The organism is Aliiroseovarius lamellibrachiae, assembly GCF_018599245.1.
GTDB lineage: Bacteria > Pseudomonadota > Alphaproteobacteria > Rhodobacterales > Rhodobacteraceae > Aliiroseovarius > Aliiroseovarius lamellibrachiae.
Window position 1 is genome coordinate 1 of the sequence record NZ_JAHEVJ010000002.1, and the last position, 221,916, is coordinate 221,916.

The following is a 221,916-nucleotide window of genomic DNA, read 5'->3' on the forward strand; positions in this document are numbered from 1 at the left end:
GGAGAGTAGGTCACCGCCAAACCTAATAAAGTTCCAAAAAAACCTCTCTAATCGATATCAATCAATAATATAAACGCCGTCAGCCAAAAGCTGGCGGCGTTACTCGTTCCAAAAACTACTCAGATCCGCTTTTTTCCGTTCTTGCCCTATTGGCCAAACCTAAGCCATAAAGAGAGCAAGTACGATTTGAGGATGGTCTGGTGTGATCGACATACAAAAAACGGCTATCAAACATGTTCTTGTGATTTCGCCGCGAAAGTTTGAGGACCACCGGGGTTTCTTTCGGGAAACGTGGAACCAGAGCGCGCTAAAAGATGCTGGCATCAATCTTGAATTTTGCCAAGACAATCAAAGCATTAGCTTTGAAAGAAACACAATTCGCGGGCTTCACTTTCAAACGCCGCCGTATCAGCAAGCCAAACTTGTGAGATGTGGCCAAGGGGCGTTCTTGGATGTTGCGGTTGATATCCGCCGAGGTTCGCCAAGTTATGGAGCTTGGGTCTCGGTCGAGTTAAGTGCGGAAAACGGCAAGCAAATGTTAATCCCGGAAGGGTTTGCGCATGGGTTTCGAACGTTGATGCCAAATACCGAAATTCTTTACAAATGCACTGCGGCTTACGCGCCGGAATGTGATCGAGCCATAAGGTTCGACGATCCTGATATTGGAATTGAATGGGGCATATCGCGCGATTTGGCGATATTGAGTGAGAAAGATGCGATGGCCGCGCGGCTTTCTGAATGCGGCAGCCCGTTCACTTGGGACCGTTCGCAATGAAAATTCTGATCACAGGTGGCGCGGGTTTCATTGGTTCCGCAGTTGTCAGATTGGCCATTTTGCAGGGGCATGAGGTGGTCAATCTGGATGCGCTGACCTATGCGGCCTGTCTGGAGAACCTGTCTGAGGTGGAATCCAACCCTCGCTATCACTTTGAAAAAGAAGATATTTGCAACCTCCACGGGCTGAAAAAGGTAATCGCAAAGCACAAACCAGACAGGATTATGCATCTCGCGGCGGAAAGCCATGTGGATCGCTCGATTGATGAGCCTGGGGCGTTTGTTGAAACGAATATCAATGGCACCTACAATCTTTTGCAGGCCGCGCGATCCTATTGGGAGCAGCAAGGCCGGCCGGACAATTTCCGATTTCATCACATCTCAACCGATGAGGTCTTTGGCAGTTTGGGTCTGGATGGCGTCTTTACAGAGGATACGTCCTATGCCCCAAACAATCCCTATTCTGCGTCAAAAGCGGCATCGGATCATTTGGTTCGGGCTTGGTTTGAAACCTTCGGTCTGCCCGTTGTTCTGAGCAATTGTTCCAACAATTATGGTCCCTATCAATTCCCGGAAAAACTGATCCCTGTGGTGATCCTGAATGCTTTGGCCGGTCACCCCATTCCTGTTTATGGCACGGGGAGCAATGTGCGCGATTGGCTTTATGTTGAAGATCATGCGGATGCGCTTTTGACTGTTCTAAAACGCGGTCAGGTTGGGCGCAGCTACAATATTGGCGGCGAAAACGAGGTGCGCAATATTGATCTTGTCCGAATGGTTTGTGCGGTGCTGGATGAAATGCACCCCGGACCAGCGCCCTATGCTCAGAGCATCAAACTTGTCGCGGACCGCCCAGGCCATGATCAGCGCTATGCGATTGACCCGTCGCGCATTGGCGCGGAGCTGGGCTGGCGTCCCTCTGTTACTCTGGCAGAAGGGCTGAAAAAGACAGTGCGTTGGTATTTGGAAAACGATGTTTGGTTGCGGTCGCTGTACGCTCGACATGGTGTCGGGGAACGGCTTGGCGGTGGTGTGTAGCATGTTGAAGATTCTGGTCTTTGGCGCGGACGGACAGATTGGTCGGTCGTTGTCTGCGCGCGCCAGCTCTGATCTTGAGGTCATTTCCCTTGGCCGCAACGACGCCGATCTTGGTGTTGCCGAACACTGCGCCGCCCACATTCGACGCGCAGATGTCGACGCTGTCATTAACGCGGCCGCCTATACGGATGTGAATGCCGCCGAGAATAACGAGGTTTTGGCCACACAGATTAATGGCCTCACACCGGGCGTAATGGCACGAGCATGCGCCGAAAGGGATCTGCCATTTTTACAAATTTCGACCGACTATGTGTTTGATGGTTCAGGCACTCGGGCTTTTGCGCCGGAAGCGTCCCCAAATCCAATCAACGCATATGGGAGAAGCAAAAAAATCGGCGAAGACCTTGTGCGTGCGGCAAAAGGGAAGAGCGCCATTTTACGCACGTCTTGGGTGTTTTCTGAGCACGGGACAAATTTCGTCAAAACCATGTTGAATTTGGCAGAGACACAGAGTTCGCTGTCCATCGTGGGGGATCAGGTTGGTGGGCCGACCCCGGCAATCGAAGTCGCTGATGCGCTGGTTATCATGGCCCGCGCGATGGTCGCGGGGCATCCCGGAGGGATCTTCCACTTTGCGGGTGAACCTGTGGTCAGCTGGGCAGAATTCGCGCGCGAGATATTTTCGCAAGCGGGTAAACATACAGACGTGTCGATCGTTGCGTCAGCGGATTTTCCCAGTGTGGCCAAACGTCCGTTAAATTCGCGGTTGGAATGCGCCAGTTTCACCAAGGGGTTCGGGCGCCCCCTACCGGACTGGCATCTTGATCTGAAACGGGTCATTAAGGTTTTAGAGCGAGGATAACAGGATGGCGCAGCGCAAAGGTATCATACTTGCAGGTGGCTCTGGCACGCGGCTTTACCCGATCACTTTGGGCGTGTCGAAACAGCTTTTGCCAATTTATGACAAGCCGATGATTTACTATCCGCTATCGGTTTTGATGCTGTCGGACATTCGAGAGATTGCCATTATTACGACGCCTCAAGACCAGGAGCAGTTCAAGCGGACGCTCGGGGACGGGCACCAGTGGGGGCTGGAGCTCAGCTATATCGCGCAACCAAACCCCGAAGGCCTGGCGCAGGCTTATGTTCTCGCGGAAGGTTTTCTGAACGGCGCGCCGAGTGCGATGGTGCTGGGGGATAATCTCTTTTTTGGACACGGCTTTCCGGAAATGCTCGTGGACGCAAATGCGCGGCCAGGTGGCACGGTGTTTTGCTATCGGGTGCAAGACCCCCAGCGATATGGCGTATTGGAATTTAATGCGGCGGGGGGCGTCGACCGAATTGTGGAAAAGCCCGTGTCGGCACCATCGCCTTATGCTGTTACGGGGCTGTATTTTCTGGATGAAACAGCACCTGAACGGGCGAAATCGGTGCAACCCTCGGCGAGGGGGGAGCTGGAAATCACAAGCTTGCTTGAACTGTATTTGGCTGACGGCCTGTTAAATGTTCAGCAAATGGGGCGTGGCTTTGCGTGGCTGGACACGGGCACCCATGCAAGCCTTTTGGATGCCGGAAATTTTGTGCGTACACTCAGCGAACGTCAAGGACAGCAAATGGGTAGCCCAGAGGAAATCGCCTGGGGCAAAGGGTGGATCACCCGAGACGCATTGCGCGCGCGTGCGCGCGCGTTTGGGAAAAACGAATATGGATCATATCTGATGCGGTTGACCGAAGAGGGATGATCAGGCCCCGCCAGCAAGCCCTTGCATTTTGGCGATAGCCGCCTCAACCATGGTGTTTAATGCGATGCGGGTTTGATCCACAAATTCCACATAGTGATCCAATGCGGGGGACAACGCGGGCAGGGCATCGCCCAGCAACGACGCATAGACGTAAAGCCCCACAAACAAGGCAGCAATTACCACCACCATCAAGAAGCCACGCCGAAATCCCCCGCCGCTTGAAACAGCTTGAACAGGGGCCTCTTCCTCTTCGTCCACATGATCTTCGTGATTGGCATCTAGGGTCGAATTGATTTCTTCGATATCAGGCAACAGGTCGCGACCGCGCCCTTCGGGTAGGGCTTCTGTGGCTTCAAACTCATCCTCGGCCCCACGCAATCGGGCCATGCGTTCGCGGATCGACTGGCGATGTGCCTCGTCGGGGTTCACGTCGTCCAGGCCCATTTCGGTTTGGGTTTCCAACTGTTCCTGTTCAGATTGCCGTGCGTCCAATTCGCGTTCCGCTTCCTCTTGCAGGATAGAGGTCACATCCGGACTAAGCTCGCGTTGGTTCGGCGTGTCAGCTGCGGGGGCGCTTGGATCGTCTTCGGGATCAGCTGCGGCGTCGTCCCCAGCGGTGTCCGCCCCCTCGGAATTCTCGGTCTCTGTCGGGCGGGCAGGTGTCTCTTCGATGATCTCATGATCGGCTTCACCCGCTGCAAGGGGCGCGTCCGCTTCGGTCAGATCCGTGGCTTGCTCTTCCGCGTCCGCGCTATGAGGGCCGCGCTGAAACCACGCATGCCCACAAGCCGAACATTGCACATCTCGCCCGCCCTCAGGCATGACGCGATCGTCAACCTCGTACTGAGCACCGCAATTTGGACAAACCAATCGCATCTTCTCACCCGCTTTTTTGCCGCTATGGGCAAATTCACCTGCCACTTTCGGCTTTAATATGCGTTAGATAGACCTGAAAATCAAACTAAGGCAATCATTACGTTGAAACAATTACGCGTGTGGGGCAAAACTGTCGCCATATCAGGCGGGGGTATATTGTGATTGAGCTGACACAAGTGTCATACGGGTATGGTGCCGGAACGCTTTTAAACGACATGTCGTTAAAGCTTGCGCCAGGGTCGTTTCACTTTCTTACGGGCCCGTCGGGCGCGGGAAAAACCACATTTTTGAAATTGTGTTACGGCGAACTCGTGCCGACTCAGGGCAGCATTTCGATCTTTGATCAAGATGCGCGCCACATGAGCCGCGATGACGTGGCCTTGATGCGGCGACGCGTCGGCGTGGTGCATCAGGATTGCCAGTTCCTCAACCATCTAAGCGTGGCGGAGAACATCGCCTTGCCGCTGACGGTCTCGGGTCGCCCGATGCAAGACATGCGCGAATTGAACGAGCTTTTGGCATGGGTCGGATTGACCTCTCAGGCCGAAGCAAAACCGCCCGAACTGTCAGGGGGCGAACGCCAGCGGGCGGCCCTTGCGCGCGCTGTCATCATGTCCCCGGACGTGATTTTGGCGGATGAACCCACCGGCAATGTTGACTGGGATATGTCCATCCGATTGCTCACTCTGCTGATCGAACTGAACCGTCTTGGTAAAACCGTGATGATTGCCACCCACGACATGAACCTGATCCGACATGCGAAATCTCATGTGCAAACGCGCGTGTTGCGGATTGCGGGCGGGCAATTGAACACGGCGGGGGCGGATTTATGAGCATGCTCTTTTCCCAAGCCCGCAATTTTTTTGCCGCGGATGCGCAAGCGGACCGGGTTGTGCCGCCCACCGGATTTACCGCGCGTTTGACGATATTTGCAGCGGGTGCCATGGCGTTTCTTGCGGTGTTTGCTTTGGCGCTGTCACTGGCGTCTGGCCGGCTGGCAGATCGCTGGGGGGATGCGCTGGCCAAAAGTGCCACGATCCGGATCACTGCCCCCACAGATCAAATGGACATCCAAGCGCTTGCCGTGATGGAGGTTCTGGCCACCACCCCCGGTGTGAAATCTGCGCGACCCTTAAGTGACGAAGAGCAACGTGCGTTGCTAGAGCCATGGTTCGGCCCGGACCTACCGCTTGACCGGCTGCCCATTCCGCGACTGATCGAACTGGTTGAGGATGAAAACGGTGTGGATGCCGACGGGCTGCGTGCGCGTCTGGCGGGCGAAGCGCCCGGGGCCGTGCTTGACGATCACAACCGCTGGCGCGAGCCGTTGGTGCGCGCCGCAGACCGTCTTAGAATGCTCGCTTACGTGGCGATGGTGTTGATCACCGCGCTGGCTGGGGTTGTTATCACCTTGGCCGCCTCGGCGGCACTGGCCGCGAATGAGCAGGTCATCAGGGTGTTGCGTCTGGTTGGCGCCCAAGACAGCTATATCGCGCGCGCCTTTGTGCGCCGTTATACGTTGCGCGCCCTGATTGGGGCCGCTGTGGGAACGATGCTTGGCATGATCGCGATGCTATTGCTTCCCGCCACGGGCGATCAGGGCAACTTTTTGACGGGGCTGGGCTTTCAGGGCAGCCATTGGCTGGTGCCCGCTGTCATTCCCCCAGTCGCGGCCCTTGTCGCCTTTATTGCCACCCGACAGGCCGCATTGGCCACCTTGCAGGAGAAACGCTGATGAAGAACGCCATTCAATGGGTGCGCTCGCTTTTGTTCATCATCCAGATGTATGTGGTCCTTGCTGTGATCGGTTTTGGCATGGTGCCGATGGTCTGGCTGAACAGGAAATACGCCTTTGTCGCCATTCACGCCTATTGCAATTGGGTGCGCTGGACCGCGTCTTGGATGGTGGGGCTGAAATCTGAAATCCGTGGCGAGGTGCCGCAAGGCGAGGTTTTGGTGGCGGCCAAACATCAAAGCTTTTTTGACATCCTTCTTCTGGCCAGCGTGCTGCCACGCCTGAAGTTCATCTATAAGAAACAGCTCAAATGGGCCCCTGTGATCGGGATCTATGCGGTTTATACCAACTCGGTTCCTGTGGATCGTGGCAAACGGGGGGCCGCGATCAAACAGATGGTGGCAGAGGTGCGTGATGGGCGTGTCGAGCCGGGCCAACTCGTGATTTTCCCTCAGGGGACCCGCGTGGCCGCTGGCGCCAAAAAACCGTATAAAGTTGGCACTGGGGTCCTTTACAAAGAAACCGGGCAACCTGTTGTGCCCGCCGCGACCAACGTCGGTGTCTTTTGGAAACGTCACGGCATCATGCGCTATCCGGGCCTGGCGGTGCTTGAATTTTTACCTGCCATTGAGCCGGGGCAAGAAATTGGCGCGTTCATGAAACGCGTTGAAGAAGATGTTGAAACCACCTCGGATCGGTTGATGCAGGAGGCCGGGTTCACGCCGGACATCTGATGGAATTCATTGAGGACATCACCGAACTTGAAGCGCTTTATGGCACCCCCGGCGAAGCGGCTTTGGTGAAAGTCGCGGGGACGCTTACCCCGACCTATCGCAAATGGATTATGGCGTCGAAGTTTTGCGTGTTGTCCACAATAGGCCCGGAAGGCACCGATGCCAGCCCGCGTGGCGATGATGGGCCTGTTGTGCAGGAACTGGACGCGGGCCATCTTGCGCTTCCAGATTGGCGGGGCAATCAGCGGTTGGACAGCTTGCGCAATATCGTGCGTGATCCGCGCGTCTCGCTGATGTTTTTTGTACCGGGGTCTTTGAACGTGGTGCGCGTGAATGGCACGGCAAAACTGACCACTGACGACGCCCTTTTGGCACGGTTTGAACGGGCAGGGAAACGCCCCCAGACTGTGACGGTCATCCAGATACACGAGATCTATTCCCAATGCGCCCGCGCCATTATGCGTGCCGGCCTGTGGTCGTCTGGTGATCTATCTGAGGGGCTGCCGACGGTGGGTGATATGTTGAAAGAAATGACCTCAGGTGCGTTTGACGGCGAGTCCTATGACAAAGAGTGGCCAGAGCGTGCGGCCAAATCGCTGTGGTAAAGAAAAGGGGCTGCAACCTTTCGATCACAGCCCCTTTTCACAAATGAAATAAGGTGTTCGTTTAAGCGGCCAAGCCTTTTGACCCAATTTTCAGGAACTTCTCGCGACGCTCTTTGCGCATCGTGTCGCCTTTTGCACGGGCGGTGAGGGCTTTCAGCTCTGCTTCGATCGCTTTGCCGACCGCCTCAATGGTTTGGCTGCGATCGCGTTGGGCACCGCCCATTGGCTCTGCGATGATGGTGTCGCACACACCCAGCTTTTGCAAATCCTGGGCGGTCAGGCGCAGGGCTTCGGCCGCTTCGCGCATTTTCTCGGCGTCTTTCCACAGGATTGAGGCACATCCTTCTGGTGAGATCACCGAATAAACGGAATGCTCCAGCATCATGACCGTATTGGCGGTGGCCAATGCCACAGCGCCGCCAGAGCCACCTTCGCCAATGATCACCGAAATAACCGGGACATTTGCGTTCAGGCTGCGTTCAGTAGAACGGGCAATCGCTTCAGATTGGCCGCGTTCCTCTGCCCCTTTGCCGGGATAGGCACCCGGCGTGTCGACAAGCGCCACAATCGGCAGGCCAAACCGGTCGGCCAGATCCATCAGGCGGATGGCTTTGCGATAACCTTCGGGACGGGCCATGCCAAAGTTACGCTCGATGCGTGATTTGGTGTCATGGCCTTTTTCTTGCCCCATCACCACAACGGCAGTGTCACCAATGCGGGCGAGGCCACCCATAATGGCGTGGTCATCGGCAAAGTTACGATCCCCTGCCAGCGGTGTGTATTCGGTAAACAGCGCCTCGATGTAATCTTTACAATGGGGACGTTCGGGATGGCGGGCGACCTGACATTTGCGCCATGCGGTCAGCCCCTCGTAAAGCTCTTTCAGCATGGTGTCGGCTTTGGCGTCGAGGGCCGCGGCTTCACCCTCCACATCCATCTCTTCATTGGCACGGGCCAGAGCGCGCAGCTCCTCCGCTTTGCCTTCGATTTCCGCCAAGGGTTTTTCAAACTCGAGATAATGTGTCATGGCACCGCCTGATTAATGCGTGTTTTTTGCTATATGACGCTTGGGAAGCGGCATTGCAACTGGTGCGCGGGCCCAAGGGCGCGCAACTCAGCAAGATTTATGCACGTCACCTGTCGCAAGAACAGGGGGAAACGTAAAAAAGGACGCTCAGATGCGATACGAAGACCGGCTTTTGCGGGTGTTGAATTACATTCACGACAATCCAAATGGGGACCTGTCGCTGGACAATTTGGCAGATGTCGCCGCGATGTCGCGGTTTCACTGGCATCGTGTGTTTCATGCGATGACAGGTGAGACATGCGCGCAGGCGGTGCGCCGGATGCGGTTGCACCGGGCGGCGGGGCGGATTGTGCGTGAGGATACGCCGATTGATCAGATCGCCAAGGCTTGTGGTTATGCCAATCCGCGCAGCTTTGGCCAAACATTCCGGTCCAGTTATGGCCTGAGCCCAACTGCGTTTCGTTCTGCTGGCATAATTGATGCGCCAGCGCTTTTGCAACGAGAAGGAAGACATGAAATGCATACAATAGAAATCCGCGACATGCCCGCCCGCACCTTGATTGGGGTGCCGCATAAAGGCGCCTATATGGAAATCGGGAAAAGCTTTGAAAAAATGGGCGCGATGATTGCGGCGCGCGGTCTGTGGCCCCAATGTGGCCCCGTTTTGGGTGTGTATTATGATGATCCCGCAGCCGTGGCTGAGGCAGATTTACGCAGTTTTGCAGGTGCTGATTGGCGCGGGAATGACGCCCCGGAAGGATTTGACAGTGTTGAACTGGCGGCCGGGAAAATGGCGGTTCTGACCTATAAAGGCCCCTATGCGATGATCAAATCCGCCTATGACAAGCTCTATGGCGAGTGGTTGCCGCAGTCTGGCCAAACCCCCGCAGATGCCCCGTGTTATGAGGTGTATCTGAATGATCCGCGTGAGACAGCACCAGAAGACCTGTTGACGGAAATCTGCATGCCATTGGCTTAAGGGGACATCCGAATTATGTGGCGGGATTGGCACCCGCCACATTCAGTTTACATCGCTGACGCAAGCTCGATCAGTTTGGCAAACTGTTCAGGGCGCAACACTTCACGCCAATGGTCGGTGCAATTCGACCGCATCATCACAAGCTTTACTTCGTTGGCTCCGATTTTGTCTGCCAAGGCTTGCCGGGCGTCCACAGGTGCTCCATTGACAATCGCGGCCCTCATTTCCGCGCGCAATGCCACGGTTTCATCCTCAAGCGCTTTGCGGTGGGCCGGCATCGTTGCCACCCAGTTTTTCACATCTTCTTTCTGTGTGGCATCCAACCCAATGACATCTTGGTTTTTGTTCAGAATGCCCGTTAGGCGGATGACGGGCGCAGATAGTCCGGTTTTTGCTGGATTGGATTGTGCAAACACTGGGGCCGCCAGAACGGTTGCCAAAGCAGCGGCATAGAAAAACAATTTCATTGTGACCTCGTTGGTATGAGGCGTCCCTTTGGTGGTGGATGTCGTCATCATCCAAAGCCACAGTATGAAACAAATTCACAAAGCGATATGCGACAAGTTGTGCAAAAAAAAAGGCCCCGCACTTGGCGGGGCCAGGTCGGGGTGTAATGCTTTACGAGCTGGCGATCAGCTCTGCTTGGGCGACAATCACCTCGGCTTGTTTGATCGATGCGATATCCACCAAACGCCCCTTATAGACGGTGGCGCCTTCGCCATTTGCTTTGGCGGTTTCCATCGCGGCAAGGATCTCTTTTGCCTCAGCGACGGCCTCATCAGAGGGGGTGAACACCTCATTTGCCAATGCGATTTGCTTTGGATGGATTGCCCATTTTCCGACCATACCCAAAGTGGCAGAGCGTTTGGATTGGGCGATGTACCCTTCGTCATCTGAGAAATCGCCGAACGGGCCATCAACGGGCAGAACGCCATGTGTGCGACAGGCGGCGACGATGGCGGTTTGTGCCCAGTGCCATGGGTCTGACCAGTGTTTTTCACCGTCGCGCAACATGTAATAGTTTTCCTGCGTGCCGCCAATTCCGGTGGTTTGCATACCCATCGAGGCGGCGAAATCCGCAGCCCCCAAAGACATGGCTTGAAGACGGGGGGACGAAGCTGCGATGGCTTCTACGTGGGCAATACCGGCGGCCGATTCAATGATCACCTCAAAGCTGATTTGCTTGGTGCGCCCTTTGGCGCGTTCAATCGCGGTGACCAGCGCGTCAACGGCATACACGTCCTCTGCGCAACCGACTTTTGGGATCATGATCTGATCAAGGCGCTCGCCTGCTTGTTCCAGCAAATCCACCACGTCGCGGTACCAATAAGGGGTGTCCAGGCCGTTGATCCGAACGGACACATATTTGTTGCCCCAGTCGATGGTGTTGATGGCTTCAATGGCGTTGGCGCGGGCCATGTCTTTGTCGGAGGGGGCCACCGAATCCTCAAGATCGATATTGATCACATCCGCAGCGGAGGTTGCCATTTTGGCAAACAGCTTGGTGTTTGAGGCTGGTCCGAACAGTTGGCAACGGTTGGGACGGGCTGGGGCGGCGGGTTGGATACGGAAGGACATAGGGGCGCCTTTGTAATGAAGTTGCGATTTTCTTGCGCATATCGTTATGAAATTGCGTGGCGGTGCGCAAGGAAATTCTGCACTTGCAGCATGAATGCCGCGCGGCGGCGTGGATGGTAAGGGATTCTTGCGTGCAGCCCATCATGACAGGAGAAAGTTGCGCCAAATCGCCAATGTGGCGGAATAACTTGCGATAGTGTCGTGAAAAGTCGAAACTTCACAATGATTTTCGGTGATAGATCGTCAGAATGCCTGTTGAGACATGCAAACTACTTAACACTGAAGCGAGGAAAGGGCCTAGGCCATGATTCAGACACCGTATCTTCTGTTCTTGGGCGATGCGCCCGATCAACTCGCTGTGAAAGTGGCGCAGGGCATCAAAGATTGGCGCCCGGAAAACGCCGTTGGCCAGTTCCGTATGGACGGCTGTCAGGCGGATTTGGGTTTGGCCGATATGACGCTGGCCGAGGCAAAAGCCGCTGGTGCCAAGACGCTGGTGATTGGCGTGGCCAACCGTGGCGGTTTGATCTCGAAGGCTTGGAAAAAGGTTCTGGTGATGGCGCTGGAAGAAGGGTTTGATCTTGCGTCTGGCCTGCACAATCTTCTGACCGAAGAAGCGGATCTTGTGGCCGTTGCCGAAGCCACGGGTCAGGCCTTGCATGATGTGCGCGTACCAGAAGTGGATTACCCGATTGCCAACGGTAAAAAACGCACGGGCAAACGGTGTCTGGCGGTTGGGACCGATTGTTCGGTTGGCAAAATGTACACCGCATTGGCGATGGACAAAGAGATGCGCGAGCGTGGCATGAAGTCGACGTTCCGTGCAACCGGCCAAACCGGCATCCTGATCACCGGGGACGGTGTGCCGCTTGACGCGGTGGTTGCCGATTTCATGGCGGGCTCGGTGGAGTATATCTCGCCGGACAATGACGATGACCACTGGGATTTGATCGAAGGGCAGGGCAGCTTGTTCCATGTGTCCTATTCGGGTGTGACGATGGCGTTGATCCACGGTGGCCAGCCGGACGCGTTGATCCTGTCGCATGAACCGACCCGCGAACATATGCGCGGCTTGCCGGACTATCAGCAGCCATCGTTGGAAGCGCTACGCGATACCGCGCTGGGCCTTGCAAAAGTGGCAAACCCCGATTGCAAAGTGGTGGGTGTTTCGGTGAACACTCAGCACATGTCAGAAGCAGATGCGCTGGGCTATTTGGCTGAGATTGAAGCTGACATGGGCCTGCCGGCCACGGATCCGTTCCGTTTCGGGGCGACGAAGCTGGTGGATGCGCTTGCAGCTCTGTAAGTTGAAATAGAAACCGTTCGTCGGGGGCTTTTGTGGGAGCCTCCGGCGGGGATATTTTTGACAAGAAAAAACGAGGTCGGGCGCTTGGAAATCTCAGTCACTCCGGATGTGTTTAAGCTGGCGCAGGTGTTCACTATTTCACGCGGATCGCGCACGGAAGCCAAAGTGCTGACGGTGCGGGTCGAAGATGGGGATCACCAAGGCTGGGGCGAATGTGTGCCTTATGCGCGCTATGACGAGACGCTGGAAAGCGTGACGGATGAGATTATGGGCTTGCCCCGCGATGTCACCCGAGAGGCGCTCTATGGTTTGCTGCCGGCTGGGGCTGCGCGCAATGCCGTTGATTGTGCACTTTGGGATCTGGAAGCCAAGCGCGCGGGCAAGCGGGTTTGGGAGTTGGCGGGGTTGACTGTACCAGGCCCAGAAATCACCGCCTATACGTTGTCCTTGGCAGAACCTGCTGAAATGCAGGCGCAAGCTGCGAAAAACGCGCATCGGCCGCTGCTGAAAATCAAGCTTGGCACGCCTGATGATATGCCCCGTTTGGAGGCCGTTCGTGCCGGTGCGCCAAAATCCCGGATCATCATTGATGCCAACGAAGGGTGGTCTGCAGAGGTTTACGCCGATCTTGCCCCACATTTGGTGCGCTTGGGGGTGGATCTTGTGGAGCAGCCTCTGCCTGCTGGTGACGATGATGCGCTGATTGGCATGGATCGGCCTGTGCCGGTTTGTGCTGACGAAAGCTGTCATGACCGGACGAGCCTGCCCAAGCTCAAGGGTAAATATGATGTTGTGAACATCAAGCTGGATAAAACCGGCGGCTTGACCGAGGCGTTGCGCCTGCGCGATGCGGCGCTGGCTGAGGGCTATCAGGTCATGGTTGGCTGTATGGTCGGATCATCCCTTGCGATGGCCCCCGCGACACTTGTTGCGCAGGGGGCGTTGGTGACAGACCTTGACGGGCCGCTTCTTCTGGCCGAAGACCGTGACCAACCGTTGGACTTTGACGCAGATGGCGTACACCCACCCATCGCAGCACTTTGGGGCTAAGGAGAGATTGATGACCCGTACCGTTTACGTAAATGGCGAATACTTGCCGGAAAATGCCGCGACTGTTTCGATCTTTGATCGGGGCTTTTTGTTTGCGGATGCGGTTTACGAAGTGACCAGTGTTCTGGGCGGAAAGCTGATTGATTTTGACGGCCACGCCGTGCGTTTGCAACGGTCGTTGACTGAGCTTGGCATGGAAAACCCCATTTCCAAGGAGGACCTGCTGGCGGTTCACCGCGAGCTGGTGCGCGCCAATGAGATCGAGGAGGGTTTGGTTTATCTGCAAATCTCACGCGGCGCTGACAGCGACCGTGACTTTGTATTCCCAGATCCTGAAAAGGTGAAACCGACGGTGGTGCTGTTCACACAGAACAAACCGGGTTTGGCGGCGAATGTGAAGCCGGTCAAAGTGATTTCGGTCGATGACATCCGCTGGGGTCGTCGCGACATTAAAACCGTTCAGCTGTTGTTCCCGTCGATGGGCAAAATGATGGCGAAGGCGGCTGGGGCTGATGACGCATGGCTGGTCGAAGACGGCTATGTGACCGAAGGCACCTCAAACAACGCGTATATCGTCAAAGGCGGTAAAATCATCACCCGCGCCCTGTCCAACGACATCCTGCATGGCATCACCCGCGCCGCGGTCCTGCGCTTTGCGCGTGAGGCCCAGATGGAAGTGGAAGAGCGCAATTTTACCATCGCAGAAGCACAAGAGGCGGATGAGGCGTTCTTTACCTCTGCCTCGGCCTTTGTAATGCCGGTGGTGGAAGTGGATGGGGTGCAGGTTGGCACAGGCAAGCCCGGCCCAGTCATGACACGTCTGCGCGAGATTTATCTGGAAGAGAGCCTGAAAAAGGCGGAGTGATCTACTTGGATGTTTAGATGTCATAACCCTGCGAGGAATCGCAGGGTTATGCTGATAACACTTAATCAGGCATTTTCGCGGATTGCAGCCAGTTGATCTTGTGCATTTGACTGTCTCGCAGCTTGAGCCAATTCCTTTGTTACAACGCGACGTCCAACGGGCCAAAGCGAAATTCCAGCCAGCTTGAAAGCCTGGATACCGAACGGGATGCCAATAATGGTGATGCAGTTCAAAATCCCGGCAAAGATGTAAAGCACACATAGCGACCAGCCAAAAGTTAGCAGCCAAACGATATTTGCAATAAAGCCAATCGTACCTGTTGCCGCGGTTGTCTTGGAAAGTTCTTTTCTGTCTAACTCGCGCACATGAACAACGTCTTTCCCAAATGGGAAGGCGCTCATCTTAGCCATCTCAAGAGCAGCTCGTGTCACAGGGAGGCCGATAATACTGATGGCGAAAATTACGGCGCCGATCAGCCAGTAGAGTGCAATGACTGCACCACCTAAAATAAACCAAATTGCGTTTCCAGCAAATCTCATAAATCACCCAATAATTGAAAATTTCAACCATTGGTTAAGTCTCGATTTGTGGCTGTGTCAAGTAATATTGGTGTTTAGAAAGCCTGAGTTGAGGTTTCTGTACTGAGATGGCGCACCAACCCACCCACCGTCAGATCCTCAATCCCTTCCGGTGAACCACGCCCAATGCGCGCAATGATCCGGGGTAGAACCTCGGCAAACAACTCCTCAAGATCCAACATCAGATCGTTGATCACATGATCTGTGGGGCGCAACGGAAGCGGGTGGTTGGGGGACGAGCAGGTCGTCTGTATCTCTTCATAAACGGCACGCGCCACATCGGCATCCACTTCAGGCAACGCGGCGAGAAAACTGGAAAAATCCTCGCCTTCACGGTCGCGGTACACCGCGAGCATTTTTTGCCCACCGTTCCAGATTGACACGCCCATCATCACCGCCCCACCAAGGGCAAATATGCCCAGTAAGGGATGGATCATAAATCCGGCCGCAACGGACACGCCCGCCGTGGCCAACATAAGTAATGTGGCGCGGTTCACGGTTTCTCTTCACCCACGTTCTCAGAGAATGCGACTTTGAACTCAGCCTGCTTCTCGGCGCTGGCATCTGTCTGATAATTGGCTTTCCATGCGTCCATGGTCATGCCGTAATAAATCTCGCGCGCCTCGGTTTTGGTCATCTCAATTCCGCGCTCATTGGCGGCCTCTTGATACCAGCGCGACAGGCAGTTTCGGCAAAAACCGGCAAGGTTCATCATGTCGATGTTCTGCACATCCGTGCGTTTTTCCATCAGATGTTCGCGCAAGGTGCGGAATGCGGCGGCTTCGATTTCGATACGGGTTTGGTCGTCCATCATGGGCTCCAATTACATAAGGTCTTTGACATAGGACGGGCTGAGGTCGGCGACGTCAACCGACAGGCTGCCCACAGTTGGCAAATGCGCGCGCATGGTACGCAGGATCAGCTGCGCAAGCTCTGTCTTCACCCCATCCGCCCGCCCGGGCAACAGCTCAAGGCGTGCATGGGCAAAACTGTCCGGAAGGGTGCCGATCCGGTGGGCCTCACAACGACAACTGCGGATTTTCAAAGTTTCAGGATGCGGGATCGCGTCATGACCGGACAATGCTTCAAACACAGCCTCACACAGCGCGGACATATCTGCGTCTGATCCAGAGTGTTCAATTCTTACATGGGGCATTTGCGCGCTCTTTTTCTTGCCAAAATATCTCGGGGTGAGACCGCAGGTCGAGGGGCGGCGCCCCTAAACCCCAGCCTCAACCAGTGTGTCGGTCAAAATTGGCGCAAGACGTTCGGCCCACCATTCCTGTTGGGCGTCGGTCACGATCAGGTCATTGCGGATCTCGATCAGCACATTGGCGTGGCCCTGCGCAAGCGCTTGGCGATCAATGCTGTCGCCATCCAAATGTCCGCCGTAAGGCTCATTTTCACCCACGCACCATTCGCCCTCGGCCTTAAGTCGGGCAATCAGCGGGGTTGCGATGCGGCTGTCTTTTTCGTGCAGAACAGCGATATGCCAAGGGCGCATTTCACGGCCCTTGAGCTGCGGAGTATACGAATGCATCGCCAGCAACACAGGCGCGTCGCGCTGGGCAATCAGCCCGGCCATGGCATCGTGATACGGGCGGTGAAACGCGGCCAGACGGCGTTCGCGTTCGTCTGCGTCTGCGTGGCGATTTGCCGGAATAATTGACCCGTCATAAAGTTTCATCAAAACGGTGGGGTCGTCTTCGCCCCGGTTTGGATCAACCACGAGCCGTGAAAATCGGGACAGAATCGCAGGACTATTGAGCAGCCGCGACAAATGACGCGACACGCCCGCCGCCCCGACATCATAGGCGATGTGACGGGCCATATCCTCTTCCGGCAACCCCAGATCCCCGCCATTTACACAGGGGGGCACGCGGTTTGAGGCATGATCACATGTGATCAGCCAGCGTCCGGGCAGGGTTTCGCCAATAATCTCAAATGCGTCGTGTTGAATTGCGTCTTTCATGAGGTCTCTGTCGTGGTGTGTCACGGAATTGTCGTGAATTTCAACGAGACCCATTTAAGACAGACAACACCAAAGTGCCAGTTCTAGTGATGAAACATTTCGATGTGAGCGCTAACATTTCGTTTCACAATCCAACAAAACCGACTATAGACACCACAAACCACATGACGCCGAGGAATAGGAGCAACACATGAGACGCTTACGGAATGTAAAAATTGTTGCCACTTTGGGACCCGCGTCCAACGACTACGACACCATTCGCGCGCTGTTTGAAGCGGGCGCAGATGTGTTTCGCCTGAATATGTCGCACGGCACCCATGAGGAACAACGCGCGCGCCACGCGATTGTGCGCCAAGTCGAAAAAGATCTGGACCGCCCGATCTGTATCCTTGCTGATTTGCAGGGGCCGAAACTGCGCTGTGGTACATTTGCGGCGGGAGCCACCGAGATTGAGGAAGGTCAGCCCTTCCGCTTTGATCTGGATGAGGCGCCCGGGGAAAGCCACCGCGTATGCTTGCCGCATCCTGAGATTTTTGCAGCCCTTGAGGTTGGCTCAACTTTGCTCGTCAACGACGGAAAACTGCGCTTGAAGGTGACGGATTGCTCGCCCGAGCACGCCAATTGCATTGTCGAAGTTGGCGGCACAATCTCAGACCGCAAAGGTGTGAACGTGCCGGACGTGTTGCTGCCACTGGCGGCTTTGTCGGAAAAAGACAAAAAAGACCTCGAATTTGCTTGTCAGATTGGCGTTGATTGGTTGGCGCTGAGCTTTGTTCAGCGTGCAGAAGACGTGGAAGAGGCGCGCGTGTTGGCGGGGGGCCGCGCTGCGGTCCTGTCGAAGATTGAAAAACCTTCAGCCGTTGATCGTTTCGAAGACATTCTGAAGGCGTCAGATGGCATTATGGTCGCGCGCGGTGATCTGGGTGTTGAACTGCCGGTACAAGCTGTGCCGCCCATTCAAAAGCGTCTTGTGAATGCCTGCCGCATCGCCGGTAAACCGGTGATCGTGGCGACGCAAATGCTGGAAAGCATGATTGAAAGCCCAATGCCCACGCGCGCCGAAGTGTCAGACGTGGCCAACGCCATTTATGACGGGGCCGATGCGGTGATGCTCTCGGCAGAAAGTGCCGCCGGACAGTACCCTATCGAAGCGGTGTCCACGATGGATGCCGTCGCGATTGAGGTGGAGCATGACCCAACCTACCGCGAGCAGATCGAAGCCAGCCGCAGCCCGCTGAAGACGTCTGTCGCGGATGGAATTGTCGCCGCCGCACGCGAGATCGCCGAAACCACGGATATCAAAGCAATCTGTTGTTTCACACAATCAGGAACAACCGCGCTGTTGACCGCGCGGGAACGCCCGCGTGTGCCGATCATTGCCTTGACCCCACTAAAAGGCACTGCGCGTCGCCTTTGCATGTCTTGGGGAACGAATTGTTTCGTCACCCCTGGTGAGGTGGAGCGGTTTAAAGCCGCCGTTGTTTCAGCCGCCCGCGCGGCGCGGTCCGCCGGGTTTGCAACTGAAGAAGATCAGATCGTTGTCACAGCGGGTGTTCCCTTTAACGTTCCGGGCACCACCAACATCCTTCGGGTTGCCCCATGTGATGAACGGTTGATTTTCGCGACAGACACCTAAATGATCGTCGTATTGATTTCCGTAAGGACGATATGATGACCAATGATATTTATCTCGTGGTTGGAATGGTGGTATTGATCCTGTCGATCCCATCTATTTTGAGCGCATTTTTGGAGGGCCGCGCGCCCCGGTTCGCGGCGATTACCCTGTTGATCGGCGGGGGATTGGTCTATATCGCCATCTCACGTAAACCGGGCGGTTATCGGATCGAAGAGCTCCCGGATGTGTTCGTTCGCGTGGTCGGGCATTTGATCAACTGACCCGCCGTCGCGGGGCGCTCGCTTTTCGCGGTGTGGGCCGCGAAAAAACACTTGCCTCGCCCGCGATTCCCCCCTATGTGCTGCACTTCGTACGCGCCCGGCTTAAGTGGCATGCCTCGCGCGTCGTAACGGAACCTCGAACTTAGGAGACCGAAATGCCCAAGATGAAGACCAAATCGAGCGCCAAAAAGCGCTTTAAGGTGACCGCGACCGGTAAGGTCATGGGAGCCCAGGCTGGTAAACAGCACGGAATGATCAAACGGACGAAGAAATTCATCCGTAACGCCCGCGGTACAACCGCTCTGTCCGCCCCCGACGCTAAGATCGTCAAGGGCTATATGCCCTACGACCGCTAAGAGGAGATTGAACTATGTCCCGCGTTAAAGGTGGTACCACAACCCACGCCCGTCACAAAAAAGTCGTCAAAGCCGCGAAAGGTTATTACGGTCGCCGTAAGAATACCTTTAAGGTAGCCCGCCAGGCCGTCGACAAAGCCAACCAATATGCAACCCGTGACCGTAAGAATCGCAAGCGCAACTTCCGCGCGCTGTGGATCCAACGGATCAACGCTGCTGTGCGTTCGCATGACGAAGCTCTGACTTACTCGAAATTCATCAACGGCCTGAACATGGCTGGCGTTGAAGTTGACCGTAAAGTGTTGGCTGACTTGGCCGTTCACGAACCGGAAGCTTTCGGCGTTATCGTTGAAAAAGCAAAAGCTGCGCTGGCTGCTTAAGTCGCGCTAATTTGCAATCGAAGAAGACTTTGAAAGCCGCGGGGGAAACCTCGCGGCTTTTTCTATTCCACCGGTGTCGGCTGGGGGCGCATGCGATAGTAGCGGCGCGCGTGGCCTCTCTTTGGATGAAATGACCGTCACCAAAAAAGAGGCCAAAGGGGGCTTAGCCCTCAATCGCGTCAATCATTCCGACGCGCGTGGCATGCCGCCCGCCTTCGAAATCGGCGTTCAGAAATGCGTCCACGATATCAAGTGCAAGCCCTTCGCCCACCACGCGTGCGCCTAAGGACAGCATGTTGGCATTGTTGTGTTGGCGGATCATGCGGGCCGAAAACGCGTCGGTGCAGACGCCGCACCGGATGCCTTTGACCTTATTGGCGGCCATCATGATGCCCTGACCAGTACCACACAGAATGATGCCCAGATCGCAGTCACCTGAGGCAACAAGCCGCGCCGCCGCTTCACCATGCTTTGGGTAATGTGTGCTTTCGGGTGATGTTGGCCCGATATCAACCACTTCCCAGCCCTGCGTTGAGAGATGATCGGCAATGACCTGGCGAAGGTCGATGGCGGCGTGGTCGCTGGAGAGGGTGATGCGTTTGTTGGTTGTCATGGCGAGGTTGTCCCGTTTCCCAAGATGATTTTCTGGTCTGATGGCCTTAGATCACTTGTGCTCTGTGGCGTCAATTTTTCGGTTTCCGAATGGGGCTTTCGCGACGTGAGCGGTTCGGTTGCCCCCCGACCCGGGGGCGATGCCCGCAATTTGGAAGTTTTGCACCAGCCGAAATTTTTTGCCAAAAAATGTCGATTTTGCCGTTTCCCAAACGTCTGGTACATAGAAAGGCCGTGACCTTTCCTGGAACTGCCCCAACGGATGGAAGGAAATCCAATGCAATACATGCTTTTGATCTACAATGCAGAAGACAACGGTCCGCAACCCGGCACCGAAGAATTCGGCCCCTATATGCAAGGCTATGTGGACTTCACCAAAGAGGTTCAGGATGCCGGAAAAATGCTGTCGGGGGATGCGTTGCAACCCACCGCAACCTCTTCCACCGTTTCTGTGCGTGGCGGCAAAACCGAAGTGATGGACGGCCCCTTTGCCGAAACTAAGGAGCAACTCGGCGGGTTCTATATCCTCGATTGTGATGACCTGGATGAGGCGCTGGCCTATGCCGCCAAAATCCCAGATGCTGCTTATGGCCGTATCGAAGTGCGCCCTGTGATGATCTTCGATTAACTTATGCAGCCCCCAGTTGATGCACATATCACACGCGTGATCCGCGAAGATTGGGGGCGCATTCTCTCTGCGCTCACCGCGCATGTGGGCAATTACGCTTTGGCCGAGGACAGCTTGCAAGATGCGGTGGTGGTCGCATTGGACAAGTGGCAACACGGCCTGCCCGAACACCCCGATGCGTGGCTTTTAACCGTTGCCCGGCGCAAAGCGGTGGACCGATTGCGGCGCACCGCCAATGCCAGCCGCAAAGAACAAGAACTGGCGTTGTTTTTGGAACAGACCCGCCCAGATCAAGAAGAGGCGGGCGTCATTCCCGATCACCGGCTAGAGCTTATCTTTGCCTGCTGTCACCCCGCGCTTGAGGAAAAGTCCCGCACCGCCCTGACCCTGCGCGCCATCGGTGGGCTGACCACCCCCGAAATCGCCGCGGCGTTTCTGGATAAACCTGATGCCATGGCCGCCCGTCTGACCCGTGCCAAACGCAAAATCCGTGATGCAGGCATCCCGTTTAAGTTGCCCGATGCGGCTGATTTGCCCGACCGGGTCGAGGCTGTGTTGCGGGTGATTTACCTCATCTTCAACGAAGGGTTTCGCACAAACGGTGCGACGCTGACCCGTGCGGACCTGGCCGAAGAGGCCATTCGCCTTGGCCGCATCTTGTCTGCTTTGTTGCCCCAGGATGCGGAGGTAAAAGCGCTGTTGGCTTTGATGCTGCTTGGTGACAGTCGCCGCCACACCCGGATGGATGATGCGGGCGGCTATGTTCCGCTAGAGGGGCAAAACCGCGCCCGGTGGGATAAAGCCAAAATCCGCGAGGGCACTGCACTTGTGAAGCAGGCGCTCGCCGATGGTCCTGCTGGCCCCTATGCGCTTCAGGCCGCGATCAACGCGGTCCACGCCGAGGCCACGACCTTCGCCGCCACCGATTGGCCGCAAATCGCAGCACTCTATGACCTTTTGGCTGTCCGCGCCCCGAACCCTGTGGTTGCGATCAATCAAGCGGTGGCGCGATCCTATGTGGATGGCGCCGAGGCCGCCCTGTCCCTTCTGGATCAGGTGGCAAAGACCGCCCGCCTAGAGACCTATCAACCCTATCACGCCTGTCGCGCGGATCTGTTGTCGCGGCTTGACCGCCCGCTTGAGGCCGCCGAAAACTACCGTGCGGCGATTGCGCTGTCCGCCTCCACCGCGGAAAAAGCCTTCCTTGCCCAAAGATTGGCCGCGTTAGACCCCACATAGCCCCTGCCTGACTTGCCTTTTCCCCTGCCAGTCGATAGCACTCGCACCTGAAAACGACAGGATTTGGTCACCAGATTGACCACAGCGGTTGGTCGACAATTTGGTCAGGGAATGAACATGGACGATCTGAGGCATAAATACATCGAAGCCGTGGCGGGTGCTGCGGATGAGGCGACACTGGAAGACATCCGGGTACAGGCCGTCGGCAAAAAGGGCGAAGTGGCGCTGAAAATGCGCGAGCTGGGCAAAATGACGCCCGAAGAACGCCAGATCATGGGCCCGAAACTGAACGCCCTGAAGGACGAGATTAACTCGGCCATTTCCGCCAAAAAATCGTCGCTGGCGGATGCCGCCCTTGATGAACGGCTGCGCACCGAATGGCTGGACGTGACCCTGCCGGGCCGCCCCGCGCGCCAAGGCAGCGTTCACCCGATTTCACAGGTCACAGAAGAGATCAGCGCGATCTTTGGCGACATGGGCTTTTCTGTCGCCGAAGGGCCGCAAATTGAAAGCGATTGGTACAACTTTGATGCGCTCAACATCCCGCCGCACCACCCCGCGCGGCAGGAATTTGATACGTTTTACATGCACCGGGACGGTGCGGACGAGCGTGCGCCACATGTGCTGCGCACCCACACCAGCCCCGTGCAAATCCGCGCGATGGAAAAGCAAGGCGCGCCCATTCGGGTGATTGCGCCGGGCCGCGTGTACCGATCAGATTACGACCAGACCCACACGCCGATGTTCCATCAGGTAGAGGGGTTGGCGATCGACAAAGACATCTCGATGGCGAACCTGAAATGGACGCTGGAAGAATTCTGTCGCGCGTTTTTTGAAATCGACGGGATTGAACTGCGCTTCCGCGCCTCGCATTTCCCGTTCACGGAACCATCCGCCGAAGTCGACATTCGTTGTTCTTGGGAAGGCGGCACGCTGAAGCTGGGCGAAGGCGACGACTGGATGGAAATTCTGGGCAGCGGCATGGTGCATCCAAAAGTGCTGCAATCGGCGGGCGTTGATCCTGACGTCTGGCAGGGCTTTGCCTTTGGCCTCGGCATCGACCGTCTGGCCATGCTGAAATACGGCATCCCCGACCTGCGCGCGTTCTTCGACAGCGACCTGCGCTGGCTGCGCCACTACGGGTTCAGCGCGCTTGACGTGCCAACCATGCGTGGGGGGCTGTCGCGCTAATGCCCATTTGGTTGAACATCCTTCTGGTGCTGGCGCTGTGCGGGCTTGTCCTGTGGGGCATGCGTGGCCTTGCCAGATCCATTGATCAATCGATGGAAAACTCAGAGACGGATGAAGGTGCAGCGGATGGTAAAGAGGGCGAGCAATGACCGATGACATGGAAGACCTGCAAGTCACTTACCCCGGTGCGGGGACGTTTAAGTTTGGCGACAGCGCCAAGCTCTCGGCCCGGTTGCTGGACCTTGTGCGCGAGGGCAAAAAACGGGCCACTTGCGGCGCGCTGGCGGAGTTTAAAGACGATCCCGACGCGATGCCAAAAGTGGGCCGCACCGATATCGCCGCCAATTGGGATGGCACCCCGGCGCTGGTGATCAAAACGGTGAAGGTCGAAGAAATCCGCTTTTGCGATGTCACCGAAGAGATGGCTTTGGCCGAGGGCGAAGATGAAACACTCGCCGGATGGCGCAAGGGCCACGAGGCCTATTTTACCCGCAACGGCGGGTTTGACCCTGAAATGATGCTGGTGTTTGAGCATTTTGACCTGATTGAGGATTTGGCAGACCGCTGAGCGGTGCCGACGGAGGATACGACATGAAATTCACTCTTTCCTGGCTGAAAGATCACCTTGAAACCACGGCATCCGTGGATGAGATCGCCGAGGCCTGCACCGATCTGGGGCTTGAGGTCGAAGAGATTTCGAACCCGATGGACCGCCTGGGCGCGTTCACGTTGGCCAAGGTCACACACGCCGAAAAGCACCCCGATGCGGACCGTTTGCGGGTTTGTACGGTTGCGACCAATGAAGGCGATAAAACCATCGTTTGCGGTGCACCAAATGCGCGCGAAGGCATCACCGTGGTGCTGGCGAAACCCGGCGACTATGTGCCGGGCATCGACGTCACACTGTCTGTCGGCAAAATCCGCGGTGTCGAAAGCCACGGCATGATGGCGTCGGAACGCGAACTGGAATTGTCCGACGAGCATGACGGTATTATCGAGCTGCCCTCGGGTGAGGTTGGCGATCGCTTTGTCGATTGGCTGGCGGAACACAACCCCACCAAAGTCGACCCGGTGATTGAGATCGCGATCACGCCGAACCGGCCCGATGCGCTGGGCATTCGCGGCATTGCCCGCGATCTGGCGGCGCGCGGTCTGGGCGAGATGAAGCCGCTTAAGGAACACAAGGTCGAGGGCCGTTTTGACAGCCCAATCAATGTGACCATCGCCGATGACACCGCTGAGGATTGCCCCTTGTTCATGGGGCGCCTGATCAAAGGTGTGAAAAACGGGCCCAGCCCCGCGTGGTTGCAGGCCCGTCTGAAGGCGGTTGGTTTGCGGCCGATTTCGGCGCTGGTCGATATCACCAACTTTTTCACCTATGACATGAACCGGCCGCTGCATGTGTTCGACGCGGACAAGGTGACGGGCGATCTGATCGTGCATCGCGCCAAGGGTGGCGAGACGTTGGTTGGCTTGGATGAGAAGGAATATACCTTCGGCGAGGGCATGGTTGTGATCTCGGATGAGGCGGGTGTGGAAAGCATCGGCGGCATCATGGGGGGCCTGTCCACGGGCTGTACTGAGGACACCACCAATGTGTTTCTTGAGGCGGCGTTTTGGGAAAATATCCAGATCGCCAAAACCGGCCGCGCGCTGAAGATCAACTCCGATGCGCGCTATCGCAATGAGCGTGGGATTGATCCTGCGTATAACGCGCCCGCGATCGAGGCTGCGAGCCAGATGATCCTTGATCTTTGCGGTGGTGAGGCGTCCAACGTGGTTGTGGCCGGGGCCGAACCGGATGTAAGTCGCGCCTATAAGCTTGATACCGACCGGGTGCAAAGCCTTGTCGGCATGGACATTCCGGCGGATGAGCAACGCAAAACACTGACCGCGCTGGGCTTTGTGCTTGATGGCGATATGGCCCAAGCGCCCAGCTGGCGTCCAGATGTGTTGGGGTCGGCGGACCTGGTGGAAGAGGTGGCGCGGGTGGCCTCCCTGACCAAGCTGGTGGGCAAACCCTTGCCGCGTACCCATGTGGGGGTGCCAAAGGCGATCCTGACGCCGATGCAGAAACGCGAAGGCATGGCGCGCCGGACTGTGGCCACATTGGGCTACAACGAATGTGTGACCTATAGTTTCATCGACCAAGAGGGGGCGGCCCGGTTTGGCGGCGGCACCGATGCGGTCAAACTGGCCAATCCGATCTCGTCTGAAATGAGCCATATGCGCCCCTCGCTTCTGCCCGGTCTGTTGGCGGCGGCGGCGCGCAACCAATCGCGCGGCTTCATGGATTTAGCGCTGTTTGAGGTCGGCCCGGTGTTTCACGGCGGTGAGCCGGATGAATATGAGGTGATGGTCACCGGGATCCTTGTGGGCCACACCGGCCCGCGTGATCGTTTTGGCGCGCGTCGCCCTGTGGATGCGTTTGACGCCAAAGCGGATGTCGAGGCGGTGTTGGCCGCAATCGGCGCGCCCGCCAAGCTGACCTATGTGCGTGAGATGAACGAATGGTGGCACCCGGGGCGCGGGGCCAAACTTGGTCTTGGGCCGAAAAACATCCTTGGCGCCTTTGGCGAATTGCACCCGAAAACCATCGAACAGTCTGGTGTGAAGGGCCCGGTTGTGGCCTTTGCGGTGCATCTGGCCAAAGTGCCCTTCCCGAAAGCCAAGGGAACCGGGCGTGGCGCTTTGGATGCATCGGATCTGCAACCGGTGGAACGTGACTTTGCCTTTGTGGTCGACGACACGGTTGAAGCGATCAAGCTGGTGAATGCCGCCGCGGGAGCGGACAAAGCGTTGATCGCTGACGTGAATGTCTTTGACGAATTCATTGGCGGATCCTTGGGCGAGGGTAAGAAATCGCTCGCGATCACCGTGCGCTTGCAACCGCGTGACGCGACGCTGACCGACAAAGATATTGAGGCGGTCAGCACAAAGATCGTGCAAAAGGTCGAAAAGGCCACCGGCGGCGCGTTGCGCAGTTAAGACATAAAAACGGTCCCCAGACATCTGCGGGGCCGTTTTCATTTGGGAGGACTGACATGACTTTATCCGTATACCTATCTGGTGAAATTCACACCGACTGGCGCGAACAAATCATCGAAGGGGCCAAAGGGCTCGATGTGACATTCTCCGCCCCAGTGACCGATCACGACGCGTCTGATGATTGCGGTGTTGCCATCCTTGGCGAAGAACCCAACAAATACTGGCACGACCATAAGGGCGCGATGGTGAACGCCATCCGCACCCGCAAAGGGATTGAGGATGCGGATGTGGTGGTGGTGCGTTTTGGCGAGAAATACCGCCAGTGGAACGCGGCTTTTGATGCCGGTTATGCTGCCGCGAAAGGCAAATCGCTGATTGTTTTGCAACTGCCCGAACATGATCACGCGCTGAAAGAGGTTGACGCCGCCGCCCTTGCCGTCGCCCGCGAGCCGGGACAAGTGGTTGAGATTTTGCGTTATGTCCTCACAGGTTCGCTTCCCACCTAAGGGGAGCCAGCGCGCGCGTTTCCCCTATTTCCCAACGACAACTTGGGGCAAGTTTGGTATTGTATAACTGCAGGGAAAACCTGTGCGCGAACAAACTGAAGGGGACAACATGCTTAAAGAATTCAAAGATTTCATTGCCAAGGGCAATGTCATGGATATGGCCGTCGGTATCATCATTGGGGCAGCCTTTACCGCCATCGTGAAATCCATGGTGGGGGATCTGATCAACCCGTTCATCGGGCTTTTCATGGGCGGCGTGGACTTTAACAATATGTATGCCGTGCTGGCCGGCGATGTGGCGGCAGGGGCGTCACTGGAAGCCGCGCGTGAAGCGGGCGCCGCTGTCTTTGCTTACGGTGCCTTCATCATGGCCATCATCAACTTCCTGATCATCGCCTTTGTGGTGTTCATGTTGGTGCGCTACGTGAACAAAGTGAAAGAGGCCACCGCCAAGGAAGAAGAGGTCGTTGAAGCGGCCCCCGCTGGCCCAAGCGAGGTCGATTTGCTGACCGAGATTCGCGATGCATTAAAGAAATAATCTCGCAAAATTGCGAATTCAAAGGGCACCGGGATCGTGGTGCCCTTTTTTTTGTGCTCACGTATGATTTCTTGGGGCGAAAGGCGCAATTTCCATTTGACACCGCGCGCCCTGCGGCCTACTTACCGCCCACGATATGAGACGGCGTGGTAGCTCAGCTGGTTAGAGCACAGCACTCATAATGCTGGGGTCGGTGGTTCAAGTCCACCTCACGCCACCATATCAGGCCAGGTCCGGCGCAAGCGGGAAACCAGCAAAAGAAAGCCCCGCCAATTGGTGGGGCTTCTTTTGTTTTAGCGGCTATTTCAAATGATATGTCAGCGCGCGTGAAATCAAAAATCTTAGCTTTTCCAAGGGCAGATCATCCCCGGCGCTAAACACGACAGCACGGTTGCCATCAAAGGTGAAATCATTGGGAAACAGGGCCTGAAAATCAGACATGATGCTGGTTTGGCAATGGGTGAAAATCGCAAACCCGCCCGACTTTGGACAGCCCAACCGAAGTGTGCTGCCCGCCTTGGTTTTCTCGGTCAAATAGGACGGTTGCCCCCATTTTAGGGTCTCAGTAATTGGCCCAACGCCCGGGGTGTTTGCCGCTGTCTCGAAAATCAATTGCCGAAGGTCACCCAACGGGTCTTGTACGTCTGGTGGCAAGTCTTCAAATGCGCGGGCAACGTCTTTGGGTGGGGCGGGAGGTTTGGGTGTCATCCCGTCAGCATAGGGTCCGGGTCGACCGTCGCAAGCCCCACCCCCCCGCGCTCCTGACGTCAGCTGTCATCTGTGACCACCACAACGTTCCCGCGTTTGTGCCCTGCCTCCATATGGCGATGGGCGTCAATGAGGTCGGACAGCGGATAGCTGCGGCTCATGACAGGGGCCAGCAGACCCGCATCAATGGAGGACAAGATTGCGTCCAACATCTGTCGCAGCTTGTCAGGCGGCAACAATCCGGTGGCCGAGAAGCGTGCTTTGCGCGCCCCAAAACAAGACGTGCGCAGCATGGCCCCCACCAACGGTAGGCTCAGAACCGGACAGACATACCGCCCCTGCGCGGTCAGGGCGTGTTTGGCGTTGGCATAAGAACTGACGCCAAGAGTGTCATAAATCACATCAAATTGCGCGGCTTGGTCCAGCGCATCCTCGCGGGTGTAATCCACCACATGTGCGGCCCCGAGCGCGGCAACCATCCCCGCATTTTTTGCGCTACAAGTCCCGGTGACATCTGCGCCAATGTCATGGGCGATTTGCACCGCTGCGCTGCCTAGGCTGCCGGATGCGCCAAGGATCAACACACGCTCCCCCGCCCGCAATTGCGCCACATGGTGCAGGAAATTCCACGATGTCAGCACGCCGTCACATAGGGTTGCGGCTTGATCATGGGGAAGGGTGGCGGGCTTAGGCAGGATGACACCCTCTTGGCTATGGCAAATATGGCTTGCGTTGGCGCCAAACTGCGTTCCGGCCTCGCCAAATACGGCCTCGCCCAGCGTGAAGCGTGTGACGTCAGGGCCGACCGCGATCACCTCGCCAGAAAATCCGGTTCCAACCAAGTCATTGCGCGGGCGGCGCAGCCCCAGAAAAAGGCGGGCAAACCGCGGCGTGCCGGCGCGCATCATGCCATCCGCACGCGTGACGGCAGAGGTGTGGATGCGAATGAGCACCTCGTTCTTCTGCGGTGTGGGTATGGGACGGGTCACGGGCACCATCACCTCTGGAGCGCCGTAGTTTGTGATTTGCCATGCGGTAAAATGGGCGTGCATCTTTTGATCCTTTCGCTGTTGAAAAGGATTTAGTGGACAAATTGCGCCCCAAACACTGGCGGAAATGGTCCAGTACGGTTAAAATATGTTCCACTATGCTTGATTGGAAATCTCTTCCCGCGTTTCTCGCCGTGGCCCGCCACGGGTCATTGCGCGCCGCTGCTGAACAGATGGGCGCAACCCACGCCACGATGCGACGTCAGGTTGAAGCGTTAGAGGCACGCCTTGGCGCGCAACTCTTTCGGCGCGGGACGGATGGGTTTCACCTGACAGCCGCCGGGCGCACGTTGTTGCCGGATGCACTTGAGGCGGAAAGCGCGCTGCTCAAGGGGTTCAACGCCGTGCAAGGGTTGGATCGCGAGGCGTCAGGCCGTATCCGATTGTCCGCCGATCCGATGACCGCGCATTTCTTGCTGGCGCCTGTGTTGGCTGATTTTTCGGCGCTGTATCCCGATATTGAGATTGAGCTGAACCTGTCTTTTGATATCACATCGATTGAAAAGCTGGAAACGGATGTGTCGATCCGGCATGTGACGAAGGTCGATGAGGATGTGGTGGGGCGCATGCTTTTCCCGCTGTCGATCGGTATTTATGCAGCACGAGAGTATCTGGACCGCGCGCTTCCAAAGGCTGGCCCAAAGGGGCAGGGGCTGACCTGGATCGGCTATGGCCCTGTGCCTGAATTGCAGCATTTCATTGATACGTCCCCCTTTCCAAAAGCGCGGGTGCGCCACCGGGTTCCGGACCCGGAAATGCACCTGCATATGGCGCGTGCGGGTGCAGGGATGACGGTGCTTGCGTCCTGGGTTCAGGCGCGTTTTCCGGAGTTGCAGCGCGTGCCCGGCACCGATCTTGATACGCGCCGGTCCACTTGGGTGCTGTTGCACAGCGATCTGCGCCGTGTGCGGCGGGTACGTCTGTTTGTTGATTACCTTTGTGCGGCCCTGATGGAGCGACGGGCGGATTTTATTGGGTGATGCAAAAGAAAACGGGCACCCGAAGGCGCCCGTTTGTTGGTGATAAAGCGTGCGGTTTTACCGAACCACGTAAACCGAAGCATCCGAGTGGCGCACAATGCGCGCCGCATTTGGCCCCAGAAGATAGTCTTTGAAATCTGGGCGATGCGCCCCAATCACAATCAGATCTGCTTTGTTCAGTTTGGCGGTTTGCAGCACTTTTTCGTAGACCGAGCCAATGGCGACCACACGGCGCGCCCTGGCGTTTTCATCCGCTCCTAATGCATCCTCTACCATTTTGGACAAAAGCTCGTTTGCTTTGTCTTTGGCGGTCGAGATGTGGTGCTCTTCGAAATAGGCCCCTACAACGCTTGCCCCAAAGTCTGGCACAACGGTGATCACATCAAGCGACGCCCCATCCAATGCGGCCAGCTTGGCGGCGATTTTTAGAACTTTTTGGTCCTCTTCGGGGCGGTTGATGTCAACGGCACATAGAATGGTTTTGGTCATGCTGTTGCTCCTTGGGTTTCAAGTTTGCGGGCGCGTCCGGTTTGCAGGAACGCAACCAAAGCCAAAAGCAGAAGGGCCGGAATAAAGATCAGCTCTTTTGGCATTTGGATGGCGGTTGCTTGCACGCTTGTGATGGCCACAGGATCGTCACCGTAGAAGTCAAATGACGACAGTTTATCCGACAGCTCGGTGCCAAAGGATGGCTCGTCCAGCTTTTGAACGTCGCCTTCAGGAACCAGTATCAGGCCAAGGGCGGCCATCCGGGCGTCTGCACCATCGGCATCTGGAACAATCAGTGGCACGGTCAGGTCTTTCACCTCAAGCGTGTCAAAGTCTGGGCCCGATATCACTGTGCGCAGTTGGCTACCGGGTTCAGCGTCTGCCAAGGCTTGTGCAAAGCTTGCCGGGGCGATGTCGTCAAACGGTGGCTGGATTTGGTCCATGAAGAACCCCGGCCGGAACAGCGCAAAGGCGACAACCAGCAAGGCCACGGTTTCCCAGACTTTGGTTTTGGTCAGGAACCAGCCCATCGTCGCCGCGGTGAACACCAGAATGCCGACGGTTGCGACGATAAAGACGATTACGCCTTGATACCAGGTGACATCAATCAGCAAGAGGTCCGTGTTGAAGATGAACACAAAGGGCAAGGCGACGGTGCGCAAACTGTAGAAGAACGCGATGAAGCCTGTACGGATGGCATCGCCACCAGACACAGCCGCCGCCGCAAAACTTGCAAGTCCCACAGGGGGCGTCACATCCGCCATGATCCCAAAGTAGAATACAAAGAGATGCACGGCGATCAGCGGCACAACCAGCCCAGATTGCGCGCCAAGTTCCACGACCACGCCAACCATAAGCGAGCTGACCACGATATAGTTCGCGGTGGTCGGCAGGCCCATGCCAAGGATCAGCGACAGGATCGCCACAAAGATCAGCATGAGGATCAGATTGCCGCCCGAAAGGAACTCTACAAAGTCCGCCATAACCTGACCAATACCGGTCAGCGATACGGTGCCCACGATGATCCCAGCGGTGGCCGTTGCAAGGCCGATGCCGATCATATTGCGCGCACCATCAATCATGCCTTCGATCAGGTCCATAACACCTTCGCGCATGCGGGAAATGGCGTTCAGCTCGCCCCGGAACATTGCCTTCAGGGTCTTTTGCGTCAGCAAAATGCCAAACAAAAGCATGGTGGCCCAGAATGCGGACAGCCCGGGCGACTTTCGTTCAATCATCAGAAAGTAGACCAGCACGATGATGGGCATCAGATAGTACAGGCCGGATTTGTAGATCTTGGCCACATCAGGAAGCTCAACCACTTCTGCGTTGGGATCGTCTGGTTCCAGATCTTCGGTTTGCGCCGCGAGATAAACGAGGCCCACATAGATGACCAAAAGCAATAGCGTTAGAACCAGGCCTGACCCTGCTGGAAACAAAGATACGATCCAACCCACGGGGAATTGCGTTGCGTAACACAGCGCCGCGAAGCCCGCGAAAAACACGAACATGCCGCCAATGGTGCGGCCCATCGAGACCACTTTGTTGCCGATGGTCGGCATGTTGGTTTTCACCGCTTCAAGGTGCACGATGTAGACCAACGCGATGTAAGAAATCACGGCGGGCAAAAAGGCGTGGGTGATCACTTCGACATAAGAAATGCCCACATATTCCACCATCAAGAACGCCGCCGCGCCCATCACGGGGGGCATGATTTGCCCATTCACGGACGAGGCCACTTCGACCGCACCCGCTTTTTCAGCGGAAAACCCAACACGCTTCATCAAAGGAATGGTGAAGGTCCCGGTGGTGACCACGTTTGCGATCGATGACCCTGAAATCAGGCCGGTGGCGGCAGAGCCAACCACAGCTGCTTTTGCCGGGCCGCCGCGCAGGTGACCCAACGCGCCAAACGCCATTTTGATGAAATAGTTGCCCGCGCCAGCCTTATCCAAAAGCGCGCCGAAGAGCACAAACAGGAAGACAAATTTGGTCGAGACACCCAAAGCGATGCCAAAAACACCTTCGGATGTGATCCACATATGGCTCATGGCTTTGCGCAAAGATGCGCCCGCCCAGCGGATCTGATCCGGCACCACCTCTGAGGACCCCCAGAACACATAGCACAGAAACACAATCGCCAAGCCGACCATAACCGGACCCAAGGTGCGGAACGCGGCAATGAATAAAAAGATCAGGCCAGCCAAAGCGAAATAGGCATCTGACGCATCCGCCAAGCCACCGTTGCCAACGATCTTTTCATAAAAGAAGAACCCGTACATGGCCAGAAACGCCCCGCCGAGCCCCAACGCCCAATCATACCACGGGATGTGGTCGCGTGGGCTGGATTTGAACAGTGGATAGGCCATTGCTGCCAGAAAGACCGCAAATGCCAGATGGATTTGGCGTGCATTGTTGATCAAGTCGCCGCTGAGCACATAGTTGGAAATGGGCGATGCCAAAAGCACCTGAAAGACGGCCCAAACCAAGGCCACACCCGCAATCATCAATCCGACCCAGCCGGTTGGTGCGCGTGCGCCGCTGTCGCTTGCGGCCACCAGTTCCTGAAGCTCTTCTTCGCTTAAGGCGCGATTTTCGCTGTCAGCCATGAACGTTCTCCCCGTTCGATATGTAAATTTTTAATTGTACGTTTTTGGCCCCCAAAAAGGGCAGCTGGGCCAGAGGTTCCCCCCCGGCCCAGTCGTTTGCTTATTTGATGATACCAGCTTCGCGGTAATACTTCTCAGCGCCGGGATGCAGTGGGGCTGACAGACCGGCAGTCGCCATTTCCTTGGGGTCAAGGTTGGCAAAGGCAGGGTGCAGACCTTTGAAGTCATCGATGTTTTCAAAGACCGATTTCACCAGCGCATACACAACATCATCCGATACTTTGTCTGAGCTGACAAAGGTTGCGCCCACACCAAAGGTGGCCACGTCCGCGTCATTGCCGCGATACATGCCACCCGGAATGGTGGCCGCACGATAGAAGGAATTGTCCTCGATCAGTTTGGCAACTTCGGGGCCGGACACTTCTACAAGCACGGAATCACAGGCTGTGGTTGCTTCTTGGATCGAACCCGATGGGTGACCAACGGTGTAAACCATTGCGTCGATTTGATTGTCGCAGAGGGCTGCGGACTGTTCGGACGCCTTCAGCTCGGTGGCCAAAGCGAAATCATCCATGGTCCAGCCAAGGGCGTCGACCAGAACTTCCATCGTGCCCCGCTGACCAGAACCAGGGTTGCCGATGTTGACGCGTTTGCCTTTCAGGTCGGCAAAGGTTTTGATGCCACTGTCGGCACGGGCCACAACGGTAAAGGGCTCTGGGTGTACGGAAAATACGGCGCGCAGACCTTTGAATGGGCCAGCATCTTTGAATTTCGAGGTACCGTTATAGGCGTGGTACTGCCAATCAGACTGCGCCACACCAAATTCCAGCTCGCCTTCGCGGATGGTGTTGATGTTGTAAACCGAGCCGCCGGTTGATTCGACCGAACAGCGCACGCCGTGTTCTTTACGGCCTTTATTCACCAGGCGGCAAATCGCACCGCCGGTTGGGTAATAAACACCCGTCACGCCACCGGTCCCGATGGTGATGAATTCTTCGGCAAAGGCTGCCGGGGCCATGAGACCCGCAGCGGCCAGGCCGATTGCGGTGATTTTCAGCTTGTGGAACATTTAATTTCTCCCCTGTTCACTTGGTTGCTGATGTAACTGTCTCTTCGTCCGAAACCTCGGACAAAAGACGGTTGCTATCCTCGACGTCCGCGATGCGCAAGCGGGCCTTTTCGCCGGATCGGCTGACAAGTTTGCCAATCAGGACCTCCGCTAGAAACAACGTGGAAACGTAAGAAGAATAAAAATGCGGGCTATCTGAGGGAACCACAAATCCCGCATGAGCGTGGCTGAGCGCGGGGCAGCTGTGCACATCTGTGATGACAATCACATAGGCTCCGCGTGCGTGCGCAATTTCGGCGGCTTTAATGACGTGGGCCGCAAAGGGCGGTTTGGTCACAACAATCAACGCGTCTTGCGATGAGATGTTGCTTAAACCGCTTCCCAAAGAGGCGCCCATCCGGCCCAGAAGCTGCCAGTTTTCGACACACATATTGGCCATGTAGCTCATGTATTCGATGATCCCAGTCGACCCCAATGCGCCAAGCAAATTGACGCGCCGTGCCTGACACAGCCTATCCACGGCGCGATTTAAAAGCTCATGGTCAATGCTTTCGGACAGCTGATTCAGATTTCCCTGACAGGCGGACAGATGCGCCGCCATAAAGTCAGATTTTCCGACACCATGGTCGTCCTGAAGGCGCTGGGCGCGATCGGCGAAATTATCAATCCGGCGGCCGATCTTTTGGCGAAATTCTTCGCGCAGATCATCAAGGCCATCATATCCCAATGCACGGGACAAGCGCGTGTAAGCCGCTGGGGATCGTCCACTGGCCTTTGCAATCGCTCGAAGCGGACGGGTTGCTATGTCGACCGGATTTTGCAGCACAAAATCCGCCGCCCCCTGCAACGTATCCGTTAGGTCGCCATAGCGGGCGGCCAATCTTTGTTCGAACGTTTTGGTCAAGCTTCCCCCCTGAAATGGCAGCCTGCGACGTATTGTTTCAGGGATTGTTCATTTTGTTTCACTCCATGTCAACTCTTGACTGATTTGTTTCAATCGCGCTATGGCGAATGGGAATGAGGACGCCATGACACATATATTTCCACGCCACACCAAGCTTAACCCACCCGTCGCAGAGCGCGGAGAGGGCATCTATCTCATTGATAAATCAGGAAAGAAATACCTTGATGGGTCCGGCGGTGCGGCTGTGTCATGCTTGGGGCACTCTGATCCCGATGTGCTGGACGCCATGCGCGCGCAGATGGAGAAGCTGTCCTTTGCGCACACGGGGTTCCTGACATCCGAACCCGCCGAATCGCTTGCGGACCGTCTGATTGCCCATGCGCCAGAGGGCATTGAACGGGTCTATGTGGTGTCCGGCGGGTCAGAAGCGGTCGAAGCGGCGCTTAAGCTTTCGCGTCAATACATGATTGAAATCGGTCAGCCACAGCGCAGGAAATTCATTTCGCGCAAGCAAAGCTATCACGGCAATACGCTGGGGGCTTTGGGCACCGGCGGCAACATGTGGCGCCGTGAACCGTTTGATCCGGTGATGGTCTCGGCCAGTCATATCAACGCCTGTTACGAATATCGCCTGCGCGAAGAGGGCGAAACCGAAGAGGACTATGGCCTGCGCGCGGCAAATGAGCTTGAGGCCGAATTGCTACGCCAAGGCCCCGAAACCGTGGTGGCCTTTTTGGCCGAACCTGTTGTGGGCGCAACCGCTGGCGCGGTGCCCGCCGTGAAAGGGTACTTCAAACGTATCCGCGAGATTTGTGATCAATATGGCATCCTGTTGATCTTGGATGAGGTCATGTGTGGCATGGGCCGCACGGGCACGCTGTTTGCTTGCGAACAGGATGAGGTGTCGCCAGATATCTTGACCATCGCAAAGGGACTTGGCGCGGGGTATCAGCCGATTGGTGCGATGCTGTGCTCCGGCAAGATCTATCAGGCGATCGAAGAGGGATCCGGTTTTTTTCAACACGGTCACACCTATATTGGCCATCCCATTGCCGCTGCCGCCGCAGATGCGGTTGTGAAAAAACTTACCGAAGGCGGGATGGTCGCGCGCTCGGCGCAAATGGGTGCGGTGCTGCAAAATGCGTTGCTGGCAGAGTTCGGCCAGCATCCAAATGTGGGGGACATTCGCGGGCGCGGCATGTTCCGTGGGTTAGAACTGGTGCAGGATCGCGACAGCAAAACCCCCTTTGATCGCAGCTTAAACGTTGCGGCTCGGCTGAAGAAACAAGCGATGGCCAATGGGTTGATCTGTTACCCGATGAGCGGAACCATTGATGGTCAATCAGGTGATCATGTCCTGCTCGCCCCGCCGTTTATCATCACCGAGGATCAAATCGCCGAGCTTGTCTCGAAGCTGACGCAATCACTGAGGGACGTTCTGTGATGGCGTTGCCGCGTATCATGGTTGCCCCCAATGGGGCGCGAAAGTTGAAAGCCGACCACCCCGCTGTGCCCCTGACCGAAGATGAGATTGTCGCCTGCGCGCGCGATTGTTTCGTGGCGGGTGCGGATGGGTTGCATCTGCATATTCGTGACGCGGATGGTGGGCATTTGTTGGACGCAAAGACGTACCAATCTGCGGTCAGCGCGGTGGCGCGTGCGGTGCCGGACATGGCCATCCAGATCACCACCGAGGCGGTTGGGACTTACGGAACCGAGGTGCAAAAACAGGTGGCGTTGAATTCCGGCGCCAGCATGGTGTCGGTGTCCATCGCTGAGATGTGTCGCGATGGTGAGCATGCGGCACAGTTGTTTTACGCAGAATGCGCCGCCCGAGGGATTGCCGTTCAGCACATTCTTTATGACGTCGCGGATGCCGCCCTGTTGGCCCGTGTGCTGCCTGAAGCTTTGTTCCGGGCGGGGGCTTTACAGGTGTTGTTTGTGTTGGGGCGTTACAGCGAAAGCCAAACCTCTGACCCGGACGAATTGACGCCGTTTTTGGATTGGATGTCGCAAGAAGACCTTTCCCCGGATTGGGCGCTGTGTGCCTTTGGTCCACGAGAAACGGAGTGTCTTGCGCGCGCGTCCGAGGCCGGGGGGAAATGTCGGATCGGGTTTGAAAACTCGCTTTTTATGGCGGATGGGCGTGTGGCCAAAGACAATGCGGAACGTGTGGCGGAATTGGTCGCACGGCTCGCGTCGGACGGTCGGTAAGTTACCCCAAAACAAAAAACGCCGACAGGATGCTGCCGGCGTTTTTCTTTGGTGGAGGGGGGCTGGATCAGATTTCCAGAGCTTGCTCGCCGGTGATGCTTTCCATACCTAACGCCTCGCCAACGGCCGCATAGGTCAGTTTGCCCGCGTGTACGTTCAAGCCGTTCAAGAGGTGCTTGTCAGCAGCACAAGCGGCTTTCCAGCCTTTGTCGGCCAAGGCCAGCATGAAAGGCATGGTCGCATTGCCAAGCGCGATGGTCGAGGTGCGTGCAACGGCGCCCGGCATGTTGGCCACGCAATAATGCATCACGCCGTCCACTTCATAGACAGGGTCTGCGTGGGTGGTGGCTTTTGAGGTTTCAAAGCACCCACCTTGGTCGATTGCAACATCCACCAGAACCGCGCCGGGTTTCATGGTCGACAGCTGCGCGCGGCTGATCAGTTTGGGGGCCGCCGCACCCGGGATCAGAACCGCACCGATGACCATGTCGGCGGTGGTGATCAGTTCAGCCGTGGCCGCAGCGGTGGAGTATTGGTTCTTGAAGGTACCGCCGAAAACGTCGTCAAGATAGCGAAGGCGTGGGATTGAACGATCAAGGATGGTCACATCTGCGCCCATGCCAGCGGCGATTTTCGCAGCATGCGTGCCAACGACGCCACCGCCGATCACAACCACTTTGGCCGGACCAACACCGGGAACGCCACCCATCAGAACGCCGCGACCGCCATTGGCTTTTTGCAAGGTCCACGACCCAACTTGGGGGGCCAAACGACCGGCAACTTCGGACATTGGGGCCAGCAAAGGCAGGCCGCCACGGTCGTCGGTTACGGTTTCATAGGCGATGCAGGTCGCGCCAGAAGCGAGCAGATCTTTGGTTTGCTCGGGGTCGGGGGCGAGGTGCAGGTATGTGAACAACAGCTGACCTTCGCGCAGCATCTTACGCTCAATCGCTTGGGGTTCTTTCACCTTTACGATCATGTCGGCTTTGGCGAACACTTCTTCCGCGGTGGCGATGATTTCAGCACCAACCGAGGTGTAATCTTCGTCAGAAAACCCAGCGCCCATGCCGGCGTTGGTTTCAACAATCACCGAATGACCGCGGCCAATGGCTTCATGTGCGGCGGCGGGGGTCAGCCCCACACGGAATTCTTGGGGTTTGATTTCTTTCGGGCAACCGATCAGCATGGGAAAATCCTCCGCTCCCTGAGCATTGTTTTTAAACTGCCCTAATTTTGTGCAGATCCCCCGTGCAATTGCTTTGTAAATTACACCGCATTTCCACTGGTATTGACGAAGGAATGAGCGTAAATTGCGTGTTCTACGCAAGGAATGTGTGAGAATATGGAATTAGACAGCATAGATCGTCGTATCCTTGGGGTGCTTCAGAAGACCGGAAGAATCTCTAATGCGGACCTGTCAGACCGGGTGAATCTGTCGCCATCAGCCTGTCATCGGCGGGTTCAGCGGCTCGAGGCGGAGGGGTTTATCAAAGATTATGTGGCGCTTTTGGATGCGCGCAAAATGGATTGCCCCTCGACGATCTTTGTCGAGATCACCTTGTCGGGGCAAGCGGACGAGCTGTTGGATGCGTTTGAGCGCGAGGTCGCTTTGGTGCCGGACGTTTTGGAATGCCACTTGATGGCGGGCAAGTCGGATTACCTGTTGAAGGTGGTTGCAGAAGACACCGAAGATTTTGCCCGCATCCACCGACAGTATCTCGCGCGCTTGCCGGGGGTGCAGGGCATGCAATCCAGCTTTGCCCTGCGCACTGTGTTTAAAACCACGGCGCTGCCGGTCTAAAGCGTTTCGAGATTAAGTTGGATCACAACTTGATTTCGAAACGCCCACATCATGGATAGGTTCCGCGCGTTTCGACATATTGTCGTGCCTCAACAATAAGTCGAAATGCTTTAGGCGATGCGCGCTTTCAGGGCGACCTCTTTCACCGGCAAATGCACAATTGCAGAAAACGCCCCGACGCCCACGCCGATCCACCACACAAAGGTATAGTCGCCAAAGGTGTCATACATGCGCCCACCGAGCCAAACGCCCATAAAGCTGCCCAATTGGTGGCTGAAAAAGACGATGCCATAAAGCGTGCCCATGTACCGAAGCCCATAGATATGCGCGACGAGACCAGATGTCAGCGGCACCGTCGCCAACCAAAGCGACCCCATGGTGATCGAGAAAAGGATCACGGTGGTCGGTGTGATGGGCATCAGGATGAAGGCCGCCGCAACGATGGTGCGCAGGGTGTAAATGATCGCCAGCAGGTATTTCTTGGAATAGGTCTTGCCCAGATATCCCGCAAACAAAGTGCCGCCGATATTGGCCAGACCAATCAAGGATATCGAAATCGCCCCAAGGGCTGAGGTGGTGGACACGCCCAATGAGGCAAGCGTGCCTGACGGATCAATGCTGCCGCACATCTCGGTCACAAATGCCGGGAAATGCGCGGTGATAAACGCGAGCTGATAGCCGCAGGAAAAGAAACCAAGGAAGATCAGTGAGAAACTGGGATCACGTAATGCTTTGACAAGGATCTGGCCAAGGCTGTCTTCCAGCTCGGCTTTGCTGGCCACCTCGTCGGTTTTCATCAGCGGTAGCAGCGCAAGGATCGCAAGGATGGCCGCCGCAAACACCACAAAGACGTTCTGCCACGACATTATGCCCAGAAGATACTCTGCCAGCGGGGCGCCAAACACTTGGCCAGCAGAGCCCGCCGCCGTGGCAATCGCCAGCGACATGGAGCGGTTTTCATCGGATGAGGCACGGCCCACAACGGCCAAAATCACCCCAAAGCCCGTTCCCGCAATACCAAAGCCAACGGCAATTTCCCAAAATTGGTGGGCCTCCGGCGTGACCGCAAAAGATGAGGCCACCAAGCCAACAGCATAGATCAAGGCGCCCATGATGATGGCTTTTCGGTCGCCCATCTTTTCGGCAATGGCCCCAAAAATCGGTTGGCCGATGCCCCACGCAAGGTTTTGGATCGCAATCGCCAATGAGAACTCGGCCCGAGGCCAGTTGAATTCTGTCGCGATCGGAATCTGAAACACGCCAAACGACGCCCGGATCGCAAAGCTGACAAGGATGATAAGACAGCCGGCCACAAGGACGGGGGTCAAAAGCGGCGCGCGCGCGGGGGACATGTTCTGGGTCATTTGATTAACATCGCAAAATTGTCCGCGCGGTCAATTCTTTGTTTTTGATGTCTCGGTTCACCTTTCCTTATCTGACGTGGCGTTTTATGCATTTCACATGAGCAGTTTGTCAGAAATTTACCAAGATCTGGTCCAAAAGGGCGCGATCACACCCGATCCCGCGCAGGTGGCCGTGCTGCCCGCGTTGGAAGATATTCGTTGCCATCTAGAGGCCGTGCCGAAGCGGAAACGGGGCATTTTGGGCGGGCTTTTTCATAAACCCGCAAATGTGCCGCAGGGGCTGTACCTATGGGGCGGCGTTGGGCGGGGCAAATCCTGGTTGATGGATCTGTTTGTTGAAAACCTGAACATCCCCGGTAAGCGCCGCGTGCACTTCCATGCGTTTATGCAAGAGGTGCACGAAGGCATGAATGCGGCGCGCAAAACCGGTGTGGATGACCCGCTGGCCCCGGTGGCTGAGAAGATTGCCGCAGATGTGCGCCTGTTTGCATTTGATGAGATGCAGATCACCGACATCACCGATGCGATGATTGTCGGCCGGCTGTTTGAAAAGCTGCTTGAGGCGGGCGTTGTGGTCGTGACCACCTCAAACCGCCACCCGGACGAGCTTTATAAACACGGGCTAAATCGCCAATTGTTCCTGCCGTTCATTGCGACCCTCAAAGAAGAGATGGTGGTGCATGAGCTGGTCAGCCCAAATGATTACCGCCAGGATCGGCTGGCCGGGGGGCAAGTGTATTTTACCCCTGCCAATTCCGAGGCTCGCGCGGAAATTGACGCGATCTGGTCTGACCTTTCGGGTGGTGCCGCCGAGCCTTTGATCTTGACCATAAAGGGTCGAGAGGTGGTCATTCCAGCGTTTCGCAATGGGGCCGGGCGCGCGCGGTTTCATGACCTGTGTGGCGCTATGTTGGGGCCGGGGGATTACCTCGCCATCGCAGCCGCGCTTAAGGTTCTGGTGTTCGAAGACATCCCGCGTTTGTCACGTTCAAACTTCAACGAAGCCAAACGCTTTGTGACGCTGATTGACGCGCTTTACGAGGCAAAGGTCCGCTTGATCGCCTCTGCCGCCGCCCAGCCTGAAATGCTTTATGTCGAGGGCGAAGGCTCGTTTGAATTTGAACGCACCGCCAGCCGATTGCGCGAAATGCAAGACAAGGATTGGGGCGATGACGATGGGGAACACCCATGACCCCTACGCCCCCCCCCGCGTGATCGCGCCGGTGCTTGGCCGATGTTTCGTCCGTCGCGGATATGTTGTCCCGCGCATCACCCTGAACACCCTCTTCACCGCGGACTGAGCGCATTGGGGCGCGCTTTTAGCCGATGAACAATGCGGCCATGGGGGTAAAAAGGGGGGGGGCAAAAAGGGGGCAAAAAAATGGGGCCACTCGAAAGTGACCCCTGGGTCGGTATTCCAGACTGCTCGTTAGGCTTCCGACCGTATTCCAAATGTAGCGTCAGACACCCGTGATCGCGGGGATGGTCAAACGCTGCCCTACCCGGATTTGATCCGGTCCCGGCAACAAGCGCCGGTTGGCTTCGTAAATTTGGGTGAACTTCGCAGCGTCGCCGTAAAACTTATGGGCGATGGCGCCAAGGCTGTCGCCGCGTTGCACGGTGTAAAACCGGTATTGTACGGTTTTGCCCGCTTGTTGAACCACGCGCACCTCAACCCCCGCGCCACCGGCAATCACATCGTCACTCGGCGCTTCGGCGGTTTCTCCCGCTGCGGCGCGGGCCAGTTGCGCGATCATTGTTGCTTTGTCCACTTCGCCTTCTGCGGTGCGCAAAGATTTCGGCACTTCGATCAAACCGCGATCAATCGCCACGCTCAGCAACGCGCGGATCTCTGCGTCTGACTGGCCGTTGCCCAAGGGGGTGGCCTGTGTAACGTCGCCCGTATTTTCCGGAATCGGAGCGATGCCCAAGCCCGCCAGAACCGACGAGGTCATGGCCCGCATTTGATCTTCGCCTGCGTTGGCGCTTGGCGCGGGTTCACTTTTTTTCACGCCCAGACCGGCCAGAACTGAATTGGTCATATCCAGCAAATCAGAGCTGGTGTTTGCCGTCTGTGGCGGCACTGCGCTGACCGTGGCGGACACATTTGCCACATTGGTGATCGGTTCCGCCATTTCCGCAGGGGCAGCTTGCGGGACGGCTGGCAAAGCCGCGCTTTCATCCGTCTTGCCGGGCTGCAAAAAGACCAAGCCAGCGATCGCAACGGAAAACCCGCCTGCGATGATCATGTATTTGTACATTGTGCGATCTTCAATCAATTGTTCGCCCCCGTCATGGTCAAACCCAGCAGCTTCCAAACTTGGATGCCGCCGCGATAATATTTAATTTTGTCAGCGGGATAGCCCGCATCCAATAATCCGCGAATGGCGCGGGGGCTTTGATCGCACCAAGGGCCATTACAAAAAAGAAGAAGGTCGGTGGCGGCCGCAAAGGTCCAGCTGTCACCATTTTGCACCCCGCCAAAGGCGCGCAAAATCTCGTTGCGATAGGGGTTCTTGGGCTCAAGCGTTTCCGACGGCACATTCAACGCCCCGGGGATGGAGCCTTTGGAAAACCAATCTGGCGTGCGGGTGTCCAAAAGAAGCCCGGTGCCAGAGGACACGGTTGTTTTCAGAAAGTCGATGACTTCCAGCTCGCCAACCGTCGCAACGCCGTCTGCGGCGCTGATGGGGGTCACGCAAGACGGCGGACACGCGCGCGAGGTTTTTGAAAACTCGGGATCAATAAGATGGGCGGGGTCCTGGTTGCGTTGGATTGTGACGGTTTGCCCCTTTACCGGGAAACTTGTTTCCGCCATGTCCGCCGTAATCTTTACGCTTTGAGCGTAGATCGGCGCACTTGTGATCACAAGCGCCAAAGCGGCGCTTTTTAACACACGAACCATGAGACCCCCCAGTCTTCTGTACTGCTCGACAGGCCTGTTCGCTAAGTGAACTATTATGCCCGTAGAATGGTCCATATATAGAGTTTAACAGGGTAACTCGTCAACATTATGGGGTGATTTCCAGATGTGCCTTGCCGAAGGCGGAAAAAGCGAGTCGTTTCAGTGGGATGAGTCGCAAAGCTCATTTGTCTTTGAATCGAAACGGAAATTTTTTTTGTGATCACGGATCCCAAAAAACAGAAAATTTGCTGTATTCGCCCCCGCCATCGGCTGATTTGCGCAAATCAGCCGTTCCGTTTCAAGACATCGCCAGCCAGATAAAGGGACCCGCAAATCAGGATGCGACAGGCCGGATCCGCTGTGGTGAGTTGTTCGATGGCATGCTGCACGCTGTCCGCGGTTTGGGCGGCCATCCCGACGTTCTGTGCTTCTTGCGCGGTCACCTCGGCGGGCAGCGTGTTGGCTTCACCGGGAATGGACACAGCGGTCAGGCTGTTGGCCACAGCAGCCAGTGGGCGCAGGTATCCAGCGATGTCTTTGGTGTTGAGCATGCCGCAGATCAAATGTGTGGGGCGTTTGGGCAAATCACCAAGCACTTTGGCGAGCGTTTCCCCCGCCGCGGGGTTGTGTCCGCCGTCCAGCCAAAGGTCTGCACCCCCTGCTGCGTCAATAAGGGGCCCGTATTTCAGGCGCTGCATCCGCGCGGCCCAGGTGACGTTGGTCATGGCGGCCTCGCAGGCGCCCTCGTCAAAACCTAGCACACGCAATGAAGCAATCGCGGCCCCGGCATTTTCAATCTGATGTGGGCCGATCAAGGCAGGTAGGGGCAGGTCGAGCAAGCCGTTTTCATCTTGGAAAATCAGCCGACCACGCTCTTCCCACATGTGCCAGTGCTGACCGTGGACAAACAGGGGACAGCCAAGGCGCGCGGCTTTTTCCTCGATCACCTCAAGGGCCTCGTCCGGTTGCGGTCCAACCACGCAAGGCACGCCACGTTTCAAAATGCCCGCCTTTTCGCCAGCAATTGCCGTCAGGGTGTCGCCCAGAAACTGGGTGTGGTCGATGGAAATGGGGGTCAACACGGTCAGGGCCGGTGCCTTTACCACATTTGTCGCGTCCAACCGTCCGCCCAGCCCGGTTTCCAGCAGGGTGTAGTCGCCGGGGGTTTCAGCAAAAGCCATCAACCCCGCCACGGTGGTGATCTCAAAATAGGTGATATTCTCGCCGTTGTTTTTCGCATAGCAACGATCAAGCACTTCACTGAGCGCGTCTTCGGAAATCAACTCTCCCGCCAGCATGATACGTTCGTGAAACCGCGCCAGATGCGGCGAGGTATAGGCGTGAACGCGTTTGCCCGCCCCCTCAAGCCCGGCGCGGATCATCGCTTGCGTAGATCCTTTGCCATTGGTGCCAGCCAGGTGAATGACCGGCGGCAAATTGTCTTGCGGATTGCCCACGGCGTCCAGCAGGCGCCATACCCGATCCAACGTCAGATCAATGATCTTTGGGTGCAGGGCCATCATGCGATCAAGGATAAGGTCAGAGCTGGGCGCGGGCGTGGTCATGGCGGGATCTCATGTGAGTGGGTTTGAATGTGAAAAGGGGCCACCCTTTCGGTCTGGCCCCAATTTGGCCCGAAGTTATGCGGGCAAGTATGGTGATTTGCGACAGATCAGGCGCCGGTTACGCTTTGGCGGGCGTGTCATCTTTGTCGCCATCCGAAGCCTCGGGGGCTTCAACCGCTGGCACATCCTCAGGCTTTGGCAGATCGCCTTTGATGGCGGGGCCAAGGCCGGTGAGCATGCGCAGAATGGTGACCAGCTCGTCTTTCATCTTGCCGCGGTGTGTCACCCGGTCAAGCATGCCGTGATCCAGCAGATATTCGGCGCGTTGGAACCCTTCGGGCAGTTTTTCGCGGATGGTTTGTTCGATCACGCGTGGACCCGCAAAGCAGATCAGCGCGTTCGGTTCTGCAATATGAACGTCGCCCAGCATCGCGTAAGACGCGGTCACACCACCGGTGGTGGGATGGGTGAGCACAACGATATAAGGAAGGCCTGCTTCTTTCAGCATCTGCACCGCAACCGTGGTGCGCGGCATTTGCATCAGGGACAAGATCCCCTCTTGCATCCGGGCGCCACCTGCGGCGGAGAAAAGAACAAGCGGGCGTTTGGCGGCGACAGCGCGTTCAGCGGCCGCGATGATTGCGTTGCCCACATACATGCCCATAGAGCCGCCCATGAAGCTGAAATCCTGGGCGGCAGCAACGATTGGCGTGCGACCAATTTCGCCCTCGGCCACCAGCATCGCTTCCATTTCACCGGTCGCTTTGCGGGCACCTTTCATGCGCTCAGGGTATTTTTTCTGATCCTTAAAGGTCAGCGGGTCGTCAACCGGGGCAGGCACCGCCACCTCGGTGAAAATGCCGCCGTCAAACAGCCCAATGAAACGTTCACGCGGGGTGATGGCCATATGGTGATCGCAATTGGTGCAAACATTCAGATTATCGGCCAGTTCCCGGTGGAACAGCATGGTGCCGCATTCTTTACATTTGGTCCAAAGGTTCTCAGGCACCTCGCGGCGCGAAAACAGCGAGTTGATCCGCGGACGGACATAGTTCGAGATCCAGTTCATCACCTAATCCTCTACCGGTTTCGCCCTAGTTAGTGTCCTTGGGCGGGTTTTGCAATTCCTCGACGTCAATTGAGGCCGCATTTGCTTTTTGACGCGTCATATGCCGCCAGATCACAAAAGCCACAACCATTGAAATGGTTTGCATCACAATTGAGATGCCCACAAAGGGCCCGTCCAACTGTGGTGTGGTCAGATAAAGCGACAACCCATCCAAGCTGCCGGCATTCCCGAGCACCAAAAGCATTGCATTGTTGGCCATATGCAAGCCTGCCGCCGCACCAATATTGCCCGTTTGTATCGTGATCAAAGCAAGAATGATCCCCACCACACTTGTATGTAGCACATAGAAATAGGCGTTTACACCATAGGTGCCGGGGTCGAAATGAAGGGTGCCAAAGATGAGCGATGGGACGACGGCCCAAATCCAGACAGACGAAAATCGCGCTCGTAGCTGTTGTAACAGATAACCGCGAAAAACGAGCTCCTCTGCCATGATCTGAATGAAGATCAAGGCTACCGTGGGGACCAGCAACATGACCCATATCATAAGGGGCATGTTCTGAATTGTCTCAATCTCGCCTCCTTCTGGCACGGGAAAAAGACCTGTCGCTTCCAGCCCAGAGGTGATTGCAGACAAGGTCCAAGCTGCCAGCAGGCCAAAGAGAAAATGTCGCCAGTTTACCCGTCCAAGTGCGCCAAAAAGGCTGCGATAGGGACGTTTGTGCAAATATCGGGTCACCAGCCAAAGCCCAAGATGATAGCCAAGGAAGGTGGCGAAAAACACCATTGCCTTAGCGGGCGTGTTGGCCGCGACAATTCCCTGCGGTGTGACGCCAATCGACCTTGCCCCCACCAGGATGATGCCAAAAGTGGCTGCAAAAAAGGCCAGATGGATCAGGAAAAGACCCAAAAGGCTGCGCCAAATCTCGGCGCGTTTCACGGCAGGCTGCCAAAATGGCTGAGGGGTTAGATTAGAGTTTGGCACAAGGCGTCCTTTGAATTTCTTCAAACCTTACCGGGCTTTGCGGGTATGGCAACGGGGAAAACGATGAAAATGTCGACTTGTCCGGGCAGGGTCACTCGGCTATGTCAGTTCGGAATTTGGAGGGGCCGATGTTGCGTTTGCTTGTTGTATTTGTTGTGTTGATTGGTCTGGCGGGCTGCATGGGCAATCGGGATGGTACCGCGGGTGGGGCTGGGTTTTTGTCCGGGATTGGCGCATCGAAAGCCACGCAGCCCAAGCTAAAAGTACAAAAGCACCGCGCAGTTTTAGGGGGCGCTATTACTGTCGCTGGTCCGAAAGGCTATTGCATTGACCTGTCTGGCGTAAGCGACACCGAAAGCGGAGCGTTTGTGCCTCTTGGGGCCTGCGCAGCCATTTCCGGTCGCCGCACGGATGGTGCCCCGAAGACCCTTCGATTTTTGGCTGCTGCGATCCGGCCTGTGTCACCTGACGCCTTGATGGCGGCGCCTGATCTTGTGCCTGCCGCCCGTCGTGCGATGGAGGATGAAACCGTGCTTGCGGCCCTCTCACAAGGCGACAATACCGCCAAGATTGTGACGCTGCGTGGTGAAGGGCAGGCCCTGATTGCCAAAACGCAGAATGCAAATGGGCGTGACGGGCTGGCCGCAGAACAATGGCGCGCAATGTTCTTGACGCGAGGTCATGTGGTGGGGCTGACCGTTTCTGGCTTTGCTGGGCAACCCGCGTCAGAGGATGGCGAAACGGTGTTGATCGCCTTTTTGAACGCGATGCAAGCCGCCAATCCCGAGGGAAAAATCCACACAAAGGGTGTGGCGAAATTTTTCGGTCGTTTGCTGAATTGAAACTATTAGGTTTGAAAATGGAAACAATCGCCATAAAGATGGCAATGTCAAAAAGTTAACACGAATCTGATCCCGTATGTCCAAACGTGAAACCGGCCTTCGACATCGTATTATCCATTGGCGCGCCATGCGTCATTGGGGGCGTCTCGCCCGTAAAGTTAACCAATACGATTTGTCCACCCTGCGCTCTCTGCGTGCTGCCGCCCGTCAATTGCGCGGGCAGCTGGATCAAGTGATCCGAGTGGCGGACAGCAGATTGGCGTTGCCAATGATCGGCTCTAACGCTTTTCCCAAACCGCTTTATTGCGATTGGTCCTACCGGCCAGAGCTTTGGCGTATGCCCATCACACCAATCGGCATTGCCGCGGCAGAAACCAAATCAACATTTGGCGAAGAGATCATGTTGTTTCATGATTGCCGCAGCTCAGAACTCACCGTGCGTCAGGTGCGGAATACGCGCGAAAGCGATCTTGCCCCTTTCGGGCTTCGCATGGACGTGTTCCGTTTTGATGGGTCATTCTTGTCGCTGGTGATCGAATTGCCCAGCGCCGCAGTCGAGGGGCTTCAACGTCGCCATCTTGTACGTCTGTCCGCTGTGGTCGAGATGGAAAAAAAGCTTGAAATCTTCGCGCGGCTAAACATCAAGCACGGCCCCAACACCGAACAATTGGTGCGTGAGCTGCCGTTTGGCGACCTGGATGACGCGGGCCGGGCTGAGATCGAGGTGGAATTTGACCTCGCCTACACAAAAATGAACGAAAAACGCGTTGAGCGGATGTGGGTGGACCTGGTGATTGAAAATCCGGAAATGAGCCAGGTCGTGATCCGCGATCTGAATTTCAGCCGTCGCCCTCGTGCCGAAGTCTGATGGGCAACCGACCCGCTTGAAGGAGAATGCAATGTCCGAGATGACCTTGACCAAAGCCCGTATCCAAGCAGGCGTGTGGGAAGGTGTGCTGGCTTTGGGCGCGCACACGGATCTGCCACAGCTGGAGCTGACCCATCTAGCCAAGCCCATTGCGGGAATGAGCGTTGAGGAGGATCCGGACCATCGCGGACAATATCTGGTGCGGGTGCCAATCCCGGTGGAATTGCTGTCCGATGGGGTGCAGACATTTGTCATCTCTGCTGTGGAAAGTGGCGAAAAGCTCACCCATTTCTCGGTCATCACCGGACAGCCGGTGGGGGATGATATCATTGCGGAAATGGATCTTTTACGCGCCGAACTTGATATGCTGAAACGTGCCTTTCGTAAGCATTGCCTGGAAACGATGTAACCTGTGGCGCCGCCATTTCGCCTTTTGGTCAGCGCCTGTTTGATGGGGCAAAAAGTGCGCTATGACGGGCGTGCAAAATCATCCCCCACCGATGATTTGAACCGCTGGAGGGATGAAGGGCGTTTGGTGATTTTTTGCCCTGAAGTGGCAGGCGGATTGCCGACACCTCGATTGCCGGCAGAGATTGAACCCGGTTTTGATGGTGCGGATGTTCTGGCAGGACGTGCGCGTGTGATCGACAGCGAAGGCGGGGACGTCACCGATGCCTTTATCAATGGCGCAAAAAAGACCGTGACCTTTGCACAATCCGAGCGATGTACGCACGCTGTTTTAACCGAGGCCAGCCCATCATGTGGATCCGCACTGCTCTACAGTGGTCGGCATGACGGAAAACAGCGCGGTGGTTTCGGTGTCACCACAGCGGCTCTCCGTGAGGCGGGCGTTGAGGTGTTTGCCCCAGACGCTTTGCCCGATGTGCTCCGGATCCTCGCAAAAACGCCGATCTAAGCCCACGGGTTACGCTGCGTTTTAGATGACAGTGCTTTACGCGCACGTCAATGTGGCCGCAGCAAACGCCAGCCACAGGATCACACCATGACCAACTATCCCCATCTTCTCGCTCCGCTTGACCTGGGTTTTACCACACTGAAAAACCGCGTGTTGATGGGGTCGATGCACACCGGGCTTGAGGAACGTGGCGATTGGACCCGCGTGGCAGAGTTCTATGCCGCGCGCGCGCGCGGTGGGGCCGCCCTGATTGTGACGGGCGGCATGGCGCCCAACGCCGAAGGCGGCGTTTTTCCTGGTGCGGCGGGGCTGTTTTCTGACCAAGACATTGCCAACCACAAATCCGTCACGGACCGGGTGCATGAAGAAGGCGGCAAAATCGCCATGCAGATCCTGCACGCAGGGCGGTATGCGTATGGGCCAAATTGCGTGTCCGCCAGCCCGGTGAAATCCCCCATTTCGCCTTTCCCACCGAAGGAATTGGACGAGGCGGGCATTTTGAAACAAATCGATGACTTTGCAACCGCCGCTGCCCGCGCCAAAGACGCGGGCTATGATGGGGTCGAGGTAATGGGGTCCGAGGGCTATTTCCTCAACCAATTCCTCGTCACCCACACCAACAAACGCGAAGATCGCTGGGGCGGGTCTTATGAAAACCGGATGCGTCTGGCGATTGAAGTGGTCAAAGCGGTGCGGGCCGCCGTTGGGCCAGAATTTATCGTGATCTATCGCCTGTCGATGATCGACCTTGTGCCAAATGGGTCCAGTTTTGACGAAGTGATCCAATTGGCCAAAGAGGTTGAGGCCGCAGGGGCCACCATCATCAACACCGGTATCGGTTGGCACGAAGCCCGCATTCCGACCATCGCAACATCAGTTCCCCGTGCGGCGTTTACGTGGGTTACGAAAAAGCTGATGGGCCATGTGTCGATCCCGGTGATCACCTCAAACCGCATCAACACGCCTGAGGTTGGCGAAGAGGTGCTGTCCGGCGGCGCCGCAGACATGGTGTCCATGGCGCGCCCGTTCCTTGCTGATCCCGAATTTGTTGCGAAAGCGGCAGCAGGAGAGGCGGATCGTATCGCGCCTTGTATCGGCTGTAATCAAGCCTGTTTGGACCATACTTTTAATGGCAAAATCTCAACCTGTCTGGTCAATCCGCGCGCCTGTTATGAGACAGAGCTTGCGTTTGACATGACCGATACGCCGAAATCCATCGCCATTGTCGGGGCCGGTCCCGCCGGTCTTGCGACGGCATTGGTGGCGGATGAACGCGGCCATGATGTGACCCTGTTTGACCGCGCCGATCAGGTCGGTGGTCAGTTGAACATGGCCAAAAAAGTGCCGGGCAAAGAAGAGTTTATCGGGCTGGTCGATTGGTATGACCGCATGGTTGCCGCCTCAGACATCGACCTGCAACTTGGCAAAGAGATCAGCGCGGAGGATCTTGTTGGCTTTGACGAAGTGATCGTCGCCACGGGCGTCTCTCCGCGGGATCCGGGCATCAAAGGGCAGAACAGCGCCAAGGTGCTCAGCTATATCGACGTGCTGCGCGATGGCGCACCCGTGGGCGATAAGGTCGCCATTATCGGTGCGGGCGGCATTGGCTTTGACGTGGCCGAATTCCTGACCCAAGCGGGCGAAAGCCCCACCCTGAACCTGGACGAATGGCTGGCTGAATGGGGGGTGACCGATCCCGGTGAGACCCGTGGTGGTCTTGCGCCTGATGGCCCGAAACCCGAAGCCCCCGCCCGTCATGTCACCTTGATGCAACGTAAGGCGCAGGCGCTGGGCAAAGGCCTGGGCAAAACCACCGGCTGGATCCACCGCGCCACGCTTAAGATGAAAAACGTTGAGATGCTGGGGGGGGTGAATTATGAGGCCGTGACCGACGAAGGCCTGTTGGTGTCCACTGGCGAAGCCCATGAAAACCCGCGCGTGATTGACGTCGACAATGTGATCCTTTGCGCCGGGCAGCTTCCAAATCGCACACTTGCTGATCAACTCGCCGAAAAAGGCATCACCGCCCATGTTATTGGCGGGGCAGATGTCGCAGCAGAGCTTGACGCGAAACGTGCCATCGACCAAGGATCGCGCTTGGCGGCGTCGCTCTGATCTTTCAACCAAGACCAGACGGCGCATGATTGCATGAGGGCGCTATGGTCTTTGTTTCGATATTTCTGGGTCTCCTCCCCTCGTTCCTCTTGGTGGGGCTGGGTGGGATTGTGCGTGGTCGGCTGTCGGCAAATGCTTGGCAGGGGTTGGATCGCCTGAATTTTGAGATCTTGTTCCCGGCGCTTTTGTTTGTTGCGGCCTCTGCCCGTCCCATTGCGCTGACCGATGTTGCGGTGATGGGACCGGCGGTTTGGGCCATTCTGACCGCTGGATTGGCGTTGGGCTGGTTGGCGCGCCCTGTGGGGCCACAGCGTTTTTTGGATTTTGCAGGCGCGTGGCAAGTGAGCTGGCGCTTTAATACGGCTGTGGGCTTGGTTGCCGTGTCTCTGTTGTCGCGTGGCGGGGTGGCGGAAATGGCGGTGGCCGTTGGGCTGGCCGTGCCGGTCGCCAATGTTTTCGCCGTGTCAGCCCTTTCGCGCGGTGGCGCGATGACCGTGGGGGCCACGTTGCGTAAGGTGGCGTTAAATCCGTTTCTTCTTGCGTCCTTAAGTGGTGTGATTATCGGGCTGATGGGATGGCAATTGCCTGCGCCGGTTCTGGCCCCGCTTGAAATGCTTTCACGAGCTGCCATTCCGGTTGCCCTGCTGTCGATCGGTGCCACAATGAATTGGCGCGCGCTTGCGCGACTGGACCGCTTCGACGGTGCGATTTGTGCGATTAAACTGTTGATCTTACCCGCTTTGGCGCTTGCGGGCGGCCTGATGCTGGGGCTGGATCCCGCGATTGGAACGGTGCTGGTGTTATTTGCGGCCCTGCCAACAGCTTCTGCCGCGCATGTTTTGGCATCTGGCTTTGGCGCAGACCGCGAACTGGTGGCCACATTGATTGCCCAAACCACACTACTGTCCGCAATCAGCCTGCCGGTATGGATCACATTGGCCGAGCTTTTGTTTCAGTGAGACGGGGTCAGCAACAGCGCGGCTTCGTGTTTGCGCAGCACCCGACGAGCCGTGACATAATCGGCGAATCCGGTTGTTGCGAACTCTGGAAACAGGGCTCCAAACTCGCAACGTGCATCTTCTGACAAACCTGCACTGTCACCAGGAAGATAGCTTTCGGTTGCAACCCCCTCGGAATAGATCACCTCGTGGCGATCAAACATCAGGTGGTAGTAGGTGACCTCGCCGCCCGGCTTTCGAAAGCCCAAGCCAATGTCCGCGAGATAAAGCGCGGGGGCCATCACCTCGGTTTCGCCAAACAACAATTCTGCGCGCGGGCCGGACAGCAGCACCCGGTGTTGCGCAGACAGCACCAGGTCGCGATCATTGCCGATCGCACCCTTCGGCAGAACCACCGGGGCGAAATTGCCTTGGGCAGGTACGGTGCGATGGGCCACCCAGCGCAAAGCCTGCGCGCCGTGATCATGGGTCGTTACCAAATCGCCTATCTGAAGATCCTCAATGTTTACCCGCCCGGTTGGGGTTTCAATCAAAGTGCCGCGTGCGAAGCACGCAACATATTCATTATATTGGTTGCCCTGACGATAAGACGAGCGTTCGACGTTAAAGGAATAGCTTTGCCCAGCGACCAAAGGTGCTGTCGATGCCAGCCCTTGTACAGCCCCTTGTTGATACCCATCGCCACCAAAGTGCAACGTGGTAACTTTCAACCCGGATCCCGAGTTGATCAGATCATACGCCGCATGTACGTCCGTGCCAGCGCCATAGGTCGTGCCGCCAATCGTGACATCGGCGACCAAGCTCTGGCTGTCGTTCACCTCTTGGAACGTCCCTTCGTCGTCCTCAATGGCGATCAAGGTCGGGGTGGCCCCTGGTTTTAGCGTGAGGGTGAACGTGGGGGTGCCCAGGGCCGCCCCGTTTTGCTCATTTGGTACACCGCCCACAAAATCAGACGGGCTGTAGACGTAGAGATAATGAACAGACATGTCTTCGATCCTTTGGCAGCTACATGGTTAAGGGCGTTGTCTTGTTGCTTGGTTAAAATTTGGGATTGGGTAAGGAAATGTCAGGGGGAAAACCTGCCCCGTGTTGGCAGATTACGACTTGAATGTGATGGGTGCGGATTAACTTATTGAAATATAACGTTAAAATTGATGGTCGCGGTTGGGCGCCATTTTGAAAGAATTTCGAAGACATAAACGATCCGCGGTAATATCACGGTATTGTCCATTCACGATCACAGTCTTGCCCCATTTGCCCGCGATACAATTCCTCGTTGGGGACAGTATTGTAGAAAGAAAACAAAATGGATCGACTGACCGAAATGGAAGCCTTTGCCACCGTGGTGGACCAAGGCGGATTTACGGACGCGGCACGGAAGATGGGGATTTCAAAATCCGCCGTCTCCAAACATGTCTCCAGTCTGGAAGCGCGTTTAGGCGCGCGCCTTTTGAACCGCACCACTCGGCGCGTTAGCCCAACTGAAATTGGGTTGGCCTATTATGACCGCGCCCGTCGCGTTCTGAATGATGCGGGCGAAGCGGACTCTTTGGTGACATCCATGCAATCTGCCCCCTCGGGCATGTTGCGTATTTCAGTTGCGACTGATTTTGGCGTGAACCACCTGAGCCCGATTTTGGGTGACTTCTTGCAAGAATTCCCGGACATCAATGTAAACATGGTGCTGAACAACCGCTATGTTGAACTGATCAGCGAAGGTTTTGATATGGCGATCCGCGTCGGCGAGCTGGAGGACAGCTCACTGCGGGCGCGCAAAATCTCGGCCACCACGCGCCGGATGGTCGGCAGCCCCGAGTATTTTGAGAAATACGGCCGCCCCGAACGCATTGACGATCTGAATGAACACAAGCTTTTGCATTATTCGAGCCAGAGTTCGGGCAATATGTGGAAGATCCCCGCACCATCGGGTGAAATTCGCCAAGTGCGGTCAGCCGGTTGGTTGTCAGTGAACGACGGGCAGTCCCTATTGAATGCGGCCATTTCGGGCCTCGGTATCGCCTATTTGCCCAGCTTTCTCTACGCAGATGCAATGGATCAAGGGTTGATCGAAGATGCGATCCCCGAGCTTCCGATGGACACGCAAGGCATCTATGCCATCTATCCACCCGGCCGGTTCACCCAGCCAAAAGTCCGCGCATTTATTGATTTCCTCGTCCACGCCTTTGCGGAAAAAGGGCCTGACCACTGGTAATCCCAGCGGTCCGCCCGCGACGTCAATCCGAACACTGCCTGTCCTGAAATTGGGACAACTGAGCGGCCAAGCCTTTGCTTGTGTCGCTCTTTTTTTGATTGAGGTATTCTGTGGCTACGGCGCTGTGTTCAAGAGGACCGCCTCTACCCGTCGATTGGCATCTTGCCCGGCTTGTGTGAGGTTGGTGGTGATTGGCGCCAAATACCCGACACCTTCCGCTTGCAAGCGATCACCAGAAATGCCGTGACGTTCGATCAGTCTGGCGCGCACACTCGCGGCGCGTTTTCTGGACAGGGCGGTGTTCGCGTCCAGACCGCCGACAGCATCGGTATGCCCGACCAAAGCGATGCGCCGATCTGGGTTGGCGGCCAGGTAGCTTGCCAATTCTTTCAATCGCGCGATGGACCCTTCGGACAGGGTGGCGGAGCCGGTGTCAAAGTTGACGCCGTCCAAAACGACATGGCCGCGGTTTTCCAAGGCTTGCCCCAAACTCCCATCGGAGACACGCGGGATATGCGCTGAGGGGGCGGTTGTGGTGATCTCTCGCAGTGCGCTGTTTTGGCTGATCTGCACAAACCCATCGGACCCACCATGGCTGACGAGCAGCCCAACGTAGGCATCGCCCTTACGCAACGTGGCATAATGATAGCGGCCCAAATCAATGAACAGATCGGGCGGTGCAAACTGTCCCACCGCAAAGCGAAAGTCATAGCCCCCGCATGACACGGCCTGACATTGAAATACAATCTCATGTCCCTCCGCCACGAGCTGTTCTGTCAAAGAGGTGATCAGTTGGTAATTGGTTTGGGCATCACCTTCGATACGCCAAGCTTGCAGGTGCAGTGTGCCCGGTGCGGTTAACATTGGCACGCCTGCGCCATCAAACGGCGCGCGCGCAAAAGTGGCAGGCGCATTTTCGCTCTGGGCGGTCATTTCCGCGCCAGAGGGAAAATCTAATGCGCACACGGGGCCGGCAAACAAAGTGCCAACCAACGCGCAGCTGATCAAAAAAGTGCGGCTTGAAATCATCGATGTAGGGCGTGGTACGCGTCGTTAGGTTGCATCCCCACCGCAGAGGCCATGCGGTTGGACATTGAGAAGAAGCCGACCGTTGCGGCAATGTCCCAAATGTCTTTGTCGGTGAAACCGAGAATGCGCATCGCCTGACGGTCGTGTTCATCGACTTCGCTGGATGTCTTGGCGACCTTTTCGGAAAAGGCCAACATCGCGTGTTGCCGGTCGTCTATGTCTGCCATGCGCCAATTCATGACCATCGCTTCGCCCAACAGTGGATTGCCCGACAATTCGCGCACCGCAGCCCCATGGGCCACCTGACAATACCAGCAATTGTTGATTGAACTGACCACCACCGCGATCATTTCGCGTTCCAGTTTCGAAAGCCCCGACTCGCCCAGCATCAGCTCGTTATACATCGCCATGAACGGGCGCAGCTTTTCCATGTCAAAGGCATAAGCCTTAAGGACATTTGGTACGAGCCCAAGCTTTTCGTCACAAATATCGAAATACTTCTGAATATCTTCGGGTAAGGGGGTGACCATTGGCAGATCCAGCGCCGTGACCCCGTTATTGTTCTGCGTCATATCTGCCTCTCAGGATTGTTTCATGCGATAATGATAATGTCCCACCAGATGCATCCCCATATTGGCATAGAGCGGATTGGCGGCGTGATTGCCCTTGGTCACAATCAAAGACAGGTATTTCGCCCCTTTTTCTTCTGCCCAACGGGCGGCCTGACGCAATAGGTTCTGCGCGGCCCCTTTGCGGCGCAGGGCTTCGTCCACATGCAGCGCATGCACCATCGCAATCCCATTGTGAATGCCGACAAACCCAACGCCGGCGGGGGTGTCATCGGTGCGCGCCAATAGGCCGGTTTTTACGCAATCTGCACGCGCCATCACCGCGCGGCGGTTGGCATTGATGGCCCCGCGTTCCCACAACTCGTTCATAATCGACAGAGGAGGCCAGACAGCAAAGGCGGACACAGGCGGGGGAGCTTCGCGGGTTAATTCGGCAATTGACATGACCCAAATATTCACCACATCCACCTTGGCATAACTGTGCTGGGCCAGCATGTCGTCCAGATGTTCGTCGCCTGCACGGATCTGGAACAAGGGGTCTTGGCCGATGGCGCGCATGGCCTCTTCGGCGGCGGGCAAGTCGGCCTCGGTGGTAGGCCAGTTTTCGGTTGCGGCAGAGACACGTTTGCCGCCGCCTTTGCCATCGCGTATGGCCCAGGCGCCCACCCGTTGGGTGTCGGCGGCGGGCCAGGTGGCTTCGCACACGTCAATCAGCGTTTCGGGGCTGGGCATATCTTGGATCATGTGTCCTCCGGAAAGGTCTGGGTCAGGGCCGTGGTGGCGCGTTTTAATTGTTCGGCGTCTACACCGCGCAACACGATATTTGCACCATAAACCCCTTCGTGGTGAAATGGGTAGGACCCGATGGAAATCTCGGGAAATTTTGCGGCCAGATCGCCCAAAGGCCCGGCAATATCGCCTTCGCCCCGGTTTATCTGAATGGTTTCGGACAAAAGCGGCGCACCACCAGTCAGGCGGGGCAGCACGCTGTCGACCATGGCCCGAAAGACGCTGGGCACGCCGGCCATCACATGCACGTTTTGCACAGAGAAACCGGGGGCAACGGAGACCGGATTGTCGATCAATGTGGCACTGTCCGGGATGCGGGCCATGCGTTGACGGGCGGCGTTAAACTCTTTTCCGCCTTGCGCATAATGGGCGGCCAAAAGGTCGTAAGCATCAGGCCGGACATCGATCTGATCGCCGAACGCCTCGGCGATGCAATCGGCGGTGATGTCATCATGGGTGGGGCCAATGCCGCCGGATGTAAACACATGGTCGAACCCTTTCGACAGGGCTTGCACAGCGCGGATGATCGCTGGCGCATCGTCTGACACCACACGGACCTCTTTCAGATCAATGCCATGTTCGGTCAGCCGACCTGCCAAATGATACATATTGGCGTCACGGGTGCGACCCGATAGGATCTCGTCTCCGATTACCAACATTGCAGCGGTTGGGTTTGTCACAGAGTTTGCCATCGCTTGCTCCTTTGTCTCCTTCGGTATAGGCCTCAGACATGGAGTTTCCCACCCCCCTTATACCCGCCCGGCTCATTCGTCGCTATAAACGTTTCCTTGCGGATGTGACGCTTGAAGATGGTCGCGAAGTGACCGCACATTGTGCCAATCCCGGATCCATGATGGGGCTGGCGGACCCCGGTTGTAAAATCTGGTTGGAACCCAATGATGATCCGAAGAAAAAGCTGAAATTTGGCTGGCGTTTGGTGGATCATGAAAACGGCCACTTTACCGGCGTGGACACTTCGGTGCCCAATCGTGCGTTGAAAGCGGCCCTTGAGGCGCATGAAATCCCTGAGCTCGGCCCCTATGAGACCGTGCGCCCTGAGGTGAAATACGGCGAAAACTCTCGTATTGATTTCTTGCTGGAAGGGGCCGCGCCTGAAACAGGCCTGACCTATGTCGAGGTGAAATCTGTGACGCTCAACCGCACGCCCGGTCTGGCCGAATTTCCCGACAGCGTGACCAAACGGGGCGCTAAACATTTGGCAGAGCTGACCAATATGATGCGCGAAGGCCACCGTGCCGTGATGCTTTATCTCGTGCAGCGGACCGATTGTGATCGGTTTGATCTGGCGCGTGACATTGACCCAGCCTATGCCGCGGCCTATGAAATTGCCCACGCCGCCGGGGTCGAAGTGATCTGCTACGGCACCAACATCACGTCCCAAAGCATCGAAATTGGCAAGCCTCTGGCGGTTTTGGCGTGAACACCCTATTTAGGGCGAAAGAGAACAAGGAATGCGTCGATGGATGACAAAATGCGTGTAACCAAAGAAGGCATCCGCCTTTACAACCCCGAAGATTTCGCGGGCATGCATGTGGCGGGAAAACTGGCAGCAGAAATCCTCGACCGGATCGCGCCAATGGTTGGCCCCGGTGTGACAACCGCCGAAATTGACGCCGCGATTGAAGCGATGGTGGACGAGGCGGGCGCGGTCTCTGCGACCATCGGTTATAAGGGCTATCGGCACGCGTCCTGTATCTCGCTGAACCACGTTGTGTGTCACGGCATTCCTGGGTCCAAAACCCCAAAAGGCAAAAACGAAAAGTCCAAACGCAAACATGATGAGCTGATCGACGGCGACATCCTGAATGTGGATGTGACGGTGATTGTTGATGGGTGGTATGGCGACACGTCGCGCATGTATAAAGTTGGCAAGTTGAAACCCTTTGCGGATCGTTTGGTGCAGGTCACCCATGATGCGCTGATGCTGGGAATTGAAGCGGTCAAGCCGGGCAATACCTTCGGCGATATCGGCCACGCAATCCAAACCTATGTCGAAGATCAGCGCATGTCTGTCGTGCGTGATTTCTGTGGTCACGGTCTGGGTCGCGTCTTTCACGCGCCGCCCAATGTGCTGCACTATGGCCGCGCTGGGTCCGGTCCGACGCTGGAAGAGGGTATGTTTTTCACCATCGAACCGATGGTCAATCTGGGGCGACCCGACACGAAAATCCTTGGCGATGACTGGACCGCAATCACGCGTGATAAATCGCTGTCTGCCCAGTTTGAACACTCCATCGGTGTGACGGCAGATGGGTGTGAAATCTTTACCCTGTCGCCAGCGGGCAAGTTTCACCCGACGTGGGGTTAAGAAAGCATGGGCTGATTGCTGGGGCGCGGCGGGTTACTCCGCCACCTCGCAAATCGACATAACGGTGTCGCCATAGCGTCGCGTGTCGAGCAGCTCGATGCCGTCGGGCAGCGTGACCTCGGCGTTTTCTTCCCAGACGATCAACGCGTCAGGGGCCAGCCAGCCCCCGGCCATCGCTGCTGCCAACGCCTTTTCTCCCATTGCCTTGCCATAGGGAGGGTCGAGAAAGATTAGGTTGTGTGGTGTGCCGTTGGATCCCAATGGCGGCAGCCTCGTCGCGTCTCGGCTTATCACGGTGATTTCATCCCCACAGCGGCATTTTTCAACGTTTTCCCGGATCAAAGACAGCGCCTTGCGTCCGTCGTCGACCAGTGTCACATGGGCCGCTCCGCGCGACAACGCCTCTAGCCCCAAGGCACCGGTGCCCGCAAATAGATCCAGCACATGCGCACCCTCAATCGGGTCGCCAAATCGCCCGCCGGCCAGCATCGAAAACAGGCTTTCACGCACCCGATCTGTGGTCGGGCGCAAATGCGCACCTGCATCCCCCTTGCCAACACTCGCCAAAGCCAAGCCGCGAAATCGCCCAGAGATAATACGCATTACATCAAGGACTTAAGTTCAATGTTTGTGTCCGCCACAGACCCACGGTCGGGGGATTTCCCGCCCTCAATCAATCGTTTTCCGATCATATAGGCGCGGGGGTCATTCATTGCATCAACAGCCAAAAGAGTGTCGCCCTGATAATACCAATAACTGACCGATCCGTCCTTGTCGCCGGGGCGCGTGACCACATTGTCATATCCGCTGTTCAGCCCGGCAATTTGCAATTTCACATCGTATTGGTCAGACCAAAACCACGGTTTTGCGACGTAATCTGCGCCCTCACCCATCATGTTGCGTGCGACGACTTCTGCCTGATCAATGGCGTTTGGTACACTTTCCAACCGAATGCGCCCGCCGCGATATGGGAAGGATGCGCAGTCGCCCGCCGCCCAGATTGCCGGGTCAGAACTGCGCCCCTGCGCATCAGTTTTGATGCCATTGTCAATTTCAAGCCCAGCGGCGTCCGCCAGCGCACTGCCTGGTGCGATGCCCACGCCGACGATCACAAAATCCACCTCAAGTTCAGTGCCATCTGACAAGCGGGCACCTGAAACGCGCCCCTCACCGGTCAAGGTTTCCAACCCTACGCCCTCAATGATGTTCACCCCGTGTGACGTATGCAAATTGCGAAAATAATCCGAGGTTTCCGGTGCCGCGACCCGCTGCAAAATCCGGTCGGCCATTTCGACCACGGTCACAGCCACACCCTTTTTGGACGCAACCGCGGCGGCCTCGAGTCCGATGTAGCCGCCCCCCACGATCAACACCCGACGCCCTTTCGAAAACTCAGGCTCGATCCTGTCAACATCTTCCAACGTGCGCACCACATGCACACCATCTAGCGCGCCACCGATTGCTGCGGGCAGCCGACGCGGCGTTGACCCTGTGGTCAGGGCCAATTGGTCATATTTCAAACGTTCATCGCCAATCACAACTTCGCGCGCATTTCTATCAATGGCGTCGACCCGTGCGCCCAATCGAAGGGTGATGTCGTTGTCGGCATAAAAGCTCTCTGGGCGCAGGTACAACCGTTCCAGGGTCATCTCGCCGAGCAAATAGGCCTTGGACAAGGGGGGGCGTTGATAGGGCGGGGCGGTCTCTTCGCCAATCAAAGTCACCCGCCCGTCAAACCCGGAATTGCGCAGTTTTGCAACCAAAGATGACCCGGCCTGACCGGCCCCAATTACAACAATATGGCTCATCGTTTGTTCCTTTGCTCGGCATGATTTGCACAGCCTAAACCGGGGGGATTACAATTGACAACGACCGACCGCGCCTATTCTGTGTCTCTTAGGTAAATTACCCGGCCAACACGTCCATTTTTTTTGCCAATTTCACATCCCGCCCGCTGAGTTCGCCCACGTCATGTGAGGTGAGCGTGACCTCTACTCGGTTGTAAACATTGGACCATTCCGGGTGGTGGTTCCATTTTTCGGCAAAAAGTGCAGCACGGGTCATAAACCCAAACGCCTCAACAAACCCAGTGAACTTATATGTCTTCACAATGGCGTCACGCCCGTCAATCAACACCCATCCGTTGGTCAAAAGTGGGGGCAGGGCGGCTGTGCGTTCCTCTTGGGTCAAAAGGCTCATGGGTCATCCTCTGTTTTGCGAAACGGGCCCATTTCAGCCAGCGCTTCAATGTCATTGCCAATCATTTGGGCCTCTTGCGCGACAAAGCGCTCAACGGCGCTGCGAAAGCCTGCGTCGCGGATCCAATGTAGGGAATGGGTCGCAACTGGGGCATACCCACGGGCGCGTTTGTGATCCCCTTGCGCACCGGCCTCGACACGGGAAAGCCCGTTGGCGATCGCATAATCAATGGCCTGATAGTAACACAGTTCGAAATGCAGGCAGGGATGGTGTTCGGTGGCGCCCCAATAGCGACCAAATAGCGTGTCACGGCCAATGAAGTTCAGCGCCCCCGCCACAGCCTCGCCGTTGCGTATGGCGAGAACCAACAGCACATCATCGCGCATTGTGTCCTGTACCAGATCGAAAAAGGCACGGGTCAGATAGGGGCTGCCCCATTTGCGGGCGCCGGTATCTTGATAAAACCGCCAAAACGCGTCCCAATGTGCCGGCTTCAGATCGCCGCCCGTCAGCGAAACAATCTCGCCGCCGAAGGACTGTGCGCTGCGCCGCTCTTTGCGGATGGCCTTGCGTTTGCGCGAAGTCAGGCTCGTCAGGAAGCCATCGAAATCCCGAAAGTTGTTGTTTTCCCAGTGATATTGCAACCCAACCCGTGGCAACAATCCCATTTCCTCGCCCGCTTGCGCTTCGTCTTCTGTGCAGAAAGTAATATGCAGCGACGATAGGTCGTTGTCCGCGGCGGTCTGCACCGCACCTTGCACCAACGCAGCCTGGCCGATGGTTTCAAACCCCGGACGCACGAGCAGCCGTCGTCCGGTGACGGGGGTGAAAGGAACCGCGAGCTGTAGCTTGGGGTAGTAGGATCCACCCGCGCGTTCAAACGCCTCGGCCCAACCATGATCAAACACATATTCGCCTTGGCTATGGTGTTTTACGTAGAGTGGCGCACAGGCAATGACACGACCGTCGACCTCAACCGTGAGATGATGTGGATGCCAGCCGCTTTGCCCCCCAACGCTGGCGGAACGTTCAAGGGCCGATAGGAAACGGTGCGTTGTGAACGGGTCAATTGCGCGACCATTTTCAGCCTCTGGACAGGCACAGGCATCCCACGCCTGCGCGGAAATAGACGCAAGATCGGGGTGGGCGCGGATCTCGACCTGAGTTTGTGTGTTCGCGGGTTCAGTCACCGGCGCATTGGGGCAGGTGGCGCGGTTTTGGTCAAGGCTCATAGCCCTCAAATGTGATATTATCTGCGACGGCACGCGCGATCGTCTCGACCTCTTGCGATCGAACGGTCCAGCAGAGGATCGATGCGCCGGCTTCCTTCAACCGGGTCACAGCCGGGTTGGACAGGTCATCCACATCATGGCTGATAAAGCTTGCGCCAACACGGTCAAAATCAGGGATGTCACGCAGAAATTTGCGGGTGGCGGCAGGTATAAAGGGCCATTCGCCCTGCAAATAGGCGCATGTGGTCAGGCCCAAAGGCAAATCATTGCGGTGTTGGGCAAAGCGGGCCACGGAATTTGGGTTGAATGACATTACAGCCACCTCCCCATCATACCCCTTCAATTCGCGCGCGGCGACCTCTTCCAAATCCCCGGTGCGTGGCCCCATGGCGCCATCCTGGTCTTTGATTTCGACCAAAAGCGGCACCCGGCCAGCGACCAAATCCAGCACTTCGGCAAAGGTGGGAATGCCCTCATCCCCACCCAGCAATGCAGTTTTTCGCAAGGTGTTAGCATCGACCTGCCGGATTGCCCCCTTACCGTCGGCCAGCCGTGCAAGATCATAGTCGTGAAAGACCATGGCCTGCCCATCCTTGGAAGGTTGCAGATCAATCTCAATGCCATAGCCTCGTTCAATCGCTGCCCGGATCGCCGCACGCGAATTCTCAGGTCGCCCGGCAGCCACATCGTGAAACGCGCGGTGGGCAATGGGTGTGGCTAAGAACGACTGGGGCAAAGCCGTGCGAGCGGTCTCGGGCAGGGAGATTTGGGTCATTTAATCTGAAAAATCCCTTCGATTTCAACGGCGACACCAAAGGGTAAACTTGCGGCAGAGACTGCCGAACGGGCGTGACGGCCCGCTTCACCTAGGGCTTCAACCATGAAGTCTGATGCGCCGTTGATAACTTTGGGCTGCTCGCCAAAATCGGCGGTCGAGTTCACAAACCCCACCAGTTTTACGACGCGCACCACGCGGTCCAAATCGCCCCCGCAAGCGGCTTTGGCTTGAGCCAGCAGACCAATGGCGCAGGTTTTGGCGGCGGCGGCCCCTTCTTCTGCGGTCATTGTGTCACCCAGTTTCCCGGTGATGAAGGCGCCATCCGCCATCGAGATTTGGCCCGACACATGCACCAGATCACCGACCTGTACATAAGGCACGTAGTTGGCCGCGGGGGCCGGTGCATCGGGCAGGGTCACACCCAGTTCAGCAAGACGCTTTTCAAATCCGCTCATGTCACATTTCTCCTCTTTCCTGACCGGACGCTAGCCCGGTTCTGACGTCAGTGAAAGGCCAAATGCGCCGCTTATCTTTCGCGAAACGCCTTGTCGAAATATCCGCGTAGAGGCTCGATCAGATAGGCAAGGGGGGTCTGATCCTGGGTGCGGATGAACCCGGTGGCTGGCATGCCGGGAAGCAACGATGCGCCCTCGGGCAGTTTGGCCAATTCGCCGTCATCCAAGTGGATTTCGGTGCGATAAAAGCTGGCCCCCGACCCCTCATCCGTAAATGCATCGGCGGATAGTTTGGTGACATGGCCGGTCAGATCGGGCGTATTTCGTGCGTCAAATGCGTTGAATTGCAAACGTACTTTCTGGCCAACAAAAACCTGATCGACGTGGATCGGGTCAACCTGTGCCGCGATCACCAGCGGGCGATCCTGTGGCACCAAAAACATGACGGGATCGGCCGCGCGGATCACCGCGCGTTCCGCAAAAACACGCATGCCCAACACGATGCCTGACACGGGCGCGCGCAGATCCAGCCGGTCCAATGTTTCAGTCAGGCTCAATCGTTGTTCGGCCAGATCCAACCGAGAGCTTTCCACATCGCGCAATTCGGTCATCGCCTCCTCGCGGCGCTGCGCGGTGAGTTGGGTGATGTTCAGATCAATTTCGGTGATCCGCCCTTCTGCCTCGGCCCGTGTGGCGGCCAGCTCGCCAATGCGCCCCAAGAGCCCTGCCTCATCTCGTTGCAAGGCCAAGACGCGGCTGGCTTGGGCCAAGCCTTTCGCCAAGAGTGTCTTCTGGTTCTCAAGCTCTTCGCGGATCAGCGTTAGCTGTTTGTTCATGGCCTCCTGTTGGGCATTCACCCCGTCGATCTGGGCGCGAATTTGCCCGGTTCGTTTGGCCAGCTGTTCTGCCTGTGTGGCCAAAGTATGCGCGCGCGAAGTGAACAGGCGTTCTTGCCCTTTGATCAAGGATGCGATTTCTGGCCGTGTCTGCGCAATGCTGTTCAGCTCGTCCGGAAAACTAACCGTGGCGGCGCCATCACGTTCGGCCCCGAGGCGTGCGGTACGGGCCAACAGCTCAAAATATTGGCCCTCCACCACATTCAGGCGCGATTGCAACAGGGTGCTGTCAAGCCGAACAAGCACGTCGCCGGCGGAAACAAAATCCCCTTCTTTTACGACAATTTCCGAAACGACGCCGCCGTCAGGATGCTGCACGACCTGCCGGTTTTGATCTACCTCAATGGCGCCCGCGACAATGACGGCACCAGAAATATTGGTCATCACAGACCATGCCCCAAATCCGCCGACCAGCAAGGCCAGTGCAAGAAACCCAATGGTCAGGGGCGTGCGGGCTGAAAAGTCTTGTTTTGCCACTAATTCATTCCCCCTTGGCCTTTGGATTGCTGGATTTGTCTTGCGTTCTGTACATGTTCCGCGAGGATTTTGTCGCGCGGGCCAAAGCCGCGCACCATACCGCCGTCGAGCATCAAGAGAACGTCGCATTCCGCAATTGCCGCTGGGCGGTGCGCCATAATAATCACGGCACCGCCCGTCGCCTTGACCGTGCCAATGGCCCGGTTCAGCGCGAGTGTGCCTTCGTTATCCAGGTTCGAATTGGGCTCATCCAGAACCAATAAAACAGGCGACCCATAAAGCGCGCGCGCCAGCCCCACCCGCTGCATTTGCCCGCCGGACAACATGCCGCCGCCACCGGATACACGCGTATCATACCCGTCAGGTAGGCGCAGGATCATATCATGGGCATCGGCGCGACGTGCGGCTTCGACCACTTTTTGATGATCTGGCGCTAATGATAGCCCCGCGATGTTCTCGGCGATGGTGCCATCAAAAAGTGAAATGCGTTGGGGGAGGTACCCGATATGTTTGCCAAGGGTGGCGGGGTCAAACTGTTCAAGTGCCGCGCCGTCGAGCCGGATTTTCCCGCCCGCGGGGCGCCAGACGCCGGTAATCACCCGTGCAAGGGTGGATTTTCCCGCACCCGAGGGGCCAATCACGCCCATTGCCTGGCCGGGCTTGAGTTCAAAATTCACCATGCGCAGTGTGGCACTGCTTTGTCCTGGTGGTACAACGGTCACGTTTTCTGCACGCAGATGCGCCTGCGGTCGTGGAAGCTCCATCCGTTTCGGGTCGGGGGCAATCTCGCCCAGCAATTCAGACAGGTCGCGCCAGCCACTGCGCGCCCGTTGCACCACCTGCCACTGACCGATCAGCAGATCAATTGGCGCGAGGGCACGCCCCAATAGGATTGAGCCTGCGATCATGGCGCCGGGCGACATTTCGCCCTTAAGCGCAAGATAGGCCCCAAGGCCGAGCATTGCGGATTGTAAAAACAGCCGGAATGTTTTGGACAGGGCCGTGAATTGCCCCAAACGGTCGGTGGCCTGTACCCCCTGTTTCAAGGCTTCGGCACGGGCGAGGTGCCATCGGTCATAAGCGGCGTCTTGCATGCCGAGGGCGCGGACCATTTCCGCTTCGCCATGCAGTTGTGCGGCCATATGTTCCGCGCGCAGGGTTGCGGCATTTGCTTGAGCGACCGGAGGGTTGGTCGTGATTTGGTTCAGGATCGTAATCGCGATCAAAATTGCCCCGCCCGACACCGCCAAAATGCCCAGCCATGGGTGGAAAATTGCGATGGCCAGCAAAAATACGGGCGTCCAGGGAATGTCGAAAAAGGCTGTAAATGCGGGACTTGCCAGTAGTTTTTGCACCGCTTCCAAATCACGTAGGCTGTTGCTACGCCCTTGTCCGGGTGTCGCATGAGCCGCCCGTCGCAGTGCGGCGGCAAAAACGCGACGCTCTAACCCCACCTGAAACCGTGCGCCTGCCCGTGCCAAAACGCGATTTCGGGCAAAATCCAACACACCCATCATGGCAAAAAGAAACCCCATCAGGACGGTCAGTCCGATCAAAGTTTCTACGCTGCGCGAGCCCAATACGCGATCATAGACCTGCAGCATGTAAATCGGCCCGGTCAGCATTAGAATATTTACAAAAACCGAAAATATGCCTGCGGATGCAATCAGCCATGAGGCCTTGCGCCGCATCACCCGCAACTCTTCTTTGCCGTTTTCTAACTTTGCCTGTCGCATGGGACCCCAGTTTTAGGTTCATTTTGCATAATGGTATTAATTTTCGGCGAAAATCCGCGTTTTTTCGTTCAGTTCTGTCGCCAAATAGCCACAATTGTAATTGCAAACCTGATACCCTCTGGGCATTCGCCCGTCATCCATTATGTGTCAGGCGACGTATAAACCATCTGAAAGATGCGGACTGTCGCCGGGGTGACCGGGGGGAACCGCCGAGCTGCTTAATATGAAAAAGACGACTTTGATTGCGATTGCGGTGCTGACCGTGCTTGGTGCCTGTGCAAAAGCGCCGGCGCCTACGGGTTATGATGATCCACATGAGGCGCAGAACCGACGGACCTATAAGGCCAATATTGCACTTGATCGGGCATTGATCAGCCCGGCGGCGGATTCTTATGGGCAAGTGCCCAAACCGGTGCGCAATTCGGTTGCCATGTTCGCGGAAAATGCCAGCCTGCCGGGCGTGGTGGTCAATAAGCTTTTGCAAGGTCAGATTGACGATGCGGTGCACAATACGGTGCGCTTCTTGTTCAACTCGACGCTTGGCCTGTTAGGTCTGTTTGATGTGGCCAGCGACATTGGTCTGGAGGAGCGCAAGAGTGATTTCGGCGAGACCCTGCATGTTTGGGGAATGCCCGAAGGCGACTATGTTGTGCTGCCTTTCTTTGGTGCGTCAACGGAACGTGATGGCCTGGGTATCTTGGGCGATTTCATGCTGAACCCGCTAAGCTATGTGTTGCCGACCGAAGTGCGTCAGCTGCCGAAAGCTGCTTGGGTAATGTCAAAATTCGGTGATCGTTATGATTTTGCCGATAGTGTTGATAGTATTCTTTACAGTGATGGCGATGGCTACGGCACGCTGCAACTCTATTACCTCGACAGTCGCCGGTATGAGCTGGGGCAGGTGGTCGAGGATAATGAACTGGACGATTTGTACGATGCATATGGTGGGTAAAGTGATGTTGAACCGACGCACAATGATGGGTCTTTTGGCTGGCGCAATGGCGGCCCCAGCGGCTGCTTTTGCGGCAATCTCGGGGGGGCAAGCGGAAACCCTGATTGGCAAGGTGGTGGGCGATATTAATGCGATCATCAATTCCGGCGCAGCCGAGGCAAAGATGATTTCCCGTTTCAAAGGTGTTTTCACCAAATATGCTGACGTGAATTTCATTGCTCTGTCAGCGCTTGGTGTGGATGGTCGCAGCGCGACGGCGTCGCAGAAACGCGCTTTCACCAAGGCGTTCACTGGTTATATTGCGCAACGCTATGGCAGCCGCTTTCGGGAATTTAAGGGCGGGAAGATCGAAGTCGTGAGCACCAAGGCGGTGAAAAACCGGTTCGAAGTGCTGACGATGACCAAGCTTAAGGGCATGTCCCCCTTTGATGTGGTGTTCATTGTGGCTGCGAAAAACGGTAAATTCATCGACATGCAGGTCGAAGGAATTTCAATCGTGAAATCTGAGCGCAAAGAAATTGGCGCGATGTTGGATAAGCGCAAGGGTGATCTGGACCTGTTGATCAGGGATCTGTCCAAGGTCTGATCGCTTGGATGCAAACGGGCCTGCCGCAGAATCAGCACAAGTTAATCATGCGTCAGACAGCCCAGTCGCGCCCGCGCCTTACCCATAGGTAAACCTAAGAAAACCCTGACGCGAAATGCGCCGGGGTTTTTTCGTATTTGAATGAACAAATCCGCAGCATTCTGGGACAGATCCGCACGTTGACGTGTCTTGGGCGCGTTTTTACTTGCCATATAGGGCTGGTGGTTTATCCGTTTCCGGGACCAACGAAAAAGCAGGCGCATGAAAGATACATCAGACCACCCGCTCAACAGCGAAACCCTTTCCGCACGCGAATGGGTGAAAACCTTGGCCAATTATCGCGAACCAGATGCATTGCGCAGCAGCTTTGAGCTGGGCGTGACGTTCATCCCCTTCATTGCCCTATGGGTTTTGGCGTGGCTGTCTCTTTCCGTCAGTTACTGGTTGACCTTTGGCATTTCGGTCCTGAATGCGGCGTTTCTATTGCGCCTTTTCACGATCCAACATGATTGCGGACATGGCTCGTTCTTCAAGCATCGCGCCGTGAGCGATTGGGTGGGCCGCGTGATTGGCGTGCTGACGCTGACCCCATATGATGTGTGGCGCCGGACCCATTCAATCCACCACAGCTCGGCGGGTAATCTTGGCAAACGTGGCATTGGTGACATCCATACGATGACCGTTGCCGAATACGAGGCTTTGACCCCGTTCCACCGCTTGATGTATCGCCTGTACCGCAACCCTGTTGTGTTGTTTGGTTTTGGACCAAGCTATCTGTTCCTTTTGCAAAACCGCTTGCCCGTTGGCCTGATGAACAGCGCGCGTTATTGGATCAGCGCCATGGGCACCAACCTGTCGATCTTTATTGGCATCGCCGTGATCTGGTATTTTGGCGGTCTCTCGGCCGTGTTTCTGATTTTCCTGCCCTCCACTTTGCTGGCGGCGACAGGGGGCATGTGGCTGTTTTATGTTCAGCATCAGTTTGAAAACACGACATGGAATGAAGACGAAAATTGGCAACTGCATGATGCGGCCCTGCACGGCAGCTCGCACTATGTATTGCCACCAGTATTGCAATGGTTCAGCGCCAATATCGGCATCCACCATGTGCATCACCTCTACAGCCGCATCCCGTTTTACCGCCTGACAGAGGTGCTTAAAGATCATTCCGTCTTGGCGCAAATCAACCGGATGACCATCCGTGAAAGCTTTGCCTGCGCGCGTCTGCATCTTTGGGATGAGAAAAGCAAACAATTGCTGTCTTTCCGTCAGGCCCGCCAGCTTTACGGCTGATCGGTCCACGACATTTGTGAACAACGGACTGCCCCACCGCGCGCCGCGCTGTGGGGTTTTCTATGACCAAAGGCCTGAATCCTCTGCGTTTTCCGTAACGTATCTTGCGCGAGAATTGCCCCCCATGACGCAACCTATTAGAGAGGGGCGTGACAATATTTAGGAGCGAGCATTTGGACCGCATTTTTATTCATATCCTTCTTTTGCCGGAATGGACGCTGATGTTTGCCGGCATCCTTTGCGCCATTTTGGGGGGGCTAATTGCGGCGTGGCGCCTGACCATCCGCCACTCTATCGGACGACTGGCTTTTCTGTGGGCCAAGGCGCTGTTCAACGTTGGTGTCGTGGCCCTTCAACTGGGGGGGCATGCGGTGCCGTTTGCTGCAGACCTTGGCCTTCTTTGGATCCTGATCACGGTGATTTTTACCGGCGCCGCTGGTCTAGGGGGAATGCTGTATTACGCCTCGGCCGCCCGCTCGATGAACATGCGCGGAGACAGCAAATATGCCTGGATGGGGTTTGTTCCAATCGTCGCTCTTGTTCTTCTTTTCACCCCTGCGATGGCGGACCAACAGAAACCCATGCGCGGGCGAATGGTGCGTTATGTCCGAAACCCAATCTTGCTTGTCACAGCTCTGGTCGCAATCATCATGGGGCAGGCCTTATCGAAGGTGCTGGATGAAACCCCCGCGTATGATGTCGTGGACAGCACCACACTCGTTGGTCTTATCTCGGGTGCGATGACCGTAGAGGAGTATTTCGCAAGCGAAAGCGAGGGGATGCGCGCAAGCCTTCCGATGGAACTAGATGAGGTGAAGACCTTAACGCGAGTCGATGCAGAGGGAAAATCGCTGGAGTTTGTGTATGTCGTGTCGGACCACCAACCCGGGGTCGCCATGAACTCAACCTCCACCTTGGCAGAGATCGTCTGCCCAGCCGAAAGTTTTGGTGGGCCGCTGAGCCGTGGAGGGCAGGTGATCTTTACGTACCGTGACCCTGACGAAATCCTGATTGATCGCTATGTGATCAGCGTGGCGGACTGCTCCGCCTGATTGTTTTTCGTGATCTGGGGCCGCGATCACTGCGTCCCCAGATCACGTTGTGGCTTAGTTGCCTTGGCCAAAAATCGACCGCAGGGTGTTGATGATTACATTCTCAACCGCATCCTGAAGATCATTTCCACGCGGCTGTGTTCGTGTGCCATTGCCACCCGCATTGGGATCAGAGGAAAAATTCTCGCCCTCAAATTGCGGGGCAGCGCCGGGGCGGATCATGGGCAACGGGCGCGGGGGCAGCCCCTCATGGATCTTCGCCATCGCGTGCTGCCACACCTCGGCTGGTAAGCCACCGCCGGTTACGCCCTTCAGGGGGGTGTTATCATCATACCCCATCCAGACACCCGCCACGTAATCGGCGGTAAACCCAATGAACCACGCATCTTTGGCGCCCTGGGTGGTCCCCGTTTTCCCAGCAACTTCGCGCCCTTCGATACGGGCGCGATGACCGGATCCAACCTCAACCACCTGATTCATCATATAGACAAGCTGCTCATCGGCCGATTTGGAAATCACCCGTTCACCCATGCCGCCGGTTTGCGTCATCAAAGGAGAGTTATCCCCCACCAGCGACAGCTCCGTCAGGCCGTAAGGCGTGACCGAACGACCACCGTTCAGAATGCCCGCATAGGCACCTGTGGTTTCCAGCAACGTGCTTTCCGAAGCCCCAAGCGCCAGTGCCGGACCGTCCGCCAGATCGCTTTCAATGCCAAACATTGACGCCACGGTTTTTACCGCCTCGCGCCCCACGGCCTCGGACACTTTCACGGCCGGCACGTTCAGCGATTTGGCCAAAGCGTCGGTGAGGCTGACGTTGCCATAGTGCTTGCGGGTATAGTTCTTGGGGCACCATTCGCCAGATCCAGGCACATTCAGACAGTAGGGTTCATCGAGCACAAAATCATTCCAGCTGTACCCAAGGTCCAGCGCCGCCGCATAGACAAATGGCTTGAATGACGATCCGGTCTGGCGACTGGCCTGGGTTGCGCGGTTGAATGCACCGGTCACCCGCATGTCGCGCCCGCCGACCATGGCGCGCACGGCGCCATCCGCGCTCATCACCACAATCGCGGCCTGTGCTTTGGACCCGTCGCGGACCTTATTGGCAAACACCCAGTTCACCGCTGCTTCGGCTGCGGTCTGAATTTCAGGATCCAGCGTTGATTTGATCACTACATCTTCGGTTGTTTTGCGGGTCAGGAAAGCGGGCATATCGCGCATGATCCAATCAGCGAAATATCCCCCTGCCTGGGCTTTGGCCGCTTTGGACAGGGTCGCCGGGTTGGCCTGAAAATAGGCCTCTTGCTTGGCGGTGATATAGTCCTGTTCGCGCATCAATCGCAGCACTGTGGCTGCACGATCCTGCGATCGCTTCAGATTGTTCGTCGGCGCATAAACCGATGGCTTGGGCAGCATGCCCGCCAACATCGCGGCCTGTGCCGGGTTTAGATCTGCCGCAGGAATAGCGAAGTAGCGCCGTGACGCGGCATCAAACCCATGCGATCCTGCGCCCAGATAAGCGCGATTAAAATAGATCGTCAGGATTTCTGCCTTGGAAAATTTCGTCTCCAACGCCATCGAATAGACAGCTTCCTTGACTTTGCGCCAGAGCGACCCCTGCCGACAGTCCGCCTCATACGCCGCTTCGTTTTTCCAGGTGTCCGCATCATAAGGCACACCAAGGCACAGCAGCTTTGCCACCTGTTGCGTCAATGTCGACCCACCGTTGCCCGACAAAGGCCCGCGCCCGGCCCGCAGGTTGATACGCACCGCGGAGGCAATGCCGCGCGGGCTTACACCAAAGTGGCGGTAAAACCGCTTGTCTTCGGATGCGACCACTGCGTTTTTCAGATAGGGGCTGACAGTTTCAGACGTGACCGTGCCGCCGCGCTGATCGCCGCGCCATGCGTAGACATCGCCGTAGCGGTCCAGGATCGTTACCGACCCCTTGGCGCGCCCATCAAGCATTGTGGTCAACTCGGGGAGGGTTGAGGCCACATAGAACACGGACGCCGCAATGATCAATGTGACCACGACGGCCCCTTTCCACATCAAACGCCAGAGCATCCGCAAAAGCCACATCACGAAATGCACGGGCCACATCAGGATGCTGCCGCCCCCTCCGCCCCCGCCGCCCCGCTTGGGTGCGGGTGTGCGCCGCTTGGCGGCTGTTTTTCGTGCCGCAGGCTTGGCCGCAGATTTAGACGCAGTTTTACGGGCGGGCTTTTTCGCCGCGCTCTTTGCGTTGGGATAGCGTTGGTCCGCCACCAAGGTGGGGCGTTTGCGGCCGGTTGGGCTCATGGTCTCAAATTCCAGATCTGCTCGTTGATCACAAAGTAACGAATCATATGGGGGCTGTGTAGCCCGATCCCCACCCCCACGCGAGAATTCGCGGTGTTTCCCCCGGATCTTTGCGTAATTCCGCGTTCTTTCCCGCTTAGGCGGTGCGCGTTTGGTTAAAGTTGGCTGCCCAATAAACAGGCAGACCTATTTTGCAGGTGCAGCATTTTTGCGCAGCGACGGTTTTCTACGCTTTCGCCGGGCTGTTTTTCACCCAAACCCCTGCCCATTCCCGCCGCTCTGCGCCCCGATAGGGACAACCAGACACAGACCAAAAAAGGAGAATGGCGTGAAACTGATCATAGCAGCGATCAAGCCCTTTAAGCTCGACGAGGTGCGCGAAGCCCTCGTGGCGTTGGGCGTGAGCGGCATGATGGTGACCGAAGTCAAAGGCTTTGGCGCCCAATCAGGCCACACAGAAATTTATCGCGGGGCCGAATATGCGGTGAACTTCCTGCCGAAACTGAAACTGGAAATTGTGGTGGGGGATGAACTGGCTGACGACGTGGTTGCAGCCATCGCCAAATCCGCGCTGACCGGCAAAATCGGTGACGGCAAAATCTTTACTCTGGATGTCGCCAGCGCCCTTCGGGTGCGCACCGGCGAAACCGACATGGACGCAGTCTGAGGGGACGATGATGAAACGACTATTGATCACTGCTGCATTGATTGCAGCTCCGGGGATGGCGCTGGCCGAGGGTGAAACCGCCGCGCAGACCCAGTATATTTTAACAACTCTGCTCTTTTTGGTCGGCGGATTTCTGGTCTTTTGGATGGCGGCGGGCTTTGCGATGCTCGAGGCCGGATTGGTGCGTTCCAAAAACGTGACCATGCAGCTGATCAAAAACGTGACGCTGTTTTCGCTGGCGGCGATCCTTTACTGGCTGGTTGGTTATGGGCTGATGTATCCGGGCGATGCGTGGATCATTCCGGGCTTTTTAGGGGCGATTGCACCGGCCACATTGGAAGCGGTTGGCGTTGGGGCGGACGGCGTTGACGTGGGTTATGCCTCTGTTGGCTCTGACTTTTTCTTTCAATTGATGTTCTGTGCAACCACGGCGTCGATTGTGTCTGGGACGTTGGCGGAACGTATTAAACTGTGGCCGTTCCTGTTGTTTGTGCTGCTTCTGACCGGTGTGATTTACCCGATTGAAGCGTCATGGAAATGGGGCGGCGGCTGGCTTGATGGCCTGGGCTTTCAAGACTTTGCAGGCTCGACCCTTGTACACGCTGCTGGTGGGTTTGCCGCTTTGGCTGGGGCGTTGGTTCTGGGGCCGCGTTTGGGCAAATTCAAAGACGGTCGCGTTGTGCCTATGCCGGGGTCAAACCTTGCACTGGCCACTTTGGGGACGTTCATCCTGTGGCTCGGTTGGTTCGGCTTTAACGGTGGATCACAGCTTGCGATGGGCACCATTGGCGATGTGACCGACATTAGCCGCATCTTTGCCAACACCAATATGGCGGCAGCATCTGGGGCGATTGTGGCGCTGGTGTTGACCCAAGTGTCCTTTGGCAAGCCTGACCTGACCATGGTGCTGAACGGCGCACTGGCTGGCCTTGTGTCGATTACTGCGGAACCCTTGGCGCCAAGCCTTTTTCAAGCGCTGATCATCGGCGGCATTGGTGGCGCGATTGTGGTTTATGCGGTGCCGTTTTTGGATAAGCTCAAGATCGACGACGTTGTTGGCGCCATTCCGGTGCACTTGGTTGCTGGCGCTTGGGGTACAATGATTGTGGCCTGGACCAACTCTGACGCAAGTATCGTCAATCAGTTCATCGGCTTTGCAGCAATCGGCGGCTTCACCTTTGTGGTCAGCTATATCCTGTTCACTGTGATTAAAAGCACAGTTGGCCTGCGGGTGGATGCGGATGACGAGATGCGCGGATTGGATGTGGCTGAGCTGGGCATGGAAGCCTATCCCGAGTTCACCAACAGCTGATCAGACCGAAATAACGCCGCGCAGCCTGCGCGGCGTTTGCCTTCGGCGAGGATATTTGGAACAAGAAAAAAGCCAAAATCGCGTTGAAGGGGACGTAAGTCCAACAGGAAAAGGGGACGCCTTATGCGTCCCCTTTGGTTTTCGCTTTGTTGGTGCGGATTATACGCCAGCGGCGATGATCGCATCTGCAAGGACTGGGATCGTTGCCTCGTTCAGCCCGGCAATGTTCATCCGGCTGTCGCCCACCATGTAGATACCGTGATCGACGCGCATTTTCTCAACTTGTTCAGGGCTGGCCCCAAGGCGCGAGAACATGCCGCGGTGATCGGCAATAAAGCCAAAGCGATCAGATCCAGAGCGTTCGCGCAGGGCGTCCGCCAGTTGTGTGCGCAGGCCAAGCATGCCGGTGCGCACCTCTTCCAGTTCTGCCATCCAATCCGCTTTCAGGCCATCGTCTTCCAAGATCATGGTCACCAAACGTGCGCCGTGATCGGGGGGAAAGCTAAAGTTCTGACGGTTCAGGTGGGTCAGGTTTTGCTGGGTCACTTTGGCTTGCGCCGCGTCATTTGAGACGGTGAACAACAGCCCAGTACGCTCGCGGTAGATGCCGAAGTTCTTGGAACAGCTCGCCGCGACCATGGTTTCTGGCACCATTTGCGCCACCAGACGTACGCCTGCGGCATCTTCTTCCAAACCGTCACCAAAGCCCTGATAAGCAATGTCGATGAAGGGGGTCGCGCCTTTGGCCTCGATGAGTGTCGCGACCTCTTTCCACTGTTCAACATTCAGGTTGGCACCGGTGGGGTTGTGGCAGCAGCCATGCAAAAGCACCGCGTCGCCGGCTTTCACGCCCTTCAGGTCTTCCATCATGCCGTCGAAATCCACCGCACGGGTTTCATTGTCGAAATAACGGTATTCCGCCATCGCCATGCCAAGGTGTTTGATGATCGATGGGTGGTTTGGCCAAGTGGGGGCCGACAGCCAGATGGTGGCATCGGGGTTGGCCATTTTGATCAGCTCAACCGCTTGGTGGATCGCGCCGGTGCCGCCCGGTTGGGCCGCCATCGACAGGCGGTCCGCATCAACAGTGTCGCCCAGAACCAGCCCGGACAGCGCCTTGCCAAACGCAGGGTCCCCCGCAAGCCCGGTGTAGGATTTGGTGCCTTCCACGTCCCAGAGCACCTTTTCGGCAGCTTTCACCGCACGCATCACTGGCGTTACACCAAGCGCGTTTTTGTAAACGCCAACGCCAAGGTCAATTTTACCTTCGCGCGCGTCTTCGCGGTACATTTGCATCAGCGCCATGATTTTATCGACGGGCTGGGACTTCAATGTGTTGAACATCGCGTTATTCTCCGGTTGCGACTTTCAGGTCGTTATACATGCCCCATTCTGACCAGCTGCCGTCATAAACGGCGTGGCGGTCATGGCCGATGCGTTCCAGCCCAAGGGCAAGAATGCTGGCGGTCACGCCTGAGCCACAGGACAGGATGGCGGGTTTCTTCAGATCAACATTTGCGGCCTCAAAGGCGGCGCGAATGGCGTCTTTGTCCTTCATGGTGCCGTCCGCATTAAACAGCTCGCCAAAGGGCAGATTTTTTGAGTTCGGGATATGCCCTGCGCGAAGGCCTTCGCGCGGTTCAGCCACGTCACCGCGGAAACGCTCCGCCCCACGCGCGTCAACGATTTCATAATCGCCCAGCTTTGAGGCCGCCGCCACTTGGGTCACATCTTTGATCATATGGGCCTGACGCGACACGGTCATATGGCGATCGCGAATGACGGGGGGGAGATCCTCGATCATCCGACCTTCGGCTTGCCATTTGGCAAAGCCACCATCCAGCACCGCGATATCTGTCTTGCCCATCAGACGAAACATCCACCACACGCGGGCGGCGGAAAACATGCTCATCCCATTTCCGATGCCGTCATAGACAACAACCTGATGGCCGTCGCCAATACCCATCGCGCGCATACGCGACATGAACTTTTCAACCGGGGGGACCATATGTGGCAGGTCTGAACGCAGGTCGGCAATTTCATCAATATCAAAATAGCGCGCGCCGGGAATATGCGCGGCGTTATACTCCGCCTCGGCGTCGCGTTCCATATCCGGCATATACCAACTGGCGTCGATCACGCGCAGGTCAGGATCATTCAGGTGGGTTTCGAGCCAATCGGTCGAAACAAGGGTTTTCGGGTCGCTATGCGGCATAAGAAGGCCCTCTTGTAAAAGTCACTTTATGCCTACAAAGCGACGCGCCGTTAGGCAAGGGAGCTTGCGGGAATTGCTTTGGAAAAGGGGCGGGAAAGAGCGATCTGGGGGTAATTCTGCGCGGCGTGCCCAAAGAAAAAGGGGGCACATGGCCCCCTGAACACTCGTTAAACAAACAACACCCGGCCCCACCCGGTATTTCTGTTACTTGGCCATCGCGTTTTTGATCACGCTGACAATGGCCAGAACCACGCCGCCGCCAACGCCGCCAGACGCCAGTTGACCGATGATACCCATCAAATCCATGCCGCCACCGGCCAAGCCGCCAGCGCCAACCATCGACAGGATTTGACCGCCAAGCCCCCCGCCCACGATGCCCGCGATTGAGTTGATCAACGTGCCTTGGTTGATAGATGACACAGCTTTGCCCGAGACATTCCCGCCGATGGCGCCTGCGATAAGGCTAATCAGTAATTCCATGTTCCCCTCCTGAAACAGACCCGAGCTTGCGCTCTTGCCCCAGAACACAGGAGTTGAGGGTGTGAGATAAGGGGAAAACGGTGCGGAAAAGAACCATGAGCAGGCCCGATGCTTGGGCGGTGGCTAGATCAGGGCGCGCTTTGCCGCCAAAACGGCCCGGTCCAACCCATCGCGAAACCGCGAACGATCTGCTTTGGAAAACGGTTTGCCGCCGCCTTGGCGAAAGGGATCCGCCGCGCGCAGGTCTGTCATGAGGTCGCGCGTGGCGAGCGTCTGGCCGATGTTGCGCTCAGACAAGGCTTCGCCGTTGGGGCGCAGCACTTGCGCGCCGGTTGCCACGCATTTTGCCGCCAACGGAATGTCGCCGGTGACCACTACGTCACCCTTGCCCGCCCGATCCGCGATCCACATGTCCGCCACATCTGGCCCGTCGGCGACATAAATCATCTCAACCAACGGGTTTTGCGACGGGCGCAATCCGCCGTTTGAGACGAAATAGATCCGCATCCGGTGGCGCGTGGCCACCGCTTCGGCTTCGGCTTTCACCGGGCAGGCGTCCGCATCAATATAGATCGCGGGCTCTTTGGGCGCGTCACTCATGCGTAAAGCGCATCCGCGTGGAAGGCGACGTGGTCTTCCATAAAGCTCGATACAAAGTAATAGCTGTGGTCATAGCCCGGCTGCATCCGGAATGTCGCCTCTTGGCGTTTGGCGGCAATAGCTGCGGCCAAAGCTTCGGGTTTCAGAAGGTCGAGGAACTGATCGGACGCACCCTGATCAATCAGGACCGGCCCGTCAAAACCCTTATCGGCCATCAAAAGCGATGCGTCATGCGCGGCCCATTTGGTGTCATCGTCGCCAAGATAAGCCCCCAATTGCTTGCGGCCCCAGTCGGATGCGGTGGGGTTGGCGATGGGCGCAAAGGCCGACACAGACCGGAAGCGGTCGGTCAATGTCATCGCCATTGTCAGCGCACCGTGACCGCCCATTGAATGCCCGGTGATGCCTTGGCGTTCGCTGTCTAAGGCAAATTCGTTGAACACCAATTCGGGCAGGTCTTCGACCAGATAATCCCACATACGGAAATGCTTGGCCCAAGGGTCTTGGGTGGCATTCACATAAAACCCGGCCCCCTGACCTAGGTCATAGGCCTCATCATCGGCCACCCCTTCGCCGCGCGGCGAGGTGTCGGGAAAGATCAGTGCGATGCCTTCGTTTGCGGCCCACGCTTGCGCGCCCGCTTTGGTCATCGCGTTCTCATGGGTGCAGGTCAGGCCAGACAAATACCAAAGCACAGGCACCGGGCCGTCCAGCGCTTCAGCCGGTTGAAACAGGCCAAAGGTCATATCCGTTCCGGTGGCCGAAGAGGCATGTTTGTAAACACCTTGGGTGCCGCCAAAGCAGGCATTTTCTGAGAGGGTTTCCATAAGGGTGCTCCTGATTTTCTGTGGGGCAGAGGTAACTATGCGCGCGGGGCAAAGGCAATGGGCAAAGCACGGATCGCAAAAAGGATCATGCCGAGCGCCCACAATGTGCCACCTGCGTGAATAAAGATCATCGGGTCATCCGCCCATTCGGCAACCACCCGCAGCACGGCGCCCAGATGCAGAAACACCAAAAGCGCCCGGTCAATCGGGGTGGCAGTGATGGCGCGCCCGGAATGGCCCAAAAGCGCGCGCAACATGACAATCACGGTCATGGTGCCAATCGCGCCCGCCCCCAACGCGTGGCGGACTTGCGCAAGGCTGGACAGGTCGGTGAGGGACGTCAAAGCCAACAAAGCCATGGACACAGGCAACCAAAGATATGCGGCATGTTGGGCAAACAACAGCGGTTCAGAAATGACCGACCACCCGCGCCAACGGACCAGCCGTATGGTCAGGGCAAGGGCGGCGAGACTGGCCACAAAGCCGGTAACCTGTGTGGCCCCAAAGACGACCCAAGCCACGGCGGCCGTGACCGCAATGATCAGGCTGACCCGGTCCAGGGGGCTAAAACTGGGCGGCAAACCCGCGATACCGCGCGCTTTCAACCAGTTGCGGCTAAAGGCGGGCGTTACCCGTCCACCGATCTGCGCCATGAGGACAAAGGCCAAGGCAAACCCCATGGTCAACCCAAGTTCAGCATCCGCCCATAAAAACACCGCTTGCGAGATGGCAAGCAGCATCACCATCGCCGCCACCACAAAGTTGCGGCGGTTATCTGAGGCCACCAACTCGCGCAGGGCAAGCCCGGCCACGGTGGGCAAAAACGCCACGGCGATCAGTTGGGAAATGAACGCTTCGGGTGCAAGAAACATCAAGATCCGCGCAAGCAGCCACTGCGCAAACAACGCGCCAAGCGGTGCAGGCGACAGCGGTGGGCGTCGGGTCCAATTGGGAATGGCGGTAAAGAGGAACCCTGCCAAGGCGGCGGGCAAATAGCCCCAAAGCATCTCGTGTTGGTGCCAGGCCAAAGGATCCTCAACCAAATCAGCGGCGCCCATGTAAAGCACCAACCAAAGGGGAATTGCGATTCCGGCCAAAAGGCCCGCCGCGGGGAAAAACAGACGATAGGCGCCGGTCAAAAGGATCATACACTCACCCATGCAATAACGGTGGACACGGTTAGGATCGACACCAGGGTCGAGACAAGAATGGCGGTCGACACCCGATGCGGGGCCACGCCATAATGCTGCGCGAGGATATAGACATTGCCCGCCACCGGAAGGGCAGATGCCGCAATCATCACGCCAGCGGGATAGGCCGCGACGTCAAAGACCACAAGCGCGAAAAAGGCGACAAGGGTGGGGTGCAGCACCAATTTGGCAAAGCTGAGCCAACTGGCGACGGACAAGCGCTCAGCCGATTTGATGGCCAGAGAGGCGCCAATGGCAAAGAGCGCGCCGGGGGTTGAGGCCCCGCCCAGAAGTTCCAAAAACCGATCAACAGGGCCGGGCAGCGCCCACCCCGTGGCCGACCATAAAAACCCCAATCCGATCGAGACGATCATCGGGTTGGTGGTCAGCCCTTTGGTGATGGTCGCAAGGATTTTGGGGCTCACACGCCCATCGCGATATCCGGTGATGATGATCACAATCAGGCTGCCAAAAAGGAAAAGATCAACCGCCAGCACCAGCATGACCGGGCCAATCGCCGCCTCGCCCAACAAGAGCGCAAGCATGGGTACGCCAAGAAAGCCGGTGTTGCCGATCACCGCGCATTGCGCTTCTACTGCGGCTTCTTCGACGCCAACTTTGCGCAACAGGGCGATGACCGTGGCAATGGCATAAAGCACAATCCCACCAGAGGCATAGGCCCAGATAAAGGGCCAATCCAGCACCTCTCCCAACGACAGGTTCGCCGCAAACCGAAAGAGCATTGCAGACAGCGCGAAATAGAACACAAACCGGGTCAAATAGGCCGTGGCCTCCGGTGGAAAAAACCCACGCGCCGCCGCCCCAAAGCCAAGACCGATCAGGGCGAAGAACGGCAGGGTTTGTAGCAAGACATCAATCATCTGCGCGTCGTGCCATGGAAAAGAAGGGGGTCATCGGTCATCCGTGCGACTTTGGTGCATCGAGCAATTCAACCTCAATAAAGGCGCAGTCAAAGTCGTTGTCGCTGATCACGTCATGCTCGACGCCCAGTTCGCGAAAGTATGGCACGCCGGTCTTTAGCTCGGCCAAGATCACCTCACCCCCCGGCAATTCAATGCGCAAAACACCGTCAAACATGGGCACAACCACATAGTCATATTCATGTGTGTGCCACCCTGTGCGCGCGCCTTTGTGCGGGAAACGCCATTCGGTCACGCGCACCCGGTCGTTCAAGATCTGCTCGGTTGGAATTGCGGTGCAATCAGACGTGGGAGTGCACATGGGGCTGTCCTTTCAGGATTTGCCCCATCCAGCATGGCTTAAGGTCCTTTGGCAATGCGAAATCGCGTGCGTGATGTGGGTTTTCTTGCCTTCGGCGAGGATATTGTGAACAAGAAAAAAGACGCGCGCTATCCCGCGCCAATCAGCGCGCCGGCGGCAAACACCAATGCTCCGCCCAACACCACTTGGATTGTGGCCCGCAGAAAGGGCGTTTGCATGAATTTATTCTGGATCCAGACGATGGCCCAAAGTTCCAAAAACACGACGATGAGTGCGATGCTCGTTGCGGTCCAGAAATCGGTGATCAAATAGGGCAGGGCGTGGCCCAATCCGCCGACCGTGGTCATGATGCCAGAGGCAAAGCCGCGCTTTACCGGGCTTCCGCGTCCCGACAATTCGCCGTCATCTGAGGCGGCTTCGGTAAAGCCCATAGAAATGCCCGCACCAACGGATGCTGCCAGCCCAACCAGAAACGTGGTGTGGGTGTCATGGGTGGCAAAAGCGACCGCAAAAATGGGCGCGAGGGTAGAGACAGACCCATCCATCAGACCCGCAAGGCCAGGCTGCACCCAGGTCAGAATAAACTGGCGATGCTGATCTGCGTCTTCCTCTGATCGTTCATTGTCGCCAAGGTGTTTGGCTTCAAGCTGCCCGGCGATATTGCCATGGTCGGCTTCAGCGGCGGCAAGGTCGCCCAACAGCATGCGGGTGTCTGCGTCTGATGTCCGGTCGGCGGCTTTGCGGTAAAACTGCTCGGCCTGTCGTTCCATCTCGCGCGCCTCAGCCCGGATGGTTTCAAGGCCGAGGTTTTCCACCAGCCACACGGGGCGGCGGGCGTAGAACCCAGCCACATGTTCGCGGCGGATCAGGGGGATCATATCGCCAAAACGGGCTTTGTGGGCGTCGATCAGGATGCGGCGATGCTCATCCTCTTCCTCGGCCATTCCGTCAAACACCTTTGCAGATGACGGATAATCAGCGCGCAAAAGCTCGGCATATTGACGGTAAATCCGCGCGTCATCTTCCTCGTTGGAAATGGCCAACGCGAGGATTTCTTGTTCTGACAGATCAGAGAAACGACGACGGTTTAGGGTGCCGGACAGCATGGAAAGCTCCTGATTAGAATGGTTCTAATTTACTGAATTATATCCCGAAAGCAACCGTTGTCGACAAGAGTTTCTAAGCAAAGATTTACCCCAAGGACAACGGCGAGATATGCAACAAAAAGGGGGGCGCATCGGCCCCCCTTTTCGTCGTTATGTAACCCTGATCAATAGATCACAACACCGCGAATGCTTTCGCCTTTGTGCATCAGATCAAAGCCTTTGTTGATGTCATCCAAGCCCATCGTGTGGGTGATCATCGGGTCGATCTCGATCTTGCCGTCCATGTACCAATCGACAATTTTGGGCACGTCCGTCCGGCCAGATGCGCCGCCAAATGCGGTGCCGCGCCAGCTGCGCCCGGTGACCAATTGGAACGGCCGGGTGGAGATTTCGGCACCTGCGGGGGCAACGCCAATGATGATGCTTTCGCCCCAACCTTTGTGCGCCGCTTCAAGTGCGGTGCGCATGACGCTGACGTTGCCGGTGGCGTCAAAGGTGTAATCCGCGCCGCCGCCGGTCAGTTCGACCAAATGCGCAACCAGATCGCCCTCAACTTTGGACGGGTTCACGAAATCGGTCATACCGAAATGCTCGCCCATTTCGATTTTGCTGTCGTTCAGGTCAACGCCGACAATCTGGTCCGCCCCAGCCAAGCGCAGGCCTTGGATCACGTTTAAACCGATGCCGCCCAGACCAAACACAATTGCGGTCGACCCGATTTCAACTTTGGCCGTGTTGATCACCGCGCCGATGCCGGTGGTCACGCCGCAGCCGATGTAACAGATCTTTTCAAACGGCGCGTCTTTGCGCACTTTGGCCAGTGCAATTTCCGGCACAACCGTATGGTTGGCGAAGGTGGAGCAGCCCATGTAGTGATGGATCGGCGTGCCGTCGAGCATCGAGAACCGCGTGCTGCCATCGGGCAAAAGCCCCGCCCCTTGGGTCGAGCGGATCGACTGGCACAGGTTGGTTTTAGGGTTCAGACAATAGTCGCATTCGCGGCATTCTGGGGTGTAAAGCGGGATCACATGATCGCCCACTTCCAAAGATGTCACGCCTTCGCCCACCTCAATCACAACGCCTGCACCTTCGTGGCCCAAGATCGCCGGAAAGATCCCCTCGGGGTCATCGCCGGACCGGGTGAATTCATCCGTGTGGCACAGACCGGTGGCTTTGATTTCCACCAAAACCTCACCCGCGCGCGGGCCTTCAAGGTTCACTTCCATAATCTCAAGCGGTTTGCCGGCCTCAACGGCGACGGCTGCACGGGTGCGCATCATCGGGGGATCCTCCAATTTCGTTGTCTTAGGTTGGGCGAAAGCCCGCGTGAAATCAACACGCGCACGACAGCCCGTTGTCTTTGCCCGACATAGAGAGGAAAAAAGGGTATGAAAACAGCAAAATTATATGCGGTTGGTGCGGGTTTGGCGATGCTGATCCTAAGCGCGTGTCAGTCGGAAAGTGATGAAAACGCCATGGTGGATCCGGCGCCAAAAGGCAGTTGTGGTGCGGCGGCATTGACCCATTTGATCGGTCAACCGGTTAGCACCTTTGACGCCTTGGGTCACAAAGGTCCAGTGCGGGTGATCCGCCCAGGACAAGCGGTTACAATGGATTATCGGCTTGATCGCTTAAATGTTGTGCTGGATGAACAGGACGTCATCACCGGCGTGAATTGCAGCTGATATTACAAAAAAAACGGGCCCCAAAAAGGACCCGTTTTGATATGTGCCCCAGGGATTACTTTTTGCGGTAATCACTGTGGCAGGCTTTACAAGCTCCGCCCACTTGGCCCAAAGCAGCACCCACTGATCCTGCATCGGCAAGGGTCATATTCGCCTTTGAAGCGACGGTAAGATCATCCATTTTTTTCACGAAATCGTCCCAATTCTCCCAAATCGCCGGAAGTGCTTCGGATTCTGGGTCGGTTTCATTGGCTTCAAACAAAGGGGCTGCCATTGCGCTTTTCTCTGCAATGACGGCCATCGCGGCATTCGCTTTTTCGGCATCAAAAGCCATTTCGCCTTTGGCCATCCCAACAAGGGTTTTCATGCTGCCACCGATGGCTTTCATGGCCATCATCCGGGTTTTGACGACAGGATTTTTTACCTCTTCATGCGCCAATGCCGCAGTTGAGAAGGCTGAGACGCTTAGCGCGAGCCCAATGGTGGCGGTGGTGATGAGTTTGGTTTTGTGAAACATGGGAACCTCTTGTTTGGCAAAATAGCTAAGGCCACATTACAAACGAATGTGTGAATTGGAACTAACAGAAATGTGATCGGCGGGAATTGCGCATAAAACTGTTCGATTTTGAGGTCGAGGCTGAGGTTACAGAGCCTTAATGCCACCCAGCAGCATGTCAGTCACCAGATCCGCGTATTCTTCACGGCTCAACCCTTGGCCGGGGCGGTTCCACATATAATACCAGTTCAGAATACCAAAGACTGACATGGTCACAGGACGCAGCCTGCGCCCATCCCCAAGTGCCTCGGGCGCGGCTTTCATCAGCGCGTCCCCCATCATGTCAATCAGACGATGTTGAAGCGCAAAAAGCTTTTGCTGTGCTTTGGGTTCCAGCACTGACAGCGCATCCAGCTGCAGTTTATGCTCGGCATCCGCCCCTTTATAGGCCACCAAAATAGCCCGCACCAATCCACGTAACCCATCCGTTTCCGGCGCGGCTTCTACCTCGGCAACCAAGGTTGAAAGATGGCTGTCGAGGATGTCATACAACAGCAATTCCTTGCTGTCGTAATAATGATAAATCAAAGCCTTAGAGACGCCGCAATGTTTGGCGGCACCGGTCATCGACGCGCGATCAAACCCATGTTCAGCGAAATAGGCCGCGGCCCCCTTGCGGATGGCGGTGCGTTTTTCTTCGTGGTCGCGGGCGATCCCTCGCGGCATGGGTTACTCCTTTGGCCGGTTGTCGACGATCCTTACCGCTTTCCCCTCGCTGCGCGCAACCTTTCCGCTGTCGGTGACATGGACCTTGGCGGTCACGCCGACGTTGGATTTGATCTTGCCAGACAGGGCATGCGCCGCGGCTTCTGATGCGGCGGCGGGCTGACCATCGGCCAATTCCACATAGACATGCATTTCGTCCATTCGGGCGGGGCGGGTCAATTCGATCTGGAAATGTGGGCTCAGTGCGGGCACGTCCATCAGCTGTTCTTCGATCTGGGTCGGGAAAACATTCACGCCGCGCAGGATGATCATATCATCGGACCGGCCGGTGATTTTCTCCATCCGGCGCATCGAACGCGCGGACCCCGGCAACAGCCGCGTCAGATCACGGGTGCGATACCGGATGATTGGAAACCCCTCTTTGGTGAGCGAGGTAAACACCAGTTCGCCCAACTCGCCATCTTCCACCACCTCACCTGTGTCCGGGTTGATGATCTCGGGGTAAAAATGGTCTTCCCAGATGTGCAGCCCGTCTTTGGTTTCCACACATTCGTTGGCCACGCCGGGTCCGATGACTTCGGAAAGCCCGTAAATATCAACAGCATGCATATCAAACGCATCTTCGATTTCACCGCGCATTGCGTTGGTCCAAGGCTCTGCCCCAAAGATCCCAACCTTTAGTGGGCTTTTGCGCGGGTCCAGCCCCTGTTTGGCATAGGCGTCCAGAATGGATAGCGAATAGGATGGGGTCACGGTGATGCCCGTGGCGCCAAAATCTTCGATCACACGGACCTGCCTTTGGGTCATGCCGCCGGACACGGGCACAACGGTCAATCCGTATTGTTCAGCCCCGCCGTGAATGCCCAAGCCGCCAGTGAACAGCCCGTAGCCATAGGCGTTGTGCAGCACATCACCGGGTTTCAAACCTGAGGCCCGCAGGCACCGCCCCACAACATCGCCCCACATCTTCAGGTCGTTTTGCGTGTACCCGACCACGGTTGGCTGCCCGGTGGTGCCAGAGCTGGCGTGAATGCGCGCGATTTTTTCACGCGGGACCGCAAACAGGCCAAACGGATAATTGTCGCGCAGGTCCTGCTTTACGGTGAACGGGAATTTCGCAAGATCCGACAGGGATTTAAGATCGTCTGGATGCACGCCCGCATCGTCGAACTGTTTGCGATAAAACGGAACATTGTCATAGGCGTGCTTAAGCGACCATTTCATCCGTTTAAGTTGCAACGCAGAGATTTCGTCACGCGAGGCAATCTCAATTGGATCAAGGTCTTCGCGGCGCGGTGTCAGGTCTTCCATGCGTTCCTCCCAAAAACGCGGGCAGTTGCCCGGAATGTCATGTGTCCAAAGGCTCAGCCCTCGGTGTGTTCTTCGTCAAAATGGACGCCTTTGATTTGGCGAGAATGCCCCCGGAAAAGGGCCAGTTTGCGCCCATCTTCGCCGGTGACTTCAACATCATAAATGCCGGACCGTCCCGCCCGGCTGACTTCGGTTGCACTGGCGGTCAAAATCTCGCCTAACTGGCCGGGGCTCAGATATGTAATCGAATTATGCTGGGCCACAACACGGGTGTTGTAGCTGTTGCAGGCAAAGGCAAAGGCGCTGTCGGCCAGGGTGAAAATGAACCCGCCGTGGCACATGCCGTGTCCGTTGGCCATGTCACCGCGAACGGTCATGCGCATCACCGAACGGCCCGGCCCGATGTCATCCAAGGACATGCCAAGCGCTTGGCTGGCGGGGTCATCGCCCCACATCACCTCTGCGGATTTCTTTGCGCGCAACTCTGGTGTCATGATCTCTCCCTGATCTTTCCTCAAGGATGCACAAAGCCGACCGCTTGGTCAATAGTGTCTTGTGCCGAAGATGACGCACCCCAAAAACACCAAAACCCGCGCAAGACTGCACGGGTTAGGTCGTAGGCCCCGGTGCCACATACTGGGTGGGGGCTGTAATTCGTGACACCGGGGTGAGCCTGCGCTCGCTACTGACCCTGAAATGACAGTGGATCGGGGCGGGGGAAGGGAAAGGAAAAGGAATTCTCGGGTCCATTTTGCGGCAACTTTGTGGCGATCAAGGCTGCGCACAAGACTGTGTTGCGTGCGGGGATTGATTTGCGGGGGGAGGCAGGGCAAGCTGAGCGTATGAACATGCACCCCATCACCCCATCATCCGGGGGCGCCAATGCGCAGCCTCAAGTGGCGTTTCAACGACAGGAACTGAGTCTGATCATGGGGCTCTATGGGCGCATGGTGGCTGCGGGTGAGTGGCGAGATTACGGCATGAGCTTTCTGCGCGATATGGCGGTTTTCTCCGTTTTTCGGCGCACCGCTGAACACCCAATTTACCGCATCGAAAAACACCCCAAGCTGCGGTTGCGGCAGGGGCAGTACGCCGTCATTGCAATGAACGGTCAGGTGTTGAAACGCGGCGACGATCTGCGCGCGGTGCTCCGCGTGCTTGAACGAAAGCTGATCCGGTCCGTTGATTAGGCCCGCCGCGTTTAAGGCAGAAAACGCCTTTGCGCCGTAACCGCCCCGTCACCTTGCTCTGCAATTCGGGCAATCGCCGCCTCAATCGGTTCAAGCGCAACCGCCATGTGATGTGCATTAGCGTGGATCAGGCGGTCATGGTCAAAGACCATCGCCACATGGCCTTTCCAAAAGAGCAGGTCCCCACGATTAAGCGGCGCCCCCTCGGGAATTTTTCGCCCAATCTTTTCCTGCATATCGCTGTCGCCCGGACAGTCATAGCCCGCGGCCATCAACGCGGCCTGCACCAGCCCGGAACAATCAATGCCGGCGCTGGAATTGCCGCCCCAAAGGTAGGGTGTGCCCAGAAACAGCGCCGCCGTTTTGGTGGGATCGGGAAGATGCGTGCCAACCGGCGTCAGATGGGTCGAGGGCACAAATTGACCGTCAGCGGTTTCGCTAAACCGACCGTGGTCTGCGGTGATGTTCAGCCGAGATCCAAAAGACAGCGGCGCCGTCTCGCAGGTTTTGAAATCAGGCTGCGGGTAAAGATGACTGGCGGCCGCGCTGACCCAATGGCTGGCCCGCTGGGCGGTGCCCAAATGCGCCGTTTGTACATACCCCACATAGCCGTCCCGCTCGGCCTGAACAAACCCATGCCCGTCAACCTCTTCCAGCATCAACACATGTTCGCCGAACAGCGCCTGACGATCGCGTGCCCCGTCGGGGGTGCGCAGGATATCCGCAACGGGTGAGGTCACGCGCCGCAACATGCCGGGGGTGAACCGATCCGCCTGGACATGACCCCGCAGGGTGTCATGGGCCACGCGGGGATTTGCGGGGGTCAGGCGTGGATCGCTCATAGGTCAAGCAGCTCTGGCAAAGCGGCAAGGATCGCGCGCGCGCCCATGCCAACACCACCTTTGGGGCGGGCAGGGGCCGCGGTCGGGTTCCAGCCGTAAATGTCGAAATGCATATAGCGCGGCGTGTCGGTGACAAAGCGTTTTAGGAACAAGGCGGCGGTAATGGATCCGGCAAACCCGCCCTTCGGCGCATTGTCAAGATCAGCAATGCCCGGTTCAATCATCGCCTCGTAAGGGGCCCAAAAGGGCATTTCCCACACCGGATCCGCGCAGGCCAATGCGCCGCCACGTACCGCATCAGCATCATCGGGCGTGGTGGCATAAAAGGGGGACAAATCAGGACCAACCGCAACCCGAGCAGCCCCGGTGAGCGTTGCCATCGAGATCACCAAATCTGGCGTTTCCTCATCCGCCAGCGCCAAAGCATCCGCCAGCACAAGCCGCCCTTCGGCGTCGGTGTTGTTGATCTCAACCGTCAGACCCTTGCGGCTGGTCAGAATGTCGCCGGGGCGAAAGGCATTGCCCGCAACGGCGTTTTCAACGGCGGGGACAAGTACACGCAGGCGCAGGTTTAACCCCAACGCCATAATCATATGCGCAAGGCCCAACACGGTGGCCGCCCCGCCCATATCTTTTTTCATCAAACCCATTGATGCGCCGGGTTTCAAGTTCAGCCCACCGGTGTCAAAACATACGCCTTTGCCCACCAATGTCAGCGTCGGACCCGTGTCGCCCCAACGCATGTCGATCAAACGGGGCGCGCGGGTGGATTGATCCGCCGCGCGGCCAACGGCGTGGATCATCGGATGGTTTTCCGCCAAAAGCGCGTCACCTTGGATGGACGAGATCTGCGCCCCAAACTGATCTGCGAGCTTTGACATCGCGGCCTCAAGATCGGCTGGCCCCATGTCTTCGGTTGGGGTGTTGATCAGGTTTCGGGTCAGCGCTTCGCCAGCGGCAATCGCCTCGACCCGCGTGGCATCAATGCCGTCGGGGGCTGTCAGTTGGGCTTTGGGCGCGGCGTGTTCACGGTAGCGATCAAAGCGATACCCCGCCAAAAGCCATCCCAAAGCGGCCTCTTCCAACTCTGCCCCAGATAAGTCGCTGTGCAAAGAATATGTTCCAGCAGGCAAAGATGCACGCGCGGCGGCCAGCCCAAACCGCTTGCGGGCGCGATCTTCTGCGGTGCCATATCCGACCAAAGCCATGTTTGGGTTGCCGTTTACATCAGGCACAACCAAAGCCGCGCCCAACGTGCCGGTAAACCCATTGGCCTGTGCCCAGTTGCGCACCACGTCGGGCAAGCGGTCGATGGCCGCCTCATCCCCCTTTGGGATCACCACAAGAGGAAGGGCAGCATCGGTTTGGGGGGCGAAACGCAAGGTCATTTTGGGGCCTATCTAAATGAGATTTGCCCCTAGATTAACGTGCCCACCTGTGCCCGCAACCCGTCTTAGACAGACATGTCTTGCAAATCCCACACGGCGATCAGTGACCCTTCGCCAATACGTGTCAATCGACTGAGAACCGCGTGGTATCCCACAGCATCATTTCCCCCAGTCAGATCCAGCGCATCACGCGCGACGCGCGCCAAAGTGGTCATGCCGAGCTTGCGCGCGATATCGACCAATTTACGAATCTCTTGCCGGGTTTCATCTACTTGCCCGGACAGATACTTTTTTTGGACATGTGACAGACCCACAGCGAGATCCTCTAGTGATTGGTTGACCAGCTTGTCGGCCCCTTGTGGACCAAGTTGCAGGCACAATACCTCTAGTTGGTCACGGTCCAATCGGACCGTTTCTTTATGGTGAAGTTGCTTTATTTCGCTCACGGCGACACCCCATGCGTATTCCCTCATTGCGAACACAATGCGGGCGGATGTCTCAAGAAAAGGTATATCTACCTAGGAGAAATCTCTCGAATTCCCTGAAAATATTCGGTAAAACCGTTCGAAATCGGAGGAGACCGTGATGGACAAGGCAAAACCACTTCCCGCGTATCTTGTGCAGCGTTACCAGGGTTGGAAAGCCACTGGATATGCTGAAAACAAGGCGTGGTATCGTCGTTTGGCAGATGAAGGTCAGCGGCCGCGCGCGATGATCGTGTCTTGCTGTGACAGCCGGGTGCATGTGACCTCTATCTTTGGGGCGGATCAGGGTGAATTCTTTTTGCACCGCAACATCGCCAATCTGGTGCCTCCCCATGAACCCGGCGGCGATTATCACGGCACATCGGCCGCGGTGGAATACGCGGTGACGGCCTTGAATGTGACACATCTGATTGTGCTGGGTCATTCCAACTGTGGCGGCGTCAAAGGCTTTCATGATATGTGCCACGGCCATGCGCCGGAACTGGCGGATGAGAAAAGCTTTGTGGGGCGTTGGATGTCGATCCTGAAGCCCGGCTTCGAGAGACTGGGGGGACATGACGCCCAGATCCCTGTGCGCGAACTTGAAAAAGAAGCGGTGATTGTCTCGCTCAACAACCTGATGACCTTCCCTTTTGTGCGGGATGCAGTGGAAAGCGAAGTGTTGTCGTTGCATGGGTTGTGGACCGATATCGGCGAAGGTGGGTTGGAGTATTTCGACACTGAGACGAAGACGTTCCTACCTGTATGATTTTGTCCTGTGTGGCTTTCGCCCTTTTGCCGGGGGAGTGTTCTGTGCGAAGGGGTGAAACTGGTGCCTGACGCGTGAGTTTTGTCAGCTGTCGCCCGGCTGGTTAGGGCTCGGTTAATATTTCTGCGCACATGCTTATGTATGGCTCAGGTAACATTACGAGTGGAACTTCCACTGGAAACATTGGTGAAACTCAAGCACACCGCCGACGCGCTCGGGGTGTCTGTCAACCGGTTCATCCAAAATCAGCTAGAGGCGCAGGTCTGTGATGACCTGCCCCCCTATAAATCAAACGACCTTACCAAGGCTGCCAGTTAAGCTGATATCCTTCTGGCCAGCTGAGGGATGTGTTGATGGTCACCTCTTTCGTGGTGCCCGGCGCCACGTCCAGATCCCATACGGACAAGCCGCGTTTGTCGTCGTGATTGACCTCATCCGGGCGCGGGGTGGCGGTGACCTCCACCTCAAGATCCTCTTGCTCGGAATAGGTCAGCGGATAAAACGCGCGGATTTTCTGGGCCTCGCCGGTCAGGTTGGTCACACGGAACGACGTGTCCTGTTCGCGCGTGTTGGTGGTGGAAATAATGCCCCGATCACCGGTCTCATTGTCGGCGACAATATGTTCCAACCGAATCCCTTCGATTGGACCAAAGGGCAGGGTGATGTTGTCGCCTGCGGCGAGGAATGGCATTTGCACCTCACCGATAAGGGTCTCACCGCGAAAGATCGTCGCCGCCCCGCCAAGGAAAGGCTCTGGCGTGGTGTTTTCCAGCTGCGCGACCAGAAACGCAGTCTCATCCCGGCGAGGAATGGCGTAAATCTCGGTGGTGACTGGAAGGGTTCGGCTGTCGAGCTCAAGGATTTGGGCATCCCCGGCCAGCGCTGTCACTTTCTGAGAATAGTGATAACTGACCGCAATGCCGCCAGTGTCGACCTCCATCCCGCGTGAGTCTTGAACTTCCATTAGGGCCGGTTCCGCCATCGGCGCCGCCGCCATATCCATCATTTCGGAAGTGGCCTGAACCTTGCGCGTGGCAAGCGCGGGTTTGTGAATGCTGGCGTGATTGGCTTGGGGCGTGGACGGTTCAACCTGTTCTGATGGACGCAGGGTGGACAAGGTCAGGTCAACATCGTTCCAAACGGCCTCTCGCGGCAAATCAATTGCGAAATTGCGCCCGATGGTGAGTGATGGGCTGTCGCCTTCGTTCAGGTGAACATCATAGATCGGCACCCAACCGCCACCATAGGATTTGCTGTCGATCAGAATGGTTACCGTTTGTGCTGTTTCCAGGCGAACGGGGATCGACAATAGGTCCGGGTTGTCCTTTGGCACAGACAGGCGGTCAAAGGTGCGTTGGGCGTTGGTCAGATCGGCGTCCAGCTCGGCGCGGCGTTCGGCCTCGTCAGTCAACGCGCGGGTTTTGGCGGAAATCTGCGCTCGGATGTCTTTGGACTGATTGCCCACAAGCCCCAACATCGCGGTCAAATCCTCAACCGAGGCAGCGTCACTTGGCGCGCTGATCGAGGTGACAAAGTCGAGCTGACCTTGAAGGGCGGCAATGTCATCTTGCACCGCTGTCAGCGTTTCACCATGCGCCTTAATCGCGTTTTTTGCGGCCTCAACCTTGTCAAATGCGGTGCGCTGGGCGGGGGTGAAAAGGGTCTTCGGGTCGATTGAGCTGTCCGGAAGATAGCTCAGCGCGCCAAGGACCGCGTCTCCCGATCCCAGCTTGATAGTGGGCAACCCAAACTGCGTTTCAGATGTGATCATGGGGAGAAAGATCCGGTGCTCTCCGGCAGGCAGGTCAAGCGTGATCTTATGCGTTTGCACGGCCCCTTGCGGATATAAAACCACTGAGGCCACCGGGGCAGAGGTGTAAAAATCATCCGCCAAAACTGGCGTGGGCAAAAGAGCGGCAAAAATAAGGGCGCGGCGCATGAAATGTCCTTTCAAATCAGCTTTGTGGCGAGTGGATCATGCAAAGCCATTGAAAGAAAGGGGGGAGTTCCTGACCGGCGACGGTTTGCCCAGCGCCATACAAAAAGGCCCCGCCAGTTTGACGGGGCCTTTCATGTCTGTTGGGTAAGGCTTAGCCTTTTTTCAGAACCTCACGGCCCAAAAGCTCTGCGATTTGCACCGCGTTGAGGGCCGCACCTTTGCGCAGGTTATCTGACACACACCACAGGTTCAGGCCGTTTTCCACGGTCACATCCTGACGGATACGCGAGATGAAGGTGGCGAAATCGCCGACACTTTCAACCGGGGTGACATAGCCGCCATTTTCGCGCTTATCCACCACCAGAATGCCGGGGGCTTCGCGCAGGATATCGCGGGCTTCGTCTTCGTCCAGAAACTCTTCGGTTTCAATGTTGACTGATTCTGAGTGGCCCACAAACACAGGAACGCGCACGCAGGTGGCGGTGACCTTGATGTTCTTGTCGACGATTTTCTTCGTCTCTGCGATCATCTTCCATTCTTCTTTGGTGTCACCGGAATCCATGAACACGTCGATGTGTGGGATCACGTTGAAGGCGATCTGTTTTGGGTAAACAGACGGCTCCACCTCTTGACCGGGGACATACATGCCCTTGGTCTGGTTCCACAGCTCATCAATCGCCTCTTTGCCGGACCCGGACACCGACTGATAGGTCGACACCACAACGCGTTTGATTTTCGCGCGGTCATGCAGGGGCTTCAGCGCCACAACCATCTGTGCCGTTGAACAGTTGGGATTGGCGATGATCATCTTGTTTTTATAGTCGTGAATGGCCTCAGGGTTCACCTCTGGCACAATCAACGGGATCTCTGGATCATAGCGGTAAAGCGATGAGTTATCGATCACAACGCAACCCGCCGCCGCCGCTTTTGGCGCGTATGTCTTGGTCGCATCCGATCCAACCGCAAAGAGGGCCATATCCCAGCCAGAGAAATCGAACGTATCGAGGTCTTTGGTCTTTAGGGTGGTTTCGCCAAAGCTGACCTCGGTACCGAGGGACCGACGCGATGCAAGCGCGACAATCTCGTCCACAGGAAACTGGCGTTCAGCCAGGATGTTCAGCATTTCGTGGCCCACATTACCGGTGGCGCCTACGACAGCGATTTTATAGCCCATTACGGCCTCCTATATTGGTTCTGCCCCTAAGTTTACGATCGAGGCTGCGCGGTCTTTAACGGATTTGCTGCAATTGCGAAAGAGGGAAGGCGGGTTTTGCTTGACTTAACACGCTGTGACTGTGATAGGGGCGCATCTGTCTGGTTGACGCGTGAGCAACCCGCCCCAAAACGTGGCAAGACAGCAAACGGCGTTGGGGTGGCCAAAGGTTCACCCGATACGCCACAACAAGTTCCCAAATCACGCGGGGTGCTGACGGCCAGATCGGCGCATGGGCATTCGGCCCGGTGCGCGAGGCTTGGTCGCAACCGACTGCGACGGGGTGCAATGGCACCTCGATTTCCCGCGTGAAATCGGCATGCATGTGGCGTGCCAGAAAGACGATTATGAACAAATTTGCAGAGCTTGGGCTTGACCCGAAGCTGGTACAATCCGTGGCCGATGCTGGCTATGACACCCCAACCCCGATCCAGGAAAAAGCGATCCCGCTGGTTCTTGACGGACGTGATGTGATGGGGCTGGCGCAAACCGGCACCGGCAAAACCGCGGCCTTCGGCCTTCCGCTGATCCATCAGTTGTTGGGCAACCATGACAAACGTCAGGCCAAGTCGATCAAAGCGTTGATCCTTGCCCCCACCCGCGAGTTGGTGAACCAGATCGCCGTGAACCTGCGCGAATATGTGCAAGGCACACATCTTAAGGTGATGACTGTTGTGGGCGGCGTTTCCATCAACCGTCAGATTGAGAACCTGAACCGGGGCACCGATATCCTGGTCGCCACGCCCGGTCGTTTGATCGACCTGATGGACCGCCGCGCGATCCGTCTGGACACGGCGACCTTCCTTGTGCTGGACGAAGCGGACCAAATGCTCGACATGGGCTTTATCCATGCGCTGCGCCGGATTGCCCCCGAATTGGGCACACCGCGCCAAACCATGCTGTTTTCGGCCACCATGCCCAAACAGATGGAAGAGCTGTCGCGCGCCTATCTGACCAACCCGGCCAAAGTGCAAGTGTCGCCCCCCGGCAAAGCCGCCGATAAGGTCACACAGTGCATTTACTACGCCCAAGACAAAGAAGAAAAAGCGCGCCTGCTGATCAAGCATTTGCGTGATGAACCCGATGGGTTGTCGCTGGTTTTCTCGCGCACCAAACATGGTGCAGAAAAACTGATGAAGCATCTGGTGGCCGACGGGTTCAAAGCCGTTTCCATCCACGGCAATAAATCACAAGGCCAACGTGATCGTGCGCTTGCGGCCTTTCGTGCCGGCGAAGCCCGCATTCTGGTGGCAACTGATGTCGCCGCCCGTGGGATCGACATTCCCGGTGTCAGCCACGTCTTTAACTTTGATCTGCCAGAAGTGGCCGACAACTATGTGCACCGCATTGGCCGGACCGCGCGCGCGGGCGCTGATGGGGACGCGATCAGCTTTGTCTCTGGCATGGATCTGAGCCTTCTGCGTGATATTGAGAAAATCATGAAGATGGAAATTCCGGTACTGGGTGGCACACGCCCGGCCGAGGAAAAACGCCCCACCCGTGGTGGTGGCGGTGGTCGTCGTGGCGGCGGCGGTGGCCGTGGTCGTCCCGGTGGACATGGCGGTGGTGGCCAATCTGAAGGGCGCGGACATGGCGGCGGCAAGCCGGCCGGACGCCCCGGTGGCAAACCAGGCGGTCGTCCGGGTGGCAATGCCGGCGGTCGCCCCGGCGGCAAGCGTCGCGGCGGGCCACGCTCTAAATCGGCATAAGCGGCGCCTTAATCGGTGCGGTCTTGGCTGAACAGATAGATCACGCAGCCGATCAAACACGGCACCGCGAAATATAAAAACACCGCTTGGTAGGGGGCTGTTATGGCCCCCTCAGCACCCGCAGACGCCTTGGCCGAATTAAAGATATTGGCTGAGGTGAACTGGAAAAAACCTACCCCTCCGATCCCAAACATATTCATCAAGGTCACGCCGCGCCCGACCAAATGCGGCGGGTAAAAGCTGCGTCCATGCGCCATGATCAGCGGGAAAGATGCGCCAAACAATCCGATTGCCGCCATCATCAACGCCACGGACCACACGCCAGAGGTGGGCATCGCCCAAAGGGCAAAGACAAATCCCACCGCGATGACATTACCGGGCAAGATTACCCATTTGCGGGTCTTAAAAATCCGGTCGAGCGGCCCATAGGCAAAGCTGCCCAAGACCATCGCAAGGGCAATGCCCATCGTGACCCAGCCAATGCCGGTGGCATCCAACCCGTAGACATCCCGCATAAACGGTCCCGCCCAGCTGCCGCGCAACCCAGCGGCGGGGGCGTATTGCGCAAACATCAGCGGGAAGATCATCCACAGCGCGGGCATCTTCAAAAGATCCAGCACAGATCCTTTCCTCTGTCCGTCTTCCAGCGCAACCTTGGGCGGATCTTGCACGGTGAAGAGTATCGCCAAGGCCACCAATAACGTGACCGCCACCAAGGCCCACAGACAGGCCCGCCAGCCAAAGCTTTCCACCGCAAGCGCCAAGGGCAAGGCCCCAGCGATGTTGCCAAGCGCGCCAAACCCGATGACCATTCCGGCCAAAGTGCCAAAGATAGCGGGGGAATACATGCGGGCAAAAATGTAATAGGACGCCATCAAAACAGGGGAACACCCCATGCCAATCAGCATCATGGCGTAAAGAATGTGATCGGGGCTGGTGGCATTGGCGAACACAAGCGCCCCACCGCCACCGCCAATGGCCAGAAGGGCCGCCGCCAACCGCTTTGGCCCGATGTTATCAAGCGCCCAACCAACCGGCAGCTGCATCAACGCAAAGACAATGAACCATGCCCCAGATGCGCGCGCCAGATCCTCAGGACTCGCCCCCAAATCCGCCTTTAGCGCCGGGGTCATCACCGCAAGAAACGCACGATAAAACTGGCTCAAGACATAGGCAATGATAAGCGAGAAAATCCCGATCCGCATACTGCGCTCCTTTTTGACAACTGCGCCACAAGACACGGGATTTACACCCAAAACAAGCCCTGCAAAAAGACTTAGGGCGCAGATCGAAATCCGCGCCCCTTTTTCTTGTCACAAATATCCTGGGGTGAGGCGAAAGCCGAGGGGCAAAGCCCCTATCCGTTGCGAACGGTGTCGATCATCAGCTGCACATTCTCAGGGTCTGCATCAGGGGTGATCCCGTGACCAAGGTTGAAAATATGCGGGCCGTTTTTGAACGCTTCAACCACCTTACGGGTCTCATCCACCAGTTCCTGACCGCCAGTGACCATATGGCGCGAGGCAAGGTTGCCCTGCACACAGCCATCCACTTGCACATTGGCGGCGGCCCATTCTGGCGACACCGAATTGTCGATGGCAACACAATCGACGCCGGTTGCCTTGGCAAAACCAATATAACCATCACCCGCTTCGCGCGGGAAGCCAATCACGGGAATGCCCGGATGACGCTTTTTCAATTCGGTGGTGATCACACGCGCAGGTTCCAGCGCATATTTCTGGAAATCTTCGCCCTTCAGCGACCCAGCCCAGCTGTCAAACAGCTTCACAACCTCAGCACCCGCCTCAATCTGCATCGACAGATATTCAATGGTGGCGGCGGTCAAACGGTCCATCACCGCATCAAACAGCGGCGTGTTCTCAGCCTTCAACGCGTGCGCCGGGCCTTGGTCTTTGGTGCCCTGACCGGCAATCATATAGGTCGCCACGGTCCACGGCATCCCGGCAAAGCCGATCAAAGCGGTCTCTTTTGGCAAGGTCTCGCTGAGGATGCGCACGGTTTCATAAACCGGGTTCAGCACCTCGTGAATGTCATCTTTGCCCTTCAGCACATCAAAATCGGCCTGCGACTGGATGGTCGACAGACGTGGCCCTTCACCGGTGACAAACCACAAATCCGCGCCAAGCGCTTGGGGCACCAACAGAATATCGGCAAACAGGATCGCCGCATCAAACCCATAGCGGCGGATCGGCTGATGGGTCACTTCGGCAGCCAATTCAGGATTATAGCAAAGCTTCAGGAAATCACCGGCCTCGGCCCGCGTTGCACGATACTCGGGCAAATAACGCCCGGCCTGACGCATCATCCAGATCGGAGGGGTGGGCAGGGTCTCGCCCGCAAGGGCCCGCAGGATTGTCTTTTGCGTCTTCATTTGCTCACTCATCTTTCATGCCTTTCCTGTCTGCACTCATGGCAGTCGCGTTTTCCGTGGGTGTTGTCAAGCATACACTCCGCCGCAGTTACTTAACCTATGTTATGGACAGGCGGTTTTCTCACGCGTAAAGGATGCCCATGACCAAGATGTTACCGACCCCCGATGCGCCCCTGAATATTGGCACCCGCGGCAGCCCGCTCGCGCTGGCTCAGGCCCATGAAACCCGTGCGCGCCTGATGGCGGCCTTTGACCTGCCCGAGGCAGCGTTTGAGATTGTGGTGATTCATACCACCGGCGACAACCGATCCATGATCGACGCGGACCGCCCGTTGAAAGAGATCGGCAACAAGGGTCTTTTCACCAAAGAGATCGAAGAGGCGATGATCGACGGTCGCATCGATATTGCGGTGCATTCGATGAAAGATATGCCGGTAGAGCAGCCCGAGGGGCTGGTATTGGAAACCTATCTTCCCCGCGAAGATACCCGCGATGCCTTTGTGTCGTTGAAATATAAATCCATTGCGGAATTGCCCGAAGGGGCTGTTGTCGGCACGTCCTCTTTGCGCCGCAAAGCGCAGCTTTTGAACCGCCGTCCCGATCTGAACGTGGTGGAATTTCGCGGCAACGTGCAAACGCGCCTTAAGAAACTTGGCGACGGCGTGGCCGAAGCCACCTTCCTTGCGATGGCCGGTCTTGCGCGTCTGGGCATGGATGATGCGCCGAAAACGGCGATCCCAACCGAAGACATGCTGAACGCCGTGGCCCAAGGGGCGATTGGGATTGAACGTCGCGCCGATGACGCCCGCGCCAAAGAGATGCTGGATGCGATCCATGACATCACAACGGGTCAGCGCCTGGCCGCGGAACGTGCGTTCTTGGGCGCGCTGGACGGGTCATGTGAAACACCGATTGCCGGACTTGCCACGCTTGAAGGCGACGTATTGACGCTGAAGGGTGAGATTCTGCGCACGGATGGATCAGAAAGCGAAAGTGCTGAGATTTCCGGCCCCATCGCCGACGGCCCCGCGCTTGGTCGCAAATTGGCCCAAGAGCTTCTGGCCCGTGTGGATGATGACTTCTTTGACTGGAAACAAAACTAGAAAACTAGAAAACTAGTTTTCTAGTTTTAGTGGTGAGAAGGGCGCGGAATTCCACGCCCTGTTCTTGTTTTTCAGTGTGATGTTCCCGGTGTCAGCAGCGCTCAATCGCGATCGCAATACCTTGCCCGCCGCCAATACACATGGTGATCAACGCCTTGGACCCACCGGTCCGTTCAAGCTCATGCAGGGCTTTGAGGGTGAGGATCGCCCCCGTCGCCCCAACCGGATGGCCCAAAGCAATTGCGCCGCCATTTGGGTTAACCTTGGCAGGATCCAACCCAAGGGCTTTGTTCACGGCAATGGCTTGGGCGGCGAAAGCTTCATTTGATTCAATCACATCAAACTCGCCCACGGACAGTCCGGTTCTTGCAAGCAGGGCTTCCACCGCTGGCACCGGGCCAATCCCCATCACCTCGGGGCGCACACCGGCGGTTGCATAGCCCAAAATGCGCGCGCGTGGCTTCAGGCCCGCAGCTTCGGCAGCTTCAGCGCGTGCAAGCACCATCGCCGCCGCACCATCGTTGATGCCAGAGGCGTTGCCCGCCGTGACGGTGCCGTCTTTTTGAAAGGCGGTGCGCAGCCCGGCCAGTGCTTCGGCTGTGGTGGGCTTTGGATGCTCGTCACGCTTAAACTCAACCATCTCGCGACGCTGTTTGACCTCGATCGGCACAATCTCATCGTCGAAAAGACCGGCTTCAATGGCGGCTGCTGCGCGCTTTTGGCTTTCGAGCGCAAAAGCGTCCTGATCGGCGCGGTTGACATCATGTTCGGCCGCCACGTTTTCGGCGGTAATGCCCATGTGACCGGTGCCAAATGGGCAATTGAGCGCACCAAGCATCATGTCTTGCGCCCCCACGTCGCCCATCTTTTGCCCCCAGCGGGCTGCGGGCAAAATGTAAGGGGCGCGGCTCATGCTTTCGGCCCCGCCCGCAACGGCGAAATCCGCGTCCCCCAGCATCAAAGCTTGGGTGGCCGAGACAACGGCTTGTGCGCCAGATCCACACAGTCGGTTCACATTCATCGCGGGCGTTGTGTCAGGGATGCCTGCGTCCATCGCCGCGATACGTGACAGATACATATCGCGCGGTTCTGTGTTGATCACATGGCCAAAGACCACTTGGCCGATTTGGCCCGGCTCAACGCCCGCGCGCGCCATGGCTTCGCGGGTCACATGCGCGCCCAATGTGCTGGGTGGAATGGCGGCAAGGCTGCCCCCAAATGTGCCAATTGCGGTACGTGCGCCGCCGAGAATGACGATATCACTCATGGGAAATCCCCCTTATTTCGTTGCCGAAATCTTGCCACGCGGGGACCGGTTTGTCGCTTGTGACGTTTCGTCAGACATTTGCGCCGCAGCGTCAATATGGCATCAATCGTCCGAAGTGCGCCCATTGCCCAAGGCGTCGATCAAAAGGTCGATTTGCTGGCGGAAGTCTTTCGGGTTTTGCATCAAGGTCTCAAGCTCTTCTTGATAACTGCGGGCAATGGGGGCGAGGGCGTCAATCATCTCGCGGCCTTTTTCAGTCAGCTCAAGTTCCACCAAACGCCGGTCATGTGGATTGACGGTTTTGGTGATAAATCCGGCCCCCTCAAGCCGCGAGGCGGCGCGGCTGACCTTTGGCTTGTCCATGTCCACGCGTTTGTGGATTTCGCGCACGCTGACGCTGTTGGCTTGGCTTAGATGCGCCACCACACGCCATTCGGACACGGTGATGCCATATGCGTCGCGGTAGTGTTTTGAAAACTCTGCGCTGATGCGGCTGGACAGAACGGCGATTTGATAGGGCAAAAAGTCGTTGAGTTTAAATGCGGTCACGAATGCGGCCTTTCGTTGGTTGGTCAAAATCCTGCCCGGAAACGGGGGGCGAGGCAAGCAAGATCAACGCAGATGTGGTTCAGATCAAAGGATCATAGGCCCATTGCAACAAGGCTTGGCGTTGGCGCGGACGGCAGAAGATATCCCCCACATCGCAATTGGCGCGGATTTGGCCCGCATGCCGCGCAAAACCCCGCCAGCGTTTGATCTGTGTGGTATCGGTTTGCGGCAACCGGCGTCCCATGAAATAGCGACAATACCACTGAAACCATCCCCGTGGGTCAGGACCATAGATCCAACCCTTTTCGCGCCAGACCGACAGGGGTTGGCGGCTTTTGATGGCGAAGTAATTCAGCGCCGGATTGGGGGCGTCTGACAGTTTCGCACCCTCATACCAATCGGCGGGAAATTCATCCCGGCAATCGTTCAGGTATTTGCCTTCAAACACCCCCATCGCCAGCATTTCAGGCGGCGTGTGAAAGGGGGTGAAACCGGGATCGAACTCTTCGCCCATCGGGGCCTCAAGCTGGTATGAATACCCGGTCTGCATCCGGTCATTGACCTGGATGAAGTCCCCAACAGTCACAGCTCAGACCCATTTGGCCATTGGTGGCAGGCTCATCAGCACGGCGTTGGCGTCATGCCCGGTTGTCAGGCCAAACTTGGTGCCGCGATCATAGACCAGATTATATTCAGCATAGAGCCCGCGGTGCACCAATTGCTTGTCCTTGTCGCCCTCGTCCCAGACGGTGTCGCGGCGTTTTTCGGTCAGCGGGACAAAGGCGGGCAAAAAGGCGCGGCCAACGTCTTGGGTAAAGGCAAAGTCCGCCTCCCAATCACCGGTGTTGTGATCGTCGTAAAAGATCCCGCCCACGCCCCGCGCGCGACCCCGGTGCGGGACAAAGAAATACTCGTCCGCCCAGGCTTTGAATTTGTCATAGTAAGCCGGGTCATGGCTGTCACAGGCGCGCCCCATTTCCGCATGAAAATGCGCAGTGTCTTCGTCATATTCAATGCAAGGGTTCAGGTCTGCCCCGCCGCCAAACCACCACGCTTGCGGTGTCCAGAACATGCGGGTGTTCATGTGAACGGCGGGGGCGTGTGGGTTTTGCATATGCGCCACAAGCGAAATGCCTGCCGCCCAAAACTGTGGGTTGTCCTTGATGCCGGGTACGCCGCGCGCGGCCATTGCGCCCTGTGCGGCCTCGCCCAAAGACCCATGCACGGTTGAGATGTTCACGCCCACTTTTTCAAACACACGCCCGCCGCGCATCACGCTCATCAAACCACCACCCGCATCAGACCCATCGTCAGAGGTGCGTTTGGTTTCGGTCACCTCAAACCGACCCGCCGGAAGGGTCGCTGTGGGGCCTGTGGTTTGGCTGTCTTCTAGGGCCTCAAAGCTGGCGACAATCTGATCGCGAAGCTCCCGAAACCACGCGCTTGCACGGGATTTTTGGTCATCCATTTGGGTTGGCGTCTGGCTAGACATCTGTTCGGTCATAAAACTCTCCTGTTTCGCGCGCGGTTTGGTGGTGTTGAGCTAGCAGTTTTTCCCCTGACAAGCCAATGCGGCTTTTTTGTAAAATGACATGTGAATAGGGTGGAACACCGCAGGAGCAGCCCTGATATGTTTAGAAAAACCGCCACTGTGATCGGATTTACTGTGGTGCTCAGTGCATGCCAATCGCGCCCCCAAACCGTTGCGGTCTCTGCTGCTGATGGATGTCGACGCCAAATTTCGGCGAAACTGCAAGCGGTAGACACGCGGATTACGGCGCTTGAAGCCCTGCAATCGCGTGGGTATCGCACCCAGAACGCGCCGCTTAAAATCGCCAATCCGCTTAAGGTTTGCGCAAGCCCGGTGCCATTTGTCTCGCTTTGCACGCCGTCACCAAAAATCAAATCCAGCTTGCCGAGTTACGCGGACTACAAAGTGTCACAACGCGAGTTGGTGGCGCTGAAACACCAGCGAAAAGCACTGTTATAGCAACGCAAAAATTGCGGCTGAGGCATCAATGTGATGGGTTGCCCACCACATCAAGCAAGCTGCGCCCGCCGTCAATGGTCAGGATGTGACCGGTCATAAAGCCAGAACTGTCCGAGGTCAGGAATTGCGCGGCTTCGGCAATTTCATTTGCGCTGGCGATGCGGCCCAAGGGGGTGCCTTCGATCACATCCGCGCGGGTTTCTTTGTTGTCGCGGATGGTGTCACGCAGGCTTGCGCTCATCACGGAGCCAAAGCTGACGGCGTTGACGCGGATCCGGCTGGGGGCCAAAGCCACCGCCAGCGATCGGGTCATTTGATCCACCGCTGCGGACGCGACAGAATAGGCCAAAAGCCCCGGTTGCGTGCGCGTGGCCGCAATGGACGACAGATTTACAATGGCCCCAAGCGGGGTATCTTGCTCATCTTCCCCAAGATCCAACCCTTGCTGGATCATGCGTTTTGCCACCAACTGGCTTAGCCGCAAACTGGTCATCAGGTTTTGATCAAGCAGTGTCTGTACCGCCAGATTATCCGCATCCAAAGGGTCCGCGAGCATCACCTGACGCGAGGCATTGATCAGGATATCCACCCGTTCAAACGCGTCCATTGTGGCGGACAGCAGGTTGTTGATGGTCAGCTTTTCGCGAAGATCCCCGGCAAAAATGCGCGTCGGCGCCTCGGATGTTTCTTCGTCTTCGGGGTTTGGACCCCATTCATTCAACAGACGCGCCTCATCCATATCGGCGCACATGACATTTGCCCCGTGGTCGGCAAAATGGCGTGCGATGGCAAGGCCGATCCCATTGGCGGCACCTGTGATGATGGCGGTTTTACCAGCGATGGAAAATGACATGATGTCCTCCCTTAGTCCCGATCAGACCGACTGATCTTAGCGTTTCGCGCGACGTGGTTTTGCACATCGGATCACTTTAAACGCCGAAGTGCCACCAATTTCCGCAACTTCGTTGAAATGCTGCGAAAGTGTCTCTTCGTAGGGCAGGTGCCGGTTGGCCACCATAATGAACTGTCCGGCAACCTTCACGTTGTTCGCGGCCGAGCGAATGAACGCCCGTCCGATATCGGGATCGCCCTTGCGCCCTGTGTGAAACGGCGGATTTGAAATGATCAGATCATAAGGCGTGACATTGACATGTGTGGTCGCATCGCCCCAGATGAATTGCACGCGCTCGTCTTTGATATTCTCACGCGCGCAGTCAAGCGCGGTGATATTTGCCTCGACCAAATGCAGCTCCGCTACGTTTTCATGGCTGAGAATGTGGCGCGCCAGATAGCCCCACCCCGCGCCCAGGTCGGCAACCCGACCTTTGATGTCTTTGGGCAAAGCGGCGATCAGCGCAGCCGAGCCTTTGTCGATCCCATCAGCGGAGAATACGCCGGGTCGAGTGATAAACCCATCGGGCAACACGTTGGTGGTCGCCGCCCAATCGGCGACATCCGCATCCGTCATCCACGCGATTTTGCCGTGCGCTTTTGAGATCACGCCCTGCGTCGTTGATCGTTTGCTCAGCGCTTTTAACAGGCTTTCGATCCCGTCGGTCTTTTGCCCGTCAACGATGATCAAACCGCCATTGGTCGCAGCACTCGCCGCAGCAATCCAAGCTTGTGCAAGGGCTTTTGCGCGCGGCACACAGACAATGGCCGCTGTGAATTCGCCCTCAGGCGGCGTTGCGCTGACCGTCCAGCCGCGTTTTTCCCAAGCGTTATGGACCGGAAAATCCGGGGCCACGATCACGCAACGATCTTTGGGCAAATCAGACAGATTGGCATCGGCCGCAGGACCAAACACAACAATAGACCCGGTGTCTGGCAGGGTCAGGGCGCCATCTTTCAGCGCCAGTGGATATCTTGTTTGAAACATGTTTTCGCCGCTTGCGCGGTCACTCTCTTTCCATGGTGCATTGCAGGGGGTGCTGGTGTTCGCGCGCCATCTGCATCACTTGTGTGACTTTGGTTTCGGCCACTTCAAACGAGAATACGCCCGCCACGGCAAGTCCTTTTTTATGGACCGTCAACATCAGTTCAAAAGCCTGAGCATGGTTCATACCGAAAAAACGCTCGAGGATCATGACCACAAACTCCATCGGCGTGAAGTCATCGTTCAGGATCATGACCTTATACATTGGTGGACGGCGCGTTTTCGGCTTGGTTGCCAGCGCAAGGCCCGCATCACCATCATCGTCGCCATCTTGGCCGGTCAATACATAAGGATCAACGCTCAAGGAAATACTCCAGATTTTCAAGCGTGGCCATTTTGGCCAATCTAGGGCTCGACATCTAATATAAGGTTACAAGCGCCGTTTCTAAAGTGCCCAAAGCCATTGTGGCATTGGGAATAGCGTGGCTCTTATCAGACTGCAGGTAAAAATCACAACAATTGGTTTCAGCGCGGGGATTTTCTGTGGCAATTTGAACAGCCTTTGTTTGATTTGGCGGTGCGGTTTTCTGGGACTTTAAGTGGCGAAAAACAAGAGAGTTAAGGGTGATGTTTGTGCCCCGATCGGCAAGCAAAGCCATAGATCTGGTGGGGGATCTTGCCTCTGACCACGACATTTTGTGGGCGTGTTTTCGCGGCCACGCCGAAAACCATTGAAAAGAATATGTTTTCCAGAGCGCCTGCTTCGTGTTAGTCTGTAAAAAAACAAACGGGCGCTAGATCCGATTTGAGGCAGAAAAGGTGACGACGTGCGGACACGTCTTGGGCAGTGGGCCAATTTTTGGCGATTCCTTGCAGTATTTAGCTGTTTTTCGATGCTTGCCGCGATGCAAGCCGCGGCCGCGCCCTATGCGGCCATGGTTATTGACGCGCGCTCGGGCAAAGTGCTTCACGCACGCAATGCGGACACGCAATTGCACCCGGCATCTTTGACAAAAATGATGACACTTTACATCGCGTTTGAAGCCATCAAACGCGGTGAAATCACGTTGGATACGGTGGTGAAAATCACCTCCAAGGCTTCTGCGGAACCGCCCTCCAAACTGGGCTTGCGCACGGGGCAGAAAATCAAGTTTCGCTACTTGATCCGGGCGGCTGCGATTAAATCCGCCAATGATGCGGCCACGGCAATCGGGATCGCGATCTCTGGATCAGAGGCCGCATTTGCGCGCCGCATGAACCGGACCGCCAAAGCATTGGGCATGACACGCACACGGTTCAAAAACGCCAACGGGCTGACCGAAAGCGGTCACTTGTCCACGGCACGGGACATGACCACGTTGGGGCGCCATTTGTTCTTTGACCACCCGGATTACTACAACCTCTTTTCGCGCCGCACAGCGGATGCTGGAATGCGCAAGGTCAACAACACCAACACGCGGTTCTTAAACAGCTATCGCGGCGCGGATGGGATCAAAACCGGCTATACGCGCGCCGCTGGGTTCAACCTTGTGGCGTCAGCAGAACGGGGCAGCGAACGGATTATCACCACGGTGTTTGGCGGGCGTTCAACCGCGTCGCGCAACGCCAAAGTGGCCGAGCTGATGGATCTGGGGTTCCGCCGCGCACCCAGCCGGGTTGCCGTGCGCAAACCCGCACTTCCAACCTATGTGGGCGAGGTGCCCGCGCCAGGGGCCGCCGGGAAAACCATTCGCCTGGTGACCACGGTTAAGACAAGCCCACGCCCGAAAATGCGACCTGCAATGGCAGCACCAGAACCGGTGTTAACCGCACAGCTGAAAGCGATCACCGAGGGGATTACAGAAGCGGTTGCTGACGTGGCGCGCGCGGACACTCAGGTGGCGGACGCACCCATTACAACCCCGATCGCCCCGCCAACCACGGCGCCTGCGAAAGTCACCCTCGTCGGCAGCGATATTGCCCCCGCATCAGCGATTGCGCCGCCGCCGCGTCCCGCTGCGATTGTACTGGCCTCAGCCGCCCCGCGCCCTGCCACCCCTGTAAAACAAGAGGTGGTCACGCGAATGTCCACATCTGGCGGTCGCCATTGGGGCATCAACGTCGGCGTTTTGGCGTCGCGCTATCAGGCTGAACGCTTGTTGTTGAAAACCGCGCTAAAGGAAATCGACACCTTGGATGACGCCTTGCGCAAAGTCGTGAACCGTCCACGCGGATGGTATGCAAACTTTGTTGGCATGACCGAGGAACAGGCAAGCATGGCCTGTCGTCGCCTGCAAGCGCGCAGTTCTGATTGCAAGGTGATTGGGCCGTCCTGATCCTGCGAAAATCGCAATTCAAAGGGCGTGTCTTGGACGCGCCCTTTTTTGTTGCGGCATGCCCTTATTGTGACACAGCGTCGGATGCTTTCATATCAAACGCAGCGGCCATCAGGGCGCGGGTATAGTCGGTCTGTGGCGCGTCAAAAATCTGATCGGCCGAGCCGCTTTCCACAATGTCCCCGGTGCGCATCACCAGCACCTTATGGGCCAAGGCACGCACCACCCGCAGATCATGGCTGATGAACAAATAGGCCAGCCCATATTTTTCTTGCAGGTTCCGCAACAGATCAACGATTTGCACCTGAACCGTCATATCAAGCGCCGACGTCGGTTCATCCAACACCACCAGTTTCGGCCGCAGGATCATCGCGCGGGCAATGGCAATACGTTGGCGTTGACCACCTGAAAACTCATGCGGATATCGGTGCATCGTGGCCGGGTCCAGCCCGACCTCTTCCATGATCTCTGCAACCATTTCCGTGCGATTGCGACCGGGTTCCAACCCGTGGACCGATAGACCCTCGGCGATGATTTCCTCGGCTGTCATGCGCGGGGAAAGCGACCCGTAAGGGTCCTGAAACACGATCTGCATGTCACGGCGCAGGGGTTGCAATTGGCGCGACTTCAGCCCCTGAATATCTTCGCCCAAAAACACCACAGGCCCAACGGAGCTGATCAACCGCATCACAGCAAGCGCAAGCGTGGTTTTGCCTGATCCACTTTCGCCCACGATGCCCACAGTTTCGCCTGCGCGCACCGAAAAGCTTGCGGCATTCACCGCCTTGATGTGACCCACCGTGCGGCGCATCAACCCGCGTTGCACCGGGAACCAGATGCGCAAATCATTTGTGTTGGCGATTTCAGGTGCATTTTTCGCAACCGGGACAGGGCGTCCTCGGGCTTCGGCGTTCAGCAGGCTTTTGGTATAGTCATGCTGTGGGTTGTCGAAAATCTCAGCGGTGGGGCCAGTTTCAACGATTTCACCACCTTTCATCACACAGACCCGGTCGGCGATTTTGCGCACGATGCCAAGGTCATGAGTGATGAACAAAAGGCTCATCCCTTCGGCCTCTTTCAGGTTCATCAACAGATCAAGAATTTGCGCCTGAATGGTCACGTCGAGCGCGGTTGTCGGTTCATCCGCCACCAAAAGCTCCGGCCCATTGGCAAGCGCCATCGCGATCATCACCCGCTGGCGTTGCCCGCCAGACAGCTGGTGGGGATAGCTTGACAGTCGGTCTTCAGCGTCCCGAATGCCGACCTTTTCAAGCAGATCCAGAATGCGCGCGCGCACCGCGTCGCCGGTGAGGCCCTGATGCAGGATAATCGATTCCGCCAGTTGCTTTTCAATGGTGTGCAGCGGATTGAGCGAGGTCATCGGCTCTTGGAAGATAAAGCTGATATCATTGCCCCGGGCCGCACGCAGATCCGCGTCTGACGCGCCAATCATTTCGCGGCCCTCATATGTGACCGAGCCTTCGACCGTTGCGCTATCAGGCAACAAGGCCACGGTCGACAGGGCGGTCACGGATTTCCCGGATCCGCTTTCGCCCACCAACGCCACGGTTTCGCCTTTGCCCACCTCAAAACTTACCCCACGCACGGCGGGGTGCAGCTGGCCGTCTTGACGAAAACTCACACGTAGATTGTCAACTTTGAGAACACTCATTGGAACGTCTTTCGCGGGTCAAACGCGTCGCGCACACCTTCGAAAATGAAGACAAGCAGCGACAGCAGGATGGAAAAGGTCATGAAGGCGGTAAAGGCCAGCCACGGCGCTTGCAGGTTGGCTTTTGCTTGCCGGGTCAGTTCACCCAGGGACGGTGCTGAGGATGGCAGGCCAAAGCCAAGGAAATCCAGCGTGGCAAGGGTCGAAATGGTGCCGGTGATGATGAAGGGCAGCATGGTCAGCGTGGCGACCATCGCGTTGGGCAACACATGGCGGTACATGATCACGCGGTTTGACACCCCAAGCGCGCGGGCGGCACGCACGTATTCAAAGTTGCGGGCGCGTAAGAATTCCGCCCGGACCACACCCACCAAAACCGGCCAGCCAAACAGCACGGTGACAAAGACCAACAGCCAGAAGCTGCGCCCCAGAATGGCAAAAAGAATGATGATCACGTAAAGCGACGGGGTGGATCCCCAGATTTCCAGCACACGTTGGAAAATCAGATCAACCTTGCCGCCGAAATAGCCCTGAATGGCCCCGGCGGCGATGCCGATGATCGAGGTTAGGATGGTGACGATAATGGTGAAAAACACCGAAAGTCGAAAGCCATAGATCACCCGCGCCAGCACATCGCGCGAGGTGTCATCGGTGCCCAACAGGTTCTGTGCGGTGGGCGGTGACGGCACCGCCCCGCCGGTGTCGACGATGGTGGTGTAACTGTAGCGCACCGGTGGCCAGACTATCCACCCCGCCTCGATATTCGCACCATTCACCACGCCGGTTTGGGCCTGTTCAATCACCCCTTCGGGATCATCCCAACAGTCTTGCAGCCCGCCGGATTTGATCAGGCATTGCACTTCGATATCGTCATAGGGTGCTTCGGTTTTGAAATCCCCGCCAAAGGTGGTTTCGGGATAAAACTTCAGGATCGGCGCATAAATCTCGCCGCGATATTGCACAAGGATCGGTTTGTCATTGGCAAGAACCTCGGCGAAAAGCGTCAACCCAAAGAGGATGCAAAACAGGATCAGCGACCAGAAGGCGCGGCCATTGCGGCGAAAATTGCGCCAGCGGCGTTGGTTGAGGGGGGAAAGCGCCATGGTCAAGCCTCCCGCGCTTCAAAGTCGATGCGGGGATCGACAAAGACATACATGAGGTCGGACAGGATGCCGACAACAAGGCCAATGATGCCAAACACAAAAAGCGTGCCGAAAATCACCGGATAGTCACGCTGCAACGCGGCCTCGAACCCAAGGCGGCCAAGCCCGTCGAGCGAGAACAGCGTTTCAATAATGACCGAGCTGCCGAAGAACACACCCAAAAACAGGGACGGGAAACCGGCGATCACAATCAGCATCGCGTTGCGAAACACATGGCCATAAAGCACCTTGTTTTCCGCCAAGCCTTTGGCGCGCGCGGTGACCACATATTGTTTTTTGATCTCGTCCAGAAAGCTGTTTTTCGTCAACAGGGTGAGCGTGGCAAAGCTGGCAATTGTTGAGGCGATCACCGGCAAAGCAATGTGCCAGAAGTAATCCACCACTTTTCCGATCAGGCTCAGATCTTCCCAATTGTCCGACGTCAGCCCGCGCAACGGGAACCATTGAAAGTAAGAGCCACCCGCGAACAAAACCAGCAAAAGGATCGCAAACAGAAAGCCGGGGATGGCATAGGCCACGATGATCATGCCCGAGGTCCAAGTGTCAAAACGTGATCCGTCACGCACCGCTTTTTTGATGCCCAAGGGGATCGAAATCACATAGGCGATGACCGTGGACCAAAGCCCCAATGTGATCGACACGGGCAGCTTTTCCGCCACCAATTCAAACACGCCAATTGACCGGAAATAGCTTTCACCAAAGTCTAACCGCATGTAATTCCAAAGCATTCCGAAAAACCGCTCAACGGGTGGCTTGTCAAATCCGAACTCTTTTTCAAGCTCGGCAATGAATTCCGGTGGCAATCCGCGCGAGCCGAGGTAACGTTCGTCCCCGCCTGCGCTGCTGACCTCGCTGCCGCCACCGGTGATCGCCTCAAACACATTCCCTTCGCCTTCCATCTGGGCGATGATCTGTTCAATGGGGCCGCCCGGCACAAATTGGGTCAGGGTGAAATTGATCACCATGATCCCGAACAGCGTCGGAATGATCAGAAGTAGCCTGCGCAGGATATAAGCGCCCATTTTGGGTCCCGTTCTTATCTGTTATGCTCAATATTGGGTGGTGTGTGATTAACGCAGCACACCCGAAGATTTCAAGGCCGCGGCTTTGTCCGCATTCACCCACCAAAAATCCAGATAGCCCAAATCATAGGGGGGCAGGGGATCAGGGTGTTCAAACTGGTTGTAATAGGCGACGGTGTATTTGTCTTTGTACCATTGTGGCACGGTGAACCTCAGCGCGCGCAGCACGCGATCCAGGGCCTTTACGCCCACCACCAGCTCTTCCTTGGTGTGGGCGTTGCGGATCGTTTCGATCAAGCTGTCAACCGCTGGGTCGGACACACCGGGCGAGTTGAACACCGACACCGCCGCTTCTTTTGACCCAAAGCGCTGTTCCAGATTGCCGCCGGGTTCATACCCAAGCGCCAGACTGTCGGTGATAATGTCGTAATCAAACGCATAACGCCGATCGACAAACTGCGATGTATCGACCCGGTTCAATTTGGCATCCACGCCGATTTTGCGCAGGTTTTCCACGTAAGGTGTGATCACGCGATCAAAGGTCGGGGAATAGGTCAGAAACTCGATATCAAGGGTTTGGCCTTGCGCATTGCGCCGCATGCCATCGTCGCCCACAGCCCAACCCGCATCGTCCAAAAGTGCCGAAGCCTTGCGCGCGTTTTTACGGTCAAACTGGCGCTTGCCAGAGGTCGGCGCCATGATGGCTTCGCCCAAGGCCCCATCAGGCAAGAGATCCGCCAAAGGTTCCAATAGGGCACGTTCTTCGGCCGAAGGTTCGCCCGTCGCCTCAAGGTAGGAATTTTCGGTAAAGCTGTTCACGCGCTCGTAAAGCCCATAAAACAGCGCCTCATTGGACCACTTGAAATTGAACATCAGGCCAATGGCCTCGCGCACGCGAATGTCCTGGAATTTCTCATGCCGCATGTTGAACACATAGGCCTGCCCGGATGCTTGGCTGCCATCCTCCAACTCGGTCTTGATCACATGCCCATCGTCGATGGCGGGAAAATCATAGGACGTCGCCCATTGTTTTGAGCTGCTTTCCACGCGGAAGGTATACGCCCCGCCTGTAAAACCCTCAAAGGCGGCGTTGCTGTCGGCAAAATACTCCACCCGGATGGTATCAAAATTCCAGCGCCCTTTGTTGATCGGCAAGTCCTTGCCCCAATAGTCGGGGTTCAGCTTATAGATAATGCGTTCGTTGACCTTAAAACTGTCAAGCACATAAGGGCCGGTGCCCAGGGCCTGTTCCAACCGGCTTTCATCCAACCGCGCACCGGTTTCTTTGTACCAAGCCTCAGACATGACAATGCTGGCACCTGCTTGCTCAATCCGTTCGCGCACCGGGCTTTCATCGGTAAAGGTGAACTTCACCCGGTCCTCATCCAAAGCTTCAACGCCTTTGATGATCCGACTGACCCCTTCGCGGTAACTGATCAGACCCTGCTCCATAAAGAGATTATGGGTAAACACCACGTCGCTTGCCTTCACATCGCTGCCATCGGCAAACCGTGCTTTGGGATGCAACGTGAAAATAACCCAGCTTTGATCCTCGGGGTATTCGATGCTTTCGGCAAGAAGCCCGTAAGAGGTGCCAATTTCATCCGCTGTCCCGGTCAACAACCGCTCAAAATTCATCGAGGCGAGCGCCCCCGGCACCCCTTTGCGCGCGTAGGGGTTAAAGCTGTCGAATGTGCCGCGTTCCGAGGCGATGATAATCTCTCCCCCTTTGGGCGCATCCGGGTTCACATAGGCAAGATGTGTGAAATCTGGGCCGTATTTGGGCGTGTTGAAATAGGAATAGGCGTGTGTCGTCACCGTGTCTTCAGCCCGCACCCCGTGCGCCGACATCAAAACACAGGCCGCCGAGATCAATCCCATAAGCGCAAGATGTAACCGAGGGTGAGGTTGGGCGTGGGGTTTGGATGTGGCTTGCGGGGTGTGCTGCATTGGGGGCTCCTCCGATGACGCGCGCATTTCAACTGTTCCAAGCTAAAACTGCACCTTGGTAACATTCAAGGCGCAACTTGGTGATCAGCGTATTATCACACCGTCCCGCGCATCTGACGTGAGCGCAACAGAAAAAGGCCGCCAGCGCGGGGCTGACGGCCTTTTAATGGAAAAATGTCAGGCGCTTAACCGGCGCATGCCCGGCGTTTAGCCACCGATCGTCTGCAAATAGGCGATCAGGTTTGCGCGGTCGGTCTCTTTCTTGAGGCCCTTAAAGGTCATCTTGTTGCCCGGCGCGTAAGCTTTCGGGTTTTCCAACCAATGGTTCAGGTTCTCTGGTGTCCAGTCGCCACCCAACCCGGTCAGAGCATCCGAATACTTAAAGCCGTCAATTGCGCCAACCGCGCGGCCAACAACCCCAAACAGGCTGGGGCCAGTGCCGTTCGCGCCCTCTTCCAGCTTGTGACAAGCTTTACACTTGCTCCAGGCTTTTGCACCTTTTGCAGGGTCCGCAGCAGCCAGAAGGTCAGCAAAAGGCACGGCCTCTACCACTTCTTCTTCAGCATGTGCGCCATCAGCAACCGCCAGCACATAGCCGGTGGCTGCGTGGTCTTCGCCACCATGCCCGCCGCCCGAGGTATACAGGCTTCCTGCTACCCAGTTGCCCAAAAGGAAGATCAGCAGCGCACCGCAAAGGGCCCCGCCAGCTTTCGTCAGTGTCATTGTGTCGAACATGTCGCGTTCCGTCTCATCCAAAGTTAAAAGCCTTCTAGCCGCTTCCCTTGTGACATTTCAAGCGATATGACGCCGCACTACGGGTGTAATGCAGCTAATTCGCAGGAGAGTGGCACAAATGACCGGTCGGATCGCATTTCAGGGGGACCCTGGCGCCTATTCACACGAGGCTTGTATCGCGGCACGCCCGGATCTTGAGCCGATGCCGTGTGAGACATTTGAAGACGTGATTGCCGCGGTGCGCTCTGGTGCTGCCGATCAGGCGATGCTGCCAATTGAAAACTCGACCTATGGCCGCGTGGCTGACATTCACCGCCTGCTGCCCGAAAGCGGGCTGCATGTGTTGGACGAAGCATTTGTACGCGTGCGCATCAGCCTGTTGGGGCTGCCCGGCAGCAAAATCAGCGACATCCATCAGGTGCGTGCGCATCTTGTGCTGCTGCCGCAATCCGCCAACTTCCTGAAATCACATGGGATCAAAGGGATCGCAGCGGCGGACAGCGCCGGGGCGGCGGGCAAGCTGGCCAAAACCAAAGTGGCAAATGAAGGCGTCCTGGCCTCATCCCTGGCGGGGAAAATTTACGGGTTGGAGGTCCTGGCCGAAGATATCGAAGATCACGGCCATAACACAACGCGCTTTGTGGTCATGGGCCGCGAACCCAATCATACGCGGCGCGGCGATCACGGCATGATCACAACTTTCGTCTTTCAGGTCCGCAACATTCCCGCCGCCCTTTACAAAGCGATGGGTGGGTTTGCGACCAACGGTGTGAACATGACCAAGCTGGAAAGCTATATGGTCGACGGATCCTTCACCGCCACCCGGTTTTACGCCGATATTGACGGCCACCCAGATGATGCGAATGTGAAGCGGGCGTTGGACGAGTTGGATCACTTCACCGAAACGGTGGATATTCTAGGTGTCTACCCGCGCGACCCAAGCCGGGATTAAAACCCAAGACGGAACAGGGTGTGATGCACAGGCGATTCGCTGCGCGATCAGATCAGGCCCGCGATTTGGCCTGATCTTCAATGTTCTGCGCAAAATCTGCGACCCGACGGCGGAATTTCTTCACCATATTTCCACGCGCCAGCTTCATGGATTGCAACAAAAGTCGCGCAGGAATGGATTTCGGTTTCAGGTCAAGAACCAGATCCAGACGGGTGCGGTTCGGTGACAAGGCCATCAATTCAACCAGAACAGTTGCCTCGATCCCCGACACTTTTGACAACAACGTCAGCCCGTGCGGCGCATCATATCCGATCAGCTTCATATTGGCCTCGCGGTCCCGGTTGCGAAACGGAAACTTGGCTTGCCAAGACATGCCCGCGCCCGGCGCCGACAGATGGTCGGTGCGTACAACCTCTGCCCCCCGTCGCAGCGCGGCCCGTTCCAGACCATCAAAATCGGACACAGAGGCAAAGACATGTTCGATGTCAGCTGCGATATCTTCGCGGGTGGTGAACTTCATGTTTGCCTCTCAGTAGATGGTGACGCAGGGTAAGCCCCACGCTATATTTTGCGTGCCTTAACTTGCGTTTAATCGAGCCGATCCGCAAGCCAGTTTCGCAACAAGAAATGCGCAATTGAGCCGGGGCGTGCGGGCAATAGATCAGGATTTCCACCGGCAAAGGACGTCATTGCTTCTTCGCGGGTGATCCACAAGGCGTCTTCCAACTCGTGCGGATCCAAGGTGATCTCATCGGTCAGGGCTTCGCCTTGGGTGCCAATCATCAGGGACGCAGGAAATGGCCACGGTTGCGAAGCAAGATAAGACACCTCGCCGACCTGAATGTTGGTCTCTTCCAGCACTTCGCGACGGGTCGCGGCCTCAATCGTTTCACCGGGTTCCATGAACCCAGCAAGCAAGGAATACATCCCATCCGGCCAGCCCGGCGAACGCCCCAGCAACACGCGATTTCCGTGGGTGATCAGCATAATGACCACGGGATCGGTGCGCGGAAAATGGAACCGGCCACAGGCAGGGCAATTACGTTGCCATCCGGCCTGCGCCATGTCGGATTTCTCGCCACAGGCGGCACAGAATTGATGGCTGCGATGCCATTCCAAAATGGCGCGGGCGGTGGCGGCAATCTCGGCCTCTTTGGGGGACAGCGCGGTCAACATCATTCGGATTTCCATAAACCCAGCGTCGGCATCTGCCTGCGGATGGGGATATGTTTCAGTGTCCAAAAATGTGTTTGCCAGATCTGAGCTTGCCTCTTCCCAATCGGGAATATTGCAGGCGAAAATGGCGTGTCCGTCGGACAGCCCAAGGAAAACCGGGGGGGTATTGCGTTTTGCAATGATCGGATGCGTTTCGCCAACCATCACCAGGGCACGCGCCCCTTGGTGGTCTGTTTTCACCAAAGGTTTGCCCCGCCAAATCGGTAGGAACTGCCCGGTTTTTTGCAGCTTTTTCAGGTGCGCCTGATCGGACCTTACGGTGGCGGCGCGATCAAGAAGGCCAGCGCCAAGACTTACAGTTTCAGATAATTTCATAACTATTTCCGTGTTTTACCGAAGGGATGAGCCAGGATTACGCATTTATTAACATAGGAAAGGAACATCCTTGAGTAGAGTTTGACGGTTTCACTCATCTTTTGCTGGTGAGTGTCGCAGATCGACGATAAGCTGGTGTTGCAAAACAATAATCTCGACGCTGCGAAAGGCCTTTTGAATGCCTAACGCAGCTTCAGGTAATGGGAAAGGTGCAAAGGCGTGGCGGATGCCTTGGCAGATCAGAACGACCGGACGGACCACCACGCTGACTGCTGTCGGATGCGTGTGCGCCTGTTGGCGACCACTGATTTGCATATGCATATCTTGCCCTATGACTATCTGACGGATCTACCCACCGGACGCTGGGGCCTGTCGCAGACCGCCAGACTTATTCAACAGGCCCGGATGGAAGAACGCAATTGTTTGCTGTTGGATGCGGGTGACTTTCTGCATGGAACGGCAATGGGGGATTTCGTCGTGGACAGCGCGCATAGTGCAGACGGCGAGGCTGAGGGTGACGGCCCCGTGCACCCAATGATCGCGGCGATGAACCACCTGCGCTATGATGCGGCGACCTTGGGAAATCATGATTTTGACCGCGGCGTGGATGTGCTTTTATCCGCCATTGAACAGGCCGAGTTTCCAATCGTTTCGGCCAACACCGTGTTTGAAAAGGGCGACCGCCCGGTTCACGACAGTACATTTGTGCCGCCCTACACCATCCTCAACCGATCCTTTGAAAACAGTTTTGGCGAACGGCAATTGGTGCGCATCGGGGTGATCGGCTTTTTGCCGCCAAACTCGATCCACGCAGGCGCTGACCAAGCCCTCGCCCCGCAAACGCGTGACATTATTGAAGCGGCGAAATCCTTTGTGCCTCGACTGCGGGCCAAAGGGGTCGATCTTGTGGTGGCGGTGGCGCACACGGGCATCGGCGATGCGACCCATACCGAGGGGATGGAAAACGCAGTTGTGCCGCTTTGTGCAATCGACGGAATTGATGCGGTCATCGGCGGGCACTCTCACCAGATTTTCCCGCGCCCTGAAAACGGCACGCCGCCATCGGAACATCAATGGTTTGATCAGGCCGAAGTGGATGCCACGCGGGGGCTGGTTCACGGTGTGCCAGTGGCCATTCCGGGGTTTTGGGGATCCCACCTTGGGGTGATTGATCTGGACTTGGAAGAGCACCCGGATGGGTGGGCCGTTGTCTCGCCGGCCGGGGCCGCCCCCGCGTCGTCGTTAAGGGAAGTCAACAATGAGGATAGCCAAGCGATTGAACCGGTCACGCCCGAGTTTTCTGAACTGCTGGGACAACTGCACGAAAGCACGTTAATGCATGTCCGCACGCGGGTTGGCTATGTGCATAAAAACCTGAACAGTTATTTTGCCCTCATCGGGGCCGACCAATCCACCCGGTTGGTGCAACAGGCGATGACATCTTTTACCCAGCAGCTGATCGACGCAGGGGCCGCCCCCGATCTGCCGGTGCTTGCCTCATCTGCCGCCTTTAAATGCGGGGGGCTTGGCGGGCCGGGATATTACACGGCCATCCACCCCGGCGAGCTGACCTTGCGATCGGTTGCTGACCTTTACATGTTCCCGAATGAACTTGCCTTGGTGCGCGCCAATGGGGCCTATTTGCGGGCCTGGCTGGAACGCGCGGTGAGTGTGTTTAATCAGGTTGAACCGGGCAAGCGTTGTCAGGCGCTTAAGGACGCAAGCACACCTGGTTATCTGTTGGAAAGCGTCTTCGGCCTCAACTACCGGATTGATCTGTCCCAGCCCGCGCAATTCACCCCCACCGGGCGGTTGCAAAATGAACAGGCGGGGCGGATTGCGGATCTGGCTTTTGCTGGCAAACCGGTTCGCGACCATGATGAATTCCTTCTGGCGACCAGCGATTTTCGCATTCGTGGTGGCGGCGGCTTTCCGACCATCAACTCCGATCGAATCGTCCCAGTGAAACCAATGTCGATCCGCGACCTCGTGCGCCACTATATTCAGGACGTTGAACGGGTCGAACTGGTGGAAGAACCGCAATGGTCGTTTGTGCCTGTTGACGGCGCATCGGTGCAATTCCCTTCCGCGCCAAGTGCGGCGGCCTGTCTGAACGAGGCATCGTGGCTGAATATCCGGGCGATGGATGAAAAAGACAGCTATGGGTTTGCGCAATTTGAACTGATGCTTTGATGTGCCTTGGGCTTGCATCCGGCCCAAACCCCGCCTATATCAACGCCTGAGAGGTTGGCGCGGGCAGGCGCCTCGCCAACCTGGTCAGATCCGGAAGGAAGCAGCCACAACGAGCCCCGCTTGGGTCGTGATCAGCCTCTCACCCACGTCAACATCCGAAGGATTTGACGGCGACAGGTGAAACACCGTTTCGCCGAGAGCATAAACGCCAGATGGAGGGACTTTATGATTGTCATGCACACCCTTCAGGCAGCGTCATTCTGATCCGCACTTGCGCGATTTCTGCCTGATCCACCTTTTTGCCATCGCGCCTTGCGGTGTCCGAAAAAGCTGTGAATTTTTGAAGCAGGCAACACAATGACCTACACTCTTAAGGACCTGGGATGGTCCAACTATTTTGCACAACAAACACACGAACTCGCGGGTGATCTCGACACTGACATCACTGAGGATGCGATGTTTCGTATCATCGAGGTGCGCCGTGACAAGCTTTTGGGATTGGGCGCCGCTGGCCCCCAAACCCTTCACCCGGATCGTGAAACCGGGGAATTTGTGGTCGGCGACTGGGTGGCCGTGGATGATCTTTTCCGCGTGATCGCTTTGTTTGACCGCAAAACGATCTTAAAACGCCGCGCCGCCGGGACCGATGTGCGCGTGCAGCTGATCGCCGCAAATGTCGACACGCTGTTTGTCGTCAGCTCGTGCAACGCCGATTACAACGAGGCCCGGCTGGAACGCTATATGGCGCTTGCGGCGGAGGCGGAGTGCTTTCCTGTTTTGGTGCTGACCAAATCCGATGAATGTGACGACCCACGCAGCCTGATGCGCCAAGCCGAACGGCTGGCCCCGGCCTTGCCCGTTCTGACCGTGGATGCCCGTACCGAAGAGGCGGTGGCGCAATTGGAACAATGGGTGCGACCGGGGCAAACCGCCGCCCTTTTGGGGTCCTCTGGCGTGGGAAAAACCACTTTGTCCAATGGTTTGACGGGGATCGAGGCCGCAACGGGCGGCATTCGTGAAGACGACGCCAAAGGCCGCCATGTGACCACCGCGCGTTCGCTTCGACCGATGAAAAACGGTGGCTGGTTGATCGACACACCGGGGATGCGCGCGCTTCGGCTGGCGGATGCAACAGACGGGATCAACGCGCTGTTTGAAGACGTGGTTGAACTGGCGGGCCAGTGCAAGTTTTCCAACTGCGCACATGATACGGAACCGGGATGTGCGGTCCAATCGGCCATCGCGGCGGGGGATCTGGAGGTGGACCGTCTGACGCGTTGGCGCAAGCTGACGGCAGAGGATGAGCGCAACAATCAAAGCCTTGCCCAATCGCGCGCGCGCGACAAAGCGTTTGGCAAAATGGTGCATTCCACCCTGAAAGGGGCGCATCACAAAAAGGGGCGTTAAACCCCGGACAAATGGGGAGCAGCGGCCCAGAGCTGTTGCTCCTCGGTTTCGACCGCACAGGGCCGCACGGCGCGAAGCCGCGCCAAAGCCGTGTCAGGCGCCTCGCCCATTTCCACCATCAACCGCATCGCCATCATGCCCGACCGGCCACAGCCGCCGCGGCAATGCGCCAGCACTTTGCCACCAGATTTCAAGATCGCATTCGCCAGCATCGATACCTCGGGCCAGGCGGCAATGATATCCTTGGACGGTGCGCCGAAATCTGTGATCGGCAGCGCATACCAACTGATATCGAGGTCTTGCAGGTCGTCACCCAAAGTGGCCGCGCCTTCTGCCGCCATTTCACTGTCTTGTGTCATGGTCAGCACCAAATCGGGCGCCCAGCTTTCTAAGATTGCAAAATCGTCGGCGTAGCGGCCAAAGCGACCGGGCAGGGGGCAAAGGCCCAACTGGCCTGCCCCAACCTGCAACGCGTGGATGGTAAATGTCTCGCTCATGCGGCGGGTCTAACATGGGGGCGGGGCAAGGCCAAGCTGCGGCGGCGTTCTTTGGTGGACGCGGGCGGTCGGGATGCCTAATCTGGCCCGGAACGCATACCGTACGAATCCGGCTCAGAAAGACCACATGTCCGACACGCTCTCACCACCTGTTGAAGAACCCGCCAAGGACGCCCAACCCTATCAGGTTCTTGCCCGCAAATATCGCCCCGAAACCTTTGCCGATCTGGTTGGCCAAGAGGCGATGGTGCGCACGCTGAAAAACGCGTTTGAAAGCGACCGGATTGCGCAAGCCTTTGTGATGACAGGCATTCGTGGCATCGGCAAAACCACCACCGCGCGGATCATCGCCAAGGGCATGAACTGTGTCGGCGAAGATGGCACCGGGGGGCCGACGGTTGAACCCTGCGGGAAATGCGAAAACTGTGTGGCCATTGCCGAAGGGCGCCATGTGGATGTGATGGAAATGGACGCCGCCTCGCGCACCGGGGTGGGCGACATTCGTGAAATCATCGAAAGCGTGCATTACCGCGCGGCCTCGGCGCGCTACAAGATCTACATCATCGATGAGGTTCACATGCTGTCGACCAGTGCGTTCAACGCGCTGCTCAAAACCCTCGAAGAACCCCCCGCCCATGTGAAATTCATCTTCGCCACCACCGAAATCCGCAAAGTGCCGGTCACGGTTCTGTCGCGCTGTCAGCGGTTTGATCTGCGCCGGATTGAACCGGAAGATCAGATCGCCATGCTGCGCCGGATTGCCACGGCCGAAGGCGCTGAGATTGCCGAGGACGCGCTGGCACTCATCACCCGCGCCGCCGAAGGCTCCGCCCGTGATGCGCAATCGCTGCTGGATCAAGCGATCAGCCACGGGGCGGGGGAAACCACCGCCGACCAAGTGCGCGCGATGCTGGGGCTCGCGGATCGGGGCCGGGTGCTGGATCTGTTTGACCTCATTATGCGCGGCGATGCGGCTGGTGCGCTGACGGAAATTGGCGAGCAATATTCCGACGGGGCCGACCCGATGGCGGTGCTGCGTGATCTGGCCGAAGTGGCGCATTGGGTGAGCGTGATCAAAATCACCCCCGATGCCGCCGAAGATCCCACCGTGTCGCCGGATGAACGCACGCGCGGACAGGCAATGGCCGAAAAGCTGCCGATGCGGGTGATGGCGCGCATGTGGCAAATGCTTTTGACCGCAATTGAAGAAGTTTCCCATGCGCCAAACGCCATGATGGCCGCCGAAATGGCTGTCATTCGCATGACCCATGTGGCGGATATGCCAACCCCAGAAGAGCTGGTGAAAAAGCTAAAAGACACCACTCCGCCGCCGATGCCTGCGGGGCCGTCCGGGTCCGGTGGCGCACCGATGCCAAACGGCGGCGGCGGTCAACCCTCTGGCAACATGCCCTCCGGTCCGATGGGGTCAGGTGGGGCGACATCTGGCCCAACGGCACTGGCCGTGGCTGAGGTGCCGGAAAACGCTTTGGCGCAATTTGCGCGCTTTGAAAACGTGCTGGAACTGATCCGCGCCAACCGCGACGTAAAGCTGTTGGTCGAGGTGGAAGGCGGCGTGCGTCTTGCGGCTTACCAACCAGGCCGGATTGAATTCACCCCCACGCCCGATGCGCCCAAAGACCTTGCGGCACGGCTGGCCCAACGTCTGCACGGTTGGACCGGGGTGCGCTGGGGCGTCACGCTGGTCAACGGCTGCGAGGAACCCACGATTGTCGAAGTGCGCGACGGTGAAAAACTCGCCCTGCGCCAATCTGCGGAAACGCATCCCTTGGTTCAGGCCGTAATCTCCGCCTTTCCCAAGGCCAAAATCACCGACATCCGCTCCGCCGAAGACCTTGCCAATGACGCCGCCGAAGAGGCATTGCAAGAGGTCGAGGATGAATGGGATCCGTTTGAGGAAGACTAAGCGGACGCCTTGTAACCCGACACAGCGATCCGTATCTAACACCCAAGTTGAAACGTGAGGAGCATCCAATGTTCAAAGGACTGGGCGGGCTTGGCGATATGGCCGGCATGATGAAAAAAGCGCAAGAAATGCAGACGCAAATGGCCGAGATGCAGGACAAGCTTGAAACCATGACCGTGGTCGGTGAAAGCGGCGCCGGGCTGGTCAAAGCCACCGCAACCGCCAAAGGCGTGCTGACCGGGCTCGACATTGACCCCACCATCTTTAACCCAACGGAAAAAGAAGTGGTCGAGGATCTGATCCTCGCCGCCATCAAAGACGCACAAGCCAAAGCGGCGGACCGTTCGCAACGCGAAATGGCGGAACTGACCGAAGGTCTTGGCCTGCCCAAAGACATGAACCTGCCGTTTTAATGTCAGAGGCCCCGCGCGATATCGAGAACCTGATCGAGCTGATGGCGAAAATGCCGGGGCTCGGGCCACGCTCGGCCCGCCGCGCGGTGCTGTACCTTATCCGAAAACGCGCATTGGTGCTGACGCCTTTGGCGGATGCGATGCAAGCGGTGGCCGAAACCGCCCGCGAATGCGTGACCTGCGGCAATGTTTCCACCACAGATGTTTGCGACATCTGCACCTCAAACAAACGCGCCACCGGCGAGATTTGCGTGGTTGAGGATGTGGCGGATCTTTGGGCGATGGAACGTGCGGGTATTTTCAAAGGGCGCTATCATGTGCTGGGCGGCACCCTGTCCGCGCTTGATGCGGTCGGGCCAGAAGACCTCGGTATTCCGCGCCTTGTTCAACGGGTGCACGACGAAGACGTGACCGAAGTCATCCTCGCGCTGAACGCCACCGTGGATGGCCAAACCACCGCGCATTATGTGGCCGAAGAGCTGGAAGGCCGCTGTGTCATCTCGACCCTTGCCCAGGGTGTGCCTGTGGGCGGCGAGTTGGATTACCTTGATGAAGGCACAATTTCCGCGGCTTTGTCAGCCCGCAAACGGTTCTGACGCCACGCCTTTTTCTTGTCCCAAATATCCTAGGGTGAGGCTGCAAGCCGAGGGGCAAAGCCCCTTATCCCACCCCTCAAAACTGCTCCAACAACCGCTCTAAATACTCACGCTCATCTTCGGGCCGGGTCACATCCCCAGACCGACGGCGCAATTCATCCGCCAGCTCTTGTGCCCGCTTGCGCAGGTCTTCGCGGTCGGCCAATCCCCCATCGGTGGCCGAGCGCCCGGTTTGGGCTCCGCTGTCACGTCCCAAGGGATCCCGCGCGTTTTGACGTCCACTTTCGGTGCCTGCCTGCCCCTGTTGCCCTTCGCGGTTGGCTTGCTGATTGTCCATCACGTCATCAAACCGGCGCATCCCTTCGCGCATGGCCTCAAGCGCTTCGGCCTGACGGTCCAGGGCGCCAGACAAATCGCCCTGATCTAACGCATCTGCTGCATCCCCCATCGCACGCCCAGCCTCGCCCAAGGCATCGCGGGCGGCGTTTCCGGCCTCTGATCCAGCACCGGGCAATTGTCGCCGCTGTTCTTCCAACTCCCGTTGCAAATCGCGCTGCCGCTGGGCCAGTCCTGCACCTTGCTGGCCGTTTTCACCCTGTTCGCCCCCGTCGCCCGAGTGGCTTTGCCCGCGTCCCTGACCGCCATCACGCCCGGTGTTTCCGTCGCTGGATCCAGCCTCATTGCCTTGCCCGGATTGTTCTTGCAGATCGCGAAACGCCTCATCCGACAGACCCTGCTGGTCGCGCAACGTCTCTGACAATCCGTCCCGCGCCGCTTGGCTGCCGCTGGGATTATCCCCTTGGGTGACCTGCATATTTTCCATCATTTGCTTGAGGGCATCAAGCATCTGCATTGCCTCTTCCATGCGCCCTTCGCGCATCATCTGCTCGATCTGATCCATCATCGCCTGAAGATCGGCGGCGGTCATTTCCATCTGTGGCGCGTCCGCCCCATCCGGGCTGTCTTGGTCCGCCTCAGGGGATTGCGCCAGCCGGTCCAGATAGTCTTGGGTCGCGTCGCGCAGCTCATCCATCAGTTCGGCCAACTCTTCAGGCGTAGCCCCTTCTTCAATCGCTTGTTCCAACCGCTCTTGCGCCCGCGTGAGACGTTCGCGCGCATCGCCCAAACCGTCCTCGTCGATCTGAACGGCAATGTCCCAAAGGGTGGCGGCCAGGTCTTCCTGAAGCGCCGGGGTGGGCCCCTTTTCCCCTGCCTGCTCCAATTGGCGAATAACCGCGCGCAGGGACAGATAAACCCCATCCGGCAGCGATAAATCCGCAGGGCGGTGCAGTGCGGCACGCAGAATAAGCGCCACCCGTGCCGCCCCCGCGCGTGCCCACAAAAGATCACGCCGCATCTCAATCACCGCTTTCGCGGAGGGTGCAAAAAAGCGACGGGAGGGGAGCGGTCTTGTGATTGGATCGGCCAGCCCCATTTGTCCCGCGCCGTCATGGGCCACCAGCGTGATGGACACGGGCAATCCGGCCCAAGGATGCTCCATCAGGTTTTCTTCCCAAATTTCGTCGATCTGGCGCAGGTCGCCGCGATAGGGGCGGGGTAAATCCACGGTTAGGTCCGGGCGAGGATCAGGGGGGGGCGCCAAGCCATAACGCCGGTCGACTCCGTTCAGGTTCAGGGCAATTCGCGCCTCGCCTTGTGTCACGCCATAGTCATCAGTGGCGACAAACCCTTGGGTGAAATTGCCCGAGACATCAAAGGTCATTTCGCCATCCGCGCGAATGCCGGGGGGCTGATCGCCAATCGCTGACAGACGCCAAACCGGCCCGTCTGGTCCAAGCTGTAAGCTGCCGTTTTGGGTGATACGATGACGCAGTTCAATCGGCGCCGAAGTGTCTGTGTCGCCCTCTTTGGGCCACGTAATCTCCGCCAAAAGATCGCCACCAATGATGCTGTGCGCGACCTCGCCATAAAGACGAAGGGTCAGCTGGCTGCCCACAGGAACGGGCAATAAACCCGCCGGTTGGTCGTTTAAATAAAGGCTGGGGTGGCCGGTGTACGCGGGCGGTTCAATCCACCCTTCCCACGTTACACCCACAGCGCAATCCGCACATGCTGCCCTTGGCGAGGCGCCTTTGGTTGCGGGGGGCGGTGTTGCAAATCCGACCGCCATCACGGCGGCCACCAAGGCCATCAAACGCAGCCCATATGGGTCTTTGGTGGCGACGCGAAGATCGGGGGCCACGGCGCGCGCGCGACCGGCAATCCTGGCCATGCGGTTTTGGTGAACGTCCCAGATCTCTTGTGAAATTGGATCACTGCCTTGCGGGACCGGCGTGTCGCGCAAAGCCGCCAAAGGTGCGCCGGGCAAAGCGGCATCTACGCGCGCCTCACTTAATTCTGCGTCTGGCCAAGAAAACCGCCGCCAGCCCCCGGCCAGAGTGGCCAGTGCCAGAACGCCGAAAATGCCCAAGGATGCCGTGCCAAGCCCGACAAACCGCCAAATGGCAAAGCCGATCAGACCGACCGTGACCAAAGGCCAAAACGCTTGCCATGCCCGCTCCACACCCAAACCGGCCCTAGTCAAACGCAGGGGCCAGCGCAGCCTTCGCTCCAGTTCAGAAGCCAGCTTTGGTGGAAAGTTTTGCCGGGTCATGTCACCCCATTTCGATCAGATCCATTCTGGGATCGTATCGCGAGCGAGCATTTCTTCATAGGTGGGACGTGCGCGGATGACTGCAAATTGATCGCCAGACACCAAAACCTCGGGAACCAATGGCCGCGAGTTATACTCGGATGCCATCACCGCGCCATATGCGCCAGCCGAACGAAAAGCGACCAGATCGTCGTCCTTCAGCGGGGCAAGATTACGGGATTTGGCAAAGGTGTCGCCAGTTTCGCAAATCGGCCCAACGATGTCATATTCCGATTGATCAACGCCGGGCGTGGCCTCGTTCACCGGGATGATATCGTGGTGCGCCTCATACATTGCCGGGCGGACAAGGTCGTTCATCGCGGCGTCAATGATCAGAAAATCACGACCCTCGCCCTCTTTCACATAGATGACCGAGCTGACCATGATCCCGGCATTGCCCGACACCAAACGCCCCGGTTCAATCTCAATCTCACACCCCAGATGACCAACGGTGTCTTGCACCATTTGCCCATATTCAATCGGCAGCGGCGGCGCCTCATTTGAGCGTTCATAAGGGATGCCAAGCCCGCCGCCCAGATCAAGCCGGGTGATGTCATGGCCATCTTCGCGCAAGGCTTCGGTCAGCTCCGCGACCTTTTGATAGGCAAGGCGAAAGGGCTCCAACTCGGTCAGTTGCGACCCGATATGCACATCAATGCCCACCACTTTCAGACCCGGAAGCGCGGCGATTTCGGCGTAAACCTCACGCGCGCGAGCAATGGGAATGCCGAATTTATTGTCCGACTTCCCGGTGGAAATCTTCGCGTGCGTTTTGGCATCCACATTCGGGTTCACCCGCACAGCGACCCGTGCTGTCACACCCATTTCAGACGCGACAGCAGACAGCGCGCGGTATTCCGGTTCGCTTTCCAGATTGAACTGGCGGATGTCGTGGCTTAGCGCCAATTTCATTTCTTCGCGGGTTTTGCCGACGCCAGAAAAGACGATGCGATCACCGGGCACACCGGCCGCCACCGCGCGGCGCAATTCGCCCCCCGACACCACATCCATCCCCGCCCCCATGTCGCCCAAAAGCTTGAGCACCGCGAGGTTGGAATTCGACTTCACCGCAAAACACACCAGATGATCCGCCCACGCCAGCGCTTCGTTAAAAAGCCCGATGTGACGTTTCAACGTGGCGGCGGAATAGACGTAAAACGGCGTACCCACTTGGGCCGCAATATCTGTGATGGCAACGTCTTCGGCGTGCAAGACGCCCTCGCGATAAAGGAAATGATCCACGGGCTTGCCCTTTTCGTCTTGTGATCTGTCAGCGCTGATCCTGCCCTAGCCCAAAGGCCCCGTGCTTTCAATCGTCAAGACGTGTGAAGCAGGGCCGCGATCAGGCGTTTTGTGGTGTCAGCTGTGGGATTATGCCCAAACAACCCCCGGTGCAGCGTCAATCCGTCGAAAACAGCAACCAATGAACGGGCGGTGCCAATCGGGTCGGGTAAGGTTGGGCAAAGATCACGAAGAACCGTCGCCAGATAGTCCGCAAAAGCGTCAAAAAACCCCTTGAGGGGCGCAAGGATTTTTGGATCCTTCAACGCACCGCCAAACAAGGTGAAAAACCGCAAAAGCTCTGACTGCACCGGGCTGTGTTCCTCGAGCAATTGCAGCAACATATCTTGGAATTCTCCGACCGTAGCGGGCACTGGAAGCCCCGACAGGCGTTTATGTGCGGACTGAAAGAAGCGGTCGACAAGGGCACTGATCAACGCATCTTTTGACGGGAAGTAGAGATAGATTGTCCCTTTGGCGACGCCCATTTCCGCTGCGATATCAAGCATTTTTGCCTGCGTGACACCATCGCGCAAAAACACGGTTTCTGCGGCGGTCAAAATGGCGTCTCGCATCTCTTCTTTGTTGACGATTTTGGGCATGGCTCCTCCTGAGTTCTTTTAATGACTTGACGGTCATAAAAGCAATTCTTTATTTATGACCCGAAAGTCATTAAAAGGATTCGTACAATGACACATGTGATTGTGGCCGGGGCCACGGGGTATTTGGGCCAGCATTTGGTGACAGCTTTGCGCGCGAATGGTGATCAGGTCTCAGTGATCATGCGTCCCAGCAGCAAGGTGACTTTTCCCGCCGATGTGCGGGTGATCTATGCCGAAGCCACCCAACCCGACAGCCTGCGTGGTGTCTTTCAGGGTGCCGATGTGGTCATCTCTGCGCTTGGGCTGACCAAACAAAGTGACAAGCTGAGTTACGACGATGTGGATTACCGCGCAAATCTGAACTTGCTTGAGGCCGCGACGGCCGCAGGCGTGGCGAAATTTGCCTATGTGCATGTGTTGACCCGTGGGGGAATGGCGTCAGAGTTGGTCGCGGCCAAAACCCGTTTTGTAACCGCGCTGCAATCCGCCCCCATCGCATCTTTGGTGATCCGCCCAGGCGGGTATTTCTCGGATCTGGCCGAAGTGTTCAACATGGCAAAATCCGGACGGATCTGGCTGGTCGGGGATGGATCGGTGCGGCTAAACCCCATTCATGGTGCCGATTTGGCCGAGGCAATTGTGCAGGCATTAAAGGATGGTGAAACGGATATCGAAATCGGCGGGCCAGAGGTTCTGTCGATGGATGACATTGCCCGTCTGGCGTTTGAGGCGCTGGGAAAACCACCCAATATATCACATCTGCCCGCGGGGCTGTTGCGTGCGGTGCTCAAGGTGCTCAAACCGCTCACGGCCAGGCGAATATGGGGTCCACTGGAGTTCTTTTTGGCGGCTTCAGCCCAAGATATGATTGCGCCGGCTCATGGGGATAATCCGAACCGGCGCTTAGGACGTTTTTTTCGGGGATTGGCGGCTTAATTGGTCGCCACATCCTCGGCAGATCCGGGGCGGATGGGGTCGCCATCAGCCCCACACCCAGCCAGCCCAAGAAGGGTCAGGATCAGGGCGATGCGGATCATGCCTCAGCCCCTTCGGCCAACACCTCTTTCCAGCGCGCCACCTGTTTGCGAACCTCCGAGGGGGCGGTGCCGCCATAGGATGTGCGCGAGGCGACGGAGTTGTGCACGCCCAACACGTCAAACACGTCTTGCGTGATCTCGCCGTGCACCGATTGCATGTCGGCAAGGGTCAGGTCCGGCAGATCGCAGCCCTTGCTTTCCGCCATCGCCACCAAAGATCCGGTCACATGATGGGCGTCGCGGAACGGCATGTTCAGCGTGCGCACGCACCAATCGGCCAGATCGGTCGCGGTTGAGAACCCGGATGACGCTGACGCCTCAAGGCTGTCAGTTTGCGCTTCCATATCCGTGACCATGCCCGACATCGCGGCCAGTGCCAGCATCAGGCTGTCGGCGGCGTCAAACACCTGTTCTTTATCTTCCTGCATGTCCTTGGAATAGGTCAGCGGAAGGCCCTTCATCACCGTCATCAAGCCCACAGACGCGCCCATGATCCGGCCAATTTTGGCGCGCAACAACTCGGCCGCGTCGGGGTTGCGTTTTTGCGGCATGATCGACGACCCGGTGGACCATTTGTCAGACATGCGCACAAAGCGAAACTGCGCCGACGACCAGATCACCAATTCTTCGGCCAAACGCGACAGGTGCATGGCTGTGATTGAGGACGCGGATAGGAATTCCAGCGCAAAATCACGGTCCGCCACCGCATCAAGAGAGTTGGCGGCCGGGCGGTCAAAACCCAAGGCCTCCGCCGTCATGTGACGGTCAATCGGAAACGAGGTGCCCGCCAAAGCGGCGGCGCCCAAGGGGCTTTCGTTCATCCGTTTGCGCGCGTCGCGAAAACGCGAAATATCGCGGCCAAACATCTCAACATAGGCCATCATGTGATGGCCCCAGGTCACAGGCTGCGCGGTTTGCAGGTGGGTGAACCCCGGCATGACCCAATCAGCGCCTTTTTCCGCTTGCGACAAAAGCGCGCGAATGACCGCTGTCAGCCCATCAATGGCGGCGTCCATCTGGTCGCGCACCCAGAGTTTAAAATCGGTCGCAACCTGATCATTGCGCGAACGCCCTGTGTGCAAACGGCCTGCGGGCTCGCCAACGATCTCTTTCAGGCGCGCTTCGACATTCATATGGATGTCTTCAAGGGCCGTGGAAAATTGGAAGGTGCCGCCTTCGATCTCTGACAAGACCGTGAGCAGGCCTTCACGAATGGCGTCAGCATCGCTATCTGTAATCACGCCTGTGGCGGCCAACATGGCGGCATGGGCGCGCGAGCCTTCGATGTCTTGTCGGGCCATGCGCTGGTCATAGCCGATGGATGCATTGATCGCTTCCATGATGGCGTCTGGACCGGCGCTGAAACGGCCGCCCCACATGGCGTTTGCTTGAGCGTTTGCTTGGGCATTTGCAGGTTTCGTGCTGTCACTCATTTGGTAAGCCCCTCGGAGGTCTCATGTCTGTCTTGCGTTCCGCCCTGCTATACGCGTCCTTAGCACTTGGTGCAAATACCGCTTTTGCAGATCCCGTTGATGTGGCTGCGCTGCGCGAAGGGGACATGAAAAAGCTGGTGATCCATACGGTCGCGAAACCGGCAGGCACGGCCAGTTTTCTGGACACAGAAGGCGGCGCGCATGATTTGACCGAGTATCGCGGTAAATATGTGCTGTTGAATTTCTGGGCCACATGGTGTGCGCCGTGCCGCAAGGAAATGCCTGCCCTTGACGCGCTGTCGCGCGAGTTGAGCGGAGAGCGCTTTGCCGTGGTGCCGGTCGCCACGGGGCGCAATCTGGTGCCAGCGATCCAGAAATTCTTTGATCAGGTCGGCGTCGAATCCCTGCCGATCTTGCTGGACAAACCCCAAGACCTCGCGCGTCAAATGGGTGTGTTTGGCTTGCCTGTCACGGTGATCCTTGACCCCGACGGGCAAGAGATTGCCCGGATGCGCGGTGATGCGGATTGGGCGTCCGACAGCGCCAAGGCCATTCTTCAAGCGTTGATTGAGGGCTAGGCGCCCCCTGCCGTTTTAGCGCAAATAAGGGGCGTTGCCCCTCGCGAGGCAAGCTCGCTCACCCCAGGATATTTCCCACAAGAAAAAGAGCCAGATCTGGCGCTGACCTTTGGGAAATATTGACAGGGCGCCTGTGAGGCGGGCCATATTCTCTCAAACACCACCGAAAAGGTGGGGCTGATCAGGGAGAACGGGATGCCGCTAGAGGTTATGGCATCAATTGTCGTGGTGGGTCTGTTGGCCGTCTACGTCATGATGCGGATCATGAAATTCGACCAAACGCTTGTGCTGGCGGACGGCGCGATTGCGCGCGCCGAATGGGGGGCCGACAATGTCACCGCCCCCGCCGAAGAGGTGATCGTGGCCCAAAGCGGGCAGGCGGCTTTGGTGCGGTCGCGTCGTGGTTGGGGTGTTATGTGGGTGATGGGGTTGGATGCGACAAGCCACGATCTGGCGGGCGCAGATGTTCAGGCACATCCCAAAGGTTTGATCCTGAAATTTAACGATTTTGCAGCGCCGTCCGTTGTGCTGCATTTGACCCCGGATGAGGCCGCCGCGTGGCGTGCGCAGATTGAAGAGGGGCTGAAATGACGCTCGATTTTCCGAATGTAACCGATTTGGCGACGCCGTTTTTTGTGCTGGCAATTGCGCTGGAAATGGCTTGGATCTTTTATAAAAAACGCGGTGGGCGGTACGAGGCGCAGGACGCGATGACCAGCCTTTTCATGGGAGTCGGGTCCGTGGTGTCCGGTCTTTTGGTCGGGTTCATAGCCTATTGGTTTTTCATGGCGCTTTGGGCGATCACGCCGCTTGATCTGGGCCATGCGTGGTGGGTGATTGCGATCTGTTTTGTGCTGGATGATTTGCGTTATTACTGGGTGCACCGGTTTGGCCACCGGATCCGCTGGGTCTGGGCGAGCCATGTGAACCACCACTCCAGTCAGCATTACAATCTGACCACGGCGCTCAGGCAAACCTGGACCGGGACGTTCACCTTGATGATGATCGTGCGCGCGCCATTGGTGCTGATGGGGTTTCACCCGGCGATGATTTTTTTCGTCGGCGGGCTGAACCTGATTTACCAATTCTGGATCCACACAGAAGCCATTGATAAATGCCCGCGTTGGTTTGAGGCGGTGATGAACACGCCCTCGCACCACCGCGTGCACCACGGCCGCAATGCGCGCTATTTGGATGCCAATTATGCGGGCGTGTTCATCATTTGGGACCGGATGTTTGGCACATTTGTCCCCGAGCAACGCGACGAGCCGGTGGATTACGGGTTGGTGCACAACATTGGCACCTTCAACCCGCTGCGGGTGGCCTTTCATGAATGGGTGGCGATTTTCAAGGATTGGACCCAGCCCGGTGTGACGTGGTATGACCGCTGGAATTACGCGATCAAACCGCCCGGTTGGCGACATGACGGCAGGGGCGGCTCCACTGAAATGCTTAAACGCATCGACGTGAAACGGAACCCGGAAAAGGCGGGCACGCCGGGGTTCGAGGAAAACCGGATGTAGCGGGTAGGCGTTGTTTTGTCCCCACAAGCGAGGTTCCGCCGCGGTTCTTCATTGTCTATTCATCTGACGATATCTCGATTATGCTGCCCACATAGGGCGGAGATTTATTGATGTATTCCAGACGTTTGATTTTAGCAGGGTTGACAGGTTTGGCCCTTGCGCCGCGCGCAGCCCTTGCCAATGCGGGCTTTCAAAGCTGGCTGTCCGGGTTCAAAAAACGCGCCGCCCGTGCGGGGATCAAACCGGCCACGCTAAAGGCATTAAACGGCGCACAATACCTGTCGGGCGTGATCAAGTCAGACCGCAAACCGGCGGAAACGGCCAAACCGCTGGAGTTCTATATCTCCTCCGCCGCGGCCCCTTCGCGGATCAAAAACGGGCAGGCCAAGCTGAGAAAACACAAGACTCTTTTGGCCCAAATCGAACGTAAATACGGCGTGCCGAAAGAGATTATCGTGGCGATTTGGGGCATGGAAAGCAGTTTTGGCGGCTTTCGTGGCAAGACCTCAACCCTTTCCGCCTTGGCCACGTTGGCTTATGAAGGGCGCAGGCGGGACCAGTTTGAAAAAGAGCTTTTGGCCGCGCTGAAAATCCTGCAATCGGGCGACATTTCCCCCGCTAAAATGCGCGGATCTTATGCGGGCGCAATGGGGCATACGCAGTTCATGCCCTCGTCTTATTTGAAACACGCGGTCGATCACAACGGCGACGGGCGGCGCAATATTTGGTCCGATGATCCCACAGATGCGCTGGCTTCGACCGCGAAGTTCCTCAAGACAAATGGTTGGTCCAAAGGGCCGCGTTGGGGCGAGGAAGTGCAACTGCCCAAAGGGTTTGATTTGGCGCTGACGGGCCGGGTGTATCCGCGCAAAATGTCAGACTGGGCAAAGCTGGGCGTGACCCGCGCAAGTGGTCGCGCCGTAAAGGGATCGCGCAAGGGTGCGCTGATCCTGCCCGCCGGTCCCACAGGGCCTATCTTGATGATTTATCCCAATTTTCACATCATCAAGACCTATAATTTCGCCGACAGCTACGCGATTGGCGTGGGGCATCTGGCGGACCGTTTGGCGGGCGAAGGTCCGTTTCGATCGGGCTATCCGAAAAAACCGTGGGGCATGTCGACCAAAGAACGTGTCGCGCTTCAGACCCGTCTGAATGCGGCCGGATTTAATGCCGGTCGCGCCGATGGGGTGATTGGGGAAAAGGGCCGCGCGGCGATCCGCGCTTATGAAGCCTCACAGGGATTGCGTGAAACCGGTGTGCCCAGCGTCAGCCTTTTGAAGAGGCTGCGCTAAGCACGGCGTAGCGATCACAATCTGTGGTGTGGTTCATGAAAAGCCCGCAGGCCTCCATCCACGCATAAACAATCGTCGGGCCACAGAATTTGAACCCCGATTTCTTCAGATCTTTTGAAATTTGCATGCTGAGGTCACTGGCGGTCGGCACCTCGGAATGTGTGGCGTAGTGGCCGATCATCGGCGCGCCGCCCACATAATCCCACATCAGCTTTGAAAACGCCTCGGCCCCGCCCAAATCCAAATAGGCCTGCGCGTTGCTGATGGTGGCCGCGATTTTGCCGCGGTGGCGAATGATGCCGGGGTTGCCCAACAGCTCTGTGATTTCGGCCTCACCCCACCCGGCAATCACTTCTGGGTCAAACTGAGCAAAGGCGTCGCGGAAATTCTCGCGCTTTTTTAGGATGGTGATCCAACTGAGGCCGGCCTGAAACCCATCGAGAATCATCTTCTCCCACAACGCGCGACCGTCATATTCCGGCACACCCCATTCGCTGTCATGGTAATTTTGATAGATCGCTTCATCGCCAACCCAAGCACATCGTGTCATCTTATTCCTCAGTTTCAATAGGTTGCAGAATGTCTGTACAATTATAAGCAAAACCCAGCTTTTACAGGTTGTTAGGGTGTTTGTCCACAATATGGAGGGACTGGGATAGTGACACGAATGCGACAAATCTGCCGCTCGGGGACGACATGAATAAGACAACGAAAAGCAGCCCGTTTGATATTGCGATGCAACATCGGCAAGGCGAAACCATGGATATGGTGCGCACGGCCTTGGTCCGAAAACAAGTGAAACTGGCGTTTCAGCCGGTGGTGCAAACCGCGCAGCCCGACAAAATGGCCTTTTACGAAGGCCTGTTGCGTGTCGCGGATGAGCAGGGGCGGATCATTCCCGCAAAAGATTTCATTGATGTCGTTGATAATACCGACATGGGCCGACAGCTTGATGCGCTCGCCCTTGAAAAGGGAATTGAAGCATTGTTTGAAGAAGCGAGCCTGCGTCTTTCGATCAATATGTCCGCCCTGACCATTGGCTATGCTCAATGGAATGACGTGCTTAGAAAAGGGTTGAAAAAGGATCCGACAGTCGGCGAAAGACTGATCATCGAAATCACCGAGCGTACCGCGCTTTCTGCCCCCGACGAGGTGCGCGATTTCATGACGGATTTGCAACACAAAGGCATTAGTTTTGCGTTGGATGATTTTGGGGCCGGTTACACATCCTTCAAATATCTCAAAGACTTCTACTTTGATATCATCAAAATTGACGGTGAACTGATCGAAGGGGTGCATGATGACCCGGATGCCCAAATCCTGACCGAAGCACTTCTGGACTTGGGGCATAAGTTCGACATGTTTGTCGTGGCGGAAAATGTCGAAACCTTTGAAGACGCAGAATTCCTGACATCGATCGGAATGGACTGCATGCAAGGGTACTATTTTGGCGTGCCGACACTGACGCCCTATTGGCAGGTGAACAAGCTTTTGGGGCGTACCGCATAGCGCAAAACCTCGCCAAAACGTCCCCCGTTTTCCCACGCTTGATTTTTTCTGCGATGCAGCACAGGATGCGGCCAACCGTGATTATGCGGTGAGGGCTGGGCTGTCTTGGGGAGAGATGGTTTCTTTCAGACCCGTTCCCCAACAAGACAGAAGGTGGAGGAAGACCATGACCAATGTCGTAATCGTATCGGCCGCACGTACCGCGGTTGGCAGTTTCTCAGGTGCGTTTGCAAACACGCCCGCCCATGATCTGGGCGCAACAGTTTTGGAAGCCGTCGTTGCGCGCGCCGGCATCGACAAAGCAGATGTTGATGAAACAATTCTCGGTCAGGTTCTGACCGCAGGCCAAGGCCAAAACCCCGCCCGTCAGGCACACATCAACGCTGGTCTGCCAATCGAAAGCGCCGCCTGGGGCATCAACCAGGTCTGTGGCTCGGGCCTGCGCACCGTGGCCTTGGCCGCCCAGCACGTTCAGCTTGGTGACGCATCTATTGTCGCCGCTGGCGGTCAGGAAAACATGTCGCTCAGCGCGCATGTGGCCCATCTTCGCGCCGGTCACAAAATGGGTGACATGAAATTCATCGACTCGATGATCAAGGACGGTCTGTGGGATGCCTTTAACGGCTATCACATGGGGCAAACCGCCGAAAACGTCGCCAGTCAGTGGCAGATTTCCCGCGAGATGCAGGATGAATTTGCGGTCGCTTCGCAAAACAAAGCGGAAGCGGCACAAAAGGCTGGCAAGTTCGCGGATGAAATCACCCCTTTCACCGTAAAGACCCGCAAAGGCGAGACAATTGTCGACAGTGACGAATACATCCGTCACGGCGCGACCATGGAAGCCATGCAAAAACTGCGTCCCGCTTTTGTGCGCGACGGGGGCACTGTGACCGCCGCCAACGCTTCTGGCATCAACGATGGTGCGGCCGCCGTGTTGCTGATGTCGGCGGATGAAGCTGAAAAGCGCGGGCTAGAGCCTTTGGCGCGCATCGCCTCTTATGCAACCGCCGGTGTGGACCCGTCGATCATGGGTGTTGGGCCGATTTTTGCCTCGCGTAAAGCGCTGGACAAAGCAGGTTGGTCCGCCGGGGATCTGGACTTGGTGGAAGCCAACGAAGCCTTCGCCGCGCAGGCGTGCGCCGTGAACAAAGACATGGGCTGGGACCCGTCGATCGTGAATGTGAACGGTGGCGCGATTGCCATCGGTCACCCAATCGGTGCGTCGGGCTGTCGGATCCTCAACACGTTGCTGTTTGAAATGAAACGCCGTGACGCGAAAAAAGGTCTCGCGACTTTGTGTATCGGTGGCGGCATGGGCGTGGCGATGTGCCTTGAGCGTCCGTAACACTTATCAAACTGATGGAAAGGGGCGCTTCGGCGCCCTTTTTTTGTGCCCGGATTAATTCCCCCAGAGGCCGCCGCGCCCGCTTTGCGTGATTGTCATAGAATTTGCGCACCCTACTTGCGGGCCCCCAATGATTCGCTAGGCTTAGGGTGACCAATGGGAAAGAAGCGTGCAAAATCGCGAAAAAAATGAGCGTTTCGGCGTAATAAATGCTGCCGTTGCAGCGAACTAGCCGCAGTGCAGAATTTCTTGTCGCAATATTGTTGCGCTTTCATGTTTCCACAAGTAATAAGATTACCAACAAGAAGATATCAACTGGGAGAATATATCATGGCAAGAGTTGCACTCGTCACTGGGGGATCGCGCGGCATTGGCGCTGCTATTTCAAAAGCCCTGAAGGCCGAAGGCTATGACGTGGCCGCCACATATGCGGGCAATGACGAGAAAGCCGCGGCTTTTACCGAAGAAACCGGGATCAAAACCTACAAATGGAATGTGGGCAGCTATGAGGATTCCAAAGCGGGTCTGGAACAGGTCCAGGCCGATCTTGGCCCCATTGATGTCGTGGTTGCCAACGCCGGCATCACCCGCGACGCGCCCTTCCACAAAATGACACCAGAACAGTGGCAAGAGGTGATCGACACCAACTTGACCGGCGTGTTCAACACCGTCCACCCACTGTGGCCCGGCATGCGCGAACGCAAATATGGCCGCGTGATTGTGATCAGCTCGATCAATGGCCAAAAAGGGCAATTCGCTCAGGTGAACTATGCCGCCACAAAGGCCGGTGACTTGGGTATCGTGAAGTCCTTGGCGCAAGAAGGTGCGCGTTTTGGCATCACCGCCAACGCGATTTGCCCCGGCTATATCGGCACGGAAATGGTGATGGCAGTTCCCGAAAAGGTCCGCGAAAGCATCATTGGTCAGATCCCAGCGGGGCGCCTTGGCGAGCCCGAAGAAATCGCACGCTGTGTGGCTTTCCTTGCGGATGAGAAATCAGAGTTCATCAACGGCTCGACCATCTCGGCCAACGGCGCGCAGTTCTTTGTGTAACGTCACAGTGTTTGGGGCGCATTGCGTCTAACACCCACAGGATACCAGATCGGGCTGTGCCAATCGCGCAGCCCGTTTTGCTTTCCAACCTTTCGCGGTGTGAATGGGGCTGATGATCCACGCAAAAACGGCGCCGAACATCTGTGCCCGCAGGCGATGTGCGGTTTGGGAATGGTGATACATCTCTTGGGTATTGGCGGTTTCAAACATGGGGTTTCCTTAAGAAGAATTTGTCTGTATTGACTATCCCCTTTTGATATTTTTAAACAAACGAGACTTTCTCAGGTGTCAGTTAAGTGATACTAATCTGAAATGTCCGATCGTTTGCCCCCTTTGACTGCCCTTCGTGCCTTTGATGCCGCTGCCCGACATATGTCGTTTCAAAAGGCCGCATCCGAGCTTCACGTCACCCCCGCCGCCCTGTCTTTTCAGATCAAATCGCTGGAAGAACATCTTGGCGCCCCCTTGTTTTACCGCATGAACCGCGCGGTGGAGCTGACCGAGGCGGGCATGGTGCTGGCCCCCGGTGCGCAAGAAGGGTTTGAGGCCCTGACAACCGCATGGCGCGCGGCCCGCCGCACCCTTGATACCAATGTTTTGACCGTAACTGCCGGCCCGGCTTTCACATCAAAATGGCTTGCCCCGCGCATGTATGCCTTTGCACAGGCCCACCCCGAGGTGGAGCTGCGCTTTGCCGCCAGTTTGAACATGGTGGATCTGTCGCGCGATGAGGTCGATGTGGCGATCCGTTTTGGCTATGGTCCGGACGGCGGATTGTTTTCACATCCCTTGTCCGAGGAGTGGATCACCCCGGTCATGACGCCGCAATTGGCGGAACGCTACCCAACGCCAGAGGCCTTGTTGACGGCCCCCTTGATCACCGATCATTCGATTGACTTCCTGCAACCCCGGTGTGATTGGGCCGCTTGGTTTCGCTCTGCTGGCATCGACGCAACCCCCGGTCCCGCGCTGAGCTTTAATCAAGCAGATCACGCGCTGGATGCCGCAATGGCCGGGGCGGGGGTGGCCTTGGGGCGTCGGTTCTTTGTCTCAAAAGACTTGATGGAGGGGCGTCTTGTGGCCCCATATGGTCAGGCGATTTCCACCCGCGCGCATTTCCGCTTTCTCTGCGCGCTTGGGCGAGAGGCGCGCCCTGAAATTCGTGCATTGCTGGACTGGATGCTTGAGGAAATTGAAAAAACCGCCCATGTCTCGGACAATATGAAAATCACCCCGGTAGAGGAATTGCCATGACCCGTTCAAAAGCCACCTTGGTGGGGTTTGGGGCGGTGCTGTTGTGGGCGCTTTTGGCGCTGTTCACCGTTGGATCCGCACCGGTTCCGCCGTTTCAACTGGCGGCGATGTGTTTTGCCGTTGGCGGCACATTGGGGGCGGTTTGGATCGGCGTCACAACGGGATTTTCCGTTTTGCGCGAGGTCTCTTGGCGGGTTTACCTCTTTGGAACGCTTGGTCTGTTTGGCTATCACGCGCTGTATTTTTCGGCCCTTCGCATGGCGCCTGCGGCTGAGGCCGGGTTGATCGCCTATCTCTGGCCGCTGATGATTGTGCTTTTCTCGGGGCTTTTGCCGGGTGAGCATCTGCGCCCCCTGCATGTCATCGGTGCGCTTATCTCTTTTGCGGGGGCTGCGTTAATTGTGCTGGGCGGGGCCGCCGGGTTTTCCGCCCAAGCGTTGCCGGGATATGGATTGGCGCTGTTATGTGCGCTGACGTGGTCGGGGTATTCGGTGCTTAGCCGTCGTCTTGGCGACACGCCCACGGCGTCGGTTGTGATCTTTTGTCTTGCAACCGCAGTCTTGGCGCTGGGCGCGCATCTGTTGTTTGAAGACACGGTTTGGCCCGCAAACGGCCTTGGTTGGCTGTCGATTTTGGGGCTGGGCCTAGGGCCGGTTGGCTTGGCGTTTTATGTCTGGGATATCGGGGTCAAGCGGGGTGACATACAGCTTTTGGGCGTGGCAAGTTACGGCGCGCCATTGTTGTCGACACTTGTGTTGATACTGGCCGGGATCGCCGCCCCAAGCCTGTCTTTGCTGGTTGCTGGGGTATTGATCACGGTTGGGGCCGTGATGGCCGCGCGCGCTGGCAACTAGACGAACCGCAAAGTGGGATCGTTCATGGCGATGCGCGCGCGTTGGAATGTGAACGGCGAGGCGTTGGCTGTTTATGCGTTGACCAGGCGTTCAATCTCTTCCTTGAGCTTGAGTTTCTGCTTTTTCAACTCGGTGACTTCAAGGCCCTCGGAGCCCGGCGCGCGCTGTGCGGCTTCTACTTTGCCTGCCAATGCTTCATGCTTGCGACGCAGCTCTTCGACGTGTGAAGTGACGCTCATGGGGATACTCCTTATCTTGATGATTACCCCCTGAGTGCATCATAAAATTTCGCCTGTGTCACGAATTGGTTGCAATTAGCGGCATAATTTCGCCCGCGTTGAAATATTCGTTCTGCGATCACCAAAGGGGAAAGGCAGATCCTTCGCGAAGAATGGCGGACACCTCGGGGGTGTAATGTTCCACATCGCCGACATGTTGCGGGCCTTCGTGCAAAATCAAAGGGGCGGCCAAGCGGAACGCGCCCCGACCGCCTTTTCGCGCCTGCACAATCACCAAAGTGGTCACGCGGCCAATGCGCGGGGCGAGGGGTTTGACCAAAATGGATCCCAATCGGTCATCCATCGCCGCCAGCACCTCTGGCAGGCGTTCGGCCTTTTGGATCAATGTGATATAGCCGCGCGGCTTGACCCGTTTGGTGGCCTGATCCAGCCAGACCCTCAGCGGCACATCTTCGCCAAGCGCCCCTTCGCGCAACGCATCCGGCGAGGCGCTTCCGCGGTCGCGCAGGTAATAGGGGGGGTTCATAATCACATGATCAAAGCTGTCTTCGCGCACCTCGCTTGGAAGGTCGGCAACGTCGCCCTCAAACACATCAAAATCAATCATATTGTCGTCGGAGTTTTTGCGGGCAAGTTCGGCGTATTCATACTGGCGTTCCACCCCAACCAGCCGCAATCCGTCAACGCGTGCACCAAGACACAAGGCCGCCGCCCCCGCGCCACAGCCCAGATCCAGCACTGATTCCCCTGTATGGGCCTGAATAGAGGCGGCCAAAAAGACCGGATCAACCCCCGCACGGTAGCCATTTAACGGCTGGGTCAGCACCAGCCGACCCCCCAGAAATTTATCTTCGCTCAAACCCATTTGCATCAAACTCATCCAATCACCCTTCAATCGCAATATTATTATCCCGCAGGATCACTTGCGCATCGGCAAGGTCCTGATCACGGACCATAACGCGACGAGGTAAAATTCCTATTGATCCCTCTAAGGCACTCATATGGACGTCCATAACAAATAGGGCTATACCCTCGCCCTCAAGAAGGGCTGTTACATAGGGGATCACGGTGGGGTCTGTTGTGCGAATAAGCTCTTTCATACTCAAAGACTTAAGGGCAACCCTATGGGTTTGTCGAGCCATGTGACGGGATCGTGAGCATGATGAAAGATGCAAGTTACAAGCCGCATGAGCGTTTGGCGGCCACTTTGGACCAAGAATTAACGGCTGTTAACGCCTTGATTCGCGACCGGATGGCGTCAAAACACGCCCCGCGTATCCCAGAAGTGACCGCGCATCTGGTTGAGGCGGGCGGAAAACGTCTGCGTCCGATGCTGACCTTGGCGGCGGCAAAGCTGTGTGGCTACGATGGACCCTATCATTTGCATCTGGCCGCCACGGTGGAGTTCATCCACACCGCAACGCTTTTGCATGACGATGTGGTGGATGAAAGCGCGCAACGCCGGGGCCGCCCCACCGCGAACCTGCTTTGGGACAATAAATCAAGCGTGCTGGTGGGGGATTACCTCTTCTCACGTTCCTTCCAACTGATGACCGAAACCGGGTCGCTGGATGTGTTGCGCATTCTGTCAAATGCATCAGCGACAATTGCCGAGGGCGAAGTGCTGCAACTGACCGCCGCACAGGATTTGACCACAACGGAAGACACCTATCTGCAAGTGGTGCGCGGCAAAACCGCGGCGCTGTTTTCTGCCGCCACCGAAGTCGGCGGAGTGATTGCCGGGGTGGATGAGCCACAGGTGAAAGCGCTTTACGATTACGGTGATGCGCTGGGCATCTCGTTCCAAATTGTCGATGATCTCTTGGATTATTGGGGCGGGGACGCAACGGGCAAAAACATCGGTGATGATTTCCGCGAACGTAAACTGACCCTGCCGTTGATCAAAGCGGTGGCGCGCGGTGATGCCGATGAACGTGCCTTCTGGACCCGGACCATCGAGAAGGGGCAGCAAGAAGACGGCGATCTGGAACACGCGCTCGCGCTTCTGAACAAACACGCCGCATTGGAAGACACCCGCATTGAAGCGCTGGCTTGGGCGGAAAAGGCGAAAACGGCGATGGCGGAGCTGCCCCAAGACCCGATCCGCGATATGCTGATTGATATTGCCGATTACGTGGTTGCACGGGTCAACTGATCCTTTTGCATGGCAGAGGTCGGGTGCCTCCGGCGGGGATATTTGAAACAAGAAAAAAGCCGCAACGGTTTGTTAACCATTCATGCCCAACATGGCAGCGCGGTACAGGCGGGGACGCCGATGACCGCACAAGGAAAAAGCTTAGGCTTTGAAAAGAGAGGGTGCTCCCCTCTCTTTTTTCTTGTCACAAATATCCCGGGGTGAGGCCGTTCGGCCGAGGGGCAGCGCCCCTAAAGTAACTTGGCTTACCTTCCCCCCAACAAAGGGGGGACAGTTCCTTTATGAAAAATGGCAGGGTACAACCCACCAATCCGGCTGACAGTTCTGAAGAGCAGCGGCGGCCTTTTTGGCCTCGTCTTGTGTCTCAAACAGGGCAAAACATGTGGCACCAGAGCCAGACATACGTGTCAGTTTAGCAGCAGGCAGGGCGCGCAAACTTTGAAGTGTATTGGCGATCTCAGGGGCACAGGCGATGGCTGGGGCCTCCAGATCATTGCGTTGTGTCGCCAGCCATTCGATCAGCGCTTTGGTGGTTTTCCAACGCGGCAATTTCTTTGGCATGGGGGCGTTGGCTTTGTCCGTCAGCGCATTGAACACATCCGGCGTGGGCACATCTACACCGGGGTTGGCAAGCACTGCAAAAAGTGGTGGCAAGTCTGCGACGTGGTCAACCGTTTCGCCAATGCCGCGCATCCGGGCAGCCTGTCGCATCAGGCACACCCTTACGTCCGCCCCAAGCTCACTTACGTCAGGCAGGCGACTGTCCTCGGAAAGCTCTGCAAGGGCCAGCAGCGTGGCGGCCGCATCAGAGCTGCCCCCGCCGATACCCGCCGCGTTTGGCAGGTGTTTGGACAGGGTGATGTGAACCGGCAGGCCGAACAGATCAGCCGCTTTGCACACCAGGTTTGATCCGTCGGTCGGCACGCCGGCCGCTTTGGGACCGGTCACATCCAGTTTATTGGCCGCGGCCAAGCGCACCGAAATGCGATCGCCCACATCCGCAAACACCACCAGACTGTCCAGCAGGTGAAAACCATCGTTGCGCTGGCCTGTGACATGCAGGGTCAGGTTGATTTTGGCGGGGGCAAAGACCTTGGCGATCTTCAGCGCGGACAATTCCATCGGTTACTCGGGTGCCTTTTCTGTGGCCTTTAGGGGCGCATCGCCATCTTCTTTCAGCACTTGATCCAGACCTATTTCCAGTTTGCGGCGGATGCGGTCGGGGTTCAATTCTTCCAGATCGGTGTCTTCGGTCACAAAGCTGAGCGCGCGTTTCCACTGAAACTCTGCCTCGCGCGTGCGCCCGACGGCCCAAAAGGTATCGCCAAGGTGATCATTAAGGATCGGATCTGTGGGCAAAAGCTCTACCGCGCGTTCCATTTGCACCACGGCCTCTGAGTAACGGCCAAGGCGGTAATAGACCCAGCCCAGGCTGTCGGTGATATAGCCGCTGTCAGGGCGAGCGGCGACGGCGCGTTCGATCATATCCAGCGCTTCATTCAGGCTTTCATTGCGCTCGACCAAAGAATATCCAAGGTAATTCAGCACGTTGGACTGTTCGGGGTTCAGCGCTAGCGCCTTGCGGAAATCGGCTTCGGCGCCGGGCCAGTCATCCAGCTTGCTCAGGGTGATGGCCCGCTGAAAATAGACGCGCCATTGGGCGGGGGTTTCCCCCTGAAACAGTGCAACCGCCTGATCAAATGCGATGCGTGCCTCTTCCTGCCGGTCCTGACGCGACAGAAACTCACCAAGCAGGGTGGGGACGCGTGCGCGGGTCGGGAATTGCCCGGTTAGGGTGCGCAGCTCGCCAATCGCCTCATCCACACGGCCGGAATTGTTCAGCGCCAAAGCGCGCCCTAATGCGGCCTGTAAATAGACCGGGCTGTTTTGTGGGATCCGGGAATAGGCGGCGACGGCCAGATTGTAATGCGCCATATCTTCGTGCATTTGCGCCGAAAGGATTGTGGCGGCATGGAGTTCGGGTCCGAGGTGTTCGGCGATCCGGCTATAGATCAGCACAGTGTCGGGGGCGGCATCCGGGGCGAGGTTTTCTGCGATCATATAAAACAGTTCTGCTGTCCCATCGCGCGCGCCGGTAATGGCGGTATAGGGCAGGGGTGTTTCGGTCTTCAACTGATCCATAATGGCGGTCAGTTCCTCATCCATCACCCCCCCGGCGGCCTCGTCAATCAGGGTGATGGCATCGTCAAACTGTTCCAGCTGGCTTAGGATTTGCGCATAGGCGATGACCCCGCGTCGGTTCAAACGAAACTCTGACAATTGGCTGCCCAAAAGATCAGCGGCGGTTTCATAATCCCCCACATGGGCGGTGGCGAGCGCCTTTTGAAATAGGGCGAACCCCTTGGCGCTTTCGTCTTTTGCGAGGGTGTCGTAAATCTCTAGCGCTTGTGACATCTGCCCGCGGCCAATCTCGATCCAGGCGCGCAACATGTCGGCCATAAGGGGGCCAACCGGCACGCCACTTTCGAGCACAGCAAGGGCAACATCCCAATCCTCGCGCCCCAGTGCATCGCCCAAAAGAACCAGCCGTGCGACGCGGTTTTCCTCATTCAAGGCCTGGAGGCGGCGGGCATAGGGCGTGGCTTTGTCCAGCGGGTTCAGCACCAGTTGGGCAATGGTCACGCCTTCAAGAATGTCTTCGTTTTCCGGGTTTTCCGCGATGGCGCGCGCGCCGTATTCGGCGGTTGCAACAAAGTCGCCTTGAAAGTCTGCTGACCGGGCGGCGAGATATGACCCAAACGCACCTTCGCCAAATGCAGGGGCGATGAGGGGGCTGGTGAAAAGCGTCGTGGCGGTCAGCGCCATGGTAAGAGTGGCGCGGAAAAATGGCATGACGGGCAAAGCTCTCTCAGTTGCAGGGTCGCGGTTGCTGTGAACTTAATCCCCTCGCGGGGCAAAAACAATGAGGGGCCGCACCTGCAGCCCCTCACAAAGTATCAATTTTTCGCCGATTGGGCCGAATATGGCCGGAAACGCCCGGCCCGATTTACATGTTCGGGTAATTCGGCCCGTCACCGCCTTGTGGCACGGTCCATGTGATGTTTTGCGACGGGTCTTTGATGTCGCAAGTTTTGCAATGCACACAGTTTTGGAAGTTGATGACAAAGCGCGGGTCTTTGCCGGCCTCTTCCACCACTTCGTATACGCCCGCTGGGCAATAACGCTGTGCTGGCTCTGCAAATTGCGGAAGGTTGACCGAGATGGGGATGTCCGGATCGGTCAATTTCAGGTGGCAGGGCTGGCTTTCCTCGTGGTTTGTGGCCGCAAAGCTGACGTTGGTCAGGCGGTCAAACGACAGGGTTCCATCGGGCTTAGGATACTCCAGCACCGGGTAATCCGCCGCTTTGCCGGTCGCCTCGGCGTCGTTTTTGCCGTGTTTTACGGTGCCAAACAGCGACACGCCAAACAGCGTGTTGGTCCACATGTCCAACCCACCCAGCATCAATGATGCGGTCAGGCCGAACTTCGACCACAGGGGTTTCACGTTGCGCACCTTTTTCAGGTCTTTGGCGACCACACCGTTGCGCAGTTCGACCTCGTAATCTGACAGCTCATCGCCCGAACGCTCGGCCGCAATGGCTTTCGCCGCCGCTTCCGCTGCTGCCATGCCGGAATACATCGCATTGTGGTTGCCCTTGATGCGCGGCACATTCACCAGCCCCACGGAACAGCCCAACAGCGCCCCACCGGGGAAAGAGGCTTTTGGCATCGACTGATAGCCGCCCTCGGAAATGGCGCGCGCGCCGTAAGCGACCCGTTTGCCGCCTTCCAAGAGCTTGGCGATCTCTGGGTGATGCTTGAAACGCTGGAATTCCATATAGGGGTACAGATGCGGGTTTTTATAGTTCAGGTGAACCACAAAGCCGACAAACACTTGATTGTTCTCAAGGTGATAGATGAAGGATCCACCACCCGCGTTTGACCCCAAAGGCCAGCCCATCGTGTGGGTCACGGTGCCTTCGGAATGCTTGTCTGGGTCAATTTCCCAGATCTCTTTCATGCCAATGCCAAATTTCTGCACGTCACGGCCCGCTTGCAGGTCGTATTTGGCGATGATTTCTTTGGCCAAGGATCCGCGCACCCCTTCGGAGATGAACACATATTTGCCGTGCAGCTCCATGCCCGGTTCGGTGTTCGGGCCATAAGTTCCGTCTTGTTCAAGACCAAACACGCCGGCCACAACGCCTTTGACTTCGCCGTTTTCGCCGTACACCAGTTCTGATGCGGCCATGCCGGGGAAAATCTCAACGCCCAGCTCTTCGGCTTGTTCGGCCATCCAGCGGCACACATTCGCCATTGAGACGATGTAATTGCCGTGGTTGTTCATCAAGGGTGGCATTGGAAAGTTTGGAATGCGCAGATGACCCGCGGGGCCAAGCACCAAAAAGTTGTCTTTCTTGACGGGCGTGTTTAACGGCGCGCCTTTTTCTTTCCAATCCGGGATCAGCTTGTCCAAGGCGCAAGGGTCCAGCACAGCACCCGACAGGATGTGCGCGCCCACTTCTGAGCCTTTTTCCAACACCACAACCTCAAGGTCGGCGTTTATCTGTTTCAAACGGATGGCTGCTGACAGGCCTGCGGGGCCTGCGCCCACGATGACCACATCGTATTCCATGCTTTCGCGTTCAATCTCGCTCATAATCTTTTCCCCGGATGGTCCGTTTCGCAAGATCGTTAGCCCGCCACTCAAGCAGGGTCAATCACTACACGGCGTCATTGCTTGAGAAAGCAAAACTTCTGGCGGTTTTAAGACAATGTTTGCGCTGTCACCGACTTGGACGATGCGGCGAGGTCTGAAACTTGGGGGGTCTCACTGCGCTTCTGCGCCCGGCGACGTAGGAATGCCCACAGGGTGGTGATCGCGAGAATCGAAAAATACCCGTCCACCGCGTAATGCCAGCCCTGATAAACCGACAGGAACTGATAGGTGCAGGCGATCCCGATTGAGAGCGGCAGGAAATAGCGGTGCCGCTCAAAAAGATACAGCGAAAACACCGTGGCCATACCCACATGTACCGACGGAAAGGCCGAAATGCCCGACCCCACCTGTTGCGCGCCGCTTTCATATGCCACCCAAAGATGGTCAATCAAACGCCCGACCCCACTTGTGGTGATCTGTGCCTGCTCAAGCCCGCTCACCAAGGCGGCAAAATATTCGCCGCCATAGAGCCGGTCAAAATAGACAGGCCCCGCCGAAAGAAAGCTGAGGGCAACCAGATTGCCCAGCCCGACCCATGTGAACATATAAAGCAGGATGAAACGCCTTGTGCGCGCGGCATCTGTGTCGAACATCGCAAGCAGAACCGGCAAATACATCGCAGGCAACAGCCAGGCATTATAGTAGATGTTGATGACGTATTTGATCGGGATCCACGCGGTCAAACGATGGGTCAGCACCCAGGGATCCACGCCAAAATGCAATATATTGTCCATCTTCACCATCAAAGGATCCGCCCAAAACGGTGTGATCATCGGCATGGTGGTCTTTAGAATCGTGAAATACGTGAAAAACGCAGTACAGATGAACGCGGACAGGATCGTGTTCGACAGACGTTTAACCAATAGCTTGCGATCGACCACCAGTGCGAACATCAAAAAGATCGGCACCAACCACCACCCAATCGCCAAAAAACTGGACAGCCCATGGGGGATCGTCGCCAGCATCTCGCTGATCAATGAAATCGGGTTGTCCCGAAACAGAAGTAAGACCACACTGCCGATCAGAATATAGATCAACGTGCCTAACGCAAATAATGGCATTGCAAACCGCTCGATTTTGCTTTTCTTTTATGTGCAATCTAGCGCCCAACCGGCGCTTTGCCTATACGTTTTTAAAAAGATCGCTTGGCGTCATGCCAGCACAACAGGACCACAGAGCTTTATGGACAAGATACCGTTGACCCGCGCGGGCCACACCGCGCTCAGTGAAGAATTGAAAACGCTCAAATCCATTGAGCGTCCCGCCATCATCGAGGCGATTGCCGTCGCCCGTGAATTGGGCGACCTGAAGGAAAACGCGGAATATCATTCGGCGCGTGAAAAACAGGGCTTTATCGAAGGGCGCATCAAAGAGTTGGAGGGCGTCTTGTCGCTCGCCGAGGTGATTGATCCGCGCAATATGTCCGGCACCGTCAAATTCTCGGCCACCGTCACTCTGGTCGATGAAGACACCGATGAAGAAAAGACCTATCAGATTGTGGGCGAACCGGAATCTGACCTCGAAAGTGGGAAACTCAACATCAAATCCCCCCTTGCGCGCGCTTTGATTGGCAAAGAAGAAGGCGATAGTGTTGAGGTGCGCACGCCCGGTGGAGAGCGCGCCTATGAGATTTTGAAGATCGAATTTATCTGATCTCAGATGTGATGATGATGCGGGCCGGGGGGTTGGTCCAAAGGCAAGGGCCAAGGGTAAAAGCATGCAAGCGAACCATCAGGACCAACAGCCAACACCAGGCACCTCTGTCGATACAGGCGCCCCGCGTCCCGTGCCAAATATGCCCGAGCCCCCCCAACAAGGAATCAGCAACGGTGAAAAAGTCGGCCTGATCCTGTCAGGTCTCTGGCTGTTTGCCTGTGCGGCGTTTTTTATCGTCTTGGGCGGCGGGGGCACCGCAGACAGCGATCCGTTGCGGTTCGTGATGACAATGCTTGCGATCTTTATGCCCGTGGCCCTGATCTGGGTGGCGGTGGCCGCCATGCGGTCCGCCCGGATCATGCGCGATGAAAGCGCGCGCCTTCAGGCCGCCATCGACGGAATGCGCCAGACCTATTTGCAAGGGCAACAATCCGGCGCCGGCCACGCCCCGTCGCAGGTTGAAAAGAAACTGGATGAGATCGCGCAGGTCAGCAAAAAGACCGAAACGGCGCTGGCGACCTTTACCTCGATCCGTCCCGGCGGGGTGCAAACCGACCAGGCGGCAACGCCCGCGATGACGCCAAACCCGGATGCAGGGTCGACGCCCATGGCCGCCGATCAGGCCAGCCTCGCGCTGGGCACCCCGGTCGAAGATCTGGTACCACCCTTGTCGATCGAAGATTTCATCAAGGCGCTGCATTTCCCCGAAAATGAAAACGACGCAGACGGCTTTCGCGCCCTACGCCGCGCCTTGGCCGACCGTCAGGTGGCCGGGCTGGTGCAAGCCGCCCAGGACGTGCTGACCCTGATGTCGCAAGACGGGATTTACATGGATGACCTGCGCCCGGACCGCTCAAAACCCGAGGTGTGGCGCAAGTTTGCCGCCGGCGAACGTGGCCGTGCGGTGGCCCCGTTGGGCGGTGTGCGCGACCGGTCCTCGCTTGCGCTGACCGCCGGACGGATGCGCCAAGACCCGATTTTTCGCGACGCCGCCCACCATTTCCTTCGCAAGTTCGACCAGACCTTTTCCGGGTTTGAGAAGAACGCCTCTGACGCTGATATCGCCGAGCTGTCGGACACGCGAACCGCGCGCGCCTTTATGCTTTTGGGCCGGGTCACAGGCACGTTTGACTGAGCTTTCCCAAGGCGCCCTCTGCGCTCTCATGACACTTCCCTTGCGGTGAAAAGCCGATAAACTGCGCGAAAGCATGGCGCAGGGAAGAGGGAATTCATATGACCGTATTGATTGCAGGGGCCGGAATTGCGGGCCTAAGCCTTGGGCTGACACTCCATCAAATCGGCATCCCATTTCGCATCTTTGAGGCGGTGCGCGAGGTCAAACCGCTTGGTGTTGGCATCAATCTGCAACCGACCGCTGTGCGTGAATTATACGAACTGGGGCTTGAAGATCTGCTGGATGAGGTGGGCCTGCCCACGCAGGATTACGGGTTTTACACCCGCACCGGGAAAAAGATCTGGTCCGAACCACGCGGACGGGCGGCGGGCTATCACTGGCCGCAGTATTCGGTGCATCGGGGCCTGTTTCAGGTGGCGCTTCATGACGCTTTGGTGGCTCGCGCGGGGGCTGATTGCATCGTCACCGGCGCACGTGCTGTGGGCTATGAAAACACACCGGACGGCGTGACATTACAGCTGGAAACGGCGGATGGACCACGTACTGAGGCTGGGGATCTGTTGATCGCCGCCGATGGCATCCACTCTGCCCTGCGCGCGCAAATGTACCCAACCGAAGGTGCGCCGATTTGGGGCGGGGCCGTGTTGTGGCGTGGCAACACGCGGGCGCGCCCGTTCCTGACCGGGGCGTCCATGGCGCTTGCGGGCAACGATTGGCAACGCTTTGTCAGCTATCCGATCACACGTCCTGACGCGGACGGGATGGCCACGATCAACTGGATTGCCGAGCTGAAATACGACGCGGACGCCGCGTGGAAAAAAGAAGATTGGAATCGCCGCGCCAATTTGGACGAGTTCTTGCCACTGTTTGAAGGCTGGACCTTCGACTGGCTTGATGTGCCTGACCTGATCCGCCGGGCCGAGACCGTTTATGAATACCCGATGGTGGACCGCGACCCGGTGCCCACATGGCTTGATGGGCGCGTGGCGTTGATCGGGGATGCGGCCCATGCGACCTATCCGGTGGGGTCCAACGGTGCCAGCCAAGCGATTGTGGACGCCCGCGTTTTGGGCGCCATGATGCAGACCCAAGGGGCGACCCAAGCGGCCCTGACCGCCTATAACGACGAACTTTGCGGCCCGGTCAGCAAGGTGGTTCTGGCCAATCGCGGCTCTGGTCCCGATGCGATCATGCAGATGGTCGAAGACCGCTGCGAGGGGGATTTCTCGCGCATGGATGCGGTGATGTCCGAGGCGGAAAAGGCCGAGCACGCCGCCAAATACAAAGCCCTTGCGGGGCTGAGCATTGACGCCTTAAACGCCCAACCCCCGCGCATTACGGTCTAGGGCGTGTTGCGTTAAATCGGACCCAAAACGCGCGGCCTATGGCGGCGCTCAAACGCGCTTTTTGCGACATTCTGAAGTCAGCAAACCGCAACACGCTGTCTAGGATCCGCGGCTGCCCGCGGGACGCCACATCGCAAAGGCAACGAGGTATGCCAAAAGCGCCAGCACAAAGCTGGCGGCCACAAAGGCACCAATCGCTTTGAGCGTTGCGCCAAAGGCAATGAACCCGCCGACACCCGCAAGGATCATCGCAAGGCTCACCAGCCCCATCAGGATCACCGGCCCGCGCACCGCCCGGTGGCCCCGTGCGCGCAACATGCGCTTAAGCGCCGCGACCATGCGTGCCACATCTGCCTGCATCGCCACCAAAGCGGGCACCACCAACAGCACAAGCACCATGCCGAACCCAAGACCGTAGGTCAGGGTGATCACCGTGGGCTTTAGAAACTGCGCCTGACGCGAGCTTTCATACAACAGCGGCGCAAGCCCCAAAACCGTGGTCAGCGTGGTCAGCATCACGGCCCGTAACCGATCAGACGCGCCGTCAATAATCGCAGGGACCAACCCCCGATCCCGCGCGTGTTCGTCAATGGTTGTGACCAGCACAATACTGTCGTTGATGATGATCCCGGTCATGCCAATCAGACCCACAACAGAAAACATCGACAGCGGCACGCCCCAGTTGACATGGCCAATAATCGCCCCGACCAGCCCAAAGGGAATGATCGCCATCACCACAATCGGCCGTGTCCAGCTTGAGAAAATCCAGGCGAGCGTCAGGTAAATGCCCAACAGCACAAGGATCAACCCGGTGCGCGCGTCCGACAGAAATTCGTCTTGCTGCTCTGCCAGCCCGCCAACCTGAAAGGCAATGGCGTGGTCTTCGGCCAGTTTCGGCAGGATCTCTTCGCGCAGGGTGCGGGTGATTTCCTCGGCCCGCGCGGGGTCTGTTTCGTCCACATCGCCGGTGACATTGACCAGACGGATGCCGTTTTCACGCTCGACGGATGAAAACCCCGTGCGCGTGCGCACCGACACCAGATCCGCCAGACTGACATAATCGCCCGCCTGCGTGCGCATCTGCATGCCGTCCAGAAAATCCGCCGTCAGCTCATTTTTCGGCAGCTCCACCCGGATGGTCGCGGTGCGCACACCGTCGGGAAAGGTTGCCGCCTCAACGCCGTTTAAGCGGTTGCGCAAGACGCGCCCCAGCCCGTCGATGGTAAAGCCCAAGGCCTGGCCCTGTGGGGTCAGATCAAGGATCAGCTCGTCCTTGTCATAGGCCATGCTGTCCTCAACCGCGGACACTTCGGGGTAGCGTTGCAAACTGGTTTTCAGCGCTTCTGCTGCGGCCTTAAGCGTGTCGCCATCGGCGCCATAAAGCCCGACATCCAGTGCATCCCCACCGGGGCCATAGCGCGATCCGCGAAAGGCGAGGGTTTCCAGCATGGGATGGCGCGCCACATTTTCCTGCAACGCACGCACAAAGGTCGACGCGCCATAGGGCCGCAAATCCGCATCGGTGAGTTCGATCAAAATCGCCCCCAAAAGATCGGTGTCTTTTGCCTCAACCCCCGACAGGCCGCGCCCGGAATTGCCGCCGATTTGCGACAAAACATAGGCGACGGGCGGGGCGTCATATTCGGCCTCAAACGCCTGCGCGGTGGTCTCAACCGCCTCTTGCGCCAGCCGCATCATTTCGGCGGTGTCGTCGCGTGTGGCCCCTGACACCATGGCGAAATTGGCGGTGACAATGCTTTGCTCGGGCGCGTTGAAAAACCGAAATGTCAGATCACCGCGGATGAAAATCGCAACTTGGGACGCGAGCAGGAGGATCACCGCCGCCATCACCGGATACCGCCCCTTCACCACCCAGTGCATCAACGGGCGAAACCCGCGTTCGCGCACAAACCGAAACCCCTTATTCACTTGGCGCGATGGCCAATCATACCAATGTTCCTTGGCCGTGTGCGTTAAGGCATGGGCCATGTGATGGGGCAGGATCAGAAAACATTCGACCAGGGACGCGGCCAACACCACAATCACCGTGAACGGAATATCGGCGATCATATCGCCAAAGCGTCCCCCAATGGCCGTCAGCCCGAAAAATGCGATCACCGTGGTCAGTGTGGCGGAAAATACCGGTGGGAACATGCGTTTGGCCGCATTTTCAGACGCTTCAATCGGGCTTTCCCCCAGACGTCGCGCCCGGTGGTCGGCATGTTCGCCCACCACAATCGCGTCATCGACCACAATGCCCAGCGTGATGATCAGCGCAAAAAGCGAAATCATATTGATCGTCAGCCCGGACATATACATGAGGAAAATCGCCGTGGTCATCGCCACCGGAATACCCGCCGCCACCCAAAGCGCCGTGCGCGCGTTCAGGAACAAAAACAGCAGGATCAGCACCAGCGACAGACCCTGCAAGCCGTTTTCCATCAGCATTTTGATCCGCGCGGTGATCAATTCGGACCGCGTGCGGATCAGCCGGATTTCAACCCCTTGCGGCAGGCTGCGCAGCATCTCTTCGCGCACCGCTTCCACCTCGGCCTGAAGCGCAATGGCATCCCCCGCGGCTGAGCGTGAGATGTTCAGCGCCACAGCCGATTGATCGCCGACGAAATACGACCGGTCCCGGTCGATGCCCCGAACGTGCACCGATGCCACGTCGCCCACCCTCAACGAGGATCCATCCGCATTGGCCCGCAACACGATGTTTGCGATCTGATCGGCGGAGCGTTTCGCCTCGCCGGTGCGCACACGCGCCGCACCCGACGCCACATCGCCCGCCGGATCGGTGGACACCTCTTCGCTGATCGCGCTGGCAATCTGCGCCATGGTCACGTCATGCTGGATCAAGCTGGCGGAGGGCACCTCGATCAAAGTTTCAGGCGCCACCACGCCGCGAATGGTTGTCCGGGTCACGCCGCGTTCAAACAGACGCACCACCATTTCATCGGCAAAGCGCCCCAATTGATCAATGCCAACCGGGCCGCTGATCACCAGATCGGTCACAGAATCGCGCCACGCGCCCCGCCGCACGGTGGGTAGATCCGCATCTTCCGGCAGGGTGGTGATCGCATCCACAGCGATCTGAACATCATCCGCGGCACGCCCCACATCCCAGCCGGGCTCAAAGTCCATCACAATGCGCGCACGCCCCTCGGTGGCGCGCGAGGACACCTCTTCCACGCCGTCCACGGCCAGCAGGGAGGGTTCCAAAACCTGAATGATGCCCGCGTCCACGTCTTCTGCGCCCGCGCCTTGCCATGTGACCCCAACGGTGACGGTTTCAATCACCACATCGGGGAAAAACTGCGCCCGCATCCGTGGGTAGCTGACCAACCCCAGCGCCAAGAGGACCACCAACAACAGGTTGGCGAGCGTGGCGTGGCGGGTGAAATACGACAAGATGCCATCCGCGTGTTTGATGGGGGTGAGGGCAGGACCTTTCATGGATCAGCCCCCCATCCGCGATTTGATCCGGGCCAGACTGTCGGCGGGCATTTTCCCTGCGTCCACCTGCTTTAAAATCCGCGCTTTGGCGTCCTCGGCCATGCGGGTGTTGCTGGCCACAAACGCCCGGATCTTTTCCTGGTCTTCGGGGGCTAAGGTCACCATTTCCGGGGCTTCGGGCATGGCACCGGCGCGCACCGGTTTGACCTGAATGCCTGCGCCCAATGTTGGCGTGCGCTCTGCCACAACCTCGCGACCATTCAACCCGTTCGCGCGCACCAAAATGTCGTCACCTTGGCGGCGCAAAAGCGTGACCGGGGCGTCTTCCAAGCGATCCCCATCGCCCAAAATCAGCACCGTGCTTTGGGTGCCAAGCGCGCTGGCGGGCAGCCGGGCAACATTATCCAGCGGCGGTTCCGCCACTTCAACAACCACAAAGTCACCGGGGCGAAACCCGGTCGCGCTGTCCAACGTGGCAAAGATCAACCGCCCGGTTTGCCCATCGCCAACATTTGCGCTTTCTCGCGCGATTTTGCCCGTGGCAATCAGGGACGCCCCGGCTGTTTCCAACCGGATTGTCACAGGGGATTTCGCAAGCGTGCCATCCGCGTCCAACAGCCGGGTGTATTGCGCGGTGGACAGGCGAAAGCTGACCTCAAGCGTGGATGGATCCACAATGCGGGCCAGTTTTTCATTGGCGGTGACAACCCCACCACGCAGGGCGGTCACATCGCTGAGCGTGCCTGCAAACTCCGCGTAGATCTGTGTTTCATTTAACCGACGCCGCGCCTCGTCCAGCGCAATTTCACGCCGCGACAGGGTGGCGGCGGCGGTGGACACACGCGCTTTGGCGGTGATCACCGATTGGCGGCGCGACAATACCGCCTGTTTCGCGGCGGCATCGGCAAGGGCGGCGTTTTCCACGGCGGCCTCTGTGCCCACACGGCGCGCGACCAAATCTTGTTGACGTTTCAAGGCGGCGGCGCGCAAATCGGCCTGCGCGCGGGCATTTTCCAGATCATCACGCGCCAGTTCCAAAGCGGCTTTGGCATCCCTCCCATCGGCAATAGCCTGTTCCAGATCGGTCTGCGCCAATTTCAATGCCGCCTCAAAATCGCTGGGATCAATGCGCAGCAAAAGCTGGCCTTTGCTGACCTGCCCGCCGGTTTCAAACCCCTCTGCCAAGTCCACCACCGTACCGCCGGTGCGCGCGCGCACATCCAGCGCGCGGCGCGCGGCCAACTCGCCAAACACTGACAGGACCGGCACTTCGCGGCCCGCCACGTAAGGGATCACATTGGCCGAAAACACCCGTTCGCGCGCCGACGGCTTGGCGCTGTCGCGCTCGGCCCGCGCCTTAAACGCAGATGAGATTTGCAAGCCCGCAAGGGCCAAAAGACCCAAAGTGGTGGCAAGCAGGAAAAGCCCGGTCAGGCTGCGGCCAAGAAAACGCATGTGATAACTCCGTAACGACACCCCCATCTTGCCTGCCTGCGCGGCAGAGGCAAGGCACGGATGGTCACATCTGTTAGGGATTATACGCGCGCGCGTATTATTTCCGTCGTTTATGTTCGTCCAAACGCGGGAAAATTTCGACGAAATTGCAGGGGGGGTGGCGGTAATCCAGTTGGTGCACAAGGATCTCGTCCCACGCGTCTTTACACGCCCCGGTGGAGCCGGGCAGCGCAAAAAGATAGGTGCCATTTGCCACGCCGCCCGTGGCGCGCGATTGCACGGCGGAGGTGCCGATTTTCTTCATCGAAACGATGGTGAACACGGTGCCAAAAGCGTCGATCTCTTTTTCATAAACATCGCGGTGGGCCTCGACCGAGACATCGCGCCCGGTCAGCCCCGTGCCGCCGGTGGAAATCACCACGTCAATCTCAGGATCCAGCGACCAAGCGCGCAGCTGATCGGCAATTTCACCCCGTTCATCGCGGATGATTTTGCGATCGGCCAGAACATGCCCGGCGCCCTCAAGCCGTTTGACCAATGTGTCACCCGAGCGGTCTTCGGCCAGGCTGCGCGTGTCGGAGACGGTCAGAATGGCGATACGCACCGGGATAAACGCGCGCTCGGCGGCGGTGGTTTCAGAGATGTGGGACATGAGCGTGCCTTTTCGGGATGGCTGATCGAAAGTGTGTTGGGACACCAGTGGCAGAAACGCGTGCCGGCGCCATGATGTCGGTCAAGTTGGGCGGGCAAACGCGTGGGAAACGGGTCAGATGAACGCGCGCAGTTTGGACTGTAACGCCAATAAATCCGCCCAAGCATCGCGTTTGGCGGCGGGATTGCGCAAAAGATAGGCGGGATGGAACATCGGCAGCATGGGTTTGCCCCAATGGGTTGCCCAGCCACCGCGCATCCGGGTGATGCCGCGTTTGCCCAGCACGGCTTGGCACGGGGTGTTGCCCATCAGGATGATCACTTCGGGGGCGACCAGTTGCACATGGCGTTCCACAAAAGGCACCATCATCGCCATTTCCTGCGGGGTTGGTTCGCGGTTTTGCGGCGGGCGCCAAGGCATCACATTGGTGATGTAAATTGCGTCTTTGGACAGGGGGGCGTCGCGGCCCATGTTGATTGCGGCAAACATCCTGTCCAACAGCTGACCAGCGCGGCCGACAAAGGGCTTGCCGGCGATATCCTCGTCCCGGCCCGGCGCCTCGCCAATGACCATGACGCGGGCGGCGGGGTTGCCATCAGCAAACACCGTGTTGCGCGCGCCTTTTTTCAACTCGCAGCCATCGAAATCTTTCAGCGCGGTGTGCAGCCCAACGAGATCCGAAGCCCCAGCCGCGGCCTGTTTGGCAAGCGCGACATAGTCGACCTCCACCTCGGCCACGCGACCGGGCATGACGGCGGGACCGGTGGGTTTTACGGTTGCGGGTTTGGGCTGTTTGGCGACCAGTTCATATCGGTTGACCGGCGCATCACAAATGGCCTCGGTCACCCCAAGGTCCACTTGCCATTCCAAAAGCGCGCGGGCGCTGTGCCAATCTTGTGCCGATTCCATGAGGGGTAAGGTACGGGGCTGGGGGGGCAAGGACAATAGCGGGTGATTGGTGGGGCTTGACGGAGATCAATACCGGAATACTAGTTTTCTAGTTTTCTAGTTTTCTAGTTTTCTAGTTTTCTAGTTTTCTAGTTTTCTAGTTTTCTAGTTTTCTAGTTTTCGCACCTCCGTGCCTCCCGCCACCCCGCGACGCATTGCAGGATGGACGCCGCGTTCCCACAATCCTATAACGGCGCAACACTTGCCCACGCCCGACCGGAGGTCCGCCATGACATTTCGCCAACGCCATCTTTTGGGCATCGAAAACCTGCACCCAGAAGAGATCAAAACCCTCTTGGATCTGGCCGATACCTATGTCGATCTGAACCGGTCACAGGTCAAACGCTCCGACGTGTTGGCGGGGCTGACGCAGATCAATATGTTCTTTGAAAACTCGACCCGTACGCAGGCCAGCTTTGAAATTGCGGGCAAGCGCTTGGGGGCGGATGTGATGAACATGGCGATGCAGGCCAGTTCGATCAAAAAGGGCGAGACGCTGATTGATACGGCGCTGACGCTCAACGCGATGCACCCGGATCTTTTGGTCGTGCGCCACCCGCATTCCGGCGCGGTGAACCTTTTGGCGGAAAAGGTGAATTGCGCGGTGTTGAACGCCGGGGACGGCAAGCATGAACACCCCACACAGGCGCTTTTGGATGCGCTGACGATCCGCCGCGAAAAAGGCCGCTTGCACCGGTTGACCATCGCGATCTGCGGCGACATTGCGCACAGCCGTGTGGCGCGATCAAACCTGATCCTTTTGGGGAAAATGGAAAACCGCGTGCGCCTTGTTGGTCCCCCCACCCTGATGCCCAGCCAGATCGACCAGTTTGGGGTCGAGGTCTATCACGACATGGAAGAGGGCCTGAAAGACGCTGACGTGGTGATGATGCTGCGCTTGCAACGCGAGCGTATGGACGGCGGGTTTATCCCCTCGGAACGCGAGTATTATCATCGCTATGGGTTGGACGCCGAAAAGCTGGCCAACGCCAAAGATGACGCCATCGTCATGCATCCCGGACCGATGAACCGCGGCGTGGAAATCGACGGCACCATCGCCGACGACATCAACCGATCCGTCATTCAGGAACAGGTGGAAATGGGCGTGGCGGTGCGCATGGCCGCGATGGATCTTTTGGCGCGCAACCACCGGATCATCCGTGCAGAACAAGCGGAAAAGGGCGTAATGGCGTGAGCGCGTCTGACTGGGACGGTATTTTGCGGAACGCTGAAACCGTGCTCTGGCAAGGAAAGTCGGATGACGGTGTGTTTCTAGAAGCTTCTCGGCGCCTGACGTTTTTCACCACTGCGGGTATGTTTGTGATTGGGCTCTTCATGGCCATCGCGGTATTGGTCATGTCAAGCGGTCAGAAAAACGGGCCTGATTGGGTGTTTGCCCTGTTCTTCTTTGTGTTCCTTCTGTTTTCCGGCGGCCTTGCGCTCGGCCAGCTTTATTGGCCGGCTTATAAGCGGCGGCACACCTTTTACACGCTGACCAGCCAGCGAGCCATTCTGGGGGTGGATCTGCCGTTTGGGTCAAGACGTTTGCAAACCTATGACATCAACGCGGATCAGGCCTATGAATACCGACCGACTGCGCCCGGCGCCCCCGGATCAATTGTGTTTGAGTATCGGTACTCCGGCATCAGGGTGAACAAAATCCCCCAGACATTTGCGGTGGGGATGATGTATGTCCACGATGTGGAAACCGCATGGAATAAGTTGCGAGAGGTGCAGCGGAACTTGACCCAGAAGAGACCTGAAAGGGGTGCAAATGCCTAAACGCGAGGCCAAAGAATGGCTGGAAATGGACCCGGATGAGGTCTTGATCCTGCGCGGGGTTGCCGGGCGCAGGTCCGCGATCCGCTTTGCGGTGCTGACCACGCTGGGATCCACCGCGATCTACGGCGCGTTGGGGACATTTGTGGGGCTTTTCAGCTGGGTCATGGTGCCGGTCTTTGCCGCGATCTTCTTTGCGCTTTTTGCACTCTTTGCGCTGGGCCTGCGCCACCAAGGTGACTGGGCGCTGACCGATCGTCACCTGTACCTGCGCAAAAACCTCCGCTTTTCCCGCGATGCCATCACCCATGTCAAAACCGGCGAGCGTGGCGTGATTGTTTCCCTGTCGAACAACGGCGCAGTCGCCACCCAACGGCTGGATTGCGACACGCCCAATTGCCCCACCCCGGCAGCACTTGCCGATGAGATTAGGACATCCCTTGATGGCTGACATGATACTTGAACCCCGGCTCGAAGATCAAAAGACCCCAGACCTGAACCCCGGCGAAGAGGTCATCGCCCGGTTCCAAGGCAGCCTGCGCACCTATGTGAAAGAGCATGTCTTGCTGGCGGCCTTGGGATCGGTCCTGATGGTGGGCGTGCTGATCTATATGGGCAACCCGCATGCCTGGACCGGCGTGGTCGGCGCGGTTGCAGCCATCGCCGTGCGCGGGCTTTATGTGGCGCGTGAACAGCTTGGCTTTGTCTGGACCCTGACCAACCACCGGCTGATCGGCCCCACCGGATCTGGCATCCTGTTGGGCAACATTGAAAAGGTGAACACCCTCTTCACCGCCGCCCAAGTGGTGACCATCGGGGGCGACAAATACATGCTGAAATACCAAGCCGACGCCAAAGACACCAAAGCCCAGATCGAACAGGCCTGCGCGCGTTAATTGGGGGGGGCGTAAATGCGGACGGGGGCGCAAATCACCAGCCTTGCCCTTGTTGGTGCTGCAATCGCCGTATCTGCCACGTTTTCGCACCACATTTGGGTTGGCGGCGTGTCGTTTGGATTGATTGCCGCGGGTCTTGCTCTGGCGATTGGGCCGCTCACCTACCGCTTCCTGCAACACCGAAATGTGATCTACACCCTGACCAACAAACGGGCCCTGATCTCACGCACAATGCTGGGGCCGACGGGGTGGGTGGATACCGATGGTTGGGCGTTAGAGCATGACATCCGCCCCACGCCTGATCTGGGCGACATTGGTAATCTCTGGTTTGCCGAAGAACCACATCCCGATGGGCGGCGAACAATTCGATTTGGCTTTCGTCACATTGCACAGCCCCAACAGGTGGCGGGTCTGATGCAACAGGCCATCAAACGGCGAACCGAAGAATGATGCCCCCTCCTTCCTCTTTCCAGAAATATCCCCGCCGGAGGCTCCGCCCCCTCCACAGCCGCCACGCAGAAACTGACAGTGGAAACGCCCGCCAAAACCGATTAGGACATTGGCAAGCCACGCGCCCCAGACCGGAATGAGAGATAACATGACCACTTTCACCAACGCCCGCCTGATCAACCCCGAAACCTATGAGGATGCGCTGGGCAGCCTGACGGTTGAGGGTGGCGTGATCACCGCGATCAACGCGTCCCCCAAAGGGGATGTGCCCAAAGATGACGTGATCGACTGTGGCGGCAAATGTCTGGCCCCCGGCCTCATCGACGTGGGTGTGAAAATCGGCGAACCGGGGGAACGCCACAAAGAAAGCTTCCGATCAGCGGGGGCGGCGGCGGCGGCTGGCGGTGTGACCGCCATGGTCATTCGCCCTGACACCACCCCGGCCGTGGACACCCCCGAAACGCTGGCCTTTACCGCACGGCGCGCGGGCGAGGTGGCCCCGGTGAACGTGGTCCCCTTGGCGGCGCTGACCAAAGCGCGTGCGGGGCGCGAGATGGTGGAAATGGGCTTTATGCTCGATGCCGGCGCCGTGGCGTTCACCGATTGCGACCATGTGGTCACCGATCCCAAAGTCTATTCCCGCGCGATGACCTATGCGAAATCCTTGGGCGCGCTTATCATCGGCCACCCGCAGGATCCCACCCTGTCCAAAGGGGCGGCGGTGACGTCCGGAAAATTCGCGTCATTGCGTGGCCTGCCAGCCGTGTCGCCCATGGCCGAACGCATGGGGTTGGAGCGTGACCTTGCGCTGGTTGAAATGTCCGGCGTGCGGTATCACGCCGACAACCTGTCCACGGCGAAATCCTTGCCCGCGCTTGCGCGTGCCAAAGCCGCCGGATTGGACGTGAGCGCCGGGGTGAACATCCACCACCTCTGTCTGAATGAACTCGACGTGGGCGACTACCGCACGTTTTTCAAACTGAAACCGCCGCTGCGCTCGGAAGATGATCGTTTGGCGATGATCGAGGCGGTGGCGTCCGGCCTGATCGACGTGGTGTCGAGCTTTCACACCCCGCAGGATGAGGAAAGCAAACGTCTGCCGTTTGAAGAGGCGGCGTCTGGCGCTGTGGGCCTTGAAACCCTGCTGCCTGCTGCGATGCGGGTGGTGCATTCCGGGCTGATTGACCTGCCGACCATGTGGCGCGCGCTGTCGCTGAACCCCGCCAATCTGCTGGGTCTGCCCGGTGGACGGCTTGCGGTCGGTGCCCCCGCAGATCTGGTGCTGTTTGACCCGGACGCGCCCTTTGTGCTTGACCGGGCGACGCTGCGGTCAAAATCGAAGAACACACCCTTTGACGGTGCCCGCATGGAAGGCCGCGTGATTGGCACTTGGGTTGCGGGCAAGCATGTGCACGGCTGATCCCATTCGCCCGGCCACGGCATCTGACCTTGCGGCGATGAACGTGATGGTCCTGCGCGCCAAGGCCCATTGGGGGTATGACGCTGACTTTATGGCCGCCGCCACGGATGAGCTGACCCACAGTGCCGATGAGCTTGGCGACGATCTGGTGGTCTGGGCGAATTCGCTCGCGGTGCTGGGCATGGCCAAAGTTTCGGTGTCCGGAGAGATGGCGCAGCTCGACAGTCTTTTCATTGATCCCAAGGGCATGGGGCAGGGCATTGGGGCGGCGCTGTTTCGCTGGGCCGCCACACGCGCGCGGGACCAAGGCGCCAACGTGATGCGCATTGACAGTGACCCTTTTGCCGAGGCGTTTTACCTGCACATGGGGGCCATTCGCGTGGGCGACGTGCCGTCAGGCTCCATTCCCGGTCGCCTGCTGCCGCTTTTGGACTATGCCCTTGACCAACCCACCAAAGCGCCGCAAAGCTGAACGCAAAAACAGGACAGTTCTTCATGCCAGATTTTACGTCGGCCCCTTTGGCCCTGATCCTCGTGGCGGTGCTTGGCTATTTGCTGGGCTCAATCCCCTTTGGCATCGTGATGGCGCGGCTGTTTGGGTTGGGCGATTTGCGCCAGATCGGATCGGGTAATATTGGCGCGACAAATGTGCTGCGGACGGGCAATAAAGTCGCGGCTTTTCTGACGCTGATTGGCGATGCGGGCAAAGGCGGGGCGGCGGTGTTGATTGCACGCATGATGCTGGGCGAAGACGCCGCGCAAATCGCCGGTTTCACCGCTTTTCTGGGGCATTGTTTTCCAATTTACCTTGGCTTTAAAGGCGGCAAAGGGGTGGCGACCTGGTTGGGCACTATGCTGGCGCTGTCGTTTCCCGTTGGCCTTGCGGCTTGTGCCACTTGGCTGGTGGCCGCCGGTTTGTTCCGCATCTCAAGCCTTGCGGCACTGATCGCCGCGGCCCTGTCACCGCTTGTGGCGATCTTGTTGGGGCAGGGCGGCCTGACGGTGTTGGCCTTGGCCCTCGCCGCGCTCATCTTTATCCGACACAGCGCGAACATCACCCGCATTCTGGCGCGCACAGAGCCGAAGATCGGCAAGAAATAAGCCGTTTTATCGTTGATTTACTGCCGCACTAAGGCCAGCCTATACGCAGGAATACGCCAATTTGCCCCGCCGGTTGACCTGCCACTTTCAGGCGGTTCCGCGGCGAAAGAAGCTTTGAACAAAAGAGGATGTGACCCATGGATTTCCAAACCGCAGTCAAAACCTGTTTCTCAAAATACGTGACCTTTTCAGGCCGCGCCGCGCGGTCGGAATTTTGGTGGTTCATGCTGTTTGTCTGGGTGGCTCAGTTGATTTTAACCGTGGTCGACAGCACCATGTTTGGCACCGTCACCACCACCGAGGGCGGGTTTGAGGCCTCCACCAATACGCCGGTCCTGTCGGGGCTGTTTGCGCTGGTGACCTTTCTGCCGACCCTCTCGGTGATTGTGCGCCGCTTGCACGACAAGGGCCGCACTGGCTGGTGGTATTGGATCGCTTTGGTGCCATTGGTTGGTGCGTTGTTGTTGCTTTTCTGGTTTGTGACCGAAGGCACGCGTGGCGCCAACAGCTATGGCCCCGATCCCTTGGGCGATCTGCCGGATGATTTTGACGATGGCTATGCCCAATCGTCGATCCCGCGCGTGGGGGACTGATCCCGGCGTGCGGCCACGGTATGTGCATCCCCGGACGTGCATAACCGAATAATCGCGCAAAGGAACGCCGACCCGCGCCTTCCCCTTTTTAACGGCACCCCGGTCCCCTATATCCGGGGTGTCCCTTTTCGTAATGGAGCATTTCTCAATGGATTTTCAAACCGCAGTCAAAACCTGCCTGTCCAAATATGTCACCTTTTCAGGCCGCGCCGCCCGGTCGGAATACTGGTGGTTTAGCTTGTTTCTCATTGTCGTCACCATCGTGCTGTCGGGCGTCGATTATCTGGTGTTTGGTATGGGAGAGATCTTTTCTCCGCTGTCTGACCTGTTTAGCCTGGCGACCTTTCTGCCGGCCATCGCAGTGACGGCGCGCCGGTTGCACGATATTGATCGGTCCGGCTGGTGGATGCTGATCGGTATTGTGCCAATCGTCGGCTGGATTTTGATGATCTATTGGCTGGTGATCCAAGGCACCGATGGTCCGAACCGCTTTGGTCATGACCCGCTGGGCACCCCCCCGTATGGCGATGATGATGGCGACTATACCCAATCCTCTATCCCCAATGTCGGGTCTTAAGACGCCTTAATCGACCCGAAACACCTTGTCGCGTGACGTGGCCCCATGGGTCAGCGTCAGGCGTGATTTGGAAAGGCCCAAGGCGGTGGACAAAAGCTTTACCACCGCCTTGTTGGCTTTGCCGTCTTCGGGCACCACGGTGACCAAGACCTTCAATCCCCCTTCCACCTCTTCCACCACATTTCGCGACGCCTTTGGGGTCACGCGCACCGCAAGGGTCGTGCCGGGGATCGCGAGGTGAGAGAGGGCGCCTTTTTTCATGCCCCCTTGGTGGCCGATTTTGCTGGACGGGGCAAGCCCGGCGGGTAAGGTCGTGGCAACAAACGCGGTGAAACGGAGCGAGAGATGAGCACGGGATTTTTCTGGGACGAACGCAGTTTTTGGCATTCCGGCGGCAATTACGCGGGCAACCTGCCGGTGGGCGGATTGGTGCAACCTTTGGCGGCCGGCGGCTTGCCGGAAAGCCCGGAAACCAAGAGGCGGCTCAAGAACCTGATCGACGTGACCGGTCTGTCGAAAGATCTTGTGACCAGATCTGCGCCGGAAGCCGACCGCGATATGCTTGCCCGTGTGCATCCCACCGCGTTTCTGGACGACTTTAAACGTGTGTCTGATGCGGGTGGCGGCGAGCTTGGCTTGCGCACCCCGTTTGGCCAAGGCGGGTATGAGCTTGCGGCGCTGTCGGCGGGGCTGTCTGTGGGGGCGATGCGTGCGGTTTTGACGGGCGAGCTGACAAATGCCTATGCGCTGTCGCGCCCGCCCGGCCACCATTGCCTGCCTGATTTTCCCAACGGATTTTGTCTGCTCGCCAATCTTGCCATCGCGATCCGCACCATGCAGGCCGAAGGGCTGGCGCGTCGTATTGCCGTGCTGGATTGGGACGTGCATCACGGCAATGGCACCGAGGCGGTGTTTATTGAGGATCCCAACGTGTTGACCATTTCGATCCATCAGGAACGCAATTATCCGATCGACACGGGGGACGCGGATGTGCGCGGGATCGGCGCGGCTGAGGGGACCAATATCAACGTGCCGCTGGCGCCCGGCGGTGGGCACCGCACCTATCTTGAGGCGATGGAGCGGATTGCGCTCCCCGCCATCCGGGCCTTTGAACCTGAGATCATCGTGATCGCCAATGGCTATGATGCCGCGCTGATTGACCCGCTGTCGTGCATGCTCGCCACCGCCGACACCTTTCGCCAGATGACCAAGATGGTGAAAGACCTGGCCGGGGATATTTGCAACGGCCGCCTGATGATGGCGCATGAGGGCGGGTATTCCGAGGTTTACGTGCCGTTTTGTGGCCATGCGGTGCTGGAGGAAATGTCAGGATCCAAGATCACCGCCCCCGACCCCTTGGCCGAGACCTTCGCCGCCCGTCAGCCCAATGCCAAAATGGACGCCGTTTTTTCCGCGCATTTGGCAGAGCTTGCGGGGTATTTTGGGATTTAGAGGTTAGGGGCGCTGCCCCTCGCGCGGCAAGCGCGCTCACCCCGAGGTATTTGTGGCAAGAAAAAGGGCGAGGATTTTGAAGGTCGGAGTTCTGTGTTTATGAAGAAAAATGGGTTTTGGTTTCGGTTTTTGGGTCTGCATTTGCTGGATGGATTAGGTTCGATGGTGAAGGTTTTGCTCGCAGCAATGGGAATTATCGCGATGATGATTGTATTGCGGGTGCTTTTTCACTTTGTCACAGGCGCTTTTTAACTTTGCGTATTACGTGAAGCGGAAAAAACAGTATGTAAATCGGCTTTACATCTTGACGTGAGCGGTGCGAGATACGACATGACACAAAAGCCAGTCGCATCTGCGGCCAAGCCAGCAGAGTGCTGACCAGAAAGACGATTTATGCCTGAACGTAATGACGCCGCCCTTGAATTTTTGCTGACCCGCCGCTCGCGCCCGGCCAAAACGCTGACCGGGCCGGGCCCAATGCGCGACGAGTTGATGCCCATCCTGACGGCGGCCGCGCGCACGCCGGATCATGGCAAGTTGGAGCCGTGGCGGTTTATCGTGGTTGAAAAGCCTGCGTTGGAGCGGCTGGGCCATCAGGTCACTGCGCGCGGCGAGGCCTTGGGCATTGACCCCGCCAAGATCACCAAAGAACGCCACGCCTATGACACCAGCCCTTTGGCGGTTGTGGTGGTCGAAAGCCCGAAAGCATCTGACAAAGTGCCCGCGATTGAGCAGACATATTCGGCGGGGGCGGCCTGTTTGGCGTTGCTGAATGCCGCGCTTGCCAGCGGTTGGGGGGCCAATTGGCTGTCTGGTTGGGCGTCGTTGGATCGGGATTTCATCCGTGACGGCTTTGGTCTTGAGGATCATGAAAGCGTGGCCGGCATCTTGCATATTGGCACCCAAACCGTGGCCCCGCCCGAACGTCCGCGCCCGGATGTGGACGCAATTACCCAGTGGATAAAGGACTAACAGATGTTTTTTGACGATTTCTTTCGCGCATTGGGGCAATTGGGCGACAGGCGGTTTCGCAAGGTTCTGTGGAAAGGGCTTGGTCTGACCGTTGGGCTGTTAATCGCGATCACCTGGGGCATGACCACGCTGGTTGGGTTTCTGGTGCCCGACGTGATGACCCTGCCGTTTGTGGGGGAAATCTCGTTTGTTGGTGGGCTGGCGATGGGCCTTGCCGCCTTGGTTATGGTCATCCTGTCCGCCGTGTTGATGGTGCCTGTCGCGGGCGCTTTCACCGGGCTGTTTCTGGACGAAGTGGCCGACGCGGTTGAGGCGCGCCATTACCCGCATCTTGCCCCCAACGCTGAACAACCCCTGACCGAAGCCATCCGCGAAAGCCTTGGGTTTTTCGGCGTGATTGTTGGGGTGAACCTTGTGGCGCTGATCCTGTTTTTCTTTGTGGGGCCATTTGCGCCGATCCTTTTCTGGGCGGTGAATGGATACCTTCTGGGGCGCGAATATTTCGTCATGGCCGCAATGCGCCGGATGGAACGGAAAGAGGCCAATGCGCTGCGCAGTCGCAACACCCTTCAGATCTGGATTGCCGGCACGTTTATGGCGATCCCATTGTCGATCCCGCTGGTGAACCTGATTGTGCCCATCTTGGGGGCGGCGACCTTTACCCATATGTTCCACCGGCTGGCGCGCAGCTAACCAGACCGAGAAGGTAGACAAAATGCCCCCTCGCGCGGGCGCGCGCGCTGGGCTAAACAAGCGCCATGTCACAGATTGAATCGCTCTTTGCCACCCGCCTTTACCGCGCCGCCTTGTCCGAATTGGGCAAACCGGTGGACGCAGACGAACTCGAAGCCTCCTGCTGGGCCATCGCCGAAGATGACGAAGCGGGCCAGAATTGGTGCGAGGAAAACGGATATCCCGGCTACACCAGCTATGCGTCTTTGGACGATTTGCCCTGGCGCTTTCCGGTGTTCAAAACGCTGAAAAAAACGCTCAATAAACATGTCGCGGCGTTTGTTGAAGATCTGGAGTTTGATCTGGGCGGCAGTAAGCTGAAACTCGATAGTCTGTGGATCAATATCCTGCCCCCCGGCGGCACACATGCCAGCCACATCCACCCCCATTCAGTGATTTCCGGCACCACTTATGTGGCGATGCCGGGGGGGGCCAGCGCAATCAAATACGAAGATCCGCGGTCCGCCCGGATGATGGCCACCCCGCCGCGCCTGAAAACCGCGCGCCGAGAGAACCAGCCGTTCATCTATGAGGCCCCAAAAGTCGGGGATGTCCTGTTGTGGGAAAGCTGGCTGCGCCACGAAGTTCCGCTGAACATGGCCGAAGAGGACCGCATTTCGGTCAGCTTCAATTACAGCTGGGGCAAGCCCTGATCCACTTGTAGGCTGCAGATACAAAAGGGCGCAGATCGGCATATCCGACTGCGCCCTTTTTACGTGTACGGGATGGGTTTATTCCGGCGTATCCAACCGGTTGAACCAATCAATATCCTCAATGGTGATGATGCCAGAGACGATGATCCCGGCGACAATCGCCCAGACAATGGTGCCCCAGATGGTCACGATCAAAAAGGTGCGCCCCAGTTTGAAATTGGCAGGTGCACCCGCGTGGGTGCCGGGAACGATTTCGCCTTCATCGCCTTGCGTGCGAAGGCGGATGGGCAGGGTGACAAACATGGTTACAAACCAGATCACCACATAAAGGACAAGGGCGGCTGTGATGGTCATCAGACTTGTTCCAACTCAACCAAAGTTCCGTTGAAATCCTTTGGATGCAGGAACAAAACCGGCTTGCCATGTGCGCCAATCTTTGGCTCGCCCGTGCCCAGAACCCGTGCGCCCGAGGCTTTCAATTTGTCGCGTGCGGCGATGATGTCATCGACCTCATAACAGATGTGATGAATGCCACCGGCTGGGTTTTTCTCAAGGAAGCCCGCAATTGGGGAACCCTCGCCAAGCGGATACAGGAGTTCGATTTTCGTATTTGGAAGCTCGATGAACACCACGGTCACCCCATGATCGGGCTCATCCTGCGGTGGGTTTACCTTGGCCCCCAATGTGTCGCGATATTGCGCAGCGGCCGCGTCCAGGTCTGGCACAGCGATGGCGACGTGGTTCAGGCGTCCAATCATGTCTCTCTCCCTTACATCTTGCGTTGCAGCCTTATGCCGCGTGCGCGCCGGTGGGGCAAGGGCGCCCATGCCGCAGGGGCTGGGCGGCGACACGGGGAAAGATGGGCGCGTTAACCTCTCGTTCACCCCTTTTCGGATTTAGTAGAGGGGAAAGGAATCGCTGCCATGAGTGATGATCTCGAACGTTTCTTAATGACACAGCCTGCCACCGCCGACCGGCCCCTGCAGGGCAAAACCGTGTTGGTGGTCGAAGACAGCCGATTTGCCTCTGAGGCGATCCGCCTGTTGTGCTTGCGATCAGGCGCCCGGATCAGGCGGGCAGATACCCTTGCCTCGGCGCATCGTCACCTGCGCGTCTATCGCCCGTCGATCGTGATTGTGGATATGGGCCTGCCCGATGGATCCGGTGCGGATCTGATCCGCGAATTGGCGGCAGAGGCCGCGCGCGTTCCGGTGATCCTTGCAATCAGCGGCGATGACGGCGCGCATAATCTCGCGATGAAAGCAGGGGCCGATGGCTTTATGACCAAGCCGCTGGAAAGCCTCGCGATTTTCCAAAAAACTGTGTTGGAGCTTTTGCCCGCTGGCGAAGGGCCCAAAGGCCCCCGAAAACTGCCCAGTGACATGATCGAGCCCGATGAAATGGCGCTTCAGGACGACCTGAGCCACATGGCTGAGATTATGAATGCGGAACCAAACCCACATGACATCGAATATATCGCACAATTTCTCGGCGGGGTCGCCTTGTCGGCCCATGACGAAAAACTAAAGGCCGCCGCCGAACAATTGGGCCGGACCGGACCTGCGGACAGCAATTTGCGCAGACGGTTTGATCGTGTTGCCGGGATGGTTAATGAACGCCTCGAGGAACGGCGCGCGCTTTAATGCATTTCGCAATCGGCCTGAATTCCCAGGCGCTACCTGAAATCAAGGTTTCAACGCGTTATCGGTGCCTCTTGCCGCAAATTGAACGCGAAAATGCTTTCGCCCCCCGCGCATTCGCTACGTGGAAAAGGTAGGCCTCGTGCCTGCCTTTTTTGCATTTGTCGTGTGGGTGTTTGATGCGCTTGCCGGCCTCCATTCCAATCCGGCCCGGAAATGTCGCTGCAGGTTCACATTTCCGCCCCAATCCCCCGGCAAATTACCCGAGACACAAGATTTTGGGCTGAGCGGGTGAATTTGAAAAGGATCTTAATGATGAAAGCTTTGCTGAAAAAATTTGCGGATGATGAGTTTGGAAATGCCGTGATTGATTGGACCGTGCTGATGGCCGGGACCGTGATGATGGCGATGGCGGTTGTGTTCACGATTACCAACAATGTCGACAACATCACCGATGACACAAATGAGCGGATCGAAATGGTCGGCTCTGAAATGGCAAATTCCTGATCCGCCTCAACGCCTCAGGCAACTTTGAATGATTGCACAAAAAATGCCCGAGGCGTCCCCCGGGCATTTTGCATTTTCAGCTGTGTGGCGCATCAGTCCTGCGGAATGACCCGCAGATGCAGCTCGCGCAATTGGTCGTTCATTGGCTCGCTTGGCGCGTTCATCATCAGATCTTCGGCGCGTTGGTTCATCGGGAACATCATCACTTCGCGAATGTTGTCCTGATCGGCCAAAAGCATCACAATCCGGTCCACACCTGCGGCACAGCCACCGTGGGGCGGGGCGCCGAATTGGAACGCATTGACCAGCGCCCCAAAGCGGTTTTCGACTTCGTCTTTGCCGTAACCTGCGATTTCAAACGCCTTGAACATGATCTCTGGTTTGTGGTTCCGGATCGCGCCGGACACCAGTTCATAGCCGTTACACGCAAGGTCATATTGATAGCCAAGCACCTCAAGCGGATCGCCATTCAGCGCATCCATCCCGCCCTGCGGCATGGAAAACGGGTTGTGCTCAAAGTCGATTTTTCCGGTTTCTTCGTCGGCTTCATAGATCGGGAAATCCACGATCCAGGCAAAGGCAAACCGGTCTTTGTCGGTCAGGCCCAGCTCGTTGCCGATCACGTCGCGCGCACGGCCCGCAACCTTTTCAAAGGCTTTTGGCTTGCCGCCCAAGAAGAACGCCGCGTCGCCCACGCCCAGACCCAATTGCTGGCGGATCGCTTCGGTGCGCTCTGGCCCGATGTTTTTGGCCAATGGACCGGCGGCTTCCATGCCCCCTTCCACTTCGCCCGATTTCAGCATCGCTTGTGCTTCTTTGACCTTGATCCCCAGCTCTTGCGCCACGGAATCGGCGGTTTTTTCGCGCCAGAAGATGTACCCCATGCCGGGCAGGCCTTCTTGCTGGGCGAATTTGTTCATCCGGTCACAGAATTTGCGCGAGCCGCCTTTCGGGGCGGGAATAGCGCGAATTTCAGTGCCTTCGTTTTCCAACAGCTTGGCAAAGATCGCAAAACCAGAGCCTGCGAAATGCTCTGACACCACCTGCATCTTGATCGGGTTGCGAAGGTCGGGCTTGTCCGAGCCATACCAAAGGGCCGCGTCACGATACGAGATTTGCGGCCAGTCGCTGTCAACTTTGCGCCCACCACCGAACTCTTCAAACACGCCTTGCAGCACCGGTTGAATGGTGTCGAACACATCTTGCTGGGTGACGAACGACATCTCAAGATCAAGCTGATAGAAGTCGGTGGGCGAGCGGTCCGCGCGGGGATCTTCGTCGCGGAAACAGGGCGCGATTTGGAAATATTTGTCAAAGCCCGCGACCATCATCAGCTGTTTGAACTGTTGTGGGGCTTGCGGCAGGGCATAGAACTTGCCCGGATGCAAACGTGACGGCACCAGAAAATCACGCGCGCCCTCGGGGGACGATGCGGTGATGATCGGCGTTTGATACTCGCGGAAATTTTGATCCCACATGCGTTTGCGCATCGACATCACAACGTCTGACCGCAGCTTCATGCTGTCTTGCATCTGTTCGCGCCGCAGGTCGAGGTAACGGTATTTCAGGCGGGTTTCTTCCGGGTATTCCTGATCGCCAAACACGATCAATGGCAATTCAGCCGAGGCCCCCAACACTTCCAACTCGCGCGCGAATACTTCGATTTCGCCGGTCGGAAGGTTTGAATTCACAAGGCTTTCGTCGCGCGCCATGACGGTGCCGTCAATGCGGATACACCATTCTGACCGGACCTTTTCCAGATCCGCAAACGCCGGGCTGTCGGCATCGGCAATCACCTGCGTGATGCCATAATGGTCGCGCAAATCGATGAACAAAACGCCACCATGATCTCGGACGCGATGCACCCAGCCCGACAGGCGCACGGTGTCACCCACATTGGATTTATTGAGTTCAGCACAGGTCTGGCTGCGATATTGGTGCATGGTCTGGCCCTTTGTCGGCAATAGCGTCTGGTGATGCGCGCAAATCGCGCGGCGTGTCATGTTTGCGCCCAATGCGCGCGGTTTGCGCATTAAAACGTGTCTGGGCCGATACACAAGGTTGCGCCGCACTTGTCAAGCGATGTGGGCGTTTTGGCCCTTGTGATGGCGCGGTTTGGGCCGCTGCACGCCGATATTTTCCAATTCACCCCAAGATCTTCAAATTTTTGCCCAATTGTTTCGCTAGCGATGTGGAAAATAATTGGGTCACTTATGCAACTTTGTCGCGCGTATATCTATGTTCTTTTGGCATTCGGCGGGGTGTTCCTTGTTGGAATGGGCCTGTTGAGCCGGGTGGATTTTTTGCCCGTTGTGTGGCGGCCAGATTTGGGCGCGGCCTGTCAGGCGCTTTTGCTGTGGGGCGCGCTGAAACTGGTGGCGCGTAAATTGGGGCGTCGTCCGTTTGCTTTGCGCATGGGCGAGGTCTTGGCCGAAGGGATTTTCCTGATTTACCTGATGGCGATCATCCTGCGCTTGTTGGATCACACCACCAAAACATTCGCACTGCCCCTGGCGGATCAGGCCTTGGCTGGGCTTGACCAAATGTTGGGCCTGTCATGGCTTGGCTATTTTGACTGGATCCATGCCCACCCCGCGTGGCATGGCGTGATGAAATGGGCTTATGATGCGATCAATTCCGCCACGGCGGCGGTTGTGTTGGGTTTGGTGGTGATCGGACAAGGCCCGCGTGCCAAAGCTTTTGTCGAAGCGTTTGTGATCTGCGCGTTGATTTCGATTGTGATCGGAAGCATGTTTCCCGCGCGTGCTGCGGTGGATTTCTGGGTGGCGGACCTTGCGTCTTACACGAATTTCACTTCGCCGCCCGGCGTCTATCACCTTGATGCGTTTGAAATGCTGCGCGCCCCCGATGGCCCAATTGTGATTGGAACCGAGCAATTGGTTGGTCTGGTCACTTTCCCATCGCTGCACACGGGCATTGCGGTTTTGATCATGCTGGCCGCGATGCGCACCTGGCTGTGGGTGCCCGCTTGGGCCTATGGTTTGGTGATGATCCCCTCGACCCCGATTTGGGGCGGGCATTACTTTGTCGACCTGATGGGCGGCACGGCGATGGCTGTCACAGTCTGGCTGTTTGTGAGGAAAAGCTTGGCGCCAAAGGCGGCGGCGGACCCGCTCCCGTTGGATGCGCTTACCCCAGCACAGTAAGCTCGGCCGCAATCTCCCCGCGCAGCGCGTTCATCAAGATCACCTTGGATGCGCCCCGCACATCGTCCAGCGTCAAAACCGCCTCTTCAACTCTGCCGTCATCCCGCACATGCTGCCGGTAGGTGCCGGGCAAACAGCCCGAGGACAGCGGCGGGGTCAGCCAGACGCCATCAATCAGAGCGGCAATATTGGTGATCGTGCCTTCGCAAACTTCGCCCCGTTCATTTAGGAACAGCCATTCATCCACGCCGTCAGGCAGGGCCGCGCGGGCACGATTATAAAGCGCGCGCTGGGTGGTTTTGTGGCGCAAAAATGGATCATCTGATTGCAAACGCGTCGGGTGGATCGCAATTCGCCACGGCGCGGTCGCGGCGGCAGGCAGGGGCGCGGTGGTCAGATCCAGCGTGCCGTCTTGGGCCAATGTCAATCGCACGCGTTGGGGGGCAGGTGTGTCAACTTCCGCCACAAGCGCACGCATATGCCCCGCATCAAAGGAAAAGCCCAATGCCTCTGCCGATCGCGCCATCCGCGCCACATGCAAATCCAACCGCGCCACACCACCTGAAGTAAGCGCAAAGGTCTCGATCAGTTGGGTTCCATCTGGAACGCTTGTGCAAATCGCGCTTTCCATAAGGCTTCCTCATATTCTGACGTGGCGGTGCTGTCCCAAACCACGCCGCCGCCCACATTCAACGTGGCCGCGCCATTTTCCACCATCAATGTGCGGATCGCGACGTTAAAACTCGCGGCTCCATCCGGGGCGGCCCAGCCGATGCTGCCACAATAGATGTCTCGCGCCGCAGGCTCCAAGTCGCGAATGATTTCCATCGCGCGAATTTTCGGCGCGCCGGTGATCGACCCGCAAGGAAAAAGCGCGCGCAGGATATCCGAGAGCGTTACGCCCTCGGCCAATTCCGCCGCCACGGTAGAGACCATTTGATGCACCGTCGCATAGCTTTCCACGCAGAAAAGTTCGGGTACATGCACCGATCCGGGGGTCGCCACGCGCGAGATGTCGTTGCGCAACAGATCCACAATCATCAGGTTTTCGGCGTTGTTCTTTTCATCGGACACCAGAAAATCACGGTTGGCGCGATCCAGAGTTGGGTCATCCGACCGGGGCTGGGTGCCTTTCATGGGTCGCGTTTCAATGCGCCCCCCCGCCGTGGTGCGAAAGAACAGCTCGGGCGAGCGGGACAGGATGTCTGGCCCGTCGTGATCGGTGATCAGCGCGCCGTGCAACACCGGCTGACGCGCGGCCAAAGCGGCATAAAGCGCCTTGGAGGCCCCATAGGTTTTGCAAGTGAGCGGAAAGGTCAGGTTGGCTTGGTAAATGTCACCGGCACCAATCGCATCATGCACCACGTCAAACGCCCGCGTGTATCGCGCCGCGTCCCAGCCGGGCTGTAATGGGCCAAGACCGGCATCTTCAACACTTTGCTTGGGGGCCTCTTCAGGGGCCTCATAAACGCCAAAGCGGATCAGCGGCAGACGGCGATCTTTGGGCATCAACGGGGCCAGGCGATCTTCCAATGCATAGCCCAGTTCATAGCTCGCGAACCCGGCCAGCCAATGCCCCGCCGCACGCGCACGGTCGAGCGCGTTTAATGCGCTGTCCACCTCGTGCGCCTCAACCGCCTCGATCACCTTTAGCGGGCGGGTAAACTGGCAGGCGCTGCCGGTTGGGCCTTGGTCAAAACGAATCTGCACCCTTTGATCCTTTGGGTTTGGCGGTGTGTTCGGTGGGCATGTATAGCCTGCGGGCGCACTGTTGAAGGGCCGAAAGCGCCACTTTGGCAAAGTTTTCCGATCCATGTCCCAATCCGTGCCCAATCCCCCTTGCGCTAAGGGCGCTGATGTCTATAACGCAGGACAATTTGCGCGCGTGGGGTTATGCCCGCGCGGTCATCCAGCCAGCCTGCCAATGGGGGACATCATGCCAAAAAGAACCGATATCAAATCCATCATGATCATCGGGGCGGGCCCCATCATTATTGGGCAAGCTTGTGAATTTGACTATTCCGGCGCCCAGGCCTGTAAAGCGCTGCGCGAAGAAGGCTACCGCGTCATCCTGGTGAACTCAAACCCAGCGACGATTATGACCGACCCGGACATGGCCGATGCGACCTATATCGAACCGATCACCGCCGAGGTTGTTGCCAAAATCATTGAGGCCGAACGCCCCGATGCGCTGTTGCCGACCATGGGCGGGCAAACGGGGTTGAACACCGCGTTGGAGCTTGACGATCTGGGGGTGCTGGAAAAGTTCAACGTCGAACTGATCGGCGCAAAACGTGACGCGATTGAAATGGCAGAAGATCGCAAATTGTTCCGCGAAGCGATGGATCGTCTGGGCATTGAAAACCCCCGCGCCACCATCGCCACCACGATGGAAGAATGCATGGAGGCGCTAGAGGATATCGGTCTGCCCGCGATCATTCGCCCGGCCTTTACCATGGGCGGCACCGGCGGCGGCGTGGCCTATAACAAAGAAGAATACATTCATTTCTGTGGCACCGGGCTGGACGCCTCGCCCGTCAATCAGATCCTGATCGACGAAAGCCTGTTGGGGTGGAAAGAATATGAGATGGAAGTGGTGCGTGACACCGCCGACAATGCGATCATTGTCTGTTCCATTGAAAATATCGACCCGATGGGCGTGCACACCGGCGACAGTATCACCGTGGCCCCGGCGCTGACGCTGACCGACAAAGAATACCAATTGATGCGCACCCATTCGATCAATGTGCTGCGCGAAATTGGCGTGGAAACCGGCGGGTCCAACGTGCAATGGGCGGTGAACCCAGCGGACGGCCGCATGGTTGTCATTGAAATGAACCCCCGCGTGTCGCGCTCGTCTGCGCTGGCGTCAAAAGCGACCGGTTTCCCGATTGCCAAGATCGCCGCGAAACTCGCCGTGGGCTATACGCTCGATGAGCTGGACAATGACATCACCAAGGTCACGCCGGCCAGCTTTGAACCGACCATCGACTATGTGGTCACCAAAATCCCGCGCTTTGCGTTTGAGAAATTCCCCGGATCAAAACCCGAACTCTCCACCGCGATGAAATCCGTGGGCGAGGTCATGTCGATCGGCCGCACCATTCACGAATCGCTGCAAAAAGCCTTGGCATCCCTAGAAACCGGCCTGACCGGATTTGATGAGATCGAGATCCCCGGCGCCCCCGAAGAGGCCGCGATCATCAAGGTCTTGTCCGAACAGCGTCCCGACCGGATCCTGAAAATCGCCCAAGCGATGCGCCACGGCATGACCAATGCAGAGATCCAGCGCGTCACCGCCTTTGACCCTTGGTTCCTGGACCGGATCCGCGAAATCATTGATGCGGAAAATGGCGTGAAAGAAAACGGTCTGCCCTCGGACGCGGCGGGCCTGCGCAAGCTTAAGATGCTTGGCTTTTCCGACGCCCGTCTGGCCAAATTGACCGGCTTTAAAGAGGTTGATGTGCGCGCCGCGCGCCGCAAGGCTGGCGTGAACGCGGTCTTTAAACGCATCGACACCTGTGCCGCGGAATTTGAGGCGCAAACCCCCTATATGTACTCCACCTATGAGGCCCCGATGATGGGCGAGGTGGAATGCGAAGCCCGGCCATCTGATCGCAAAAAAGTGGTCATTCTGGGTGGCGGTCCAAACCGGATCGGCCAAGGGATCGAGTTTGATTACTGCTGCTGTCACGCCTGTTTTGCGCTGACGGAACAGGGGTATGAGACCATCATGATCAACTGTAACCCCGAAACCGTGTCCACCGATTATGACACCTCGGACCGGTTGTATTTTGAACCGCTGACCTTTGAACACGTCATGGAAATCCTGCGCGTGGAACAGGAAAACGGCACTTTGCACGGGGTGATTGTTCAGTTCGGTGGGCAGACCCCGCTGAAGCTCGCAAATGATCTTGAGGATGCGGGCATCCCGATCCTTGGCACCACGCCTGACGCGATTGATCTGGCCGAAGACCGCGAGCGGTTCCAAGCGCTTGTGAACCAATTGGGCCTGAAGCAGCCGCACAATGGCATCGCGTCCACAGATGCAGAAGCTATGGAAATCGCTAAGGAAATTGGCTATCCGCTGGTGATCCGCCCGTCTTACGTTCTGGGGGGGCGTGCGATGGAAATTGTGCGCGACACACCACAATTGGAACGCTACATCGCCGAGGCGGTTGTGGTGTCGGGCGACAGCCCGGTCTTGCTCGATAGCTATTTGTCAGGCGCGATTGAGGTGGATGTTGACGCGATTTGTGACGGTGAAAACGTCCACGTCGCGGGCATCATGCAGCACATCGAAGAGGCCGGCGTGCATTCGGGCGACAGTGCCTGTTCCCTGCCGCCATACTCGCTGTCAAAAGAGATCATTCTTGAGCTGCGCAAACAGACCCACGCATTGGCCATCGGCCTGAATGTGGTGGGCCTGATGAACGTGCAGTTCGCGGTGAAAGAGGGTGAGATTTACCTGATCGAAGTGAACCCGCGTGCCTCGCGCACCGTGCCTTTTGTGGCCAAAGCGGTGCAAAGCCCCATCGCATCCATTGCGGCGCGGGTGATGGCGGGCGAAAAGCTTGACGCCTTTGATTTGGTCGACCCGGAAATCGACACCTACGCGGTGAAAGAGGCGGTGCTGCCCTTTGCCCGCTTCCCCGGCGTTGACACGTTGCTTGGGCCAGAAATGCGCTCAACAGGCGAGGTTATGGGCGCGGACAAAAGCTTTGCGATGGCCTTCCTGAAGGCGCAACTTGGCGCGGGGACAGTCCTGCCGACCACCGGCAAAGTGTTCCTGTCGATCAAGTCGTCGGACAAGACCGAACAGCTGGTTGATACCGCTAAGATCTTGAAAGACATGGGCTTTGCGATCATCGCCACCCATGGCACCGCGACCTTCCTTAAGGAAAATGGCGTTGAAGCCGAAGAGGTCAACAAGGTCTATGAACCGGGCCGAAATATCGTGGATCACATGAAAGATGGCGATATCCATCTGGTGATGAACACCACCGAAGGCGCCCAGTCGATCAATGACTCGCGCAAAATGCGCAACGTCGCCTTGATGGATAAGATCCCGTATTTCACCACCCTGGCCGCCAGCCACGCCGCCGCGCGTGCGATGAAAGCCCGTCTGGAACGCGAGATCGAGGTGCAACCGCTGCAAGCGGTGTAAACACGCCAACAACCAAAGAAAACGCCGCCTTATTGGGCGGCGTTTTTCGTTTCAGATACGTCTACTTGCACCGTAATTATGTGCCGGGCCGTTGGGGGTATCCTAAAGGCGTCCCATTTTGGGCGAGGCATCATCTGTCATCTAACGCATTGAAATTTTGATATCTTTTCGCATATGCGATTCCGGGCCGACGCGGCACGCTTTAGTCCACCGTGTCAGCCTGCCTTTGGGATGCTGGCTCACCCGACTGAGGCGCATCCAGATGGGCAAAGGGCCGGTTTGGACTGGGGGATTGGCTGACCAATCCCATCGCGACGCGGAACCAGCGCCAGCATTTGTCGGCCTCAGCTTCGGCGGCTTCCACGCGCCCAATCCCGGCAATGGCACGACCCAGATCAACAAAATGCTCCATCCGCAGGGTCCCCGCCTCAAGCTCGTGCCGCAGGCGCGCCACGGCGGCCAAAGCCTCATCCTGACAGTCGCGCTCAATCGGCGCGTTGCCAATTTCACTGGCGATGGAGTTCAGGAGCGCCCCCAGCCGGAACTGTTGATCCTCGGCCAATTGCGCGCCGGGGGTCGGGGTGTGGCGGGCCATTTGAATGCGCAGACCAACCAGAACCTGATCAATCTCATCGCGCAATTGATGCACATTGGCGGCGGTTTTTTCAATCGGTTGCGCGGGTTTGGTCAGCGGTTTCAACGCCTCAACCCCCAGCGCATCCGCGGCGGCCAGAACTTTGTTCACATAGGCCAATTGCGCCAAGGCCGGGTCACGCCCATCGCGGCGCACATCATCATCCAACGTCTGGCGAAATTCGCGTTCGAGTTGCAAAAACGCCAATTGGTCATCGGGGGGCAGATCCGGATAGGGGGGCTGCATATCGTGTCCTTACTCCTCCAGATCCTCACCTGTTCAGACTAGGCGCGTGGGGGAGGTGACGCAAGGGGGTTCTGCTTGGGGTTGCAAAAGGGGCGATCAGCGGCGCAATTGCCCCCACAAATCATACTCCCCAGCCTCATCCACCTCGACGCTGACAATCTCGCCGACGCGCAGCCCTTCGGTGCCTTCGTCGATAAACAGGTTCCCGTCGATTTCCGGTGCGTCCGCTTTGGTGCGGCAGGTGGCGATGCCGTCTTCGTCAATATCGTCGATGATCACGTCGATGGTGCTGCCGACTTTCGCCGCCAGTTTCGCCTCGGAAATCACCTGCGCCTTTTCCATGAACCGGTCCCAACGCTCTTGTTTGACCTCGGCGGGGACGTGATCCGGCAGGTCGTTTGAGCGCGCGCCGTCGACGTTTTCATATTGAAAACAGCCCACACGATCCAATTGCGCCTCGTCCATCCAATCCAGAAGCGTCTGGAATTCCGCCTCAGTCTCACCTGGATAGCCGACGATAAAGGTTGAACGCAGGGTGATGTCCGGGCAGGTCGCGCGCCACGCCGCGATCTCATCCAAGGTTTTGGACGCCGCTGCAGGCCGCGCCATGCGTTTCAATGTCTCGGGGTGCGCATGTTGGAACGGAATATCGAGATAGGGCAGGATCAGCCCCTCGGCCATCAGCGGGATAAGCTGGCGCACATGCGGATAGGGATAGACGTAATGCAGCCGCACCCAAAGGTCTTTGCCCGCGCCCAGATTGCCCAAATCGCGCGCCAAATCGGTAATATGCGCGCGGTGTCCACGGTCTTCGGCATGTTTGATGTCGACGCCGTAGGCCGAGGTGTCTTGGCTGATCACCAACAGCTCTTTCACACCCGCCTCCACCAGCTTTTCCGCCTCGCGTACAACCGCATGGGCCGGGCGTGACGCAAGCCGCCCACGCATGTCGGGGATGATGCAAAACTTGCACTTGTGGTTGCAGCCTTCCGAGATCTTCAGATAGCTGAAGTGGCGCGGGGTCAGTGACACGCCGGAGGCTGGCAACAGATCCACAAACGGGTCGGGCGAGGGCGGAACGGCGGTGTGCACCGCGTCCAACACCTGTTCATATTGATGCGGGCCGGTGACCGCCAAAACGCTGGGATGCGTGCCGCGAATATAGTCTTCTTCCGCGCCCAAACAGCCGGTGACAATCACCCGACCGTTCTCTGCCAGCGCCTCGCCAATGGCCTCAAGGCTTTCGGCTTTGGCTGAATCAAGAAACCCGCAGGTGTTCACGATCACCGCATCGGCGCCGGTGTAATCCGGGCTGATCGCATAGCCCTCGGCGCGCAGGCGCGTCAGGATCCGTTCGCTGTCGACCAACGCCTTGGGACAGCCCAAGCTGACCATGCCAATTTTCGGTTGGCCGGGTCGGGCGGGATCGGTGATCCGGGCCTTGGGGGCAAGATCGGGGCGAAGGCTTGGCGGGTTGGCTGAATGCGTCATGGCGGCGCGTATATCGGCTTTGCGTCAGGCGATAAAGGGGTTTCTGCACGCGGCCTTATCTGTACCGATTGCGTGTCGCGCATGAAAAAAGGCGCGTCGGTTGCCCACGCGCCTTTCTCAAATCTTTGTCGGTGTGCTTACCGTTTACGGTCGCGACGCGAGGACATGGGCTGGAACGCCACGCCCACATGCGCTTCGCAATAGGGTTTGCCTGCTTGCACGCCCAGACCGCAGAACCAGAACTCATCCGTGGCGGGGTCGCCGATGGGCCACTTACACGTCCGCTCGGTCAGTTCCATCAGGTTCAGCTTCTTCGCACCCTTTTCAACCTCACGCACCGAGGCAAGCGCCTCTGGGCTGATCTCATTGGCAGAAGGTTGCGGGGGCAGGGGTTGGCCTGCTGGAATGATCTGTTTGCGCGCAGGAATTGGCGCGGGCTTTGCCTCAACCGAAGCCGCCGGTGCGGCCTCTTTCTTGGGGGCGGGCTTGGGCTTTGGTGGTGCCTTGGGCTTGGCCGCGGCCGCCGCTTTGGGGGCTGCCTTTTCCTTGGCGGGCGCCTTTGTGCCGCTGGTCGCACGATTGGACAGGCCAAGACGGTGGACTTTGCCGATCACGGCGTTGCGGGTCACACCGCCAAGTTCTTTGGCGATGACAGAGGCCGATTGCCCCTCGCCCCACATTTTTTTAAGTACTTCAACGCGTTCGTCGGTCCAGGACATATATCTTCCCGTCTATTCGGTCTGGTTGGGCAAAAATGCCCCGGTGAATTCACAAGCGTCTATTTTAGTCACAAGTGCGCGGGATACAAGCCATTAGCGTGCGGGATTTGATTGCCGCGCGCGATTGCGCCCCTCGCGCCAGGCCAAAAGCACGCCGCCCGCAATGATGATCGCGGCCCCGATCAGGCTGGTGGACACGGGGATCACCCCGAAACTGACAAAGTCGTAAAGCCCGGCAAAGATCAGCGTGGCGTATTGGAAAGGGGCGACAAAGCTTGCGTCGGCCCGCTTCATGCCTTGGATGAAACAGGCCTGTGCGGCGGCCATCATCATGCCCAATGCCGCCAAGGCCAGCCATTGCCCGGTGCTGGGCCATTGCCAGACCCAGACCACGGCAAAGGTCGCAATCGCACAGCCAATTGCATTGTTAAACCACAGAATTTGCAGGGGAATTTCACGACCCGTTAGGCGTTTGATCAAGGTGATTTCAAAGCCCATCACCAGTGCCGCCGCCAAAGCCAACAGGGCTGCGGGGTGAAAACTGCCGCCGCCCGGCTGCACCAAAATCACCGTGCCGATCAAGGCGATGCCCGCCGCCGCCCACCGCCACGGGCCAACCCGTTCACCCAGCAATGGCACCGCCAGCACCATCGCAATCACCGGATTAAGAAAGCTGATCGCCGTGGCATCCGCCAGTGGAATAAAGGTCACCGCCGCAAACATCAGCGATATGCCCATCCAGCCAGAGGCCGAGCGCGCCACATGCAGCCCAAGGTGCGGGCGCGCAAACTTTGGTCGCATCACCCCAACCGCACCGCTGATCGCCAGAAACGCAAAGAAAAACCGCCCGTGGCTGATCTGTAACGGATGCAATGGATCGCCCAGGTGATTCTGCCCCGCCAGTTTGGCCAGCAAAGTTGTCCCCGCAATCAGGCTCGATGCCAGCAGGATAAATCCCGCAGCGGCAATGGGGTTTTGGCGCGTTTCCATCCAAGCTGCCTATCGCGGGTTGCCCCACAAGAGAAGCCATTTTGTGAAAAGACTGGACAGAATGCGGCGCGCTCGTTATTTCCGCCTCATGATCAAACGGACCACCCTTGCCCGCGGCATGACCGCAGACCGACGCCGACGCACCCGCGCCTGACGTCCGCCCGTTGATCCCTGCGCCCTATTGGCGCACCCACTTCAAACGTACTGAAATTGTTGACTTGCGGTTCGCCACGCGGCACCACATGACTTCTTGATTTGTGAAGGACAGACCTATGATCCCATCGCTTTTGCCCACCTATAACCGTGTCGACCTTGCCTTTGAGCACGGTCAAGGCAGCTGGCTTGTGACGGAGGGCGGCGCGCGATACCTTGATCTGGGCGCCGGTATTGCGGTGAACGCTTTGGGTCACGCGCATCCGGCCTTGGTTGCGGTGCTGACCGAACAGGCGCAGAAGCTTTGGCATGTTTCGAACCTTTATAAAATCCCCGCGCAACAGGCGCTTGCGGATGCTTTGGTGGATCAAACCTTTGCCGACACTGCCTTTTTCACCAATTCCGGCACCGAGGCGTGCGAGCTGTCAGTAAAGATGGCGCGCAAATACTGGTACGATCAGGACCAGCCCGAGCGGGTCGAGATCATCGGCTTTGAAGGCTCGTTTCACGGGCGCTCCTCGGCCGGGATTGCGGCCGCCGGTGGGGAAAAGCTGACCAAAGGCTTTGGCCCGCTTTTGCCCGGATTTACCCATATTCCTTTTGCGGATTTGGACGCGCTGAAGGCGGCGATTTCCGACCAAACCGCCGCTGTGATCATCGAACCCGTGCAGGGCGAGGGCGGCATTCGCCCGGTGTCTGACGCCGATCTGAAAGCGATCCGCGAGATCTGTGACGCGGCGGGTATCCTGCTTATCTTTGACGAAGTGCAATGCGGCATGGGCCGGACCGGTAAGCTTTTTGCCCATGAATGGGCGGGCGTGACGCCTGACATTATGATGGTCGCCAAGGGCATCGGCGGGGGGTTTCCGCTGGGCGCTGTGTTGGCCACGCAAAAGGCCGCATCGGGCATGGTTGCGGGCACACATGGCTCAACTTACGGCGGCAATCCACTTGCTTGCGCGGTGGGCGGCAAGGTGATGGACATCGTGTCCGATCCCGACTTCCTCGCAGATGTGAACCGCAAAGCGGGCGCGTTTCGTCAGGGGCTTGAGGGCTTGGTTGCCAGCCACCCGGACGTGTTTGAAGAGGTGCGCGGCACAGGCTTGATGCTGGGACTGAAATGCAAAGCGGTGAACATGGACGTGCTTGCCGCCTGTTATGATGCGCATCTTTTGTGTGTGCCGGCGGCGGATAATGTGATCCGGATCCTGCCTGCATTGACCATCGAAGACGAAGATATTGGCGCGGCTTTGACGCGTCTGGACCAAGCGGCGACCGCTGTTGAGCAAGCCGTAGAAGGGAACACCCAATGACACATTTTCTCGACATCAACAAAACCGATGTGGCCGACCTAAAGGGGATGATTTCCCAAGCGCACGCGATGAAACAGGCGCGCAAAGGCCAGCCGAAAGCAACGCCAGACGCGGACCAACCTTTGGCCAACCACATGGTTGCGCTGATCTTTGAAAAACCGTCCACCCGGACGCGGGTCAGCTTTGATGTGGGCGTGCGCCAGTTGGGCGGTCAGACCATGGTGCTGTCGGGATCAGAAATGCAGCTGGGCCACGGCGAAACCGTTGCCGACACGGCCAAGGTTCTGTCGCGTTACGTCGATATGATCATGATCCGCACGTTTGAGGAAGCGACCCTGCTTGAGATGGCGGAATACGCTGACGTGCCGGTCATCAACGGGCTGACCGACCGCACGCACCCCTGCCAGATCATGGCCGACATCCTGACCTATGAAGAGCATCGCGGGTCCATTGCCGGCAAAAAAGTGGTCTGGACCGGCGATGGCAACAACGTCTGCGCGTCGTTCATTCACGCGGCGGGCCAGTTCGGATTTGATCTGACCTTTGCCGGGCCAGAGGTGCTGGACCCCGAGGCGGTGTTCGTGCGCGAAGCCCGCGAAAAAGGCGTGAAGATTGAGATTGAGCGTGACCCGATGAAAGCCGTCGAGGGTGCGGATCTTCTGGTCGCGGACACTTGGGTGTCGATGCATGACGCCCCATCCGCGCGCGAACGTCGCCACAATCTGCTGCGCCCCTATCAGGTGAATGACGAACTGATGGCCGGCGCCAAGGAGGACGCGCTGTTCATGCATTGTCTGCCCGCGCACCGCGAAGAAGAGGTCACAAATTCGGTTATGGACGGGCCACAATCGGTGATTTTCGACGAGGCGGAAAACCGGCTGCACGCGCAAAAAGCGGTGATGCGTTGGTGTCTGGGCAAGTAATCGAGACACTGGTCTGAACATCAAAAAAGCCGCGCTCATGGGCGCGGCTTTTCTAATTCTAGGCTCGGCCTTTCAAACGTGATTGATCAGCCAACCATCGCGTTCAACACCAGGAAAATCACAGCCGACATCGCGGCGGCGGCGGGTACGGTGATCACCCAGGCGGCGACAATGGTCATGAAATGTGACCGGCGCACCAGCTTGCGGCGACGACGTTCCTCGGCCGGGATGCGTTTCACTTCTGGGCGGTTGGCGGCGGTGCGGCGCAGGCGACGCTCCATATGAAACTCGCGATAAAACCCAACCCCAAACACGCCGCCCACGGCGATATGGGTGGAAGAAACCGGAAGCCCCAACCAGCTGGCCACAATCACGGTGATCGCGGCAGACAAGGCCACACAATAGGCGCGCATTGGGTTCAGTTTGGTGATCTGGCTGCCGACCATACGGATCAGTTTTGGACCAAACAGCACCAACCCGAACGAAATTCCGACGGCCCCAATCACCATCACCCAGAGCGGGATCGGCACCTTGGCGGCAAAATCCCCCACGCTTTCGGCATGCACAATCGCGGCGAGCGGCCCCACCGCATTGGCCACGTCATTGGCGCCATGGGCAAAGGACAAAAGCGCGGCGGAAAAAATCAGCGGCAGGCCAAACAGCGTCTTGACCGACTTCGTGCGGTTTTCCAGACCTTCGGCCTGTTTTGCAATCAGGGGCGCGGTGATGGCATAGGCCGCCCCGCCGATCAGGGCGCCGATGATGATCGCGGTTACCAGGTCGATCTTAATGATATGTTTGACGCCTTTGATCGCCAGATAGGCCCCGAAAGCGGCGGCCATGATGCCGATCAACACCGGAACCCAGCGTTTCGCGGCGGCAATCTTGTCGTCCTGATAGATGATTTTGGCCTTGATGAAGGCGAGAAACAGCGCCGCAATCGCGCCGCCCAGGACCGGGGAAATCACCCAGCTTGCGGCGATTTTGCCCATGGTGGGCCAGTTGACCGCGCTTATCCCTGCCGCAGCGATACCCGCGCCCATCACGCCACCGACGATGGAGTGGGTGGTCGAAACCGGTGCGCCAACCCAAGTGGCAAGGTTCAGCCACAGCGCCGCCGAAAGCAGCGCCGCCATCATCGCCCAGACAAAGATACGCACATCGGCAAACCCCGAGGGGTCAATGATGCCCTTGGAAATGGTTGACACCACATCGCCGCCGGCCAGAAGCGCGCCGAGGCTTTCGAAAAGGGCCGCAATCACGATTGCCCCCCCCATGGTCAGCGCATTTGCGCCCACTGCCGGGCCCATATTGTTGGCCACGTCATTGGCGCCGATATTGATCGCCATATAGGCGCCGAAGGCTGCGGCCATCACCACGACCAGCGAGGTCGGCGTACCACCAAAGAACACCGCAGATCCAATGGCCACCAACACGATAAAGGCCAGCGCGACCCCCAGACCAACCATTGGCCGCGAGATATATTGTGCCGCATATTCAACTTGGCTGATCTTGTTCAGATCCTTGTCCAGCGTCTTCCACTGGCTGCCGTTTGGTTCACCTGCCATCGCCCTCAGTCCCCTTCGTGTTGGCCCTTTGGTCAATGACCATGTTTCCGGGCCCAAATGCCACCATTGGCGGCGCGTGTGCATTTGTGGATTTCAACCTGTCACCAAGGGTGAAAAGCTGTTGTCACACAGACGTTACATTTCCCTGCACGCGCTAGCGTGTCAGGGCTTAGATTGCAACAGATTCGAAAGGGGATGTGAGGTTTAGAAACGCCGCAGCAGCTTTTTCAACCCAGGCTCATTGACCATCTTGGCGGCCTCTTCCGGGGCGACCCAAGTGCGGGTGCGTTCACAGGCTTCGGGGAATTCGTCCGCCATCTCTTTGACACGCAAGGGAAATACCTTGGTGGAACAGCGCGCCACCGCACCATTGTCCAGTTCTTTGTCGTAGGTGAAAGCGCCAATCGGGTCTTGCTTTGGCATGCCATTCACAACGCCGGCCTCTTCCCAAGCTTCTTGGGCGGCGGCCTCTGCGCTGTTTTTACCCACCATCGGCCAGCCTTTTGGCAAGATCCAACGCCCGGTGCCGCGCGATGTGATCAACAACACCTCTTTCTCCGCACCCTTACCGCGATAGCAAAGGGCGGCCACCTGCTCATGGAACGGGCGACGAAAAAGGGGAGAGACAAGCTCTTCCCAAGCGGTTTGAAAAATGGGTGGCATTGGACTTAATCGGGCCTGTCGCGTTGCTTCATTGGTTAATTATTGCGCTTCTAGGTAAATAAAGTGTTTCTTCAGCATGTTACAACCCCGCTGCCCCACGAAATCCTCACAAAACCGCGATAATTGGCCAGAAAACCCCTCAAATTGCGGGTTTCATCGCCAGTTTCCCACTTTTTCAGCGTTTTCGCGGTTTGGCCCGAAGCGTTGGATCCGCCTGTGTCGGGTCCTCGGGCCACGGATGTTTTGGATACCGCCCGCGCATATCTTTACGCACATCCGCATAAGAACTGGCCCAAAAACCGGGAATATCCAGCGTGGTTTGCACCGGTTTTCGCCCCGGCGACAGAAGCGTCACGCGAAGCGGCGTGCGCCCGACCATCGGATGACGCGTCACGCCAAACAGCTCTTGCAGACGGATTTCGATCTCGGGATGGTCCCCCGAATAATCAATCGGCACCTTGCGCCCCAAAGGTGTGGTGAAATGCGCGGGCGATGCTTGATCCAGCGCCTGCATTGCGTTCCAATCCAGCCGTCCGCGCAACGCGTCCAGCGCGTCGAACTTCTTCCAATCGGCGGTGGTTCTCACGCCGGTCAGATGGGGCAGCAACCAATCGTCAAGCTGGTCCATCAACGCGGCATCAGACATGTCCGGCAGGTCAACACCCCCCTCGCGCACCAATTCCACCCGCGCCACAAATCGCTTGGCGGCATCGCTCAGTTTAAGTCCCACCTCCCGAACGCCGTCCAGCATCGCGCGGGCCACAGTGTCCGTGGGCACGTCTTTCCAGATGCGATCCTCCAGCACCAAGGCGCCCAAGCGTTCTTGCTGGCGGGCCACCACGCGCCCGTCCCGTTTGGACCAAACGCAGGCGTCCTGCCATGAGATTTGATCAGCAAACAGCGCCCGAACCTCACCGTCAGAGATTTGCACCGCTTGGCGGATTTTGGCCTCGCGCGGGTTGCCGTCGGTATCCGTGACCACAATCAGACGGGCGTTCGCAAGCGGCGACGCCTCGTCCATCACACAGCCTTTGCCGCCGGACAGGATGAACCGGGGCATGTCACCGGGGCGGCGCATCCCGATACGGTCGGGATAAGCGAGGGCCGCCATTTGCGCGTCGGTCAGATCACCCGCCAACGCACCCGCCGCATCCACCATGCGCGCGATGCGTTTCATCTCTGCCCGGATGCGCTCAACCCCGCCGCGATTGGCGTTGATGCCGCGCCGATTTGCAAACCCCTTGGGGTCACGGATCGCCTCAAGCCGCAGGGTCAGGTCCAGATCAACGCCGCGCGGCAGGGGGTCGCGATCCCCCCACAGGGCCGCCAAAGGCGCCGCCGCCCGCCCGGCCATCACCATCATATGGCCAAGGCGCGGATGCATCGGCAGGCGGGCAAGCTGTCGCCCGTGTTTGGTGATGCTGCCGTCTTTGGTAAGCGCCCCGAGTGCGCGCAACAGCGCCTGCGCCTCGCCCAAAACACCCGCATTTGGGGGCGTCAAAAACGCCAGATCGGACCCATCCGCCGATCCCCACGCCGCAAGCTCCAACGCCAAAGGGGCCAGATCAGCGGTTTCAATCTCAGCAGGTGGGAAAGGGGGCAAGCCGCCCTCTTCGCCGCGGGTCCACAGCCGGTAACAGGTGCCGGGGGCCACACGCCCCGCGCGGCCTTGTCGTTGTGTGGCCTCAGCCTTTGACACCCGTTCGGTGACCAGTCGCGACATGCCTGATCCTGGATCAAACCGCGCCCGGCGCGCCAGCCCCGCGTCGACCACCACGCGGATGTCCTGAATGGTCAGCGATGTTTCGGCGATCGCCGTGGCCAGCACAATTTTGCGCCCCTCTTTGGCGGGGGCGATGGCGGCGCGCTGCGCAGAAAACTCCATCGCGCCGTAAAGCGGATGCAGGTGGCAGCCCTTGGGCAGTCGCGCCTTTAACGCGCCTTCGCAGCGGCGAATTTCCCCTTCGCCGGGTAGAAACACCAAGACGCCACCTTCGGTTTGCGACAGCGCCTCCATGACCAGATCAGCCGTCGCCTCTGGCACCCGCGCGCCCTTGGGCAAAGCCCGTTCCAGATGGCGGGTTTCCACCGGAAAGGCCCGCCCGTCAGAGCGCACAATCGGCGCGTCATCCAGCAACTTCGCCACCGGTTCGGCGTCCAAGGTCGCAGACATCACCACCAGCTTCAGATCCTCGCGCAGCGCGCCCATCGCCTCCCACGTCAGCGCCAATCCAAGGTCGGCGGTCAGGGAGCGTTCGTGGAATTCATCAAAGATCACCGCGCCCACGCCCGCAAGCGAGGGATCGGATTGCAACATGCGGGTCAGAATGCCCTCGGTGACCACTTCGATGCGGGTGGATTTCGACACTTTCGCCTCGCCGCGAATGCGGTAACCAACGGTGTCGCCCGCCCGTTCGCCCAAGGTCTGCGCCATGCGTTCGGCGGCAGTGCGCGCGGCCAAACGGCGCGGTTCCAACATCAAAAGCCGCCCGTCAAAGACGCCCGCCGATAACATCTCTAGCGGAACCACAGTGGTTTTCCCCGCACCGGGAGGGGCCATCAACACCGCGCGACCCGCGTCTTTTAGCGCGGCCAAAAGGGCAGGGATGGCGTCGTGGATGGGCAAATCTGTCGTCATCCCCCCTTATCAAGCGCTTGGGACAAATCGTCCAGCCCCGCGATGGTCTTGCACTCTGGACATGCGCGCCCGCACAAGGCAAAAAACCTAAAACCGGGAGGGGCGCAAATGGACATTCAGGATCTGGCAAAACGTGTGGCTGCGGGCGAACGACGCGCCCTTGCGCGCGCCATCACCTTGGTGGAAAGCGCACGCGATGATCACCGCGCGCAGGCTTGCGAGTTGCTTGAAACCCTTGCGCCCTTAAACCGACAGGCCCTGCGCATTGGCCTGTCTGGCACGCCGGGCGTGGGGAAATCCACTTTTATCGAAGCTTTCGGCATGTTCCTGATCGAAAAGAACCTGAAGGTTGCGGTGCTGGCCGTGGATCCAAGCTCCACCCGGTCGGGCGGATCTATTTTGGGCGATAAAACCCGGATGGAGAGCCTGTCACGCGAGAAAAACGCGTTCATCCGCCCGTCGCCATCCCAATCGCAATTGGGCGGTGTGGCGCGGCGCACGCGCGAAGCGGTGGCGCTGTGTGAAGCGGCCGGGTTTGACATCGTGCTGATTGAAACCGTCGGTGTGGGGCAATCCGAGACCATGGTTGCGGAAATGTCCGATCTGTTCCTGCTGCTGCTCGCGCCGGCTGGCGGGGATGAGCTTCAGGGTGTGAAACGCGGCATCATGGAAATCGCTGATCTGATTTTGGTGAACAAAGCCGACGGTCCGCTTGAAACCACGGCCATGCGCACCTGTGCCGATTACGCCGGCGCGCTGCGCCTTTTGCGAAAACGGGTTTACGACCCCGAGGGATTTCCCAAGGCGATGATGGTCTCGGCCATGACGCAAAAAGGTCTGCCAGAGGCGTGGAACGCGATGGAGGAGCTGGTGGGGTGGCGCCGCACTGAAGGACATTGGACCAAACGCCGGTCTGAGCAAGCCCGTCATTGGTTCGAAGAAGACGTGCGCATCGGGCTGTTGGCCGCCTTGGAACGTGGGGACATCCGCGACCATTTGCAAATGCTGGGCAGTCAGGTTGCGCGCGGCGAAGTTGGCCCCACCAAAGCCGCTGAGGAAATGATCGCGCATATTCGCGGCGCTAAGGTTTAAGAGCCAAGTTTTAAAAGCTTTCTTGCCTTCGGCGAGGATATTTTTGGAAAGAGGAAAAGGGCGGCCTGTCTTCCTCTTTCTATAAATATCCAAATCGAACCTCTTTTGCAGGCGCGCGGGGGCGGGTTTGGCACCTCCGCCACTCAGCCCTTGATATACGCTAACATCTGCGCTAGGCCTTATGTCAGCCACGAAGGAGATGTGACGATGAAGCCAGTCAGGACCCTATACCGACATTAAGTCGCCGGTTCTGCTTGTGGGTTGGTGTCTGTCGCCCGCCCCCCGTTTCATCCCATCCTTCCGCGCCAAATTCCTCTTTGCGTCTGTTTTTCGGCCCTCGTTGGCCTGCTTGGAGCCCTTATGTTTCGCTATTTTGAGAACCTCGTCGATCCCTTTGCGCCCGATGACGGCGCGACCCCGCCCGCCACGCTTTGGGCCTATATGAAAACCCATTACGGTCCCTTTAAAAAGTGGATGGTGTGGTTGGCGCTGACCGGTGTGATGGTTGCGTTGATTGAGACGGGGTTGATTTTCTACACCGGGCGTGTGGTTGATTTGATGAGCCGTTCTGCGCCCGAAAGTTTCTGGGCCACCCATGGGATTGAACTGTTGTTGGCAGCACTTTTCATCCTGATCCTGCGGCCCATTGCGATTGTCGCCAACAAGTTTTTCCTGGAACAAACCCTTGCGGGCAACATGCAGGAACAGGTTCGTTGGCGCGCGCATAAGCACCTGTTGGGCCAATCGCTGTCGTTTTTCCAAAACGATTTTGCGGGGCGTTTGTCGAACCGGGTGATGCAGCTGGGCGGCGCGGTGGAAGACAGCACCTATATGTTTTTTGAGGCGATTTTCTATGCCACAACTTATGTGCTGTCGGCGATGTTGATCCTTGGCGCGGTGGATTGGCGCCTGTCCTTGCCGCTTGGCATCTGGCTGGTGCTTTACGTGGCATATGTGCGGCATATTTCGGCCCGTGTGGCGATCGCGTCTGAGAAATGGTCGGATGCGCGCTCGCTTGTAAATGGCCGTGTGGTCGATGCCTATGCCAACATTGAAAGCGTGAAACTGTTTGCCCAAGGGCAGGGCGAAGAGCGGTATGTGCTGTTTGCCATGCGCCGGTTGCGCCTGCGGTTCATGCGGTTTTTGCGGTTGATGACCGAGCTGTCTTTTGGCCTGAACATCCTCAATGGTTTGCTTATTACCGGCGTGCTTGGCCCGGCGCTTTGGCTGTGGACAAAGGGGGTGATTTCGGTGGGTGAGGTGGCTGCGGCCTCTGCCCTGACCGTGCGGCTGAACGGCATGTCCGGGTGGATTATGTGGGTGACCATTCGTCTGTTTGAACATTTCGGTGTGATCCGCGAGGGGCTGCGCTCGATCGCGGTGCCGCATGAGCTGACCGATGTGCGGGATGCCCCCGCGCTTCAGATCGGCAAAGGCGAAATCCGCTTTGACGCGCTGACGCATCATTATGGCAAGGGCAAAGGGGGCTTGGACAATGTCACCATCACCGTGAAGCCCGGCGAAAAAGTTGGCCTTGTGGGCCGGTCTGGCGCGGGAAAATCCAGCCTTGTGAACCTGCTTATGCGGTTTCGTGACCCCGAAGGCGGGCGGATTGAGATCGACGGGCAAGATGTGTCCAAAGTGACCCAAGACAGCCTGCGCGCGCAAATCGGCATGGTCACCCAAGACAGCAGCCTGCTGCACCGCTCGGTGCGCGCCAACATCCTTTATGGGCGTCCCGATGCCACCGAGGACCAGATGATCGCCGCCGCCACACGGGCTGAGGCGCAGGAGTTCATCACCACGCTTGAGGACCCTCAGGGGCGCAAGGGCTATAACGCGCAAGTGGGCGAACGCGGCGTGAAACTGTCCGGTGGGCAACGCCAACGGGTCGCCATCGCGCGGGTCATGCTAAAGGACGCGCCGATCTTGGTGCTGGACGAGGCGACATCCGCGCTCGATAGCGAAGTGGAAGCCGCGATCCAGAAGACCCTTTACGGCATGATGCAAGGCAAAACCGTGATCGCCATCGCCCACCGCCTGTCAACCATCGCGCAAATGGACCGGATCATTGTGCTCGATGAAGGCCGCGTGATCGAAGACGGCACCCATGATGAACTTCTCACCGCGAAAGGCACCTACGCCGGGCTGTGGGGTCGTCAGTCGGGTGGGTTCCTGGCTGAGGAATAAAACAGCGTGTGCCTCATGCCCGTATGCCGATATAACTATTGTGAATTTGGAGTGATCTGTTGAAACGCTTAAAGGAAAAAGCAGGAGCAGTTGCCGGTGTGTGTGCTGCGTCAGGCATTGGGATGAAAGCCGCTGGCTTGTATGCAATCGTCAATGCATCAACTGGGGTCACTATGCTTGGCTCGGTCGCCGCTGGCTCGACCGCAGCTGGTACGACTGGCATCATTGCCGGCACCGCTGGTGTTATTGGTGCAACTGGGGCAATTTTAATGAGTCCCGTTGTTATTGGTGGGGGCAGCATAATTGCCGCCTCAGTCTATTTGCCGAAGCTCATTAAGTCGGTCAAGAAATAGGCTTCAAACGATGCTTCCACCCTTGTCCCACCGCACCGTTTGCCATAAACCACGCTTAAGTTGGCGCGGTATGTCCTCAACTCGAAAACCCCCTTGCGACTCACTTGACGCGGACCCTGATCCCCGGTAATGAGCGCGAACGGAATTCGAGGTGCGGCCGTTGGCGGCGCCTATTACTATAGACCGGCCAAACGTGGGTATCCCATCAGGACGGTGTAAGGGCAGGGGCCGATCCCCATGTTCGCGCACCGAAAATCCCACCAATCTGGCCCGATAAGCAAGGAAAAGACCATGTCGCGAGTTTGCGAACTGACCGGAAAAGGCCCAATGACTGGCAACAATGTCAGCCACGCCAAAAACAGAACCCGTCGTCGGTTTCTGCCAAACCTGAACGATGTGACGCTGCAGTCGGAAACCCTGGGCCGTGGATTTAAATTCCGCATCTCAGCTGCTGCTTTGCGCACCGTTGATCACCGCGGTGGTCTGGACGCGTTCATGGCGAAAGCAAAAGACACCGAGCTGTCGGCCTCTGCTTTGAAAATCAAAAAAGATATCGCTAAAGCTCAAGCTGCTGCTTAAGGTTTAGATCCCGGTTCACACCGGTAGGATGCGCCGCCCTTGGGAAACCTTGGGCGGCTTTTCCTGTTTGGGTGTTGCCCGAAGGCCCCACCGGGAGGTGCCGGTCACCGCCGTTTATGCCTGCGTTTTGCCCCTGTGCCTTTTTGTCTCTTGCATGGCTGAAAAAAGAGGCATAGCTCTTGTGCATGATCCGCGGTTTGATTTCATATCTCTTGGCGCTCGTGCTGACTGTGACCGGCTTTTCGCTGGCACAAGCCCGTGGCGAGAACCCCGGGGCCGGTTTAGGGCTCGAGATGGTGATCTGCACCGGGATCGGCATGACAACCATCACGCTTGGTCCTGATGGGGAACCGGTTGAGACACAGCATGTCTGCCCGGATGGCGGCCAGATCTTTACCACCGCTTTTGCGCTGCCCAGCTTGGACCGGCCCGAAGCGCGACTGATTGCGGTTCTCACCACGCCAGATCATGCCTCTGTCACCCAGAACCCCGCGCTGTCACCCTCAGCCCGCGGCCCTCCCGCATTGATCTAAACGCATTCGTCAGAAGCGTTTTGTTGTCTGTTCATGGGGCCGAACTGCGCCCAAATTCCATCTGAGCAGAGCGCAAAACGACCGCTGATATGCGGCGTTCCCCCACACGCGCTTGATCCAAAATATCCAAGATCTCCTGTGCGTTTCTTAATTAGATCAATATGATAGGAGCTACTATGACCCAAACTATGACCCCGGTGAAAACCCTTCTGGCCGCAGGCGCCGCCGCCCTTTTCGCCCTTCCGGCATTTGCCGATAGCCAGATTATGGTGAAGGATGCCTATGCGCGCGCTTCTGGCATGATGGCCACCGCTGGGGCGGCGTTCATGCAAATTGAAAACCACGGCGACGAAGACGATCAGCTGATCGACGCGCGATCAGATATTGCGAAAAAGGTCGAGCTGCACACCCATAAGATCGACGATCAGGGTGTGGCCAAGATGCTGCATGTCCCCGAAGGCTTCACCATCCCAGCGGGCGGCATGCATGCGCTTGCGCGGGGCGGCGATCATGTGATGTTCATGGGTCTGAATGACAAGATGGAAGATGGCAAAATGGTCACCGTCACGCTGGTCTTTGAAAAAGCCGGCGAGGTCACCATCGAAGTGCCCGTGGACCTTCAGCGCAAGCCAATGAATGGTGCCATGAAGATGGACCACAGCAAAATGGGCAGCGGCGCAATGGCCCCAGCCGCCAGCAACTAAAGTGTGTCCAGTTTTCATCGAAGCATCTGTGCATCTGTCATCGCATTTTGCGTTTGAGCGAAGCGAAAGGCAGCGAACAAGCGATACGATGTGAACTGGAAACGCTCAACCTTGTTGGTCAAAAGAATTTCGGGGATCGAGCCCGTGGATTTGCGTCCCCTGCAGGCTCGATCGTCCCGATCTCGGGGACTAGTCACCCCCAATGGTCGCACCCTAGGGTGCGGCCATTACTTTGTCAGTGTTACAGGTTTTCTGCAACTCAAACTGTTGGAGAACCTCGGCAAAATAGACCTTAAAGCATCACGCCTTTAGCCTGAGGCCGGGAAAAGGCGAGGCGCCTCGAAACCAATCAATGGTGTGGGCGTTTTGCCATAAACCCGTGATTCACGTTTATGGCAAAACGCTTTATTGGCGCAGAATATCCTGCACCCATTCAGGAACAGTTTTCGTCGCTGGCCCAATCCGCGCGTGATCAAAAAGTCCGTTGGTGGTGGATGGCTCAAGATTAATCTCAAGCGTTTGGGCGCCCACCGCATGTGCCTCTGCCACAAAGCCCGCCGCGGGATAAACCGTGCCCGAGGTGCCGATGGCCACAAACAGATCGGCGTCCTGAAGGGCCGTGTAAATCTCCTCCATCCGGTACGGCATTTCGCCAAACCACACGATGTCCGGGCGCGTGTCCGGCCCGCCACAAGACGGGCAGGCGGCCAGATAATCCATGCTCGCAGGTGCCGGCCAGCGATGATCACAGACCGCACAAAGCGCGCCGGGCAGCGTGCCGTGCATATGGATCACATCATCCGCACCTGCGCGTTCATGCAGGTCATCGACATTCTGCGTGACAAGGGTGACACGCCCGTTAAAGGCATCCTGCAGCCGGGCAAGTGCTGCGTGGGCGGCGTTGGGGCTGGCGGCCAGACAATTCGCGCGACGCGCATTATAAAACCCATGCACAAGCGCGGGGTTTCGGGAAAACCCCTCTGGCGTGGCCACATCCTCCAGATCATATTTGGTCCAAAGCCCGTCCTGGTCGCGAAAGGTGCCAAGGCCGCTTTCGGCTGACACCCCGGCCCCGGTCAAAATCACGATGTGGCGCATGTGCCTCCCTTATCGGTTATCGGTGCCCGCCCAGAATATCGATCGCCTTTTGCAAGAGATCCAGCAAGGTCGCGACCTCATGCGGATCCTGTGCTTCAATGCCTTGGGTCTGGGCAAATTCGGTAAAGCGCACATTGCCGCCCGCCACCCGGTCCACATCCGCCCAGGCAAAGGCAATCCGCACTGGCGGAAGCGGCAAGGGCCCCATTTCAAGCGAGACATGCCCATCGGCCACCACCAGCCCAAAAGGCGCCTCGTCAATGATCAGCTCGGCCCGCAAATCGGTTTGCGGCGCCACCGCACGCTCAATCGCGCCGGCCAAAGACACCGCACGATGGCGGCTGTTTTCCGGGTCTGCTGGCTTGTCGGGCGGGGGCAGGCTGCGGCCAAATCGGGCCAGTTCAAACAGGATCGGCCGCGTGGCGGTCCCCTGATCGGTCAAGCGATAGGCCCGACCCGTTTTATTGACCAACCCAGCGTCGACAAGCTCTGACAATCGGGCGGATAACATGTTTGTCGCAATGCCCGGCAACCCCGCCTTGATCTCACCAAAAGAGGTGGGACCCGCGTGAAGTTCTCGCAGGACATGCAACGCCCACCGGTTCCCCATGACATCAAGCGTCAAAGAGATCGGACAGGACTGAGAGTATGGTTTTGCGCGTTTCATACCGCCAAGTATGTGATCCGGGTGGGGGTTTGCAAGTCGCTGGTTGCATATGGGCAACAACTAGCGGATGCATGCAAGGACAGGGGCGATACTCGTGTCCCAACCAGGAGGATCAATGACCCAACATGTGCTTTTCGTCTGTCTCGGCAACATCTGCCGATCCCCCAGTGCCGAAGGGGTCGCGCGTGCGCTAAGCGCCGGACATGACATAGAATTCGACAGCGCGGGAACGTCAGACTGGCATGTGGGTGAACCGCCCTATGCGCCAATGCAGGCGGCGGCAAAGGCGCGTGGATACGATCTTTCCGGCCTGCGCGCGCGCCAATTTACCTCGGCGGATTTTCACCAGTTTGACCTGATCATCGGCATGGATCGCGACAATTGTAAGGGGATCGAGGCCCTGCGCCCGCCCAAAAATGACACGCCGGTGCGTCTTTTTACCGATTTTGCACCCGAGACCGGCATGGATCATGTGCCCGACCCTTATTACACGCGGGACTTTGACCAGACCTTGGATTTGGTCGAGGCGGCGTCTCGTGGATTGTTGCGGGATCTGACGTAAAAAAGGGCCGCGTCTGGCGTGTGCATGGCGGCCCCGTTTCAAGCGACTGTTTCAAACGCTCAAAGCATTTCCAGTTCATACGGTGTCGCTTGTTCGCGGCCTTTCGCTTCGCTCAAACGCGAAAAGCAACATAGGACCACTTCAATGAAACCGGAAACGCTCAAAGCATTTCCAGTTCATACGGTGTCGCTTGTTCGCTGCCTTTCGCTTCGCTCAAACGCAAAAAGCAACATAGGACCACTTCAATGAAACTGAAAACGCTTCAGATCAACTTTCGCAATAGGTGCGTACGGCTTGACCAAATTGTTTGTACTTTTGCCAAAACCGTTCGTCCGATGCGCGATCAGATTGCCGGGTGGATTGGCTTTGATGCGGGTCATTAAAGAATTTCACCACGCGGGTTTGTTCTTTTCGGTTCAACATCGCACTGGCAACATCCTCAATACAGCCACAAAGACTGCGGGATGCGGCGCTGCGATCGGCGCTTAAACACGCTTTCTGGATCCCGCCAGCATGGGCCGCCTGGGATGTCAGAACCGTTGAACTCAGAACACAAGCGATAACCAAGTGTTTCATTTTTCTGCCTCTTTTGCATTGTTCGTCATGCACTGGCCGATTGGCCTGTATTGGGTTCAGATGACTCTCTGCTCCTCATTCCGCATAAGATAACACAGCCCGACCCCCGGTGGCAATTTCCCAAAAGATCACCCCGCTGAATGCGCGAAAACTGTCAGATTTCGGTGACGGTGATCCGGGGCAAAAGCGCATCAACGTCACGTTTCGCACAGAGCGCCGTGGCCGCAGACATCACCGCAGCAGACGCCGCCGCAACCCCGTGGGCCAGCGCAGTCTTTGGCGTGTCTCCCCGTGCCAAGGCCAATGTGAACGCGCCCAGAAAGCTGTCGCCTGCGCCCACTTTGCTGTGGACCGTCACATCCGGCCCGCTGCCGTGCCAGGCCGTGTCCTTTGTGGCCAGAACCGACCCGTCTTTGCCGCGCCCCAGAATGACCATCTCGGCCACGCCGCGTGCGATCAGCCCTTGGGCAAAATCTGCGGCGTCTTGTGTGCTGGGCAAGGGGTGGCCCGCCATCGCTTCGCTTTCCACCTTGTCCAATCGCAGCACCGTCACCCGCGCGTTGCCGTTCAGCAGATCGCCGCCCGTGGTGTCAAGCACCAGCTTTGCGCCCGCTTCAGCCGTAAAGGCGGAACAATCCTGAATAAAGCTGTCGCTGATCCCCGGCGGCATGGAGCCGGATAAGACCACAAATTGCCCCGCGCACAGATGGGATTTGATCGTGGCAAGACAGGCGGCGTTTTCATCCGCGCCCCACAGCGGGCCGGGCATCACAAAGCGGTATTGCGTGCGCGCGGCCCGGTCGCCCACGGCCAGTGACAGGCGGGTTTCACCGGGGATCTCTACCACCACATGCGGCACGTTTTCGCGGGTCAAAAGCGCCGCCACCTGCTGGCCGCGAAACCCGGCCAAAGCGACCAAAGCCGTGGCTTGCCCGCCCAGAATGCCAATTGCTCGCGCCACATTGATGCCCCCCCCGCCGGGGTCAAGCGTGGGTGCGTCACACCGGATTTTATCCTCGGCCACGACGTGATCCGCGTCGCTGGACATATCAAGCGTCGGGTTCAGGGTGAGGGTCAGGACAGGTGCGTTTTGAACGGGCATGTTGTGCGCTCCAGCATAGGATTTCGCCAAACGCTAGGCGGATTTCAAATGCCCGTCCTTGATATGTGTCAGCGTTAACTGAACCGGTTAAGGGACGCTTTAGGCCGCCCGTTCGGTGATCGCGCGCGCCACCACATCTTGGGCCACATCCGCGGGGCTGACCCCCTTGCGCGCGGCCTCTCGCAGGATCGCATCCATTGTGGCATCCAAAGCGGCAACCTTGTCATCGACCCAAGTTTTGCGATTTGCAATCTCAAGGATTTCGGTCGCCACATTGATGATCCCACCACCATTGGCGACAAAATCAGGCGCATAAAGGATGCCTTTGTCGTGCAGCAAAGCCGCGTCTTCCGCACGCGCCAATTGGTTGTTGGCCCCGCCCGCAACGGCGGTGACGTTTAACTGCGCAATTGTGTCTGCGTTCAAGATGCCACCAATGGCGCAGGGGGCGAAAATGTCGGCCTGCACGCCGTAAATCGCGTCCAGCGCAACCGCTTTGGCGCCCAGCTCAACCACCGCCGCATCGACGCGGTCTTCAGAAATATCGGTGACGATCAGCTTGGCGCCCGCGTCCCCCAACAGTTCACACAGGTTCCAACCCACATTGCCCAAGCCCTGCACCGACACGGTTTTGCCGGTCAGATCCGGGTCGCCAAACCGGTGCTTGGCCACGCAGCGGATGGCGTTGAAAATCCCGCGCGCGGTGATGGGCGAGGGATCACCAGAGGCAAATTCCCCATCCGCAAGCCCCGCCACAAATCGTGTCTCACGCGCAAGCTCAGCCATATCCGCCGGGGTCATGCCCATGTCCTCTGCGGTCCAATAGCGCCCCTCGCAGGCCTCAATCGCGCGGGCAAAAGCATGCAGCAGTTCCGGCGTCTTCAGCGCCTTGGGATCGCCCAAAATCACCGCCTTGCCGCCCCCAAGCGGCAGGCCCGCCGCCGCGTTTTTATAGGTCATCCCCTCAGACAATCGCATCACATCCGTCAACGCCTCTTGCTCCGACGCATAGGGTTTCATCCGAAGCCCGCCCGCCGCTGGCCCCAATTTGGTCGAGTGGATGGCGATAAAGCCGATCAGCCCCAACGCTGTGTCCTCAACGCGGCGAATATCTTCGTGGCTGGTCGATGGAATGGATGTGATTTTCATGTCTCTCTCCCTTGGTGCGGCGACTTTAAGGGCGCACACGCGAAGATTTGCACCAATTTTCGGCGTGATTTATGTACCAATTAGGGATAATCTGCTGCCCAAGGAAGATTAACGCGAGAAATACTATGGACAGCACCGATCGCCGCATCATCAAAGCGCTGCAATCTGACGGCCGGCAAAAACTGGGCGATCTGGCGCAAAAGGTCGGCCTGTCGCCCACCCCCTGCGCGCGCCGGGTGGCCGCACTTGAGGCGGCGGGCGTGATCACAGGTTACGGCGCGCGGGTCGATCAGGCCAAACTGGGCCTGCCGGTCAGCGTGTTTATCGAGGTCGAACTGGCCAGCCAAAGCCGCGAGGCGATTGACGCCTTCGAACGCGCCGTGTCGCGCATGGATGAGGTGATGGAATGCCATTTGATGAGCGGCAATCGCGACATCATGCTGCGCGTTGTGGTGGCTGACCTGACCGCCTTTGACCGGTTCATGGAAAACCACCTGATGCGCATTGACGGCGTCAGCCGAATGCGGTCGAGCTTTACCCTGCGCACCATGGTGCGGCGGAACGTGCTGCCGGTCGGGTAACACAACACCAGGGCCACGCCCGACCCTGGGTGGGCGTTTCGGAACAGGACCATGTGGCGACCGGTTGAAAACTCTCTACACATTTCCGAACCCTGAGACGTCGCAAAACGCCCTCCCATGGGGGAGGGTCGGGCGTGGCCCGAGCATTCGCTCGTGCCGGGGATGTGTTTAGAACAGGGTGCCCAACCAGTCTTGAGCTGCTTTGATGATCTCGGCAATCTTGTCGCTGTTGAGCGCCAGCCATCCGGCACAGGCTCCGCCACCCCATTTTCCGAGAGACTTCGCGAATTCATCTGCGGCTTTGTCAAGTTTGCCAAGCGGCCACTTGCCGATTGCGATCAAGGCAGCACCTAATTTCGAGATGGCGGATTTGATACGAGAATTATCCGGCGTTTCAGACTGCGTTTCCGCTTTCAAATCTTCGATGGGTGCCCAAATAATTTCCTGAACGATCCTGATGTCATCTTCGAGGGCTTCGGGCGGGTTATTGCCGCCAATTCCAAGCCGTGCGCGTTCTTCCCAGACATGCTTTTCGGCCTCTAATTCCGCAATACGTTTTTCAAGCTCAAACCGTGCACGGATCTCTTCAATCTTCTGGGCAATATGCTCCGGTCCCTTTTCCCAATCGTCATCAGGAATTAGCGCCACGCGGCGTTGCAGGTCCCAATCGAGGGGTTTGCCGTCGAGGAAGCCTTGGTACCAGTCGCGCCAGAAGGACCAGTGAGATGCGGACATCCATTCGTGCCCCCATAAAGAGATGAACTCATTATTTTCGGCTATGGCCCAACTTGGAATCGGGTATGCATCTAATGGCTCTGAAAACCCTTCAATGATAAGACACTCATCGTTCACAAGTTCCTGCTTGAGCGGAGCGAGATGCCTGTGAGCGAAGTACAATAGGCCTTCTTCATCGATTCCGTTCGCAATGATTTGGTCCGCAGAGCGCAAAAGCCCATCAAACTCGGATATGAAATCAATATTAAATGGTCCTGCTAATTCATAGGCTCTGGAGGAACTTAAGCTTGCAGCACCCCAAACTTTGTTTGATGGGGTTCTTAGGTTTGATATGTGTGCAAGGATCGATCTTAGTGAGTAAAGAAAGCAATTGTTCTCTTGAAGTCCTTTGTTTTCGATTTTGGGCAACCCACTTCCTCGGAGAGGTAAACGCCGCAGTAAAAGTGTCATGAGCAGGGCTGAACCCTGTTGTGGCGATGAAGTTCTGGCTATGTGCCCAATGGCAGTCACAGTAAATGATGAAATCTCGAAGCTATTCGGTGTTGTGTCCATCAATTGACTCACTTGACCAATCCCCAAATCCCTATAATACGCTACCCTTATGACCGACCTGAAACACATCCGCAATTTCTCGATCGTGGCGCATATTGACCACGGTAAATCCACCCTCGCTGACCGCCTTATCCAAGAGACGGGCACGGTGAAGGATCGTGACATGCAGGCGCAACTGCTTGACACGATGGACATCGAACGTGAACGCGGCATCACCATCAAGGCCAACACGGTGCGCATTGAATACCGGGCGGATGATGGGCAGGATTATACGCTCAACCTGATCGACACCCCCGGCCATGTGGATTTCGCCTATGAGGTCAGCCGCTCGATGCGCGCGGTTGAGGGGTCTTTGCTGGTTGTCGACAGCTCGCAAGGGGTTGAGGCGCAGACGCTGGCCAACGTGTATCACGCGATGGAGGCGGACCATGAGATTGTGCCGATCCTCAACAAAATCGACCTGCCCGCGTCCGATTGTGATCGCGTGGCCGAGCAGATCGAGGATGTGATCGGCATTGATGCGACCGGCGCCATTCAGGTGTCTGCCAAAACCGGGCAGGGCATCCACGAGACGCTTGAGGCGATTGTGAATGAGCTGCCCGCGCCCACCGGCGACATTGACGCGCCGCTCAAGGCGATGCTGGTGGACAGTTGGTATGACGCCTATTTGGGCGTGATCGTGTTGGTGCGGATCATCGACGGCAAGCTGAAAAAGGGCGACCGCATTCGCATGATCCATACGGATGCCGTGTACCCCGTGGACCGCATCGGCGTGTTCCGCCCGCAGATGGAAATGATTGACGAGCTTCGTCCCGGCGAAATCGGCTTCCTGACCGCCTCGATCAAACAGGTGCGCGACACCCGTGTGGGCGACACAATCACGCATGAAAAGAAAGGCACCACAGATGCGCTGCCGGGCTTTAAACCTGCGCAACCGGTGGTGTTCTGTGGCCTGTTCCCGGTGGACAATGCCGAGTTCGAAGACCTGCGTGACAGTATCGAAAAACTTGCGCTGAATGACGCGTCGTTTAGCTATGAAATGGAAACCTCGGCCGCGCTGGGCTTTGGCTTTCGCTGCGGGTTTCTGGGCCTTTTGCACCTCGAAGTGATCCGCGACCGGATTGAACGCGAATATAACATTGAACTGATCACCACCGCGCCCAGCGTGATTTATCACGTCTACACCCGCGATGGCGAAATGTCAGAGCTGCACAACCCCGCCGACATGCCCGACCCGTCAACCATCGACCACCTTGAGGAACCGCGCATCAAGGCGACGATCCTGGTGCCGGATGATTACCTCGGGGACGTCTTGAAACTGTGTCAGGACCGGCGCGGCATCCAGCTTGACCTGACCTATGCCGGCTCGCGCGCGATGGTGGTTTACGACCTGCCATTGAACGAGGTGGTGTTTGATTTCTATGATCGCCTGAAATCGGTAACAAAAGGTTACGCCTCGTTTGACTATCAAATGGACGGCTATCGCGAGGATAACCTTGTGAAAATGTCGATCCTTGTGAATGACGAACCGGTGGATGCGCTGTCGACCATGGTTCACCGCGACCGGGCCGAGGCGCGGGGCCGGGCGATGGTTGAAAAGCTCAAAGACCTCATTCCCCGCCACATGTTCAAAATCCCGATCCAAGCGGCGATCGGCGGCAAAGTCATCGCGCGCGAGACCCTGTCGGCCATGCGCAAAGACGTGACCGCGAAATGTTACGGCGGCGATGCCACGCGGAAAAAGAAACTGCTGGAAAAGCAGAAGGCCGGTAAGAAGAAGATGCGGCAATTCGGGAAAGTGGATATTCCTCAGGAAGCCTTCATTTCAGCCCTTAAAATGGACTAGTCCATTTTAAGAACTGAATGAAGGCAGTGGGCGAAAGCGAATTGCAAAGCAAATCGCGTGCCCACCCCGCCAATGTTCTGCGATAACCCAGCCAAAAGCACCCCAAAGCTCCGCCCAAAACGCGGGGCTTTCTTTTGGTCACATACACTGCAAAGTCCCGTCCGGACGATAGACCGGACAGCGCCCGTTCGTCAGGGCTTTCGCCGCCCCACTGGGGCGACGGCCCCTTCCTCATCCCTGCGGGAGGGCGATTGGGCGCCCTTGCGAATTTCTGAGCAGGTAAGTTGGAATGGCTCGTGTTGCAGTCGTGGGCAGATAGTAGAGTTAGCTACCTGTTGGTGCCGTTTCCGTTGGAGCGCCCTTTTATGAGCAGGGTAACCCCTCCCAGAGCGGCAGTGCCAAGAAAAAATCCGGGGATAATTTCACTATCAGTGAATATTGCCGAAAGCAGGGCGCAAGCGATAAGTAGAGCAAAAGTCCCTGCTCCTAGCCACATCCCTAGCTTTCGGTCTGCGACCTCGGCAGCAACAATTCGTTGGTCCATCTCTATGTGATGGACTTGCTGTGCTTCGGCCATCGAAATAATGCGATCCGCTGCTCCAGATTGAATACGTTCATATTTCTCGAGATGCCTAGGGTGTGCGATGGGGCCTGAAAATTGCTCACTCATAAGTACAGTAGTAATTCTAGATACGACTGCCTTCCTTGCTCCTTGTGGAACAAGATCTCCAATTTGCTTATCTACTACGGCCTCAAAAGTATCGACTTCGCCTTCAACTACTGGAGTGGTGTCGTTTTTCTTTTGCGGAGGTTTTCCCAATTCTTTTTCCTTCGGAAATTGTTGAATTCATTAAAAATGAGCCCACTTCTTTCCACGCGACTCCTGTAGTATCATATCGCCGATATGACGTTTTTAGAGTGGACGATGCGAAAACACAGAAAGGAGCGATGAAGCCAGCCTTATAGCCGCTTCGGAAAGCACTGCTTAGATTCATCTTAGTCATAATTTTTCCTCTCATCTTCTTTCACCATATATGGTGAGTCTTATCAAGATTGACAAATCACATTTTTTATGAGCTTTATTAACAAAGGGTTGTGAGGCGTACGGACCAAAAAAATCCTCTGTGCAACACTCTGACGCATTGTTGGCGGGTATTCGCTAGTCACATGTTTCGTTTTTTTGAAAATTTTCACGAATTGCACTGGCGAGATGGCAAGCGCCCGTTCGTCAGGGCTTTCGCCGCCCCACTGGGGCGACGGTCCCTTCCTCATCCCCACGGGAGGGCGCTTCTGCAACGGCGGAGTTAAATCCAACGTCACGGATTTTGCGAAGAACCACCCAACACAAACCGTCACCTGCGCCCACCCAGGGTCGGGCGCTGCCCTCGTTTGATAACGCTCAACTCGTCCCCAAAACCGGTTCCCACTTTTCGGATTGCGCTTGGATGTTTCACAACACATTAACCACGCGCGCGCCCAAACCCCCACCAACGCCGCTTCACTGTCTCATCAGACGTATCGCTATTCACATCCTCCACATCTGCCAGCGCGCCCTCGCCCCGCTCTTGCGCCTTCTTTCGTTCCTCTTGCTGCGCATCAAAGGCGGCGCAGCGGGCGTGGAAGTCGGCTTCCATTTGCTCAAAATCTATCGGGGGCTTTGCGGGGGTGTCGTCCGCTTCTGTTTGCATCCCATATCGCCGCATCAGATCCTGAAGGTCGGGGTCTTGTGTGGTGGCTTCCTCCTCGGCCAAGGGGCGTTTCCAGCCGGTGGCTTTCACCCAGGCCGCCCCGTGCCGGCGCCCGGTATCGGGATTAATCGGCCCGTAGAGCGTGTAATCTTCGTCGCGCCAAATCAGGTCAAGTTCATCCATCGTGACAAGGGCGGCGATTTGTTTTCCGTGGCGGGTGAGGATCACCCGGTTCTGGCGCTGAACGGTGGCATCCAGTGCTTCGGTCAGGCGGCTGCGCAATTGGGTCAGGGGGATGATCAGTCGGGGGAGCAATCGGGACATTTTGCACCTTTAAAGTGTTTAAAGTTTCCGGTTTCGTTCCCTTTAAAGAGTTTACAGTTTTGCGCCTGCGACCTTTAAAGAGTTTACAGTTTGGCCGTCAGAATGATTAAAGAGTTTAAAGTTTCTCTAATTGCTACGAACGGAGCCAAAATCATGTCTTGCCCTCTCTGCTCAGCGGATGCGCCGCTGGAAAATTACGAAGTAACGGGCGGCCCGGCGGGTGCGTCGGTGGCGATCTGTGGCACCTGTGTGGGCCAGCTTGACGGGACGTTAGAGGCGTCGCATTGGCGCGGTTTGGCGTCTTCGATGTGGTCCGAGGAGGTTGCGGTGCAGGTGATTTCTGCGCGTGTTCTCAAACGGTTAGGTGAAGGTTGGTCGCAGGATTTGCTGGATCAGCTTTATCTGGATGAAGAGACGCAAGCCTGGGCGGACAATGTGGCGGCCGAAAGCCAGCATAGGGACAGCAACGGTGTGACGTTGAATGCGGGCGACAATGTGGTGCTGATCAAGGACCTGCCGGTGAAGGGCGGGGGCTTTACCGCCAAGCGTGGAACGGCGGTGCGTGGCATCTCATTGGTGGCGGACAATCCTGAACACATCGAAGGTCGGGTTGAGGGTCAACGCATTGTTATTCTTACACAATTTGTGAAGAAAAAGTAATATGCGCTCGCCCTTGTTCAAGATTGTCATGACATTTTACGGCATCATCGGATCGACCTTGGCGTCGGTTCTGGTGGTGGTGGCATTGGTCAATGGGATCAGCGGATTGTGGCCCTTGTTGGGGGCCGCAGCCGTCGGATTTATCGTTGGTTTGCCAGTGAGTTATTATGTCGCAAGGGCAATGATGGGCGACTGATCCAGGTCAAAGTTTTGCGGTGGCGGAGCATGCACAAATTCACTTGATTGCATATCACTAGCAAATGAGGGATTCTTATGCTCCGCCTGACTGCCGTTATTTATGTTTTGCTTGGCACCACTTTGGCCGGTATTTTCATCATCGCCGCCCTGACCATGGGGCTCGATACCGGCAAGCCGATCATCTATGCCGCCATCGCTGGTTTTGTGGTGGGACTGCCGATTTCTTGGGTTGTGGCCAAGCAGATTAGCAACCTGTCGTAAGATTGCGGTTGAAAGGGAGTGTTGACCAAGGGTATGCGTTGCTCCAGCGGTCCCTTAGCTCAACTGGATAGAGCATCTGCCTTCTAAGCAGAGGGTTGCAGGTTCGAGTCCTGCAGGGATCGCCATAGGCATGCCACATGATTTTTCGGCCTGCCACAGGCGCGGAAGCTCCGCCTAGATCGCCTCATGGTGCATGTCATAAAGCCAGTCGCAAAATTGTGTGACCTCGGGGCGTGCAGGGGCGCCGTCAGGCGTGATCAAAAAGAAACTCCGGGGCAATGGTAGCTTGAATTCAAACGGCGAAACCAACTGCCCCTGCTCTAGGTATCGCCTTGTAAAGGCACAGGAAATAAGGCCTGCACCGGTGCCGCCTGCCAGAATTTGCAGCGCGATGAGCGAGGAATCTGCTTTGAAACGACCCGCCATCGATGGGGCGTGCGTGCCCAGATGCTCCGCCATTTTGCCCCAATCCGCCTCTGATCCGATGATTGGAATCGCATGGGCCGCGAGGTCTGGAAACGCAATTCCGGCCCCAAATTTTGCCGCGATATCCGGGTGACACACCACCTCTGCAACCTGATGACCAAGGTGGCGGATATTGCTTTCCTCCCAATCCCCATGCCCATAGCGAATTTCCACATCAACTGTGTGATCCTCGACGGGTTCGGTCCAGACGGCGGTGGTGATCTGGACGTCAATATCGGGGTGGGCGGCGTGAAACTCCGACAGTTTGGGGGCCAATATCAAGGCGGCATAGCTGATTGACCCATGCACGCGAACCCGGCGCTTGCGATGCGCCCCAAAAAGCCCGGTCGTGGCGTCCTGCATCTCGGCAAAGGATTTTCGGATGGGCTGCGCGTAGGCGTGGCCAAGATCTGTGAGAACAACCCCTCTGGGTAGTCGTTTGAACAATTGCGCGTCAAGGTGCTGTTCTAAAAGCTTAATTTGCTGACTGACGGCGGCGGGTGTTAAGCCCAGTTCCACCGCGGCGCTGGAAAAGCTGCTGTGGCGTGCGGCAACATCAAAGGCGCGCAACCAGGTCACATGGGGGATTTTCGACATAGGGCTAAGTCACTTTGCTGGGGTTGCAAAAGGGCGGGCCTTGCGGCCCAATATTTGCATTAAATATTCTTTAGGCTCAGAGATCAAAACCATTGTTTGAATTAAGGCCCCGCGCGTCGCAATTTGAATAAAACGCAGCATTTGGACAGATGAAAAGGCGTGGTTATGGAGTTTGACTACATCCTTGTGGGCGCAGGATCTGCCGGCTGTCTGTTGGCCGAACGGCTCACTGAAAACGGTCGTAACAGGGTGTTGCTGCTGGAGGCCGGCGGGTCGGATGCCAAGTTTTGGATCAAAGTGCCGCTGGGCTATGGGATGACCTTCTCAAACCCCAAGCTGAATTGGAACTACCACGCTGCCCCTGATCCCGGTTTGAACGGGCGCAGTGTTTACTGGCCGCGCGGTCGCGTTGTCGGGGGGTCAAGTTCGATCAACGCGATGGCATATGTGCGCGGGCTTGGGCATGATTTCGACGATTGGCGCCGGTCCGGGGCCACGGGTTGGGGGTGGGACACCGTGCGCGATACCTACGATCGGCTCGAATGTTACGGGGCTGAAAAAGCCGGAAAAGCCGCGCTTGCGGTCACCGATCTGTCCAACCAAATGCACCCATTTTCCAAACGGTTTTTGGCGGCTGCACAGGATATGCACTGGCCGGTTCTAACGGATCTGAACGGGGCTGAAAGCGACGGGATCAGCGCGTATCGCAGCACCGTTCGAGATGGGTTTCGCTGTTCGTCTGCCGATGCATTTTTGCGCCCGGCATTGAGGCGCGGCAATGTGAAACTTGTCACCCATGCGGTGGTCGAAGATGTGATGATCACGAATGGGCGCGCGACCGGGGTTCGGTATCGTGTCGGTGATCAGCAATTCATGGCGCAGGCGCTGGGCGAGGTCATTCTGAGCGCAGGGGCCATTAACTCGCCGAAATTGTTGCAGATTTCGGGTGTCGGGCCTGCGGAGTTGTTGGCGTCTCACGGGGTCGACGTGGTGCAAGACCTGCCTATGGTTGGTGAGGGTCTGCAGGATCATCTGGCAGTGACCCAGCATTTCACCGCACGGGTTCCGACGTTGAATTCGCGGTTGGGTCATCCTTTGGGACGGGGGCTCGCCGGGCTGCAATATGTGCTGACCCGCCGCGGGCCGCTGGGTGTGCCGGTCAACCAAATTGGCGGTTTTGTGCGTTCTGAGCGCACCCTTCACGCGCCGGATTTACAGATTTATTGCAACCCGGCCACATATTCGACCCCACCGGACAGCAAGCCGGTGATCGACCGCGATCCGGGGTTTATTCTTTCCGCCCAACCGTGCCGTCCGACCAGTCGGGGGCATGTGCGGATCGCCTCAGCCAACCCGATGGATGGGCCGATTATTCAACCCAACTCGCTTGCGACGCGCGAGGATCAAGAGGTCGCGGTTTGTGCAGGAAGGGTGCTGCGCGCCCTTGCCTCGACCCCAACCTTGCGTGCGGTGATCGACGCGGCGAAAGCGCCGGACATCACACAGATGGACGATGCGGGGATGCTTGAACATTTCCGCGCGCGCGCCTCTTCGGTGTTCCATGCCTCTTGCACTTGCCGGATGGGGGCCGCGCCGTCACACTCGGTTCTGGATGCGCGTTTGCGGGTGCATGGGGTTCGGGGGCTGCGGGTGGTGGATGCCTCGGCGTTCCCCAATGTGACGTCGGGCAACACCAATGCGCCCACCATGATGCTTGCCATGCGCGCGGCGGATTTGATCCTTGAAGATGGCGGGCGATAACCCAAACCGAAAAGAGGTCCCCATGCGTTTGGACAAAATCGAAACCTTTGTGGTTGCCAACCCACCGCCGCGTCATGGCGGACGGTATTTCATTTTTCTGCGGTTGACCACGCGCTGTGGGATTACGGGCGTGGGCGAGATTTACAACGCGACGTTTGCGCCGGATCTTTGTGCGGCCATGGCGGTGGATGTGTTCACGCGTCATTTTGAAGGCAGCGATCCGCATCACATAGAACGGCTTTGGCGGCGCACTTATGGCGCTGGGTTCACACAACGCCCGGACGTCACCGTGATGGGGGTGCTTAGCGGATTGGAGATGGCCTGTTGGGACATTATCGGCAAAGCGGCAGACCGGCCTGTTTATGACCTATTGGGCGGTAAGGTGCATGATCGCCTGCGCAGCTATACCTATCTGTATCCCGCAAAGGGTGACGTTTATCCCGACCCGGATACGCCCAATGTTTACACCTGTCCCGACCTTGCCGCCAAGGCCGCACTGGCCGCGGTGGATCAGGGGTTTACGGCGGTGAAATTCGACCCGGCGGGGCCTTATACCGTCTACGATGGCCACCAGCCCCGGCTTGAAGATCTTGATCGCAGCGAGGCCTTTTGCAAGCGCATTCGCGAGGCGGTGGGGGACCGTGCGGACATGCTGTTTGGGACCCACGGCCAGTTCACTGTGTCTGGCGCCAAACGCCTTGCGCGCCGCATCGAAGCCTATGATCCGCTGTGGTTTGAAGAACCTGTTCCGCCCGAAAACCCAGCGGATATGGCCGAGGTTGCGCGCTTTACCTCGGTCCCTGTGGCGGCGGGTGAGCGCCTGTGCACCAAGCATGAATTTGCGCGGCTGCTAGAGGCGGGGGCCGCTTCTATCCTGCAAATGAATTTGGGCCGTGTTGGCGGGCTTTTGGAAGCCAAGAAAATCGCGGGCATGGCGGAAACACGGCAGGCTCAGATCGCCCCGCATCTTTACTGCGGCCCGGTGGTGGCGGCGGCCAATATCCAGATCGCAACCTGTAGCCCCAACTTTTTGATCCTTGAAAGCATCGGCACCTTTGACGGCCCTTACATGTCCGCCGTGACCACCAAAATCGACTGGCAAGAGGGGTATGTCATCCCCCCCACCGTGCCGGGCCTTGGGGTGGAACTGAACGACGCCTTTCTCGCGGCCAACCCCTACAGTGGGGCCGAACTGCATCTTGAAATGTCGCATGATCCGGTGACGCCCTAATCAAAACACCCTTGGAATTCGGGAGAACTCTGATGAAAACGCTTGATACATTCTATATCGATGGGGCGTGGGTTGCGCCCAACGCCACCACATCAATGCCAGTGATGAACCCGGCAACCAACGGGCAAATTGGCACCCTTTCCATGGGGGACGCGCGCGATGTGGACCGCGCCGTTGCCGCCGCAAAAGAAGCGTTTAAAAGCTTTTCCAAGACCAGCAAAGCGGAACGTCTTGCCCTGCTCGAACGATTGCGAGAGGTGACGCACCGCCGCATTGATGATCTTGCCCAAGCGATCAGCCTAGAGATGGGCGCGCCGATCACCATGGCCCGGGATGATCAGGCCGGCTGTGCAATTGGCCATCTTGACGGGTTTATCGACGCGCTCAAGGCACAAGACGACCACGAGACCCTGCCAAATGGCGATATTCTGACCCGCGAACCCATTGGGGTCTGTGGTCTGATCACCCCGTGGAACTGGCCGATCAATCAAATCGCGCTGAAGGTCATCCCTGCGCTGGCGTCTGGGTCGACCTGCGTGTTGAAACCCTCTGAACACACGCCTTTGTCGGCCAAAATCTATGCGGAAATTGTGCACGAGGCGGGTTATCCGGCGGGGGTGTTTAACCTTGTGTATGGGGATGGTCCCACGGTTGGGGCGGCGCTGTCGCGGCATCCGGATGTGGCCATGATGTCCTTCACCGGGTCCACCCGCGCGGGCGCTTTGGTCAGCAAAGATGCGGCCGATACGGTCAAACGCGTGACGTTGGAGCTGGGCGGGAAATCCCCCAATCTGGTCTTTGCCGATTGTGATCTTGAAACGCGCATTGCCGAAGGGGTCGCCACCTGTTTTTACAACACTGGTCAATCCTGCGATGCGCCCACGCGGATGTTGGTCGAGCGGTCCGTCTATGATCGGGCACTCGCCTTGGCCGAGGCGGCGGGGGCGGCGCAAACCGTGGGGGATCCGGCACAAGACGGCGACCACATCGGTCCGCTCTTTGACCAAATCCAATACGACCGCGTGCAATCCCTGATCCAAGCGGGGATCAACGAGGGGGCGCGGGTTTTGGTGGGTGGATTGGGCAAACCAGAAGGGTTTGAGCAGGGCTGGTACGTGCGTCCCACAATCTTTGCGGATGTGACCGCCGACATGCGCATCACCCGCGAGGAAATCTTTGGCCCGGTGCTGGTGATCATGCCGTTTGAGGATGAAGACGAGGCGATCCGCTTGGCCAATGACACCGATTACGGGTTGGCGGCCTATCTGCAAACCGGAAGCGAAGACCGGGCATTGCGGGTGGTGGCGCACCTGCGCGCAGGTGGCATTCACATCAACGGTCGCGGGGCCGGATATGGTGCGCCGTTTGGCGGTTATAAACACTCTGGCAACGGGCGCGAAGGCGGGGTGTTTGGTCTTGAGGATTATCAGGAAATCAAGGTGAGACCTCCCTTTTCTGTGTGACGGGGTGGGGGCCTAAATAAGAACGCGGAGGGCGTTAACCCTCCGCGTTCTTCATGTGCGGATGAAAGCTTATTACCGCGGAGGCACAACCTCATACCCCGGTTCTTCGGGTTCATCGTCGGTCATTTCCGCAGGAAAACCCGGCGCGCGGATGTCCAGCCCGGTGGCATCCTCTAGCCGGCGGATGATGTTTGGGGACAATTCCCGGTCGCCATACCGCGCAATGCCATCGTCAAAGATCTTGACCAAAAGCGGGCTGATTTCCAGCGGCACGTCATTCCGCTCGGCGATGTCCTGAAACAGGCCAATGTCCTTTTTTACCAGATCCATCGTAAAGGAAATGTCGCGCGACCCGTTCAGGATCACTTGGCTTTCGGTGATGTGCGAAAACGAATTGCCCGAGCTGACTTTGATCGCTTCATAGGCGGTGTTCAGATCCATCCCGGCGGCTTTGGCGGTGACCAGTGCTTCGGCATTGGCGACCAGATGCACGGTGGCAAGATAGTTGGTCAGCACCTTTAATACGGAAGCGGAGCCAAGCTCGCCCGTGTGCAGAATGCGCCGCCCCATGGTGGTGAGAAGCGGGAAAATCCGGTCAAACGTCGCGCGATCACAGCCAGCGAAAATGGCGATATTCCCCGTGTCCGCCCGGTGGCACCCGCCGGAAACCGGGCAATCGACCGCCGCGCCGCCACGTTCGATGACTTGTGCACCCAGGCGTTTCACCTCCGCCGCATCGGTGGTGGACATTTCCATCCAGATCTTACCGTCTGTGACCTCTGGCAACATCTGCTGCATCACCGCATCTGAGGCCGCGGGCGAGGGCAGGCAGGTGATGACCGCATCACAATCGCGCATCAAAGCGGCGGGACCATCTGTGCGTTTGGCGCCGCGCGCCACAAAGCCACCCACCAAATCCTGGTTCAAATCATGCACCGTCAGCTCGATGCCATTTCGCAGCAGCGAGCCGGACAGTTTGCCGCCCACATTGCCCAGTCCAATAAATCCAACTTTCACCGGTATCCTCCCCTTCCCGCCCTGCGGGACGTTCTATTTTTGGGTATGATTTCAGATTACCGGCCCAAGCAGCAGCAATAGATTTTCTGCCTATGGCCTAACAGGTATTGAACCTCGGGGTGGGCAAAATGGGAAACGGCCCCGGAGGGTATGAACCCCGAGGCCGTTTTTTGGGTTTGCTTGTGTAGCGGCGGGCGTATCAGATGAATTCGGCGCGGGGCTCGACCACGGGTTTTGCAACCTCTAACGCCTCGGCCAAATCAACGCTGCGATCAAACAGAGCGCGGCCAATGATGGTGCCGGACACATGCGGGACATATTGCAGGCGCGACACATCGTCGATTTCACAGATGGTTCCGCGCGCAATCACCGGTGCATTGGCTTCGCCCGCAAGCTGGGTGATCAGCGCAAGGCTGTCCTCGGCATCGCCAATATCGGCGTCGATGTCGGTGATCACGATCGAGGCCAGCGGGTCGCCCTCGAAGGTTTTCAGAAAGGTCGAGGCATCAAAGGCGCTTTTGTTGTGCCATCCATCGCTGACCACTTTGCCTTCGAACACATCCACCGCGAGAACAATCTGATCGGGGTAAAGCTTTGCTGCTTCTTTGATGAGGTCGGGTTGATAGACCGCCATGGTGCCCACCACGATACGGGCCGCACCGTGGTCAATCCATTCGCTGATCCGGTCGAGCGTACGAAAGCCGCCGCCCAATTGCACAGGAATGCCAACGCCGTGGATGATCTCGCGGATCATATCGGCGTTGCGTTCATCGCCTGACATGGCGTCGAAATCGGTGATTTGCAGGGCTTCTGCCCCCGCTTCGGCATATTCCTGTGCGCGTTTCACCGGGTCCACATGCCAGATCTGCGGTTCCTCTGTGCGGCCGCGATACAGGCTGACGCAACGGCCTTCGAGCAGTTCGATCAAGGGGTAAATAATCATAATGGCCTCCTTTGGCTGCGAGGGTCGCAGGGTTGTGTTTACCAAGCGCGATTCCCGTGCTGTCGTCGGAACGGGAAACGACGCGAATTGGGTGAAAACAGACAGAACCACCACAGAATGCAGTCAAGCAAGTCTATATCAAAAAGCGTTTCATTGCATCCAAGCGGCGCGCAGGGATCAAAACACAATCACATTTCGCTTTGCTGCCCCGGTTTTGGTGTCGGCAATGGCGGCGTTGATCTGGTCAAACCGCCAAGTGCCGGACACAAGCTCGTCCAGCTTCAGGCGCCCCTGCATGTAAAGGTCGACCATCCACGGGATGTCGCGCTGAATGACCACATCCCCCATCAAGGTTGCTTGGATCCCTTGGCCAAGGGCGGCCATGACCACCGGTTCATATTGCGCCATGTCGCCGGAATGGGGCATGCCCACCGCGACCAGCTTTCCACCCGGCGCAAGGTACCGCGCGGCACTGTCATAGGCGGGAATGGCCCCCACGGTGACAAACACCGCATCCGCCCCGCGCCCCGCCGCCTTATAGGCCGCTTTCCAAGGGGCGTGCCCATTGCCCAACACGGCTGCGGTTGCGCCAAACTCCATCGCCATGTCGAGCTTTTCTTCGGTCATATCCACCGCAATAATATTGGCGGCCCCCGCCAATCGCGCACCTTGGATGGCATTTAGCCCAACACCGCCCGCGCCGATCACCACCACGTTTTGCCCCGCCCGGATGCCCGCCGTGTTGACCACAGCACCCACCCCGGTGATGACGCCACAGCCCAACAGGCACGCGGCGGTCATTGGAATTGCATCGGGCAGTTTCACCACTTGCGAGGCTTCAACCACCACCTTTTCGGCAAAGCCCCCGGTGTCCAACCCCTGGGTCAGTGCACTTCCGTCCGTGCCGCTGATCGGCCCTTTGGTGGCGTCATACCGCGTGGAACAGCGCACCGGATGGCCCGAAGTACAAGGCGCGCAGGTCTGGCAGGACCGGATCAGGGTGACAACAACCGGATCACCAATGGCCAACCCCTCGACATTCGACCCAAGCGCTGAAATACGCCCCGCTGCCTCATGCCCGTAAACCGCAGGCAACGCCCCACCCCATGCCCCTTCGGCGTAAGAAATGTCGGAATGGCAGATCGCAACCGCCTCAAGCGTCACCTCAACCTCGCGGCCCTCGGGCGCACGGATCTGGATGTCTTCGATCACAAGATCTTCGCCAAAGGCGTGGCAAACGGCGGCTTTGATTGTGGGCATGGGTCACTCCTTCTTTGCCGATCACAGTGCAAAGCAGGCGGGGAGGGGGCAAGGGGTTTTGCACCCTTGCGTGCCGTGACGCTAGGTCAAACCCGCGCTGATCTTATCAAGCAAGCCCGCCAGCCCGGCGGGATCGGCGAAAAAGGGCGAATGCCCGGTGTTGAGATCATATGTCGCCCCGCAGTTCTGGGCCATCTGGGCCTGATACGCGGGCGGAATGGCACGATCTTTTGTGCAACGAATGTAGCTGCTGGGGGCGGTGTGCTGTCCTGTAATCGCGGTCATCGACGGGGCCATCGGTTCGTCGCATAGATGAGCACGGGCAAATTCCAACACCTCGGAACAGTCGTGATACAGCCGGTCTTGGATCAGCGCGGGCTTAAAGCGAAAGCTTTGCCGGTTTGCGGCGACATCAAAGGCCTTTGCCAAAGGTTGCTCGGGCCACGCCTTGCGCATCTCAACAAGGCTTGTGTCTGGGGTGGGAACATAGGCGCAGAGATAGACCAGATGGCGGATATTATCCGGTTTTAGGCAGGCCGCTTGGGTGATTGGAAAGCCCCCCATGGAATGCCCGACGATGATGGTTGGCGCCTCAAGCGCGTCCAAAATGGCTTCGGCATAGCTGGTCAAACTGGCGTCGCCGATTGGCGCATGATCTGCGCCATGACAGGGCAGATCAATGGCGCGAACGCGGTGCCCCAAACGCGCCAGTTCAGGGATCACATCCCGCCAACACCATGCGCCGTGCCCTGTGCCGTGGACCAAAAGAAACTCAGACATGTTTGGTGACGTCCAGAAAACGGGTGAGGGCAGCGGCGTAGATTTCTGGTTGTTCAACGGGCGACATATGGCCGGATTTTCGGATCAGCTCAAACGTGGATCCGGGGATCAGGTCGGTCAATTCGCGCACCAGATCAGCGGGGGTGGAGCCATCTTCGGACCCGGCGGTTACCAAGGTGGGCAGGGTCAGCCGGGCCGTGCTCTCATAAAGGTCGGTATCGGCAATTGCCGCCATACACCCCAGATACCCAGCCAGCGGTGTTGCGCGCATGATGTCTGCGGCGTGATGGATCAATTCTGGACGGTCGCGGTGGGTGGCGCGGGCAAACCAGCGTTGCATGTTGGGGCCAAGCACAGCCTCGATGCCTTGTGCCTTAACCTCGGTGATCCGGGCGGCCCACACTTCCGGTGTGGCGATCTTGACGGCGGTGTTGGACAGGATCAAAGCGCGGATCAGGTCTGGGCGTTCGGCCGCCAAACCTTGCGCAATAATCCCGCCAATTGACAGCCCCACAAAGGCGCAGTCCTTGACCTTTAACCGGTCCAAAGCGGCCGCCGTATCACGCACGAGATCGGCCATGGGATACGGCCCATCCGGGCAGGGGCTTTGACCATGCCCGCGCATATCCATGCGAATGATCCGCAGGGTTTTCGGTAAAAACGGCAGCACCGCGTCCCACATCGTCAGATCCGCCCCCAAGGCATGGGCAAACACCAAGGCTGGGGCGTCCTTTGGCCCCTCATCCACCACGTAAAGCGGGCAGGGTTCATCGCCCGGCAAGATCATTTCGCGCGCGCCTTGCCGCTGCGCAAGGTCAGATGCGCCATGATCTGACCGTGATCGGACGCGAGCTTGTTATACGGCGCCTCGGGGTGGGATCCGTCGGTGATATGGTCGTTCAGAACGCTGAAATAGGTCATATCCGCGATACGGTTTTCGTAGTCCGGATGGAACGCGCGGCTGAGGAAAATCTGGTCGATGCTTTCAAAGACACCGCCAAATGAGGCCGTATAGACCATGTCGCGCAAGCTTTTGCGCACAAACAGTTTTTCGGCGGAATGCAGGCGCACGGCGTCAATCTCTTCGGTGATTTTCACGCTCTCAGCCTCGGAATACCGATCGCGCGGGGTCTTGGCATCATGGCGCAACATCCAGGCGTAGTTTTTGAACGGCACCTCGCCTGAGATGATCTCGGAACTCACCGCGTGTTCGCCGTCGTTAAAGTCGCCCAGCACCACCACCGGGTGGCCGGCGTTGATTTCCTCAACCACCAATTTGCGCAGAACCCAAGCCTCGGCCATGCGGCGCATCGCGGCGCGGGCGGATCCCAGCGCGCGGGACACGGGATCATAGTTGGTCAGGTCCTGCTCGGGCGCAAAATCGGTCCCTTCGGGGCGGATAAATTCCCCGAGTTTTGATTTAAGGTGACAGTTAAACAATGTGATCACCTGATCACCCACCGGGATGCGCACCTTAAGGATCGGGCGTGACAGGCGGGTCAGGGTGAAATGCCCACCGCCGTCGGTGAAGGGGATGGAGAGCGGTTCGGGCAGCTCTTGCACCACCTCGGGCGTGCCAACAAAGCCAAAGCGTGACAGCACGGCCAACCCGGGGCGACGGTGGCCCGGCGTGCCGTCGTTCACATTAGGGGCAAACGCCACATGGCGCATGTCCCACGGCTCCACCGCCAATTTGCGGAAAATCGCCTTGCGGTGATAGCGTTTTGAACGGTCAGGGATGGTGGTTTTGTTCAGTTCATCCGCGCGCAGGTTCGCCTCGCGGATCACATCACGCAGCGCGCTTTCCTCAAAGATTTCCTGAAACCCAATCACATCCGCATCCAACGACAGCATTTGATCCGCCATCCAATCGCGCTTCCACGCGTATTCCTCGGGCGTGTAGGATTGAAACTGGTAATATTCCTGATCAGGGCCAATCAGGTTTTTGACGTTGAAGGATGCAAGGGTGAAATCGGTAAGCTCGGGTTTGGTCACGGGGTCAGTGCCTCCAACGCGCGGGTAAACATAGGGGTGTCGACGTTGCCGCCGGTTGCCACGACGATCACGGTGTCGCCGAAGATTTCATCGGGGTGGAAAAGCGCGGCGGCAAGGGCCACGACCCCGCCGGGTTCGATCACGATCTTCAGTCGGGCAAAGGCAAGCGCCATGGCCCGCAAGCACTCCTCTTCGCTGACCTCCAGACCAGACCCACAAAGGCGGTGCAGGATCGGGAAAGTCAGATTGCCGGGTTGCGACGTGATGATCGCATCACAGATCGAGCCTGCTTTCGCAGCGTTGCTTTCAATGCGGCCACTGGCCAGAGAGCGGGCCACATCGTCAAACCGCTTCGGCTCCACCGGGCGGACCCGCATTTTGGGCGCATCAGCTTCAAGACTAAGCGCAACGCCGGACGTCAAACCGCCCCCGCCGCAGGGGACAAGTACCTCTGCGGCCTCAATCCCCAGCTCAGTGGCCTGCGCGGCGATTTCCAACCCTACGGTGCCTTGCCCCGCGATCACTTCTGCGTCGTCATAGGGGCGCACCAAGGTCAAACCGCGCGCCTTGGCCAGATCGTCACAGATTGCATCACGGTCATCAGTGGCCCGATCAAAGAACACAACTTCAGCGCCATAGCTGCGGGTATTTTCGACCTTCAGACGCGGCGTGTCGGACGGCATCAGGATCACAGCAGGAATGCCAAAATCCTGTGCGGCCAGTGCCACCCCTTGCGCGTGATTGCCCGAGGAAAAGGCAATCACACCCTTGGCGCGGATGTCACCAGGCAAGGCGGAAATAGCCGCCCGCCCGCCGCGAAACTTAAAGCTGCCCGTGTGTTGCAGGCATTCGGGCTTAATCAACACCCGGCGCCCGGCAATCTCATCCAGAAACGGCGAGGACAACAGCGGCGTTTTGCGTGCGTGCCCATCAAGGCGTTGGGCGGCGGCGCGGATGGCATCAACGTCCATGACATTGCTCCAACCAGGCACGGATCACCGGCAACGCTTCGGGTTCATCCAAAAATGGCACATGGCCGCGATCTGGCACGTTGGCGTAAAGCATATCCGGGCGGCGGGACCGCATTTCGGCAATCGTCGCATCGGTCAAAAGGTCCGAGTTTGCACCATGGATCAGCGCCAGCGGCAGCCCGTCAAAGGCATCAAACATCGGCCACAAATCTGGGGTCGGTTGGGCACTCGCCTCCTCCACGGCTTTGCGCAGCGCGGGGTCATATCGGTTCTCAAGCTTGCCATCTTTTTCCGCGTAAAGATGACGTACTTCTTCGTCCCAACGCGCCATCGACACATTGTGAAACCCGGCCTGCTCCATCGCGGCCGCGCGCATTTTGGTGGCGGACCCAAAGGCGCGCCACGCAGGACGGCGCCCAAGGTAGGACATGATGTATTTCAACCCACCGGGGTCAATCTCAGGACCGATGTCATTCAGACACACGCCGATCAGCCGGTCCTTGACGACGCTTGCCAATCCCATCGCAATCAACCCACCACGCGAGGTGCCAAGAATGGCGGCTTTCTCAAGCCCCAGATGATCCATCAACCCCAATACATCTTCGGCCTCTTGCGGGACCGTATAGGTCTGATGCGGCGCCCAATCCGATTGCCCACGTCCGCGATAATCCATACGGATCAGGCGGATGCCGGAAAGATACGGGGCGACAAAGTTGAAGTCGTCAGAGTTGCGTGTGAGCCCGGAAAGGGCCAGAACCGGCAAACCTTCGCCTTCGTCGCGGTACGCCAATGTGACACCATCTGATGCTGTAAATGCTTTCATCTCATCGCCCTTCAATCTCTCTGTGTCAGTAAGCACAGTTCCAAGCGGCTCGTCCAGACGCCCTTTTTTCTTGTCGAAAATATCCCCGCCGGAGGCCAGAAAAC

At 57.6% G+C, this 221,916-nt stretch carries 230 protein-coding genes, 2 tRNA genes and 1 other RNA gene; 112 read left to right on the plus strand and 121 right to left on the minus strand.

What is annotated here, in order from left to right; translation table 11 throughout:
- The first annotated feature begins 202 nt into the window (after positions 1 to 202).
- From rfbC to rfbA, 4 genes are read left to right on the plus strand one after another with little or no spacing between them, the layout of a single operon-like run.
- Positions 203 to 775 carry a dTDP-4-dehydrorhamnose 3,5-epimerase gene (gene rfbC, locus KKW20_RS03335; RefSeq protein ID WP_343207548.1) on the plus strand — a complete coding sequence of 191 codons (573 nt, stop codon included), beginning with the start codon at positions 203 to 205 and terminating at the stop codon, positions 773 to 775.
- Positions 772 to 1,812 carry a dTDP-glucose 4,6-dehydratase gene (gene rfbB / locus KKW20_RS03340; RefSeq protein WP_214566088.1) on the plus strand — a complete coding sequence of 347 codons (1,041 nt, stop codon included), beginning with the start codon at positions 772 to 774 and terminating at the stop codon, positions 1,810 to 1,812. The genes rfbC and rfbB overlap by 4 nt, the downstream gene beginning before the upstream one ends.
- 1 nt (position 1,813) lies before the next feature.
- Positions 1,814 to 2,674: a dTDP-4-dehydrorhamnose reductase gene (gene rfbD, locus KKW20_RS03345; RefSeq protein ID WP_214566089.1), complete on the plus strand. Its 861-nt coding sequence runs from the start codon at positions 1,814 to 1,816 to the stop codon at positions 2,672 to 2,674.
- 4 nt (positions 2,675 to 2,678) lie between these two features.
- Positions 2,679 to 3,554, plus strand: coding sequence for a glucose-1-phosphate thymidylyltransferase RfbA (gene rfbA / locus KKW20_RS03350; RefSeq protein ID WP_214566091.1), 876 nt, complete (start codon positions 2,679 to 2,681; stop codon positions 3,552 to 3,554).
- Here the strand turns inward: rfbA and KKW20_RS03355 are convergent, their stop codons facing one another.
- Complete coding sequence (locus KKW20_RS03355; protein ID WP_214566093.1) at positions 3,555 to 4,430, minus strand: zinc-ribbon domain-containing protein; 876 nt, start codon at positions 4,428 to 4,430, stop codon at positions 3,555 to 3,557.
- A 158-nt stretch (positions 4,431 to 4,588) separates the two neighbouring features.
- On the opposite strand from KKW20_RS03355, the gene KKW20_RS03360 reads away from it, so the two are divergent.
- Genes KKW20_RS03360 through KKW20_RS03375 form a run of 4 tightly spaced genes read left to right on the plus strand, consistent with a single transcriptional unit; the run spans position 4,589 to position 7,504 of the window.
- Positions 4,589 to 5,263 (plus strand): cell division ATP-binding protein FtsE, encoded by a 675-nt coding sequence (locus KKW20_RS03360; RefSeq protein WP_214566094.1) that lies wholly within the window; start codon positions 4,589 to 4,591, stop codon positions 5,261 to 5,263.
- A complete protein-coding gene (locus KKW20_RS03365) occupies positions 5,260 to 6,165 on the plus strand; it encodes a cell division protein FtsX (protein ID WP_425514253.1) in 906 nt (301 codons plus the stop codon). Before KKW20_RS03360 ends, KKW20_RS03365 begins: the two co-directional genes overlap by 4 nt.
- Positions 6,165 to 6,899, plus strand: a complete 735-nt coding sequence (locus KKW20_RS03370; protein ID WP_214566096.1) for a lysophospholipid acyltransferase family protein — start codon at positions 6,165 to 6,167, stop codon at positions 6,897 to 6,899. Before KKW20_RS03365 ends, KKW20_RS03370 begins: the two co-directional genes overlap by 1 nt.
- Positions 6,899 to 7,504, plus strand: coding sequence for a pyridoxamine 5'-phosphate oxidase family protein (locus tag KKW20_RS03375; protein WP_214566097.1), 606 nt, complete (start codon positions 6,899 to 6,901; stop codon positions 7,502 to 7,504). Before KKW20_RS03370 ends, KKW20_RS03375 begins: the two co-directional genes overlap by 1 nt.
- Positions 7,505 to 7,565: 61 nt before the next feature.
- Here the strand turns inward: KKW20_RS03375 and KKW20_RS03380 are convergent, their stop codons facing one another.
- A complete protein-coding gene (locus tag KKW20_RS03380; RefSeq protein ID WP_214566098.1) occupies positions 7,566 to 8,531 on the minus strand; it encodes an acetyl-CoA carboxylase carboxyltransferase subunit alpha in 966 nt (321 codons plus the stop codon).
- 151 nt (positions 8,532 to 8,682) lie between these two features.
- Between KKW20_RS03380 and KKW20_RS03385 the strand changes: the two genes are divergently transcribed.
- Positions 8,683 to 9,510 (plus strand): AraC family transcriptional regulator, encoded by an 828-nt coding sequence (locus tag KKW20_RS03385; RefSeq protein ID WP_214566099.1) that lies wholly within the window; start codon positions 8,683 to 8,685, stop codon positions 9,508 to 9,510.
- A gap of 47 nt (positions 9,511 to 9,557) precedes the next feature.
- On the opposite strand, the gene KKW20_RS03390 is transcribed toward KKW20_RS03385, so the two are convergent.
- Positions 9,558 to 10,025 carry a hypothetical protein gene (locus KKW20_RS03390; RefSeq protein WP_214566100.1) on the minus strand — a complete coding sequence of 156 codons (468 nt, stop codon included), beginning with the start codon at positions 10,023 to 10,025 and terminating at the stop codon, positions 9,558 to 9,560.
- Positions 10,026 to 10,128: 103 nt separating this feature from the next.
- Positions 10,129 to 11,088, minus strand: a complete 960-nt coding sequence (locus KKW20_RS03395) for an L-malyl-CoA/beta-methylmalyl-CoA lyase (protein ID WP_214566101.1) — start codon at positions 11,086 to 11,088, stop codon at positions 10,129 to 10,131.
- A 304-nt stretch (positions 11,089 to 11,392) separates the two neighbouring features.
- Between KKW20_RS03395 and dgcN the strand changes: the two genes are divergently transcribed.
- From dgcN to KKW20_RS03410, 3 genes are all read left to right on the plus strand, one after another.
- On the plus strand, positions 11,393 to 12,394 hold the full coding sequence (dgcN, locus tag KKW20_RS03400; protein ID WP_214566102.1) for an N-acetyltransferase DgcN: 1,002 nt from the start codon (positions 11,393 to 11,395) through the stop codon (positions 12,392 to 12,394).
- Between the two features lie 84 nt (positions 12,395 to 12,478).
- Complete coding sequence (dgcA, locus tag KKW20_RS03405; protein ID WP_214566903.1) at positions 12,479 to 13,444, plus strand: N-acetyl-D-Glu racemase DgcA; 966 nt, start codon at positions 12,479 to 12,481, stop codon at positions 13,442 to 13,444.
- 10 nt (positions 13,445 to 13,454) lie between these two features.
- The gene (locus tag KKW20_RS03410; protein ID WP_214566104.1) at positions 13,455 to 14,309 is read left to right on the plus strand and encodes a D-amino-acid transaminase; all 855 of its coding nucleotides are present in this window, start codon (positions 13,455 to 13,457) and stop codon (positions 14,307 to 14,309) included.
- Positions 14,310 to 14,374: 65 nt separating this feature from the next.
- Here the strand turns inward: KKW20_RS03410 and KKW20_RS03415 are convergent, their stop codons facing one another.
- From KKW20_RS03415 to KKW20_RS03435, 5 genes are all read right to left on the minus strand, one after another.
- Positions 14,375 to 14,848: a YccF domain-containing protein gene (locus KKW20_RS03415; protein WP_214566106.1), complete on the minus strand. Its 474-nt coding sequence runs from the start codon at positions 14,846 to 14,848 to the stop codon at positions 14,375 to 14,377.
- Between the two features lie 74 nt (positions 14,849 to 14,922).
- Positions 14,923 to 15,384: a hypothetical protein gene (locus tag KKW20_RS03420; RefSeq protein WP_214566108.1), complete on the minus strand. Its 462-nt coding sequence runs from the start codon at positions 15,382 to 15,384 to the stop codon at positions 14,923 to 14,925.
- Positions 15,381 to 15,698, minus strand: a complete 318-nt coding sequence (locus KKW20_RS03425) for a DUF1244 domain-containing protein (RefSeq protein ID WP_214566110.1) — start codon at positions 15,696 to 15,698, stop codon at positions 15,381 to 15,383. Before KKW20_RS03425 ends, KKW20_RS03420 begins: the two co-directional genes overlap by 4 nt.
- A gap of 12 nt (positions 15,699 to 15,710) precedes the next feature.
- Positions 15,711 to 16,043: a 5-carboxymethyl-2-hydroxymuconate Delta-isomerase gene (locus KKW20_RS03430; protein ID WP_214566111.1), complete on the minus strand. Its 333-nt coding sequence runs from the start codon at positions 16,041 to 16,043 to the stop codon at positions 15,711 to 15,713.
- Between the two features lie 63 nt (positions 16,044 to 16,106).
- The gene (locus tag KKW20_RS03435; RefSeq protein ID WP_214566112.1) at positions 16,107 to 16,859 is read right to left on the minus strand and encodes an N-formylglutamate amidohydrolase; all 753 of its coding nucleotides are present in this window, start codon (positions 16,857 to 16,859) and stop codon (positions 16,107 to 16,109) included.
- 190 nt (positions 16,860 to 17,049) lie between these two features.
- Between KKW20_RS03435 and pyk the strand changes: the two genes are divergently transcribed.
- The 4 genes from pyk (at position 17,050) to rplT (ending at position 19,491) form a co-directional block, all read left to right on the plus strand.
- Positions 17,050 to 18,495, plus strand: a complete 1,446-nt coding sequence (pyk, locus tag KKW20_RS03440; RefSeq protein WP_214566113.1) for a pyruvate kinase — start codon at positions 17,050 to 17,052, stop codon at positions 18,493 to 18,495.
- A gap of 35 nt (positions 18,496 to 18,530) precedes the next feature.
- Positions 18,531 to 18,755 carry a hypothetical protein gene (locus KKW20_RS03445; RefSeq protein WP_214566114.1) on the plus strand — a complete coding sequence of 75 codons (225 nt, stop codon included), beginning with the start codon at positions 18,531 to 18,533 and terminating at the stop codon, positions 18,753 to 18,755.
- Positions 18,756 to 18,910: 155 nt separating this feature from the next.
- Positions 18,911 to 19,111, plus strand: coding sequence for a 50S ribosomal protein L35 (gene rpmI, locus KKW20_RS03450; RefSeq protein ID WP_214566115.1), 201 nt, complete (start codon positions 18,911 to 18,913; stop codon positions 19,109 to 19,111).
- A 14-nt stretch (positions 19,112 to 19,125) separates the two neighbouring features.
- Complete coding sequence (gene rplT / locus KKW20_RS03455; protein WP_214566117.1) at positions 19,126 to 19,491, plus strand: 50S ribosomal protein L20; 366 nt, start codon at positions 19,126 to 19,128, stop codon at positions 19,489 to 19,491.
- Between the two features lie 163 nt (positions 19,492 to 19,654).
- On the opposite strand, the gene rpiB is transcribed toward rplT, so the two are convergent.
- The gene (gene rpiB, locus KKW20_RS03460) at positions 19,655 to 20,104 is read right to left on the minus strand and encodes a ribose 5-phosphate isomerase B (RefSeq protein ID WP_214566120.1); all 450 of its coding nucleotides are present in this window, start codon (positions 20,102 to 20,104) and stop codon (positions 19,655 to 19,657) included.
- A 276-nt stretch (positions 20,105 to 20,380) separates the two neighbouring features.
- Here rpiB and KKW20_RS03465 point away from each other — a divergent pair, with 276 nt between their 5' ends.
- The 9 genes from KKW20_RS03465 (at position 20,381) to KKW20_RS03505 (ending at position 27,413) form a co-directional block, all read left to right on the plus strand.
- A complete protein-coding gene (locus KKW20_RS03465; RefSeq protein WP_246534428.1) occupies positions 20,381 to 20,731 on the plus strand; it encodes a YciI family protein in 351 nt (116 codons plus the stop codon).
- A gap of 3 nt (positions 20,732 to 20,734) precedes the next feature.
- Complete coding sequence (locus tag KKW20_RS03470; protein WP_214566122.1) at positions 20,735 to 21,970, plus strand: RNA polymerase sigma factor; 1,236 nt, start codon at positions 20,735 to 20,737, stop codon at positions 21,968 to 21,970.
- A gap of 117 nt (positions 21,971 to 22,087) precedes the next feature.
- Positions 22,088 to 23,161, plus strand: a complete 1,074-nt coding sequence (gene pheS, locus KKW20_RS03475) for a phenylalanine--tRNA ligase subunit alpha (protein WP_214566905.1) — start codon at positions 22,088 to 22,090, stop codon at positions 23,159 to 23,161.
- Positions 23,161 to 23,310 (plus strand): hypothetical protein, encoded by a 150-nt coding sequence (locus KKW20_RS03480; RefSeq protein WP_214566124.1) that lies wholly within the window; start codon positions 23,161 to 23,163, stop codon positions 23,308 to 23,310. The genes pheS and KKW20_RS03480 overlap by 1 nt, the downstream gene beginning before the upstream one ends.
- Complete coding sequence (locus KKW20_RS03485; RefSeq protein WP_214566126.1) at positions 23,307 to 23,729, plus strand: ASCH domain-containing protein; 423 nt, start codon at positions 23,307 to 23,309, stop codon at positions 23,727 to 23,729. Before KKW20_RS03480 ends, KKW20_RS03485 begins: the two co-directional genes overlap by 4 nt.
- Before the next feature lie 23 nt (positions 23,730 to 23,752).
- Positions 23,753 to 26,149 (plus strand): phenylalanine--tRNA ligase subunit beta, encoded by a 2,397-nt coding sequence (gene pheT, locus KKW20_RS03490; RefSeq protein ID WP_214566128.1) that lies wholly within the window; start codon positions 23,753 to 23,755, stop codon positions 26,147 to 26,149.
- A 56-nt stretch (positions 26,150 to 26,205) separates the two neighbouring features.
- Entirely contained in the window at positions 26,206 to 26,655 is a 450-nt protein-coding gene (locus KKW20_RS03495; protein WP_214566130.1) for a YtoQ family protein, read from the plus strand.
- A gap of 109 nt (positions 26,656 to 26,764) precedes the next feature.
- Positions 26,765 to 27,193, plus strand: coding sequence for a large conductance mechanosensitive channel protein MscL (gene mscL / locus KKW20_RS03500; protein WP_214566131.1), 429 nt, complete (start codon positions 26,765 to 26,767; stop codon positions 27,191 to 27,193).
- A 143-nt stretch (positions 27,194 to 27,336) separates the two neighbouring features.
- Positions 27,337 to 27,413: transfer RNA gene (locus tag KKW20_RS03505), tRNA-Met, on the plus strand.
- An 80-nt stretch (positions 27,414 to 27,493) separates the two neighbouring features.
- On the opposite strand, the gene KKW20_RS03510 is transcribed toward KKW20_RS03505, so the two are convergent.
- A complete protein-coding gene (locus tag KKW20_RS03510; protein WP_214566133.1) occupies positions 27,494 to 27,901 on the minus strand; it encodes a DUF1801 domain-containing protein in 408 nt (135 codons plus the stop codon).
- A 59-nt stretch (positions 27,902 to 27,960) separates the two neighbouring features.
- The gene (locus KKW20_RS03515; RefSeq protein ID WP_214566134.1) at positions 27,961 to 28,953 is read right to left on the minus strand and encodes an NAD(P)-dependent alcohol dehydrogenase; all 993 of its coding nucleotides are present in this window, start codon (positions 28,951 to 28,953) and stop codon (positions 27,961 to 27,963) included.
- 95 nt (positions 28,954 to 29,048) lie between these two features.
- Between KKW20_RS03515 and KKW20_RS03520 the strand changes: the two genes are divergently transcribed.
- Positions 29,049 to 29,930: a LysR family transcriptional regulator gene (locus tag KKW20_RS03520; RefSeq protein WP_214566135.1), complete on the plus strand. Its 882-nt coding sequence runs from the start codon at positions 29,049 to 29,051 to the stop codon at positions 29,928 to 29,930.
- 57 nt (positions 29,931 to 29,987) lie between these two features.
- Here KKW20_RS03520 and KKW20_RS03525 read toward each other — a convergent pair whose 3' ends face one another.
- The 4 genes from KKW20_RS03525 to KKW20_RS03540 form a co-directional block, all read right to left on the minus strand.
- Positions 29,988 to 30,419, minus strand: a complete 432-nt coding sequence (locus KKW20_RS03525; protein WP_214566136.1) for a universal stress protein — start codon at positions 30,417 to 30,419, stop codon at positions 29,988 to 29,990.
- Positions 30,416 to 33,028 (minus strand): TRAP transporter permease, encoded by a 2,613-nt coding sequence (locus KKW20_RS03530; protein ID WP_214566137.1) that lies wholly within the window; start codon positions 33,026 to 33,028, stop codon positions 30,416 to 30,418. The genes KKW20_RS03525 and KKW20_RS03530 overlap by 4 nt, the downstream gene beginning before the upstream one ends.
- A 100-nt stretch (positions 33,029 to 33,128) precedes the next feature.
- Positions 33,129 to 34,097 carry a TAXI family TRAP transporter solute-binding subunit gene (locus KKW20_RS03535; protein ID WP_214566139.1) on the minus strand — a complete coding sequence of 323 codons (969 nt, stop codon included), beginning with the start codon at positions 34,095 to 34,097 and terminating at the stop codon, positions 33,129 to 33,131.
- Between the two features lie 16 nt (positions 34,098 to 34,113).
- Positions 34,114 to 35,001: a MurR/RpiR family transcriptional regulator gene (locus tag KKW20_RS03540; protein WP_246534429.1), complete on the minus strand. Its 888-nt coding sequence runs from the start codon at positions 34,999 to 35,001 to the stop codon at positions 34,114 to 34,116.
- Positions 35,002 to 35,125: 124 nt separating this feature from the next.
- On the opposite strand from KKW20_RS03540, the gene KKW20_RS03545 reads away from it, so the two are divergent.
- Positions 35,126 to 36,445, plus strand: coding sequence for an aspartate aminotransferase family protein (locus tag KKW20_RS03545; RefSeq protein WP_214566141.1), 1,320 nt, complete (start codon positions 35,126 to 35,128; stop codon positions 36,443 to 36,445).
- On the plus strand, positions 36,445 to 37,215 hold the full coding sequence (locus KKW20_RS03550; RefSeq protein WP_246534430.1) for a beta-keto acid cleavage family enzyme: 771 nt from the start codon (positions 36,445 to 36,447) through the stop codon (positions 37,213 to 37,215). Before KKW20_RS03545 ends, KKW20_RS03550 begins: the two co-directional genes overlap by 1 nt.
- 67 nt (positions 37,216 to 37,282) lie before the next feature.
- Here the strand turns inward: KKW20_RS03550 and ald are convergent, their stop codons facing one another.
- Complete coding sequence (gene ald / locus KKW20_RS03555) at positions 37,283 to 38,401, minus strand: alanine dehydrogenase (RefSeq protein WP_214566144.1); 1,119 nt, start codon at positions 38,399 to 38,401, stop codon at positions 37,283 to 37,285.
- A 156-nt stretch (positions 38,402 to 38,557) separates the two neighbouring features.
- On the opposite strand from ald, the gene KKW20_RS03560 reads away from it, so the two are divergent.
- Positions 38,558 to 39,016: an Lrp/AsnC family transcriptional regulator gene (locus KKW20_RS03560; RefSeq protein ID WP_214566146.1), complete on the plus strand. Its 459-nt coding sequence runs from the start codon at positions 38,558 to 38,560 to the stop codon at positions 39,014 to 39,016.
- A gap of 110 nt (positions 39,017 to 39,126) precedes the next feature.
- On the opposite strand, the gene KKW20_RS03565 is transcribed toward KKW20_RS03560, so the two are convergent.
- Positions 39,127 to 40,380: an MFS transporter gene (locus KKW20_RS03565; RefSeq protein WP_246534431.1), complete on the minus strand. Its 1,254-nt coding sequence runs from the start codon at positions 40,378 to 40,380 to the stop codon at positions 39,127 to 39,129.
- 97 nt (positions 40,381 to 40,477) lie between these two features.
- On the opposite strand from KKW20_RS03565, the gene zapE reads away from it, so the two are divergent.
- Together zapE and KKW20_RS16615 are read left to right on the plus strand one after the other, a co-directional pair.
- A complete protein-coding gene (gene zapE / locus KKW20_RS03570; RefSeq protein ID WP_214566148.1) occupies positions 40,478 to 41,572 on the plus strand; it encodes a cell division protein ZapE in 1,095 nt (364 codons plus the stop codon).
- The gene (locus KKW20_RS16615) at positions 41,550 to 41,681 is read left to right on the plus strand and encodes a hypothetical protein (RefSeq protein ID WP_281422112.1); all 132 of its coding nucleotides are present in this window, start codon (positions 41,550 to 41,552) and stop codon (positions 41,679 to 41,681) included. Before zapE ends, KKW20_RS16615 begins: the two co-directional genes overlap by 23 nt.
- Positions 41,682 to 41,840: 159 nt before the next feature.
- Here the strand turns inward: KKW20_RS16615 and KKW20_RS03575 are convergent, their stop codons facing one another.
- The 5 genes from KKW20_RS03575 to KKW20_RS03595 all read right to left on the minus strand — a co-directional run bounded on the left by KKW20_RS03575 (position 41,841) and on the right by KKW20_RS03595 (position 46,928).
- Positions 41,841 to 42,659, minus strand: a complete 819-nt coding sequence (locus KKW20_RS03575) for a LysM peptidoglycan-binding domain-containing protein (RefSeq protein WP_214566150.1) — start codon at positions 42,657 to 42,659, stop codon at positions 41,841 to 41,843.
- On the minus strand, positions 42,656 to 43,285 hold the full coding sequence (locus KKW20_RS03580) for a rhodanese-like domain-containing protein (protein WP_214566152.1): 630 nt from the start codon (positions 43,283 to 43,285) through the stop codon (positions 42,656 to 42,658). Before KKW20_RS03580 ends, KKW20_RS03575 begins: the two co-directional genes overlap by 4 nt.
- Positions 43,286 to 43,569: 284 nt before the next feature.
- Positions 43,570 to 44,850 carry a bifunctional folylpolyglutamate synthase/dihydrofolate synthase gene (locus KKW20_RS03585; protein WP_214566154.1) on the minus strand — a complete coding sequence of 427 codons (1,281 nt, stop codon included), beginning with the start codon at positions 44,848 to 44,850 and terminating at the stop codon, positions 43,570 to 43,572.
- A 118-nt stretch (positions 44,851 to 44,968) separates the two neighbouring features.
- Positions 44,969 to 45,919: an acetyl-CoA carboxylase, carboxyltransferase subunit beta gene (gene accD / locus KKW20_RS03590; RefSeq protein WP_214566157.1), complete on the minus strand. Its 951-nt coding sequence runs from the start codon at positions 45,917 to 45,919 to the stop codon at positions 44,969 to 44,971.
- 25 nt (positions 45,920 to 45,944) lie between these two features.
- Complete coding sequence (locus tag KKW20_RS03595; protein ID WP_214566158.1) at positions 45,945 to 46,928, minus strand: type II CAAX endopeptidase family protein; 984 nt, start codon at positions 46,926 to 46,928, stop codon at positions 45,945 to 45,947.
- A gap of 104 nt (positions 46,929 to 47,032) precedes the next feature.
- On the opposite strand from KKW20_RS03595, the gene KKW20_RS03600 reads away from it, so the two are divergent.
- The 6 genes from KKW20_RS03600 to KKW20_RS03625 all read left to right on the plus strand — a co-directional run bounded on the left by KKW20_RS03600 (position 47,033) and on the right by KKW20_RS03625 (position 52,604).
- The gene (locus KKW20_RS03600; protein WP_214566160.1) at positions 47,033 to 47,746 is read left to right on the plus strand and encodes a hypothetical protein; all 714 of its coding nucleotides are present in this window, start codon (positions 47,033 to 47,035) and stop codon (positions 47,744 to 47,746) included.
- 76 nt (positions 47,747 to 47,822) lie between these two features.
- Complete coding sequence (locus KKW20_RS03605) at positions 47,823 to 48,614, plus strand: DUF6478 family protein (RefSeq protein ID WP_214566162.1); 792 nt, start codon at positions 47,823 to 47,825, stop codon at positions 48,612 to 48,614.
- Between the two features lie 31 nt (positions 48,615 to 48,645).
- Positions 48,646 to 49,023, plus strand: a complete 378-nt coding sequence (locus tag KKW20_RS03610) for a hypothetical protein (protein ID WP_214566163.1) — start codon at positions 48,646 to 48,648, stop codon at positions 49,021 to 49,023.
- Positions 49,024 to 49,026: 3 nt separating this feature from the next.
- On the plus strand, positions 49,027 to 49,530 hold the full coding sequence (locus KKW20_RS03615; protein WP_343207549.1) for a 2-thiouracil desulfurase family protein: 504 nt from the start codon (positions 49,027 to 49,029) through the stop codon (positions 49,528 to 49,530).
- Between the two features lie 87 nt (positions 49,531 to 49,617).
- A complete protein-coding gene (locus KKW20_RS03620) occupies positions 49,618 to 51,645 on the plus strand; it encodes an NADPH-dependent 2,4-dienoyl-CoA reductase (protein WP_214566165.1) in 2,028 nt (675 codons plus the stop codon).
- Positions 51,646 to 51,689: 44 nt separating this feature from the next.
- The gene (locus KKW20_RS03625; RefSeq protein WP_214566167.1) at positions 51,690 to 52,604 is read left to right on the plus strand and encodes an AEC family transporter; all 915 of its coding nucleotides are present in this window, start codon (positions 51,690 to 51,692) and stop codon (positions 52,602 to 52,604) included.
- On the opposite strand, the gene KKW20_RS03630 is transcribed toward KKW20_RS03625, so the two are convergent.
- A complete protein-coding gene (locus KKW20_RS03630) occupies positions 52,598 to 53,590 on the minus strand; it encodes a Hint domain-containing protein (RefSeq protein ID WP_214566168.1) in 993 nt (330 codons plus the stop codon). The two genes, KKW20_RS03625 and KKW20_RS03630, sit on opposite strands and share 7 nt — an antisense overlap.
- Positions 53,591 to 53,910: 320 nt before the next feature.
- On the opposite strand from KKW20_RS03630, the gene KKW20_RS03635 reads away from it, so the two are divergent.
- Positions 53,911 to 54,816 (plus strand): LysR family transcriptional regulator, encoded by a 906-nt coding sequence (locus tag KKW20_RS03635; protein ID WP_214566169.1) that lies wholly within the window; start codon positions 53,911 to 53,913, stop codon positions 54,814 to 54,816.
- A 114-nt stretch (positions 54,817 to 54,930) separates the two neighbouring features.
- On the opposite strand, the gene KKW20_RS03640 is transcribed toward KKW20_RS03635, so the two are convergent.
- The 4 genes from KKW20_RS03640 to KKW20_RS03655 all read right to left on the minus strand — a co-directional run bounded on the left by KKW20_RS03640 (position 54,931) and on the right by KKW20_RS03655 (position 57,883).
- Positions 54,931 to 55,749: an OmpA family protein gene (locus KKW20_RS03640; protein ID WP_214566170.1), complete on the minus strand. Its 819-nt coding sequence runs from the start codon at positions 55,747 to 55,749 to the stop codon at positions 54,931 to 54,933.
- 92 nt (positions 55,750 to 55,841) lie between these two features.
- Complete coding sequence (locus KKW20_RS03645) at positions 55,842 to 56,417, minus strand: peroxidase-related enzyme (RefSeq protein WP_214566171.1); 576 nt, start codon at positions 56,415 to 56,417, stop codon at positions 55,842 to 55,844.
- A gap of 9 nt (positions 56,418 to 56,426) precedes the next feature.
- Positions 56,427 to 57,158, minus strand: a complete 732-nt coding sequence (locus KKW20_RS03650; protein WP_246534432.1) for a GNAT family N-acetyltransferase — start codon at positions 57,156 to 57,158, stop codon at positions 56,427 to 56,429.
- Positions 57,155 to 57,883: a competence/damage-inducible protein A gene (locus KKW20_RS03655; protein ID WP_214566910.1), complete on the minus strand. Its 729-nt coding sequence runs from the start codon at positions 57,881 to 57,883 to the stop codon at positions 57,155 to 57,157. The genes KKW20_RS03650 and KKW20_RS03655 overlap by 4 nt, the downstream gene beginning before the upstream one ends.
- Positions 57,884 to 57,933: 50 nt before the next feature.
- Here KKW20_RS03655 and sfsA point away from each other — a divergent pair, with 50 nt between their 5' ends.
- Both sfsA and map read left to right on the plus strand, forming a co-directional pair.
- Positions 57,934 to 58,644, plus strand: coding sequence for a DNA/RNA nuclease SfsA (gene sfsA, locus KKW20_RS03660; protein WP_214566172.1), 711 nt, complete (start codon positions 57,934 to 57,936; stop codon positions 58,642 to 58,644).
- Positions 58,645 to 58,683: 39 nt separating this feature from the next.
- Positions 58,684 to 59,532 carry a type I methionyl aminopeptidase gene (gene map, locus KKW20_RS03665; RefSeq protein ID WP_214566173.1) on the plus strand — a complete coding sequence of 283 codons (849 nt, stop codon included), beginning with the start codon at positions 58,684 to 58,686 and terminating at the stop codon, positions 59,530 to 59,532.
- Positions 59,533 to 59,565: 33 nt separating this feature from the next.
- On the opposite strand, the gene rsmD is transcribed toward map, so the two are convergent.
- The 8 genes from rsmD to KKW20_RS03705 form a co-directional block, all read right to left on the minus strand.
- Positions 59,566 to 60,135: a 16S rRNA (guanine(966)-N(2))-methyltransferase RsmD gene (gene rsmD / locus KKW20_RS03670; protein ID WP_214566175.1), complete on the minus strand. Its 570-nt coding sequence runs from the start codon at positions 60,133 to 60,135 to the stop codon at positions 59,566 to 59,568.
- Positions 60,135 to 61,340 carry an NAD(P)/FAD-dependent oxidoreductase gene (locus KKW20_RS03675; RefSeq protein WP_214566177.1) on the minus strand — a complete coding sequence of 402 codons (1,206 nt, stop codon included), beginning with the start codon at positions 61,338 to 61,340 and terminating at the stop codon, positions 60,135 to 60,137. The genes rsmD and KKW20_RS03675 overlap by 1 nt, the downstream gene beginning before the upstream one ends.
- 97 nt (positions 61,341 to 61,437) lie before the next feature.
- Complete coding sequence (locus tag KKW20_RS03680) at positions 61,438 to 61,731, minus strand: 4a-hydroxytetrahydrobiopterin dehydratase (RefSeq protein WP_214566179.1); 294 nt, start codon at positions 61,729 to 61,731, stop codon at positions 61,438 to 61,440.
- Positions 61,728 to 62,963 (minus strand): GNAT family N-acetyltransferase, encoded by a 1,236-nt coding sequence (locus KKW20_RS03685; protein ID WP_214566181.1) that lies wholly within the window; start codon positions 62,961 to 62,963, stop codon positions 61,728 to 61,730. The genes KKW20_RS03680 and KKW20_RS03685 overlap by 4 nt, the downstream gene beginning before the upstream one ends.
- Positions 62,953 to 63,738, minus strand: coding sequence for a glycerophosphodiester phosphodiesterase family protein (locus KKW20_RS03690; RefSeq protein WP_214566183.1), 786 nt, complete (start codon positions 63,736 to 63,738; stop codon positions 62,953 to 62,955). Before KKW20_RS03690 ends, KKW20_RS03685 begins: the two co-directional genes overlap by 11 nt.
- Positions 63,735 to 64,196: a RidA family protein gene (locus KKW20_RS03695; RefSeq protein ID WP_214566184.1), complete on the minus strand. Its 462-nt coding sequence runs from the start codon at positions 64,194 to 64,196 to the stop codon at positions 63,735 to 63,737. The genes KKW20_RS03690 and KKW20_RS03695 overlap by 4 nt, the downstream gene beginning before the upstream one ends.
- Positions 64,197 to 64,267: 71 nt before the next feature.
- Positions 64,268 to 65,569: an HlyD family type I secretion periplasmic adaptor subunit gene (locus KKW20_RS03700; RefSeq protein WP_214566186.1), complete on the minus strand. Its 1,302-nt coding sequence runs from the start codon at positions 65,567 to 65,569 to the stop codon at positions 64,268 to 64,270.
- Positions 65,569 to 67,305 (minus strand): type I secretion system permease/ATPase, encoded by a 1,737-nt coding sequence (locus tag KKW20_RS03705; RefSeq protein ID WP_214566188.1) that lies wholly within the window; start codon positions 67,303 to 67,305, stop codon positions 65,569 to 65,571. Before KKW20_RS03705 ends, KKW20_RS03700 begins: the two co-directional genes overlap by 1 nt.
- Before the next feature lie 223 nt (positions 67,306 to 67,528).
- Between KKW20_RS03705 and KKW20_RS03710 the strand changes: the two genes are divergently transcribed.
- The 4 genes from KKW20_RS03710 (at position 67,529) to KKW20_RS03725 (ending at position 71,188) form a co-directional block, all read left to right on the plus strand.
- Positions 67,529 to 68,257 (plus strand): MlaA family lipoprotein, encoded by a 729-nt coding sequence (locus tag KKW20_RS03710; RefSeq protein WP_214566190.1) that lies wholly within the window; start codon positions 67,529 to 67,531, stop codon positions 68,255 to 68,257.
- Positions 68,220 to 68,843, plus strand: coding sequence for an MlaC/ttg2D family ABC transporter substrate-binding protein (locus KKW20_RS03715; RefSeq protein WP_246534434.1), 624 nt, complete (start codon positions 68,220 to 68,222; stop codon positions 68,841 to 68,843). The genes KKW20_RS03710 and KKW20_RS03715 overlap by 38 nt, the downstream gene beginning before the upstream one ends.
- Before the next feature lie 261 nt (positions 68,844 to 69,104).
- Positions 69,105 to 70,136: a fatty acid desaturase gene (locus tag KKW20_RS03720; protein ID WP_214566192.1), complete on the plus strand. Its 1,032-nt coding sequence runs from the start codon at positions 69,105 to 69,107 to the stop codon at positions 70,134 to 70,136.
- Between the two features lie 173 nt (positions 70,137 to 70,309).
- The gene (locus tag KKW20_RS03725) at positions 70,310 to 71,188 is read left to right on the plus strand and encodes a hypothetical protein (RefSeq protein WP_214566194.1); all 879 of its coding nucleotides are present in this window, start codon (positions 70,310 to 70,312) and stop codon (positions 71,186 to 71,188) included.
- 54 nt (positions 71,189 to 71,242) lie between these two features.
- Here KKW20_RS03725 and KKW20_RS03730 read toward each other — a convergent pair whose 3' ends face one another.
- Entirely contained in the window at positions 71,243 to 73,492 is a 2,250-nt protein-coding gene (locus KKW20_RS03730; protein ID WP_214566196.1) for a transglycosylase domain-containing protein, read from the minus strand.
- A gap of 328 nt (positions 73,493 to 73,820) precedes the next feature.
- Between KKW20_RS03730 and KKW20_RS03735 the strand changes: the two genes are divergently transcribed.
- Both KKW20_RS03735 and amt read left to right on the plus strand, forming a co-directional pair.
- The gene (locus KKW20_RS03735) at positions 73,821 to 74,159 is read left to right on the plus strand and encodes a P-II family nitrogen regulator (protein ID WP_214566198.1); all 339 of its coding nucleotides are present in this window, start codon (positions 73,821 to 73,823) and stop codon (positions 74,157 to 74,159) included.
- Between the two features lie 10 nt (positions 74,160 to 74,169).
- Positions 74,170 to 75,471 (plus strand): ammonium transporter, encoded by a 1,302-nt coding sequence (amt, locus tag KKW20_RS03740; protein WP_214566199.1) that lies wholly within the window; start codon positions 74,170 to 74,172, stop codon positions 75,469 to 75,471.
- A gap of 159 nt (positions 75,472 to 75,630) precedes the next feature.
- Here amt and KKW20_RS03745 read toward each other — a convergent pair whose 3' ends face one another.
- The 10 genes from KKW20_RS03745 to KKW20_RS03790 form a co-directional block, all read right to left on the minus strand.
- Complete coding sequence (locus KKW20_RS03745) at positions 75,631 to 76,815, minus strand: amino acid aminotransferase (RefSeq protein ID WP_214566201.1); 1,185 nt, start codon at positions 76,813 to 76,815, stop codon at positions 75,631 to 75,633.
- Positions 76,816 to 76,819: 4 nt separating this feature from the next.
- Complete coding sequence (gene sseA / locus KKW20_RS03750; protein ID WP_214566203.1) at positions 76,820 to 77,686, minus strand: 3-mercaptopyruvate sulfurtransferase; 867 nt, start codon at positions 77,684 to 77,686, stop codon at positions 76,820 to 76,822.
- A 204-nt stretch (positions 77,687 to 77,890) separates the two neighbouring features.
- The gene (locus tag KKW20_RS03755) at positions 77,891 to 78,166 is read right to left on the minus strand and encodes a hypothetical protein (protein ID WP_214566205.1); all 276 of its coding nucleotides are present in this window, start codon (positions 78,164 to 78,166) and stop codon (positions 77,891 to 77,893) included.
- Positions 78,167 to 78,289: 123 nt separating this feature from the next.
- A complete protein-coding gene (locus KKW20_RS03760; RefSeq protein ID WP_214566207.1) occupies positions 78,290 to 78,766 on the minus strand; it encodes a YaiI/YqxD family protein in 477 nt (158 codons plus the stop codon).
- Complete coding sequence (gene fghA, locus KKW20_RS03765) at positions 78,763 to 79,593, minus strand: S-formylglutathione hydrolase (RefSeq protein WP_214566208.1); 831 nt, start codon at positions 79,591 to 79,593, stop codon at positions 78,763 to 78,765. Before fghA ends, KKW20_RS03760 begins: the two co-directional genes overlap by 4 nt.
- A gap of 35 nt (positions 79,594 to 79,628) precedes the next feature.
- Complete coding sequence (locus KKW20_RS03770) at positions 79,629 to 80,741, minus strand: NnrS family protein (RefSeq protein ID WP_214566210.1); 1,113 nt, start codon at positions 80,739 to 80,741, stop codon at positions 79,629 to 79,631.
- Positions 80,738 to 81,664, minus strand: coding sequence for an AEC family transporter (locus KKW20_RS03775; RefSeq protein WP_214566212.1), 927 nt, complete (start codon positions 81,662 to 81,664; stop codon positions 80,738 to 80,740). Before KKW20_RS03775 ends, KKW20_RS03770 begins: the two co-directional genes overlap by 4 nt.
- 37 nt (positions 81,665 to 81,701) lie before the next feature.
- A complete protein-coding gene (locus KKW20_RS03780; RefSeq protein ID WP_214566214.1) occupies positions 81,702 to 82,025 on the minus strand; it encodes a cupin domain-containing protein in 324 nt (107 codons plus the stop codon).
- 128 nt (positions 82,026 to 82,153) lie between these two features.
- A complete protein-coding gene (gene mbfA, locus KKW20_RS03785; RefSeq protein ID WP_214566216.1) occupies positions 82,154 to 83,131 on the minus strand; it encodes an iron exporter MbfA in 978 nt (325 codons plus the stop codon).
- 164 nt (positions 83,132 to 83,295) lie between these two features.
- Complete coding sequence (locus tag KKW20_RS03790; protein ID WP_214566912.1) at positions 83,296 to 84,408, minus strand: S-(hydroxymethyl)glutathione dehydrogenase/class III alcohol dehydrogenase; 1,113 nt, start codon at positions 84,406 to 84,408, stop codon at positions 83,296 to 83,298.
- A gap of 111 nt (positions 84,409 to 84,519) precedes the next feature.
- Here KKW20_RS03790 and KKW20_RS03795 point away from each other — a divergent pair, with 111 nt between their 5' ends.
- Complete coding sequence (locus KKW20_RS03795; protein ID WP_246534435.1) at positions 84,520 to 84,816, plus strand: I78 family peptidase inhibitor; 297 nt, start codon at positions 84,520 to 84,522, stop codon at positions 84,814 to 84,816.
- Between the two features lie 55 nt (positions 84,817 to 84,871).
- Here KKW20_RS03795 and KKW20_RS03800 read toward each other — a convergent pair whose 3' ends face one another.
- The 4 genes from KKW20_RS03800 to paaI form a co-directional block, all read right to left on the minus strand.
- Positions 84,872 to 85,333: a c-type cytochrome gene (locus KKW20_RS03800; RefSeq protein ID WP_214566218.1), complete on the minus strand. Its 462-nt coding sequence runs from the start codon at positions 85,331 to 85,333 to the stop codon at positions 84,872 to 84,874.
- A 126-nt stretch (positions 85,334 to 85,459) separates the two neighbouring features.
- On the minus strand, positions 85,460 to 86,038 hold the full coding sequence (locus KKW20_RS03805; RefSeq protein ID WP_214566219.1) for a TetR/AcrR family transcriptional regulator: 579 nt from the start codon (positions 86,036 to 86,038) through the stop codon (positions 85,460 to 85,462).
- Positions 86,039 to 86,041: 3 nt separating this feature from the next.
- Positions 86,042 to 87,349: a phenylacetate--CoA ligase PaaK gene (gene paaK, locus KKW20_RS03810; protein ID WP_214566220.1), complete on the minus strand. Its 1,308-nt coding sequence runs from the start codon at positions 87,347 to 87,349 to the stop codon at positions 86,042 to 86,044.
- A gap of 53 nt (positions 87,350 to 87,402) precedes the next feature.
- Complete coding sequence (paaI, locus tag KKW20_RS03815) at positions 87,403 to 87,843, minus strand: hydroxyphenylacetyl-CoA thioesterase PaaI (RefSeq protein ID WP_214566221.1); 441 nt, start codon at positions 87,841 to 87,843, stop codon at positions 87,403 to 87,405.
- 348 nt (positions 87,844 to 88,191) lie between these two features.
- On the opposite strand from paaI, the gene KKW20_RS03820 reads away from it, so the two are divergent.
- Entirely contained in the window at positions 88,192 to 88,539 is a 348-nt protein-coding gene (locus KKW20_RS03820) for a DUF2794 domain-containing protein (RefSeq protein ID WP_214566914.1), read from the plus strand.
- Between the two features lie 11 nt (positions 88,540 to 88,550).
- Here the strand turns inward: KKW20_RS03820 and KKW20_RS03825 are convergent, their stop codons facing one another.
- The 3 genes from KKW20_RS03825 to KKW20_RS03835 all read right to left on the minus strand — a co-directional run bounded on the left by KKW20_RS03825 (position 88,551) and on the right by KKW20_RS03835 (position 91,215).
- Positions 88,551 to 89,381, minus strand: coding sequence for a C40 family peptidase (locus tag KKW20_RS03825; protein WP_214566222.1), 831 nt, complete (start codon positions 89,379 to 89,381; stop codon positions 88,551 to 88,553).
- Entirely contained in the window at positions 89,378 to 90,769 is a 1,392-nt protein-coding gene (locus KKW20_RS03830) for a leucyl aminopeptidase family protein (RefSeq protein ID WP_214566223.1), read from the minus strand. Before KKW20_RS03830 ends, KKW20_RS03825 begins: the two co-directional genes overlap by 4 nt.
- A 65-nt stretch (positions 90,770 to 90,834) precedes the next feature.
- Positions 90,835 to 91,215 (minus strand): hypothetical protein, encoded by a 381-nt coding sequence (locus KKW20_RS03835; RefSeq protein ID WP_214566224.1) that lies wholly within the window; start codon positions 91,213 to 91,215, stop codon positions 90,835 to 90,837.
- A gap of 139 nt (positions 91,216 to 91,354) precedes the next feature.
- Between KKW20_RS03835 and KKW20_RS03840 the strand changes: the two genes are divergently transcribed.
- Both KKW20_RS03840 and KKW20_RS03845 read left to right on the plus strand, forming a co-directional pair.
- On the plus strand, positions 91,355 to 92,002 hold the full coding sequence (locus KKW20_RS03840) for a carbonic anhydrase (RefSeq protein ID WP_214566226.1): 648 nt from the start codon (positions 91,355 to 91,357) through the stop codon (positions 92,000 to 92,002).
- Positions 92,003 to 92,143: 141 nt separating this feature from the next.
- Positions 92,144 to 92,320, plus strand: a complete 177-nt coding sequence (locus KKW20_RS03845; RefSeq protein WP_214566229.1) for a hypothetical protein — start codon at positions 92,144 to 92,146, stop codon at positions 92,318 to 92,320.
- Here KKW20_RS03845 and KKW20_RS03850 read toward each other — a convergent pair.
- Both KKW20_RS03850 and KKW20_RS03855 read right to left on the minus strand, forming a co-directional pair.
- A complete protein-coding gene (locus KKW20_RS03850) occupies positions 92,301 to 93,941 on the minus strand; it encodes a DUF4139 domain-containing protein (protein ID WP_214566230.1) in 1,641 nt (546 codons plus the stop codon). The genes KKW20_RS03845 and KKW20_RS03850 overlap by 20 nt on opposite strands.
- Before the next feature lie 151 nt (positions 93,942 to 94,092).
- Positions 94,093 to 95,115 carry an aspartate-semialdehyde dehydrogenase gene (locus KKW20_RS03855; RefSeq protein ID WP_214566232.1) on the minus strand — a complete coding sequence of 341 codons (1,023 nt, stop codon included), beginning with the start codon at positions 95,113 to 95,115 and terminating at the stop codon, positions 94,093 to 94,095.
- 386 nt (positions 95,116 to 95,501) lie between these two features.
- Here KKW20_RS03855 and KKW20_RS03860 point away from each other — a divergent pair, with 386 nt between their 5' ends.
- On the plus strand, positions 95,502 to 96,863 hold the full coding sequence (locus KKW20_RS03860; RefSeq protein ID WP_214566234.1) for a DEAD/DEAH box helicase: 1,362 nt from the start codon (positions 95,502 to 95,504) through the stop codon (positions 96,861 to 96,863).
- An 8-nt stretch (positions 96,864 to 96,871) separates the two neighbouring features.
- On the opposite strand, the gene KKW20_RS03865 is transcribed toward KKW20_RS03860, so the two are convergent.
- Positions 96,872 to 98,068: an MFS transporter gene (locus KKW20_RS03865; protein ID WP_214566237.1), complete on the minus strand. Its 1,197-nt coding sequence runs from the start codon at positions 98,066 to 98,068 to the stop codon at positions 96,872 to 96,874.
- 152 nt (positions 98,069 to 98,220) lie between these two features.
- On the minus strand, positions 98,221 to 99,255 hold the full coding sequence (gene hemE, locus KKW20_RS03870; protein WP_214566915.1) for a uroporphyrinogen decarboxylase: 1,035 nt from the start codon (positions 99,253 to 99,255) through the stop codon (positions 98,221 to 98,223).
- A gap of 140 nt (positions 99,256 to 99,395) precedes the next feature.
- Between hemE and hemC the strand changes: the two genes are divergently transcribed.
- The gene (gene hemC, locus KKW20_RS03875) at positions 99,396 to 100,358 is read left to right on the plus strand and encodes a hydroxymethylbilane synthase (RefSeq protein ID WP_214566239.1); all 963 of its coding nucleotides are present in this window, start codon (positions 99,396 to 99,398) and stop codon (positions 100,356 to 100,358) included.
- Positions 100,359 to 100,449: 91 nt separating this feature from the next.
- Here hemC and KKW20_RS03880 read toward each other — a convergent pair whose 3' ends face one another.
- The 4 genes from KKW20_RS03880 to hemF form a co-directional block, all read right to left on the minus strand.
- Positions 100,450 to 101,625, minus strand: coding sequence for an acetyl-CoA C-acyltransferase family protein (locus tag KKW20_RS03880; RefSeq protein WP_214566241.1), 1,176 nt, complete (start codon positions 101,623 to 101,625; stop codon positions 100,450 to 100,452).
- Between the two features lie 102 nt (positions 101,626 to 101,727).
- The gene (locus KKW20_RS03885) at positions 101,728 to 102,174 is read right to left on the minus strand and encodes a MarR family winged helix-turn-helix transcriptional regulator (protein WP_214566243.1); all 447 of its coding nucleotides are present in this window, start codon (positions 102,172 to 102,174) and stop codon (positions 101,728 to 101,730) included.
- A 79-nt stretch (positions 102,175 to 102,253) separates the two neighbouring features.
- The gene (locus KKW20_RS03890) at positions 102,254 to 102,760 is read right to left on the minus strand and encodes a hypothetical protein (RefSeq protein WP_343207550.1); all 507 of its coding nucleotides are present in this window, start codon (positions 102,758 to 102,760) and stop codon (positions 102,254 to 102,256) included.
- A 3-nt stretch (positions 102,761 to 102,763) separates the two neighbouring features.
- Complete coding sequence (gene hemF, locus KKW20_RS03895) at positions 102,764 to 103,678, minus strand: oxygen-dependent coproporphyrinogen oxidase (RefSeq protein ID WP_246534436.1); 915 nt, start codon at positions 103,676 to 103,678, stop codon at positions 102,764 to 102,766.
- Between the two features lie 126 nt (positions 103,679 to 103,804).
- On the opposite strand from hemF, the gene KKW20_RS03900 reads away from it, so the two are divergent.
- A complete protein-coding gene (locus KKW20_RS03900; RefSeq protein WP_214566245.1) occupies positions 103,805 to 104,164 on the plus strand; it encodes a hypothetical protein in 360 nt (119 codons plus the stop codon).
- Between the two features lie 25 nt (positions 104,165 to 104,189).
- On the opposite strand, the gene KKW20_RS03905 is transcribed toward KKW20_RS03900, so the two are convergent.
- From KKW20_RS03905 to KKW20_RS03920, 4 genes are all read right to left on the minus strand, one after another.
- On the minus strand, positions 104,190 to 105,017 hold the full coding sequence (locus tag KKW20_RS03905; protein WP_214566247.1) for an SDR family NAD(P)-dependent oxidoreductase: 828 nt from the start codon (positions 105,015 to 105,017) through the stop codon (positions 104,190 to 104,192).
- Positions 105,018 to 105,053: 36 nt separating this feature from the next.
- A complete protein-coding gene (locus tag KKW20_RS03910) occupies positions 105,054 to 106,043 on the minus strand; it encodes a class I SAM-dependent methyltransferase (RefSeq protein ID WP_214566249.1) in 990 nt (329 codons plus the stop codon).
- Positions 106,044 to 106,062: 19 nt separating this feature from the next.
- Positions 106,063 to 106,383 (minus strand): ATP-dependent Clp protease adapter ClpS, encoded by a 321-nt coding sequence (clpS, locus tag KKW20_RS03915; protein WP_425514256.1) that lies wholly within the window; start codon positions 106,381 to 106,383, stop codon positions 106,063 to 106,065.
- A gap of 76 nt (positions 106,384 to 106,459) precedes the next feature.
- Complete coding sequence (locus KKW20_RS03920) at positions 106,460 to 106,699, minus strand: hypothetical protein (RefSeq protein WP_214566252.1); 240 nt, start codon at positions 106,697 to 106,699, stop codon at positions 106,460 to 106,462.
- A 234-nt stretch (positions 106,700 to 106,933) separates the two neighbouring features.
- On the opposite strand from KKW20_RS03920, the gene KKW20_RS03925 reads away from it, so the two are divergent.
- Complete coding sequence (locus KKW20_RS03925; RefSeq protein ID WP_246534437.1) at positions 106,934 to 108,355, plus strand: D-alanyl-D-alanine carboxypeptidase family protein; 1,422 nt, start codon at positions 106,934 to 106,936, stop codon at positions 108,353 to 108,355.
- A 64-nt stretch (positions 108,356 to 108,419) separates the two neighbouring features.
- Here the strand turns inward: KKW20_RS03925 and KKW20_RS03930 are convergent, their stop codons facing one another.
- The 5 genes from KKW20_RS03930 to KKW20_RS03950 form a co-directional block, all read right to left on the minus strand.
- Entirely contained in the window at positions 108,420 to 110,027 is a 1,608-nt protein-coding gene (locus KKW20_RS03930) for an ABC transporter ATP-binding protein (RefSeq protein ID WP_214566254.1), read from the minus strand.
- Entirely contained in the window at positions 110,024 to 111,130 is a 1,107-nt protein-coding gene (locus tag KKW20_RS03935; RefSeq protein ID WP_214566256.1) for an ABC transporter permease, read from the minus strand. The genes KKW20_RS03930 and KKW20_RS03935 overlap by 4 nt, the downstream gene beginning before the upstream one ends.
- Before the next feature lie 2 nt (positions 111,131 to 111,132).
- The gene (locus KKW20_RS03940) at positions 111,133 to 112,212 is read right to left on the minus strand and encodes a microcin C ABC transporter permease YejB (RefSeq protein ID WP_214566258.1); all 1,080 of its coding nucleotides are present in this window, start codon (positions 112,210 to 112,212) and stop codon (positions 111,133 to 111,135) included.
- A 48-nt stretch (positions 112,213 to 112,260) separates the two neighbouring features.
- Positions 112,261 to 114,162 (minus strand): extracellular solute-binding protein, encoded by a 1,902-nt coding sequence (locus KKW20_RS03945; RefSeq protein WP_214566260.1) that lies wholly within the window; start codon positions 114,160 to 114,162, stop codon positions 112,261 to 112,263.
- A 207-nt stretch (positions 114,163 to 114,369) separates the two neighbouring features.
- Positions 114,370 to 114,897 (minus strand): c-type cytochrome, encoded by a 528-nt coding sequence (locus KKW20_RS03950; RefSeq protein WP_214566262.1) that lies wholly within the window; start codon positions 114,895 to 114,897, stop codon positions 114,370 to 114,372.
- A 118-nt stretch (positions 114,898 to 115,015) separates the two neighbouring features.
- Between KKW20_RS03950 and KKW20_RS03955 the strand changes: the two genes are divergently transcribed.
- Entirely contained in the window at positions 115,016 to 115,849 is an 834-nt protein-coding gene (locus KKW20_RS03955) for a prephenate dehydratase (protein ID WP_214566264.1), read from the plus strand.
- 52 nt (positions 115,850 to 115,901) lie between these two features.
- On the opposite strand, the gene KKW20_RS03960 is transcribed toward KKW20_RS03955, so the two are convergent.
- Both KKW20_RS03960 and nudC read right to left on the minus strand, forming a co-directional pair.
- The gene (locus KKW20_RS03960) at positions 115,902 to 116,369 is read right to left on the minus strand and encodes an SRPBCC family protein (RefSeq protein WP_214566265.1); all 468 of its coding nucleotides are present in this window, start codon (positions 116,367 to 116,369) and stop codon (positions 115,902 to 115,904) included.
- 68 nt (positions 116,370 to 116,437) lie between these two features.
- Positions 116,438 to 117,400: an NAD(+) diphosphatase gene (nudC, locus tag KKW20_RS03965; RefSeq protein ID WP_214566267.1), complete on the minus strand. Its 963-nt coding sequence runs from the start codon at positions 117,398 to 117,400 to the stop codon at positions 116,438 to 116,440.
- Between the two features lie 219 nt (positions 117,401 to 117,619).
- Between nudC and KKW20_RS03970 the strand changes: the two genes are divergently transcribed.
- The 3 genes from KKW20_RS03970 (at position 117,620) to rsgA (ending at position 121,000) form a co-directional block, all read left to right on the plus strand.
- Entirely contained in the window at positions 117,620 to 119,593 is a 1,974-nt protein-coding gene (locus KKW20_RS03970; protein WP_214566268.1) for a bifunctional 2',3'-cyclic-nucleotide 2'-phosphodiesterase/3'-nucleotidase, read from the plus strand.
- Positions 119,594 to 119,640: 47 nt separating this feature from the next.
- Positions 119,641 to 119,738: signal recognition particle sRNA small type (gene ffs, locus KKW20_RS03975), an RNA gene on the plus strand.
- Positions 119,739 to 119,950: 212 nt separating this feature from the next.
- Entirely contained in the window at positions 119,951 to 121,000 is a 1,050-nt protein-coding gene (gene rsgA / locus KKW20_RS03980; protein WP_214566269.1) for a ribosome small subunit-dependent GTPase A, read from the plus strand.
- Here rsgA and KKW20_RS03985 read toward each other — a convergent pair.
- Positions 120,997 to 121,497: a phosphatase domain-containing putative toxin gene (locus tag KKW20_RS03985; protein ID WP_214566270.1), complete on the minus strand. Its 501-nt coding sequence runs from the start codon at positions 121,495 to 121,497 to the stop codon at positions 120,997 to 120,999. The two genes, rsgA and KKW20_RS03985, sit on opposite strands and share 4 nt — an antisense overlap.
- A gap of 127 nt (positions 121,498 to 121,624) precedes the next feature.
- Between KKW20_RS03985 and KKW20_RS03990 the strand changes: the two genes are divergently transcribed.
- From KKW20_RS03990 to recR, 3 genes are all read left to right on the plus strand, one after another.
- Entirely contained in the window at positions 121,625 to 123,421 is a 1,797-nt protein-coding gene (locus KKW20_RS03990) for a DNA polymerase III subunit gamma/tau (RefSeq protein WP_214566271.1), read from the plus strand.
- A gap of 68 nt (positions 123,422 to 123,489) precedes the next feature.
- A complete protein-coding gene (locus KKW20_RS03995; RefSeq protein ID WP_214566272.1) occupies positions 123,490 to 123,834 on the plus strand; it encodes a YbaB/EbfC family nucleoid-associated protein in 345 nt (114 codons plus the stop codon).
- Positions 123,834 to 124,430 (plus strand): recombination mediator RecR, encoded by a 597-nt coding sequence (gene recR / locus KKW20_RS04000; RefSeq protein ID WP_214566274.1) that lies wholly within the window; start codon positions 123,834 to 123,836, stop codon positions 124,428 to 124,430. Before KKW20_RS03995 ends, recR begins: the two co-directional genes overlap by 1 nt.
- 76 nt (positions 124,431 to 124,506) lie before the next feature.
- Here the strand turns inward: recR and KKW20_RS04005 are convergent, their stop codons facing one another.
- The 3 genes from KKW20_RS04005 to KKW20_RS04015 all read right to left on the minus strand — a co-directional run bounded on the left by KKW20_RS04005 (position 124,507) and on the right by KKW20_RS04015 (position 128,966).
- The gene (locus KKW20_RS04005; RefSeq protein ID WP_214566276.1) at positions 124,507 to 127,044 is read right to left on the minus strand and encodes a TIGR02302 family protein; all 2,538 of its coding nucleotides are present in this window, start codon (positions 127,042 to 127,044) and stop codon (positions 124,507 to 124,509) included.
- A gap of 15 nt (positions 127,045 to 127,059) precedes the next feature.
- Positions 127,060 to 128,325 carry a diaminopimelate decarboxylase gene (gene lysA / locus KKW20_RS04010; protein ID WP_214566277.1) on the minus strand — a complete coding sequence of 422 codons (1,266 nt, stop codon included), beginning with the start codon at positions 128,323 to 128,325 and terminating at the stop codon, positions 127,060 to 127,062.
- Positions 128,326 to 128,399: 74 nt separating this feature from the next.
- Complete coding sequence (locus tag KKW20_RS04015) at positions 128,400 to 128,966, minus strand: TetR/AcrR family transcriptional regulator (protein ID WP_214566278.1); 567 nt, start codon at positions 128,964 to 128,966, stop codon at positions 128,400 to 128,402.
- Between the two features lie 87 nt (positions 128,967 to 129,053).
- On the opposite strand from KKW20_RS04015, the gene KKW20_RS04020 reads away from it, so the two are divergent.
- A complete protein-coding gene (locus KKW20_RS04020) occupies positions 129,054 to 129,902 on the plus strand; it encodes an SDR family oxidoreductase (protein WP_214566279.1) in 849 nt (282 codons plus the stop codon).
- 97 nt (positions 129,903 to 129,999) lie between these two features.
- Here KKW20_RS04020 and argH read toward each other — a convergent pair whose 3' ends face one another.
- Positions 130,000 to 131,436 (minus strand): argininosuccinate lyase, encoded by a 1,437-nt coding sequence (gene argH / locus KKW20_RS04025; RefSeq protein WP_246534438.1) that lies wholly within the window; start codon positions 131,434 to 131,436, stop codon positions 130,000 to 130,002.
- A 23-nt stretch (positions 131,437 to 131,459) separates the two neighbouring features.
- Between argH and KKW20_RS04030 the strand changes: the two genes are divergently transcribed.
- The 4 genes from KKW20_RS04030 (at position 131,460) to KKW20_RS04045 (ending at position 134,832) form a co-directional block, all read left to right on the plus strand.
- Complete coding sequence (locus KKW20_RS04030; RefSeq protein ID WP_214566280.1) at positions 131,460 to 132,014, plus strand: TlpA family protein disulfide reductase; 555 nt, start codon at positions 131,460 to 131,462, stop codon at positions 132,012 to 132,014.
- 195 nt (positions 132,015 to 132,209) lie between these two features.
- On the plus strand, positions 132,210 to 132,605 hold the full coding sequence (locus KKW20_RS04035) for a hypothetical protein (protein ID WP_214566281.1): 396 nt from the start codon (positions 132,210 to 132,212) through the stop codon (positions 132,603 to 132,605).
- Positions 132,602 to 133,537, plus strand: coding sequence for a sterol desaturase family protein (locus KKW20_RS04040; RefSeq protein ID WP_214566282.1), 936 nt, complete (start codon positions 132,602 to 132,604; stop codon positions 133,535 to 133,537). Before KKW20_RS04035 ends, KKW20_RS04040 begins: the two co-directional genes overlap by 4 nt.
- Before the next feature lie 110 nt (positions 133,538 to 133,647).
- Complete coding sequence (locus KKW20_RS04045) at positions 133,648 to 134,832, plus strand: lytic murein transglycosylase (protein WP_246534439.1); 1,185 nt, start codon at positions 133,648 to 133,650, stop codon at positions 134,830 to 134,832.
- Here the strand turns inward: KKW20_RS04045 and KKW20_RS04050 are convergent.
- Positions 134,807 to 135,382, minus strand: a complete 576-nt coding sequence (locus tag KKW20_RS04050; protein WP_214566285.1) for a DNA-3-methyladenine glycosylase I — start codon at positions 135,380 to 135,382, stop codon at positions 134,807 to 134,809. The two genes, KKW20_RS04045 and KKW20_RS04050, sit on opposite strands and share 26 nt — an antisense overlap.
- A gap of 146 nt (positions 135,383 to 135,528) precedes the next feature.
- Between KKW20_RS04050 and KKW20_RS04055 the strand changes: the two genes are divergently transcribed.
- The 3 genes from KKW20_RS04055 to phbB all read left to right on the plus strand — a co-directional run bounded on the left by KKW20_RS04055 (position 135,529) and on the right by phbB (position 138,739).
- On the plus strand, positions 135,529 to 136,341 hold the full coding sequence (locus KKW20_RS04055; RefSeq protein ID WP_214566288.1) for an EAL domain-containing protein: 813 nt from the start codon (positions 135,529 to 135,531) through the stop codon (positions 136,339 to 136,341).
- A 166-nt stretch (positions 136,342 to 136,507) separates the two neighbouring features.
- Positions 136,508 to 137,686, plus strand: coding sequence for an acetyl-CoA C-acetyltransferase (locus KKW20_RS04060; RefSeq protein ID WP_214566290.1), 1,179 nt, complete (start codon positions 136,508 to 136,510; stop codon positions 137,684 to 137,686).
- A 330-nt stretch (positions 137,687 to 138,016) separates the two neighbouring features.
- A complete protein-coding gene (gene phbB, locus KKW20_RS04065; RefSeq protein WP_214566292.1) occupies positions 138,017 to 138,739 on the plus strand; it encodes an acetoacetyl-CoA reductase in 723 nt (240 codons plus the stop codon).
- 27 nt (positions 138,740 to 138,766) lie between these two features.
- On the opposite strand, the gene KKW20_RS04070 is transcribed toward phbB, so the two are convergent.
- Entirely contained in the window at positions 138,767 to 138,949 is a 183-nt protein-coding gene (locus tag KKW20_RS04070) for a hypothetical protein (protein ID WP_214566294.1), read from the minus strand.
- 102 nt (positions 138,950 to 139,051) lie between these two features.
- Between KKW20_RS04070 and gcvA the strand changes: the two genes are divergently transcribed.
- Entirely contained in the window at positions 139,052 to 139,993 is a 942-nt protein-coding gene (gcvA, locus tag KKW20_RS04075; protein ID WP_214566296.1) for a transcriptional regulator GcvA, read from the plus strand.
- A complete protein-coding gene (gene yddG / locus KKW20_RS04080) occupies positions 139,990 to 140,847 on the plus strand; it encodes an aromatic amino acid exporter YddG (RefSeq protein ID WP_214566298.1) in 858 nt (285 codons plus the stop codon). The genes gcvA and yddG overlap by 4 nt, the downstream gene beginning before the upstream one ends.
- A gap of 71 nt (positions 140,848 to 140,918) precedes the next feature.
- Here yddG and KKW20_RS04085 read toward each other — a convergent pair whose 3' ends face one another.
- From KKW20_RS04085 to KKW20_RS04095, 3 genes are all read right to left on the minus strand, one after another.
- Complete coding sequence (locus KKW20_RS04085; protein ID WP_214566300.1) at positions 140,919 to 141,086, minus strand: DUF465 domain-containing protein; 168 nt, start codon at positions 141,084 to 141,086, stop codon at positions 140,919 to 140,921.
- Positions 141,087 to 141,204: 118 nt separating this feature from the next.
- The gene (locus KKW20_RS04090) at positions 141,205 to 141,966 is read right to left on the minus strand and encodes a tRNA1(Val) (adenine(37)-N6)-methyltransferase (protein ID WP_246534440.1); all 762 of its coding nucleotides are present in this window, start codon (positions 141,964 to 141,966) and stop codon (positions 141,205 to 141,207) included.
- 4 nt (positions 141,967 to 141,970) lie between these two features.
- Positions 141,971 to 142,186: a putative signal transducing protein gene (locus tag KKW20_RS04095; protein ID WP_214566302.1), complete on the minus strand. Its 216-nt coding sequence runs from the start codon at positions 142,184 to 142,186 to the stop codon at positions 141,971 to 141,973.
- A gap of 59 nt (positions 142,187 to 142,245) precedes the next feature.
- Between KKW20_RS04095 and KKW20_RS04100 the strand changes: the two genes are divergently transcribed.
- Positions 142,246 to 143,241, plus strand: coding sequence for a polyprenyl synthetase family protein (locus KKW20_RS04100; RefSeq protein WP_214566304.1), 996 nt, complete (start codon positions 142,246 to 142,248; stop codon positions 143,239 to 143,241).
- 279 nt (positions 143,242 to 143,520) lie between these two features.
- Here the strand turns inward: KKW20_RS04100 and KKW20_RS04105 are convergent, their stop codons facing one another.
- The 4 genes from KKW20_RS04105 to KKW20_RS04120 form a co-directional block, all read right to left on the minus strand.
- On the minus strand, positions 143,521 to 144,342 hold the full coding sequence (locus tag KKW20_RS04105) for a 4-(cytidine 5'-diphospho)-2-C-methyl-D-erythritol kinase (RefSeq protein ID WP_214566921.1): 822 nt from the start codon (positions 144,340 to 144,342) through the stop codon (positions 143,521 to 143,523).
- A gap of 24 nt (positions 144,343 to 144,366) precedes the next feature.
- Entirely contained in the window at positions 144,367 to 146,067 is a 1,701-nt protein-coding gene (locus tag KKW20_RS04110) for a tetratricopeptide repeat protein (RefSeq protein WP_214566307.1), read from the minus strand.
- Positions 146,068 to 146,248: 181 nt separating this feature from the next.
- Positions 146,249 to 147,901 carry an electron transfer flavoprotein-ubiquinone oxidoreductase gene (locus tag KKW20_RS04115; RefSeq protein WP_214566308.1) on the minus strand — a complete coding sequence of 551 codons (1,653 nt, stop codon included), beginning with the start codon at positions 147,899 to 147,901 and terminating at the stop codon, positions 146,249 to 146,251.
- A 107-nt stretch (positions 147,902 to 148,008) separates the two neighbouring features.
- On the minus strand, positions 148,009 to 149,022 hold the full coding sequence (locus KKW20_RS04120) for a phosphatase PAP2 family protein (protein ID WP_214566313.1): 1,014 nt from the start codon (positions 149,020 to 149,022) through the stop codon (positions 148,009 to 148,011).
- A 121-nt stretch (positions 149,023 to 149,143) separates the two neighbouring features.
- Here KKW20_RS04120 and greA point away from each other — a divergent pair, with 121 nt between their 5' ends.
- From greA to KKW20_RS04135, 3 genes are all read left to right on the plus strand, one after another.
- Entirely contained in the window at positions 149,144 to 149,614 is a 471-nt protein-coding gene (greA, locus tag KKW20_RS04125) for a transcription elongation factor GreA (protein WP_214566316.1), read from the plus strand.
- Positions 149,615 to 149,756: 142 nt separating this feature from the next.
- On the plus strand, positions 149,757 to 150,752 hold the full coding sequence (locus KKW20_RS04130; protein ID WP_246534442.1) for a hypothetical protein: 996 nt from the start codon (positions 149,757 to 149,759) through the stop codon (positions 150,750 to 150,752).
- 98 nt (positions 150,753 to 150,850) lie between these two features.
- On the plus strand, positions 150,851 to 152,098 hold the full coding sequence (locus KKW20_RS04135) for a flavin-dependent oxidoreductase (RefSeq protein ID WP_214566320.1): 1,248 nt from the start codon (positions 150,851 to 150,853) through the stop codon (positions 152,096 to 152,098).
- Between the two features lie 99 nt (positions 152,099 to 152,197).
- On the opposite strand, the gene KKW20_RS04140 is transcribed toward KKW20_RS04135, so the two are convergent.
- The 4 genes from KKW20_RS04140 to KKW20_RS04155 all read right to left on the minus strand — a co-directional run bounded on the left by KKW20_RS04140 (position 152,198) and on the right by KKW20_RS04155 (position 158,573).
- Positions 152,198 to 155,557 (minus strand): efflux RND transporter permease subunit, encoded by a 3,360-nt coding sequence (locus tag KKW20_RS04140; RefSeq protein WP_214566322.1) that lies wholly within the window; start codon positions 155,555 to 155,557, stop codon positions 152,198 to 152,200.
- Positions 155,558 to 155,560: 3 nt separating this feature from the next.
- Entirely contained in the window at positions 155,561 to 157,012 is a 1,452-nt protein-coding gene (locus tag KKW20_RS04145) for an efflux RND transporter periplasmic adaptor subunit (RefSeq protein ID WP_214566324.1), read from the minus strand.
- Between the two features lie 97 nt (positions 157,013 to 157,109).
- Complete coding sequence (moaB, locus tag KKW20_RS04150) at positions 157,110 to 157,664, minus strand: molybdenum cofactor biosynthesis protein B (RefSeq protein ID WP_214566325.1); 555 nt, start codon at positions 157,662 to 157,664, stop codon at positions 157,110 to 157,112.
- A 114-nt stretch (positions 157,665 to 157,778) separates the two neighbouring features.
- Positions 157,779 to 158,573 (minus strand): uracil-DNA glycosylase, encoded by a 795-nt coding sequence (locus KKW20_RS04155; protein WP_214566326.1) that lies wholly within the window; start codon positions 158,571 to 158,573, stop codon positions 157,779 to 157,781.
- A 268-nt stretch (positions 158,574 to 158,841) separates the two neighbouring features.
- Between KKW20_RS04155 and KKW20_RS04160 the strand changes: the two genes are divergently transcribed.
- The 10 genes from KKW20_RS04160 (at position 158,842) to KKW20_RS04205 (ending at position 165,428) form a co-directional block, all read left to right on the plus strand.
- Positions 158,842 to 159,807: an aspartate carbamoyltransferase catalytic subunit gene (locus KKW20_RS04160; protein ID WP_214566327.1), complete on the plus strand. Its 966-nt coding sequence runs from the start codon at positions 158,842 to 158,844 to the stop codon at positions 159,805 to 159,807.
- Entirely contained in the window at positions 159,804 to 160,394 is a 591-nt protein-coding gene (locus KKW20_RS04165; RefSeq protein ID WP_214566328.1) for a hypothetical protein, read from the plus strand. Before KKW20_RS04160 ends, KKW20_RS04165 begins: the two co-directional genes overlap by 4 nt.
- Complete coding sequence (locus KKW20_RS04170; protein WP_214566330.1) at positions 160,387 to 160,842, plus strand: hypothetical protein; 456 nt, start codon at positions 160,387 to 160,389, stop codon at positions 160,840 to 160,842. Before KKW20_RS04165 ends, KKW20_RS04170 begins: the two co-directional genes overlap by 8 nt.
- Positions 160,835 to 161,287, plus strand: coding sequence for a hypothetical protein (locus KKW20_RS04175; RefSeq protein ID WP_246534443.1), 453 nt, complete (start codon positions 160,835 to 160,837; stop codon positions 161,285 to 161,287). The genes KKW20_RS04170 and KKW20_RS04175 overlap by 8 nt, the downstream gene beginning before the upstream one ends.
- 15 nt (positions 161,288 to 161,302) lie before the next feature.
- On the plus strand, positions 161,303 to 161,737 hold the full coding sequence (locus KKW20_RS04180; protein WP_214566332.1) for a hypothetical protein: 435 nt from the start codon (positions 161,303 to 161,305) through the stop codon (positions 161,735 to 161,737).
- Between the two features lie 148 nt (positions 161,738 to 161,885).
- Positions 161,886 to 163,157, plus strand: coding sequence for a dihydroorotase (pyrC, locus tag KKW20_RS04185; protein ID WP_214566334.1), 1,272 nt, complete (start codon positions 161,886 to 161,888; stop codon positions 163,155 to 163,157).
- Positions 163,144 to 163,629, plus strand: coding sequence for a GNAT family N-acetyltransferase (locus KKW20_RS04190; RefSeq protein ID WP_214566336.1), 486 nt, complete (start codon positions 163,144 to 163,146; stop codon positions 163,627 to 163,629). Before pyrC ends, KKW20_RS04190 begins: the two co-directional genes overlap by 14 nt.
- Positions 163,630 to 163,652: 23 nt before the next feature.
- Positions 163,653 to 164,258: a glycerol-3-phosphate 1-O-acyltransferase PlsY gene (gene plsY / locus KKW20_RS04195; RefSeq protein WP_214566338.1), complete on the plus strand. Its 606-nt coding sequence runs from the start codon at positions 163,653 to 163,655 to the stop codon at positions 164,256 to 164,258.
- 137 nt (positions 164,259 to 164,395) lie between these two features.
- Positions 164,396 to 164,851 carry a DUF805 domain-containing protein gene (locus KKW20_RS04200; protein WP_214566340.1) on the plus strand — a complete coding sequence of 152 codons (456 nt, stop codon included), beginning with the start codon at positions 164,396 to 164,398 and terminating at the stop codon, positions 164,849 to 164,851.
- Between the two features lie 148 nt (positions 164,852 to 164,999).
- Positions 165,000 to 165,428 carry a DUF805 domain-containing protein gene (locus KKW20_RS04205; RefSeq protein WP_214566342.1) on the plus strand — a complete coding sequence of 143 codons (429 nt, stop codon included), beginning with the start codon at positions 165,000 to 165,002 and terminating at the stop codon, positions 165,426 to 165,428.
- Positions 165,429 to 165,434: 6 nt separating this feature from the next.
- Here KKW20_RS04205 and KKW20_RS04210 read toward each other — a convergent pair whose 3' ends face one another.
- Positions 165,435 to 165,689, minus strand: coding sequence for a DUF167 domain-containing protein (locus KKW20_RS04210; RefSeq protein ID WP_214566344.1), 255 nt, complete (start codon positions 165,687 to 165,689; stop codon positions 165,435 to 165,437).
- An 84-nt stretch (positions 165,690 to 165,773) separates the two neighbouring features.
- Between KKW20_RS04210 and KKW20_RS04215 the strand changes: the two genes are divergently transcribed.
- From KKW20_RS04215 to KKW20_RS04235, 5 genes are all read left to right on the plus strand, one after another.
- Positions 165,774 to 166,880, plus strand: a complete 1,107-nt coding sequence (locus KKW20_RS04215; RefSeq protein ID WP_214566346.1) for a class II histone deacetylase — start codon at positions 165,774 to 165,776, stop codon at positions 166,878 to 166,880.
- Between the two features lie 93 nt (positions 166,881 to 166,973).
- Positions 166,974 to 167,132, plus strand: coding sequence for a hypothetical protein (locus tag KKW20_RS04220; protein ID WP_214566348.1), 159 nt, complete (start codon positions 166,974 to 166,976; stop codon positions 167,130 to 167,132).
- Positions 167,133 to 167,273: 141 nt separating this feature from the next.
- A complete protein-coding gene (locus tag KKW20_RS04225; protein ID WP_214566353.1) occupies positions 167,274 to 167,852 on the plus strand; it encodes a nitroreductase family protein in 579 nt (192 codons plus the stop codon).
- A 3-nt stretch (positions 167,853 to 167,855) separates the two neighbouring features.
- Positions 167,856 to 168,545, plus strand: a complete 690-nt coding sequence (locus tag KKW20_RS04230; RefSeq protein ID WP_214566354.1) for an EI24 domain-containing protein — start codon at positions 167,856 to 167,858, stop codon at positions 168,543 to 168,545.
- A gap of 65 nt (positions 168,546 to 168,610) precedes the next feature.
- The gene (locus KKW20_RS04235) at positions 168,611 to 169,237 is read left to right on the plus strand and encodes a 2OG-Fe(II) oxygenase family protein (protein ID WP_214566355.1); all 627 of its coding nucleotides are present in this window, start codon (positions 168,611 to 168,613) and stop codon (positions 169,235 to 169,237) included.
- Positions 169,238 to 169,315: 78 nt separating this feature from the next.
- Here the strand turns inward: KKW20_RS04235 and KKW20_RS04240 are convergent, their stop codons facing one another.
- Together KKW20_RS04240 and mce are read right to left on the minus strand one after the other, a co-directional pair.
- Positions 169,316 to 169,591 carry a DUF1467 family protein gene (locus KKW20_RS04240; RefSeq protein ID WP_214566356.1) on the minus strand — a complete coding sequence of 92 codons (276 nt, stop codon included), beginning with the start codon at positions 169,589 to 169,591 and terminating at the stop codon, positions 169,316 to 169,318.
- The gene (mce, locus tag KKW20_RS04245; RefSeq protein WP_214566360.1) at positions 169,591 to 169,995 is read right to left on the minus strand and encodes a methylmalonyl-CoA epimerase; all 405 of its coding nucleotides are present in this window, start codon (positions 169,993 to 169,995) and stop codon (positions 169,591 to 169,593) included. The genes KKW20_RS04240 and mce overlap by 1 nt, the downstream gene beginning before the upstream one ends.
- 165 nt (positions 169,996 to 170,160) lie before the next feature.
- Between mce and KKW20_RS04250 the strand changes: the two genes are divergently transcribed.
- Together KKW20_RS04250 and KKW20_RS04255 are read left to right on the plus strand one after the other, a co-directional pair.
- On the plus strand, positions 170,161 to 170,880 hold the full coding sequence (locus KKW20_RS04250; RefSeq protein WP_214566361.1) for a response regulator: 720 nt from the start codon (positions 170,161 to 170,163) through the stop codon (positions 170,878 to 170,880).
- Between the two features lie 312 nt (positions 170,881 to 171,192).
- Complete coding sequence (locus tag KKW20_RS04255; RefSeq protein ID WP_214566362.1) at positions 171,193 to 171,384, plus strand: hypothetical protein; 192 nt, start codon at positions 171,193 to 171,195, stop codon at positions 171,382 to 171,384.
- Between the two features lie 92 nt (positions 171,385 to 171,476).
- Here KKW20_RS04255 and aspS read toward each other — a convergent pair whose 3' ends face one another.
- Positions 171,477 to 173,327: an aspartate--tRNA ligase gene (gene aspS / locus KKW20_RS04260; protein ID WP_214566923.1), complete on the minus strand. Its 1,851-nt coding sequence runs from the start codon at positions 173,325 to 173,327 to the stop codon at positions 171,477 to 171,479.
- Positions 173,328 to 173,597: 270 nt separating this feature from the next.
- Between aspS and KKW20_RS04265 the strand changes: the two genes are divergently transcribed.
- Positions 173,598 to 174,551, plus strand: coding sequence for a phosphatase PAP2 family protein (locus KKW20_RS04265; protein ID WP_214566364.1), 954 nt, complete (start codon positions 173,598 to 173,600; stop codon positions 174,549 to 174,551).
- On the opposite strand, the gene KKW20_RS04270 is transcribed toward KKW20_RS04265, so the two are convergent.
- Both KKW20_RS04270 and KKW20_RS04275 read right to left on the minus strand, forming a co-directional pair.
- A complete protein-coding gene (locus KKW20_RS04270) occupies positions 174,535 to 175,182 on the minus strand; it encodes an aminotransferase class IV family protein (RefSeq protein WP_214566366.1) in 648 nt (215 codons plus the stop codon). The genes KKW20_RS04265 and KKW20_RS04270 overlap by 17 nt on opposite strands.
- Positions 175,137 to 176,261 carry an aminodeoxychorismate synthase component I gene (locus KKW20_RS04275; RefSeq protein ID WP_214566368.1) on the minus strand — a complete coding sequence of 375 codons (1,125 nt, stop codon included), beginning with the start codon at positions 176,259 to 176,261 and terminating at the stop codon, positions 175,137 to 175,139. Before KKW20_RS04275 ends, KKW20_RS04270 begins: the two co-directional genes overlap by 46 nt.
- Positions 176,262 to 176,487: 226 nt before the next feature.
- Between KKW20_RS04275 and carB the strand changes: the two genes are divergently transcribed.
- Positions 176,488 to 179,718: a carbamoyl-phosphate synthase large subunit gene (carB, locus tag KKW20_RS04280; RefSeq protein WP_214566373.1), complete on the plus strand. Its 3,231-nt coding sequence runs from the start codon at positions 176,488 to 176,490 to the stop codon at positions 179,716 to 179,718.
- Between the two features lie 202 nt (positions 179,719 to 179,920).
- On the opposite strand, the gene KKW20_RS04285 is transcribed toward carB, so the two are convergent.
- From KKW20_RS04285 to KKW20_RS04300, 4 genes are all read right to left on the minus strand, one after another.
- Complete coding sequence (locus tag KKW20_RS04285) at positions 179,921 to 180,598, minus strand: hypothetical protein (protein ID WP_214566374.1); 678 nt, start codon at positions 180,596 to 180,598, stop codon at positions 179,921 to 179,923.
- Between the two features lie 96 nt (positions 180,599 to 180,694).
- Entirely contained in the window at positions 180,695 to 182,089 is a 1,395-nt protein-coding gene (gene rimO, locus KKW20_RS04290) for a 30S ribosomal protein S12 methylthiotransferase RimO (protein WP_214566375.1), read from the minus strand.
- A 137-nt stretch (positions 182,090 to 182,226) separates the two neighbouring features.
- The gene (locus KKW20_RS04295) at positions 182,227 to 182,808 is read right to left on the minus strand and encodes a GcrA family cell cycle regulator (RefSeq protein ID WP_214566376.1); all 582 of its coding nucleotides are present in this window, start codon (positions 182,806 to 182,808) and stop codon (positions 182,227 to 182,229) included.
- Between the two features lie 93 nt (positions 182,809 to 182,901).
- The gene (locus KKW20_RS04300) at positions 182,902 to 183,798 is read right to left on the minus strand and encodes a DMT family transporter (protein WP_214566378.1); all 897 of its coding nucleotides are present in this window, start codon (positions 183,796 to 183,798) and stop codon (positions 182,902 to 182,904) included.
- 272 nt (positions 183,799 to 184,070) lie between these two features.
- Here KKW20_RS04300 and KKW20_RS04305 point away from each other — a divergent pair, with 272 nt between their 5' ends.
- Both KKW20_RS04305 and argF read left to right on the plus strand, forming a co-directional pair.
- A complete protein-coding gene (locus KKW20_RS04305; protein WP_214566380.1) occupies positions 184,071 to 185,264 on the plus strand; it encodes an aspartate aminotransferase family protein in 1,194 nt (397 codons plus the stop codon).
- On the plus strand, positions 185,261 to 186,187 hold the full coding sequence (gene argF, locus KKW20_RS04310) for an ornithine carbamoyltransferase (protein WP_214566382.1): 927 nt from the start codon (positions 185,261 to 185,263) through the stop codon (positions 186,185 to 186,187). Before KKW20_RS04305 ends, argF begins: the two co-directional genes overlap by 4 nt.
- Before the next feature lie 86 nt (positions 186,188 to 186,273).
- Here the strand turns inward: argF and KKW20_RS04315 are convergent, their stop codons facing one another.
- From KKW20_RS04315 to hrpB, 3 genes are all read right to left on the minus strand, one after another.
- The gene (locus KKW20_RS04315; RefSeq protein WP_214566384.1) at positions 186,274 to 187,755 is read right to left on the minus strand and encodes an inorganic phosphate transporter; all 1,482 of its coding nucleotides are present in this window, start codon (positions 187,753 to 187,755) and stop codon (positions 186,274 to 186,276) included.
- 204 nt (positions 187,756 to 187,959) lie between these two features.
- The gene (locus tag KKW20_RS04320; protein ID WP_214566386.1) at positions 187,960 to 188,418 is read right to left on the minus strand and encodes an NUDIX hydrolase; all 459 of its coding nucleotides are present in this window, start codon (positions 188,416 to 188,418) and stop codon (positions 187,960 to 187,962) included.
- 175 nt (positions 188,419 to 188,593) lie between these two features.
- A complete protein-coding gene (hrpB, locus tag KKW20_RS04325; protein WP_214566388.1) occupies positions 188,594 to 191,056 on the minus strand; it encodes an ATP-dependent helicase HrpB in 2,463 nt (820 codons plus the stop codon).
- Positions 191,057 to 191,164: 108 nt separating this feature from the next.
- On the opposite strand from hrpB, the gene meaB reads away from it, so the two are divergent.
- From meaB to KKW20_RS04355, 6 genes are all read left to right on the plus strand, one after another.
- Positions 191,165 to 192,148, plus strand: a complete 984-nt coding sequence (gene meaB, locus KKW20_RS04330; protein ID WP_214566390.1) for a methylmalonyl Co-A mutase-associated GTPase MeaB — start codon at positions 191,165 to 191,167, stop codon at positions 192,146 to 192,148.
- 360 nt (positions 192,149 to 192,508) lie between these two features.
- Complete coding sequence (locus KKW20_RS04335) at positions 192,509 to 194,338, plus strand: ABC transporter ATP-binding protein (RefSeq protein WP_214566392.1); 1,830 nt, start codon at positions 192,509 to 192,511, stop codon at positions 194,336 to 194,338.
- A 59-nt stretch (positions 194,339 to 194,397) separates the two neighbouring features.
- Complete coding sequence (locus KKW20_RS04340; protein ID WP_214566394.1) at positions 194,398 to 194,691, plus strand: hypothetical protein; 294 nt, start codon at positions 194,398 to 194,400, stop codon at positions 194,689 to 194,691.
- A gap of 291 nt (positions 194,692 to 194,982) precedes the next feature.
- Positions 194,983 to 195,270, plus strand: a complete 288-nt coding sequence (gene rpmB, locus KKW20_RS04345) for a 50S ribosomal protein L28 (RefSeq protein WP_214566396.1) — start codon at positions 194,983 to 194,985, stop codon at positions 195,268 to 195,270.
- 185 nt (positions 195,271 to 195,455) lie between these two features.
- Complete coding sequence (locus KKW20_RS04350) at positions 195,456 to 195,803, plus strand: hypothetical protein (RefSeq protein ID WP_214566398.1); 348 nt, start codon at positions 195,456 to 195,458, stop codon at positions 195,801 to 195,803.
- Between the two features lie 176 nt (positions 195,804 to 195,979).
- Complete coding sequence (locus KKW20_RS04355; RefSeq protein WP_425514254.1) at positions 195,980 to 196,507, plus strand: copper chaperone PCu(A)C; 528 nt, start codon at positions 195,980 to 195,982, stop codon at positions 196,505 to 196,507.
- Between the two features lie 405 nt (positions 196,508 to 196,912).
- Here KKW20_RS04355 and KKW20_RS04360 read toward each other — a convergent pair whose 3' ends face one another.
- Together KKW20_RS04360 and KKW20_RS04365 are read right to left on the minus strand one after the other, a co-directional pair.
- Positions 196,913 to 197,605, minus strand: a complete 693-nt coding sequence (locus KKW20_RS04360) for an NAD-dependent deacylase (protein WP_214566400.1) — start codon at positions 197,603 to 197,605, stop codon at positions 196,913 to 196,915.
- A 16-nt stretch (positions 197,606 to 197,621) separates the two neighbouring features.
- On the minus strand, positions 197,622 to 198,272 hold the full coding sequence (locus tag KKW20_RS04365) for a winged helix-turn-helix transcriptional regulator (protein ID WP_214566401.1): 651 nt from the start codon (positions 198,270 to 198,272) through the stop codon (positions 197,622 to 197,624).
- A gap of 115 nt (positions 198,273 to 198,387) precedes the next feature.
- On the opposite strand from KKW20_RS04365, the gene KKW20_RS04370 reads away from it, so the two are divergent.
- A complete protein-coding gene (locus KKW20_RS04370; protein ID WP_214566403.1) occupies positions 198,388 to 198,834 on the plus strand; it encodes a low molecular weight protein-tyrosine-phosphatase in 447 nt (148 codons plus the stop codon).
- Positions 198,835 to 199,101: 267 nt separating this feature from the next.
- Here KKW20_RS04370 and KKW20_RS04375 read toward each other — a convergent pair whose 3' ends face one another.
- From KKW20_RS04375 to KKW20_RS04385, 3 genes are all read right to left on the minus strand, one after another.
- Entirely contained in the window at positions 199,102 to 199,410 is a 309-nt protein-coding gene (locus KKW20_RS04375; protein WP_214566405.1) for a hypothetical protein, read from the minus strand.
- 154 nt (positions 199,411 to 199,564) lie between these two features.
- Positions 199,565 to 200,512: a 1-phosphofructokinase family hexose kinase gene (locus KKW20_RS04380; protein ID WP_214566406.1), complete on the minus strand. Its 948-nt coding sequence runs from the start codon at positions 200,510 to 200,512 to the stop codon at positions 199,565 to 199,567.
- Positions 200,513 to 200,611: 99 nt separating this feature from the next.
- A complete protein-coding gene (locus KKW20_RS04385) occupies positions 200,612 to 201,661 on the minus strand; it encodes a Glu/Leu/Phe/Val family dehydrogenase (protein ID WP_214566407.1) in 1,050 nt (349 codons plus the stop codon).
- A 125-nt stretch (positions 201,662 to 201,786) separates the two neighbouring features.
- On the opposite strand from KKW20_RS04385, the gene KKW20_RS04390 reads away from it, so the two are divergent.
- On the plus strand, positions 201,787 to 202,242 hold the full coding sequence (locus KKW20_RS04390; RefSeq protein ID WP_214566408.1) for an Lrp/AsnC family transcriptional regulator: 456 nt from the start codon (positions 201,787 to 201,789) through the stop codon (positions 202,240 to 202,242).
- A 168-nt stretch (positions 202,243 to 202,410) separates the two neighbouring features.
- Here the strand turns inward: KKW20_RS04390 and KKW20_RS04395 are convergent, their stop codons facing one another.
- A complete protein-coding gene (locus KKW20_RS04395) occupies positions 202,411 to 203,529 on the minus strand; it encodes a hypothetical protein (RefSeq protein WP_214566409.1) in 1,119 nt (372 codons plus the stop codon).
- 49 nt (positions 203,530 to 203,578) lie between these two features.
- Between KKW20_RS04395 and lepA the strand changes: the two genes are divergently transcribed.
- A complete protein-coding gene (gene lepA / locus KKW20_RS04400) occupies positions 203,579 to 205,375 on the plus strand; it encodes a translation elongation factor 4 (RefSeq protein ID WP_214566411.1) in 1,797 nt (598 codons plus the stop codon).
- A gap of 328 nt (positions 205,376 to 205,703) precedes the next feature.
- Here lepA and KKW20_RS04405 read toward each other — a convergent pair whose 3' ends face one another.
- Positions 205,704 to 206,195 (minus strand): DUF2335 domain-containing protein, encoded by a 492-nt coding sequence (locus KKW20_RS04405; RefSeq protein WP_214566413.1) that lies wholly within the window; start codon positions 206,193 to 206,195, stop codon positions 205,704 to 205,706.
- A 640-nt stretch (positions 206,196 to 206,835) separates the two neighbouring features.
- Positions 206,836 to 207,387, minus strand: a complete 552-nt coding sequence (locus KKW20_RS04410) for a type II toxin-antitoxin system Phd/YefM family antitoxin (RefSeq protein WP_214566415.1) — start codon at positions 207,385 to 207,387, stop codon at positions 206,836 to 206,838.
- A 153-nt stretch (positions 207,388 to 207,540) separates the two neighbouring features.
- Here KKW20_RS04410 and KKW20_RS04415 point away from each other — a divergent pair, with 153 nt between their 5' ends.
- From KKW20_RS04415 to KKW20_RS04430, 4 genes are all read left to right on the plus strand, one after another.
- On the plus strand, positions 207,541 to 208,047 hold the full coding sequence (locus KKW20_RS04415; protein ID WP_214566419.1) for a PhnA domain-containing protein: 507 nt from the start codon (positions 207,541 to 207,543) through the stop codon (positions 208,045 to 208,047).
- Between the two features lies 1 nt (position 208,048).
- On the plus strand, positions 208,049 to 208,243 hold the full coding sequence (locus tag KKW20_RS04420; protein ID WP_246534444.1) for a CTP synthetase: 195 nt from the start codon (positions 208,049 to 208,051) through the stop codon (positions 208,241 to 208,243).
- A 77-nt stretch (positions 208,244 to 208,320) separates the two neighbouring features.
- Positions 208,321 to 208,506, plus strand: coding sequence for a CTP synthetase (locus tag KKW20_RS04425; protein WP_214566421.1), 186 nt, complete (start codon positions 208,321 to 208,323; stop codon positions 208,504 to 208,506).
- A gap of 48 nt (positions 208,507 to 208,554) precedes the next feature.
- A tRNA-Arg gene (locus KKW20_RS04430) sits at positions 208,555 to 208,631 on the plus strand.
- Positions 208,632 to 208,680: 49 nt separating this feature from the next.
- Here the strand turns inward: KKW20_RS04430 and KKW20_RS04435 are convergent.
- Complete coding sequence (locus KKW20_RS04435; protein WP_214566423.1) at positions 208,681 to 209,568, minus strand: LysR substrate-binding domain-containing protein; 888 nt, start codon at positions 209,566 to 209,568, stop codon at positions 208,681 to 208,683.
- Positions 209,569 to 209,733: 165 nt separating this feature from the next.
- On the opposite strand from KKW20_RS04435, the gene KKW20_RS04440 reads away from it, so the two are divergent.
- The 3 genes from KKW20_RS04440 to KKW20_RS04450 are packed head-to-tail and all read left to right on the plus strand — an operon-like array spanning position 209,734 to position 214,023.
- Entirely contained in the window at positions 209,734 to 211,329 is a 1,596-nt protein-coding gene (locus KKW20_RS04440; protein ID WP_246534445.1) for a GMC family oxidoreductase, read from the plus strand.
- 22 nt (positions 211,330 to 211,351) lie between these two features.
- The gene (locus KKW20_RS04445; protein ID WP_214566427.1) at positions 211,352 to 212,560 is read left to right on the plus strand and encodes a mandelate racemase/muconate lactonizing enzyme family protein; all 1,209 of its coding nucleotides are present in this window, start codon (positions 211,352 to 211,354) and stop codon (positions 212,558 to 212,560) included.
- A gap of 32 nt (positions 212,561 to 212,592) precedes the next feature.
- Positions 212,593 to 214,023, plus strand: a complete 1,431-nt coding sequence (locus KKW20_RS04450) for an aldehyde dehydrogenase family protein (RefSeq protein WP_214566429.1) — start codon at positions 212,593 to 212,595, stop codon at positions 214,021 to 214,023.
- A gap of 72 nt (positions 214,024 to 214,095) precedes the next feature.
- Here KKW20_RS04450 and KKW20_RS04455 read toward each other — a convergent pair whose 3' ends face one another.
- The 8 genes from KKW20_RS04455 to KKW20_RS04490 all read right to left on the minus strand — a co-directional run bounded on the left by KKW20_RS04455 (position 214,096) and on the right by KKW20_RS04490 (position 221,812).
- Positions 214,096 to 215,040, minus strand: a complete 945-nt coding sequence (locus tag KKW20_RS04455; protein WP_214566431.1) for an NAD(P)-dependent oxidoreductase — start codon at positions 215,038 to 215,040, stop codon at positions 214,096 to 214,098.
- Between the two features lie 199 nt (positions 215,041 to 215,239).
- Positions 215,240 to 215,983, minus strand: coding sequence for a 1-(5-phosphoribosyl)-5-[(5-phosphoribosylamino)methylideneamino]imidazole-4-carboxamide isomerase (locus KKW20_RS04460; protein ID WP_214566433.1), 744 nt, complete (start codon positions 215,981 to 215,983; stop codon positions 215,240 to 215,242).
- A 177-nt stretch (positions 215,984 to 216,160) separates the two neighbouring features.
- Positions 216,161 to 217,243 (minus strand): alcohol dehydrogenase catalytic domain-containing protein, encoded by a 1,083-nt coding sequence (locus KKW20_RS04465; protein ID WP_214566435.1) that lies wholly within the window; start codon positions 217,241 to 217,243, stop codon positions 216,161 to 216,163.
- Between the two features lie 81 nt (positions 217,244 to 217,324).
- On the minus strand, positions 217,325 to 218,023 hold the full coding sequence (locus KKW20_RS04470) for an alpha/beta fold hydrolase (RefSeq protein WP_214566441.1): 699 nt from the start codon (positions 218,021 to 218,023) through the stop codon (positions 217,325 to 217,327).
- Positions 218,016 to 218,810 (minus strand): 3-oxoadipate enol-lactonase, encoded by a 795-nt coding sequence (pcaD, locus tag KKW20_RS04475; protein WP_214566448.1) that lies wholly within the window; start codon positions 218,808 to 218,810, stop codon positions 218,016 to 218,018. Before pcaD ends, KKW20_RS04470 begins: the two co-directional genes overlap by 8 nt.
- Positions 218,807 to 220,018, minus strand: coding sequence for an endonuclease/exonuclease/phosphatase family protein (locus KKW20_RS04480; protein ID WP_214566450.1), 1,212 nt, complete (start codon positions 220,016 to 220,018; stop codon positions 218,807 to 218,809). The genes pcaD and KKW20_RS04480 overlap by 4 nt, the downstream gene beginning before the upstream one ends.
- Positions 220,015 to 220,989, minus strand: a complete 975-nt coding sequence (locus tag KKW20_RS04485) for a threonine ammonia-lyase (RefSeq protein ID WP_214566453.1) — start codon at positions 220,987 to 220,989, stop codon at positions 220,015 to 220,017. The genes KKW20_RS04480 and KKW20_RS04485 overlap by 4 nt, the downstream gene beginning before the upstream one ends.
- Positions 220,979 to 221,812 (minus strand): alpha/beta fold hydrolase, encoded by an 834-nt coding sequence (locus tag KKW20_RS04490; RefSeq protein WP_214566455.1) that lies wholly within the window; start codon positions 221,810 to 221,812, stop codon positions 220,979 to 220,981. The genes KKW20_RS04485 and KKW20_RS04490 overlap by 11 nt, the downstream gene beginning before the upstream one ends.
- Positions 221,813 to 221,916: the final 104 nt, after the last annotated feature.

Excerpts from the sequence above, each read along its gene's own strand:
- rfbB (WP_214566088.1), top strand. The coding sequence starts at position 772 with ATGAAAATTCTGATCACAGGTGGCGCGGGTTTCATTGGTTCCGCAGTT.
- rfbD (WP_214566089.1), top strand. The coding sequence starts at position 1,814 with ATGTTGAAGATTCTGGTCTTTGGCGCGGACGGACAGATTGGTCGGTCG.
- rfbA (WP_214566091.1), top strand. The coding sequence starts at position 2,679 with ATGGCGCAGCGCAAAGGTATCATACTTGCAGGTGGCTCTGGCACGCGG.
- KKW20_RS03355 (WP_214566093.1), bottom strand. The coding sequence starts at position 4,430 with ATGCGATTGGTTTGTCCAAATTGCGGTGCTCAGTACGAGGTTGACGAT.
- KKW20_RS03365 (WP_425514253.1), top strand. The coding sequence starts at position 5,260 with ATGAGCATGCTCTTTTCCCAAGCCCGCAATTTTTTTGCCGCGGATGCG.
- KKW20_RS03370 (WP_214566096.1), top strand. The coding sequence starts at position 6,165 with ATGAAGAACGCCATTCAATGGGTGCGCTCGCTTTTGTTCATCATCCAG.
- KKW20_RS03375 (WP_214566097.1), top strand. The coding sequence starts at position 6,899 with ATGGAATTCATTGAGGACATCACCGAACTTGAAGCGCTTTATGGCACC.
- KKW20_RS03380 (WP_214566098.1), bottom strand. The coding sequence starts at position 8,531 with ATGACACATTATCTCGAGTTTGAAAAACCCTTGGCGGAAATCGAAGGC.
- KKW20_RS03385 (WP_214566099.1), top strand. The coding sequence starts at position 8,683 with ATGCGATACGAAGACCGGCTTTTGCGGGTGTTGAATTACATTCACGAC.
- KKW20_RS03390 (WP_214566100.1), bottom strand. The coding sequence starts at position 10,025 with ATGACGACATCCACCACCAAAGGGACGCCTCATACCAACGAGGTCACA.
- KKW20_RS03395 (WP_214566101.1), bottom strand. The coding sequence starts at position 11,088 with ATGTCCTTCCGTATCCAACCCGCCGCCCCAGCCCGTCCCAACCGTTGC.
- dgcN (WP_214566102.1), top strand. The coding sequence starts at position 11,393 with ATGATTCAGACACCGTATCTTCTGTTCTTGGGCGATGCGCCCGATCAA.
- KKW20_RS03410 (WP_214566104.1), top strand. The coding sequence starts at position 13,455 with ATGACCCGTACCGTTTACGTAAATGGCGAATACTTGCCGGAAAATGCC.
- KKW20_RS03415 (WP_214566106.1), bottom strand. The coding sequence starts at position 14,848 with ATGAGATTTGCTGGAAACGCAATTTGGTTTATTTTAGGTGGTGCAGTC.
- KKW20_RS03425 (WP_214566110.1), bottom strand. The coding sequence starts at position 15,698 with ATGGACGACCAAACCCGTATCGAAATCGAAGCCGCCGCATTCCGCACC.
- KKW20_RS03430 (WP_214566111.1), bottom strand. The coding sequence starts at position 16,043 with ATGCCCCATGTAAGAATTGAACACTCTGGATCAGACGCAGATATGTCC.
- KKW20_RS03435 (WP_214566112.1), bottom strand. The coding sequence starts at position 16,859 with ATGAAAGACGCAATTCAACACGACGCATTTGAGATTATTGGCGAAACC.
- pyk (WP_214566113.1), top strand. The coding sequence starts at position 17,050 with ATGAGACGCTTACGGAATGTAAAAATTGTTGCCACTTTGGGACCCGCG.
- KKW20_RS03445 (WP_214566114.1), top strand. The coding sequence starts at position 18,531 with ATGACCAATGATATTTATCTCGTGGTTGGAATGGTGGTATTGATCCTG.
- rpmI (WP_214566115.1), top strand. The coding sequence starts at position 18,911 with ATGCCCAAGATGAAGACCAAATCGAGCGCCAAAAAGCGCTTTAAGGTG.
- rplT (WP_214566117.1), top strand. The coding sequence starts at position 19,126 with ATGTCCCGCGTTAAAGGTGGTACCACAACCCACGCCCGTCACAAAAAA.
- rpiB (WP_214566120.1), bottom strand. The coding sequence starts at position 20,104 with ATGACAACCAACAAACGCATCACCCTCTCCAGCGACCACGCCGCCATC.
- KKW20_RS03465 (WP_246534428.1), top strand. The coding sequence starts at position 20,381 with ATGCAATACATGCTTTTGATCTACAATGCAGAAGACAACGGTCCGCAA.
- KKW20_RS03470 (WP_214566122.1), top strand. The coding sequence starts at position 20,735 with ATGCAGCCCCCAGTTGATGCACATATCACACGCGTGATCCGCGAAGAT.
- pheS (WP_214566905.1), top strand. The coding sequence starts at position 22,088 with ATGGACGATCTGAGGCATAAATACATCGAAGCCGTGGCGGGTGCTGCG.
- KKW20_RS03480 (WP_214566124.1), top strand. The coding sequence starts at position 23,161 with ATGCCCATTTGGTTGAACATCCTTCTGGTGCTGGCGCTGTGCGGGCTT.
- KKW20_RS03485 (WP_214566126.1), top strand. The coding sequence starts at position 23,307 with ATGACCGATGACATGGAAGACCTGCAAGTCACTTACCCCGGTGCGGGG.
- pheT (WP_214566128.1), top strand. The coding sequence starts at position 23,753 with ATGAAATTCACTCTTTCCTGGCTGAAAGATCACCTTGAAACCACGGCA.
- KKW20_RS03495 (WP_214566130.1), top strand. The coding sequence starts at position 26,206 with ATGACTTTATCCGTATACCTATCTGGTGAAATTCACACCGACTGGCGC.
- mscL (WP_214566131.1), top strand. The coding sequence starts at position 26,765 with ATGCTTAAAGAATTCAAAGATTTCATTGCCAAGGGCAATGTCATGGAT.
- KKW20_RS03510 (WP_214566133.1), bottom strand. The coding sequence starts at position 27,901 with ATGACACCCAAACCTCCCGCCCCACCCAAAGACGTTGCCCGCGCATTT.
- KKW20_RS03515 (WP_214566134.1), bottom strand. The coding sequence starts at position 28,953 with ATGCACGCCCATTTTACCGCATGGCAAATCACAAACTACGGCGCTCCA.
- KKW20_RS03520 (WP_214566135.1), top strand. The coding sequence starts at position 29,049 with ATGCTTGATTGGAAATCTCTTCCCGCGTTTCTCGCCGTGGCCCGCCAC.
- KKW20_RS03525 (WP_214566136.1), bottom strand. The coding sequence starts at position 30,419 with ATGACCAAAACCATTCTATGTGCCGTTGACATCAACCGCCCCGAAGAG.
- KKW20_RS03530 (WP_214566137.1), bottom strand. The coding sequence starts at position 33,028 with ATGGCTGACAGCGAAAATCGCGCCTTAAGCGAAGAAGAGCTTCAGGAA.
- KKW20_RS03535 (WP_214566139.1), bottom strand. The coding sequence starts at position 34,097 with ATGTTCCACAAGCTGAAAATCACCGCAATCGGCCTGGCCGCTGCGGGT.
- KKW20_RS03545 (WP_214566141.1), top strand. The coding sequence starts at position 35,126 with ATGACACATATATTTCCACGCCACACCAAGCTTAACCCACCCGTCGCA.
- KKW20_RS03550 (WP_246534430.1), top strand. The coding sequence starts at position 36,445 with ATGGCGTTGCCGCGTATCATGGTTGCCCCCAATGGGGCGCGAAAGTTG.
- ald (WP_214566144.1), bottom strand. The coding sequence starts at position 38,401 with ATGCTGATCGGTTGCCCGAAAGAAATCAAACCCCAAGAATTCCGTGTG.
- KKW20_RS03560 (WP_214566146.1), top strand. The coding sequence starts at position 38,558 with ATGGAATTAGACAGCATAGATCGTCGTATCCTTGGGGTGCTTCAGAAG.
- KKW20_RS03565 (WP_246534431.1), bottom strand. The coding sequence starts at position 40,380 with ATGACCCAGAACATGTCCCCCGCGCGCGCGCCGCTTTTGACCCCCGTC.
- zapE (WP_214566148.1), top strand. The coding sequence starts at position 40,478 with ATGAGCAGTTTGTCAGAAATTTACCAAGATCTGGTCCAAAAGGGCGCG.
- KKW20_RS16615 (WP_281422112.1), top strand. The coding sequence starts at position 41,550 with ATGACGATGGGGAACACCCATGACCCCTACGCCCCCCCCCGCGTGATC.
- KKW20_RS03580 (WP_214566152.1), bottom strand. The coding sequence starts at position 43,285 with ATGGTTCGTGTGTTAAAAAGCGCCGCTTTGGCGCTTGTGATCACAAGT.
- KKW20_RS03585 (WP_214566154.1), bottom strand. The coding sequence starts at position 44,850 with ATGACCACGCCCGCGCCCAGCTCTGACCTTATCCTTGATCGCATGATG.
- accD (WP_214566157.1), bottom strand. The coding sequence starts at position 45,919 with ATGAACTGGATCTCGAACTATGTCCGTCCGCGGATCAACTCGCTGTTT.
- KKW20_RS03600 (WP_214566160.1), top strand. The coding sequence starts at position 47,033 with ATGTTGCGTTTGCTTGTTGTATTTGTTGTGTTGATTGGTCTGGCGGGC.
- KKW20_RS03605 (WP_214566162.1), top strand. The coding sequence starts at position 47,823 with ATGTCCAAACGTGAAACCGGCCTTCGACATCGTATTATCCATTGGCGC.
- KKW20_RS03610 (WP_214566163.1), top strand. The coding sequence starts at position 48,646 with ATGTCCGAGATGACCTTGACCAAAGCCCGTATCCAAGCAGGCGTGTGG.
- KKW20_RS03620 (WP_214566165.1), top strand. The coding sequence starts at position 49,618 with ATGACCAACTATCCCCATCTTCTCGCTCCGCTTGACCTGGGTTTTACC.
- KKW20_RS03625 (WP_214566167.1), top strand. The coding sequence starts at position 51,690 with ATGGTCTTTGTTTCGATATTTCTGGGTCTCCTCCCCTCGTTCCTCTTG.
- KKW20_RS03630 (WP_214566168.1), bottom strand. The coding sequence starts at position 53,590 with ATGTCTGTTCATTATCTCTACGTCTACAGCCCGTCTGATTTTGTGGGC.
- KKW20_RS03635 (WP_214566169.1), top strand. The coding sequence starts at position 53,911 with ATGGATCGACTGACCGAAATGGAAGCCTTTGCCACCGTGGTGGACCAA.
- KKW20_RS03640 (WP_214566170.1), bottom strand. The coding sequence starts at position 55,749 with ATGACCGCCCAGAGCGAAAATGCGCCTGCCACTTTTGCGCGCGCGCCG.
- KKW20_RS03645 (WP_214566171.1), bottom strand. The coding sequence starts at position 56,417 with ATGACGCAGAACAATAACGGGGTCACGGCGCTGGATCTGCCAATGGTC.
- KKW20_RS03650 (WP_246534432.1), bottom strand. The coding sequence starts at position 57,158 with ATGATCCAAGATATGCCCAGCCCCGAAACGCTGATTGACGTGTGCGAA.
- sfsA (WP_214566172.1), top strand. The coding sequence starts at position 57,934 with ATGGAGTTTCCCACCCCCCTTATACCCGCCCGGCTCATTCGTCGCTAT.
- map (WP_214566173.1), top strand. The coding sequence starts at position 58,684 with ATGGATGACAAAATGCGTGTAACCAAAGAAGGCATCCGCCTTTACAAC.
- rsmD (WP_214566175.1), bottom strand. The coding sequence starts at position 60,135 with ATGCGTATTATCTCTGGGCGATTTCGCGGCTTGGCTTTGGCGAGTGTT.
- KKW20_RS03675 (WP_214566177.1), bottom strand. The coding sequence starts at position 61,340 with ATGAGCCATATTGTTGTAATTGGGGCCGGTCAGGCCGGGTCATCTTTG.
- KKW20_RS03680 (WP_214566179.1), bottom strand. The coding sequence starts at position 61,731 with ATGAGCCTTTTGACCCAAGAGGAACGCACAGCCGCCCTGCCCCCACTT.
- KKW20_RS03685 (WP_214566181.1), bottom strand. The coding sequence starts at position 62,963 with ATGAGCCTTGACCAAAACCGCGCCACCTGCCCCAATGCGCCGGTGACT.
- KKW20_RS03690 (WP_214566183.1), bottom strand. The coding sequence starts at position 63,738 with ATGACCCAAATCTCCCTGCCCGAGACCGCTCGCACGGCTTTGCCCCAG.
- KKW20_RS03695 (WP_214566184.1), bottom strand. The coding sequence starts at position 64,196 with ATGAGCGGATTTGAAAAGCGTCTTGCTGAACTGGGTGTGACCCTGCCC.
- KKW20_RS03705 (WP_214566188.1), bottom strand. The coding sequence starts at position 67,305 with ATGCGACAGGCAAAGTTAGAAAACGGCAAAGAAGAGTTGCGGGTGATG.
- KKW20_RS03710 (WP_214566190.1), top strand. The coding sequence starts at position 67,529 with ATGAAAAAGACGACTTTGATTGCGATTGCGGTGCTGACCGTGCTTGGT.
- KKW20_RS03715 (WP_246534434.1), top strand. The coding sequence starts at position 68,220 with ATGAACTGGACGATTTGTACGATGCATATGGTGGGTAAAGTGATGTTG.
- KKW20_RS03720 (WP_214566192.1), top strand. The coding sequence starts at position 69,105 with ATGAAAGATACATCAGACCACCCGCTCAACAGCGAAACCCTTTCCGCA.
- KKW20_RS03730 (WP_214566196.1), bottom strand. The coding sequence starts at position 73,492 with ATGAGCCCAACCGGCCGCAAACGCCCCACCTTGGTGGCGGACCAACGC.
- amt (WP_214566199.1), top strand. The coding sequence starts at position 74,170 with ATGAAACGACTATTGATCACTGCTGCATTGATTGCAGCTCCGGGGATG.
- KKW20_RS03745 (WP_214566201.1), bottom strand. The coding sequence starts at position 76,815 with ATGTTCAACACATTGAAGTCCCAGCCCGTCGATAAAATCATGGCGCTG.
- sseA (WP_214566203.1), bottom strand. The coding sequence starts at position 77,686 with ATGCCGCATAGCGACCCGAAAACCCTTGTTTCGACCGATTGGCTCGAA.
- KKW20_RS03755 (WP_214566205.1), bottom strand. The coding sequence starts at position 78,166 with ATGGAATTACTGATTAGCCTTATCGCAGGCGCCATCGGCGGGAATGTC.
- KKW20_RS03760 (WP_214566207.1), bottom strand. The coding sequence starts at position 78,766 with ATGAGTGACGCGCCCAAAGAGCCCGCGATCTATATTGATGCGGACGCC.
- fghA (WP_214566208.1), bottom strand. The coding sequence starts at position 79,593 with ATGGAAACCCTCTCAGAAAATGCCTGCTTTGGCGGCACCCAAGGTGTT.
- KKW20_RS03770 (WP_214566210.1), bottom strand. The coding sequence starts at position 80,741 with ATGATCCTTTTGACCGGCGCCTATCGTCTGTTTTTCCCCGCGGCGGGC.
- KKW20_RS03775 (WP_214566212.1), bottom strand. The coding sequence starts at position 81,664 with ATGATTGATGTCTTGCTACAAACCCTGCCGTTCTTCGCCCTGATCGGT.
- KKW20_RS03780 (WP_214566214.1), bottom strand. The coding sequence starts at position 82,025 with ATGTGCACTCCCACGTCTGATTGCACCGCAATTCCAACCGAGCAGATC.
- mbfA (WP_214566216.1), bottom strand. The coding sequence starts at position 83,131 with ATGCTGTCCGGCACCCTAAACCGTCGTCGTTTCTCTGATCTGTCAGAA.
- KKW20_RS03790 (WP_214566912.1), bottom strand. The coding sequence starts at position 84,408 with ATGCGCACCCGTGCAGCCGTCGCCGTTGAGGCCGGCAAACCGCTTGAG.
- KKW20_RS03795 (WP_246534435.1), top strand. The coding sequence starts at position 84,520 with ATGAAAACAGCAAAATTATATGCGGTTGGTGCGGGTTTGGCGATGCTG.
- KKW20_RS03800 (WP_214566218.1), bottom strand. The coding sequence starts at position 85,333 with ATGTTTCACAAAACCAAACTCATCACCACCGCCACCATTGGGCTCGCG.
- KKW20_RS03805 (WP_214566219.1), bottom strand. The coding sequence starts at position 86,038 with ATGCCGCGAGGGATCGCCCGCGACCACGAAGAAAAACGCACCGCCATC.
- paaK (WP_214566220.1), bottom strand. The coding sequence starts at position 87,349 with ATGGAAGACCTGACACCGCGCCGCGAAGACCTTGATCCAATTGAGATT.
- paaI (WP_214566221.1), bottom strand. The coding sequence starts at position 87,843 with ATGACACCAGAGTTGCGCGCAAAGAAATCCGCAGAGGTGATGTGGGGC.
- KKW20_RS03820 (WP_214566914.1), top strand. The coding sequence starts at position 88,192 with ATGAACATGCACCCCATCACCCCATCATCCGGGGGCGCCAATGCGCAG.
- KKW20_RS03825 (WP_214566222.1), bottom strand. The coding sequence starts at position 89,381 with ATGAGCGATCCACGCCTGACCCCCGCAAATCCCCGCGTGGCCCATGAC.
- KKW20_RS03830 (WP_214566223.1), bottom strand. The coding sequence starts at position 90,769 with ATGACCTTGCGTTTCGCCCCCCAAACCGATGCTGCCCTTCCTCTTGTG.
- KKW20_RS03840 (WP_214566226.1), top strand. The coding sequence starts at position 91,355 with ATGGACAAGGCAAAACCACTTCCCGCGTATCTTGTGCAGCGTTACCAG.
- KKW20_RS03845 (WP_214566229.1), top strand. The coding sequence starts at position 92,144 with ATGGCTCAGGTAACATTACGAGTGGAACTTCCACTGGAAACATTGGTG.
- KKW20_RS03850 (WP_214566230.1), bottom strand. The coding sequence starts at position 93,941 with ATGCGCCGCGCCCTTATTTTTGCCGCTCTTTTGCCCACGCCAGTTTTG.
- KKW20_RS03855 (WP_214566232.1), bottom strand. The coding sequence starts at position 95,115 with ATGGGCTATAAAATCGCTGTCGTAGGCGCCACCGGTAATGTGGGCCAC.
- KKW20_RS03860 (WP_214566234.1), top strand. The coding sequence starts at position 95,502 with ATGAACAAATTTGCAGAGCTTGGGCTTGACCCGAAGCTGGTACAATCC.
- KKW20_RS03865 (WP_214566237.1), bottom strand. The coding sequence starts at position 98,068 with ATGCGGATCGGGATTTTCTCGCTTATCATTGCCTATGTCTTGAGCCAG.
- hemE (WP_214566915.1), bottom strand. The coding sequence starts at position 99,255 with ATGAAGACGCAAAAGACAATCCTGCGGGCCCTTGCGGGCGAGACCCTG.
- hemC (WP_214566239.1), top strand. The coding sequence starts at position 99,396 with ATGACCAAGATGTTACCGACCCCCGATGCGCCCCTGAATATTGGCACC.
- KKW20_RS03880 (WP_214566241.1), bottom strand. The coding sequence starts at position 101,625 with ATGAGTGATATCGTCATTCTCGGCGGCGCACGTACCGCAATTGGCACA.
- hemF (WP_246534436.1), bottom strand. The coding sequence starts at position 103,678 with ATGACCGAACAGATGTCTAGCCAGACGCCAACCCAAATGGATGACCAA.
- KKW20_RS03900 (WP_214566245.1), top strand. The coding sequence starts at position 103,805 with ATGTTTAGAAAAACCGCCACTGTGATCGGATTTACTGTGGTGCTCAGT.
- KKW20_RS03905 (WP_214566247.1), bottom strand. The coding sequence starts at position 105,017 with ATGTCATTTTCCATCGCTGGTAAAACCGCCATCATCACAGGTGCCGCC.
- KKW20_RS03910 (WP_214566249.1), bottom strand. The coding sequence starts at position 106,043 with ATGTTTCAAACAAGATATCCACTGGCGCTGAAAGATGGCGCCCTGACC.
- KKW20_RS03920 (WP_214566252.1), bottom strand. The coding sequence starts at position 106,699 with ATGGCTTTGCTTGCCGATCGGGGCACAAACATCACCCTTAACTCTCTT.
- KKW20_RS03925 (WP_246534437.1), top strand. The coding sequence starts at position 106,934 with ATGCTTGCCGCGATGCAAGCCGCGGCCGCGCCCTATGCGGCCATGGTT.
- KKW20_RS03930 (WP_214566254.1), bottom strand. The coding sequence starts at position 110,027 with ATGAGTGTTCTCAAAGTTGACAATCTACGTGTGAGTTTTCGTCAAGAC.
- KKW20_RS03935 (WP_214566256.1), bottom strand. The coding sequence starts at position 111,130 with ATGGCGCTTTCCCCCCTCAACCAACGCCGCTGGCGCAATTTTCGCCGC.
- KKW20_RS03940 (WP_214566258.1), bottom strand. The coding sequence starts at position 112,212 with ATGGGCGCTTATATCCTGCGCAGGCTACTTCTGATCATTCCGACGCTG.
- KKW20_RS03945 (WP_214566260.1), bottom strand. The coding sequence starts at position 114,162 with ATGCAGCACACCCCGCAAGCCACATCCAAACCCCACGCCCAACCTCAC.
- KKW20_RS03950 (WP_214566262.1), bottom strand. The coding sequence starts at position 114,897 with ATGTTCGACACAATGACACTGACGAAAGCTGGCGGGGCCCTTTGCGGT.
- KKW20_RS03955 (WP_214566264.1), top strand. The coding sequence starts at position 115,016 with ATGACCGGTCGGATCGCATTTCAGGGGGACCCTGGCGCCTATTCACAC.
- KKW20_RS03960 (WP_214566265.1), bottom strand. The coding sequence starts at position 116,369 with ATGAAGTTCACCACCCGCGAAGATATCGCAGCTGACATCGAACATGTC.
- nudC (WP_214566267.1), bottom strand. The coding sequence starts at position 117,400 with ATGAAATTATCTGAAACTGTAAGTCTTGGCGCTGGCCTTCTTGATCGC.
- rsgA (WP_214566269.1), top strand. The coding sequence starts at position 119,951 with ATGACCTACACTCTTAAGGACCTGGGATGGTCCAACTATTTTGCACAA.
- KKW20_RS03985 (WP_214566270.1), bottom strand. The coding sequence starts at position 121,497 with ATGAGCGAGACATTTACCATCCACGCGTTGCAGGTTGGGGCAGGCCAG.
- KKW20_RS03990 (WP_214566271.1), top strand. The coding sequence starts at position 121,625 with ATGTCCGACACGCTCTCACCACCTGTTGAAGAACCCGCCAAGGACGCC.
- KKW20_RS03995 (WP_214566272.1), top strand. The coding sequence starts at position 123,490 with ATGTTCAAAGGACTGGGCGGGCTTGGCGATATGGCCGGCATGATGAAA.
- recR (WP_214566274.1), top strand. The coding sequence starts at position 123,834 with ATGTCAGAGGCCCCGCGCGATATCGAGAACCTGATCGAGCTGATGGCG.
- KKW20_RS04005 (WP_214566276.1), bottom strand. The coding sequence starts at position 127,044 with ATGACCCGGCAAAACTTTCCACCAAAGCTGGCTTCTGAACTGGAGCGA.
- KKW20_RS04015 (WP_214566278.1), bottom strand. The coding sequence starts at position 128,966 with ATGCCCAAAATCGTCAACAAAGAAGAGATGCGAGACGCCATTTTGACC.
- KKW20_RS04020 (WP_214566279.1), top strand. The coding sequence starts at position 129,054 with ATGACACATGTGATTGTGGCCGGGGCCACGGGGTATTTGGGCCAGCAT.
- argH (WP_246534438.1), bottom strand. The coding sequence starts at position 131,436 with ATGAGTGACAGCACGAAACCTGCAAATGCCCAAGCAAACGCTCAAGCA.
- KKW20_RS04030 (WP_214566280.1), top strand. The coding sequence starts at position 131,460 with ATGTCTGTCTTGCGTTCCGCCCTGCTATACGCGTCCTTAGCACTTGGT.
- KKW20_RS04035 (WP_214566281.1), top strand. The coding sequence starts at position 132,210 with ATGCCGCTAGAGGTTATGGCATCAATTGTCGTGGTGGGTCTGTTGGCC.
- KKW20_RS04040 (WP_214566282.1), top strand. The coding sequence starts at position 132,602 with ATGACGCTCGATTTTCCGAATGTAACCGATTTGGCGACGCCGTTTTTT.
- KKW20_RS04045 (WP_246534439.1), top strand. The coding sequence starts at position 133,648 with ATGTATTCCAGACGTTTGATTTTAGCAGGGTTGACAGGTTTGGCCCTT.
- KKW20_RS04050 (WP_214566285.1), bottom strand. The coding sequence starts at position 135,382 with ATGACACGATGTGCTTGGGTTGGCGATGAAGCGATCTATCAAAATTAC.
- KKW20_RS04055 (WP_214566288.1), top strand. The coding sequence starts at position 135,529 with ATGAATAAGACAACGAAAAGCAGCCCGTTTGATATTGCGATGCAACAT.
- KKW20_RS04060 (WP_214566290.1), top strand. The coding sequence starts at position 136,508 with ATGACCAATGTCGTAATCGTATCGGCCGCACGTACCGCGGTTGGCAGT.
- phbB (WP_214566292.1), top strand. The coding sequence starts at position 138,017 with ATGGCAAGAGTTGCACTCGTCACTGGGGGATCGCGCGGCATTGGCGCT.
- KKW20_RS04070 (WP_214566294.1), bottom strand. The coding sequence starts at position 138,949 with ATGTTTGAAACCGCCAATACCCAAGAGATGTATCACCATTCCCAAACC.
- gcvA (WP_214566296.1), top strand. The coding sequence starts at position 139,052 with ATGTCCGATCGTTTGCCCCCTTTGACTGCCCTTCGTGCCTTTGATGCC.
- yddG (WP_214566298.1), top strand. The coding sequence starts at position 139,990 with ATGACCCGTTCAAAAGCCACCTTGGTGGGGTTTGGGGCGGTGCTGTTG.
- KKW20_RS04085 (WP_214566300.1), bottom strand. The coding sequence starts at position 141,086 with ATGAGCGTCACTTCACACGTCGAAGAGCTGCGTCGCAAGCATGAAGCA.
- KKW20_RS04090 (WP_246534440.1), bottom strand. The coding sequence starts at position 141,966 with ATGAGTTTGATGCAAATGGGTTTGAGCGAAGATAAATTTCTGGGGGGT.
- KKW20_RS04095 (WP_214566302.1), bottom strand. The coding sequence starts at position 142,186 with ATGAAAGAGCTTATTCGCACAACAGACCCCACCGTGATCCCCTATGTA.
- KKW20_RS04100 (WP_214566304.1), top strand. The coding sequence starts at position 142,246 with ATGATGAAAGATGCAAGTTACAAGCCGCATGAGCGTTTGGCGGCCACT.
- KKW20_RS04110 (WP_214566307.1), bottom strand. The coding sequence starts at position 146,067 with ATGGCGCTGACCGCCACGACGCTTTTCACCAGCCCCCTCATCGCCCCT.
- KKW20_RS04115 (WP_214566308.1), bottom strand. The coding sequence starts at position 147,901 with ATGAGCGAGATTGAACGCGAAAGCATGGAATACGATGTGGTCATCGTG.
- KKW20_RS04120 (WP_214566313.1), bottom strand. The coding sequence starts at position 149,022 with ATGCCATTATTTGCGTTAGGCACGTTGATCTATATTCTGATCGGCAGT.
- greA (WP_214566316.1), top strand. The coding sequence starts at position 149,144 with ATGGACAAGATACCGTTGACCCGCGCGGGCCACACCGCGCTCAGTGAA.
- KKW20_RS04130 (WP_246534442.1), top strand. The coding sequence starts at position 149,757 with ATGCCCGAGCCCCCCCAACAAGGAATCAGCAACGGTGAAAAAGTCGGC.
- KKW20_RS04135 (WP_214566320.1), top strand. The coding sequence starts at position 150,851 with ATGACCGTATTGATTGCAGGGGCCGGAATTGCGGGCCTAAGCCTTGGG.
- KKW20_RS04140 (WP_214566322.1), bottom strand. The coding sequence starts at position 155,557 with ATGAAAGGTCCTGCCCTCACCCCCATCAAACACGCGGATGGCATCTTG.
- KKW20_RS04145 (WP_214566324.1), bottom strand. The coding sequence starts at position 157,012 with ATGCGTTTTCTTGGCCGCAGCCTGACCGGGCTTTTCCTGCTTGCCACC.
- moaB (WP_214566325.1), bottom strand. The coding sequence starts at position 157,664 with ATGTCCCACATCTCTGAAACCACCGCCGCCGAGCGCGCGTTTATCCCG.
- KKW20_RS04155 (WP_214566326.1), bottom strand. The coding sequence starts at position 158,573 with ATGGAATCGGCACAAGATTGGCACAGCGCCCGCGCGCTTTTGGAATGG.
- KKW20_RS04160 (WP_214566327.1), top strand. The coding sequence starts at position 158,842 with ATGACATTTCGCCAACGCCATCTTTTGGGCATCGAAAACCTGCACCCA.
- KKW20_RS04170 (WP_214566330.1), top strand. The coding sequence starts at position 160,387 with ATGCCTAAACGCGAGGCCAAAGAATGGCTGGAAATGGACCCGGATGAG.
- KKW20_RS04175 (WP_246534443.1), top strand. The coding sequence starts at position 160,835 with ATGGCTGACATGATACTTGAACCCCGGCTCGAAGATCAAAAGACCCCA.
- KKW20_RS04180 (WP_214566332.1), top strand. The coding sequence starts at position 161,303 with ATGCGGACGGGGGCGCAAATCACCAGCCTTGCCCTTGTTGGTGCTGCA.
- pyrC (WP_214566334.1), top strand. The coding sequence starts at position 161,886 with ATGACCACTTTCACCAACGCCCGCCTGATCAACCCCGAAACCTATGAG.
- KKW20_RS04190 (WP_214566336.1), top strand. The coding sequence starts at position 163,144 with ATGTGCACGGCTGATCCCATTCGCCCGGCCACGGCATCTGACCTTGCG.
- plsY (WP_214566338.1), top strand. The coding sequence starts at position 163,653 with ATGCCAGATTTTACGTCGGCCCCTTTGGCCCTGATCCTCGTGGCGGTG.
- KKW20_RS04200 (WP_214566340.1), top strand. The coding sequence starts at position 164,396 with ATGGATTTCCAAACCGCAGTCAAAACCTGTTTCTCAAAATACGTGACC.
- KKW20_RS04205 (WP_214566342.1), top strand. The coding sequence starts at position 165,000 with ATGGATTTTCAAACCGCAGTCAAAACCTGCCTGTCCAAATATGTCACC.
- KKW20_RS04210 (WP_214566344.1), bottom strand. The coding sequence starts at position 165,689 with ATGAAAAAAGGCGCCCTCTCTCACCTCGCGATCCCCGGCACGACCCTT.
- KKW20_RS04215 (WP_214566346.1), top strand. The coding sequence starts at position 165,774 with ATGAGCACGGGATTTTTCTGGGACGAACGCAGTTTTTGGCATTCCGGC.
- KKW20_RS04225 (WP_214566353.1), top strand. The coding sequence starts at position 167,274 with ATGCCTGAACGTAATGACGCCGCCCTTGAATTTTTGCTGACCCGCCGC.
- KKW20_RS04230 (WP_214566354.1), top strand. The coding sequence starts at position 167,856 with ATGTTTTTTGACGATTTCTTTCGCGCATTGGGGCAATTGGGCGACAGG.
- KKW20_RS04235 (WP_214566355.1), top strand. The coding sequence starts at position 168,611 with ATGTCACAGATTGAATCGCTCTTTGCCACCCGCCTTTACCGCGCCGCC.
- KKW20_RS04240 (WP_214566356.1), bottom strand. The coding sequence starts at position 169,591 with ATGACCATCACAGCCGCCCTTGTCCTTTATGTGGTGATCTGGTTTGTA.
- mce (WP_214566360.1), bottom strand. The coding sequence starts at position 169,995 with ATGATTGGACGCCTGAACCACGTCGCCATCGCTGTGCCAGACCTGGAC.
- KKW20_RS04250 (WP_214566361.1), top strand. The coding sequence starts at position 170,161 with ATGAGTGATGATCTCGAACGTTTCTTAATGACACAGCCTGCCACCGCC.
- KKW20_RS04255 (WP_214566362.1), top strand. The coding sequence starts at position 171,193 with ATGAAAGCTTTGCTGAAAAAATTTGCGGATGATGAGTTTGGAAATGCC.
- aspS (WP_214566923.1), bottom strand. The coding sequence starts at position 173,327 with ATGCACCAATATCGCAGCCAGACCTGTGCTGAACTCAATAAATCCAAT.
- KKW20_RS04265 (WP_214566364.1), top strand. The coding sequence starts at position 173,598 with ATGCAACTTTGTCGCGCGTATATCTATGTTCTTTTGGCATTCGGCGGG.
- KKW20_RS04270 (WP_214566366.1), bottom strand. The coding sequence starts at position 175,182 with ATGGAAAGCGCGATTTGCACAAGCGTTCCAGATGGAACCCAACTGATC.
- carB (WP_214566373.1), top strand. The coding sequence starts at position 176,488 with ATGCCAAAAAGAACCGATATCAAATCCATCATGATCATCGGGGCGGGC.
- KKW20_RS04285 (WP_214566374.1), bottom strand. The coding sequence starts at position 180,598 with ATGCAGCCCCCCTATCCGGATCTGCCCCCCGATGACCAATTGGCGTTT.
- rimO (WP_214566375.1), bottom strand. The coding sequence starts at position 182,089 with ATGACGCATTCAGCCAACCCGCCAAGCCTTCGCCCCGATCTTGCCCCC.
- KKW20_RS04295 (WP_214566376.1), bottom strand. The coding sequence starts at position 182,808 with ATGTCCTGGACCGACGAACGCGTTGAAGTACTTAAAAAAATGTGGGGC.
- KKW20_RS04300 (WP_214566378.1), bottom strand. The coding sequence starts at position 183,798 with ATGGAAACGCGCCAAAACCCCATTGCCGCTGCGGGATTTATCCTGCTG.
- KKW20_RS04305 (WP_214566380.1), top strand. The coding sequence starts at position 184,071 with ATGATCCCATCGCTTTTGCCCACCTATAACCGTGTCGACCTTGCCTTT.
- argF (WP_214566382.1), top strand. The coding sequence starts at position 185,261 with ATGACACATTTTCTCGACATCAACAAAACCGATGTGGCCGACCTAAAG.
- KKW20_RS04315 (WP_214566384.1), bottom strand. The coding sequence starts at position 187,755 with ATGGCAGGTGAACCAAACGGCAGCCAGTGGAAGACGCTGGACAAGGAT.
- KKW20_RS04320 (WP_214566386.1), bottom strand. The coding sequence starts at position 188,418 with ATGCCACCCATTTTTCAAACCGCTTGGGAAGAGCTTGTCTCTCCCCTT.
- hrpB (WP_214566388.1), bottom strand. The coding sequence starts at position 191,056 with ATGACGACAGATTTGCCCATCCACGACGCCATCCCTGCCCTTTTGGCC.
- meaB (WP_214566390.1), top strand. The coding sequence starts at position 191,165 with ATGGACATTCAGGATCTGGCAAAACGTGTGGCTGCGGGCGAACGACGC.
- KKW20_RS04335 (WP_214566392.1), top strand. The coding sequence starts at position 192,509 with ATGTTTCGCTATTTTGAGAACCTCGTCGATCCCTTTGCGCCCGATGAC.
- rpmB (WP_214566396.1), top strand. The coding sequence starts at position 194,983 with ATGTCGCGAGTTTGCGAACTGACCGGAAAAGGCCCAATGACTGGCAAC.
- KKW20_RS04350 (WP_214566398.1), top strand. The coding sequence starts at position 195,456 with ATGATCCGCGGTTTGATTTCATATCTCTTGGCGCTCGTGCTGACTGTG.
- KKW20_RS04355 (WP_425514254.1), top strand. The coding sequence starts at position 195,980 with ATGACCCAAACTATGACCCCGGTGAAAACCCTTCTGGCCGCAGGCGCC.
- KKW20_RS04360 (WP_214566400.1), bottom strand. The coding sequence starts at position 197,605 with ATGCGCCACATCGTGATTTTGACCGGGGCCGGGGTGTCAGCCGAAAGC.
- KKW20_RS04365 (WP_214566401.1), bottom strand. The coding sequence starts at position 198,272 with ATGAAACGCGCAAAACCATACTCTCAGTCCTGTCCGATCTCTTTGACG.
- KKW20_RS04370 (WP_214566403.1), top strand. The coding sequence starts at position 198,388 with ATGACCCAACATGTGCTTTTCGTCTGTCTCGGCAACATCTGCCGATCC.
- KKW20_RS04375 (WP_214566405.1), bottom strand. The coding sequence starts at position 199,410 with ATGAAACACTTGGTTATCGCTTGTGTTCTGAGTTCAACGGTTCTGACA.
- KKW20_RS04380 (WP_214566406.1), bottom strand. The coding sequence starts at position 200,512 with ATGCCCGTTCAAAACGCACCTGTCCTGACCCTCACCCTGAACCCGACG.
- KKW20_RS04385 (WP_214566407.1), bottom strand. The coding sequence starts at position 201,661 with ATGAAAATCACATCCATTCCATCGACCAGCCACGAAGATATTCGCCGC.
- KKW20_RS04390 (WP_214566408.1), top strand. The coding sequence starts at position 201,787 with ATGGACAGCACCGATCGCCGCATCATCAAAGCGCTGCAATCTGACGGC.
- KKW20_RS04395 (WP_214566409.1), bottom strand. The coding sequence starts at position 203,529 with ATGGACACAACACCGAATAGCTTCGAGATTTCATCATTTACTGTGACT.
- lepA (WP_214566411.1), top strand. The coding sequence starts at position 203,579 with ATGACCGACCTGAAACACATCCGCAATTTCTCGATCGTGGCGCATATT.
- KKW20_RS04410 (WP_214566415.1), bottom strand. The coding sequence starts at position 207,387 with ATGTCCCGATTGCTCCCCCGACTGATCATCCCCCTGACCCAATTGCGC.
- KKW20_RS04415 (WP_214566419.1), top strand. The coding sequence starts at position 207,541 with ATGTCTTGCCCTCTCTGCTCAGCGGATGCGCCGCTGGAAAATTACGAA.
- KKW20_RS04420 (WP_246534444.1), top strand. The coding sequence starts at position 208,049 with ATGCGCTCGCCCTTGTTCAAGATTGTCATGACATTTTACGGCATCATC.
- KKW20_RS04425 (WP_214566421.1), top strand. The coding sequence starts at position 208,321 with ATGCTCCGCCTGACTGCCGTTATTTATGTTTTGCTTGGCACCACTTTG.
- KKW20_RS04435 (WP_214566423.1), bottom strand. The coding sequence starts at position 209,568 with ATGTCGAAAATCCCCCATGTGACCTGGTTGCGCGCCTTTGATGTTGCC.
- KKW20_RS04440 (WP_246534445.1), top strand. The coding sequence starts at position 209,734 with ATGGAGTTTGACTACATCCTTGTGGGCGCAGGATCTGCCGGCTGTCTG.
- KKW20_RS04445 (WP_214566427.1), top strand. The coding sequence starts at position 211,352 with ATGCGTTTGGACAAAATCGAAACCTTTGTGGTTGCCAACCCACCGCCG.
- KKW20_RS04450 (WP_214566429.1), top strand. The coding sequence starts at position 212,593 with ATGAAAACGCTTGATACATTCTATATCGATGGGGCGTGGGTTGCGCCC.
- KKW20_RS04460 (WP_214566433.1), bottom strand. The coding sequence starts at position 215,983 with ATGATTATTTACCCCTTGATCGAACTGCTCGAAGGCCGTTGCGTCAGC.
- KKW20_RS04465 (WP_214566435.1), bottom strand. The coding sequence starts at position 217,243 with ATGCCCACAATCAAAGCCGCCGTTTGCCACGCCTTTGGCGAAGATCTT.
- KKW20_RS04470 (WP_214566441.1), bottom strand. The coding sequence starts at position 218,023 with ATGTCTGAGTTTCTTTTGGTCCACGGCACAGGGCACGGCGCATGGTGT.
- pcaD (WP_214566448.1), bottom strand. The coding sequence starts at position 218,810 with ATGATCTTGCCGGGCGATGAACCCTGCCCGCTTTACGTGGTGGATGAG.
- KKW20_RS04485 (WP_214566453.1), bottom strand. The coding sequence starts at position 220,989 with ATGGACGTTGATGCCATCCGCGCCGCCGCCCAACGCCTTGATGGGCAC.
- KKW20_RS04490 (WP_214566455.1), bottom strand. The coding sequence starts at position 221,812 with ATGAAAGCATTTACAGCATCAGATGGTGTCACATTGGCGTACCGCGAC.